The organism is Lachnoclostridium sp. An196, from assembly GCF_002160135.1.
GTDB classification, from domain to species: domain Bacteria; phylum Bacillota; class Clostridia; order Lachnospirales; family Lachnospiraceae; genus Hominiventricola; species Hominiventricola avistercoris.
Genome location: NZ_NFJZ01000001.1, coordinates 288,357 through 494,276, shown reverse-complemented (window position 1 = coordinate 494,276; position 205,920 = coordinate 288,357). Strand labels below are relative to the sequence as shown.

Below are 205,920 nucleotides of genomic sequence, written 5' to 3'. Positions count from 1 at the left end.
ATTATAGCAGAAAACAGGAGATTTCGCTCAAAAATTTCCTGCAAAATCAGCAAAAAATAAAGTATGGTGGAATTTACCTCTGCACTGGAATTTAAAATTTCAATTTAGCTCTGGCAATAAACTTTGTTAAATTTGTCAATTCACCCGGGATATGTCAGCAGATGTTTTTGCCCATCTGGTAGGCTTCCTGCATCGCAGGATTCTTCTGAATATCGCCAAGCTGCCAGCACAATGCTGAAAGCCACTGTTAACACAAGCAATAAGAGAGTTTTTCTTGTTTTCATCGTATCACTTCTTTACTGTATATACCAGCCGGTTTCCGCCATCCAGTAAATTCCTTTGTCGTTACAGTTCCATAAAGCCATGCGTCCGCATGATATTCTGTGCGGATGCGGCCATACTCCCCACTGACGGAACGGGTGCTCTCCATTCTCATAAACTCTCCCGTGATTTTACCGTCTAATGCGCTGAGAATATGACAAATCGTATAAGGACGATTCATAGACTTTCTCCTTTCAGATAATCTCGATTTGCTGTAAATAGTCGAAAACATATCTTACGGCTTCATCAAAGGCGCTGCCGCTGAATCCGTGGCCCGCACCGTCAATAACATGATAATCTACATCTTCATAAACCTCGGCCGCACGATCAGAATAGGAAATCGGCACAATACTGTCTGCGCTGCCATGCAGAAGAAGGACTTTATCTGTGTAATTTCCGATTTCTTCATACACATCATAATCCCACATATCCTCTGCATAGGGACGTCCTGCTGTAATCCAGTTAAACCGATAACTGTCTGGTACCTCCTCAAGAGAATCAAACTGCTCGTGAATGGCATCGCTGACCAAAAAAGCGGGGTACATTAAAACAAGGCCGGAAACTTGATCCGTATGCCGCGCCGCCGCAATAGCGGAGACAATCCCGCCCTGACTTGTGCCAAGCAGGACGATTCTGCTTTCATCCGCAAAATCCCATTCTGACGCTGCTTCCATAACGGCTTCCAAATCGGAAACCTCCGTCATAACAGACATTTCTATAGAATAACCGTTCAGTGGAACAATCTCAAACAAATCACCGCCCGTTTTTTCGCTCAGGGCAGCAGCCACATTCCTTGTATTGCCGGAATAAGAAAAATAGGAAACCAACACGTCCACATCAGGCTGCGAGAGAATTTCCTCCCGCAGTTCTTCTACCTGGGAATCGTTAAGGGAGTTGTCTGATAAACTCCGAAACATGGCAGGATAACGATAAAGGTTATAGCCAACAAAGAGAAGGGCAATAACCGCAATGACTGCAATTCCCGCAATCCATCCTTTCTTTTGCCTCATAGCCATTCCTCCTTACATACATTCCATGCCGTTCTTTTTCACAGAACCGCCTGTTATAGCCGATTATAGGTTACGGTAGTTACTACCGGTCAATACACATTTTCAAGGGTCTTTTTCTCCCAATATATAAATCCACAAAAAAGTGCCAGAACCTGGGCGTGTTAACGCCGATGGAGAACTATGAGTTGTACCTTACTGCATGAAATACGGCCAGCAACGCTTAGCTGCTGGCCGAAAAAATTTTATATTTTTTCTCTGTCCTCTTGACGGGGAGCAGTTCACAATGATTTCCTGCTCGGTGGTGCCGCTGGTGGCGGTTGGTATTCAGTTTTGAAAGTTCGGGTCGGGTTGGCTCAAAGAGGGATAGTTTAACAGGGAGTCTGTACATCATTCTGAAATGATATCAGAAAAAATAAGGGGTATCGTATATTCATATGACGTCCCATTGTCATTATCTGATAACTGTATTGTGATTGTATCTTCTCTTTCGTTTTCATCTTTAGGAACTGTATAAACAAATGAGTTTGCTTCTATACTAGAGATTTTTCCATTTTCAGATGAAACCGTATAGTCCCAATCCTCTATATCGGTGACAATAGTAACGGTCGTTTCCTTTTCTTTTCCGTTTTCTAAAGAGGGTTTGTCCATCAATACTTCAAATGGTATTCGGTCTAATGCTCCCTCAGAAATATCTACTGTTTCTGATGTATTCGTTTCATTTATCGTTTCGTTAGAAGAAGTTTCTGCATTGCTACAACCAGTAAGCATAATAGCTAAAATCATAAATACTAATACTATCTTTTTCATTTTTCCTCCCCCATTTCTTCAAAATTCCACTTATTGTTAATCCTATTATACTATGGCTGTCCGTCTTTGGGAAGCAGCGGAAACGGCAGTCGCCGCAATCCTCCAGCGCTGCGGCGTGGTATTCAATTTTAATCTGATGTGCTGCCTGAGGGAGAGGCAGTTCACGGGAAGTAGTAAGCGTGTCGAGGCTCACTTCACAAGTAGTAATTTGGTAGTAAATTCAGTGTCTCTATCCTGTGATTTTCTCGTATTTACAGGCTTTTTCTGGATAATCAGAGTTATTCAGCTAAATTTTCAGTGGGGAAATTGTCAAAAAATATCGTTACCGTCTCACGCTTTTCGATCGGACAAATAATGAACAATCCAAAGAAGAATATCAAAAATTTTGTACGTCAAATAAGATTGCCAACCCATAATTCGTGTTGCATATCGTGTTGCATTTTACGAAAATACAACCACTAAAGTGTAAAATCCGAAAATCAAATGTAAAACTGAAATATCCGGGAAATGCCTTAAAATCAACATTCCCCGGATATTCCTTACAAAACCTTTATGGCATAAAAAATGGAAGCAAGGAGGCTCGAACTCCTGACCTTTCGCGTGTGAGGCGAACGCTCATCCCGGCTGAGCTATGCTTCCATGCCCATTATTATATCACGTTCTCGCAGAATTGCAACCTTGATTTTTATTTTTCATCACGCCAAAGTTCTAGTCAATTCTTAGCATATATTTTATATTCTCCCCCGACAAGGGTAAGGCTCCGGATCCCAAAGATACCGGAGTCCAACCTAAGATTTTTACACAAATCCTCATCTGCTTTTTTAATTGTATTCTAAGCATGCTTTGAAGCCAATCGGATATTTGACAGTAGTCCGCAGGAAATGATTGGCATCCTGTTCTTCGCCCACAACAGGCCCCTGGTCTATGCGAATACCGCTGTTTTCAAGCTGTTTTCTTCCAGTTCAGCAGCAGCGCCGAATTGATAATCACCAGTACGGATCCCGCATTGTGCACCAGCGCTCCGACCACCGGATTCAGGATCCCGGTAATCGCCAGAATGATCGCCAGAAAGTTCAAAGCCATAGAGAATGTCAGATTGCACTTGATCGTTACCATCATTCTCCGGGACAGGGCGATCAGATGGGGAAGCTCCTTCACCTCGTCGTCCACCAGCGCGATGTCCGCGGCGTCCACGGCGATGTCGCTTCCCACGCCGCCCATGGCGATCCCCACATTTGCTTTTTTCAGAGCCGGAGCATCGTTGATGCCGTCTCCGATCATGCAGACAGATTCATTCTGCCGCTGGTAGTGATCGATCCGGTTCAATTTATCCTCCGGGAGACATTCCGCGTGGACTTCCTCTATATGCAGCCGGCCCGCGATGGCCGCCGCGGCGTTCCCATGGTCTCCGGTCAGCAGGACGGGCCGGACTTTCAGTTCTTTCAGTCTGTCAATCATTCCTGCGCTTTCTTCCCGCACGGTATCAGACAGGACCAGATATCCCGCCAGTGTTTTCCCTGACGCGATATATATGACGGTACTCCCCTGTCCAAGCCATTGTTCCGCTTCCCGCAATGTCTCTTCCGGCATCATGACCTGCTCTGCGGCCAGCAGTTCCCGGTTTCCTGCCAGGACGCTTTTTCCTGCGATCTCACATCTGACGCCCCTTCCGGGTATCATCCGGAAATCTTCGGCCGAAACGATTTCCTTACCGTATTTCTGCCGGTAGCACCTCACTACGGACTTTCCCAGCGGGTGCTCCGAAAACTGTTCCGCACCGGCACAGATTCCGTAGAGTTCTTCCTCTGTATACTCCGGTAAGATGCTGCGGACCGCCGTCACTTCCGGCGTCCCATAGGTCAGCGTTCCCGTCTTGTCAAACGTGATCCTGGTAACGGCAGCCAGACGTTCCAGCGCATCTCCTTCTCTTACCAGGAAACCATGCCTGGTTGCGTTTCCGATCGCCGCCATGATCGCCGTGGGCGTAGCCAGCACCAGCGCGCAGGGACAGAATACGACCAGAATCGTCACGGCGCGGATAATTTCACCCGTGAAAAACCAGGTCAACACAGCCGCTGTCAGTGCCGTCACCACGATCCAGGTGGCCCAGCGGTCGGCGACGCCTACGATCTTTGCCTTGCCTGCGTCCGCCGACTGCACCAGACGGATCATCCTCTGAATGGAACTGTCTTCCCCTACTTTCAGCGCTTCCATCTCAAAGGCGCCGAACTGGTTCACTGTTCCGCTGGATACTTCCTCTCCCGGGCCTTTATCTACCGGAAGCGACTCTCCTGTCATGACTGCCTGATTCACAGACGTCTGTCCGGAACGGATCACGCCGTCCACCGGCACGGTCTCCCCGGGAAGCACCCGCAGGATATCTCCCACCTGTACCTGCTCCGCCGGTACGATTCTCTCCGAAGCGCCGCTTACAATCCTCGCCGTTCTGGGGGTCAGATGAACCAGTTTCTCAATCCCTGCTCTCGCGCGGGCTACCGTAAGATCTTCCAGAAGGCCGCCCAGCTGCATGATAAAGGCCACCTCTCCGGCGGCAAAATCTTCTCCAATGCAGACAGAAGCAATCAGCGCCAGGGATACCAGCACGTCCGCCTTGATGTCGAAGGAAGTGACCAGGCCGATTACCGCTTCCAGGATGATCGGAATCCCGCACAGCAGAATGGCGACCCACGCCGGATCGAACGGCAAAGGAACCATGTCAAAGATACTGAACAGCAATGCAATACCCGACAGTACCAGCAGTATGATCTCTTTTCTGGTTCCTCCAAGTTCCAGAAATTTCTCCAGTTTTTCCGTCCATTTCATATATTTGCGCCTCCTATACCCATATATGTATAGGTTCATTATACATATGGGGGTATAGGTTGTCAATTCTTTTCCACTGCAGCGTAAGCGAATTGAGACAAAAATTGCTGTTTTCATAATCATATCGATGAGTTTATCTGCTGCTCTGACAGGATAAATCTGCAATAAATAGGCGCACCACCGTTTTCGATGGTGCGCCTGTCTTCATCTCATAAAAAGCTTAAGCATTCTTGCTGTTGATAGCTGCCTGCGCTGCTGCCAGTCTTGCGATCGGCACACGGAACGGCGAGCAGGATACATAATCCAGTCCGATGCTGTCACAGTATTCCACAGAAGCCGGATCTCCGCCATGCTCACCGCAGATACCCAGATGAAGCTTCGGATTCACCGGTTTGCCAAGGTCAATGGCCAGCTTCATCAGCTTGCCCACGCCATTCTGATCCAGTTTTGCAAACGGATCATTTTCATAAATCTTCGCGTCGTAATATGCACTCAGGAACTTGCCCGAATCATCACGGGAGAAACCAAACGTCATCTGCGTCAGGTCGTTCGTACCGAAGCAGAAGAAATCTGCTTCTTTCGCGATCTCATCGGCTGTGAGCGCCGCTCTCGGGATCTCGATCATCGTACCTACCTCGTACTCCAGATCTGCTCCCTGCGCCGCGATCTCAGCGTCCGCAGTCTCAACCACAAATTTCTTTACGTATTTCAGTTCTTTCGCATCGCCTACCAGCGGGATCATGATCTCCGGTTTTACATTCCAATCCGGATGGTTCTTTTTCACATTGATCGCCGCACGGATCACAGCTTTTGTCTGCATTACCGCGATCTCCGGATAGGTAACCGCCAGACGGCAGCCACGGTGTCCCATCATCGGGTTGAACTCGTGCAGCCCGTCGATGATCGCCTTGATCTGCTCCACAGTCTTGCCCTGGGAGTCAGCTAATTTCTTAATATCTTCTTCTTCTGTCGGAACAAATTCATGCAGAGGCGGATCCAGGAAACGGATGGTTACCGGATTGCCTTCCAGTGCCTCATACAGCTTCTCGAAATCTCCCTGCTGTTCCGGAAGGATCTTCTCCAGTGCCGCTTCTCTCTCTTCTTTGGTCTCAGAGCAGATCATCTCGCGGAATGCGTCAATCCGGTCGCCATTGAAGAACATATGCTCCGTACGGCACAGCCCGATGCCTTCTGCTCCCAGTTCGCGGGCTTTCTTCGCATCTGCCGGCGTGTCTGCATTCGCGCGCACTCTCAGTCTTCTGTATTTATCTGCCCATCCCATAATCCTGCCGAACTCTCCCGCGATCGTAGCGTCTACCGTAGGAATGATGCCATCATAAATATTGCCGGTAGATCCGTCCAGTGAGATCGGATCGCCCTCATGGAACTCTTTTCCTCCGAGTGTGAACTTCTTGTTCGCTTCGTCCATCACCATGTCGCCGCATCCGGATACACAGCATGTCCCCATACCGCGGGCAACTACCGCCGCATGAGAAGTCATGCCTCCGCGGGCGGTCAGGATACCCTGCGCGTACTTCATGCCGGTGATATCTTCCGGTGAAGTCTCCAGACGTACCAGAACGACTTTCTCGCCTCTCTTGGCCCACTCTTCCGCATCGTCCGCGGTAAATACGATCCGTCCGCATGCAGCCCCCGGAGATGCTCCCAGAGCCTTGCCGATCGGAACAGCTTTCTTGAGGGCATCTGCATCAAACTGCGGATGAAGCAGAGAATCCAGATTTCTCGGATCGATCATAGCTACTGCTTCTTCTTCGGTTCTCATACCTTCGTCCACCAGATCGCAGGCAATCTTCAGAGCTGCCTTAGCCGTTCTCTTTCCATTACGGGTCTGCAGCATGTACAGTTTGCCGTGCTCAACAGTAAACTCCATGTCCTGCATATCTCTATAGTGGGTTTCCAGGGTCTTGCATACATTCTTGAACTGTTCAAATGCCTCCGGGAATTTTTCCTCCATCTCGGAGATCTTCATAGGCGTACGCACGCCGGCAACCACATCCTCGCCCTGCGCGTTGGTCAGGAACTCACCGAACAGGCCGTTCTCGCCGGTAGCCGGGTCTCTCGTAAACGCGACGCCGGTACCGCAGTCGTCGCCCATATTTCCGAACGCCATCATCTGTACGTTAACTGCGGTTCCCCAGGAATACGGGATGTCATTGTCGCGGCGGTATACGTTCGCTCTGGGGTTGTCCCAGGAACGGAACACAGCTTTTACCGCTCCCACCAGCTGATCCTTTGCGTCTGACGGGAAATCTTCTCCGATCTTCTCTTTATACTCTGTCTTGAACTGGCCGGCCAGCGTTTTCAAATCCTCTGCGGACAGCTCCACATCCTGTACGACGCCTTTTTCTTTTTTCATCTTGTCGATGAGTTCTTCAAAATATTTCTTACCGACTTCCATAACCACGTCGGAATACATCTGGATAAATCTTCTGTAGCAGTCCCATGCCCAGCGCGGGTTGCCGGATGCTTTTGCGAGGGTTTCCACTACTTCTTCGTTCAATCCCAGGTTCAGGATCGTATCCATCATACCAGGCATGGAAGCTCTTGCTCCGGAACGTACGGAAACCAGGAGCGGATTTTCTTTGTCTCCGAATTTTTTCCCGGTAATTTCCTCCAGTTTGCCCATTGCCTCCATGATCTGACCCATAATTTCGTCATTGATCTGTCTTCCATCTTCGTAGTACTGTGTACACGCTTCCGTCGTTACTGTGAATCCCTGGGGAACCGGAAGTCCAAGACTGGTCATCTCAGCAAGGTTCGCACCTTTTCCGCCCAGAAGATTTCTCATGGACGCATTCCCTTCCGTAAACATATAAACCCACTTTGCCATCACATGCCCTCCTAAAAAGTGATATAAATAAGAAATAAAAAGTGCGCAACGTGTGTCTCACTTTGCGCACATAATTATTGTACCATATTCTGTATGAAAGTCAATATATGTTTTGTGCTGTTTTTACATATTTCCATCTGTATTTGCATGTATTTTTGTCATTATTTTAACAATTATTCTTCCCCTTTTCACCTTCAAAGGCCAAATTGCCCAAGAATCTTTATGCATATTCCTTACATCAAAAAAACGGAGGCCGCCTGCTCACGGCAGACAGCCCCTCTTCAATCTGATGATTATTTTGCAATCACTTTTTTCAGTTTTACAAAACGCGGCAGGGAGTTCTCTTTTTTCATCTGGATCTCGCCCTGGATCAGCGGAAGCGCGTAGTCAATGAATGCATCACTTACGTTATTTCCTCTCTCATTGATCCATTCCACCGGAACTTTCTTCTCATAGTTAGCTACAGAAGAAAGATCAAGCAGATCTGCCTCACACTTGTAACCGTTCTCGTCACGGGTGCACTTGAAGCCAACCATCTTGTCCGTTACGCCTTTGATCGCCTCGTTTACGGCAGTCTGTCCGGCCATGAAGGACTCGTCGGAGTCAGTCTGGGACGCGCAGTGCTCTGCGCAGCGCTGCAGCAGGGAAAGCTCGATCGGACGAACCTTTACGCCCGGGATCGCATTCTTCACCACGTCTGCCAGTCTTGCTGCCAGTCCGCCCAGCTGGGCATGTCCGAATCCGTCGGTAGCGGAAGTCTCTGCTTCAGATACGAACTTGCCGTCTGCATAGTGAATACCTTCAGATACAGCCACGATCACGTTGTGGTTCTCTTCCCAGATCTTCTGTACGTCTTCAATAAACTCATCCATATTGAAGTCTACTTCCGGAAGATAGATCAGGTCTGCCGGATATCCTGCTACTCTTGCCAGAGCGGCAGCGCCTGCCAGCCATCCTGCATGACGTCCCATGATCTCTACGATCGTCACCTGGCCTTTGTCATATACGTGGGAATCCTGATACAGTTCTACCAGAGAGGTAGCGATGTATTTTGCTGCGGAAGCGAATCCCGGGCAATGGTCGGTTCCGAACAGGTCGTTATCGATCGTCTTCGGAATACCCATCACGCGGCAGTCGTATCCGACTTTCTTCATATATTTGGAAATCTTGTTGCAGGTGTCCATGGAATCATTTCCACCGTTGTAGAAGAAATAACGAACATCGTATTTCTTGAAGATCTCAAGAATTCTCTTGTAATCGGTCTCATCCTCGTCCGGGTCCGCGATCTTGTAACGGCAGGAACCCAGTGCGGAAGACGGGGTATATTTCATGATTGCAAGCTCTTCCGGATCCTCTTCATCCATCACATAGAGCTTGTCATTCAGCACGCCGACGATACCGTTAGCTGCTCCATAGACTTTTGTAATACAGTCAGCATCAAGTCCAGCCTTGATCGCACCGTAGCAGCTGGCATTGATTACGGAAGAAGGACCACCGGACTGACCAATGATCATAGCTCCTCTTAACTCACTCATTTTTCTAACCTCCAGAAAATGTAATATGGTGCGGCACACCACTATTTTTATTATAACATAGAATATTCAGTGTTTTCAATGCCTTCAGCGATTTTGTTTGCATCTACAATAATTTTAGGAGCGGATGTATGAATCACATCCGCCCCTGCTCAATCCTTCACTGTTTAAAATGTAAACTTCTCCTCAAAATATGCGTCCAGATCCGCGATCTTCACGCGCTCCTGCTCCATCGTATCACGGTCACGGACGGTTACGCAGCCGTCGGTCTCGGATTCGAAATCATAGGTTACGCAGAACGGCGTGCCGATCTCATCCAGACGGCGGTATCTCTTGCCGATATTGCCTCTGTCGTCATACTCGCAGTTGTACTTCCTGCAGAGATGCGCGTAGATTTTCTCCGCGCCTTCCGCCAGCTTTTTGGACAGCGGCAGCACGCCGATCTTCACCGGAGCCAGCGCCGGATGGAAATGCAGTACGGTACGCACATCTCCGCCCTCCAGTTCCTCTTCGTCGTATGCGGAGCAGAGGAACGCCAGCACCACGCGGTCCGCGCCCAGGGACGGCTCGATGACATACGGGATGTATTTCTCCTTCATCTCATCGTCAAAGTAGCTCATGTCCTCACCGGACACATTCTGATGCTGCGTCAGGTCGTAATCCGTACGATCCGCGATGCCCCACAGCTCGCCCCAGCCAAACGGGAACAGGAATTCGATATCCGTGGTTCCTTTGCTGTAGAAGCTGAGTTCTTCCGGCGAATGATCGCGCAGACGCATTTCTTCTTCTTTCATGCCCAGACTCAGAAGCCAGTCGCGGCAGAAACCTCTCCAGTACTGGAACCACTCCAGATCCGTTCCCGGCTTGCAGAAGAATTCCAGCTCCATCTGCTCGAATTCTCTGGTACGGAACGTGAAGTTCCCCGGCGTAATCTCGTTCCGGAAAGATTTTCCGATCTGGCCGATGCCGAACGGTACTTTCTTGCGGGAAGTCCGCTGTACGTTCTTGAAGTTGACAAAGATACCCTGTGCCGTCTCCGGGCGAAGGTACACCGTGCTCTTTGCGTCCTCCGTCACGCCCTGGAACGTCTTGAACATCAGGTTGAACTGGCGGATATCCGTGAAATCCTTCTTTCCGCAGCTCGGACACACGATGTCGTGCTCGTCAATATATTTCTTCATCTCTTCCTGGGACCAGCCGTCCACAGAACCCTCATGCTCGATGCCGTTTTCTTCCATATAGTCCTCGATCAGCTTATCCGCGCGGAAACGCTCATGACAGCATTTGCAGTCCATCAGCGGATCGGAAAAACCGCCCAGATGTCCGGACGCCACCCACGTCTGCGGATTCATCAGGATCGCACAGTCCACGCCTACGTTGTAGGGATTCTCCTGTATAAACTTCTGCCACCAGGCTCTCTTAACGTTGTTTTTCAGCTCCACACCCAGATTGCCGTAGTCCCAGGTGTTAGCCAGACCGCCGTAGATCTCGCTGCCCGGATATACAAATCCCCGGTTTTTTGCCAGAGCTACGATTTTCTCCATTGTCTTTTCCATGAATCGATCTCCTCACTTTTTCAATAAACAATATATGCATACTCTTCAGGGTCTTCAATGGTCATTACCTGAAGCATATGGTCGGAAAGAATCTCCACATTGTTGCTGACGTACCTTACAGGCTGTTCCAGCTGAACAGTCCCCTCGTCCTTCAAGATCACAATCGATCGTTCCCGGTCCGTGGTCACATCTGCGGTCTCCTGCTCCACATAATCCGCGTCCCGGAAATCCATATTGAAGGAAAAACCTTCTTCCAGAGCGCTTCCTATTGTCCCAACATAGCAGAAAGTATCGTTATATTCTGCATAAGCATCCGCATTTGTATAATCCAGCAGAAGGTACATAGTATCATCTCTTACCTCCAGACTTTCCATTGAAATCAGTTCTTCTTCATGATTCTCATTAAAAGCAGCGATCTCACTCTCCACCATGGAAGAAAATTCATCCTCGCTATAATAAGCTTTTTCAAAACTCTCTACGATCGCCTGTGTCAGCGTACCGTCTTTTTTTATGTAAATAGAAGTCACCGACGGCTCAAAGGATGAGGATCCGCATCCTGCTGTCAGCAAAGCAACCGCCAGTACACAGACGCACATTATCCATCGTTTCATTCCGTTCCCTCCTTCCAGACATGGGACACAGCCCGCGGCATACGCCGCTGTCCTGGTAATTATACACATTTTACAGGCATGTTTCAAGTATTTCCAGGGATTTGAAGCGCCGCTTCACATATCTCTCTCTCAGCCACTCCACAACTTTTCCAAATTCTTTGCATACTTCCGGACTAAGCGTAAATGTATACAGTTTTTCCACCGGAGACGCTGTTACATACTGCAGCGCATATATGGTGGACGGATTCAGTTTCCAGCTTTCAAACTGCTCATAAGTCTGGGGGCACTCTCCGCTGTAAACCATAGCTTTCAGTTCAAATATGTAACGGACCAGCATCCTGGGCAGGGCCGGAACAGACAAAGCCCTCAGAGATTGATACAAAAGTTTCAGGTAGTCTGTCCCTTCCACATTTTCTCCCGTATAAAAATCTGCGAATTCCAGAAAATACTGCCCGTAACAGGAAGCTTCAAAATCAGTCATCAGATCACTGAAATAGTTCCGGATAGAAGCCTGGGCGATACTGTAAGCGGTCCTTCCCTCATAAATCTGAAATTCTCCGAAGGCAAACACATTCACCGCCGCCAGAAGCGGACTGTTCATTCGTCTCGCTCCTCTGGCGAATGCGCGGATTTTGCCGCGCTCCCTGGTCAGCAGAACTACCAGTTTATCATAATCTCCGGCCGGCGCTGCAGATAAAACGATACCTGTCACTGTGCAAGCCTGACTGCTCATGTCTCTCACCTATCCCTCTGACTTTTGTCTCTTCAGCTTTATAAGCCAGATAATCTCGTATTTCTCCGGTGTGTGCAAACTGTTCCCACTTATCCATATTCTATGAACCTCCGTTTTCTCCATCCGTATATTCATAGAATCCCCGAAGCAGCCGGGTACTATACTTCTTTCTTGTCATACCCGAAATTTTTTATCAGGAAGTCAGAATCTCTCCAGTCCTTCTTTACTTTGACCCACAATTTCAGATTTACTCTGGCTTCCAGCATTTTCTCTATCTCGTACCGGGCGGCAGAACCGATCTTTTTCAGCATGGCTCCGCCTTTTCCAATGATGATTCCCTTATGAGAATCTCTTTCGCAGACAATCGTTGCCTCGATATCCCACAATCCCTGCCCGGGACGCTGTTTCATCACATCCACGGACACTGCGATTCCGTGTGGAATTTCTTCGTCCAGCAGCTTTAATGCCTTCTCCCGGATCAATTCGGCGACAATCGCTCTCATAGGCTGATCCGTCACCGTATCTTCATCGTAGAACATAGGGCCGTAGGGCAGATACTTGAAAATCTGATCCAGCAGCACATCCTCGTTCATACCTTTTAAAGCCGACACCGGTACAATCTCAGCAAAATCCAGCAGTCTCCGGTATGCGTCAATATAAGCGAGCAGTTCATCCTTCTTTACCTTATCGATCTTGTTGATTACCAGTATCACCGGTGTATGGATATGTGCAAGCTGCTCTGCGATGTGTTTTTCTCCGGCGCCGATATAAGACGTTGGTTCCACCAGCCAGAGGATCACATCCACTTCCTTCAGCGTCCGTTCCGCCACATTGACCATATATTCTCCCAGCTTGTTCTTTGCCTTGTGGATACCCGGCGTATCCAGAAAAACAATCTGCCCTTTCTCACAGGTATAGACAGTCTGGATCCTGTTGCGGGTGGTCTGTGGTTTGTTGGACGTAATCGCTATTTTCTGCCCGATCAGCCGGTTCATCAGTGTGGACTTTCCCACATTGGGACGCCCTACCAGAGCCGCAAATCCGGATTTCTTCTGTTCTTCCATAGATTTATCCTTTCTCATTTTACGTTTCCGCAGAGCGGAACAGATTCCGCGTCCGGTCAAACATATCTTTTTCCTTCTCGATACGGCTCTCATTCCCAATGGCGCAGAGACTGCCTTCATCCAGAAGTTCCCGGATTCCGGATGCCAGGCTGCGGATATCAGCCGGTGTCGCCTCCAATACCTGATCCCTCATGCGCTGCAGATCTTCTAACGTCGTATGTGTCAGCCATGCGGACATAGACCGGTTCCCCGCTGCCGAAGGCGTCAGAGGCGTATCCATATCGCTGATCGTGCCGATGACATACTTGGTCATATCTCTGTCCGTAGCGTCGAAATGTTCCACATAATCCGCCGTATTTTCAAACACCTGGTTCGTCTCTTTCAGATTCGGATCCCGGTAAGATACCAGATAACTGTCTCCATAAACGCCGAAACCGCTCATGCATCCATATGCGCCGCCTTTAACCCTGATCTGGATCCAGAGATATTCATAACTGAGAATCACTTTCAGGATCCGGAAAGCGCCCGTATAATAGCTGATATGTCCCGCGCGCGCCACATACTGAACGGCAGACGGTGTTTTCAGCCCTTCTTTCATACATTCCATGGAGGGCGATTCTTCCTCCGGCGCCGCCGGAAACGATCCAGTATACAACGCTTCCTTTAAAGATGGGATCTCCCGTTTTACCGCTTCGATCCCTTCCGTTTCCGCCGTACAGGAAACGATGAGATTTTCCGGCCGAATCACATACTGCATGACTTCCGTCAGCTTTCGGATCAGTTCTTCCTTTTTCTCCTCAAAATTCTGCTCCAGGTCTTCTATCAGCCAGTAAAATTCCACTCCGTTCATCCGGTCGTTGATCTTCGCGGATCTGGAGAATTTCGCCATGGCGCGTACGGCCGCCGCCGAATGTCCTGCCGACATCAGATACATCTGCAGACGCGATTTCATCTGGGCAATGATCTCGTAAAGTCTCTTGGTGTCTGTGAACCTGGTTTTCTGCAGAATCTCTCTCATCATGGCGAATGCAAAGTCTGTTTTATTATAAAGTGTCTTTGCCTTCATCTCGAGTTTCATACAGAAACGTTCTTTTTCCCGCATGTTCCCGTACAGATTGACCGCCATACTGATGCCTCCCGTATGACAGTTGATCTCGTTAAACAGCTCTCCATAACTGTAGTTTTCCGTATCCATAAAGCCCAGGACCTGTTTCAGGATTCCCATATAAGGAACCAGTTCATCAGGGAGATCGTCCGCATCAAACAGGAGCCGGATATAACTGATCCCGCTGGTGGGAATGTTCTGCCAGAGAACCGTCGTTCCATCCACATCCAGAACCTCATTGGCCAGCGGTTCCACCTCCCGGCGGATGTCTTCTCTTTTCAGCATGGGAATCTTTTCCAGTTCTTCCTGGGGTGAAGGCTCATCCTGATATTCCTTCAGCTCTTTCGCATCTTTTATCACCTGTTTTATCTCTGTCCGGGACAGGGTATCTTTGTATTTTTTCAGTTTCTCCTTTACATACTCCTGTTCTTTCGCTTCCAGTCCCGGCACAGGGCGCAGGACCAGCAACGCCGCATGATTGTTTTCCAGCAGATATTTCCGAACCAGATCTTCAAAGTATCCGCTGCCTACCTGATCCCGGAATCTGGCAAAACGCTCCAGACATGCCAGATGCAGGAACGGTTCTTTCTCATCATAAAGCCAGCTGTCAAACATCTGCAGCCCGTACATCAATCCCTTCGGATAGTTCCCGAAATCGGCTTCTCTGTAACGGAATTCATAATAGTTAAGTCCTGCCAGCAGCGCTTTCCGGTCAAAACCTTCTTCCGTGATCTTTTCCAGCGTCTCACGGATCACCTTGCAAAAAACATCCTTCTGCTCCACATCCGCATTCTTCGCGATCACGGAGAAATAAGGCTGCGCAATACCGTTTTCATATGTGCTTAAAATATCTTTACCGATACCCGCATCCAGCAGAGCCTGCTTCAGCGGAGCTCCCGGAGCGGACAGCAATGCGTACTCGATAATTTGAAAAGCAAGATACAGATCCGCATCCAGGGAAGTCCCCACAACCGCATTCCAGGACAGATATGCCTGCCCTTTCGGAGATTCCTCTGAAGAAACCGGGTAATCCACGATCCGTTCCACCGGCTGTTCAAAAGGCTTCTGCAGGCTGATCTCTGAGTCAATGTCCAGACGGTCATATTTGCTCAGATAGTGTTCGTCGATCCACTCCAGCTTTTCCGCCATGTCCATATTCCCATATAAATAAATATAACAATTGGAGGGATGATAGAACCTCCGATGAAAATCCAGAAACTGTCCGTAAGTCAGTTCCGGTATATGCCTGGGATCTCCGCCTGATTCATAGTAATATGTCGTATCCGGATATAAAGTGGTCATCACTTCCCGGTCCAGCATATCCTCCGGAGAGGAAAACGCGCCTTTCATCTCATTATAGACCACACCATTGTAAGACATTTCCCCGTCTTCCGACTCCAGTTCGTAATGCCACCCTTCCTGGCGGAATATCTTTTCCTCTTTATAAATATTGGGATGGAATACTGCATCCAGATATACGTGCATCAGGTTCTGAAAGTCCTGGTCATTGCAGCTGGCTATCGGATAGACAGTTTTATCCGGATAAGTCATCGCGTTCAGAAATGTATTCAACGATCCTTTCACCAGCTCCACAAACGGATCTTTGACCGGAAAATCTGTCGAACCGCAAAGCACGGAATGTTCCATGATATGGGGCACTCCCGTGCTGTCTGAAGGCGGCGTGCGAAATCCGATATTGAATACTTTATTCTCATCATCATTGGACAACAATGCCACTCTGGCGCCCGTCTTTTTATGCCTCAGCAGATACCCCGTAGATCTCAGATCCGGGATCTGTTCTTTTTGGATCAGTTCATATGCTTTTAATGATTCTACCGTCATTGTTTCCTCCAGATTTTCTACTTATTATATACATATCCGCGCCTAGTATAACACAGCCTTGCAGTAAATGCAAAAATCCGTATGAATCCATGCGCCTGCCGCACATGGTTCCATACGGATTTATTCATCTTTTTATCATCTGATCCTTACAGATTGGATTTGAAGAACTCTTCCATTGCTGCGCATGCTGCGTCTTCGTCTTCACCCTCTACGGTAACAGTAACCGTAGTTCCTTTCTTAACGCCCATTCCCATGATCGCCATCAGTCTCTTTGCGTCTGCTTTCTTGGTGCCGTTGTCAATAGTAACAACGCTCTTGTAACCAGCTGCAGCTTTCGCGAGCATTCCTGCCGGTCTTGCATGGATTCCCAGTTCATCCTGAACAGTGTAAGTAAAAGATTTCATAGTTCATTCTCCTTTTATACTTTTTATATCATGGTTTTCCCTGTAAGGGACAGTCCCATAATGTCTCTGATTAACACTCGCGGATCCGTTTTCTCAGTTCCAGCGTATAGCCCGGAGAAACGGAAAGTTCATCAATACCCATCTGGATAAATCTGGCCGTCACCTCCATATCAGCTCCAAGTTCTCCGCAGATACCGCACCATGCGCCGGACTTGTGGGCATTCTCAATCGTCAGCTGGATCAAACGCAGGATCGCTTCGTGATGCGGATCAAAGAAGTTATCCAGAGACTGATTCTGACGGTCGATAGCCAGAGTATACTGACTCAGGTCATTGGTTCCGATGCTGAAGAAGTCCACATGCGGAGCCAGCAGATCGCTGATCACAGCTGCCGCCGGTGTCTCGATCATGATACCAAGCTCAAAGTTCCCGTACGCGATATCTTCCCTGTCAAGTTCCAGTTTCACTTCATCCACGATCTCCTTGATGCGGACAATTTCTTTTACGGAGATAATCATCGGGAACATGATCCCCAGATTGCCAAATGCGGATGCGCGCAGCAGCGCCCTCAACTGAGTACGGAATACATCCTCTCTGGTCAGGCAGATACGGATCGCACGGAATCCAAGCGCGGGATTCTCCTCCTTTGGAATACCGAAATAGTCCGCCTGCTTGTCCGCTCCAATATCCAGAGTACGGATAATAACTTTCTTCCCCTGCATCCGGGCCAGAACTGTTTTATACGCCTCGAACTGCTCGTCTTCCGTGGGATAATCATCCCTTCCCAGATAAAGGAACTCGCTCCGGAAAAGGCCGATGCCTTCGGAATCGTTCTCCAGCACCGCGTCCACGTCCTGCACGCCTCCGATGTTTGAGTACAGATGGATATGCTTGCCGCTCTTCGTAACGGTCTCTTTTCCTCTCATCTCCTGGAGCAGCGCTCTCTGCTCATCAGCCCGTTTTTTCTTTTCCACCATCTTCGCCATGGTCTCGTCATCCGGATTGATATAGAACAGTCCGGCGAAACCGTCTACCACAGCCGTTCTTCCATTATATTTTGTATCCACTTCGATATCCGTTGTCACAAGAGACGGGATATTCATAGTACGCGCAAGAATCGCCGTATGGGAATTTGCCGACCCTTTCTGGATGACAATAGCCAGAATCTTGCTCTTGTCAAACTGTACGGTCTCGCTGGGCGCCAGGTCCTCCGCCACAATAATTACCGGCTCCGGCATAGCTTCCGGACTCACCTGCGTGCCATTCAGAATCGAGATCACACGTTTGGAAATATCCTCGATATCTGCCGCGCGGCCTCTCATATATTCATCATCCATGCCCAGGAACATTCCCATGAACTGTTCACAGGTCATAAACACCGCATATTCGGCATTCATCTTTTCTTCTTTAATAATGTTGGTAATAGACTCATTATAGTCCAGATCGTCCAGCAGCATCTGATGGACGTCGAAGATCATTGCCTCTTCTTCTCCTACGTCACGGAGCGCTTTCTCATAAAGGCGCTTCAGCTGCTCCATAGCTTTGGCCTTGGCCTCCTCAAAACGGGCCAGTTCCGCATCCACATCGGTAATCGTTTCTTTGGTCACTGCGTTTTCTGCCTTTTTATAGACAAAAATCTTGCCGATCGCGACTCCTTTAAATACACTCTTGCCTTCTCTTACTATCATGTCAGTCCTCCCCATATATTATTTCCGTCCCATCCGAATCCGGGCCCCCATCATACGGTCTGCTCCTCCAGCGCTGCGCTCTCCTCTTCTTTCTCCGGTTCAATGGTCACATAACCTTTGCTGAACTCCTCGACAGCGATGGAAAGCGGTTTCTTCCCTCTTGCGTCCACAAAGGGCTCTTCACCGGCGATCAGCTGACGCGCTCTCTTGGCAGTTCCCAGTACGATCGAATAACGGCTGTTCACCACAGGGGTATCGCCCTCCTCCACTTCACCGTTGATAGTCTTCATTAAGTCTGTATAAGACGGATGTAACATAATTATTCTCCTTTCGAAAACTCTTCCAGTTCTTCTCTGATTTGACATATAAAGTCTCTGTTCCGGCTGATCCTGCGATGCTCGCTTTCGATGATCCTATGAATTTCTTCCACGCATGTTTCCAGATCGTCGTTGATCACCAGATAGTCATACTCCTCGATTCCTTCGGCCTCCTGCGCCGCTCTGCGAAGTCTCTGGGCAACCACCTCCGGCGTTTCTGTCCCTCTTCCCGTCAGACGGCTGCGAAGAGTGGGCAGATCTTTTGCCGTCACAAACAGCAGCACTGCTTCGGGGAACTGTTCACGCACCTTGCGCGCGCCCTGGATCTCTATCTCCAGGATCACATCGCGCCCCTCCGACAGCTGCTGCTCTACATAAGCTCTGGGCGTCCCATAATAATTATCCACATACTGCGCGTATTCGATCAGAGAACCATCGGCAATCATCTGCTCAAACTCATCCCTTGTCTTAAAAAAATACGCTTTTCCTTCTGCTTCACCCGGTCTGGGCTGCCTGGTTGTCGCCGAAACGGACAGCGCGTAACTGTCATAACGATCTATCAGGCTTTTCATAACCGTGCCCTTGCCGGCTCCCGAAAAACCGGACACCACTATCAATATTCCCTGTCTGATCATACAATATCCTATTCTATATTTTGAATCTGCTCGCGGACCTTTTCAATCTCTGTCTTAAGATCGATCGCGCAGTTGGAAATCTCCAGATCATTGGCTTTGGACAGCGTCGTGTTCGCCTCCCGGTTCATCTCCTGTGCGATAAAATCCAGCTTCCGGCCGATGCTTCCGCCGCTCTCCAGTGCCGCTTTCGTCGCCTCTACATGGCTTCTGAGACGCACAATCTCTTCATCCACACAGATCTTATCAGCAAAGAGGGTCACCTCCATGGCGATCCTGCTCTCGTCCGTCTGGGCATCTGTCAGAAGATCCTGAACCTTTGCCTCCAGCTTCTGGCGGTACTCCGCCATGATCTGCGGCGACCGTTCTTCAATAAACGCCGTCATCCTCAGCATCTCGTCCAGCTTGGCAAGCAGATCGCATCTCAGCGCTTCTCCTTCGCGCACCCTGGTTTCCACTACTTTCTCACAGGCGCCGCGCACCGCTTTCTCCAGGAGCTGCCAGATCTCTTCCTCATCTTCCTGCTGTTCTTCCATCACCAGGACTTCCGGACAGCGGGCCAGTACGGATACTTTCATGTCATTTTCCAGCCCGAACTGCTCTTCCATCTGCCGGAAATACTTTACATACTGCTCTGCCACCTTCTGATTATACACCAGAGATACATTGCTCTCGCTCAAGTCCTCATAAGTGACAAATACGTCCACTTTCCCCCGCTGAAGATACTCCTTCAATACCGTACGGATCGCAGAATCAAAAAAATTCAGTTTCTTCGGCATCTTCATCGCAACATCCAGATACCGATGATTGACTGTCTTGATCTCAACCGAGACCTTTCGTTCTCCCTCGGAGAGCTCGCAGCGGCCGAAACCGGTCATACTTTTTATCATCGCTTATTCTCTTCCTTAAATACCGGCAGATAGTTCCCCCTGCCTCATAACCTTTGTCTATTATAGTTGATTTTCAAAATGCCGTCAAGTATAATGGGGGAATGAAAAGGAGAATCAACCATGGCATTTGACGGCATTACCGTGTCCTGTGTGGCACATGAGTTAAACGAAAAACTGGCCGGAGGACGCATTTCCAAGATCGCCCAGCCGGAGACAGACGAACTGCTCCTGACCATCAAAACCCGGGACGGAAATTTCCGTCTCCTGCTCAGCGCGTCCGCGAGCCTTCCTCTTATATATCTGACAGAATCCAATAAAAACAGTCCTCTGACTGCTCCCAATTTCTGCATGCTTCTGCGCAAGCATATCAGCGGAGGCCGGATCCTTTCCGTCACTCAGCCCTCCCTGGAACGCATCCTGCGCTTCGAGATCGAGCATCTGGACGAGATGGGCGACCTGTGTAAAAAATATCTGGTCGTGGAGATCATGGGAAAGCACAGCAACATCATCTTCTGCAGCGGCCAGGACATGATCATCGACAGTATCAAGCATGTCTCTTCCCAGATGAGTTCTGTCCGGGAAGTGCTTCCGGGCAGACCATACTTCATCCCGGAAACCCAGGAAAAGGCGGATCCCCTCTCTGTCACGGAAGAGCAGTTCCTGTCCATCCTGTCCGCAAAATCCGTGAAATTGTCGAAAGCGCTTTACACCTCCCTGACAGGGCTTAGTCCGATCGCTGCCGAAGAGGTCTGCTGCCGTGCTTCTCTGGATTCTGACCGGGCGGCCTCTTCCTACGAAACTGAGGAATTGATTCATCTGTACCGGACGTTCTGCCGTTTTCTGGAACCGCTGCGTTTCGGCGGCTGGGAACCGGCTATTTATTACGATGGTAAAACGCCGGTGGAATACTCATGCCTTCCGCTGACCATCTACGGACATTTCCGCAGGGAGTCTTATAATTCCGTCTCTGCCATGCTGGAGCATTATTACGCAGAACGGAACACTCTGACCCGAATCCGCCAGAAATCCACCGACCTGCGCAGGATCGTGCAGACCGCGCTGGAACGCAATGTAAAAAAATACGACCTGCAGGCAAAGCAGCTGAAAGATACAGAAAAACGGGAAAAATACCGTGTGTACGGAGAGCTGATCAACGCCTACGGCTACAACGTGGAACCGGGAAGCAAAAGCTTCGAAGCGGTAAACTACTACACCGGCGAGACTGTCACGGTTCCGCTGGATCCTCAGATCTCCATACAGTCCAACGCTTCCAGATATTTTGATAAATACGGAAAACTGAAAAGGACCTGCGAAGCAGTCACAAAGTTGCTGGAGGAGACTTCCGCCGAGATCGAACACCTGAAATCCATTCAGACGGCGCTGGATATCGCGCTGCAGGAAGAAGATCTGGTCCAGATCAAGGAAGAACTGATGGAATCGGGCTATATCCGCAAGCGTGCTCCGGGAAACAGGCGACCGAAGATTACCTCAAAGCCCTTTCACTACCTGTCCGGCGACGGTTTTCATATATATGTGGGAAAAAATAACTTCCAGAATGACGAACTGACCTTCCAGTTTGCCAGAGGAAACGACTGGTGGTTCCACGCAAAAGGCATACCGGGTTCCCATGTGATCGTACAGACGGAAGGAAAAGAACTTCCGGACCGTACTTTTGAAGAGGCGGCACGTCTGGCCGCCTATTATTCCGCGGCCCGGGGCGCCGATAAAGTGGAGATCGATTATGTGGAGAAAAAACATGTAAAAAAACCGAATGGTTCCAAACCCGGATTCGTAGTTTACTATACAAATTATTCTATGATGATCGATTCTGACATTTCGGGAATTGCACAAATCTGAAAACTGTGTTATACTATAAAAGTTCTGTTCGCAGAGCTTTTATCATGGAGACGTATCGAAGTGGCCATAACGAGCTTGACTCGAAATCAAGTTGTCGGGCAACCGGCACGTGGGTTCGAATCCCACCGTCTCCGTTTCTGAAATATGGGTTAACACTCATATTTTATTTAGCTGCCAGCTGCAACCTGGCAGCTTTTTTATTATGTGAGTCTCCAGCAAAAAGGCCAAAAGATAAACGGACTGATACACCATTATTATGCTGCTTTATTTCGGCTAATTCCAGAGCCTTTATCATTGTAAAAACAAGCTCCTGCTTACTTGGAGAAGCGTCTTCCCAGAGAGCTTCAATATCCCTGATCGTCGTGATTTCATTTTCTGTCAGTTCATCTTGCAGAAGATAATCTGGCGAAATATGCAGCGCATTACATTAGTTCACCACATTTTATTTAACACGCACGCAAATAGAACAGACTATTATGACAGCACCCGGGAACAGGACATGGAGATCGTCCGCAGGGTCCATACGCTGTCCGAGAGGTACGGCGTCAAAATGCAGCAGATCGCCCTGGCGTGGGAATGGGCAAAAGGCGTAGCAGCTCCTATCATCGGAGCCACCAAGGCTTCCCATTTTGACGACGCCGCAGGAGCCTTAAACGTCAGGCTCACAGAAGAAGACATCTCCTATCTGGAAGAACCGTATGTACCCCATAGAATCGTAGGCGCGATCGACCGCAATCCGGAAGAAGGCGTCAAACTGCTGGATGTAAAAAAATAAAGAAAGCGAGGCAGACACAATGAGTATTACAATGAATCTCTATTATACCGGCAAAGACGGCGGCGCCCGCAGATTCGCCGAGGAGATGGAACAAAGCGGAACGGCCGCCCTGATTCGTGTGGAAGCCGGTAACGAGAAATATGATTATTTCTTCCCGATGAACGACCCGGAGACGGTTCTGCTGATCGACAGCTGGAAGGACCAGGCGTCCCTGGATGCCCACCACGCATCCCCTATGATGGGGACTATCTCCGCCCTTCGGGAAAAATATGACCTTCATATGAAGGCGGAAAGATATGTTTCGGACAATGCGGGAATCCCGGATTCGGATTCAAAATTCCTCAAAAAATAAATTCGCGCACAGATTTTAAACAGTATTGAAAATCGCGGGGCCGGATGTTATGCTGTATACAGAAGTAAAAACGTGATTCCATATGGAGGTGAAGCAAGATGAAGTTCAGCAAAACCAGAACCCTGTTATGCACCCTCGGCGCCGTATTTCTGTGCTCGGCTTTCGCCGCAGTTCCCGCCAGAGCGGAGACCGCGTTCGATCCGCATTATTATTTTCAGAAATACCCGGATGTGGCCAATGTGACCGGATTTGATCCTCAGGCCCTGTTCAACCACTACGAATCTTTCGGGATGGCAGAAGGGCGTTTCCCGAACATGCAGGCAGAATGGCGGGATGCCGCCGGGATCGTGGATACGGAAGAAGACCGTACCGCTTTCCTCATGACCAATTATCCATCTGATCCTGACAATGCCGACAGCGATCTGCCAAAGCTCGATCCGGTATTCTATTACAATACCTATCCGGATGTGGCGGAGGTGATCGGAAAAGACCCGGTAGCTCTTCTGAACCATTATTTTGCCTACGGATACAGTGAAGGCAGACTGCCTTTCTACGGTGCGGAACCCTGTACCGAAGTGCAGACCTCTTTTTAACATGAAACGAGCCGCCTGTCCATTTCCGGACAGGCGGCTGTTCGTTATTCACCGGTTTTCATATATCCAGTCGGCCCATTCTGCATAATATTTGCCCATCAGATGCGCGTCATCCGCCGTGTACTCTTCTGCAAGATTCCCTTCGCCGTCATCAAACCGTTCATTGATATCGATACAGGCAAGGCCTTCCTCTGAAGCGATCCCCCGGATTCGGTTATTAAACGCGTCTATGTTTGCATTATTATAAATAGAGTCTGTTTCTGATCTTTTTTTCGAGACATGCATATTCATTTCCAGAATGAGTCGGGCCTGAGACTGCGACTGTACCAGATACCGTACCAGTTCCTGGTATTTTTTTGCTGTCGCTTCCTGATCGTACCCCAGCTCATTAATGCCGAGCATCAAATATATGCGGCCGTACTGTCTGTTCTCCAGAACTTCCTGCAGTGTTTTTTCTCCCTGGTCTCCCATTGAAAGACGCACTTCCATCACTTTATAAAGACTCATTCCCGAATCGGCAAAAGCATCTGCCGCCCCCATGTCCGCATACTCGAAAAGTCCCACTGTTCTGGAGTCCCCGATGAACAGAGCATCATCAAAAAAATGTTCTCTGGAAATCATTTCCGCTTCTGCAACTTCCTCCGGTTCTCCATCCTGTGGATTCTGTCTCTCCGGGTTCTGCGGAATCTCCGTCGTTTCAGCACTTTCTTCGGACTGGAATTCCTCCGGTTCCTCCTCACTTTCCATGATTTCCGGAGAATTTAAAATATCCGGCTGTGAAAATGCCTCCTGCGCAGGTTTGCCCTGTACAATCGCCTCTCTGACCGGTGTGAACAGCATAGCCGCGCAAAGACTGATTCCCAGCATACAGGTATATGTATATTTCATTTTTTTCCTTTCGTATCTCTAAAAACTGAAGTACAGGAAGGGATCATCCATACCCTTCCATATGCAGTAAATACTGAACCAGAAAATGACCAGCAGTACTGCCGCGGTAAGGAATCTGTGTTTACGTCCCAGAAGTTTTTCAGGAAGCGCGCCAATACACAATATGCCCAAAAGCAACGATATACCATATATTTTTCCGTATTTGAGATAATCTCCGGAAAATACCGCCGCCGAGGATTTGCCCAGAAACGGAAACAGCCGCGTCAGATAGACCCACAGCATCGGAAGATCCTCTACCGCGAATATCAGCCAGCTTATGGGAATCCAGAAAGCCATATACAAATGTCCCAGAATATGGTATCTCTCCAGGATCCGCAAGAGTCCCAGTTTTTCTATGACAATGATCAGGAAAAGGACAACTCCCCACAAAATATAATTCCAGCTGTCTCCATGCCAGAGTCCGGTCAGGAGCCATACAGCCAGAAGATTGCGAAGCGTCCTCCACGTCCCGGTCCTGCTTCCTCCCAGAGGTATGTATACATAATCCCGAAACCATTCTCCCAACGTTATATGCCATCTTCTCCAGAACTCTGTCATGGACACAGACAGATACGGCTGCCGGAAATTATCCGGAAAATGGAATCCCATGATCCTCCCCAGTCCGGAGGCCATCATAGAATAACCATAAAAATCAAAATAAATCTGAAGAGTATACCCCATAAGTCCCAGCCATGCCATAGGAGTAGATATGCTCTCAAAACCGATCGCCGTTGTCTGCCGCCACAGATTTCCCACCTGGTTGGCAATCAACACTTTCATTCCCAGACCTACCGTAAAGATTCTGATTCCCTCTTCAAAGCCTTCCATGGAGTGTTCTCTTCCTTTCCACTCCCTCACCAGCTTTCCATAACGGATCAATGGCCCTGACAAAAGCTGCGGAAACATACAGACATAACCCATCAGACGGAATAAGGACCGCTCCGCACGAATCGCGCCGCGATACACATCCATCAGATAAGAACATATCTGAAACGTATAAAAGCTGATTCCCAAAGGAAGCGAGGGTCTGACAGAAGGAATCCGCACGGGCACGCCGGCCATATTCATAAGCAGATTTATATTTTCTATGATAAAACCCGAATATTTAAAAACCGCGAGGACTCCCAGGCTGTATCCCAGCCCTGCCAGTAAATATATTCTTTTTCCGCGCTTATTCCGGCTTTTTTCTATACCTCGGCCGGCCAGATAAGCAGCCGCGGAGGAAAAAAGAAGCATGCCAATATACAGAGGGTGACCCTGAGTCCCGTACAGATAGAAGCACAGACTCCCGCCAAATAAAATCCAGTTCTTGCAGGAAAATGGAACCAGAAAATAAATCGCCAAAAATACCGGGAGGAAATGAAAAATAAAATCGATACTGCTGAAAACCATGTGTTATTTCCTCTCTTACTCATTATCAAAGCTTATTATATCTGTCCGGTTTTCTCTCCGCAATATGCCCTTCCCATTCTTCATAATTCTTCACAATTATGCTTGCATTTTTTTCCGGCGGAGGTATACTAGTGCGTATGAACAAGCGAAATTATCAAAAAGAACTGGACCGGGAAATCCAAAAACTGGAGGAAGGACATGTTCCTTCTCTTCTGCTGCACAGTTGCTGCGCGCCCTGCAGCAGTTACGTGCTGGAATATCTGTCTGAATATTTTTCCATCACGGTCTTCTACTACAATCCAAATATCTATCCCGAGTCGGAATACCGGACCCGGGTACAGGAACAGAAACGTTTTATCGGCTCGCTCCCGGCGAAATATCCTGTCTCTTTTCTGGAAGGAGACTACATCCCTCATGATTTTTACGCATGCGCCAAGGGAATGGAGCATCTGCCGGAAGGCGGAGAACGCTGCTTTGCGTGTTACCGGCTACGCCTGGAGGCGGCTGTCCGGATGGCAAAGGAAAAGGGCTATGACTATTTTGCCACAACCCTTTCTATCAGTCCTTTAAAAAATGCGGAAAAATTAAACGAAATCGGAGAGGAGCTGGCCGCCTCCCATGGAGTGCGCTGGCTCCCCAACGATTTCAAAAAGCGGAACGGTTATAAACGTTCCATCGAACTCTCACGGGAATACGGTCTGTACCGCCAGGATTACTGCGGCTGTATCTATTCCTGGAAAGAGCGTCATCCAGAGATCTCCTGACTATCTCTCAAGAGCGATCTCCTATATATTTTTGCATATCTGGAGGAAGCGGACTGACAAACTCCATCGGTCTTCCCATAATGGGATGAACAAATGACAGTTTCCAGGAATGAAGCGCCTGCCGCGGCATCTGTTCCTCCCGGCTCCCGTATAGGAAATCTCCTATGAGAGGATGCCCGAAGCTGCTCATATGAACGCGGATCTGGTGCGTCCGTCCTGTCTCCAGCCTGCATTCTATCAGCGTCCAGTCTTTTCCGTGCCGGACCGGACGGTAATGGGTCACCGCGCGCTCTCCATGTTCCAGATCTATCATCCGTTCAATCGCGGAATCTTCTTTTCTTCCCACAGGAAGGTCTATGGTTCCTTCTTCCCGGATCATTCCTTTTACAATCGCCAGATATGTTCGGCGAATCTCTCTTGCCCTCATCTGTCCATAAAGGCCTGTCGCGCTCAATATATGCTTTGCCAGAATCAAAAGTCCAGTAGTATCGCGATCCAGGCGGTTCACACACCGATACACGAAACTGTCTCCCTTTGTCCTTCCATACCATGCCGCCGCGTTAGCCAATGTATTATCATGATTTTTCATAGATGGATGAACCGGCATATCCGCCGGTTTATCTACGACCATCAGGTCGTCATCTTCATAAACTATGCCGAACGGAAGTTCTACTGGTTCTATCTCCTCCGGTACTTCTTCCTTCAGGAACAGATCCATACGATCCCCCTTCCGAAGGGGCTGACTAAGATACACTTCTCTTCCGTTACAGAGTATTCCGCCTTCTGTCTGTTTCAGTAAAATCAGGGCGTGACGCGAATAACCCCGCTCTTTTAGAAACTGCCCTACGGCCATCCCCTGCTCGGCTTCCCCTGCTATATATGAAAAACGGCGCTCATTGTAGAACGGTTCCATCATGTACTCTTTTCAGCGGATACGGTCCGGGAATCCCACTTTACGCTGTACTTTCCGCAGGGTTTTCGTCGCCACATAATCCGCTTTTTCAGCATTTTCCTTGATAATCCGGTCAATGTATGCCTTATCCTTCTCCAGCTGCGCATAACGCTCCTGCAGCGGTTTCAGCACACTGTTCACAGCCTCTCCGACCGCCATCTTGAATTCCCCATAACCTTTTCCGTCGAATTCTTTCACAGTCTCTTCCGGCGTCTTGCCGCTGCATGCGCTGTAAATATCGATCAGGTTACGGATTCCCGGCTGTTCCTCCCGATAAAGGATCTGCCCCTCCGAATCCGTGACAGCTCTCTTGCATTTCCGCATAATTGTGTCCGGATCGTCCATCAGATAAATAGAAGCGTTCGGATTCTCATCCGACTTGGACATTTTTCTGGACGGATCCTGCAGGCTCATGATTTTCGCACCCACCTTACCCACATACGCCTCCGGGACCGTGAATACATCACCGTAAATACCGTTAAAACGCTGCGCGATATCACGGGTCAGCTCCAGATGCTGCATCTGATCCACGCCTACCGGAACCACATCCGCCTGATAGAGCAGAATGTCCGCCGCCATCAGCACCGGATATGTGAAAAGTCCCGCGTTAATGTTATCTGCATGTTTTGCCGCCTTATCTTTAAACTGAGTCATGCGGTTCAGTTCTCCCATATAGGTAAAACAGTTCAGTATCCATGCCAGCTCCGCATGTCCTGACACGTGCGACTGATAATACAGGCAGTTCTTTTCCGGATCCAGGCCTGCCGCTATATAGATCATCAGCAGTTTACGGGCACGCTGACGCAGTGTGGACGGATCCTGACGCACCGTGATAGAATGCATATCCACCACACTGTAGAAACATTCATATTCATCGCTCAGCGTCACCCAGTTCTTCATAGCTCCCAGATAATTTCCAAGAGTCAGGTTTCCTGTGGCCTGCATCCCGCTGAACAGCACTTTCTTTCCATTTATCATTTTCGTTTCTCTCCTATATATTTAATAAATTACATGCAATTCTAAAATACACGATCAGACTGCAGGCATCCACGATCGTAGAGATCAGGGGCGCCGCCATGATCGCCGGATCCAGCTTCAAAAGCTTGGCAATAATAGGCAGTGTGCATCCGATACTTTTAGCCATGATCACGGTAATGTAGAGGCTGATCACCACTGTCAGGCAGATCATAATCTGCCCCGGATACATAATCATAAGCCGGAGAAAATTCAGCGCCGCAAGCAGGAATCCCACCACAAGCGCCACTCTCACTTCTTTCCATATTACCTTAAGAATATCCGACGGTTCTACTTCCCCGATGGCCATGCATCGGATAATCATCGTGCTGGACTGACTGCCGGCGTTTCCACCGGTTCCGGTAAGCATAGGGACAAAGCTTACCAGAAGAGGGAGCACTGCAAAAGCTTCCTCATAATAAGTCAGAATCCCTCCTGTAATCATAGAGCTGACCATGAGCACCGTCAGCCAGACAATACGGTTCTTTGCCAGTTCGAAGATTCCGGTCTTCAGATAAGGCTTATCGCTGGGAAGCATGGCCGCCATCTTTTCAAAGTCTTCCGTAGCCTCTTCTTCCATGACGTCTACCACATCGTCTACCGTAACGATACCCACCAGACGGTTTTCATGATCCACAACCGGAAGACAGATCAGGTCATATTTATTAAACAGATCCATGACCTCTTCCTGGTCGTCCGTAGTTACCGCCTTGATAAAATTGATATCCATAATGTCCTGGATCTTCGTCTCGTAAGGATTCATCAACAGATCCCTGATGGTCACAACACCCTCCAGATGACGCTCCCCATCCATGACAAAGCAGGTATAGATCGTCTCCTTATCCACTCCATGAGCGCGGATATAGGAAAACGACTGCTCCACATTCATATACTTTTTCAGACCGATGTACTCCGCGGTCATAATGCTTCCGGCGCTGTTTTCCGGATACTGGAGAAACTGGTTGATCAGAGTCCTCGTCTCCGGCGTCGCCATACGCATGACTCTTTTCACCACTGTGGCAGGAAGTTCTTCCAGCATATCCACCGCGTCATCCACAAACAGGTCTTCGATGATATTCTGTATCTCCGCATCCGTGATGCCATTAATGATATCTTCCTGGTCATCCGCTTCCAGAAATGCGAATACATCTGTAGCCAGTTCCTTGGGAAGCATCCGGAAAATCAGGACTTTCTGATTGTGGTCCAGTTCTTCCAGGAACTCCGCAATGTCCGCCTCATTCATCTTCATCAGCCTGGACCGGAGTTCACGGAACCTGTGCCCGTCCAGATAATTCTGCAGTTCAGATACATCATTCTGTTCCATTTCCCGTGCCCTCCTCCCATTATAATCCGAATTTCATTTTATCTTTCTTCCTTGCCTTTGTCAACAAACTTTGCTATCATGGAAACAATGATAAAATTAATTACAGGAGGCATATACTTATGGAGAAAATCACCAGTTTTACCATAGACCATATCCGTCTGATCCCGGGAGTCTATGTGTCCCGCAAAGATCAGGTGGACGGTTCATGCATCACAACTTTTGACCTTCGCATGACCAGCCCCAATGATGAACCCGTTATGAACACCGCAGAGGTACATGCCATCGAACACCTCGGCGCTACATTTCTCCGCAATCATCCGGTCTTCGGTTCCAGAATCATCTATTTTGGCCCCATGGGCTGCCGCACCGGTTTCTATCTGCTGCTGGCAGGAGACTATGAATCTTCTGATATAGTAAACCTGATGATTGAAATGTATGAGTTCATCCGGGATTACGAGGGAGAGATCCCCGGATCCAGCCCCAGAGACTGCGGCAATTATCTGGACATGAACCTGCCCATGGCAAAATGGCTGGCAAGGAAATATCTGGATGAAGTGCTGTACGATATCACAGAGGAACGGCTGGTGTATCCGCAGTAACTGACGGCTCAGGGATTTGCCGCATTGATTCAGATTCTGCAAAAATCGGGGACTTATCTCTGGAAACCAGAGTTGTCCCCGATTTTGATGTTCCTTTCCCCCGCCGCAGATGATGGTATTTTACAGCAGGATCCTCTCCAGGTCTTCCGGTACCAGAAGATTTCCGTGATAGTACTGTCTGCCTTCCTCCGTATACAGATTCTTCCTCTCTGCCAGATTCTTATCTTCCGTATGGTACAGGATCAGGTTTTTAGCGCCCAGCGCTTCCGCCTGCTCGCATGCTTCTTTTACCGTCGCATGGTGCTTCTCGTAAGGACTGTACAGATCCCGGTCGCGGTAAAGACAGAATGCCTCATGGAGCAGCCAGTCCGCATTTTCAGCGTATTTTTCCTCATGTTCCTGATAAGGCTCGTCTCCCAGAAATGTAAATTTCCTGCCATTCTGAAGCTTTGTGGTGAATCCGAACTGTTTTGCTTTTGTGGAACGGATATCAAAAAATGTCACATCATAATCCAGGATCTTTTTCGTCTCTCCATCTTTTACGGTACGGAAAAAAATCCTCTCTCCGATCATCCTGCAGAACTTTTTCTGTACTGTAAGCTCCACGATCGTCCGGATCGTCTTTTCCAGTTCTTTATGACAGTAAATCTGCAGATCACCTTCATATTGTCCCTTTTTCATCCTGGTAGCGATCATGCGGATCAGCCACACCAGCCCCAGCAGATGATCTGTATGTTCATGACTGATAAAAATCTCATGTATGGCTTCCAGCGGAATCTCCGCTTTTTCCAGCTGTGTCAGAATCCCGTTCCCTCCCCCGGTATCTGTCAGAAAATATTCTTCCCCGATCTGAATCGCAAAACAGGTATTATAGCATCTGGTCACCGTGGCATTTCCCGTGCCAAGCAGTATCAACGTCTCTGACTGCATATTGTTCACTCCTATTCAAATGTACTGTTTCAAGTATACAAAGTTTCCGATTTTTTATCAATCACCGCATTTAAAGATTTCTGCAAAAAAACAGGGCCGTCAGAAGACGTCCCTGTTTTGTTATTTTCTGTATACAATTCAGGATAGAATCTGCATTACATCCATGCTTTGATCTTTTCATAGATGCTCTTTGCGTCCAGTCCGTATTTCGCGATCAGGTCTTTCGCCGGACCGGATTCGCCGAATACGTCGTTCATACCGATACGCATCATCTTTGTCGGCTGGTTCTCGGAGAGCGCTTCCGCTACGGCTCCTCCCAGTCCTCCGATGATGGAGTGTTCTTCCACAGTCACTACTTTTCCGGTCTTCTTCGCGGAAGCGCATACCAGTTCCGCATCCAGCGGCTTAATGGTATGGATATTGATCACTTCTGCAGAGATACCGTCTGCCTCCAGCATCTTTGCCGCTTCCAGGCTCTCGTTCACTTCCAGGCCGGTAGCGATGATCGTCACGTCTTTGCCTTCTTTCAGCGTGATGCCTTTGCCGATCTCGAACTTGTATGTAGCCGGGTCATTGAATACCGGAACCGCCAGACGACCGAATCTCAGATATACCGGACCTTCGTACTCGACAGCCGCTCTCACTGCCGCTCTCGCTTCCACGTCGTCCGCGGGGCAGATCACCACCATGCCGGGAATCACTCTCATAAGCGCAATATCCTCGTTACACTGATGGGACGCTCCGTCCTCGCCTACAGATATACCTGCGTGCGTCGCACCGATCTTCACATTCAGATGCGGATAGCCGATAGAGTTGCGGACCTGCTCAAACGCACGTCCTGCCGCGAACATAGCGAAACTGGAAGCGAACGGAATCTTGCCCGTTGTCGCAAGTCCTGCCGCCACGCCCATCATGTTTCCTTCTGCGATACCGCAGTCAATATGTCTGTCCGGGAATGCTTTCTTGAATACGCCCGTCTTCGTAGCGCCTGCAAGGTCTGCGTCCAGTACCACGATATTCGGATACTCTGCTCCCAGCTCTGCCAATGCATTACCGTAGCTCTCTCTTGTAGCGATCTTCTTTACTTCTGACATAACGCTTCACCTACCTTCTCTAAATCTGCCATAGCGACTGCATACTGCTCATCGTTCGGAGCGGTTCCGTGCCAGGATGCCTGATTTTCCATGAAAGAAACGCCTTTTCCTTTTACTGTCTTCGCGATGATCGCCACCGGTTTTCCTTTTACTGTCTTCGCTTCGTCAAATGCCGCGCGGAGCTGGTCCATATCGTTGCCGTCCGCCACATTGATTACATGGAAGTTAAATGCTTCAAACTTCTTGTCGATCGGATACGGGGAGTTTACATCCTCGATCCTTCCATCGATCTGGAGTCCGTTATTGTCCACGATTACTACCAGATTGTCCAGGTGTCTGTGTCCCGCGAGCATGGAAGCCTCCCAGACCTGTCCTTCCTGGATCTCGCCGTCACCGAGAAGCGTGTACACACGGTAGGATTTCTGATCCAGCTTTCCGGCAATAGCCATACCTACTGCCGCGGAGATGCCCTGTCCCAGAGAGCCTGAAGACATGTCCACGCCCGGAAGATGCTGCATACAGGGATGTCCCTGTAAATGAGAACCGATATGGCGAAGAGTTACCAGATCCTCTACGGGGAAATACCCTCTGTGAGCCATAGCGCTGTAATATCCCGGAGCCGTATGTCCTTTGGATAATACAAAACGGTCTCTGTCCGGATCTTTCGGATTTTTCGGATCGATGTTCATCTCCTCGAAATACAGGTAGGTAAAAATGTCTGCCGCTGACAAAGATCCGCCCGGATGTCCTGCTTTTGCGCTGTGCACGGCAGTCACAATGCCTTTACGGACTTCATTTGCCATTTTCTTCAATTCTAAAGTCTGCATGATTCTCTCCCTTTCCATACAAAATTATACATTTTTATCATACCACAAATTCCGCACATTTCAAGATCATATCTCACTTTGAAGGCGTCCTGTGAGCTTTTTTTCAGCTGCGTTGCGGACGACTTCCCCAAACTGGGAACCGCAGTGCTCCACCTCTGTCAGCACCAGCCGGATCCCTTCCTCCGAACGGTACCAATTCTCCCTGCTGATCCCCTTGGTGACTACCGGAGAGACGAGAATCTTTGCCTCGGGAAAGCATGCCTGATAATAAAGGCTTGCCCTTCTGGCGTGATATGCCTGGCAGCAGAGGATCGCCGTCCTGACGGACATCCCTGCCGCATCGGTCACTTCCCGCGAACGAAGAGCATTCTCATAAGTAAAAGTGGCTCTGTCTTCTCTCCAGATCGCGTCTTCCGCCACCCCCTGCTCTCTGAGCACGTGATGAAGATACTCCCACTCCGTGCCATAAGCAGGATCGCCGGTGAACCTGCCTGTCAGCTTCCCGTATCTTCCGGAAGGGAGGATCACCGGAGCATAACCTTCCTTCCAGAGTTCTGCCGCGCGCACGGCGAGCACGCCTTCATCCGAACCGGGGATAAAGATGATATCGGACCGCTCCGGCTTGTCCTCCAGAAATATAAATTCAGTAAATACATCCAGAACATTCATTTCAGGATCCCGCTCTCCGCAACAGCCTTCACTGCTTCCCTGATAGTATTCACCGGATATACCAGCGCCAGCCGCACATAGCCTTCTCCCAGCTCTCCGAAACTGCTGCCCGGCACCACGATCACGCCGGCCTTTTCCGCCAGATCCATGGCAAACTTTTCACTGTTGTCGTAATTTTCCGGTATAGGAGCCCATACAAACATGGTTCCGTCACAATCCGGCACTTTCCAGCCTATCCCGGTCAGTCCCCGGCTGAGCGCGCGGCTTCTGCGTTCATATTCCCTGCACTGCTCTTCCACGCTGTCCTGCGGACCCGTCACTGCCGCGATCGCCGCATACTGGACCGGCAGGAACGTACCGTAATCTATCTGAGAACGCACCTTGCGGAACGCCTCGATCACTTCGGCGTTGCCCAAAGCAAAGGAGATCCGCATACCGGTCACATTGTAAGACTTGGACAGAGAAAAGAACTCAATGCCGGTTTCCATAGCTCCCGGATAAGAAAGAAAAGATTTCCCGGTTTTCCCGCCGTATACCAGATCCGCGTAAGCGTTGTCATGCAGCAGAATCACATGATATTTCTCCGCAAACGCGATGGCGTTTTGATAAAAATCATCCCCCGCCACCGCACACACCGGATTAGCCGGCGCGGAAATAATCATAAACTTGGCCTCTCTTGCTGTTTCTTCCGGAATATCATCAAAATTCGGAAGGAAATTATTTTCTTTATACAAAGGATATGTTACGCTTCTGGCTCCGGCCAGCTCCGGTCCGATGCCGAATACCGGATAACCGGGATCAGGTACAAGCACCACGTCTCCGGGATCGCACAGCGCCAGCGCAATATGGGCCATACCTTCCTGGGACCCGTACATGCTCATGATCTGATTCGTCTCTAGTTTCACGCCAAAACGCCTCTGATAGAATCCCTGCATAGCCGCCAAAAGCTCCGGGCGGTCTGACAGAGCATATTTATAATTCTCCGGATCCTTTGCCGCTTCCAGAAATGCCTCCATAATATGAGCCGGTGGCCGGAAATCAGGCGTCCCTACCGAAAAATTGTAGACTGTCCTTCCCTCTTTCAGAAGTTCCTCTTTTTTCTTATTCAGCACAGAAAATATCCCCTCAGGAAAAGCCTGGGATCTTTTGGAAAATTCCATCTTCATCTTATCCGCTCCTTGTTTCTTTATTTATTGACAGCATTTCAGGACGGCATACCTTTTTCCCGCCGTCCTGAACTTTTACGTATATTGTAACGAAACCGTACAGAAAGTCAAGTTTTGCCTTCCCGGCTATTGCAAATAAAAGCATATTCTGCTACATTGATAGGGATACTTCAGAAAACATAAAGAAATGAGAGGTTTTTTCTATGTCAAATAACTGTGATGAGACCAAATGCAACGGCGACTGCGCTTCCTGCGGCGGCGAAGGAGTCACTGTCACTTTGACCCTGGATGATGACAGTACGGTGGAGTGCGCTATCGTAGGAATTTTTGACGCGGGAAGCAAAGAATATATCGCACTGCTTCCTCTGGACGAAAACGGACAGAATGAAGACGGCGAAGTTTATCTGTACCGTTATACTGTCGACGCGAGCGGTCAGCCCAAACTGGATAACATCGAAAGCGATGAAGAGTATGAGATCGCTTCCGACGCCTTCGATGAACTGCTGGATTCCATGGAATATGACGAACTGGTCTCAGAAGATGAACTGAACTGAACCTGAAAATGACAGGGGCGTGCCGCATGGCACGCCGTCACAAAAAGAAGACGCGGACATGTGCCGCGTCTTCTCTGTTATTTGAAAAAGATCTTATAACTCGATCTGAGCAATGACTTCTTTCAGCGCATTCGCACTTGCCTGAAGTTTTGCCACTTCTTCGTCATTCAGTTTTACCGGAACCTTGCCGCGGATACCGTTCGGGCCGGCAAGGGTCAGCGTACTGATACATACGTCCTCGATTCCGTACTCGCCGTGCATCATGGAAGATACGGTGATGACAGAATCTGTAGAAGCGCTCAGGATAGAGCAGAGCTTACATACGGAAGAAGCAATCGCATAGAAAGTAGCACCCTTGTTTGCGATAACGATTCCGCCGGATTTGTGCACAAAATCAACCATTCCGTCTTTGTCCAGATCCTCTACCTCTTTGCCGAAGGATTTCATCAGCGCCAGGTACTCATCCAGCTCCACGCCGGATACGGATGCGCAGCTCCACGGAACGAAAGAGCTGTCGCCATGCTCGCCAAATACGTAAGCGTGGATGTTGCCCTGCGCTACCTGGAAATGCTCAGACAGGGTGTTGCGAAGTCTCGCAGTATCCAGAAGAGTGCCGGAACCGATGATCTGGTTCTCCGGAATACCGGAAATCTTCGTAAATACATAGGTCATAATATCAACCGGGTTGCTCACAATCACGTAAAGCGCGTTCGGAGCAACTTTCGCGATCTCCGGAGCGATGCTCTTCATGATGTTTACATTTGTCTGAGTCAGTTCGATTCTGGTCTGGCCCGGTTTACGCGCAATGCCGGAAGTGATGATGACGATATCGGAATCCTTCGCGTCCTCATACTCTCCTGCCACCAGAGAGATCGGGTCGCGGAAGCAGGTTCCCTGCGCGATATCCATCACTTCTCCTTCTACCTTTTTCTTATTGATATCGATCAGGACAATCGTAGATGCGATATCCATCGTTGAGAGGGTATACGCAATCGTAGATCCTACGCTGCCCGCTCCGATAATAGTTACTTTGCTTTTCATATAAGTAAGCTCCTTTCTCTCATGCAATCAACCTATTATATATAACTGCATGGTTCATGAATTGTAAAATATCCACAACATATATCCTAATCTATTGACATTTTTTTGACAAGTCCTATTTTCATTTTTTTACAAAAATTTTGCTTCTATTTCATCCAGAGTCCGATCAGCTGCATGTTTTCGTCAAAACTAACGGTATATGTGATGCTCGTGTGCTCATACGAAGCGTTCATCTGTACCACCGCCGAACGGACACCCTTTTGCCGTACTTCCGCCATGTACAGATTTCCAAAAGACTGGAACTCTCCCCAGTCGGGAGCAAACTGTTCCTTCACCGCATCCATCTGCTCTTTCGTAAGCACAGATATCATATCTTCTGACGCGTACTCCTGAATCTCTTCATAGTTTCCTTCGCCCAACAGGAGCACTGTATGTTCCGCCAGTTCCTGTACTTCATCTGCCCGGAAAATATCGCTTTCTTCCAAAGGGATGTTTTTAGGCATCATCCGGAACACAATCACAAACAAGATGAGCAGAAGCGCCGCTGCCGTGAGGAATCTGAAGACTCTCTGTTTTTTCTTATACTCCTTCTTTTCTTCCTGTGCAAGGTCCTGGTTGTGAATATCTTTTTTATTCATTTTTCTTTTCCATCCTGTATTTTCTATTTTATCTGTTCTCCGCCAGATACTCCTCCGCATAGTGTGCGGCCACCGCGCCGTCTGCCGCCGCGGTCACTACCTGTCTCACCGCTTTCGTGCGGATATCGCCTACGGCAAAGACTCCCGGAACATTGGTTCTGGTAGACTCATCTGCCGCAATGTACCCCGCTTCATCCGTCTCCAGTACTCCTTTGAACAATTCTGACGCCGGAACTCTGCCAACGCTGACAAAAACGCCGTCCACAGAGAGGACAGATCCTTTTCCCGTCCTCTTATTATGAATCCTCAGACCGGTAAGTTTATCACCATGAAGAAGCTCCGTCACTTCGCTGTCCCAGATAAACTCCACATTTTTCGCTTTCATAAGCGGTTCATGATAGACTTTGGTGGCCCGCAGCGTATCCCTCCTATGAATCATATAGACTTTCTCGCAAATTCTGGACAGTACCAGCGTATCCATCACTGCCGTATCTCCGCCGCCGACGACGGCCACCGTCTTCCCTTTGAAAAACATACCGTCGCATGCTGCGCAATAACTGACCCCGCGCCCGATCAATGAGTCCTCTTCCGGAACGCCCAGTTTCCGCGGAAATGCTCCCGCAGCCAGAATCACGCTGCGCCCCTGGAAATCACCTTCGCTGGTATGCACGGTTTTCACCGGACCTGTTAAATCCGCTCCGAAAACATCCGCAAGCTCCGTCTCTGTTCCGAAACGTTCTGCCTGGGCCTGCATTTTTTCCGCCAGCGTAAAACCGTCGATCCCTTCCTCAAACCCGGGGTAATTATCAATCTGCGTGCTCAGCGCCATCTGCCCTCCTGCGGACAGCTTTTCCAGCAGAATTGTCTTCAGACCTGCACGCACACAATACAATGCTGCCGTGTATCCGCCCGGACCTCCTCCGATCACCACTACATCATAAATCTCTCTCATACCTCTCACCTGTCATTTCCATATTTTTCTATAAACGCTTTTATCGCCGCCTTGGAATCCGGCGCAGCCACAGACCCCGCAGCTTTTCCGTCTTTAAACAGAATCTTTATTCATAGAGTACCCGGCTTCCCGAAAATCTTCCGTGACATTATCACGAAAATGTCCTATACTGATTCCATAAAGGAGAAACAGTCATGGATATTTCAAATTATTTTCCGGTCTGGGACCAGCTGACAGAAAAGGAACAGACGAATCTTTCCGCCTCCTGCTCATCCCGCTCTATCTCGAAAGGAACCATACTTCACAGCGGCTCCGGCGACTGCATTGGCCTTCTTGTGGTGCGGACAGGACGTCTGCGCGCCTTCCTCTCTTCTGAAGACGGCCGGGAAGTTACCCTGTACCGGCTTTATCCCCGGGATATCTGCCTTTTTTCCGCCTCATGCATCATGCAGAACATTCAGTTCGATATCTTTATCGAAGCGGAACAGGACACAGATCTCTGGGTCATTCCTTCCGGCACCTATAAAAAGATCATGGACGGATCCGCGGTTCTGGCCAATTATACCAATCAGATCATGGCTTCCAGATTTTCAGAGGTCATGTGGCTGATCGAACAGATTATGTGGAAAAGCATGGACCGGCGTCTGGCCTCTTTCCTTCTGGAGGAATCCTCTGCGGAGGACAGTCCCGTACTGAAAATCACGCATGAGAAAATCGCTGCTCACCTGGGAACCGCCAGAGAGGTCGTCACCCGGATGCTTCGGTATTTCCAGAGGGAAGGATACGTCCGCCTCTCGCGGGGGACGGTCGAGATCACGGATCCGGCCGCTCTTGGAGTCCTTGATGCCTAGCGCATTCTCATATTGGGCCATATTACTTCCACATATTCATCCGGACACTGATAATCTACATATTCTTCCACAATATTTCTTGCGGGGATTCCTTCTTTCCGCTCTACGTAGCGAAGCAGCGCCATGCCGGAAATCGCCAGATCGCAGGCCATCAGCACCATGCATACCCAGGTCACGATCTTGCCCGTCATGGGCGGAATCCTTTCAATCAGTCCGCTGAGCTTCGGATAAATAATCTTCACCCATACCAGAGCAAGGATTCCCCAGAAGATACAAAACAAAAGATTTGTCCGCCCTCCGATATTGAAGGGCATATCGCTGTAGTCCCAGAATACTGTTCCGAAAAAGACCTCGCTGATCACGCTGCACATATATTCATAAGTGCCTCCCAGGAAAAATCCCCCCAGAAAGATATACCTGTCGTCTTTGCTTGACAATTTATGAAGAAGCACCGTCAGGAGCGCTCCTCCCGCTCCCCATACAATGCTGAAGGGGCCGTAAAGCAGACTGGCCCGGCTCATCCACCTTCCGGTTGTAACGCCCACAAAGACCGTCTCAATCACGACTCCGGCAACTGCGGTGATCACGAAAATCCAGAATACTTTATCCAGACAGATTCCTTTCGCGAACACATAATTTTTCCGATTTTCTTCTTCACCGTCTTCTGCCGCCTGCAGCTTGGGATATGCTTTCTTAAGCCGGTTCCAGATATGTGCCGTCAAACGGCTTCCCACAGTCTTTTTCTGCACCTGCAGTCCCGCTGCCAGCGTCCGCACTCTGCCCGCCTGCAGCTTTTTCCTGGATGCCAGATAAACGGCCGACGCGTCTATGACCACCAGCACCAGAAGCACGCCGGAAACGATCTGTATCAGAAGATCAGGAAGCGCATGAACCGCCAGATACAGAAACGGATGCACCAGCAGGATCACCAGCATGGCGCATACGGCCGCAGCTGCCATATAGAGAAACCCCTTCACCCTGCCGGCGTATACTGATTTTTCATCCTGATTCCACAACTTCTTTCCGGTCAGACGATATGACACTTCCGACGCCAGCTGAGCCACTGCGGAAGTAATCACCATATATGCCACAGGCTGAAAAAGCCAGTGTTCTCTCAGCGTAGGCTGGATCAGAATCAGCAAAACTGCCGCTATCCCATAAGAAAGGGACAGCGGCAGATTCAGTACACCTCTGTTGCAGAACCTGCCGGTCTGCACAGCCATATACAGGACTTCCAGACACCAGCCCAAAAAAGAATAAATGAACAGAAAAAACAGCAGCTCAAAAATACTATAGTCCATAATTGTGTTTTTCCTTTCCATGCCAATTTCTTACTATTGTACTGGAAATTCTTTTTTTATTCAAGATTTAAATGCCTGGACAGAATATGCACAGTCATCAGATGCCAGATCACAATCTGGAATAATGTGATCAGAAGCAGAACCAGCATATACAACAGTCCGAATACGCCAAAGTCCTCCGTAAGATAATATGCTGTATCCGGCAGCGCCAGGCTGACAATAATTGTAAAGATCCCTGAGATCAACGACCACGCAATGCCGATGCCGATATAAGATACACAGGCGCCAACTACTCTGTGCCCTTCAAAAAGCTGGCCCAGAGCCATGGCTGCATACACGCGGTAGACGCTCTCCGCCGTACCTACGATCATCAGCAACACAAAAAGAACCACATTGCAGGACCATATCATTACGCCGTCCGCTTTCACCGCGTATCCGATCAGCTGTCCGATTCCATTCCAGAGTTCGTCAAAACCGCTGATCGCGCCCATAAACATCACCACGCAGCTGACCACTCCCACCAGGATACTGACACAGCTGACCACTGTCGCACAGATTCCCTTGGAAACTACCAATTCCCATGTTTCCACCGGAAGCGTAAACATCAGGTATCCTTCTTCTTTCAGCAGTCCGTTCCAGAATCTCTGAATAATGAACAGAACCGTCATCACCAGAATAGCGATCATAACTCCGAAAAAAACCAGTGTAGTGATACCGGTAATAATCGCGCTGCCCTGAATAAGCGCCTGATTCTCCAGAGTATTCTGGACGGCGTACTCCGCTGTCCCGACCAGCCCCCTGATAGATATGCTGAACAAGAGGGAGATGACCGGCGCCAGAATCCATAGCGGAATCAACGTCCTTGAGATAGATTTCATATCATATTTAATTAATTTACCTAACATTCGCCGTACCTCCGCCATAAGGCACCGTCCGGAATATTTCCCGGAACAGTTCATCCACTGATTTTCCTTCCTGTTCGCGGATATCATCCACCATCTCCTGGCGGATCACTTTTCCGTCCTGAATAAAAAGGACTTCGTCCAGTACCCTCTCCACATCCGCAATCAGATGAGTAGAGATCAGGACAGTTCCCTCCGGATTATAATTATTCAAAATCGTCGCAAGAATATAATCCCGGGCTGCCGGATCCACCCCTGCGATCGGCTCATCCAGAAGATACAGCTTTGCGCTGCGGCTCATGACCAGAATCAACTGCACTTTTTCTCTGGTACCTTTGGACAGGATCTTCATTTTCTGATTTGTCTGAATCTGAAGCGTTTCGCACATCTGCTCCGCTTTTTCCCGGTCAAAATCTTCATAAAAATCCTGAAACAGATCAAACAGATCGCTGACTTTCATCCAATCCGCAAAATACGTCTTGTCCGGCAAATAACTGACGACAGATTTCGTATAAATTCCAGGCTCCTCTCCGTCGATCAGAACCACTCCTTTCTCCGGCCGCAGAAGACCGTTCAGCACCTTCATCAGAGTCGTCTTTCCGGATCCGTTAGGGCCGAGAAGTCCTACAATCCGTCCGCCGGACAGTTGAAAATCCAGGCCTCTCAGCGCTTCTTTTCTCCCGTAGTATTTCCACACATCCTGACACTGTATCAAAACTTCACCCATCTAACTTCCACTCCTCTTTAACAATTCCAGCGCCTGATCTCTGGCATATCCCAGCTGCTCCACCTCTTCATAAAACTGCCGGATCAGTTCTCTCGCCAGCTTCGCACGCATTCCTTCCAGTACCGAGTCATCCTCCGTCACTGTCCGTCCCGCGGTACGGTTCGTTACCGTGAGCCCTTCCGCGTCCAGCCCTGCCAGTGCGCGCTGCATGGTATTGGGATTCACTCCTGCTTCCGATGCCAGTTCTCTCACGCTGGGCAGTCTTTCACCCGCACGAAATCGTCCGGAAAGAATCATTCTGGTCAGCTGTTCCTGCAGCTGGATCCAGATCGGGCGGCTGTCATCCAGTTTCCATTCCATCTGCTCACTCCTTTGCCGTGCATTATTGTATTATTAATATAGTACAATAATACTCTGCCCCGGTTCATTTGTCAATCCCTGTATTCTAAAAAACAGCAGATCCTGCCTGGAAGACCAGAAATGCCATCAGCCAGGCAATCAGAAGCTGTACGCAAACCATAAGTCCGGTCCATTTCCAGCTCCCTGTCTCTCTTTTCACCGTAGCAAGCGTCGCCAGACAAGGTACATAAAGAAGGCAGAATACCATCAGCGCATAGGCGTTGAGCGCTCCGAATCCCATACCTTCCAGCACGGCGGCCAGTCCGTTCATACCGGAAATTCCGGTCACATTGCCAATGCCGAACAGGACGCTGCAGCTGGACACCACAACTTCTTTTGCCGCGATTCCGGAGATCAGCGCCAGTACGATCTGCCAGTAGCCAAGCCCCAGCGGCGCAAAAACCGGCACGAGCGTTTTACCGATCAGAGCCCCGAAACTCTGTTCCATATCTGTCGTAAATCCCTGAGGTCCTAAATTCATCACGCACCACATAATCATGGAGGCAAGGAAGATTGTCGTTCCGGCCTTCGTCAGATAATCTTTCACTTTCTCCCATACATAGACCCGGATCGTATGGGCATTGGGCGTCTTATATTCCGGCAGCTCGATCAAAAGCATATTTCCGTTCTCTTTCCGGTCCGCCAGCTTCATGATAAAGGCGCCCAGAATCGCCATCGCCAGTCCGAGCACATACATGGAAAATGCGGCGATCATCGCTCTGTCGCCGAAAAACATCTCAGAAAAAAGCACATAGATGGGCAGACGCGCGCTGCAGGACATAAACGGTGTGACCATGATCGTCTTCAGACGATCCCGGGGATTTTCCAGCACCCTGGAAGCCATAACCGCCGGCACCGTACAGCCGAATCCCAGCAGCATAGGCAGAAAAGCACGTCCGGAAAGGCCGATCTTTCCCATGATACCGTCCATCACATACGCCACTCTGGCCATATATCCGCTGTCCTCCAGAAAAGCCAGCGCCAGGAACAGAATAAATATATTGGGCAGAAAAGTCAGAATTCCTCCCACACCGGCCAGGATACCGTCCGTAACCAGAGAGATCAGCAGCGGGTTCGTATGGATCGTTTCCATCGCTGATGTGACAAGCCCTGTCAGACTGTCCAGCCCGATCTCAAAATAGCCTTTCAGCCAGTCTCCCACAGTAAATGTCAGGAAAAACACCAGCGCCATGATCAGCAGAAAGACCGGCAGCCCCCATACCGGATGTGTCAGGACCCGGTCGATACGGTCTGTTGACTCTGCCTTCCGGCTCCGGTTCGCCACACACTCCGTCATAATTTCTTCAATAAAAGAAAACTTCTGGTTGATGATTTCTTTTTCATAATCCCTCTCCAGAATCTCCGACCAGTTCAGCGGATATGCTTTGCGGATCTCCACATCGTTCTCCAGCACTTTTATGGCATGCCAGCGCAGATTATCGATCTTCGGATAATTTTTCTGCAAAAGATCCGATATCTCGTCAATCTTGTCCTCCACATCGTCGGAGTACACCATGGCGTACATTTTATGATGTTCTTCCGCGTCCTTGTGATGGCTTTCTTCAGGCTCATGATGGTGAATCAGTTTCTCTCCCAGAATTTTATCCTTATGATGGGCCACCGTATGAATCAGGATCTCAAGACCGGTCTTTCTGCGTGCCGAGACAGGCACACAGGGAATCCCCAGCATCTCCGGCAGGCGGTGCAGATCGATCTCCATCCCCCGCTCCTGAACAATATCCATCATATTCAGCGCCAGAACCACCGGTTTCCCCAGTTCAATCAGCTGAAGCGTCAGATAGAGATTTCTCTCCAGCGCCGACGCGTCTGCCACGTCCACGATCACATCCACCTCATCGCTCAATATGTACTGCCTTGTCACAGTCTCTTCCATTGTATAGGAAGTCAGGCTGTATGTACCGGGCAGATCCACCAGACGGAACGTATCGTCATGAAAACGCATGGCTCCTTCTTTTTTTTCCACCGTTACTCCCGGCCAGTTGGCCACTTTCAGATTAGCTCCTGTATAGGCATTAAATAATGTCGTTTTTCCACAGTTCGGATTTCCTACAAATCCTACCGTCAATTCCTTCTTACTCATACCGGTTCCACCTCGATGTTCTTTGTGATCTGTTCTCCTATTGCAAACCGGGTGCCTCTGATCTTGATAATCATAGCCCCTCTTTTCTTCCTGTTCACCACAGAAATCACAGTTCCTTCCAGCATTCCCAGCACTTCCAGGCGGCGTTCCGTCTGGACGGGAAGGTCCATATGCAGCACTTTGAGCCTGCTGCCTTTCGCTCCTTCATTCAATCTCATCTGTACACCTCTCGCTCGTCTGCCCCGGCAAATATATGCTGATATCTTTATTCTCCGGTTGTCCGGGGCTCAAACATCATAATGCAGCTGATAATATTTATCAGCTGCATTATAGCGAATTTTTATTATTTATGCAACAGACCCGGATTTACTCCGCCGCAGTTACGGGAGTGATGGTGATATTTGCCGCTTCGATTCCGGTTTTCCGTTTTACGATATCCTCGATCTGGGCACGCTCCGCGTCACTGACCTGCGTGTTGCTCACTACCACATCCGCCGAAGATTCATTGATACTGACTACCACGTCGTTAAAGCCCTGCGCGGACAGCAGCGTCTCCGCCGCCAGTTCCTTCTCCGCAATGTCCGTCATCTCCACCATTTCATCGATTGCTCCCTGCTTCTGTTCATCTGTAATATTGGTGCTGTTGATTAACTCCATAAGTATTTCCTTATTTCTGGAACGTGTCTGTTCCCTGGTCACTTTTGCTTCCGACACCAGGCCCACGCCTACGCTGCTTCCCACCATCACCGTATCTCCCACTTCTGCTTCCGCCTGTTCTTCCGCCGCAGGTTCTGCCTCTTCTTCTGCAGCTTCCGTATCTTCATCCAGGCTGGCGATGTCCCCGGTCTCCTCCGTACCGGTCTGCGCATAGATATCTTCCGCCGAAATATCTTCTGCCACGCTTGCATCCTCTGTATCTTCGATCGCCGAGCTGTTGGCGCTTAATAAATCCTCATCCAGTCCGGTCCCCGAATAATTCAGGTATCCGGCCACCGCGATCATGGCGGCCAGCGCGGTGATAATCATCTGATTTTTTTTGAATACCGGTTTCTTAAATATCTGCTTCACTTGCTTCCCTCCATTTTCATTATTTTAATTTTATGAGCCTCTATGCCAAATAATGCCTGCGCGGCCTCTATAATCTCCTGCTTCACTCTGCTGGAATCCCCTCCCTCGGCGATCACCAGAACTCCTTCCACTCTCGGATTAGTTTCGGAAGCCACATATGGGGTTCGTCCGCTGTTCCCGCTCTCTTCATAGACTGTCTCTTCCTGTGTGCTGTCTTCCGTAACTGTCTGGTCCTTCTCCACCTGTTTTTCCCCGCTTCCCTCGAAAGTCAGCATAATTTCAACATTTCCCACTCCTTCTACCCGAGACAGAAGCTCACCCAGTTTCTGCTCCATTCGGGTTTCATAGTCGTTTTCCGCATCCTCCCGCGCTGTTTCTTCTTTCTCCTCTCCCACCGGTTTCTCCCTGTCTACCGGAATCGCTATCACCGCCAGCAAAAGACCGAACAGCACCAGAATCAACAGCTGATCTTTCCTTGGCGGCCAGTATCTCTTTTTGATTTCATTCCATTTCACCGGCACAGTTCCCGCCTCCTCTCAGCATCTACCGCAGATCGTCCGCTTCCTGCACGGTTTCGTATACCAGCGCTTCCGCATCCAGAGTCTCTGTCAGACGGAATATCCTTAAAACCGGCTGGAGCAGCAGCAGTACCAGCAAAAGCCCCAGATAAAACCGCACATATTTCTCATAAATTTTGCCGGGAAGCAGATTCAGCACCGTCTGCTCCAGCAGATAAAAAACCGCCACATATCTTACCATATCCAGAATCTCCTGCATCCCGGCATACCCCCTCTCTATCCGGACGCCGCTGTCGCCAGGGCAATAGTCAGCAAAAACAGCACCAGGACAGTAAAAACAGTCTGGAACAGCAGACGGACCGCATGGCCCATCCCGGTCAGGCAGCCGGTGATGCGTTCTTCAGACACCGGCTGCAATATGGCTGCCAACAGATAATACGCCGCCATGATCACCCCCAGCTTTGCCAGGGGGACCAGACACAGCAGAATCAGCACCGCCAGCGCAGCCGCTCCTACGCCATTCTTGATCAGCATCGCCGAACCCAGCACCAGATCTGTGACAGAACCTCCCACGTCTCCCACCCCCGGCACCATCTCGATCCCTTTACTGACCGAAGAGGCCCGGAACGCGTCCGCCGCCGGAGTAATCAGACCCTGTATCATATGAAATCCCATAACTGCTGCCAATACCGCTTTCAGGCTCCATCCCACCAACATTTCCACCAGTTCGGTAAGACGTCCCAGTCTGCCTTCTCCCGACATTCCATTGACCAGCGTCAGTAATACATAGATCTCAACGCAGGGAAGCACAAACGCCTCTGCCAGCCAGCGGACCGCCGAAATCAGCAGGAGAATAAATTCATAATACACTCCGGCTGACGTCACCCGCGCCGATAAAGTCATGGCCAGAAAATACGCCGGAGCAAGAACGGTCATAAAATCCCGCATATGATCCATAACCTGCTCCGCGATCCCCATACTGTTCTGAAACGAAGTCAGCAGAAGCAGAAAAAGGAGCATATAGATCATGCAGAAACTGATCTGTGAGACACTGCGGTTCTGGAAGACATCCGCAAAGTGAACCAGAAACGCCGCCGCGACTGCCAGAATCAGAATATGTACCCACATCTGCCGTTGCTGCAGCAGTTCTTTAAAAAATGTATCCTGCAGGAAACCCGCCAGCGACTCCCAGGAAAACAACTGTCCCCCTTCTGTCCCCCGCATTACCATATCCCCAAAATCCAGGCCGTTTCCCAGAAGTTCATCCAGCAGCTGCTGGATCTCTGAAAAATCAATATCTCCCATGTCAGCCTCCCAGGAATGTCCGCACGGTATCCAGAAGCGCCGTCAGAATGGGGATACTGACAGCAAGCACCGACAGCTTTCCAAACATCTGGATCTGTCCGGCCACCGCCTGATATCCGGCGTCTTTGCACAGATCAGAAGCAAATTCGGCAATATATGTGATTCCCACAATCTTGATCAGTGTCCGGATATATCCCGCATTCAGCGGCAGAGTGTCCTGGATCATTTCCAGTCCCTCCAGAATGCTTCCCAGCTGCTCCGTCATATACCAGAAAATAAGCGCACTGACTCCCAGACACAGATATATGGAATATTCTGACTTTAACGATTTCAGCTGCAGCGCCAGAAGCACACCTGCAATTCCCAGCAAAGCCACCCGAACCATCTTTGTTCCTCCTATAAAGTAAACAGCCGCTGCATGGTAGTAAACAATTCGTATACATAGGGAACAATCCACAGGAGCACCAGAATCAGTCCCGCAAGGCTGGTCAGAAATGCCTGCTCCTCCCTCCCGCTGTGCTTCAGTACCTGAGAAAGGACCGACACCAGGATACCCACCGCGGCAATCTTGAAAATCATGGTTTCATCCATCTTTCTTCCGTTTCCCGTCCTTCCTTTATATGATCAGAACCGCCAACACAGCGCCGCTTAAAATTCCCAGATACCGGTACAGTTTTCTGCGGCTTTCCGCCGACTGTTCCGCCTGCTCCGCCGACTGTTTCAGCTGGTCCAGATAATAATCCAGCGTGCTCACCTGCATCTCCACATCCAGGCAGCCCAGCATGCTCCCCAGTTTTTCCAGTTCTGTCAGTTCCTGTCTGGTAATATGCAGGCCCGAAAAATGTTTCTGAAGATTCCGCGTCCAGATCTCTTCCGCAGTCTGTCCGCTTCGATCCTGAAGTTCCAGAGATGTCTGACGGAAAAAATCGGAAAAAGGAGGCGATGCGCTGCCGGCCAGATTAAAAAAAGCCTCCGGGAGGGTCCGGTGCATATACCGGATCTCCCCCCTCAGCCGCAGCATCAGCTTCTGGAGCTGCAGCAGTTCCTCGATCCGCAGTTCCAGTTCCCTGGCCATAGACATGCCCAGCCCCGTACTTCCCGCCAGGATACACAGGATTCCTACTGCCTTCAGCATACACTCTCCCCCTGTCTGTCCAGGATCTGTCCGATCCTGCCGGGAATCTTCCCGGCTTCCAGGAACACATATCTTTCAAATATTCCCTGCTCGACAAGTTCTCTCAGCACGGGTTTTTGCAGCAGCTCCTCCATACAGCTTCCGTGGACCGTAGCGAGCAGGACGCATCCGCAGTTCATGGCATAGCGGAGCGATCCCGCGTCTTCCCGGCCGCCGATCTCATCCACAGCCACTACATCCGGAGCCATGGACCGGATCAGCATCATCATACCCTCCGCTTTCGGACAGCCGTCCAGCACGTCCGTACGCATCCCCACATCGTTTCCCGGTACTCCCCGAAAACATCCGGCGATCTCCGAACGCTCGTCCACAACCCCGACCGTTTTTCCCGGACGCGTGTCAGAGCCGTCGGAGATCTGGCGGATACAGTCCCGGAGGAGAGTCGTTTTGCCTCTGCCCGGCGGGGAAACGATCAATGTATGCAGCAGTCTCTCCCCTTCCCATATATACGGCACCAGCGGATCCGCACAGCCCCTGATCTGATGGGCGAACCGGATATTCAGCGAGGAGATCTCTCCCAATGTTTTCACCCGCCCGGCTTCCATCACCGCCTTTCCGGAGAGCCCCACCCTGTGGCCTCCCGGAAGGGACAAAAAGCCCTGTCTTATTTCAGCTTCATAGGCATAGAGAGAATAACTTCCCAGATATGCCAGAATCTCTGCCGTCCGGTCCCGGCTCACTGTCCTGCCTGTCACCAGTTCCCGGTTCCGGTACCGGATCAATATCGGACGTCCCGCCCGGATCCGGATTTCCTGCAGCCCATCCGGAGACAGATGGAGAGACTGTACCAGCTCCCGGATCTCTTTTGGAAATATGGATAATACTTCGTCACACTGCATGTTTCCCACTCCTTACCCCCAATATATGAGACCGGGACAGGTTTTATACCGCAAAGACGGAGGAAGCGGGAGACAAAAAGTCTGCTTCCCGACTCTTTGTCTCCCGCTTCTTCCTCTCCTCCCTGTCCGGTCAAAGAGGCAGTATACGGTCAGTATTCAAACATTTTATTTACCAGAGTTTTCTTGTCTGTTCCTGTCCGCGGCATATATCTGCGGATCACCTGCTGAGAAGACGCGAACCCCATCAGTTCCGCTATCATGTCCGAGCTGGCCCCTGCCTGCACTGCGTGAACTGCATATGTATCTCTCAGCATCCGGGGAGTCACCTTTCCCAACCCGCAGGACTGGGCCCTGCGCATCAACGCCGCACGCATCCGGTCTATGCGGACCGGCTCGTTCTCCGACTGACTCAGAACAAATTCTTCCGGACCGCCCCGATATTGTCTGCGCGTATTCTCCAACTGTTTCAGCAGAGAGTCCGGCACAGGAATGTTCCTTTTTTTTCGGCCTGTCAAAGGCTCCAGTTCATATCTGCGATTTTCCTCCGGCCCGGAATCCCGTTTTACTGCAAGGAAATATTCCAGATGAAATTCTCCGTTTTCAAAGTCCACTTCTCCCCAGCGGAGGGCGGCTGTCTCGCTCAGCGTCATTCCGGTATACAGGATCATCTCAAAACCTAACCCCAACGGATATCCGTCTTTTCCCTGATATGCACATAATACCGGCATTAATACCTTAAGCTGATTTTCATCCAGCCAGTCTTTTTCTTCCCATACATTTCTCCCCTGCAGAATCCATGAGGACTCTGTGCAGGGATTCCTGTCAATCAGACTGCTTTTCTGAGCGTCCCTCATACAGCCGCTTAAAACAGACAACGTATTCCTCACTGTGCCTTCTGTCATACATCCGTTCTGTGTCCCCGAGACGGGCGTTACCCGCAAAGTTTCCAGCCATTGGCCGATCACTTTCTCAGTCATATCACACAGGCGTATTTTCCCCAAAGAAGGCAGAACATGTCGTTCCATCGTCTCAGCATACATGCAGATCGTCGTTTCCTTCACCACATTCGGCAATACGCTGCGAATCCATACATATACCCACTCTTCCAGAGTTTCTATGGCAGAGAGATTGCCATGACGGAACGCCGCCATTTTTTCTTCGATCTTCTCATCATATTGACGCTCCAGATAATCTTTTCGTCCCCGCACCGACAATCGGTCACATCCGCAGCTGACGACTTTTCCGCTTTTCAGATCCCGTGTTGCGATACTTTTCTCCCGTCCGCAGTCACACCGGCAAATTACCTTCTGTAGCGTCGTATGATTATCCAAATCTTCAGCGATTACAGTCAGTTTTCCAAACCGTTTCCCGATCATCTGATCCGGGGTAGAACGAATGCAGCCGCAGCTTTTCCTGCGGCCGCTCTTTAACAGATATCCCTGTGCGATGCAGGTATTTCCGCAGTCACACCGGCATTTCCAGAGTGAGATTCTTTGTCTGCCTGTCTGGCCGTAGCCGGCAAAGCCGGCTACAACCAGTTTCCCAAACCGTTTCCCTGTAATATCTTTCACGGTTCTTGGCATCTTTCTTACTTCCTTTGTACTTTATTTCGTAAGTTTTCTCTTTTTATATACAATAACTCCGCATGCTCCCAGAGCGGCCACTGCGACAGCTGCCAGAACTATATACAGTGTAAGGTTGCCGGTATCCCCTGTTTTAGCGGATCCGACCTGCTGCGGTGTGGAGGCCGCGCTTCCTGTACTGCCGTCGCCGCTTCCGCTGCTTCCGCTTCCGCCGTGACTACCGCTTCCGGATTTCACCTGCCGGTTCGTAATCACGATATCCGCTGTAACGGCAGTCTTAGACACCGTCACCTGGCTTCCCTTCACATCAATCTGGTAGCCGAAGTCTTTTCCGCTGCTTACCACATTTCCGTCTTTATCCGTCTCCATTACATAGTAGGTACGGCTGCTTCCGTCTGCTGGCGTCTCCACGTTCACCGTCACGGTCACTTCGCTGGCATCTGTCAGTTTCAGTTCGATCACATTGCCGTAACGATTCTGATATTTGTCGTCCGTAAAGATAGATGCGTAGAAGGATGTGCTCACTTTCTTGGCTTCACCCTTATTCGTCTGCACTTTCTTGGTGATGTTCAGTGTGGCGGTTCCTGCGGTCGGCTCCTCGGGTACGGGAGTCTCGGGAACGGTGTAGCTGACGGTGGGTTTATTAAACTCCTCCGGAGTTCCCTCGTTTCCGTTGCTGTCTACCGGATACAGCGTCGCGCTGTTGTTGGTATAAAGTCCTGCGTACTGCTCGCTTCCGTCTGCATCGTACTGGCCGTAGGTGCCTGCTGCCGTTTTCGGATTTGTCAGTTTTACGGAGTAGGTCAGCTGGACCGGCGCGAAATTGGAAACCGGTACATTGATGTCCCAGACGAAACATTCGCCATACGTTGTTCCTTTAATCGCTGCTCCATCTGCGTAATAATGCAATACATACGGGGCCTCGGCGCCATTTGTCGCTTCTACGCCAGGACTTGTAAATGTATAGCGGGCAGTCTCTCCTTCTCCCAGGTTTCCAGTACTTACAGCCGTTGTATATACTGTACCTCCTACTGTCAGGACTAAATTCTCTGCTTCGTTAACAAAATCAAAGTTATAGTCGTCTCCGGAACCAATCTCATCGATTACTGTACTACCTGTATCCAGAAGATAATAAATATCATTCTTAATGGTATCAAAGCTGACTTCCTCTCCTCCTGCAAGATACTCCATAAAAGAAGTAGCCCATGGATAAGATGCCGCCGCGCTCGACTGCGCTCCCATTGCATAACAATGATATTTAGAAGCTGCTTCCTGATAAGTCTGATACGTTAAGTAAAGTGCTTTATCAATAGACATCGCATGATTTCCGCGATCATCATAGTGGATGTAACTGTCACTTCCATCTGGAGGATATGGCTCTCTATACGTGTCATCATATTTTCCATTATCCGTCTGAATAAGCCCCTCTATTTCTCCCAGCCATGCAGACCAGTCATCAGGCGCATCACTATTTCCATATTTTGTTACCCAGTTATCCGGTCCGGGGAAGACATTTGTATAATCGCCATTCTCAAGTCCGATCGCTGTTGGATTCTCGTTATATATGTAGGTAATGCCGTCACTTACAAATACCAGATACTTGCGGCTGTCATCTACATCGCTGTCCTTTTCCAGCATATCAATGCCAGCCAACAGACCTGCATGCGTATTGGTTCCACTGCTGATCGTCGTTCGAATTGCAGTTTCTATGCCGCTCATTGTACTGTCAGTTAGTTCTGTCAGTTCAAGAACATTATTCGCTTCTTTATTAAAGATAACTACCCCGACTTTTACTGCTGCACCTGTGTTTTTCAGCTGTGTATTCAAATCATTCAGCATTTCAATGGCCTGATCTTCAACATCGGCACTGGTGGATTTATCCAACACAAATACAACATCTGATACAAGTTTTTCTTCTGCGGACGGCAATGACAATGTTACCTTGGATTCATAACTCTCATCTAAATTTGCAGCCTCTTTAGATTTCGATCTTTCCCATTCCGGCACCCCAGGTGTTGGATCTGGATCAGGAGTAGGCTCCGGGTCGGGTGTTTCATCAGTAACCCAGTAAATCATGTCTTTAAACCAGGTAAAGGTCAGTAAAAAATTATCGCGATCATCAACTCCAAACCTTAAAATGTTGGAACCTTCTTCATTAGCTTTGTCAATGGCCTCTTGGATTTGCTCTGCAGCATCCTCCGGATTTCCCCCGCCTACAGGATCTTCTTTTCCGGTCCACTGCCAATAACCCTTCTCATTTTCAGGTGCTGTATAATTCGCGTGCATTTCTATTTGGCCAGATACTTTACTTCCAGTGACCACAAATGTATTCTTGTTTATGGTATTGTCCGTAAATACGTTATCTGACGTCCCGGCATTATCCTCAAGATTTACAAGTCCAACAATGGCGTTCTCAAAAGTATTTTCCTCAATGTTGATGGTATATCCATCACTTTCATGTCCTTCATTCTCAACATACAGGTCTTCGAAATACGCTTTATTATATAAAGTGCTGTTGCCTATTACGTTGTTGCCAATGAAGTTGTATGTACCACTCTGATCATTTTCATCAGCATTTCCTGCATATTCATGAACAGCGAAACTGCAGTCAATAAAATCATTATCCAAAATATTTACTGTGTCAACATCTGCATTATCGGACTGTCCCCGAATAGCTTCCATTAGATTAGTAAATGTACACCCTTCTATCGTGAATGAATCGAAGGAGCTGATTGAAATACCCACATTGCCATTTGCCTGTCCGCTCATATTGTCATTGCCGACAAAAGTACAATTCTGTACTGTAAAATTATCAGCCTGTTCCGTACTTTCGCTATGATTGGAAACTGCAGCTCTCATATGATGCGTCCCATCATCACCATCACCAATTTTAAAAGTAAGGCCCTCCAGGACAACATTATTCGCGTTCCACAACTGGACTCCGCCGGTATCCGGCGTACCTCCTCCAAATGTTACGCCTTCTGGTACAAAACCATTCAAAGTTTTAATTGTTACATTTGCGTCCTTCGCAGTTTTTACTGTAAGTCCATTTAGTCCGCTCAGTACAACAAACCTTTCATATTCACCACTTTCAACAATAATCGTCCAGTCCTCTTTATCTGTCTGTTCGTTTATAAAATTGATAGCAGATTGAATATCCGTATATACTCCTGACTCTGCAGCTTCTAAACTAGCATCAACAGACAATGTTCTGCTACTGATGTACTCAGGCACTTCTTCATTTGCAGAATTCTCTGCGCCAGCTGACATTAAATCTATATTTGATGGTTCCGTCATCGTGCTTTCCGGCACTGCAACTATTGGTTCTTCCACTGCTTCTTCTGTCAATTCCGCTTCCGTTTTTTCTGAAGTTTCCGTAGAAGGCTTTGTCTCCTGCACTGGCGTTTCTTCTGGTTCAGCCACAGGTTCTTGCGTAGTCTCAGATTTTGATTCTGTATCCGTTACCACATTTGTTCCTTCTGCCGGCTCTGTTTCCACTGCTGACTCTTCCTCAGCTGACGGAGCCACAGCCCCCGAATCGTTCTCGTCTGTTGGTTCTTCCGTAACCGTCATCTCCTCACTGGAAGGTTGTTCAGCTTCTGTTACTTCGCCAGCAGCCTCTTCAGATTGCTCAACCTCGTCCACAGCCGGCCCCGCTTCTTCAACCGGTTCGGCTTCTTCTGTTGCATCGATCGTCTGAATCTGATCAGCAGACCCATTGTCTTCCGTCGCATACGTCATAAATCCGCTCTGTGCAACAAGAACAACAGCCAACAGCATTGCCATGAACTTTTTCATCCTGTTCATTTTTTTCCTCCTTCATAAACTCTTTCTCTCTGGAGGAATTCATAGGATTTTGGTATACTTTTAAAAAAATTTCATAGAATACCTAATTCTGTGAAAGCGGGATGATCTTGTTCATCTGTGTCTGTTTGTATTCAAATGAGGAATGAAAATAGTATTCCATCGTAATCTTGATATCGAAATGGCCCAGTATTTCGCTCAGAGTCTTCATATCCCATCCAAGCGTCACGCATCTGGTTGCGAAAGTATGGCGCAGACAATGGAAATTCAGATATGGAACTCCGATTTTCTGCAGCATTTTCTGATAATGATACTGAAGTGTCCGGGGCTCCATGGGCGTGTATATTTCATTGTTCAGGACGTATGCATGCTCAGCTTCATGCGGAAACTGTCCCAGATATTTTATGAGAAAAGCAGGCAGCGGGATCAGCCGGTTGGAGGCGGCGCTCTTTGGATGGGAAACCAGGAGCTTTGTTCTCGCATCCCCGCTTTTATTCGTGGTATTCAGACGCTGAACTGTCTTGTTGACATACAGTGAATTCGTCTCAAAGCTGATATCTTCCCACTGCAGCGCGCAGATTTCGCCGAGTCTCAGACCTGTGAACAGCGCCAGCATGACAGCCAGGGAGCATTCATCGTCATGATGCAGCACATAGTCTTCGATCTTTCTTTGGTGCTCCTGGGAAAATACCTGCACCACCCTCCTCGTACGCGCCAGTCTGGGGCGGATATAATATCTTTGATCCAGTATGCGGGAATCATATGCATAATCCAGCGTATTATTCATGATCATAAATATGGTTCTCTGGTTTCCTACAGATAAGGGTCTCTTTGAAGTGCTTTCTTTCTGATGAATAACACTGCAAAAACGGTGCAACTGGTTATTATCTAATTCTTTGCATGTAATTGTGTCAAAATATGGCACAATATAATTTCTGGCCAGCTGCTCATACTTTACATATGTTGACCTGGCGATTCTCGGTTCCACAGAAGCCAGCCACTCGTTTACAAGTCCGGATACTTTTCTGCTCTCGTTCATTTGTCTTCTCCTTTCTTCTACCCGTGAAATACTTTATTTTGACCAAAAACACCCTATTTTTCCATTGATTTTTTCCACTTTTTGGTGTACTATTTAGGAGGGTTTTCATAGTATTAGGTATTCCACGAAACAGTTTCCGCGTCCGGAGACTGTTTTTTATTTTAACTGCATAAAAAACGAGAAATGACAAATCAACATAAAAAAGGCTTCCGCAGATTTCAGTTTCTGCGGAAGCCCTGCTTCTTTTTTATTCCATTTTAACTGTCTTACTGTTTGCAGTCCTTGATGGAGAAGCTTACGCGTCCCATCTTGTCTTTGCCAAGGCATACCACCTTTACCACGTCTCCCAGAGTCAGCACGTCTTCCACGCGGTTGATTCTCTCTTTCGCGATCTTGGAGATATGAACCATGCCTTCCTTGCCCGGAGCGAACTCCAGGAATGCGCCGAATTCTTTGATGCTGACCACTTTACCGGTGAGCACCTGGCCCTCCTCGAAATCGGTCACGATGATCTCGATCAGTTCTTTTGCCTTATCCATCATCGCCTGGTCGGTACCGCAGATAGATACTGCTCCGTCGTCGTCGATATCGATCTTCACGCCGGTCTGCTCGATGATGGCATTGATGGTCTTTCCTCTCTGGCCCACCACATCGCCGATCTTCTGCGGATCGATCGTCATCTGGATGATCTTCGGCGCGTACGGTCCAACCTGCGGACGCGGTTCAGCGATCGCCTTCTTCATACAGTTGTCCATGATGAAGAGTCTCGCTTCACGGCACCTGGCAATGGCGCCCTCCACGATCGGGCGGGTCAGTCCATGGATCTTGATATCCATCTGGATCGCCGTGATGCCGTCGGTGGTGCCTGTTACCTTGAAATCCATGTCGCCGAAGAAATCTTCCAGTCCCTGGATATCCGTCAGAAGGACAAAATCATCGTCTGTATCGCCGGTCACCAGACCGCAGGAAATACCTGCCACCATCTTCTTGATCGGTACGCCTGCAGCCATCAGGGACATACAGGAAGCACAGGTGGACGCCATAGACGTAGAACCGTTGGATTCAAAGGTCTCCGACACGGTACGGATCGCGTACGGGAACTCTGCCTCGCTGGGAAGTACCGGGATCAACGCTCTCTCTGCCAGAGCGCCATGTCCGATCTCACGGCGTCCCGGTCCTCTGGACGGCTTGGTCTCGCCTACCGAGTAGCTCGGGAAATTGTAATGATGCATATATCTCTTGCTGACTTCATTCTCATCCAGTCCGTCCAGTCTCTGCTGTTCGGAAAGGGGAGCCAGCGTACACACGTTACAGATCTGGGTCTGTCCGCGGGTAAACATGGCGGAACCGTGTACGCGCGGGATAATATCCACTTCTGCCGCCAGCGGACGGATCTGCGTAATCTCACGGCCGTCCGGACGCTTATGATCTTTCAGGATCATCTTGCGGACTGTCTTCTTCTCATACTGATAGATAGCCTCGTCCAGAACTGCCAGCCACTCTTCATTTTCGGCGAATGCCTCCTGCAGCTTCTCGGTCAGGGCGCGGATATTGCCCTCTCTGGTCTGTTTGTCATCCGTGAACACGGCCTCCTCCATCTCTGCCGGGGGAACGATCTCTTTGATCGCCGCAAACAGTTCTTCCGGAATCGCGCAGCTCTCATAGGTATGTTTTTCCTTGCCTGCTTCCGCTACGATCTGATCGATGAATTTAATGATCGTCTGGTTGACGTCATGCGCCATATAAATGGCCTCGATCATTTTCTCCTCCGGAATCTCATTGGCTCCGGCCTCGATCATGATGACCTTTTCTCTTGTGGAAGCCACCGTCAGATTGAGATCTCCCTCTTTCCACTGAAGCTGGGACGGATTGATGATGAACTCACCGTCGACCATTCCCACCTGAGTCATAGCGCAGGGACCGTCAAAAGGTATATCAGAAATACTGGTCGCGATGGCGGCGCCCAGCATGGCTACAAGCTCCGGACGGCACTCCGGGTCCACGCTCATGACCATATTGTTAAGCGTCACATCATTGCGGTAATCCTTCGGAAACAGCGGTCTCATAGGACGGTCGATCACACGGGAAGTCAGGATCGCGTTCTCGGACGCTTTTCCTTCACGCTTGTTGAATCCTCCCGGGATCTTTCCTACCGCGTACATTTTTTCCTCATAATCCACACTCAGAGGGAAGAAATCAATACCCTCTCTCGGTTTTTCAGAGGCAGTCGCCGTGGACAGCACTACCGTATCTCCGTAGTGCATGAAAGCCGCGCCGTTCGCCTGAGCTGCCACACGGCCGATATCCACTCTCAGAGTTCTGCCTGCCAGTTCCATTGTGTAACTTTTGTACATACTAACTGTATCTCCTTTCTGTCTTATCTGTAGAAGATACCGAAACTACTGAAAAATGCAAATCCGTACTTTTTGCACTTTTCAGTGGTCTCGGAGATTATCTTCTGCCAGATAAATTTAAATTTTCACGAAAACAGGGCGGAGGAACCCTCCGCCCTTATGACTGTTATTTTCTCAGTCCAAGTTTTGCGATCAGCGCACGGTATCTCTCGATATCGATTTTCTTCAGGTATGCAAGCATACCACGTCTCTGACCTACCATCTTCAGAAGTCCTCTTCTGGAATGATGATCCTTCGGGTTTGCTTTCAGGTGGTCAGTCAGCTCCTGAATCCTTGCGGTCAGGATAGCAACCTGAACTTCCGGTGAACCGGTGTCGCCCTCAGTGCGTCCGTATTCTGCGATAATCGCCTGTTTCTTCTCTTTGGAAATCATGTGTTTCTCCTCCTTTTTCTCCTTAACGCCAGTCATTAAGAACCGGTCGGAGTATCCTGATCCTGAATGACGGCTGAATTCATACTTTATAACAATAGCATAAACCCTATCTTTTGTAAAGTCGTTTTTTCTTACTTCCAGCAGGGCGGCAGCTTCGGATCATTTACACGTACGGGTTCCGGATACGTTTTTCCAAAAAGCTCTACCTCCACGTGATCGATCACCTGCGGCTCCACGGGACGGTTCACTTCCACTCCTTCAATAGGGAAATCCGTCACCGGCACCGTCTCTACCTTTTCCAGCCGGTAAAGCTCGTCCATGCCTTCCAGAACTTTTCCGAATACCGGATAGATTCCTTTATGCTCCGGGCAGTCCCTCAGCGGGAAGAAAAACTCACATCCGGCAAGCCCGGCTTCTCCATAACCGCCCATACAGACCGCTCCCGGATGAGAATCCATCGGTTCAATCTCCGGATGCAGTTCAAACTCATTGGGAATCAGATACCGGCAGGCTTCCTGTCCGAAGGCTGTATAACTCACATCGATCCAGTTGCCCGGCACAATTCTTTCGATGGCGTGATGATCCATATAACCTCCCAGCGCCGCGAAAAGGAAACTGTTCACCGTGTTGGGCGCCGCATCCGGCAGAAGTTCCATCACGATTTTAGAACCATTGGCCATGTGCAGTGTCACTCTCGGATTCACCCGATCACCTCCAGATCTTTGGAGTAATGGTTCAGCACCTCGCAGCCGTCTTCTGTCACCAGAACCAGATCCTCCACCCGGACTCCGGTATCGCCGGACAGATAGATTCCCGGCTCAATCGAAAAGATCATGCCCGGCTCCGCCTTCCAGTTATTGGCGGAGGACACATCTCCATACTCATGCTCGGCAAGGCCGATAAAATGCCCCAGCCGATGCGTGAAATATTCGCCGTATCCCGCATCCGTGATCAGATCACGGGCTGCTCCGTCCAGTTCGCAGAGCGGCACGCCCGGCCGGATCATAGAGATCGCCTTCTCATTGGCGCTGCGCACGATATCATAGATCTTCCGGCGCTCCTCACTGACTTCTTTATAATAAAAGGTTCTTGTCATATCCGAGCAATATCCGTCCTTGATACAGCCCACATCAAACAGCACACAGTCTCCCGGTTTCACAGCCGTATTATCCGGCGCATGATGCGGATCCGCCGCATTGGCGCCAAAAGCCACCAGCGGTTCAAAAGAAAATCCGTCCGCTCCCAGATCCTGATAGATCTTCAGCATCTGATCCGCCGCCTCTTTCTCCGTCACGCCTTCATGAATCAGCGTCTTGAACTGCGCCATCGCACGGTCATTGATCAGGGAAGCCGTCCGCATCAGTTCCTGTTCTTCCGCGTCTTTCACGCCCCTGGTCCGGTCTGCGGCAACAGAAGCGTTTATAAATCCCGCCGCTGCCCTCCGGTCGATCAGCGGCAGAAGGAAGGAGGCGCGGAGATCTTTATCTACACCCAGAGGCGTGTTTTTATCCAGTCTCTCCGCGATCAGATCTGCCACCGGATCGGTATCAGAATACCATACCTTTTCAATCCCCACATCTTCCGGCACATGGAAGAGACGGTTCAGAAAATAGACATGCTTTCCGTCCGCTCTCAGATAGAGCCCGTAAAAACGTTCAAACGGCGCTATATAAACTCCCGTCAGATAGTAAATGGTCATGGGGTCCACAATCAGCATCTGGGACAATCCCATATCTTCAAGAGCTTTCAGTACACGATTCACTCTGTTCTGTTTCATAGCAAAGGCACCTCCTTTTAGAACTGTTTTCTCAGTTTCGGATCCAGGAGATCCCGAAGTCCGTCGCCGATAAAGTTGGCGCCCACGGCCATAGTGAAGATCGCCAGCCCCGGAAATCCGGCCACCCAGAATTTATTAAAATAATCCACGCCTTCAGAAACCATCATGCCCCATTCCGGCGTAGGCGGCGCGCTTCCCAGTCCCAGAAAACTCAGGGTGGAGAACATCAGGATCTGATTTCCGATATCTGTGGTCGCCATGATCAGCACCGAGCTGATGCTGTTCGGTATGATCTCTTTGACCAGAATACGGAGTCTCGACGCTCCCAGAGCTTCCGACGCCGTCACATATTCGTTTTCTTTCACGCTCAGCACCACGCTGCGCATCAGACGCGCGTAAGTCGGCCAGGCCACCACTACCAGCGCGAACATGGTGTTGAACAGGTTGGAACCCAGCACCGCGTTGATGATCATGGCAAGGACCAGCGACGGAAAGGAAAGAATCATCTCGGAGATTCTCATCATGATATTGTCCGTCCTGCCCCCCACATATCCGGCGATGGCGCCGTAGAAGGTGCCGATGATCCCCGCGATCACCACAGTCAGACATCCCGCCAGCAGCGAGTATCTTCCACCGTAAATGACACGGCTGAATATGTCCTGTCCGAAAGTATCCGTTCCGAACCAGTGTTCCGCTGACGGCGGCTGCAGGCGGAGCGTCAGATCCTGGGCAATCGGGTCATACGGCGCGATCACCGGCGCAAAAATCGCCGCCAGGATCCACGCCAGGCAGATAACCACGCCCAGAGTAAACAGGTAATTGGATTTAAACAGTTTTTTAATCGCATGCAGCATTACTTACACCTCACTCTCGGGTCGATCAGTCCATACAGGATGTCCACCACCGTATTGATCACCATATAATTCAGCGCGATCAGCAATGCCACACCGATGATCGAGGGATAATCCGCCGACATGACCGATTCATAGGCGAACTGTCCCACTCCGGGCCAGTTGAAGATCGTCTCCACCAGCACCATGCCGCCCAGCAGATTGCCCAGGCCCAGACCGATCACGGTCAGAACCGGGATCAGCGCGTTGCCCAGGGCATGGCGCAGGATCAGCTTCGCCCTGCCAAGACCCTTTGCCTTTGCAGTACGGATATAATCGGTGGACATCACATCCAGCAGATTGGAACGGGTCGTCCTGGTGATCAGGCCCATGGTAAACATGGCAAGCACCAGCGCCGGCAAGAACAGATGGCTGAGCGCATCCAGCGCCTTCGCCGGATTTCCTTCCAGCAGACTGTCAATTACATACATTCCCGTCACCGTGGCAGGAGCCGAGAATGTGTTGCTCAGGCGTCCCGGGCCCGGGAAGATATGCAGCTTATAATAGAAAAAATACAGCATCAGCAGCGCGAACCAGAAACTGGGAATGCTGACGCCCGTCACTGAGATCGCGCGCACGATCTGATCCAGGATACTGTTTCTGCGGATCGCGGAAATCACTCCGAACAGAATCCCCAGCAGCGCGGCGATAATGATCGCAAACAGGGCCAGTTCGATTGTAGCCGGATAGCAGCGCAGCAATTCCTGCAGCACCGGATTGTTGGTACGGATCGACGTACCCAGATCAAACTGCAGCAGATTTCTGATATACAGAAAATACTGGACAATATACGGTTGATCCAGCCCGTACCTGGCGCGGTAAGCCGCCACGATTTCCGGATCGCTCAATGCTCTCTGGCTTAGATTCGCCACTGTCGGATCTCCCGGAATCATCTTGGTCAGGATGAATACCAGCGTCGCCACTCCCAACAGCATGACGACCAGATACAGCAGCCGTTTCCCTATGAATTTCAACTGTTCCATACAGCACCTCTCTTTTTCTTTTGAAAATCTGCCTGTCGGATCTTTCCGTCAGCGCAGGGCATCCCTGCATTCACGGCAGGACCCGCCGCGCGCCGTCCGCAGGGAGAGCCCGCTTTTGCGCGGACTCTCCATTTATAAGACGGTTTATTCTGCAATATTGATCAAAGTCAGGTCCAGAGAGTAGGGATCAGAGATCGCTACGCCCTCAAGCCTGGTATTATATGCGATATGAGCCGGAGCCTGCACCACAAAGATAAACGGTCCGTCCTCATACATCGCGTCCTGGATCTGCTCCAGAACAGCGATACGCGCGTCGTTGTCGGTTGCGTTCAGAGCCTCGTCATACAGAGCTGCCAGTTCCGGATCCATATCCTCTCTCCAGCCTGCACGCACGCCTACCGTTTTGCCCGGAAGGAACTCAATCTGTACGTTCGGATCGTTGTAGTCGGTTGCCCAGTACATCACGGTGAATCCCAGCGTTCCGTCGCGGTAAGCGTCGCCATATCCTGCCGCCCACGGCTGGGATACGATATTTACGTTGATGCCGATCTGCGCCAGGTCAGATTTCACAAGCTGCGCCAGGTCGGTCAGAAGGATGCCCTCCATATCCAGATCGCACACGGTCAGATCGATGTCGAATCCGTCTGCATATCCTGCCTCTGCCAGCAGTTCTTTGGCTTCTTCCACATTGGTGTAATCCGTAGGTCTTTCTCCCTTGCTTCCCATGAAACCTACCTGAATCAGAGAATACGGAGTCGTAGAACCTTCGCCGCAGATGGTCTGGAAGTTCTCATAGTTCAGCGCCTTGCGGATCGCCTGCTGTACCAGCGGATTGGATACCGGTCCGCCGTACTCTTCATTCATGTTCATCATCACAAATCCTACGGTCTTGGTTGCGCCATTGATGATCTGGATGTTCTCCTGGCCTTCCAGCTCCGCCATGGTATCGTCGGTCATGTTCATGGCCACATCGATATCTCCGGTGGACAGCGTCATCATCTGGGTATTGGAATCCGGCTGGATCTGAATGATATATTTATCCACATTGGTAGCCTCTCCCCAATAGTTCGGGTTCTTCTCCAGCACCACTTCCTGATCCGGAATGTAGCTGGTCATCACATACATACCGGAACCTGCGCTGGTAGTATTCAGATAAGCCTGCGCGGTATCTGTAGAGGACGCGTCCTCCGCATCCGTACCGCCGTTCGCCTTTACAACTTCGCTGTCCAGCACAGCCAGGGAGCTGTAAGTCAGTTTGGACAGGAAAGCGCTGTCCGGCTGGGTCAGGTGAAATACTACCGTATAATCATCCGGTGTTTCGATGCTCTCGATCGTGTCGCAGATGAAAGACGGATTGCCCTGCAGGTTCTTGCAGCGGTTGATGCTGAACGCCACGTCAGCGGACGTCATGGGATTGCCGCTGGCAAACGTTACGTTCTGTTTCAGATTCACCGTCAGAGTCAGGTTGTCGTCGGAAAACTCATACGTATCGGCAAGACACGGTTCCGGCGCGCCATCGTTGCTATAGAACTTGAACAGGTTCTCATAACATGCGTTCATAATCAGCGGCGGATATTTTTCATATACATAACCCGGATCCAGAGTGGAAAAACCGGATCCCATAGCCACTACCACCGTATTGGAGCCATCTGAAGAGCTTCCGGAAGCAGTGTCTTCCGTCGTTCCTTCTGCTGCCGGTTCACTGCTGTCGGCCGAATCGCTGCTGCTTCCGCAGGCAGCGGTCGTAAGGGCCATAGCCAGACACAGCACCGCAGCCAAAAGTTTCTTTTTCATAACAAAACCTCCTTAAATCTATTGAGACGCCGGTTATCCGGCAGTATCTCCTCTCTACGCGTCGTATAGATGACAGGCGACCAGATGTCCAGGAGCGATCTCCCGAAGCGCAGGTTCTTCCGCTTTGCAGCGGTCGCAGGCCTTCGGGCAGCGCGTATGGAATCTGCACCCGGACGGCGGATCCGTCGGGCTGGGGACTTCTCCTTCCAGATGAATTCTTTCTTTCCGGTCCTCCTGATTTACCTGGGGAATCGCGGAAAGCAGCGCTTCCGTATAAGGATGATAACGCTTTTCATACAGCTGATCATAATCGGCGATCTCCACCATCTTTCCCAGATACATAACTCCCACCCGGTCGCTGACCTGATACACCACATTCAGATTGTGGGAAATAAAGAAATAGGTCAGCCCCAGTTTCTGCTTCAGTTCCTGCAACAGATTCAGCACCTGCGCCTGCACCGACACATCCAGCGCCGAGACTGCCTCATCGCATACGATCAGATCCGGTTTCAGCGCCAGCGCCCTTGCGATCCCGATCCTCTGTTTCTGACCGCCGGACAGTTCGTGCGGATAACGGCTCAGATGATAAGAATCCAGACCGACCAGCTGCAGAAGTTCCATAATCCGCGCCTCCACATCCTGGTCTTTATCCATCTTGTGTATTTCAAACGGCTCCATCAGAATCTGGCGCACCGTTCTTCTCGGATTCAGACAGGCTGACGGGTCCTGGAAGATAATCTGCATCTTCCGACGCATGGCTTTCAGATCTGCGCCCTTCAGTTTGGATATGTCTTCTCCGTTCAGATAAATATGTCCGTCCGTCGGATCGATCAGGCGGATCAGCGTGCGTCCCAGCGTACTTTTGCCGCAGCCGCTTTCTCCAACCACACCGAAAGTCTCGCCTTTCCGGATGTCAAGACTTACATCGTCCACCGCCTTGACGGTTCCGTCCTTTCGGCTTTTTCCTTTAAAATATACTTTTACATGATCCGCTCTTACAAGCGTTTCTTTTTCATTTTCCGCCATCGTCCGGACCTCCCGTCTTCTCTTCTTCTCCGGCATACAGCCAGCACCTGACCAGGCGCTCCTCTCCCATGTGCACTACCGGGGGTTCCTGTTTCTTGCATATCTCCGATGCATGCGGGCATCTGGGCCAGAAACTGCATCCTTCGATCTTTTCCGTAGGATTCGGCACCATGCCTTCGATGGTCTGCAGCGGCTTTCTCTCTTTTGTGATCGCAGGAATCGCGCTCATAAGTCCCACTGTGTACGGGTGCTTCGGATCCCGGAACAGATCTCTGACCGGAGCCTGCTCCACGATATGGCCCGTATACATCACGATCACTGTATCGCACAGCTCGCTCACCACACCCAGATCATGGGTGATGAAAAGCACGGCAGTGTTCATCTCCCGGTTCAGGTCCCGGATCAGATCCAGAATCTGCGCCTGAATCGTCACATCCAATGCCGTCGTGGGTTCATCGGCGATCAGGATCTGCGGCTGACAGGCCAGCGCCATGGCAATCATCACACGCTGACGCATACCTCCGGACATCTGATGCGGATACTCATGAGCTCTCACTTCCGGATTGGCGATTCCCACTGCCCTCATCATATTCACAGCTTCCTGCATGGCCTCTTTTTTGTTCATACCCCTATGAAGTCTCAGAGACTCCGCGATCTGCTTTCCGCACTGGATAATAGGATTCAGAGAAGTCATAGGTTCCTGAAAAATCATGGACACCTCGTTTCCCCGCAGTTTCTGCATCTCTTTTTCGGAAAGTTTAACCAGATCCTTCCCTTTATACAGGATCTCGCCTCCCGTAACCCGTCCGGGCGGATTGGGAATCAGCTGCAGAACCGCCAGAGACGACACGCTCTTGCCGCTTCCGCTCTCTCCCACGATTCCCAGCTTCTCTCCTTTATGTAAGGTATAGTTCAGATGATCGACCGCCTGTACTTTTCCTTCGACCGTCTGAAATTCCACACACAGATCTTTGATTTCCAATACTGTCTCTGACTGCTTCATGATTTCCTCTCGTTCTTTTCCACTGTACTTCTGTATGGCCTGACCATTGGACTCTGCTATCACTTTATCAGTTTAAATCAATAGCGCATACAATGTATAAAGCCGCGAATTCTTTCAACATAGTTACAAAGATATCACATTTTCCCTCACAATTCAATACACAGATTTCCATGTTCCCCTAAAAGAGATTAATTGCCAAAAATTTTCTGCGCATAAAAAACCTGCGGCAGTTCCGGATATCTTTAAATATAACACCGGAAGTATCCTGCCGCAGGGTATTTCTTTCTGTAATTATAGCAGCAATCAATCCTGAATCAGTCTGACCGCTTTCACCGGAGTTCTGTAGTTCACGCTGGAAATCGTGATGCCCACGCGCGCGTTGCTGGCGTGCACTACCTGTCCGCCGCCCACATAGAGAGCTACATGGTTGATACCGGAACCGTTTCCGTAGAATACCAGATCGCCCGGAAGCAATTCGCTGGTACCGATCGTCGTTCCGCAGTTCGCCTGCGCTCTGGAAGAATGCGGCAGGCTGATGCCGTAATGACTGAAGATAGACAGTACGAAGCCGGAACAATCCGCGCCATTCGTCAGGCTGGTGCCGCCCCATACATAAGGATTGCCGATAAACTGCTTCGCATAGTCGGAAATCGCCACGCGCACATCCGAGACGCCTTCGCCGTAGAGCAGCTCGGAAATCGTCAGCGCTTCGTCCAGCTGAGATCCCACTTCCACGTAATCTGTGGAAAGATATCCGGTCTCACCGTCCAGATCGATGCGAACCCATCCGTCCAACTCTTCCAGCACGTCAAAATTCTGTCCGGATCCAACCATATCCAGAATCTCGCACTCGGTATTCGGTTCTGTTCTCACTTTCAAACCGTCGGTGGTTACTTTTGCCACCTTTTTCAGCAGCGTGGACGCCTGCTGCAGCGCGTCTGTACCGGTCAGCACGTACTCTGCCTTGATATAGCCTTCCACTTCTCCGGATCTGATGTGAAGCCATTCGCCTTCCTCGCCAAGCACATCACAGCCAGCGTCTTTTCCGATCTTTCCAACGATCTTGCCGTCTGTGGAAGGGGTCTCGCGAATATTGACTTTTCCTTCGGAAACCGTTACGATACCCAGATTGGAATATCCGTCCAGATTGAATTCGGAGATCACGATATCGTTCATGGCTACTTCCAGGACTGAAGTATCTTCCACTGCCTCCAGATCCGCGGATATGCCGACCTGACTGCTGCTTCCCAGCGCTCCGGACGCCTGTACATCCATCGGCACGCATACAACCGCGGCTCCCATCAGGACCGCTCCCATGCTTCCGATCCATCTTTTATTTCTACTATTGAATACGAACATAGACAAACTCCTATAATTATTACAGAACTATTACATTTATTACATTTCGAATACAATTCTATAACACATAGGAGTTTTTGTCAATGTCTGATTCTATTTTTCTACTTCTTTCTACTACTTTGTGAGCTTATCTACCACCGCCATCAGCTCATCGATCTTCTCATCTCCGGTTCCTTCCAGAATAGCTTCTTTCACACATCCCTTCATGTGGGCACGTATGATTTCATTATTTACCTTCCGCAGGATGGCGTCTGTCGCCATGACCTGAGCCGATATATCCATGCAATACCGGTCTTCTTCCACCATGCGCAGAATCCCGTCGATCTGACCTTTCGCAGTCTTTAAGAGACGTTCAATCTTTTTCCGGTCCGCCTGCATGCCTCTCTCCTTACGCGATGCCGACGACCTGATAGCCTTCGTCTTCCACTGCTTTTTTCAGCGTGTCGTCGCTGACATCCCCGTCAATGGTCAGATAAGCCGCTTTGTCTTCCAGACTCACTTCAGCCTGTACGCCATCCAGCGCGTTCAGTGCCTTCTCCACTCTGCCGGTGCAGTGTCCGCACATCATGCCTTCAATCTTCATCGTCTTCTTCATTTTCTTTTCCTCCTTACGCTCTGTATTGTTTTCCAGTTCTGTATCCGGAACCCCGGTCTCTGCCTTTGCCGCAGGAACCGGGCATGCCGTCAATTCTTTTTTCTTTCGGAAAGAAGGACGGAATCCTTTCAGGCGCAGCGCGTTCGATACTACGAACACAGAGCTGAAGCTCATGGCCGCGCTTCCGAACATAGGACTTAACTGCCATCCCAGAAACGGGTAAAAGACTCCCGCCGCCAGCGGAATGCCCAGCGCATTATAAAAGAACGCCCAGAACAGATTCTCTTTAATATTCTTGATCACCGCCCGGCTGAGCTGGATGGCTGCCGCCGCGTCCAGCAGGTCGCTCTTCATCAGCACAATATCCGCAGATTCAATCGCCACATCCGTGCCTGCCCCGATCGCGATACCCACATCGGCTCTGGCAAGAGCGGGCGCGTCGTTGATGCCGTCGCCGACCATGGCCACCTTATGGCCTTCTTCCTGCAGCCTGCGCACTTCTCTTTCCTTATCCTGGGGAAGGACCTCCGCCACAACCCTGCTGATGCCCAGCTGTCTCTGAATCGCCTTTGCGGTCCGTTCGTTGTCGCCGGTAAGCATAACCACGGAAAGCCCCATCTTTTCCATCTCACGGATCGCCTGCGCGCTGGTTTCTTTCACCTGGTCAGCCGCGGCCACAAGTCCCAGGAGACGACCGTCCGCCGCGATATAGAGCGCTGTCTTTCCCGCTTCTGCCAGTAATCCGGCAGCCTCTTTTAAGTTCTCCGTACTGATGCCGTTTTCTTCCATCATCTTCCGGTTTCCCGCCAGTACTTTCCTGCCCCGGACTGTTCCCAGCACTCCCTGTCCTGACACAGCGGAAAAATCTTCTACCTTTTCCAGGGGTACGCCGCGTTTTTTCGCTCCGTCTACAATGGCTTCCGCCAGCGGATGCTCCGACGCCTGCTCCAGAGAACCGGCCAGCATCAGGAGTTCCTGCTCCTGTACGCCTTCCGCGGTCCGGATATCCGTCAGCTCCGGACGCCCCTGGGTGACGGTTCCCGTCTTATCCAGGACCACTGTGTCTACCAGATGGGCCGTCTCCAGGCTCTCGCCGGATTTAATCAGGATGCCCTGCTCTGCCCCGCGGCCGGTTCCAACCATGATTGCCGTAGGGGTAGCCAGGCCAAGCGCGCACGGACACGAGATCACGAGCACGGCGATTCCGGACGCCAACGCGAAGCTGAAACTCTGTCCTGCCAGCAGCCAGACCGCAATGGTAATCAGCGCGATCGTGATCACGACCGGTACGAAGATACCGCTTACTTTGTCCGCCAGTTTTGCGATAGGAGCTTTGGATCCTCCCGCTTCTTCCACCAGACGGATAATCTGGGAAAGCGTCGTATCTTCGCCCACCCGGTCTGCCTTCATATGAAAATATCCGGCCCTGTTCACAGTCGCTCCGGTCACCCGGTCTCCGGCTTTTTTCTCCACCGGAATACTCTCGCCGGTAATGGCAGATTCGTCCACCGTTCCTGTTCCTTCTATGAGAATACCGTCCACCGGTATCGACTGCCCCGGTTTTACAATGACTGTCTCGCCCAGCTGTACTTCTTCGGAAGGGATCTCCATCTCCCTGCCGTCCCGTAAGACCAGAGCAGTTTTAGGCGCCAGGTCCATCAACCTGGTCAACGCATCGGAGGTATGGCTCTTGGAGCGGCTCTCCATGTATTTCCCTATGGTCACCAGCGCAAGGATCATGGCCGCCGACTCGAAATACAGGTTCATCGCGCTCATGTGCGCCGCTTCCAGATTTCCTCTTCCCAGCTCATAGCCCATGACAAACAGCTGCGCGGCACTGTAGCCTGCGGCTGCCGTGGAACCCATCGCCACCAGCGTGTCCATATTGGGCGCGCCGTGAAGCAGAGACCGGAAACCGTTCTCATAATATTTTCGATTCAGATACATGACCGGAAGCGTCAGGAAAAGCTGGGTAAGCGCGAACACCATTACATTTTTCTCTCCCAGCAGAATCCCCGGCAGCGGCCATCCAAACATGTGTCCCATGGACACATACATCAGAACAAGCAGGAACGCGATCGACCATGCCAGACGGTGCTTCATCTTCCGCGCTTCGTCCGCGGTCTTCTTTTGAAGCTCATTCTTCTCCTTTGCCTGGTCTTTCTGTCCTCCGCGCACGGAAGCTCCGTATCCTGCCTCCTGCACGGCGTTTATGATTTTATCCGCGTCCGCAGCCCCCTGCTCGTATTCCACTTCCATGGTATTCTGGAGCAGATTGACCTGGACACGGTCTACGCCCGGCACTTTGCTGACTGCTTTTTCTACATGAGCGCTGCAGGCACTGCAGCTCATGCCGGTCACATCAAACTTTTGTTTCACCTGTGCCATCTCCTTTCAAACACCCCACCGGGGTGTCCTGTTATTAATATGGCACAGTTCCCTGCTTTTGTCAAGAGCGGACTAGGTCTTTGACTTTTGATTTATCAGAACATTCTTTCCCCAGTGAACATCGGAAAGTATCTGTGATTTTAGTTCATCCAGGGACCCGAACTTCTGTTCCGGACGCCGGAATTCCAGAAATTCCACTTTCAAAAAGCGGCCGTACAGGTTTCCGCTGTAATCGAAAAGATAGGTCTCCACGCCTTTTCTTGTCTCGCCGCCCACTGTGGGCTTATATCCCACGTTGGTGATGCCGCAGTATTCTCCCTCATCCAGAACGGTTCTGGTCAGGTACACCCCGTTGGGGGGGAGCAGTTTCTCCGGCGCAGGCAGAAGATTTGTAGTCGGAAGTCCCAGCGTCCTGCCGATCTGGCGGCCATGCAGCACCTCTCCGCTGACAAAATACGGGTATCCCAGCAGTTCATTTGCCAGAGGAATATTTCCTTCATGCAGAGCCTCCCGGATATAGCTGCTGCTGATATCCTGACCGTGACTCTGTTCTTTCGGAATAATTTCGGTCAGAAATCCGTATTCTTCTCCCAGGCTGACCAGCATCTTGCTGTCCCCCCGCCTCTGATATCCGAATCCGCAGTCTCTGCCTACAGCCACGTAGGCCGCCTTCATCTGGCGCACCAGTATTTCCTCCACGAAATCTTCCGGTTCCATATGGGAGATCTCCGGGACAAACGGACATTCCAGAAGGCGGTCAATGCCCGCCTCCTCCAGCATCCTGCGGCGTTCTTCGTTGGTCAGGATATTTTTCCCTGACAACCCGGAGAGAAGTCTGGTGGGATTTTTTTCGAAAGTAAATATCACAGTCTGAAGCCCTTTCTTTTTCTGCTCCAGCAGCCGTCCGATCAGCTTCTGATGCCCGCGGTGCAGCCCGTCAAATTTTCCGATACTGACCGCAGAAGGTCCCTCTGTATAAAATTCAGTCTTTCCTGTTTGATAAATCATGGCGTCTCCCGCTTTTCATAAAACATTTTCACCGGACAATACAGATGTTTTTCCTGCCGGTATTCATACAGACCAATGAATGTCCCCGCCTGATCGTAGACACGGACCTGTCCTTCCGCACCGGCTCCCTTTTCCAGATCTGAAGCGGCGAAGGCGTTCCCATTGTATCCCAGACGTTCTGATTCTCTGCGCAGCACCGTCTCCGGGCAGGATGCAAACACCTGGTCAACAGGCAGGATGATCTCATCCAGTCTTCCTTCGTCTCTCAGCTCTTCCACCTGTTCCAGACGGCAGCTGTCCTTCAGGAGGAACCGGCCTGCTTTTGTCCTCAACAGGCTTTCCATGCAGCCGTGGCATCCCAGCTTTTCTCCGATATCATGGCACAAGGTACGGATATAGGTCCCCTTCGAGCAGGACACTTCCATCCGCACTCTGGGCAGACAGACCTCCAGAATACGGATCTCATAAATCTCCACGCGCCGTGGTTTCCGCTCCACTTCTTTGCCTTCCCTCGCCAGATCGCAGAGTTTTTTCCCCCCTACTTTCAGCGCCGAGTACATGGGAGGCACCTGATCGTATGTTCCCGTAAATCCGGAGATGGCGTTACGCACCTGTTCTTCGGTCACCTGCACCTCGGACTGTTCAAGCACCGTCCCCGTTACGTCCTGCGTATCGGTAGACTGCCCGAGAAGAAGCACCGCTTCATATGTCTTGTCATGATCAGTGAGCAGTTCGCAGAGCTTCGTCCCTTTTCCCAGACATACAGGAAGAACTCCCTCCGCATCCGGATCGAGAGTTCCTGTATGTCCTATCTTTTTCTGTTTTAAAATTCCCCGCAGCTTCGCTACCACATCATGGGAAGTGAAACCGCGCTCTTTATAAATATTGATAATTCCGTTTTTCACTCTGTCTCCTGCTCCGTCAGCTGACGTTCGATATGCAGTGTCAGGTTATTGACAATATCATGAAAAGTTCCCTGCATGGTTACTCCGGCCGCTCGCACATGGCCGCCTCCGCCGAAATATGACGCGATCTCGCTTACGTCCACCAATTCCTTGGATCTGAGAGAGACCTTGTACTCATGATTGCCGGTCTCGTAGAGATAGATCGCCACCTCCACACCTTCTGTCAGTTTGAGCTGGCTGACGATCCCTTCCAGATCCGCCGGTCCCACTCCGAAGAATTCCATATCTCTCTTCCTGGTTGCGCTGACAATGCACCTTCCGTCCAGAAGCAGCATGCTCTCCAGCAGCGCTCTTCCCAGAACCTGATTCTGAAGATAGGTCTTTTTGTAGAAAGTCTCCTCCAGAATTCTGGAATAAGGGATCCCTTTTTCCATCAGAACTGCCGCTGCGCGCATGGTATCCGGCGACGTGCAGCTGTACTGGAATACGCCGGTGTCGTGGGCGATTCCCATATAGATGGCAGTCGCCGCAGCCCGGGATATCTGTTCCGGCTCCATCATGTGAAAAAGCACTTCACAGGTAGAGCTGGCATCCGGAACGATTACGTTCTCATCCGCGAATCCCTTATTGCTGATATGATGATCGACGCAGACTGTTTTTTTTGCGTTTTCAAAATACGGAAGCGCATCGCCCAGACGCTTCAGATCCGCAGCATCCAGCGATATAAACAGATCGTACTTCCGATCCTGTCCGTCCGGACGCCTGATCATCTCAAACCCCTCCAGAATGGAAAATTTCCGGTCGGGCTGTTCCAGCCAGATATCCGCGCGGATCTGAGGGAAATTGTCTTTGATATAATTCCAGAGTCCCACACAGGCCCCTACGCTGTCTCCGTCCGGACGGATGTGCCCGGCAAGCCCCACAGTCTGTACGTTCTGCAATATCATTTCCAGCCGCATCATTTTTCATTATCCTCCATATCCATATCCCTGGTCACTTCATCGATCAGTTTGGACATACTGACTCCATAGGCAATAGACTGATCCATAATAAACGTGATCTCAGGTGTGTTGCGCAGGTTCAGTTCATGGGCCAGCTGGCGGCGGATATATCCCTCCGCGCTTCTTAAGCCCCTCAGTGTATCTTCACGTGCCTTCTCATCTCCCAGCACGCTGACATAGACCTTGCAGGTCTTCAGATCCGGAGCCACTTCCACCGCCACCACCGAGGTCATGGGGTGGATCCGCGGATCCTTGATCTCTCCCCGGATGATTCCGGCGAGCACCTTTTGTACCTCGCCGTTAATCCGGGTATTTTTTATGCTGTTTTTTCTCATTCTATCTTGGCACCTCTACCATTATATAAGCTTCGACAATATCCAGTTCCTGGATGTCATTGAATTTTTCAAATACCAGTCCGCATTCGAAGCCCGCTTTTACTTCTTTTACATCATCCTTGAAACGTTTCAGGGAAGCAAGCTCACCTTCGTAAATCTGTTTTCCTTCTCTGCTGATCCGGATCTTGCATCCTCTCTGGAACACACCGTCCAGGACATAGGAACCGGCGATATTGCCCACGCCGGAAGCCTTGAAGATCTGACGGATCTCGGCATGGCCGATCACCTTCTCCTCATATATCGGATCCAGCATACCCTTCATCGCGCGCTCCACATCGGCGATCGCGTCATAAATGACGCGGTACAGATGAATATCCACTTTCTCGCGCTCTGCCGTATCTTTCGCCGCAGCGTCCGGTTTTACATTGAAGCCGATGATCACCGCGCCTGACGCGCTGGCCAGAGTCACGTCGGACTCATTGATCGCTCCGACCGCTCCATGGATACATTTTACCACGACCTCTTCATTGGAGAGTTTCAGCAGAGACTGTTTCATCGCTTCCACGGAACCTGCCACATCCGCTTTGATGATCAGGTTCAGCTCTTTCAGGCTGCCGGTCTGGATCTGGGAATACAGATCGTCCAGGGACATCTTCATCTTGGTATCCTCCAGCATCTTCTCGCGGCTCGTCTTAATGAAGGTCTCTGCAAAATGTCTGGCCTCTTTATCTGTCTCCGGAGACACGAAGATCTCTCCTGCCATAGGCACATCGGAAAGTCCGAGGATCTCCACCGGAGTAGAAGGCCCTGCTTCTTTCACACGGCGTCCTTTATCGTCCATCATAGCGCGGACTTTTCCGTAAGACGCTCCTGCCGCGATGAAATCGCCCACATGCAGCGTGCCCTTCTGTACCAGAACCGTTGCCACCGGACCTTTTCCTTTATCCAGCTCTGCCTCCACGACAAGTCCTCTGGCCTGACGCTTCGGATTTGCTTTCAATTCCAGAACATCAGCGGTCAGGAGCACCATCTCCAGCAGGTCTCCGATGCCTTCGCCGGTCTTCGCGGATACCGGAACGCAGATCGTGCTTCCGCCCCAGTCTTCCGCCACCAACCCGTACTCTGTCAGCTCCTGCTTCACGCGGTCCACGCTGGCTCCCGGCTTGTCGATCTTATTGATCGCCACAATAATCTCCACTTCTGCCGCTTTCGCGTGGTTGATAGCCTCTACCGTCTGCGGTTTGACGCCATCGTCCGCAGCGACTACCAGGATAGCGATATCCGTGGAATTAGCGCCGCGCATACGCATAGCCGTAAACGCCTCGTGTCCCGGCGTATCCAGGAAGGTAATCTGTCTTCCGCTCACAGACACTGTATAAGCGCCGATATGCTGAGTGATGCCGCCCGCCTCCCGGTCTGTCACATTGGTATGGCGGATTTTATCCAGCAGAGAGGTCTTTCCATGGTCTACATGACCCATGACGCAAACCACCGGCGGCCGCGGCTTCAAAGACTCTTCCGGATCCTCATGATCCTCCAGCATCTTGCCGATCACATCTTCTTTTTCTTCCGGCTCCGGATCGAAGTTATATTCCAGCGCGATCTCACCTGCCGCTTCGAAATCCAGCTCGGAATTCACAGTCAGCATCTTCCCTTCCAGGAACAGTTTTTTGATAATAACCGACGGCTGGATCTTCATACGCTCTGCCAGGTCCGAGATACTGATGGTCTCCGGAAGCGGCAGCTTCTTCGGCTCGGTGTTTTCTTTTTTGGGCTGAGGCTTCGCTTCCGGTTTGATAAAGCGCCCCGGGCGGTTCTTCAGCTTGCTGATATCCTCGTCTTTGTACTGTTTTTCCTGCTTCTGATGATTCCGGTTATCATACCTTCTGTTTTCCGGTTTGGTCTCCACCGGGGTATCAAAAGCTTTATTCATCTGGCGGCCCAGATTGTTTCTTCCTCCCTGTCCGCCGCGTCCGCCCTGCGGACGTTCAGAACGGTTGCTCCGGTCTCCCTGCGGACGCTCGGAACGGTTGTTCCGATCCCCCTGCGGACGGCCATACCCGCCCCGGTCTCCCTGCGGACGTTCAGAGCGGTTATAATTTCCGCGGTCCCCCTGCGAACGGCCGGGACGGCTGTTCCGGTCTCCCTGCGGACGTTCAGAACGGTTGTTCCGATCTCCCTGCGGACGCTCCGGACGATTGTTTCTCTCTCCCTGCGGACGCTCGCCGGCGGCTGGTCTTGCCGGACGGCTTCCCTGTCTGTTTTCATTTTTCGGCTCTGATTTTTCTTCCGGAGCCTTTTTGATCTCCGCCTCTGCCTTCACCGCGGCTTCTTTTTTGGGCGGCTGCGGGCGGTTCTGTTTCACCGGAACTCTTCTCTCAGGGCTCTTCTTATCCCTGCTGTTTTCCGGATTATGCACCACGATAAATTTCTTTTTCTTGGGCGCGGGCTTCGATTCCTGAGAGCCTTCAGCTGCCGGCGAGGGCTTTGCCTCTTTCTCAGCCTTTTTCCCACCCAGTTCTGCGCGGAGCATTTCCGCCTGCTTATCATCCAATGTTGCCATATGTGTCTTCACCTCAATATTTTTCTCTGCCAGTACGGCCATAACTTCTTTACTCGTTTTATTCAGTTCCTTCGCGAGTTCATACACGCGGATATTATTCGCCATACTTACTACCTCCGATACTAGGTTCCTGCTCCAGCTGGCCGGCTGCCGCCCTGGCCAGTCCTTCGTCCTCAATCGCTGCCAGAATGCGGAATTCTTTTCCCAAAGTCTTCCCCAGCTCGTCGCTGCTTCCAAAAATATACAGCGGTACTTTATAGTAAGTACATAAATCCCGAAACGCCTTTTTTGTGTTCTCAGAAGCGTCCTGCGACACGATCACCAGTTTCGCTCGCCTGCGGCGCACTGACCGTTCCACGCAGAAACTTCCGCTCACTGCCTTACCTGCCCTGGCGGCAAGCCCGAGATAGCCCCATACCTTACGGTTCTGCAAACTGCTCCATCTCCTTCGCCAGTTTCTCATACACTTCTTCCGGAACCGCCGTCTTCAGCGACCGCTCCAGTCCTTTGGACTTCATCGCCTTTTCCAGGCAGTCCGGATTCTTACAGAGGTAAGCGCCCCGGCCATTTTTCCTGCCTGTAGCATCCAGTACGATGTCTCCTTCTGTTGTCCTTAAGACGCGTATCATCTCTTTTTTGCTTTTCATCTCACTGCATCCGATGCACTGACGCATCGGGATCTTTCTTGCTGCGCTCAATCTATCACTCCTGCTCTTTATGACTCTTCCGGAACTGTCTCGCCGTCCTCGTACTCTCCCTCGTATTCTATCTCATACTCTTCATCGTCATCATAGAACCCTTCATAGAATCCTTCAATGGCGTTTGCCTGACTCTCGCTCTTGATGTCGATCTTAAATCCGGTCAGCCTTGCAGCCAGTCTCGCGTTCTGTCCCTCTTTGCCGATTGCCAGGGAAAGCTGGTAATCCGGCACAACCACTTTCGCGGTCTTTTCTTCCGGATCTGCCAGTACCACGACTACCTTCGCCGGGCTCAGCGCATTCTCGATCAACAGGGCCGGATTCTCATTCCAGTTAATAATATCGATCTTCTCGCCCCTCAGCTCGTTGACAATGGAGTTCACCCTGGCGCCGTTCAGACCTACACACGCGCCCACCGGATCCACATCCGGATCGTTGGACCAGACGGCGATCTTGGTACGGGATCCTGCCTCTCTGGCAATGCTCTTAATCTCTACGATACCGTCGCGGACCTCCGTCACCTCAGACTCGAACAGCCTTTTCACCAGTTCCGGATGCGTTCTGGATACCAGAATCCTCGGACCTTTCGGCGTATCCTTCACTTCCAGAATGTATACCTTAATACGCTCTGTCGGCTTATACACCTCGCCTTTTACCATCTCGTTCTCATTCAGGATCGCGTCCACCTTACCCAGATTTACACTTACATTCTTCCCGATATAACGCTGCACCACTCCGGTGACCACGTCTTTCTCTTTTGCATAATACTGATTAAACAATACCTTGCGTTCTTCTTCACGGATCTTCTGAAGGATCACATTTCTTGCGTTCTGAGTCGTGATCCTGCCGAATTCCTTAGACTTGATCTCTTCCCTGACAATATCACCGATCTCGTATTTACTGTCCAGAAGCTTCGCATCCGCCAGACTGATCTCTGTTACATCATTCTCGACCTGCTCCACCACGGTTTTCTCCACATATACATGAAAATCATAGGTTTCGCGGTCTATTTCCACGCGGAAATTATCCGTGTCTTTTCCAAAATGGCCTTTGCATGCGGTAATCAGCGAATTCTCAATGGCTTCCAGCATGACGTCCTTGCTGATATCTTTCTCTTTCTCCAGCGTCTCCAGAGCCATCTTTAATTCCGTGTTCATTTTCTGTCTTTTCCTCCTTAAAAATCAAATGCCAGACGGATCAGGGCGATATTATCCCTGTCTATGTCCAGAACAGCTTCATCCTCAAATTCCAGAGTCACAGTTTCTTTGTTCCAGGCTTTTAAAATACCTGTAAATTCTTTCTGTCGGTCAATTGCCCGGTACAGCCGCACTTCCACGGACTCTCCCAGACTTCTTTCAAAATCCCGGTCTTTTTTCAGCGGTCTTCCCAGCCCCGGAGAACTGACTTCCAGGATATAAGTTTCCTCGATAAAATCCTTTTCATCCAGCAGATCCGACAGAGCTCTGCTGACCAGTTCACAGTCATCGATCGTGATTCCGCCGGGCTTATCAATATAAGCGCGCAGGAACCAGGTCCCGGCTTCTTTTACAAACTCCACGTCCACCAGTTCAAACCGGTGCTCCTCAAGAAGCGGCGCAAGAAGCGCTTCCGTTTTCTGTTCGTAAGTCTCTCTCTTCGTCAATTGCGATCCTCCTTTATACTCCTTCTTATGTAAAAGGACTGTAAAAACCCGCTTACATAAGAAGGAGTGGACTTTTGTCCACCCCTTTCTTCAGTCTACATATCATGCTTTTTTCAGTATAGCACAACTTGCGGCAAATGCAAGCATAAAATCAAAGGTTTTTTAAAAAAACAGCGCCGCCACTGCCACATCATACTCCGGAAGACCATCGGCCGCCCACAAAAGCGGGAGTCCGAAAACTTCTTCCAGAATCTTTCCGAAATCCAGGCCAAAACCTGTAATGGAATACCGTCTCAGTTCCGGATGTCTGCAGGGTTTTCCTTCTTCCCTGGTGCAATGCTCACAGAGAATACAGCGCCCCGCTCCCAGAGTCCTGCTTCCCGGAATCCTTTTCTCCAGCTCCAGAAGCTTCATCAACAGTTTCCGTTTGGCTGATTCATACACTTCTTCACGGATCTGATCCGCGTATTCCGGATTATCCTTCGCTTTTCCACGTACCTCCTGTGAATAATTCACTTTCAGCGCCACCAGACAAAGGCTTTGATACTTTTCCAGATAGCTGTAAGCATGAGGAAGTCCGGGCGGGCAGGACCAGCGTTTCCCATAATAAGGGCAAAGCCTGCAGTCCTCTTCTGAACCGTCCCTGCGGATATAGCGATCCAGGAAATCATCTTTATCCAGATACCTGGACAGGATCTCTGTCTGTCCTGTTCCTGCATCCACTTTTGTCATCCGCGTCACCTCTTCTATCAGAAATAAGTATAATTCTTCGGCTTCCGGCTCCATCCGAGAGCATTCTGAATGTCCTGTTCATAGCTTCTGTCGCTGCATGTCATCCTTCCGGTCCAGAGAAACGCACTCAGCGGAATCGCTCCCATAACAAAAGAGGAAAGATCCGCAATATTTGTCCGCAGAACCACATCTGCCCGGGGACCGTCTGTCAGTTTCACGCTGTTGTTTTTTACATGAAGATACAGACTTCCGCTGTTTTCCTCCACAAAATTGTCGTCCACCTGCAGTTCCAGCGTAAACTCCCGTTCGGCCGGCCGCTCGCAGTGGCTCTGCTGACGGAAATATTCTTTTACATCGAAGATCCGGAACATATAACCCATGTTCTTCCTTCCCACTTCCTGAATCGCGCCGTCAAAAGCACGATTTTCTCCGCTGTCCGGATTGGTGAACAGCATGTGGAAATTATCTTCATGGGTGTAGATTCTGACGCGGTCGATCTGATCTATCTGTGACGCAAAGAATGTCAGAAACTGTTTCATCGTTTCCATATCCTCGCACACAATCTCGCGGACCGCCAGATCATGGTACATATCCGTATAATGATCCACTTCCACAAATTCAAAGGTCAGATAGCCGGTGATCCTGCCGTTTCTGCGGCACACCACCACATAAGGCATATCGAAGATCCTGTGTCTGTCCATATACGGATGTATAGTGGCTCCATGCGTTTTCCGTGCATAGTTTCGATAAAACTCCAGGATTTCTTCCTCATCTCCCGGTCTGGCATAAGCCAGACCGGATTTGTCTCCGTAAGAGCGGATATACTGAGGTTTTGGAGAATACATTACTGACTCATTGCAGTATCCGAATCCCATTTTTCCGTAAAACGCCGGATTAAAAGGGTGCAGCGCCCCTACCGGAGTACCGGTTTTCGCAAAGACGCCGATGCCCACACGGATCATATTTCTGGCGATGTGTTCCTTCTTATGAAGGAAACTGGTAGACACATAGGCAGTGCCTCCCATTTTCATCAGCTTTCCCCGCACATTCATCTGAAAATCCATCAGGAGCGTGGAACCGATCAGCGTCCCGTCATCGTCGAAGCAGCCCAGGTAACGTCCTTCATCAGGCTTTACCAGTTCGCTTCCCATGTTATTTAAGAGAGACTCGGGTGTCTTGGAGGGAAAAGCCGTCTGTATATTTCTTGCCAGCTGCGCTTCCTCCTCCGGTCTTACAAAACGAATCTCCATATCTCCTGCACCTTCTCTCTCTGATTATTTGCCTCTATCCTACTGCCAGTCTGCCGGATATACAAAATACGCGTATCTCGTCTTGGACGGAGTCTGGAAATGGATATGGGAGTTTTTGGGAATATAGATAATATCTCCCGGATTTCCGGTCAGCACCCGGCCGTCAATCTCAATTTCCAATACGCCGTCAATAACCATGTCGTACTCGTCGTAGGTCAGCGTCCACTCGAAGCTGGTATGATCCAGTTCCATAATGCCGCACCCCATACGCGGAGCTTCTTCCAGCGTCACCACATCCTTCAGCGTCACGCCCTCCTGTTTGAACGGCTCGCACTTTACAGTGCTTGTCTGAATCTTGATAATACCGCTGGGATCTTTTTCTTTTACAAAATCTTCCTTGGGGGAATCCGCTTTCGCGGACTCCTCCAGGATCCGCTTAACTACCTCGCGGATCAATTCTTCGCTAACGTTCATATCTTATCCTTTCTTTCAAGGGCAGCTCTATGTCCGTCTGATTATCAGTCTTCTTTTGCCTGCGCCTTAAGGCTCTCGTCCACCTTCTCAAGCAGTTTGCCGGACAGGGCGTTGGCTACGATAAATGCGGTAACGCCTGCAACCAGTTTGCCGATGATCATCGGAAGGATCATATCCTGGTTCACGCCTGCGGTGAATCCCAGGTGATCGCCGAATACAAATGCCGCGCTGACTGCGAACGCCACGTTGAGCAGTTTTCCTTTCGGATTCATATCGCCCATGATGTTGAACATGGCAATGTTGTTCGCCAGAGTTGCCACAAGACCTGCAGAACTCTGTTCGTTCATGCCGAACTTCTTGCCCAGAGCTTCCAGGGCGCCGCCGAAGGTACGGGTAATCCACTCAACCATCGGGAATGCTCCGATCAACACGATGGAGATGATACCGCATGTCAGAAGACCATTTTCCAGAGGAACTACGCCGTCCGCGTCTGCTTCTACCATGATGTTGAGCAGCGGGAACTTAATGCCTGTCTGATACTCAAATACTGCAATAGCGGTAAAGATGGTGATAACAATTGTAACGCCCGAACCAAATTTGCTGAATCCGTTGATCATCTTAAGCGGCGCTACCCACAGACCTACAACGATCAGGGCCGCGATGATGATAACCGGGATCAGGTTCTGGATGATGGTAACGACATCCAGCTTGTAAGGAGTCAGATTCATGACCAGACCGCCGACGATACAGCCGATCGGAATGGTGATCATACCTGCGAAGATACCTGCGCCAAGATACGGTCTGTCTTCTTTCTTAATAATAGAAAGCGCAACCGGGATCGTGAACACCAGGGTCGGCCCCATCATGGTTCCCAGGATCAGACCTGAGAAGTTACCGATAGCTTCGTTCCCTGCCATCTGCATTGCCAGCGGATAACCACCCATATCGCATGCCAGCAGCGTGGTGGCAAACATGGATGCGTCTGCGCCGAACAGGCTGTAGATCGGCACGATAATCGGCTGCAGAATAATTGCCAATACCGGAGCCGCCGCCACAACGCCGGCCATAGATGCCGCCAGCGGGCCCATCGCATTGAAACCTTCGTCAAATTTTTCGCCATATCCCAGTTTATTTCCGCGGATCTTGTCGATGGCTCCTACCAGCATAAAGATCATCATAATCAAAATGATCACAGAGTTGATGGAGATGTTGCTGATCCATTCTGAGATACTGTCCGTAAATACACTCACGTTCGTAATGTTGTCAATTAATTCCTGAAACATACTTTCCTCCTCTCGCCGCCCGTCCGGACGGCCCATTGTTGTCTTTGAAGTGTGTCTCTATTCCCTACAGCAGAGACTTGAAGACCTGCGGCGACGGCCTTGGAATCACCGTGCTCGCCACGTACAGATCTTTGTCCTGTTTTGCCGCCGCTACCGCAGCCCGGACCGCACCCACATCTCCCGTCAGGGTCACGAATCCTTTTCCGCCGACCGCATATCCCATACGCACCTCGATCAGCGTAATATTTGCTGCTTTGGCCGCTTCGTCCGCCGCCAGTATGGCAGAAGCCATGGAGTAAAATTCTATCACTCCCACTGCTCCCGGGTTTTCCACCGAAACGGTTCCGGTAAGCGCCGGAATCAGCTGCTCATGCACATTGGAGATTCTGAGAGAATCCACTACATATTCCCCGCCTCTGGCAAGGCCTTCCTGCATAGCCGCCTTTACGTCTCCGGTATCACCTCCCACAATCACCACATATTTTCCGGGGCAGACTGTGGATGAGCGTAACAAGTCTACCTGAGCAGCTTTTACCATGTAATCACTGGTCTCTATTCCTTTTGCAATGCTGGACAATTCAACCATGCCAATCGCTTTGCTCATCGTTTATTCCTCCTCTCCACAGATTCTGATCCCTTTGTCCGTGACCTCGGTCACAACGCCGCTCATTCCTGTATGGATGTTCACAGACAGCCCTTCGGCCGCTGCGGCTACCAGCGCGCCCTTCTCTACATGGTCTCCCGCCTTCACCGACGGCAAAGCAGGTTTCCCGATGTGCTGGGACAGCGGTATCATACATTCTTTTACCTTCACCTCTGTAAACTGAGGCAGGTCGTGCGTCACGTACCGGGAAAGGTCCAGTCTGGCGATCAGTCTCTCGGTGGGAATCTTCCGATACTCGACCGCTTCTCTGGCTACCGGATGCATATTGCGCGCCGGATTGATTCCTCTCTCCTTCAGGAGCTTCTTGGCGTATTCGTTCATTTTTCTCGGCGACAGCCCCATAGGACAGGCAAACATCTCGCAGACGCCGCAGCTGCAGCAGTTGACCGCGCTGCCAAACGCCTTTTCAAACTCCTCGTTGGAGCTGATGCTCTTCTCTCTCCACAGGTTTCTCATCACCATATTGGGCCGCACTTCATGCCCGATCATAAAACGCGGACACATATCGGTGCACATTCTGCACTGGATGCAGGCCGTCGCTGCCCGGTGGATCATCTGCTCTTCCGTCAGTTCCGATCTCTTTACCAGATAGTGATCTGCAGGCAGTACCAGCAGATTACCTGTGGTCTTCGTAACTACTGCCTGCCGGATCGCCTCTTTATCCTTCAGCATGCGTCCCATCATGGGCCCGCCTACAATCACCGCATAATCGGGCTCTGTGATCTCCGTTTCCTTCAGAATCTCCGTAATCGGAGTCCCCAGCGGCACATGGAACATCCGGGTCTGTTTTACAGCTCCCGTCACAGACAGGAACTTTTCCGACACCGGTTTTCCTTCCAGGGCATCTGCGATGGCAAGAACCGTTCCCACGTTGTCCACAACGCACCCCACATCCAGCGGCAGTCCCCGTTCCGGCACTACCCGGCCCGTCACCTGCTGAACCAGGGTCTGCTCATCGCCTGCCGGATAAAACGTCCGAAGACCGAACAGTTCCACCGGCGCTCCGCTTTTATCGATCGCCCCCTGCAGAGCTTCCATCTCGCGCCGGTATTTCGCCTTCAGCGCGATCACCGCGTGGGAAGCTCCCAGATGTCCTGCAATCGTCTTCACCGTCTCCACGATCCGGTCCGGATAGGTACGGCAAAGATACTTGTCTGTTTCAATCAGCGGCTCACACTCTGCCGCGTTAACCAGGAACCACTCCGCTTTCGCGTTCAGTTTTACGTGAGTGGGAAATCCCGCTCCTCCGGCTCCTACCACGCCCGCCGCTTTTACTGCTTCTACAAAATCCATAGCATCACCGCTTTCCGTTTATCAGGCTTTCGTCTATTTCCTGGTCGTCCACGATGCCTACGATCGTCGCGTCCACCGGAATCTCTCTGCTGCCGGCGGCGCTCCTTGCGGAGCTGCCGCCTACATAGATCACTTTCTCTCCGGTACCGGCTCCGATGATATCTGCCGCCACAATGGGCGTATCTACCGGGCTGTCGTCCAGCAGGCTGATCGGCTGTACCACCAGCAGTTTCAGACCAGACAGATTATCTGCTTTTCTCGTTGCCCAGATATTTCCGATGACTCTTCCTGTTTTCATAGGTTATGCCCCTTTCCTGAAGAGGTACCCCTGCGCAGAACGGCAATCCGGTGCTTCGAGGCATATTCCCTCGCCAGGTCTGTCAGAATCGCCTTTTCACCTACGGTTACTTTCCGAACCCTGTTATTTCCCAGGTCTATCATATCCTTCTCCGTGATAACCCTCTTGTCCAGCACCGCCTCTTTCACACAGCTTTCGTCCTTTTTCGGGACTTCACAGTCTTTGGACGGCCCTTCCGGCTCCACGCCTTCCTCCGGTTCTCCGTGAAGGATCAGGTCGGGGATCTGCGACTGGGACGCTATGGTTACTCCGCTGTTTTTCAGCATCTCCAGACTGGCTTCCAGGCATCCGTAGTACGCCTTCGGCGCAGTATCTTTATAACGGTACAGTTCGATCTCTTCTTCCACCAGATAAATTTTCTTTCCGGCTAAAATCGACTGTCCGAACAAACGGGTATAACCGCTGTCAAAGATTCCGTACGCGATCTTTCCCAGCGACTCGTTGCTCATGCCGTATGCGACCACCGCTTCATAATCCGCGGGCGAACACTGGTACTCTTTCAAAAGCGCGCATTCCGTCCGATAACATTCCGCCAGTTTCTCATCTTCCAGCATCTCATGGCAGGCTGTGCCATGGTCCGGAGTCAGGATTAAGATAGCCGGTTTCGTGTCTTCCGTCCTGTTTTCCAGTGCCTGAATTTTCTGCTGCACTCTGCGGCAGATCTCGTCAATCAAAGCATCCATATCCACGTCAGTTCCCTCCTTCCTCTTTATTTAATTCTGTCTCAGCTGATCCTGCAGTTCATCGCAATACCCGTGGGGGTCACAAGGAACGGATTCGCCGGTTTGATCGTCCGGATCCCCGTCTCCTTCTGTATGATCTGCTCGATCCCTGTCAGACAGCAGGTACCGCCGCACAGATAAATGGTATCCACATCGCCGGGCCTGATATAGCGATTGATGATGGATGCAATTTTTTCCACCGTCGCCTTTACCACCGGCAGAATCTCTTTATGGCGGCTGTAATCCTGCTTGATTGCTTCTGCTTCTGCGAATGATATATGGTAGTTTCCTGCCAGTACCAGCGTCAGATGGGTTCCTCCTGTGGGTTCGTCTTCGATCTCTACTACCTTTCCGCCTCTCAGAAGCGCCAGACCGGTCGTTCCTCCTCCGATATCCACAATCACGCCGTCTTCTATCTGATAGACCGCGTTGGCAGAGGAAGGTTCATCCAATATGGCGGTCACTTCAAATCCTGCGCCTTCCGCCACATACTGATGGGTCTTAACGCTGCCTTCCGTTCCTGCCGGCATGGCGATCGCACAGTTTACCAGCTCCTGTCCGATTCTTGTCTCCAGTTTTTCCTTCAGTTCTCTGACGATCCTGAGCGCCCCTGTATAATCGACCACCACACCGTCTCTCAACACACTGGCCGCCTGCTTCTCGCAGGCTACCGGATGATTTTCCTCATCCAGCACCACAAGTACGATATAGGCAGTTCCCAGATCCACCCCGACCTTCAGCTTTCCGGTAAATGGAAAGGTCTTCGTCTCTGACTCCTCCACAAGTTTCATAAATTCTTCCACACGTCTGATATCCATCCGCTGTCTGCTCCTTAAGCTACTATTATTCTTTTCCGTGGGGTATAATCTTCCCCAGAGTAAATCCACTGACGGATGCCGCGTTGGCCTCATCAAAATCTATGTGCATTCGGAAAGTAAACGCATCGCTGACCCGAATGATCACATCTTCAAAAGTGACCGGCCGCTCGCTCAAGATCTTCACACTCACATGTTCTTTGTCTTTCAGATCCAGCATACGCGCCACGTCTGTGGGTACATGGATATGATTGTGGGCCACTATCGTGCCCTGAGTGATGGAAATGCTCCCGGCCGGTCCCTCAATGGTGATCGGTCCTGAGCCTTCCACGTCACCAGATTCCCGAAGCGGCGCTTTCACTCCCAGAGACACGCAGTCGCTGACGGACAGCTCCACCTGCGTCGCGCTGCGGACCGGTCCCAGAACAGCCACGCGCTCCTTCTTTCCCTTCGGTCCGATCAGAGTCACCCGTTCCTCGCTGAGATATTGTCCTTTTTGGGAAAGCGGCCTCTTTTCATGCAGAACCGCTCCCTTCCCAAACAGGACTTCCACATCCTGATCTGTCAGATGAACATGTCTTGCCGATACTTCCACCTGCACCAGTCCGGCTTTCGTCATCGTATCCATCACTTGTTCTATCAGCTGTTCCATAGTTCCTCCCATGCCCGTTCCTTCGGTCAGTCTTTTTTATATTCCCCTGCCAGATACTTGCACATAACGATGTGCATGGCACTGGACATCCGGTTCAGCTCTTCGATGATGTCTTCCCTGGTATAGGTTTTCCCCTCATGGAAAGCCGCAGCTGCCGCCACTTCTGTCTCGCGGACCGCCGCACGCAGCTGATTCAGGAGGGCATATGCTCTTCCCAGCGTATAATCCGGGAGCACCATCTGTTTTACATTGTAATATTTCATTGGATTATGGGAATGTTCTCTGAGTTCTTTATGGCTCAGTCCGATGAGAAACTCTCTGCGGAACGGCTCTTCCAGCACGTCGCAGCGCATCATCTCTCTTAAGCTTCCCACAATATCCTGCAGATCTTCGATCAGTTTCTCCGATTCTCCCATCTCCAGAAGGATCGACTGATTCAGAACAAACAGGGCCTCCAGGCTGTCCAGCTTGCCGCGGAACAGGATCCTTTTATGATCCTTCGCCACCAGCGTGTTGCCGTACAGATGCGTCATATGCTCCGGTTTTTCGTAATAATACGCTCCGGTCTCATAATCCACATATTTAGGCTTCTTCTCTTTTTCCACCTGTACTTCAGGCATAGGCGGAACTTCCGTCGCAACCACTTTGGTCTGCTGTTCCCCGCCTGACTCTTCCCTGGAAGTGTCTTCCTGTTTTCTGGGACCCGGACGGCCTTTTCCGTCATCGATCCGTATCTTGCACTGCTGGAGATATTCTCTTGCCGCCGGAGAAAGGATCTTCCCTTCCGGCACTTTGTAGCATTCCGGAGTGGACGCCCGCAGCTCGCTGCGCAGTATCGCTTCTGTGATTACCTTCATATCCGGTAAGCCACCTCCTTATGTCGCCGTGAGAGTCCGTGCTGCCGCCGGGAATCCCGGCGGAAACACTTTTTTCTTACGGATCTTATTTGTCAAGAGAAGGCAGAATGGATTCCACTTCCTCGTGCGGTCTCGGGATTACATGGATAGATACCAGCTCTCCCACTCTCTCTGCTGCCGCTGCTCCCGCATCCGTAGCTGCTTTCACTGCTCCCACGTCGCCTCTTACCATAACGGTCACCAGGCCGCCGCCTACATGTACTTTTCCGATCAGCGTCACATTCGCTGCCTTTACCATTGCATCCGCCGCTTCGATGGATGCAACCAATCCTTTGGTTTCAATCATTCCAAGGGCCTGCTGTGCTGCCATAATCTATTCCTCCTTGATCTGTGCTTATAATTATTTGCCGAGGGACGGAAGGATCGCTTCTACTTCCTCGTGCGGTCTCGGGATTACATGGATAGATACCAGCTCTCCCACTCTCTCTGCTGCCGCTGCTCCCGCGTCCGTAGCCGCCTTTACTGCTCCCACGTCGCCTCTTACCATAACGGTCACCAGGCCGCCGCCTACATGCTCTTTTCCGATCAGCGTCACATTCGCTGCTTTTACCATTGCATCCGCCGCTTCGATGGATGCAACCAATCCTTTGGTTTCAATCATTCCAAGGGCCTGCTGTGCTGCCATAATCTATTCCTCCTTAAATCAGCTGTTCTGAAGTCTTTTAATGATCTCACGGACTACTTCGTCAATATTGATGTCGTCATATTTTCTCTGTGCCCGGCATACTCCGTCAGAGCAATCCGGAAGCGCAGCCTTGATGTCTTCCAGTTCTGATACTCCTTCCGCCACATAGCGCATATTCAGAAGCTGCATCGGTCCCACATTCTCAGAAGTCGCGCTTCCGCCCACTGCGCCGCAGCCCAGGGTCAGAGCCGGCTGAAGTTTTGTGGTGCCTCCGATGCCGCCCAGCGCGCTGGGGGTATTCACGATAATCCTGGATGCCGGAACTCTCTTCGCAAAGTAGTCTACCATCTTCTCGTCCTTGGTGTGCATGGAGAAAGTGTGTCCGGCTCCTTCATAATGAAGGATCTCCTTACACAGCTCGCAAACTTCCACATAGGACGGAGCCGTATAAAATGCCAGGATCGGCGCGAGTTTCTCGTTGGAATATGGATGGCCTCTGCCGATGCCCGTCTCCTGCGCCACCAGGATCTTGGTTCCCGCCGGAATCTCGATGCCGGCCAGATCCGCGATCACCTGCGCGCTCTTGCCTACGATCATAGGATTCATGGTACCATTCGCTCTGAGGATGAATTTCCCCAGCTTGGCGATCTGCTCCGGACTCAGGAAATATGCTCCCTGACGCTCCATCTCTTTCTGAACGGCTTCCTTCATGTCGTCGTCGCATACCACGGACTGCTCGGAAGCGCAGATCGTACCATTATCAAAGGTCTTGGAATCTACAATCCTCTTTACCGCCAGCGGAATATCCGCCGTCTTTTCAATATAAGCGGGTCCGTTTCCGGGACCTACGCCGATAGCCGGAGTTCCTGATGAATATGCCGCGCGTACCATCGCGGAACCACCGGTTGCCAGGATCATCGCCACATCCGGGTGTTTCATCAGATTGTCGGTAGCCTGAATCGTCGGAATCGTGATGCAGGACACCAGATCCTCGTTTCCTCCCACCTCGGCAATCGCCTGACGTACTACCTTCACCGTCTCCAGAATACAGTTCCTTGCATTCGGATGCGGGGAAAATACAATGGCATTTCCTGCCTTGATGGCGATTTCCGCCTTGTAAAGCACGGTGGACGTAGGATTTGTGGACGGAATCAGACCTGCGATCACGCCTACAGGGACCGCGATTTTGCGGATCTTATTCACATCGTCCCTTTCTACCTCTCCGACCGTCTTCATATCTTTAATATGTTCGTATACGCCCTCGCTGGCGAATACATTTTTAATTACTTTGTCAGACTCTACGCCAAACCCGGTTTCTTCGTGGGCCAGCTTCGCCAGACGTCCTGCGTTTCTCACTCCTGCTTCCGCAATAGACTGAACGATACGGTCCACTTCTTTCTGGCTTTTCGTACTCAGCTCTTCCTGAGCAGCTTTCGCCTTCTCTACCAGCTCGCGTACTTCCTGGACTGACAAAAGATCCTTATCATATAACTGCATGCCCTACCTCTCCTGTCCAGTAAATATTGTGATTGCATGAATCAGCTCCTGCTTTTTGGCAAAGCGGATTTCCTGCGGCGTCATATTGGTGATTTTCAGTTTTCTGGCAAGCGTCCTTAAGCTCACCACCGTCATCTTTTCCAACTGGTCCACTGTGGGAATCTCCGGCTCTTCATGCTCTTCTGGATGCGGCTCTTCCGGTTCCTTGTCACCGGTCTCTTCGATTACCGGAACTTCCGGTTCTGCTTCGCTGACAGAAGACTCTTCCGCCGGTCCTTCCGGCTCTTTGTCCGGTTCGGGACCCGGTCCTTCAGGCGGCTGCTTCGGCCCGTCCGCACGCTTTGCCAGCATATTCCAGACATCCTGCGCCGGTCTGGGGATCACGTGAACGCTTACCACGGTGCCCACACGTTCCGCCGCTGCGGCGGAGGCGTCTATAGCTGCTTTGACTGCACCCACATCGCCTTCCACCATCACGGTAACCAGTCCGCCTTTTACCTTTGTCACATCTACCAGAGATACATTTGCCGCTTTCAGTGCACTGTCCAGAGCTTCAACTGCTGCAAGGTAGCCATAAGTTTCTATCATTCCCAATGCATTCATGCACAATCCTCCGCTCTGCGAGTCTGGATATTATTCTTCTTTCGGGTTATCTGCAACAAATTCTACTGCAGCCGCAAACGCATCGCATGCAGCCTTGCATGCAGACTGGCTTCCGGTGAGCAGCGCGCCGCCGAAGTTGGTCTCCGAAGGCGGAGCGTACAGTACGCACATTTTTACATCTGCTGCTTTCAGGGCCGCATCTACGCCGTACATTGCTTCCAGAGGCGGCGCGATCAGATATGCGAGCGCTTCGCCTTCCTGAATGCCTGCGCCTTCAGACAGGTAAGAACCCGTACGGGAAATGCAGTGCGCATAGTAGATGATGCTGTCGTCTTCGTTTGCGGATATGAAATATGCCTGGTTTTCGATCATATCAACCGCTGCCTCCAGACCGCTTCTGACTTCTGCCGGATTCGGGCCCGCCAGGATGCCGATGATTTCACCGGCCAGCTTGGTGTTTGCATTCGCAGCGCCTGCGTAAAAACTCTTAGCGTATACGACTTTTACGTCTGCTTTCTTCGTCGCCTCATCCAGAGCGGTATAGGTCACATCATCGCTGTCGGCGGTGATCAGTGCCAGAGATTTCATGCTCGGATCAAGATTGAACTCTTTCGCCATATCCGGGCTGACGTTGGGGATGATTTTGGTTGCAAGAACTGATGCTCTCACTGGATCTCGTTTCATGGATATCCTCCTCTTTATCTTTTCTTTTTACGGTTTTACAGTTTCAGGTCTGTTCCGCTGGCCTTGTTGTCAAGAATCTTCTTGATAATATCGGCAATATGAGCGCCTGCTTCAGCCGGAATTGTTCCTGCTTTATGAATATTGGAAACCACGGTTCTGCGCGCCTCCGGCATGCCTACCGTTGCTTTGTAAGCAATATATGCAGACATGGATTCTGCGGTGATCAGACCCGGACGTTCTCCGATCAGCACACAGGTTACGTCTGCTCCGGTAATCTCGGAAATCTGGTCCATAGCGCCTACACGTCCGTATTTCACGAAGAACGGCGTTCCGTAATCAATGCCGTAACTCTTTAAGCCCTGCTCGATAGCCGGAAGCACATCGCCTACGTTTGCAGCGATTGCAGCGGAGCTTAAACCGTCGGAAACATAAATCTGTACCGTCGGGTTCATGCGGCATTTTTCTTTGATCGTTTTCACTGCCTCGTCGCTCAGCTTACGTCCCAGATCCGGTCTGGTCAGATAAGTATCTTTGCTGTCGCACTGAGTCTGCACGGAAAAGAGTCCCATTTTATCGATAAAGTCCTGATCCACATCGGAGAACACCGCATCCTGAGCCGCGGAATGAGCTGCGCGGAACTGCAGGACCGGATCGGTCTTATATCTTGCGCCTGCTTTGCCGATACCCAGACGGCACGGAGCGTACTGTTTCAGGTCGTAATATGCTTCGCCGTTCTCCGGGTTTTCTACCAGATACTGCTTACGGATATCCACTTCGGTTACATCCGGGATGCATCCGTTTTCAATCACCGGTTCATTGCTGCATGCAGCACATCCGGAAGTCTCCGCTTCTTTTGTATCTTCTTTCTGATCCAGGTTCATCTCGGAAAGAACCTGCGCGATAATTGTCCTTAAATCGTTTTCGTTTACCAAGATCCGCTACCTCCTATTTACAAAATACAGATGCATCGCCTGCCAGCGGTGTCAGTTTGCCGTCTTTGGAGAATCCCATTTTTTCCAGCCACTGATCAAATTCTTTGATCGGACGGAGTCCGAATACTTCACGAAGGCTGGCTGCCTCATGATATCCGGTGCACTGATACATCAGCATACAGTCGTCGCCCTGCGGCACGCCCATGATGTAATTGCATCCTGCCGCCACCAGAAGAGTTGCAAGGTTCTCAATATCGTTCTGGTCTGCTTTCATATGATTGGTATAGCATGCGTCGCAGCCCATCGGGATACCTGTCAGTTTGCCCATGAAATGATCCTCAAGACCTGCACGGGTTACCTGCTTGGAATCATACAGGTACTCCGGTCCGATGAATCCTACCACGGTATTTACCAGGAACGGCTGATATCTCTTTGCGAAGCCATAGCATCTTGCTTCCATGGTTACCTGGTCCCATCCGTTGTGAGCGTCGGAAGAAAGCTCCGAACCCTGTCCGGTCTCGAAATACATAACGTTCGGGCCGGTGCTGGTCGCGCGGTGGAGCATCAGGTCGCGTCCTTCATCCAGCATGGATGCGGTAAGACCGAATGCCTCGTTTCCTTTCTGAGATCCCGCGATAGACTGGAACATCAGATCGCACGGAGCGTTCATCTTCTCGATAGCTTCCATCTGGGTCGTAACATGCGCCAGAACGCTGATCTGGGTCGGTACCTCCCATTTATTCTTGAACTCGTCAAAGCTCTTCAGAATTCTTGTAACACTCTCTACAGAGTCGTCTACCGGGTTCAGACCGATTACGGCGTCGCCGCATCCAAGGCTTAATCCTTCCATAACGGAAGCCATGATGCCCTTCGGATCATCCGTGGTATGGTTCGGCTGCAGACGGGACGAGAATGTTCCCTCAAGGCCGATTGTTGTGTTACAATGCGCGGAAATACGAATCTTCTTCGCCGCGTAGATCAGGTCCAGATTGGTCATCAGTTTGCAGACGGCTGCTACCATCTCGCTGGTAAGACCTCTGGAAGCTCTCTTGATCATATCTCCGGTAGTATTGATGTCCAGCATCCACTCTCTGAACTCTGCCACCGTCATATTTTTAATTTCGTTGTAAATAGTCTCATTTACGCCGTCCTGAATAATCCTGGTTACTTCGTCCTCTTCATAAGGAACAGCCGGATTATTTCTCAGGTCTGCCAGCGTGATATGGGAGAGTACTACCTTTGCCGCAACTCTCTCTTCCGCAGTCTCTGCGGCAATGCCTGCCAGCTTGTCGCCGGACTTCTCTTCATTGGCTTTTGCCATTACTTCGCGAAGAGATTTAAATTCATACACTTTGCCGAATAATTTTGTTTTGAGAATCAAATTGTCTCACCTCTCCTTTTCTGTATTCTTTCATTGCCGGATGTCTTTTCTCCGTCATGAATTGAAGATCAGCGTTTTTGTTACCACCGGCACCACATGGCCTTCCGCCACAGGTTCGCCGATATCGATGTAATCGCCGTTGCGGGTATGGATTCCGTCTATACAGATCACATCTTTCTTCCCTTCCAGCAGAACACGAATGGCGTTGCCGAGCACTTTGGCTATATCATTTTCAATAACCAGAATCAACGGATATGGCCCCCGTATGATACTGTCTGCCCCCTCTGTCACCAGGCGCGCCAGCTCCTGGACCTGAGAGAACGAAGTATGGTATCTGCCTGAAAATGCAATGGCAATCTGTTCTGTATCGCCCTGCGACTCGTAAAGGGAAATCCCCCTGCGGATCGCCGCCTTCATTTCCTCTCCATCGGACTCTTCCTCCTCGGTTAGTTTCATGACCGGAATGTTTTTGATGGGAAGCTTATCTCTCGAATAACTGATTGTGCTTCCGCTAACATCTGTGGTGTGCGTTCCGGCTCCCACCACGGTAGCCCGGATTGTTTCCGCCGCCGGATAGATTTTCACTTTCCGGAATGCGCTGCAGCGGTTGACCGCTCTAGCCAGCAGTACACCGATATCTCCATACCGGAACACATCCCCTTCTTCGTGAAGCATGCACTCCGCCACGCCTCCGGAGAATGTTACCGCCTGGATTTTTGGCTCTCTCGCCAGAGGTCTGCCTTGATTGGTGTACAGTCTGCTGTGAAATTCATCAGGTTCCTCGATATACAGAGCCATCGCCAGCTGCTGCGCCATATATTCGCAGACACGGTACAGAACATTCTCGTCCGCCCGGTCTCCGACCCTGATCCGGATCTGATGCCTGTCGGCCAGTTCCTGGATCGACGGGAAAATATAGCTGATCTTTCCGTCTTCCACCTTGATCAGTCTGCCGCCGATATCCAAACAGCAGGTGCCTTTCAGGTTTCCTTTCTGGAAAAACGCAATGTTGCTGGTGCCTCCTCCGATATCCAGGTTGGCTACCACCTCCCTTTTCTCTTCTGAGATTTTGTCTGTCCCGGCTCCTTTCGCCGAGAGCACGGACTCCAGATCCGGTCCGGCAGTCGCCACCACAAAATCTCCGGCCATATCGCTTAAGCTTTCCAAAACCGTGTTGGCGTTCTGTTTCCTGGCCGTCTCACCTGTGATAATGACTGCTCCCGTCTGGAGATCCTCCGGCCTCATATCTGCTTTTCGGTATTCGTCCCTGATAATGTCTTTCACCTGCGCCGCATCGATCTCCGTCTGGGATTTCAGAGGAGTAAAATGGATGCCGCTCCGGTAGATGACTTCTTTGTTTACAATGCTTATGCGGGGTACCGTGTAATTGCTTGCCAGATTCTCTATGGTCAGCCTGCTGAAAATCAGCTGGGTCGTGGATGTCCCGATATCAATCCCCACGCTTAAAATCGTTTCCTGCAAAGGCTATCACTTCCTTCCCGCCGCTTATTCCGAAACACTCACAAAATCTGCTGTTTCGTTGATAAAATCGAAGCTCACGCTGGTTCCCGACTCTCCGGACCGGATTCGGAGTTTGCCGTGCAGTTTATCCTGCACTACAGATCTGACGATATCAAGCCCTAGGCTTCCCGCCCGGGTATTCTCTGTGTCAAATCCCATCCCGTCATCCCGCACCGTAAGTTTGGAATATGCGTTTCCTCTCTCCACAATAATAAAAATCGTGCCTTCCCGTCTTCCGTCAAACGCATGTCTCATGGAGTTCTGAAGCAGTTCGTTGACTGTCAGCGCCACCGAACTGGCAATATCCGTATCCACGATAATGTCGTCTCCCTGGAGTTCCAGATTCAATTTCAGTTCCGGCTTCAGAAAAGGCTGAATCGCGTTGTTTTTCACCGTGCGCAGAACCTCCATCAGGCTCACCCTGTCCTCTCCCGTCTGAGAAAGAAGCTGATGCGTCACCGAAATGGATAAAATTCTGCTGATCGTCTCGTTCAGGACCTTTTTTGTCTCCTCATTGTCGACCCGTCTGGCCTGAAGTCTCAGGAGCGATGCGACAATTTGAAGATTATTTTTGACCCGGTGATTCAGTTCCCGTACTGCTACGGACTTCAGAATCAGATCTTTTTCCTGCTCCCGGTTCCAGGTGATGTCCCGGATGATTACCGCCAGCCTCAGATTCCCCTTTCTGAGAGGGATCTGACGAATCTGCAGATAAAACTTTCCGTAGCGGACTTCCCTGAGCTGCTCCATCCGGTTCAGATGCTCTTCCCATTCCGTGAGACATACGTTTTTATATTTCTGCCCCAGGATGTCCCTCACATAGCCCAGATTCTGAAACAGCTTTTTCGCATACATATTGCGGAATATGACTTCATCCCGCTCATCCACCAGGATCAGTCCCTCGTCGATGCTCTCGGTCAGCCATTCATTTTCGTTAATCATATGCGCCAGCGGCGTCTCCACCGCCATATAGCGGTCACCGTCGTTCTGCTCGTCCTGCTCATCGGTAATTCTTTTTTCCCGGATCAGCACTCCGATTACCCTGCCGTTATACTTGATCGGCTCCACAGACTGGATCGTATAATTATCCTCCTGCGTCCGGGCTTTCATATGTTTGGTGGCGACTCCCAGACGAAAAGTTCTGGCCACTGCCGGCTCGTTTTCCGACTTGGCGAGCATGCCCACCACACTGTTCCGGTATGCGGACGGATCTTCTTCCGGTTTCGCCTCCGCCACGACAATGGCGTCGCCTTCTCTGCACGGACAGTCCACAAAAATATCTGCCGCTTCCAGATTTGCCAGCGGCTGCAGCGTACCTGCCATCATCTCGATCACCTGGATCTCGTCGTCAGTCAGGTCGGTATATTCCTGACACAGCTGCCTTATCGCTCCCTGCATCTTATTTACCTCTGCCCATCAGAATGATCTCCGCCACTTTTTTCATGGAAATATTTTTCATGCGGCTGATATTCCGGATGTAATCATAGGCCTCCTGCTCTGTCATTCCCCGTTTGTTCATGATCAGCCCCTTGGCCTGTTCCACCACCGCCCGGCTTTCCAGTCTCTTGGTCATATCCCGGCATTCTTTTTGAAGCTTTTTCATCTCGCGGCTTCTGTCCACTGCGATCTCCAGCCCCGGCAGGAACGTCCGTTCCTCCACCGGTTTGACGAAATATCCGCTGACTTTCGCTTCTTTCGCTTCTTCGATAAACTCCCGGTCGCAGTACGCCGTGAGCAGAACCACCGTCTCGGCCAGATCTTCTTCCGCAATGACTTTGGAAGCGGTAATGCCGTCCAGCAGGGGCATCTTTACATCCATAACCACCAGGTCCGGATGACAGTCCCTGCAGCATTCGATGGCGTCAAATCCATCTGCCGCCTCCGCCACCACCTGATGTCCTTCTTTTTCCAGAATCTCTTTCAGATCCATTCTGGTAATCGGTTCGTCGTCTGCTATGACCACCTGCATGGCATATAATCCTTCCTGTTTTGCTATCCGCGTTTTTACTCTGCCGTACCTTCCAGCGACCAGTCCTGTTCCGTCAGATATTCCAGCAGCGCTTCAAATCCGGTTCCTTCGTAGCTGCTGGTAACGAAAACCTTCTTCGCTCCCGCCGCTACAAGATATTTTTTTGCGTCTTCGATCTGCTTGTCATCAGCAAGATCACTTTTTGTCACCACGCCGATACATGGTTTCGCAAAGGTGCTGGAATACCCCGGCGGGAACATAGTGCCGCCTTCATTGGCCTGCTGAACCAGCACAATCACATCTGCGTCCACCGCAGTCACAGTCAGAGCCCCCCGAAGATAAGTGCGCTCCAAATACTCGCCCGGCGTGTCGATCATATTCCCGTTAATCACCTGTACAGTCTGCGTCTTGTGATATTTCAGATCTTCATGTCGTATGTACTGACACAGCGTCGTCTTTCCAGCCATCGATCTTCCGATCAGGATTATTCTCTTGGGTTTCGTCTCCATCCTGCCTGTCCTGCCTTCCTGAAAATCATGATCTGGTGATCGGAGCCGAAGCAAATCCCATCTGATCGCACAGCACGCTCATCACATCGTGCAGCGCCGCTTCTACTCCCGCCACATCTCCGGTAATAATCAGAGATCCGTTAAAACGGTCCACAAATCCGATCTGGATATCCGCGGCCTTGCTGGCCACATCCGCCGCGATGATCGCGGCCTCGCTGGGTGTGATCGTAAAAATACCGATCGCTCCTTTTGCATCGATCAGGCCCATCTTCCCGTACAGATCCTGCACCGGATGGGGAATTACATGCGCCAGCGTCACCTGCTTGCCGGGAACGAACTCCTGTATGATCCGTTCTTTTTTTTCTTCATACATTTTCTGTCACCATCTGACGCCTTTCTTTTTTCTCGGAAATCAGGACCGGGTAACCGGTGTAGAATCAAATCCCATTTTCCCGCACAGCACTCCCATCACATCGCGCAGCGCAGCCTCAACGCCTGCCACATCTCCGGTGATCACCAGCGAACCGTTGAATCGGTCCACAAATCCGATCCGGATGTCTGCAGCCTTGCTGGCCACATCCGCCGCGATGATCGCGGCCTCGCTGGGCGTGATTGTAAAAATACCGATCGCCCCTTCCGCGTCAATCAGGCCGATCTTCCGGTACAGATCTTCCACCGGATGGGGAATCACATGCGCCAGCGTCACCTGCTTGCCGGGAACGGATTCCTGTATAATCCGTTCTTTTCTCTCTTCCTGCATGTTCTGTCACCTCTTCCGGCTTATACGCGCATCTGTGTCAGATCAGTTTCCCCGTGTACGCACGCTGGAACACTTCTTTGATGTCCTCCACAGAGCATGCTCTCGGGTTCGTCCTGGTGCAGGAATCGTTGTAGGCTGCTTCCGCCATCTCGTCCAGCGCCGCCTCGAAATCTTCCCGGGCAATGCCGGCCGCTTCAATCGTATTCGGGATATGAAGCTGATGGATGTACTGCTTGGTCGTGCGTACCACACTGAATGCGCTCTGGCGGACGCTCGGGCCTTCCAGCCGGAGCACCTCCGCGATCTGTGCATAGCGTTCCGCTACCGGAGTCAGGCCGTCATGACAGCCTGCATTGAAAGCCATTACATAGGGAAGCAGGATTCCATTCGCTCTGCCATGAGGAATATGGAAATGCCCGCCCAGAGTGTGCGCCATGCCGTGGTTCAGTCCCAGTCCTGCATTGCTGAATGCGATACCCGCCAGGCACGAAGCGTCATGCATTTTCTGACGCGCCTCCATGTCATTCGGGTTTTTGCAAACCTTGAGCAGGTTGGCTTTGACCAGTTTCATGGCTTTTTCTGCCGCCGCGTCCGTGAAATCATTGGCATTCGTAGATACAAACGCTTCAATCGCATGCGTCAGCACATCGATGCCCGTATCCGCCGTTGTAGCAGGCGGTACCGAACGGACCAGCTCTGCGTCCAGAATTGCCGCATCCGGCAGCATATCTTCTGATACCAGAGGATACTTCGCGGATTTCTGCGGATCGCTGATGACCGCGAAAGTGGTCACCTCGGAGCCTGTGCCGCTGGTGGTAGGAACTGCCACAAATGACATCTTCTCGGCAAGTCCGCCTTTCACCGACAGCCAGTTCATGGCTTTCGCCGCATCGATCGACGAACCTCCGCCAAGGGCGAACAGAACCTGCGGCTTAAAGTCCAGAAGCTGTCCGATCCCTTTCGTGACCGTAGCAATGTCCGGATCCGGTTTCACATCTGAAAAGATCTGGTACTGGACTCCCTTTTTCTCCATGGGTTCCGTCAGGTATCCGACCATTCCGCTTTCATGCATGAACTTGTCGGTCACGATGAACGCGCGGCTGACGCCTGTCAGGATCTCATCCAGTCCTTCTTTCCCCAGATAGACACGGGTTTTCAAGATAAATTGTCCCAATTCCAGTCCTCCTTTCTCCAAACGCAAAAAGTGCCCGGACTCCCCCTCTCTTCTTTGACAGGGGAAACAGCCAAGACACTTCAACGCTCTCAGATTCAATCCAAACGCATCTGCTACGTCGCAGACACACCTAAATTTCCTTCATTATAGCATGCACTGTGCTCATTGTCAACTTTGTTTATTTTTTATTGCAATACTTGCTTTCTTCTGTATATTTTTACTATTCCAGCTCTTTTACCAAAATTTTTTCTTTGTCAAAGCCCTCTAAAGCTTTTTTATAAATGTTGTCAGTTCACTCCTTTTTCGTCATTTCTGTGCCGCCAGTGCTTCCAGTTCCCTCTTCCTATGTTAAGGATGAGCACACTAAAAAGAGGGCTGCGCGCCAATCTGGCGCGCAGCCCCTCTTATTTTCAATGTTTATATTGATTACAGTCTTGCCACTCCGGTCTTTCTTGCAGCCTCCGCTACTGCCGCAGCCACTGCTTTACCGACTCTCGGATCGAATGCCTTCGGGATGATATAATCCTCGGTCAGCTCCTCATCGGTGATCAGATTTGCCAGCGCTTCTGCCGCTGCCAGCTTCATCTCATCGTTAATGTCCTTCGCACGCACATCGAATGCTCCGCGGAATACGCCCGGGAATGCCAGCACATTGTTGATCTGGTTCGGGAAATCGCTTCTTCCGGTAGCGATGACTCTTGCGCCGCCTTCTTTCGCTTCATCCGGGAAGATCTCCGGAGTCGGGTTCGCGCATGCAAAGATGATCGCATCTTTATTCATGGTCTTCACCATATCTACAGTCACAGTCTTCGGAGCGCTTACGCCGATGAATACGTCGGCGCCTACCAGCATATCCGCCAGGCTTCCTGCCTTCTTCTCCAGATTGGTAATCTTAGCCATCTCTTCTTTCACCGGATTCATGCCTTCCTGACGGCCCTCGTAAATCGCGCCTTTGCGGTCGCAGAGAGTTACATTCTTGCAGCCTGCGGTCAGGAGCAGTTTCGTGATGGAGATTGCGGCTGCGCCCGCGCCGTTCACCACGATCTTCACATCTTCTTTTTTCTTGCCTACCAGACGCAGCGCGTTAGTCAGTCCTGCCAGCGTAATGATGGCGGTTCCGTGCTGGTCGTCATGGAAAATCGGAATATCGCATTTCTCTTTCAGCTTTTTCTCAATCTCAAAGCAGCGGGGAGCGGAGATATCCTCCAGGTTCACGCCGCCGAAGCTTCCGGAAATCAGATAGATCGTGTTGACGATCTCGTCCACGTCATGACTCTTGATGCAGAGCGGGAACGCGTCCACATCTCCAAAAGTTTTAAAGAGGACACATTTTCCTTCCATAACCGGCATTCCTGCTTCCGGTCCGATATCTCCCAGTCCGAGCACCGCGCTTCCGTCGGTCACTACCAGACACATATTATGACGGCGGGTCAGGTCGTAGCTCTTTTCCACATCCTTCTGGATCTCCAGACAAGGCTGCGCCACCCCCGGAGTATAAGCCAGAGACAGATCTTCCTTGGTCTTGACCGGAACAGTCGCCACCACTTCAATCTTGCCCTTCCACTCTTCATGAAGTCTTAAAGATTCTTTTGCGTAATCCACTTTTGTATCCTCCTGTTTCAGATAAATTTAATATGAAATTTTAAAGCCGCAAAACGGCTGTACAAACAGAAATCTCCTACTTTGTTAAGAATATATCATTCCCTGTTTACTGTCAATACCCTTTTCTGCAGCATACTTACCTGGATTTTGCCATAGCAAAAACCGCAAGCACACCGGCCCCGGTATGAGCGCCCACCACAGGCCCCACAAAGTTGATCATAGTCTCTTCCACACCATATTTTTCCATTAATGTATCGCGAATGGCCTCCGCTTCTTCCAGACAGTCCCCGTGGCTGATAAATACTGTCTTTTCACCGTCCTGAATCAGATCCATCAGTTTCTCGATGATCGTCTGGACTGCTTTTTTCCTTCCGCGGGCTTTTCCGATCACTTCCAGTTTCCCTTCATCATTGATGCGGATCACCGGTTTGATGCCGACCATGCTGCCCAGGACCGCGCTGCTCCGGGAGATACGTCCTCCCCGGTATAAGTGGTTCAGATCATCCACGGTTACATAAGAAGCGATCTTCATCTTATTTTCTTCGCACCACTGCGCCAGTTCGTCCAGAGGCATCCCCGCCTCTTTCTTCTGTACGGCCCTGTACACCAGAAGTCCCTGTCCCATGGCCGCCAGCAGCGTATCCACCACCACAATCCTGCTGTCCGGATACTCTTCCATCAATTCATTCGCCGCGATCACCGCGCTCTGGCAGCTGCCGCTGAGGCCTGAAGAGAACGCCAGATGCAGCACATCGGTTCCTTCTTTTACATATGGTTCAAAAAGCGCACGCGCCTGTTCCGGATTCACCTGCGCCGTAGTAGGCATAGCGCCTGCCCGGATCCTCGCATAGAACTCCTTTACCGGAAGAGGATTTTCTTCATTATATATTTCCCCGTCCATGAGACAATTCAGAGATACCACACCGATCTGGTGCTCTTTCAGATAACTGTTCTCCAGGTCCGCGCTGCTGTCTGTTGTAATTACATATGGTCTCATTTGATCCTCCTTAATAATTTCCCAGAATTTTAAAGTTTACCGCTTCTTCCGCGATACCCCGTATGGCGTTTTTTACCGCGCTGTCATCAAGATTTCCCTCAAAATCCACAAAAAAATGATATTCCCAGTTGCGTTCCGGAATCGGACGGGATTCGATCTTGCACATATTCAGATCATTATATATGATATGGGAAAGAATATTGTAAAGACTTCCGCTGACATGGGGCAGTTCAAAGCAGATACTTACCTTTCTGGCGTCTTTCTCATACATTTTCCGGTTCGTAACAATGATAAACCGTGTAGAATTAAACCGGCAGTCGTTCACCGGCATTTCCAGAATCTCCAGACCGTAAAGCTTTGCCGTAATTTCTCCGGCGATGGCCGCCTGACTCTTATCGCCGTCCTGAGCCGCTTTTTCCGCCGCAACCGCCGTATTGGAAAGGCTGATCTGTTTCCACTGAGGATGCCGGTTTAAATAACCCGCGCACTGCATCAATGCCTGCGGATGGGAAAATACAGTCCGGATATCTTCCAGTTTTGTTCCCGGTACGCCAAGCAGCGCATGCTGAATCTTAATAATCTGCTCCCCTACAATATAATTCTCATATTCTTCCAACAGGTCATAGATATCGTTCACTTCTCCTGCCGAAGAATTTTCTATGGGAAGCACCGCGTAATCCGCCATCCCTTCCTTGATGGCTTCCATGCACCCTTTCCAGGTATCCATATGGAACACATTCACATCTTTTCCAAAGTACTCCAAAGCGGCCTGGTGCTGATAAGCGCCTTCTACTCCCTGATACACTACCCGGCAGTGTTTCCGGTCGATATGATCGATCCGCGTAAACGGCAGGCTTCCGGACACTCCTTCTTTTTCCAGCAGCTGATACTGCAGCTTGCGGCTCATGGCCATAATCTGCTGAAAAAGCTCCCGGATCCCATGCCGGTTAAAATCATTGTGCGCCATCCCTCCCAGCGTATCCAGTTTTTCCAGTTCCCTGGAACGGTCCAGCACTTTCTTTCCATTGGCGATCTTGTATTCCGCCACCTGGCGGCAGACGTCCATACGCGCTTCAAACAGACGGACCATCTCCTGATCGATCTGGTCGATCTGTTTTCTCAGTTCCTGTAAGTCTTCCATCTACTGCCTCCTCTTCTGTATATATCCGGCCAGTTCTCCCAGATAAGACAGGGAGCCGAACGCCAGGATGACGTCATCTTCTTTTGACGCATCCAGAGCCTTTTCCACCGCTTCCGGAATATCTGCGCATGTCTGTGCCGGAAGTCCGTGTTTTTCAGCCGTTTCAGCCAGAATCCCGGCCGAAAGCGCCCTCGGATTCTCCGGCGGCGTCACTGTAAACACCCGGTCCAGACAGGGCGCCATGGTTTCTGTCACCCGTTCATATTCTTTGTCCGACAGCATCCCCATAATTCCAATAATACGACGGCCTTTCAGCGTAGTTTCCACCGTACGGCGAAGTTTTTCCGCAGCGTCCCGGTTATGGGCCCCGTCAATAATAAAAAGGGGACAATCGTTCAACACCGTAAATCTGGCAGGCCAGTATGCTTTCTTCATACCGCGGTACACCGCTTCATCCGAAATCTCATATCCCATGCCGCGCAAAGCTTCCACGGACTCCAGCGCAAGAGCCGCATTGCCAAACTGATACTCTCCTGCCAGGGAAATCTCCATGTCTTTCCATGTTTTATAATCAAAACGCTGACTCCGGATCCCTCTTCTGCGGTTGACCGCCCGTTCCGGATCTGCCTGCACTACCGGACATGAAAGCGCTTCTGCTTTTTTGCGAATCTCGCGCTCCGCTTCCGGCTCCTGTCTATATGTAACTACCGTACAGCCCGACTTAATGATGCCCGCCTTGTTGGCGGCAATCTCGCCCAGTGAATCACCCAGCACCCCCAGATGATCCAGACTGATAGAAGCAAACACTGTCAATCTGGGATGTTTTACCACATTTGTGGCGTCTGTCAGACCGCCTCTTCCGCACTCCAGAGTCACCAGGTCACAGCCCTGCTCTGCGAAGTAAAGAAAGGCGAGAGCCGTCTCCGCTTCGAAAGCGGTAGGATGTCCATACCCTTCCTTCAGCATCTCTTTTCCCGTCTCACGAATCCGTTCCGTCAGGCGTGCCAGATCTTCTTCGGGAATATATGTGCCGTTCACCTGAATGCGTTCCCGATATTCAAAAATCGTGGGAGAAATATAACGTCCCACACGGTACCCCGCCTCCTGAAGAACCGAAGATATAAATGCCAGTGTGGAACCTTTCCCGTTTGTTCCTGCGATATGGACCAGGGAAAGCCTGTCCTGCGGGTCTCCCAGACGGCGCAGCATCTCCGACAGCGGACCAAGCGAAAGCTCTTCCCCCGCATACCGGTTGCACCCTTCCAGAAATTCCCTTGCTTCTCTGTAATTCATCCTTTTTTCACCATCCTGCATCTGTTGATAGCCGTATACAGTATAGTATATTTCTGTTTATATTTCAAATACTATGCCTATGATGAAACAAAATTTTTTTCGATGCGGAATCCTGGGCTGGGCCATGGAAATCTTCTGGACCGGACTGCACTCCTTCCGTGTGCGCGACCCGAAACTTACCGGGACCTCCTCTCTCTGGATGTTCCCGATCTACGGATGCGCCGCCTTTCTGGCGCCTCTGATGCGGCGGCTCCGCCGCTATGCTTTCTGGCAGAGGGGCCTGATCTATATGTCTCTGATCTATCTGGCAGAATACATCAGCGGCAGTCTGCTGAATCTGCGCGGCATGTGTCCCTGGAATTATGGACGGAATCCATTTCAGATCCGCGAAGTCATCCGTCTGGATTTTGCCCCGCTCTGGTTTCTGGCAGGTCTTCTGTTCGAGCGAATGATAAGTCCTTCAAAAACAAGTTGAATTTTCCTCCTGTATCGTGTATTCTTATGGGAAGGGCCCGGCCCCTGTCCGTAAGACTATATTAATTTCATACAGGAGGTATTTATGAGACATTTAATGAGTCCGCTGGATTTCAGTGTCGAAGAGCTCGACCAGCTTCTGGATCTGGCTGTCGACATTGAAAACCATCCGGAGAAATACGCGCACGCGTGCGACGGCAAAAAACTTGCCACTCTGTTCTATGAACCAAGCACACGAACCCGCCTCAGTTTTGAAGCTGCCATGATCAATCTTGGAGGCAGCGTTCTCGGTTTTTCTTCCGCGGCCAGCAGTTCCGCATCCAAGGGGGAAAGTGTTTCCGATACGATTCGTATGATTTCCTGTTACGCTGATATCTGTGCTATGCGTCATCACAAAGAAGGCGCTCCTATGGTAGCCAGCGCCGTTTCTTCTATTCCTGTCATCAACGCCGGCGACGGCGGACATCAGCATCCCACCCAGACTCTAACCGATCTGCTCACTATCCGTTCCCTCAAAGGAAGACTGGGGAACCTTACGATCGGTTTGTGCGGAGATCTGAAATTTGGCCGTACCGTACATTCTCTGGTAAAAGCGCTGGCGCGATACGAAGGCGTAAAATTTATCTTCATCTCTCCGGAAGAACTGCGCATCCCCAGCTATATCAAAGAAGACGTACTGGAATCCCATCACCTTCCATACCAGGAAGTGGAACGCCTGGAAGACGTCATGGGCGACCTGGATATCCTGTATATGACTCGTGTTCAGAGAGAGCGTTTCTTCAATGAAGAAGATTATATCCGCCTGAAAGATTTCTATATACTGGACTGCAAAAAAATGGGACTGGCAAAAGACGACATGATCGTCATGCATCCCCTTCCCCGTGTGAACGAAATATCCGTGGAGGTGGACAAAGACCCGCGGGCGGCTTATTTCCGCCAGGTACAATACGGCGTTTATGTACGCATGGCGCTTATCCTTACACTTCTGGAGGTGAAAGTATGTTAAATATCGGTGTGCTCCACGAAGGCTTTGTGCTGGACCATATTGAGGCAGGCAGAAGCATGGAAATCTATAAATACCTGAATCTGGATAAATTTGACTGCTGCGTGGCAATCATCAAAAACGCCCGCAGCAACAAGATGGGCAAAAAAGATATTATCAAAATCGAGTGTCCGATCGACCAGATCGACCTGGACGTATTGGGATTTATCGATCACAATATCACCGTCAACATCATCAAGGACGACGCTGTAGTTGAAAAGAAGCGTCTGTCCCTGCCGAAAGAGATCAAAAATATTGTCAAATGCAAAAACCCCCGCTGTATCACTTCCATTGAGCAGGAACTGGATCAGATCTTCGTCCTGACCGACGAAGCGCGCGAGATATACCGCTGCAAATACTGCGAAGAAAAATACCGGCGCAAAAAAAAATAAAGATCCTTCTAAGAGCGCAGACCCGCATCCGGCTGCGCTCTTTTCCTAAATGCCATATCGCTTAGACATTTACCAAAATATTACTGCCGCTATGCAGACCAGCGCAATTATGGTTCCTGCCAAAATCCTCAGCGCTGAAAAATGATACAGGTTTTCCGGCTGTTTTATGTCATAACGTACTGTAACAGGAGTCCCCACCTGCGCCCACATCGGCACCTGGACACGGTTCCGGGATGTATAGGTGCGTCCGTCAACTTTATATGAAACCTGTGCCCACTTAGAATTACAGCGTTTTACTCTCTCCGGACCGGGAGACATAAGCGTGACAACTGTACCTTTCGTACAGGCGCTCCTATGATACATGCACGCCATAGATATTCCGTTGTAAATGGCGAAAGCCAACGACAGCGCCGCGATCACACAAAGAAACATCTTTTCATGATTCATTTGATTCCCGCCTTTCATATTATTGTATTAATTATCTAATGCAATAATATTATTAAAAAGACGTTTTGTCAAGCCATGAATCTATTATCCCTCCAACGCGTCCAGCAGTTCCCGGGCCGTGCGATTATACACCGGATGCCTCGCATACGGGGCAATCTGACAGAGAGGTTTGAGCACAAAATCCCGCTTATGCATCTCTACATGCGGAATATGGAGATCCTCATCATCCAGGATCAGGTCGTCGTACAGCAGGATATCCAGATCCAGGGTCCTGGGACCCCAGCGGAGGATTCTTTCCCTCTTTGCCTCCTGTTCTATCTCATGCAGACGGGCCAACAGTTCCCTCGGCAAAAGCAGCGTGCGGATTTTCATGACCCCGTTTAAGAATTCGTCCTGGTCTGTCACTCCGTAGGGTTCTGTCACCAGATAATCCGAGACTGTCTCCACCCGGCATCCCTGCGTTTTCCGGAGTCCTTCCACTCCCATATCCAGATACGCTTTCTTGTCTCCCATATTGGAACCGAGAGCAATATACGCCGTATGCCATCCCCTCTCGATCTCCACAGAAACTGTCTCCAGAGGCAGGCCGACAGGCGCCCACGGTTTTTTGATCTCGATCTTTATCTTCTCCAGATGTTTTGTCTCCAGAAGCAGCTGCTCCGCCAGCTTTTCCGCCGCCGTCTCCAGCAGCTGAAAGGTATGTTCCTTCAAGAAGGAATCTATCTGACGGCTGATCTCCCCGTAGTGGATCGAGCAGGACAGATCGTCCGACTTTCCGGCTTCCCGGGTGGATGTATAAAGAGTCGCGGACACCAGGAATTTCTGTCCCAGCACATTCTCCTCGGGAAATACTCCATGATGCGCAAACACTTCCAGATTTTTGATGTGTATCTTATCCATCTTCTTTATTCCTCTCCGGCCGCCAGGATCGCTTCTGTCATCCTGACCGCTCTGGCATTGGCTTTTACGTCATGCACTCTCACAAACGCATATTTTTTCATAACCGCCATCACGGTTGTCACCATCGTGCCTTCTTCCCTCTGATCCGCCGGAAGATCCAGCGTAAGTCCGATAAAAGATTTCCTGGAAGTTCCCAGAAGCAGCGGATATCCCAGCGTATGGAAACGTTCCATATAATGAACGGTTTCCAGATTCATGGCGCAGTCTTTGCCAAATCCCACGCCGGGATCCAGGATGATCTTATCCCTGGCAATCCCCGCTTCCCTGGCAATCCTGACACACTCTGCCGTTTCCTGCAGGATGTCCGGGTAAAAATTCTCATACTCCGCCTTATCTTTATTGTGCATCAGACAGCAGGCAACCCCGGCCCCGGCGATCAGGCCCGCCATCTGCGGATCATATTTCAGTCCCCAGATATCATTGACCAGGTCGGCGCCTGCCTGAATCGCGGCTTTGGCCACCTTCGCCTTATAAGTATCCACGGACACCGGCACATCAAAGTGGGCTTTTACCGCCCGGATCACCGGCGCCACCCGATCAATCTCTTCTTCATCTGAAATCTGCCGGTGCCCCGGCCGTGTGGATTCCCCTCCGATATCTATGACAGCGGCTCCATCCGCGATCATCTCTTCCGCGTGCCTCAGAGCCGCGTCCTGGTCCTTCCACTTTCCTCCGTCCGAAAAAGAGTCGGGCGTCACATTCAGGATTCCCATAATGTATGTCTTATTTTTTACGTCAAAATCTTTATTTCCGATTCTCATGTCAACGATCCTCTCAGTCTTTCACGGATGCATTTCGTGTCAGCAAATGATATTCCGGTTCTTCTTTTCTTCCGGCCAGTCGCACCGTTCTCTCGCCGGACAGGCAAAACAGTTCCGGGACAATTTGTCCGCGCGGTAAAACAGTCCCTTCAGATCTTTCCTGTCTGATCTCGTCCGATGGCTCAGGATCAAACTCAGGATCTCCTCACTCTTTTCGGCTGTAAACCCGCAGTCCTGCAGAATACCTTCCGCTATCCGGGCGCTGGCCTGCTCATGCGGGATCCCCTGCTGATACTGCAGGTGGCGTCCGATATCGTGCAGCAGCGCAGCAGCGTACACGGTTTCCCGGTCTGCCGGAAGATCTTCTTCATATGCCAGCAGACAGGTAATTCTCGCCACATCCAGAAAATGTTCCGGCGTATGACGGCAGAAGATTCTCTCCTTTTCACAGACACGGATTTTCTCCAGACAGGACTGATATTCCGGATGTCTCCAGATCCGGTTCACACGCTCCATCATCTCCTGCATGGCGCTATCCCTGCCTTACCATGGCAAGGAACCGGTCCTGGAGCTCCGGCTTTTCCAGAAATACACCGGTCGCTTTTAATGTCACCGTCTTGCTGCCCGGCTTTTTGATGCCGCGCATGGTCATGCAGGTATGTTCCGCCTCCAGCATCACGATTACGCCATCAGGATCCAGGCTCTCTTCCAGCGCCTCCGCGATCTGCGCCGTCATCTTCTCCTGAATCTGCGGCCTGCGGGCAAACACATCCACGGTACGCGCCAGCTTGCTCAGCCCCACTACTTTTCCGTTCGGGAAATATCCGATATGCGCTTTTCCATAAAAAGGGAGCAGATGGTGTTCGCACATGGAATAAAACGTGATATCTTTCTCGATGACCATTCCGCTTCCTTCCGCCGCGAACTGTTTTTTCAGATGCACTGCCGGATCTTCGTACAGTCCTCCGTAGATCTCCGCGCACATACGGGCGATCCGGTCCGGCGTCTCCAGAAGCCCTTCCCGGTTCACATCTTCTCCGATACCTTCCAGCATCAGACGGACTCCCTCTTTTATTTTTTCATAATCCATAAAAAAAGCACCTCCTTATCTTTGTGACAGAACATATGACGAAATATCCCTTCACAATATGAGATGCTATCTGATATTGCTGCAACGGGTGCGGTCTCCATATCGTAAGACAGGCTTTTCGTTTCGGCGGCAACTCCCCATCCACCGAACACTTGACGCATGGAAACCTATTTTGCATATTATTCTTTTGTCCAATGATAGTAATATAATAACACACAATGGCAGAGATGCAAGATGCATTCATAAAATATTTGCTATTGCTGTAAATAAGTATTTATCGTTCTCTGCAGAATCTTCAGACTGCTGTCCACCGTCTTGTCATTTTCCAGGATACTGCTGACCTCGCTGTCAGCCAGAGACATGGCCTGTTCATACTTTTTGAACTGAGGCTTGATTCTCCCGGTTTCAATTACCTGGCCCAGCAATTCTCCGCTGATAACCGTATCTCCTTCCTCCATATCTTCCTGGACAATACTCTCCATTTCTTCTGACTGCGTCACTTCTTTGAGAACAGACGCGCCCTGAGAAGACCGGAAAATCTCCATCTGAATTTCTTCATTATAAGTAAGCAGCTTCAGAAATTCCCACGCCAGTTCCTCGTGGCGTGTATTTGTGCTGATCCCCATCAGCAGCGTGTCTACCTGAGACAAATTTTCTCCCTGCCCGCCTGCGGGCATCGTAATGCAGTCCCACTGAAATCCCGTATATCTTTTAATCCTGTAAGGATATGTTTTATAAGTACGGTACTCCGCGAAGGTCAGAGGCATAAACGCCACATCGCCCGCGTTAAAATCCTCCTGCGTCACATTCTGCCCCTGGTAGAGATCGTCGATCTGCCCGATAAATTTCACAGCTTCTACCACCCGGTCGCCGGCAAGATAGCATTCTGACCCGTCCGACTCAAAGATCTCCGCCCCGTTTGTATATACCGCGTCCAACCAGTCATAATTATAAGTTCCGAACTGGTCCAGAAGTCCGTCGCCATCCACATCCTTCGTCACCTTCTGGCAGATTTCGTACAAGTCATCCCAGGTCCAGTTTTCGTCCGGCATGGCAATCCCCTCTTTCGTCAGAAGAGACTTATTGACGAACATCAGCGTGGGGACCACCTCGTAAGGCAGCGCGTACTGCTTTCCTCCATACTGGCCTGTCCGAAAAGCGCTGTCGAAATATTTTTCAGGGTCGAAAGAAGCGTCTCTCTCTATCAGCGGTTCCAAATCTTTCATAACGCCCATAGAAGAAAACTGATTAAAATCCGTTCCCAGCACCATAAATACGTCCGGTTCCTGACCTGCCAGCAGCTTTCTGGAAAACCACTCGGAATAATCGTCTTTTCGCACGCCGCTGTAATAATGGATGCGCACGCCCGGATGTTCCTTTTCAAAAAGTTCGATTGCCTTATCAATAATAACAAAACTGTTGGCATTCGCCACATCCCAGTTGCTGCCCGCAAACATCCCGAATTCCAGCACGGTTTCATGCTGCATATTCCCCGCGTACGCGGCGATCCCTATTCCGCCGAAGACTGCGGCCGCAGCCACTCCAATCAGAATATTTCTCTTTTTCATCCGTCTCCTCCCCGGATCACTCGTCCGGACCATAGCCCGCTGCCCGCGTCTGCACCGCCCAGATCGCAAGCTGCGTACGGTCTCTGAGATCCAGTTTCCCCAGAATCGTGCTCAGATAATTTCTCACCGTTCCGTCAGACAGGCTCAGAGCTTCGGCAATCTCCTTATTGGTAGCTCCGGTTGCCACCTGGCTGATGATTTTCCATTCTGTCTTCGTCAGCTCTTCCACGCCTTTGTCTCCTACAGGAATCGTATAATCCGCTTTTGCCATCCTCGAAAATAACTTTAATACTTTCGTGGCGATATCCGGGTTAATCATCGCCTGTCCCCTGTACACAGTCTTTATGGCATTTTCCAGCTCATCCATGGATACCCCTTTTAAAAGGTATCCGCTGGCTCCAAACTTCAATGCGTTGTACACATATTCGTCATCATCAAACGTGGTCAGAATGATGATTTTTATCTCCGGATAATTTTCCTTGATGATTTTGGTACACTGTACGCCGTCCATTTTCGGCATCCGGATATCCATCAGGATCACATCCGGCTTCTGTTTCCGAATGCAGCGGATTACTTCCTGTCCGTCCGCCGCCACATCGCTTACTTCAATATCCGGTTTGCTGTCCAATACTATCTGCAGACTCTGACGGATCAGTTCCTGATCGTCTGCAATCAATACTTTAATCATACGTCTCTCCCCACCGGATCGGTATCCGCGCGGTTACGGTAAATCCATTGCTTCCGTCGAAAGTCACCGTACCTCTCAGCATCTCGATCCTTTCTTTCATATGTTTTGTCCCAAAACCGCTCTTGATTTCTTTGGCGCCGATTCCATCGTCGCGGATCACCAGAATAATCTCACCGTCCACTTTTTTCAGAGTAATCCAGATCCGGTTCGCTTTTCCGTGCCGCACCGCGTTTGTAATTCCCTCCTGAATCACCCGATAAATCGCATTTTCTTCATCTTCATCAAATTTCAGGTGTTTCTCATCTGTTTCAAAATATATTTTCACATCAGACACCTGACTCATCTCCGTGACCATTTTCCGAATCGCCACCTCCAGGCTAAGCCGTTCCAGAGAATCCGGACGAAGTTCGTTGACTGAACGCCGGATATCCTTGATCCCCTCTCTGCTTACCTTGGACAAAAGTTCCAGCTGCTTTTTGGTCTGTTCCGGGGAAATATCCATCAGCGCCAGACAGGCATCCAGTCCGGTGGCAATCCCTGTCAGCGTATGACCCAGCGTATCGTGAATCTCCCTCGCCAGACGGTTTCTCTCTCTGGTCTGGGCCATCCGTTCCGACATGTCCGCATATTCATGAAGCTGTTCGTTCGCCGTCTGCAGTTCATGATAGAGCTGATTGACCTCCTCGATGGTGCCTCTCTGGCGGTTGATCACATAGATACAGTATGCAATAAACAGGATCATATTCAAGGACGCCATAATACTGTTGATACTGGACAGATACTGCTGTGTATTGGCCGGATAATAGCGGATATAGTCAACCACGCGGTACAAAGGCATGTAAATGGACAGAAGATTATAATCCGCCACCAGATAACCGCATACTGCCAGTATTACGAACAAAAGCTTTATCTTGCCGTCCCGCACATAGGCAATAACATTGGCGAAGGCCAGCAGCAGAAGACCATTATAATTAAAATCCAGCTGATAGATCACCGCCGCGCATACGATAAAGTCCACAAGAAGCGTGACTACCGTCCAGGAGTTGGAAAGGCTGGTCCAGAAATGGCGGATGGCGAACGTCACCACCAGCATCCCCATCAAAGACAGGCAGATAATCAGATTCATCCGGGGATCCGCCGGAATCGTCACCACGCTGTCCAGAAACTCTCTTGCGTCGTAGCGCGCCCGGATTCTCTCCGTCGTCATATAGATAAAAATGCAGATAAAAGAAACCATGGCAAAATTAACCGCGAGCATCGCCCCCTGCAGGGCCGCTACCCGGCGGTCCGCCGCTTCGCTTTCCATATTCTGTTTTTTACTGCCATTCATTGATTTCGTATTCATCCAGATTTTCCCTTGTAACCAAATATGGTTCGATGCTGATATACGGTTCTACTTCCCCGCCCGCCAGATACTGATAGGCCGTCTCTGCCGCCACGGTTCCGATTGTTTTGGGGCTCTGAGAACTGGTCGCCGTCACATATCCAAGTTCCAGCATGGATTTAAAATCCGGAGAACCGTCAATTCCATAGATAAGAACCCCATCCTCCATCCGGTACTGTTGAAGCGCTGCCAGCGCTCCCAGCGCAGACGGATCGTTCCCGCCCAGGACCACGTCGAATTCGATTCCTTCATCCAAAACCTTTTCCAGAAAATTCGCCATCACTTCCGCAGACACCTCAATTTCCCCGGCTCCGATCTCGGTATCGATCACCTGGTAATTGGGGTTGTCCCCGATTGTATCCATAAATCCCTGTACACGGTTGGCAATCGAAGTCTGTATGGGATTGTCGATGACGACGATCCTGGCGCTGTCCACTCTGCTCATCATATCTTCTGCGCACAGTACGCCTGCCTGATAATTGTCTGTTTCCACGATGGACACTACATAGTCTGTATCCTTTACCACCGTATCGATATTGATAATCACTACGCCAGCCTCCCGGCATGCTTCCAGAGCCGGCTTCACTTTTTCCCAGTCCACCGGATTTAAAAACAAGACCTCGATTCCTTCCTCGATCATCTCCATGATCTGCCCGTTCTGCTTTTCCTGATCCTGGCTGGGATCCCTGGAAATCAGGATATCCCCGTTGCCCTCCACCACTTCTTCGATGGCTTCGTGGAGCACGTCGAAATAGGGATTGTTTCTCGTCATATAAGTAGCCCCGAAGATTCTGGGCTCATGCGCGTCTTCCGGGGCTTCCGGCATCCTGCACCCGGAAAGCGCCCATACGCAGACCGCCAGCAATATCGTCCACGCGTATTTTTTCATTTCTCCTCCACAGCGCAAAAGCCTCCTTGGCCCCGAAAGGCCCAGGAGACTTGTATACTGCCTTATATTATCTTCCGGCTTTCTTGTTACGGATGAAGTCCACATATACCGCAAGAAGGATAACCAGACCCTTTACGATATACTGCCAGTTGGAATCCACGCCCATCAGGTTCAGACCATTGTTCAGCACGCCAATGATCAGCACGCCGATCAGTGTTCCTCCGATCCGTCCGGAACCGCCGCTCATGGATGTACCTCCGACTACCACCGCCGCGATGGCGTCCATCTCGGCGCCGTCTCCTGCAGTCGGCTGGCCGGAATACAGACGGGAAGCCACTACCACTCCAGCAATACCGGCCATAATTCCAGTATAAGTATATACGATAAACTTCACTTTAGAAACATTAATTCCAGAGAACTTTGCTGCCTGCGCGTTGCCGCCCACCGCGTAGATATGGCGGCCGAGCTGCGTCCGGTTGATCATCAGCGCCGCGATAACAAACACGATCAGCATCAGGATAACCGGCGTGGGTACCGGACCCACATAACCGGCGCCCGGGAATTTAAATGCGTCCGTCATACAGCGGATCGGAGCGCCCTGGGTATACACAAGGGCGATACCTTTCGCGATATTCATGGAAGCCAGGGTTACAATGAAAGGCGGGATATCTGTCTTGCAGATTACCAAGCCGTTAAACATACCAACGATTGCTCCCACCAGGATAGCCGCCAAGAATCCTACCGCTTCCGGAAGTCCTAAATTAACCACGCAGCCGGCAGCCACGCAGCCGGACAGGGCAATGACGGAGCCTACGGAAAGCTCGATGCCTCCCAGGATGATGACCATCGTCATACCAGTGGCCAGGAACAGGTTCGACGCGTTCTGACGCAGGATATTGAACATATTGTTCGGGGTCAGAAACGTGGTTCTCGTCGTCGGGAAAATTACCAAAAAGATACACATTGCAAGCAGTGCAATGATGATACCGATATTGTCTTTGAAATATTTGACAACTCCATTACCAAATCTGGATGCCATATCTTCTCCTCCTTCGCTCTAACGCTTACTTTGCAGCCAGCTGCATAATGCCTTCCTGGGTCACAGACTCATGGTCCAGGCATCCTGTCACGCGGCCGTCATTCATCACATAAATCCTGTCGCTCATATTGATGATCTCCGGAAGCTCCGAAGAAATCATGATGATAGACATCCCGTTCTTTACCAGTTCATTCATGATGGAATAGATCTCCGCTTTCGCGCCCACATCCACGCCTCTGGTCGGCTCGTCCAGGATGAGGATCTTGGGATCTGTCGCCAGCCAGCGGCCGATCATCACTTTCTGCTGGTTTCCGCCGGACAGGTTTCGGATCACCTGATCCTGGCTGGGGGTCTTCGTTGCCATCAGATCAATGTATTTCTGCGTAATCTCCTCTTCTTTTTTGGAATTTACGCGAAGTTTGCTGATAAACTGCTCAAGAACCTCTATTGTCGTGTTGAATTTCACGCTCTGTACCAGATACAGGCCTTCTTCCTTCCGGCTCTCAGGCACCAGCGCGATTCCGTATTTCAGCGCGTCTATCGGGGATTTGATCGAAACTTTCTTGCCTTCCACATAGACGTCTCCCGTCATATGAGGCGCGAGGCCAAAGATCGCTTTCATCGTCTCGCTCCGTCCGGCGCCTACCAGCCCGGCGAATCCGACGATCTCTCCTTTACGGAGTTCGAAGCTGGCGTCTTTCGCCATCTTCCCGTCCGAGATATGTTCGCATTTGAGGATTACATCTCCCGGCTCCTGATAGTCTCTTGTATAATAATTTGTCAGCTCACGTCCTACCATCAAGGCGATCAGCTCGTCGGTACTGGTCTCTTTGACCACTCTCGTACCGACTGTCTGGCCGTCGCGCATGACGGTTACGCGGTCACAGATCTCTTCCAACTCGCTCATCTTATGTGAGATGTAGATGATGCCCACGCCTTTTTTCACCAGCGAGCGCATAGTCTCAAATAAGAAGCCGACCTCTTTATCAGATATGGACGATGTCGGCTCATCCATAACCAGAATCTTCGCGTTCAGGGAAATCGCCTTCACGATCTCCACCATCTGCTGCTGCGCGATCGTCAGCTTTTCCACCAGCGTGTCCGCGTTGATATTCATCTCATAAGTATCCAGAAGTTTCTGCGCTTCCACAGACATCTGGCGACGGTTAATATTCATCTTATTTCCCGGCTCCCTGCCCAGGAAAATATTCTCCGCAACCGTCATATACGGAACCAGTACCAGTTCCTGATGTACGATGGAGATGCCTGCATGACGGGCTGCTACGACGCCGTCGATCTCCACCTTCTTGCCGTCAATATAGATTTCTCCCTCTTCTGCATGGTAGATACCGCCCAGAACTTTTATCAGGGTGGACTTTCCTGCGCCGTTCTCTCCAAGAAGCGCATGGACTTCGCCTGCCTTCAGCTGAAGGCTCACATCCTGAAGGGCTTTGACGCCAGGGAAGGATTTACTGATTCCTTTCATCTCCAGTAAGTACTGTTCACTCATAAATCGCCACCACCTGTCTTCTTTCCAACGGATTTCCCGTGTAAGGAGAAGGGCTTCGCTCCGCTTCAGGAGCAAAGCCCTTCTATTCATATGCTTATCTGATTAATTACTGCCATCCATCGGTTCCGTATTCGTCCACATTGTCTGCGGTGACAAGGAATGTCTCGATCGGGATGTAAGATTCTACTTCTTCGCCGTTCAGCCACTGGTAAGCGGTCTCAGCAATGGTCTTGCCGATGGTGATCGGGGACTGAGCTCCGGTACCTTCCATCATGGTATCTTTCAGAAGCGCTTTTACGTCCGGGGATCCGTCTACGCCGTAGATCAGAGGCTCAAGTCCTGCCGCGTCTGCCGCAGTGTAAGCGCCCAGAGCGGTCGGGTCGTTGCCGCCGAAGATAGCTACTACATCCGGATGAGCGGTCAGAAGGTCAGTTGCCTTCTCATTGGCCACCTGCTGGTTGCCCTGCGCATCCTGCTGGCCTACGATATTGAAGGTCACGCCGGACTCTTCGATCGCATCCAGGAAGCCGTTGGTACGGTCAGTTACAGACTGCATGGTCGGGGAATCCAGTACCAGGATATCGCCGCCTTCCGGGATCTTCTTGGCAAGATCTTCGCCGCATACATAACCTGCGTTGTAGTTATCAGAGCCTGCATAGGATACCAGGTAGCTCATATCGCCTACTTCGGTATCGAAGCCGAACATTGGGATCTCAGCCTGTTTCAGCATATCCAGTGCCGGGATAATGCCGTCCGCGTCTACCGGGTTCACGAACATCAGTTCAACGCCTCTGGAGATCATATCCTCGATCTGGTTAACCTGAGTGTTGGAATCGTTTGCCGGGTCCATGGAAACCAGGGTGTCGCCGTTGCTCTCAACAACTTCTCTGATCGCCCCTTCCAGAGCTACGAAGAATGGGTTGGTACCATCCATGCAGGTATAGCCAAAGGTTCTTCCACCCTCGGATGCTGCCGCATCGTCTGCCTCTGCGGTGTCTTCTGCCGGAGCTGCTTCTTCCGTCTCAGCGGACTCTTCTGCAGGCGCCTCCTCGGTCGTAGCCGCGTCAGCTGCTGTGTCTTCGGTGCTGCTGCCGCATCCGGCTGCCATTGCTGCAACCATAGATACGCACAGAAGCACGCTCAAGATTTTTCTTTTCATGTCTTTTTCCTCCCCTTCTTGGTGTAGGTTTATTTGGTGATTACATCATAAATAAATTCCGGAAAAAGTACATCTGTCCTTTGTCACGAATTCGAGATGACATTTGTCACGTTTGCCGCAAACCATGCGCGGCCTGGCAGTCAGTCCATAAACGCGAATGTCTTCATAGCTTCTTTCAGATTTTCTTTCATGGCTTTCTTAGCCTCGATCTCTGCGTTCAGGAAGAACGGCGGCTGTCCCTCTTTCAGAGAATTTGCCCAATCTACCACAGCGGTTCCTGCCGCTTTGTCCATATATGTGAAATAATTGATCTTACGCACTCCGGCGCGGATCGCCGCATGAAAATCTTCCTTGCTGACTCCGGAACCGCCGTGCATAACTACCGGGATTCCTCCGGTCTCGCGGCGCACGCCTTCCACTACGGAGAAGTCCAGACGCGGTTTGGTCAGATAGATTCCATGGGTTGTTCCGAATGAGCATGCCAGCGCGTCTACGCCGGTCCGCTCCACAAAATCCTTTGCCTGAACCGGATCCGTATAGATCTTCGTATCATCTTCGCTTCCGTCGCCCGCGCCGGATTCATATTTACCCATGCTTCCAAGTTCCGCTTCCACACTGGCTCCTCTGGCTTTTGCCATCGCCACCGCCTTCCTGGTATTCTCTACATTCTCTTCATATGAAAGTCTGGAACCGTCGTACATGATGGAAGTAAAGCCCATATCCAGGCATTTCTCCACGTATTCCAGCGTCTCGCCGTGATCCAGATGCACGCACATGGGAATCTTCGCATTCCTTGCGAACTGCATCATCAACGGTCCCATAACCTCCACCGGATTATAGATCTCATGGCTCTGCGCGAACTGGATCACCACCGGCAGATCCATCTCTTCCGCCGCCGCGGTCACAGCCTGCAGGCTCTCCAGGTTGGGCGCGTTGAACGCGCCGATGGCAATCTGTTTCTCTTCCGCTGTTTTCAGGATTTCTTTTAATGTTACCAGCATCTTATTCTCTCCTTTTCTTTCTTTAATCTCTCTGTTTCCAACCGGAACGGATCTTCTGCTCCAGTTCTTCCAGCGTACGCACTCCGGTCAGGGCGTCAAACTCTTCCACACAGGAAGCGCCCTCTGCCGCTGCCAGCCTCACGCACTGTTCCGCAGGATATCCCCTGAGCATCGCCAGCAGGAAAGCGGCGATACTGGTATCCCCCGCACCGGTGCCGGAGCGTACCCGATCCGGTATAAAACTCTTTACAAATCCTTCTTTCCGGCACCATGCCCCAAGTTCAAGACCGGCACCCGCATAGCTGCCCATCCGGTCTTCCGGCGCGGTCCGGTAATACATTCCGGACACACCGCATTTCAGCAGCATTACTCTGGCTCCCAGATCCATGGTCTTCTGCGCCAGCGGACGGATATCTTCCAGGGTCAGGACTTCCGTCACGTCACGTCCTGCCGCGCGGGCAGTCCATTCCTCATAGCGCGGACGGTCCAGCATATAACAAAGCTCTTCCACACTGGGTTCAAAGAAATCCACATAAGGCAGCACATCCCGCAAAATCTGCTCCCAGTCCGCTTTCCCGGCCTCAGAGTCCGGATCTATCGAAGTCATATCCATAGAAACCATTACGCCGTGCTCTTTTGATCTTCTGAGAAGCTTCAAAAGTTCTCCGCTTCCGTTTTCATAAAATTTCTTCATGATCGGCGGATATCCAAAATGTAAAACCGACGCTCCTTCCAACAGTTCATCCGGCACGTCATCGGCATCAAAACTGTCGTTTGCTCCCGGATTATGCAGAAAGATCCGGTCAATGCCCGGCGGTGCCAGCGCGATGGTATAGGAAGTAGAATCGTCCGGATCTATCAGGATATCTCCGTCCGCGCCATGCGCTTTCATCATATTCCGCACCATCGTGCCGAACGCGTCATCTCCTACTTTTCCCACCAGGCGAACGTCGGCGCCCATCTTTTTCAGCGCCAGTCCGGTGTTGGAAACCACTCCTCCCGTATGTACCGTGGCAGGTTTCATCTGCAGAAGCTTCCCGGGCGTCAGAAGTTCGGCGATAGGCTTCTTCTTTCCCTCCGGAAATACCGGCGTGATATCCACGCAGAGATGGCCGGCAACTACTATTTTCTTTTCCATGCAGCTTCCCCCTATGCTTTCGGATACTCGTTGCAGAGATACCGGTAAGGTTTCTCATCCTCCTCAATCTTCGGGAATCTTCCCATCTCGTCATAGAACCGGTTATCATGCTCGTCGTCATTGCACATGGAGACTTCGCCCAGAAGCACCGGCCCGCCCTCTTTCGGGACCACAAAATCATGGTACAGATACGGAGTGATCGTGATGCTCTCTCCCGGAGACAGCTTGATCTGCGTACCGGCCGGAACGACTCTCTTCACGCCGTCCGTCGACACCTCCACATCCGTATCCAGCTTGCTTCCGTCTTCCGCTCCGTTATACACGGTAATGTAAATATCATTGCCTCCCCGGTTGATGATATCTTCCATCTTGCTCCAGTGATAATGCAGCGGAGAAGTCTGTCCTTCATACAGCATCAGAAGCTTCTCCGCATACGGTTTCTTGTAGATCGGATTCTTCACATTGCCGTTGCGGATCGTGATCAGCGCGAAGCCCACCTCGTCGAACCTGCCAAGTCCGTAGTCCGTGATATCCCAGCCCAGCATATTGTCGCGGATCTCGTTGCATTCCGGCCCTTTCTCCGCCCACTCTTCCGGCGTCCATTTGCAGAACGGCGGGATCTCAAAACCGTGCTCCCTGGCCAGCGCCTCCATGTCTTTGATTACCTGATTAATTCTGGAACGTTTCATATACAACCCTCCTGTATATTTTGATTGTAAATTTATTTTACCAACATTCTAACATATCGCACAAAATTGTCAATTCAAAAGCGGATCTAAACCAAAATTTTTCCCGAAAACACCCGCGCAAGAATATTGGCGGCAGCTCCTACCAGCTGGGCGTCCGCCCCAAAATATGCTTTCTTCACGACCGTCCTCTGGCCGTCCCGGATAAATTTGCGCTGATTTACCAGTTCTTCCAGATATCCCACATATCTTTCCGGCAGGTACACCGCTTCGTATCCCAGTACAATCAGTTCCGGCTGCAGAAGATTCACCGCCGACACCAGCGCCACCGACAGGTCCTCCATCATCTTCCGGAGCGCCGTGTCTACTTCTTTCCTTTCCCACATCCTGCACAGTTTCTCGAAATCCGCCCGGATCCCCAGTTCCCGGCAAAGCCGCCCGCTCACAACATTGGCGTCCGCATACAGTTCCAGACAGCCCCGATTGCCGCAGGAGCACAGTTCCCCGTCACCATGGATACTGATATGGCCGATCTCCGGCGCGTACCCCCGGCTGTTGTGAATGACCTCTCCGTTGCTGACGATTCCGGAACCGATCCCGTCGGTCACTTCCAGGAACAGGAAATCCTGCACTTTTTTCCCTACTCCGAACAATTTTTCCGCCTGCGCCGCGCTGTTGCTGTCATGATCCAGGCAGACGGGCCATGGATATCTTTTCCGGAGTTCCTCCACCACAGGCACATGGCTGATGCCGAAGAATCTGGGAGGATTCAGTATCATGCCTTCCTTCATGTTGACCGGTCCGATGCTGGCCACTCCGATTCCCAGGATCCGCTCCTCCCCCGCGCTGACCTGGTCGATCAGATCGCAGGAACGGTTGATCAGACTTTCCCTGTCCAGTTCAGAGAAATCCCACCGCGCCCTTCTGAGGATCTGCAGGCGAAGGTCGCAGAGCACTGTCTCCAGCCGGCTGCGGAAGATCAGCAGGCCGACGATCTTCGGCGCAAATCCGGACACTTTGAGGCAGATGGGATTCCTCCCGCAATTCTGCGTAAGCTTCTCCTCGCATTCCTCCAGGAGCCCTTTTTCCAGGAACTCCGATACAATATTGCTGATGGTCATCTTCGTAAGCCCTGTCTGCCTGGCCAGTTCAATCCTGGTCACCGCCTCTCCCGTGGCGGTCAGCTGCAGCACCAGCCCCCGGTTGTGGGCGCTGGACTTTCTAAGATTTTCCCCTGATTTCTTTCCCATTTTTCTGTTGCTCCGCTCTTATGGAAACACAAAACGACATTTTTCTGTACAATGTTCTGATTTCCGTATTATACTGATAAGTATAAACGAAAACAAACCATCAGTAAAGGAGTTCTGAACATGACGACTGTACGTTTGGGAAAAACTGAGATCACCGTAAACAAGAATGGATTCGGAGCGCTGCCGATCCAGAGAATTACAAAGTCCGAAGCGGTATATCTGCTCCACAAGGCTTTTGACGGCGGCATCAACTTCTACGATACTGCCAGAGCTTATACAGACAGCGAAGAGAAACTGGGCGAGGCTTTTGACGGCCGGCGCGACCGCATCCGGATCTCGTCCAAAACCGGTGCCCGGACCGCGGAAGATTTCTGGAAAGATCTGGAGGTCACCCTTCGCAACCTGAAAACCGACCATCTGGATATCTACCAGTTTCACAACCCGTCCTTCTGTCCGAAACCGGGCGACGAGAGCGGATTGTATGACGCCGCCCTGGAAGCGAAGAAAAAAGGAATGATCCTGCATATCGGAATTACAAATCACCGTTTGAATATAGCCCGGGAAGCTATTGAAAGCGGGCTCTATGAGACACTTCAGTTTCCGTTCTGCTATCTGTCAGGGGAACAGGAACAGGAGCTCCTGGAGGGATGCCGCAGACAGGACATGGGATTTCTGTCCATGAAGGCCCTGTCCGGCGGGCTGATCACCAACGCGGCCGCCGCCTATGCTTTTCAGGCCCAGTATCCGGAAACTCTGCCGCTCTGGGGCATCCAGAGAGAAAGCGAACTGGATCAGTTTCTATCCTTCATCCAGAATCCCCCGGTCATGGATGAAGAACTTTCTGCCGTCATTGAAAAAGACCGCAGAGAACTTCAGGGAGATTTCTGCCGCGGCTGCGGCTACTGCATGCCATGTCCCGCCGGCATCGAGATCAACAACTGCGCCCGCATGTCGCTGCTTCTTCGCCGGGCTCCTTCCAAAGCGCACCTGACTCCGGAATGGCAGGAAAAAATGAAGAAAATCGAAGACTGCAGGCATTGTGGATCCTGTAAGCAAAAATGTCCGTACGGCCTTGATACCCCTGAGCTGCTTAAGCGGAACTATGAGGATTACAAAAAGGTCCTGTCCGGAGAGACAAAACTGTAAAAACCTGAAAACCGGCTGCAGGGGCAGGCGCGGCTTCCGATCAAGCCATGCCTGCCCCTGCGTGGGTATTTTACATTCAGATACTTCGGAACTTACAGATTCGTATATCCCATCAGCGCTTCGTCCACTTCCCGCGCCGCGTCGCGTCCGTCCCGGATCGCACGCACCACCAGAGACTGTCCGCTGTGCATATCTCCTGCCACAAATACATTCGGCACATTGGTCAGATGTTTCCCCGGTTCGGTCGCCACATTGGTTCTGCCGTCCACGTCTACGCCGAACGCTTTCGTCACATAGTCCTGGCTTCCCAGAAATCCTGCCGCGATCAGCACCAGATCCGCATCCACGACAAACTCGCTGCCTTCTACCGGCATCATCGCCATACGTCCGGTTTTTTCATCTTTCCTGCTCTCCAGGCGGACAATCCTCGCCTGTTTTACGCAGCCGTTCTTATCTTTGATAAATTCCTGCACCGTGGTCTGATAGATGCGGGGATCACGGCCGAATTTGGCGATCGCTTCTTCCTGGCCATAGTCGGTCTTGCAGACTCTGGGCCACTCCGGCCAGGGATTGGAAGGAAGACGGTCGTCCGGCGCCTTGGGCATCATCTCCAGCTGGGTCACAGATGCCGCGCCCAGGCGGATCGAAGTTCCCACACAGTCATTGCCGGTGTCTCCGCCGCCGATGACCAACACGTTCTTACCTTCTGCCGGGATAAATTTTCCGTCTTCAAAATTGGAATCCAGAAGACTCTTGGTGGTGGCTTTCAGGAAATCCACCGCAAAATAGATTCCCTTGGCATCCCTTCCCGGCGCCTTGATATCCCGGGCATTTTTCGCTCCTCCGCAGAGGATCACTTTGTCGTATTCCTTCAGGAGCTGATCCGCTTTCACATCCACGCCCACATTGCAGCTGGTGATAAACCGGACCCCTTCTTCTTTCATAATATTGATTTTCCGGTCAATATACTGTTTCTCCAGTTTCATATTCGGAATCCCGTACATCAGGAGACCGCCTACCCGGTCGTCTCTCTCATATACAGTCACCGAATGACCCCTGCGGTTCAGCTGGTCGGCCGCCGCCAGCCCCGAAGGGCCGGAGCCGACGACCGCCACTTTTTTGCCTGTGCGTACCTTGGGAGGTCTGGCGTGGGCATATCCCATACGGTAGGCATTTTCAATAATCGCAAGTTCATTGCTCTTGCCGCCCACCGGGTCGCCGTTCAGATTGCAGGTACATGCCACCTCGCAGAGTCCCGGACATACCCTTCCGGTAAATTCCGGAAAGTTGCTGGTCTTGACCAGACGGTGGTAGGCCTCTTCCCAGTTGCCCAGATACAGAAGGTCGTTCCACTCCGGGATCATATTCTGCAGCGGGCATCCGGACATCATGCCTGAAATCATGACGCCCGCCTGGCAGAACGGAACGCCGCAGTCCATACATCTTGCGCCCTGCTTCTCCTGCTCTTCTTTAGACAGCGGAGTATGAAATTCATTAAAATGTTTGATTCTATCCAGAGGAGCTTCCGCTTTCGCACTCCTGCGCTCATAATCTAAAAAGCCGGTCGGTTTTCCCATCGCTTCGTGCCTCCTATCCTCTCTTGATGGTATAAAATGCCTCGATCTGTGCCTGTTCGGTATTCATTCCCTTTTCCTCCATCTGGACGATCAGACTCAGCATACGCTTGTAGTCGTTCGGAATGATTTTCTTGAACTTCGGCAGATAGTGCTCGAAATCGTCGAGGATCTGTTTGCCCTTTACGGAATTGGTGTAGGCCACGTGTTCTTTGATCATGTCCTTCAATTCCTGGACGTCGTATTTGTTCGTCACCTGTTCCAGAGTCACCATGGTTTTGTTGATCTTGGTATACAGGTCGCGGGTCTCATCCAGCACGTAAGCGACGCCGCCGCTCATACCGGCCGCAAAGTTCTTGCCCACATCGCCCAGAATCACCACGCAGCCTCCGGTCATGTACTCGCAGCCATGGTCGCCCACGCCTTCCACTACTGCCCGGACGCCTGAGTTGCGGACGCAGAACCTCTCTCCGGCCACTCCGTTGATATAGGCTTTTCCGCTGGTAGCCCCGTAGAACGCCACGTTTCCGATGATGATGTTCTCATCCTGTTTGAAAGTCACGCTCTTGGGCGGATAAACGATCAGTTTGCCGCCGGAAAGTCCTTTTCCGAAGTAGTCATTGGAATCGCCCTCCAGTTCCAGGGTCAGACCTTTCGGAATAAACGCGCCAAAACTCTGTCCTCCGGCGCCGTTGCACTTCACTGTGAAGGTATCTTCCTCCAGTCCCTCCGGATAACGTCTGGTGATCTCGGATCCGAACATGGTTCCGAACGCGCGATTCGTATTGCCCACATCCAGTTCAATGCTTCTCTTCTGCTTCTTATCCAGCGCGCCGCGCAGTTCCTTTAACAGAACTTTTTCATCCAGCGTCTTCTCCAGTTCAAAGTTGTATACCTGCCTGGGATCAAAGATCACCTTCTGCCCTTTGCCCGCATACGGATTCTCCAGGATACGGGTCAGGTCTATGGTGGCCGCGCGCCCTACACGGTTTTCTTTCACCTTCAGCAGATCCGAGCGTCCCACCAGTTCATCCACGGTACGGATTCCCAGTTTTGCCATGTATTCGCGCATCTCCTGCGCGATAAATCTCATAAAGTTGATCACGTACTCCGGTTTGCCGCGGAAGCGTTTCCGAAGCTCCGGATTCTGGGTAGCCACGCCCACCGGGCAGGTATCCAGGTTGCAGACGCGCATCATGACGCATCCCATGGTCACCAGCGGAGCCGTCGCAAATCCGAACTCCTCCGCCCCCAGCATGGCGGCGATCGCCACGTCGCGGCCGCTCATGAGCTTGCCGTCGGTCTCGATGCGGACTTTGTTTCTCAGACCGTTTCTCAGAAGTGTCTGATGGGTCTCGGAAAGCCCCAGTTCCCACGGAAGTCCCGCGTTGTGAATGGAGCTGGCCGGAGCCGCTCCGGTTCCTCCGTCGTAGCCGGAAATCAGGATAACCTGAGCCCCTGCCTTTGCCACGCCGGCAGCGACGGTACCTACGCCCGCTTCGGATACCAGTTTCACAGAAATCCTTGCTCTTGGATTCGCGTTCTTCAGGTCATAGATCAGCTGTGCCAGATCCTCGATGGAATAAATATCATGATGAGGCGGCGGAGAGATCAGACTTACGCCCGGCGTGGACATCCTTGTCTTGGCGATCCACGGATACACTTTTCCGCCCGGCAGGTGTCCGCCTTCGCCCGGTTTCGCTCCCTGGGCCATCTTGATCTGAATCTCCTGGGCGCTGACCAGATATCTGGAGGTCACGCCGAAACGTCCGCTTGCCACCTGCTTGATCGCGGAGCATTTATTCAGGCCGTCCGGTCCGACGGTGAGACGTTCGATGCTCTCTCCTCCCTCACCGGTGTTGGATTTGCCATGGATGGTATTCATGGCAATCGCCAGACACTCGTGTGCCTCCTGGGAGATGGAACCGTAGGACATGGCTCCGGTCTTGAAACGGGTCACGATGGAATCCACGCTCTCCACTTCTTCCAGCGGGATGCCTTTCTTCGGATATTTGAAATCCAAAAGCGTGCGGATCTGCCCGTGGTTGTTCTCTCCGTTGATCAGCGCCGTATACTGCTTAAACAGTTCATAGCTTCCTTCTCTGGCAGACTTCTGCAGGAGATGAATCGTCTGCGGATTGTACAGATGCTCTTCCCCGGCGCTTCTCTCTTTATGAAGACCCAGGCTGTCCAGAGTCAGGCTGGTGTCCAGTCCCAGCGGATCGAACGCAGCCGTATGCAGCGCTTCCACCTGTTCCTCGATCTCTTTCAGACCGATGCCTCCGATGCGGCTGACGGTGTTGGTAAAATATTTGTCCACCACTTCTTTGTTGATGCCGATCGCCTCGAAGATCTTGGAACCCAGATAAGACTGGATCGTGGAAATGCCCATCTTGGACGCCGTCTTCACAATACCGCCGATGACCGCCTGGTTGTAATCGTTTACTGCCGCGTAGTAATCTTTATTCAGGATTCCCTTATCGATCAGGTCCCTGATGCTCTCCTGCGCCAGGTACGGATTGATCGCGCAGGCGCCGTATCCCAGCAGCGTTGCGAAATGATGTACTTCCCTGGGTTCGCCGGATTCCAGGATGATGGATACGGCGGTACGTTTCTTGGTCCGGACCAGATGCTGCTGCAGCGCGGACACCGCCAGCAGAGACGGGATCGCCACATGGTTCTCATCTACGCCCCGGTCGGACAGGATCAGGATATTTACTCCGTCCCGGTAAGCCCGGTCAGCTTCCACAAACAGCCGGTCGATGGCACGCTCCAGACTGGTATTTTTATAATAGGTGATCGGAAGCACTTCCACCTTGAAGCCTTCCTTCTTCATAGTCTTGATCTTCAGCAGATCTGTGTTGGTCAGGATCGGGTTGTTGATTCTGAGCACGCAGCAGTTCTCCGGTTTCTCTTCCAGCAGGTTTCCGTCCTTGCCCACATAGACTACCGTGGAAGTAACGATCTTTTCACGGATAGCGTCGATAGGCGGATTGGTCACCTGCGCGAACAGCTGTTTGAAATAATTGAACAGCGGCTGATGATGGTCGGACAGCGCCGCCAGCGGCACGTCGATTCCCATGGCCGAAGTAGCCTCGGAACCATTGGCCGCCATGCTCATGATAGATCCTCTCACATCTTCATACCGGTAGCCGAATGCTTTCTGAAGGCGCTCCAGTTCTTCCGGCGCGTACTCCTCGATTCTCTGGTTGGGAATCTTCAGTTCGGAAAGACTTACCAGGCTGTGATCCAGCCACTCACCGTAAGGCTGGCGGTTCGCGTAAGACTCCTTCAGCTCATTGTCGTCGATGATCCGGCCCTGTCTGGTATCCACCAGAAGCATCTTGCCCGGATGCAGCCGCTCCTTCATCACGATCCTGGACGGGTCGATATCCAGCACTCCCACCTCGGAAGAAAGGATCAGCTGGTCGTCGGTAGTCACATAATATCGGGACGGACGCAGACCGTTGCGGTCCAGTACGGCGCCCATCACATCGCCGTCGGTAAACAGAATCGAAGCGGGACCGTCCCAGGGTTCCATCATGGTCGCATAATACTGATAAAAATCTTTCTTTTTCTGGGACATGGTCCGATTGTTCAGCCACGGCTCCGGAATCAGGATCATGACTGCCAGCGCCAGATCCATACCGCTCATCACCAGGAATTCCAGCGTATTGTCCAGCATGGCCGAATCGGAACCGGAAGCGCTGATCGCCGGAAGTACTTTGTGAAATTCTCCTTTCAGACAGTCGGATTCCACCGTCTCCTCGCGGGCCAGCATCTTGTCCGCATTTCCCTTGATCGTATTGATCTCGCCGTTATGTACCAGGAAGCGGTACGGATGCGCGCGTTCCCAACTGGGAAGCGTATTGGTGGAGAAACGGGAATGCACCAGCGCGATGGCGCTCTCATAATCCGGGCTCTGCAGATCCGGGAAAAACTGCCGCAGCTGGCCTACCAGGAACATGCCTTTATAAATCAGCGTCCTGCTGGAACAGGATACTACATAAGTGTTATCGTTGGACTGTTCAAAAACCCTGCGGGCAATGTAGAGCTTCCGGTCAAAATCCAGACCGCATGCCACATCATCCGGCTTCGCGATAAATGCCTGAAGGATCGCCGGCATCTTCTCCAGCGCCTTCGATCCAAGCACTTTGGGATTGGTAGCGACTTCTCTCCATCCCAGAAACTCCATGCCTTCCTTCTCCACAATGATCTCAAACATCTTTTTCGCCTGATTGCGCATCAGCTCATCCTGGGGAAAGAAAAACATACCGATGCCGTATTCTCTCTCTCCGCCCAGCTGAATGCCCAGCTTCGCGCACTCTTTTTTGAAAAATTTATGGGAGATCTGTACCATGATTCCCACGCCGTCGCCGGTCTTGCCTTCCGCGTCTTTTCCGGCGCGGTGCTCCAGATTCTCTACGATGCTGAGCGCATCCGCTACAGTCTGGTGGGATTTGATACCTCTAATATTGACCACCGCGCCGATGCCGCAGTTGTCATGTTCAAAACTGGAATCATACATGCCCTGCGCGGGACATTCCATCTTCTTTTGATCTTTCATAAGCGGTAACCTCTCCTTCGCCTGTTCGTTTGCTGTTGTTGGTTTTAAGTTTACTCCTGTTTTTTTTATTTGTAAATCCCGTTTTTCATCATAATCGTCAGATTATCTGATAATTATGGAATTTCAATCAATATTATTTTGTTTTATGCAATAAATTTTTCAGTTTGATTATTTTTTTATCCAATTTAAAGTTAAAAAAATCCCATTTTCCAGAAAAAAACTTCTTCGTTCTCATTCTGGAAATGGGATTTCTGTTAAATTTTCAAAATTTTCACATCATTTATATCGCTCTGTTCTCTCTGAAACAGACTGTCCGGACGCCCAGACCAGAAGCAGGGTCAGAGCCGCGGTCAGACCGCCGGCCAGAACCGCCAGAATTGCCAGAAAAGGTCTTTGCAAAAGAAAATCCATTCCTCCGGATTCACTCATAAAGATGACGGCAATGTTGGCGCACATATGGGCCAGAATCGGTATCCAAATGGTCCGGAAACGCTCCTTCAGGCACGCCAGAAGACAGCCCATCAGAAAAGCGTAGATTCCCTGCACCAGATTGCCGTGGCACATGGCGAAAGCCAATGCGCTCCAGAAGACAGCCCTTCCGGACTCCATCATCTCCCGGAGTCTTCCGTAAAAAAGCCCCCTCATCAGGAGTTCTTCCATGACAGCCGCAGCCACGCCGGACACTGCCAGTTCCATCCAGATATTTCCCTGATAAAGCGCCTCCTGTGTCTGTTCAAAGCCCGCCGACCAGTCCGGCAGAGGCGAAGCCAGAAGCAGCAGGTTCAGCGCCAGCGCCAGGCACACGCTGCCCGCCATGGCCCAGGCCGCCGGCCGGACCTCCAGTACGATCATCATGTTCCGGAAAGAAAACCTTTCCCGTTCTCTTAAGTCCCTGTAATACAGCCAGCCAAAAGCCGGAACCGCCACCGCCGCCGTCAGCAGAACCATCTGGAGGATTTTCCCCGGATATTCCTGTAAAATATAATCGTAAACGTCTCCGCTCCCCGATTCCAGTACGGCAAAACCGGCCTCCAGCGCCAGAATCTGCATACAGATAAAGGACGCCGCGGAAGAGATCAGATAATACAGCGCCAGCGGCGCGCAGGCATGTACCAGATTCCCGGCGGTCAGGGACCTTCGAGACTCTTCCATGCTACATTCTCTCCGGCGCTTCAAATCCAAGCATATCGATGCAGGTTTCCAGCACTCTCTTCGTCAAAGTCAGAAGCCGGATACGGCTCTTCTGCAGCTCATCCTCTTCGGTACCCAGAATCTTTGTCTCGTGATAGAATTTGTTGAACGCGTTAGCCAGGTCATAAATATACGCGCAGATCTTATGGGGAGCGATTTCTTCAAACGCGGTTTCCATAACGCTGTTGAATTTTGTCAGTTCCAGCATCAGGGATTTTTCGCTTTCGTTGCCGCAGGGCAGGATCCTGGCGTCTTTTGCATTTCCGCCCTCTTCCTGATATTTTTTCAGGATGGATTTGATACGCACGATCGTATACAAGATATAAGGCCCCGTATTTCCCTCCGAGGAAGTAAAGCGGTCCACGTCAAAAATATAGTCTTTGGAAGCCTGGTTGGACAGATCTCCGTATTTCAGCGCCGACAATCCCACGATCTTCGCGGTCGCTTCCGCTTCTTTTTCCTCCATAGGACGGCTCGCCTGTATCTTTTTCAGCATCTCGTCATTAATATCCTTGATCAGATATTCCAGACGCATGACCCCGCCTTCCCTCGTCTTGAAAGGCTTTCCGTCCTTGCCGTTCATGGTGCCGAATCCCAGAAATCTCAGCTTTGTCTCTTCTTTGACAATACCGCATTTCTTCGCGCAGCGGAACACCTGAATAAAATGCATTTCCTGCCGCTTGTCCACCACGTAAATAACCTGATCCGGATCATACAGTTTTCTCCGTTCCACCAGCGTCGCCAGATCAGTAGTCGTATACAGGGAAGCCCCGTCGGATTTCAGAATCATGCAAGGCGGCACTTCTTTGGTGTCAGTGTCCTCTTTCACATCCACCACCAGCGCGCCGTCGCTCTCGTAGGCATAACCCCTGTCCTTCATCTCCTGAACCATGGCGGGAATATAGGGCTGCGCGTCGGATTCGCCTTTCCACAGGTCAAATTCCACGTTCAGGTTCGCGTAATTGCGTTTCAGGTCCGTAACCGACACATTCAGGATATGCTGCAGAAGCGCCTGATATCCCCTCCGTCCATGCTGCAGCTCGTAAGTTGCCTGCATAGCTTCCTCTTTGTATGCCTCGTCTTCTTTTGATCTGGCGCTGGCGGTCGGATAGATTTCCTCCAGCTCCGCGATCGTAAACGGAGCCTCCTCAGGATATTCTCCCTCATATGCCTCGTCAAAATAAGGAAGCTCCGGCTTACGGTTCCTAAGTTCCACAATGATCAGTCCCATCTGCAGTCCCCAGTCTCCCAGATGCACGTCCCCGATCACATGGTGTCCCATGAAACGTCCCATCCGTTTGATGCTTTCCCCGATGATGGCCGAACGCAGATGGCCCACATGCAGCGGTTTTGCCACATTGGGTCCGCCGTAATCGATCAGGATCGTCTCCGGACGCTCTGTACGGTCGCAGCCCAGTCTATCGTCTCTCTCCATTTCATTCAGATACCCGCACAGAAACTCCGGCGCCAGCTTCATGTTGATAAATCCCGGCTTCACCGCCTGTACATCTTCGAATACGGGAGATTTACGCAGCTCCTCTGTCACCGCGTCCGCGATCATGGCCGGCGCTTTGTGGTATTCCTTTGCGGCCGCCATGGCGCCGTTGCACTGATACTCGCACAGATCCGGCCGGTTGGACAGGCTGACCCGCGCATATTTTTCATCATATCCTGCCGCCGCGAACGCCTTTGCGGTCTCCTGCGTCAGCAGATCCAGTATTTTTTTCATAATTTATTTCTCCTACCATTATAAAATTCAAATACCCACTAACCCATGTATTTTATCCATAGACCAATACTCATTTTCCCAATAAAAATATTCAGTCTTTCTTTTCTTAAAAATTCGAAAAGGGAGAGACGAATTATCATAAATGTGCATAACATCACAAACTTCAACAAGCTCGGGAATCAATGTCAATGCTTTTTTATATCTGGAACGTATTTTCTCCTCTGGTACACCATGTCCACCCATAGCTTTTCGAGATTCTACTCTAAGTATATTAATATTTACATCAGCAGTTAGTACATAAATACACCTTATAAAATATCCTTGCGATTTTGCTTTTTGTAATAATTTAAGGTTCCGCTCCGTCGACAAAACCGTTTCAAATGTAAAACTTTTCTTTTGGGCAACCGCATTTTCTCTCATTCGTTCCGCTAACTGAGCCGCTTCTAAATCTGTGCAATAATTAGTCCGTTTGATATCATCAGCATTAATATATGGCTCAATTATTTTTGCCATCCGTGTGACGGTAGTTTTCCCACTTCCATTAGGTCCGGCAAAAACTATGATTTCCGGCAATTTCATGTTTTCAACGGGATTCGGCATACTTTCTCCTTCCATCTGGATATTCTAAGTAAGCTGCCTTCTTTTTTTCATCATACCCGGCAATAGGAGCACCTTTAACCCTTTTTATTTCATTATCTATACGTACCGCTTCTCTAAATCTCTTTGTAAGCTCTTCATCCGAAATACCACACATAGAATCTAATTCATTAAATACTTGCATACCCCAGCCTCCTTTTATACTTTAAACTCTGTGTCAATTTTATTATACACATCTTCTCTGCCGGAATCTACTCTGTTTTTCTGTTCTCTCCGGCTCCTCCCCGGGGTTCACCAAAGTCTTTCTCTCCGGAAGCTGGGCCAGGATGATCGCTCCGAACATGAGCACACACCCAAACAGTTCCCTGGCGCTTAAGGCCTGTCCCAGGATCACCCAGCCCGCCAGCACGGAAAATACAGACTCCAGGCTCAGAAGCAGCGACGCCACCGTAGGATCCGCGCCTTTCTGACCCAGAATCTGCAGCGTATACGCCACGCCGCAGGAGAGCACGCCCGCGTACAGGATCGGAGCCCATGCGGTCAGAATGACTGCCGGCTGCGGTCTCTCCCAGAGAAGCATAGGCACGGAGCACATAAGACCTGCCACCAGAAACTGGATCGCCGACATGCGCACGCCGTCTACCAGCGGCGAGAAATGATCAATGATCAGGATGTGAACCGCAAACGCCGCCGCGCAGAGCAGCACCAGAAAATCTCCCGTGCTCAGAGTGAATCCATCGGTCATGCAGAGAAAATACAATCCCGCCACTGCCCCGACCACGCAAAGGCCGATCACCGGGCGTACCTTTTTCCCCGCAAAGATTCCCAGCAGCGGTACAATGACAATATACATGGCCGTGATAAATCCCGCTTTTCCCACAGTCGTATATTGAATGCCGATCTGCTGAAGGCTGCTGGCAACGCCAAGAGCCATGCCGCAGCCAACGCCGCCTAAAAGCAGCGTCTTTCCGCCGCCTTTCTTTTCCCTTTTTCCGTTCTTTCCTTCCAGACGGTCCATCAGAAAAATCACCGGCACAAGTACGGCGGCACCGATCAGACATCTTACCGCGTTAAACGTAAATGGCCCCACATAATCCATGCCAACGCTCTGTGCCACAAACGCGCAGCCCCAGATCAAGGCGGTCAAAAGCAGCAGCACATTATTTTTCAGACGTTCCATTTCATAACTCCTCCTCGCACAAAATATTAGCTTTTTTTCTTTCTTTTACGGATCCGTTCCCTGATATCTCCTGTATCGTCAAACAACGTCATAAACCGGGCTCTGGGGCTCTGCAGCAGCGGACGCTCTCCTATACGGGACATACGTTCTCTGAGCTGCTCCAGGCGTTCCTCCAGCTGCGCCGTCTCCAGAACGGAAGCTGTCCGGCTCGCGATACGGTCTTTTGACTGGAGCAGAGCTTCCTTGCGGTTTTCGATGGATTCTTCCACCGCTGCTTTCGTAAAAACAGCCGCCGCGTCAAACAGACGTTTTTTCTCTGCCGCTCTGCGTTCCAGTTCCATACGGATTTGTTCTGCCTGCAGCAATACCTCCCGCAGATCCATGGTTCTGCGGAACGCGGCTCCTGTGTCGCACGCCATGCATATGGCGACCGTGAAAGCCAGCACTGACCGGATTTCACCGGGGATTCTGAATACCAGCAACGCCACCCGTTCATGAACCACATAAACCATCAGAAGGCTTAAAAAGCCCCAGACAACAGAAGAACTCAGACAAATATGCCCCTTGTACTGAAACTTCTGATTGCTGTAATCCCAGTACCGGACTTTGAATAAACGAACCATTGCCTCTCCGGTCACATATTCCAGCGCCGTCGCTCCCAACGCCCCCACCAGATAGACCATGAACGGATGCGTACGGAACGGAAGCGTCAGCCAGAGCACCACAACCGCGCCGCTTCCATACAAAGGGAGCCAAGGTCCCTTCAGAAAGCCCCTGTTTACCGGACGGCGGCTGACAAGAGATACATATGCCGATTCAAAACACCATCCAAACACACAATAAAAGCAAAAAAATATCAACCATTCCTGAAAATGATAGGTATACATGACTTTTCCTCCATTTTTCCGGACAAACCATATCCTTCATAATGCCACAAAAACCCCTTTTCGTCAATTATCCTTGATTTTTCCCCTAAAATCTACTATGCTAAAAAAAATACATTGAAAAGAGGTACATTCCATGAATGAAACGACTTTGAAACCCATCAAAGAAGGTAAAGTCCGTGAAATCTATGATAACGGCGACAGCCTGATTATGGTGGCGACCGACCGGATCAGCTGTTTCGACGTGATCCTGAAAAATACTATCCGCAAGAAAGGTACTGTACTGACCCAGATGTCCCGCTTCTGGTTTGATCTGACTTCCGACATTCTTCCGAATCACATGATATCCACAGATGTGAACGATATGCCGGAATTTTTCCGCCAGGAACGGTTCGACGGCAACAGCATGATGTGCAGAAAGCTGAACATGCTGCCGGTAGAGTGCATCGTCCGCGGATATATCACCGGAAGCGGCTGGGCAAGCTATCAGAAAGACGGCACGGTCTGCGGCATCCGTCTTCCGGAAGGGCTGAAAGAATCCGACAAGCTTCCGGAGCCCATCTATACGCCGTCTACCAAGGCCGAGATCGGAGATCACGATGAAAATATCTCTTATGAACAGAGCATCGATCACCTGGAGAAATGCTTCCCCGGCAAAGGAGAGGAATACGCTTCCAAGCTGAGAGACTACACCATCGCTCTCTACAAAAAATGCGCGGATTACGCCCTGGAAAAAGGGATCATCATCGCGGACACCAAATTTGAATTCGGCCTGGACGAAAACGGAAATATTGTCCTGGGCGACGAGATGCTGACGCCGGACAGCTCCCGTTTCTGGCCGGCGGACGGTTATGAGCCGGGGCATTCCCAGCCGTCCTTCGACAAACAGTTTGCCCGCGACTGGCTCAAAGCAAATCCGGATAATGACTGGACCCTGCCTGACGAGATTGTAGAAAAGACGATCGAGAAATATCTGCAGGCATATGAGATGCTGACCGGGAAGAAACTGTAAAGCCCGCCATACAGAAAGCTCCGCCGGGAGCGCGCCTCTTCGCGCGTTCCGGCGGAGCTTTTCATATCACGTCTGACTACACGTTAATCTCCGACTTCATGCCCAGTACGTCTTTATTGGCTTCCAGGACAGGATTCACCACATCCCGCAGGAACATCTCCACCTGCCGCCCGGAGCGTCCGGTATAGCGGGAGGGCTCCATGCAGGCTTCCAGTTCTTCCAGAGTCATGTTGAAGGACGGATCCGCCGCGATCAGCTCCAGCAGGTTGTTCTCTTTACCTTCTTCCTTCACCGTCTTTCCGGCTTCCATGGAAAGCGTACGGATCTTTTCATGCAGCTCCTGGCGGTCTCCGCCGGCCTTTACCGCGTCCATCATAATATTCTCTGTCGCCATGAACGGAAGCTCGCTTCTTAAATGTTTCTCGATCACTTTCGGGTAAACCACCAGACCGTCCACCACATTCAGGCAAAGATCCAGGATGCCGTCCACTGCCAGGAAGCCTTCCGGAATAGAAAGCCGTTTATTGGCAGAATCGTCCAGGGTACGCTCAAACCACTGGGTGGCGGAAGTGATGGCAGGATTCAGCGCGTCGATCATCACATATCTGGAAAGAGAGGCGATACGCTCGCTCCTCATGGGATTTCTCTTGTAAGCCATGGCAGAAGAACCGATCTGGGATTTCTCGAAGGGTTCTTCCACTTCCTTCAGGTGCTGCAGAAGACGGATGTCATTGGACATCTTGTGGGCGCTGGCAGCGATCCCTGCCAGCACATTCAGAACCCTCGTATCAGTTTTCCGGGAATAGGTCTGGCCGGATACCGGGACGCATTTCTCAAATCCCATCTTTTCCGCGATCATGGGATCGATCTTGTCGATCTTCTCCTGATCTCCGTCAAACAGTTCCAGGAAACTGGCCTGCGTTCCGGTGGTTCCTTTAGAACCCAGAAGCTTCATGGTCCCAAGAACATGATCCAGATCTTCCAGATCCATGCAGAATTCCTGCAGCCACAGTGACGCGCGTTTGCCAACCGTAGTAGGCTGAGCTGGCTGAAAATGTGTGAACGCCAGCGTGGGAAGAGCCTTGTACTGGTCGGCAAATTTTGCCAGCTCCGCGATCACATTGATGAGTTTTTTACGGACCAGTCTCAGTGCTTCCGTCATCACAATAATGTCGGTATTATCCCCTACGTAACAGGAAGTCGCTCCCAGATGGATAATTCCTTTGGCTTTCGGGCACTGAACGCCGTAAGCGTATACATGAGACATCACATCATGCCGCACTTCTTTTTCCCGTGCTTTCGCAACATCATAGTTTATGTCATCCGCATGAGCTTTCAGCTCATCGATCTGCTCCTGGGTAATCGGGAGTCCCAGTTCTTTCTCTGTCTCCGCCAGAGCGATCCACAGTCTTCTCCATGTGCGGAATTTTTTGTCCGGAGAAAAGATATACTGCATCTCCTTGCTGGCATAGCGTTCTGACAACGGACTGTTGTATCTGTCTGTACTCATCTTTGTTTTCCTTTCCCTTTCTCACTAGTTTATGGTTCGTAACTGCCCCGGATATCCTCCGTGGGAGGCTCCAGGGGATATTCGCCTGTAAAGCAGCCCTGGCAATGAGGCAGGCCGCCCACGATGTCGTTCAGCCGTTCCAGCCGGAGATAGGCGAGCGTATCGGCCCCTATGATCTTCCGGATATCTTCCACGGAACGGTTGTAGGCGATCAGCTGTTCCCTGGCCGGGATGTCCGTCCCGAAATAGCAGGGATATAAGAATGGCGGCGAACTGACCCGCATATGCACTTCCGCGGCTCCGGCCTCCCGCAGCATCTTCACGATCCGGTCGCTGGTGGTTCCCCGGACGATGGAATCATCTATCATAATCACCCGTTTTCCCGCCACCGCTTCTTTCAGCGGGCTAAGCTTCACGCTGACGCTGGATTCCCGGCTGCTCTGTTTCGGTTTTATGAAGGTGCGTCCGATATAACTGTTTTTCACAAAACCGGTCCCATAAGGGATACCCGACTGCAGGGAATATCCCAGCGCCGCGGCATTTCCGGACTCCGGCACACCGACCACCAGATCCGCGTCCACCGGACTGTCCATGGCCAGATATTTTCCCGCCTGGATCCGGGAATTATAGACGCTGATTCCGTCCATATAACTGTCCGCCCTGGAAAAATAGATATACTCGAAGATACATCTCGCTTCCTTTTCTCTGGGAAGACAATGGCTCCGGTCCGATACAATCCCGTACTTCGGAGATATGCTGACAATCTCCCCCGGCTCCACATCGCGGATAAATTCTGCCCCTATGGTCTGGAGCGCGCAGGTCTCCGACGCAAGAATATAAGTGTTATCTCTCTTCCCGATACAGAGCGGGCGGAATCCGTAGGGATCCCTTGCCCCGATCAGTTTTCTCGGGGACATGACCACCAGAGAATAAGCGCCCTGGATCTTGTCCATGGCACGGGACACAGCTTCCTCCACCGTCCCTGTTTTCAACCGTTCTCTGGCAATATAATACGCAATCACTTCCGAGTCGATCGTTGTCTGGAAAATCGCCCCGCTGTATTCCAGCTCATGCCGGAGCTTTGGCGCGTTGATCAGGTTCCCGTTGTGGGCCACCGCCAGCGTACCTTTTACGTAATTAAGCACCAGCGGCTGCGCATTCTCCCGCGTACTGCTTCCCGCCGTCGAATATCTGGTATGCCCGATGCCGATATCACCGTGCATGCTCTCCAGGATCTTTGGCGTAAAAACTTCATTTACCAGACCCATATCTTTATGGTTCACCACCCTGCGGGGGCCGTCCGTATCCCCCACCGCGATACCGCAGCTCTCCTGACCCCGGTGCTGCAGCGCCAGCAGTCCATAATAGACTGTAGGCGCCACATCTCCGCCGTCAAAATCATAGATGCCAAAAACTCCGCACTCTTCGCGCAGGCCATGATTCTCTTCCCCGTACTGCTTCTGTACATTTAAAATCATCTGATGCCACCTTTTTTATTTAGAAATTATCCCTGATTGAAACGGGACAGAAATTGTCTGGTACGCTCCTCTCTGGTATTTCCGAATACTTCCTCCGGCGTTCCCTGCTCCAGAATATATCCGTCATCCATAAAGATCACATGATGCGCCACGTCTCTGGCAAACGCCATCTCATGGGTGACGATAACCATGGTCGTCTGCTGGTCGGCCAGCTCTTTGATGACCCGGAGCACTTCTCCGGTCAGCTCCGGATCCAGCGCCGAGGTAGGCTCGTCAAAGCAGAGGATATCCGGCTTCAGCGCCAGAGCCCTGGCAATGGCCACACGCTGGCACTGGCCTCCCGACAGCTGATGCGGATAATTGCTCATCCGGTTTTTAAGCCCCATCTGCTCAAGCAGTTCTTCCGCCAGCACGCGGATCTCCTCATGAATCTCCTTTTTCCTCGCCTTATAATCCGGCTGCTCTTTTGCAAGCAGTTCCTTCGCCAGCATCACATTCTCCAGCGCCGTGTACTGCGGGAACAGGTTAAAAGACTGAAAAACCAGCCCGAAATGGAGGCGCTTCCTGCGGATCACGGAATCCGGATCCGGACTGGGATTTCCCGCGTCCAGAAGCACTTCTCCGTTGACCCGGATGATTCCGCTGTCCGGGCGCTCCAGAAAATTCAGGCAGCGCAGAAGCGTAGTCTTGCCGCTGCCCGAAGAACCGATGATGGAGACCACTTGTCCCTGATTCAGGGAAAAGCTGATGTCTTTCAGCACTTCCGTGCGCTCAAATGTTTTGCATAAATGTTCCACTTCCAAGATAGGCATGTTCTTCCCTCCTTTACCTGAAGAAATTCAGTTTTTCTTCCAGCCTTCCCAGCAGTATGGTCAGGATGCCGCTGAAAACCAGATAATAAAGCGCTGTAAAGAACAACGGCCAGATCTGTCCGGAGATTCCCTGGGAACCTTTCAGAAACGCCTGTCCCGCCCAGATAATCTCCTGAAGAGCGATAATCCTGGCAAGAGAAGTATCTTTCACCAGCGTAATGATCTCATTGGACATGGGAGGCACGATCCGTTTGATCATCTGCAGAAGCGTAACCTTGAAAAAGATCTGGCTTCTGGTCATGCCCAGCACCAGACCGGCTTCTTCCTGCCCCGCCGGAACACTCTGGATGCCTCCGCGGTAAATCTCAGAGAAATAACAGGCGTAATTAAATATAAACGCCACCGACGCCGCCAGAAAACGGCCGCTCTCCCCGCCTCCCCAGATGGGATTATTCAATACCAGCCCCGGAAAATAGTAGATAATCAAAAGCTGGATCATCAGCGGGGTTCCTCTTACGATCCATACCACGATCCGTGTCACGCAGCTTATAGGCCGGAACTCCGTCAGCCATCCGGGCAGCCCCAGCTGTGCCAGACATTTGAGAGGCCGGAAGCGGGACATCGAGCCAAATGCAATGACCAGGCCCAGCGGGAGCGCGCCGGCCAGGGTCACAAAAAACAGTTTCAAAGTCTGTATAAAACCAATATTCAGCGACCGAATGACAATCGGCATCTGCTCCATGATCAATTCCATAGTTCTCCCCTGTTCTTTCCTGTCGTATTCCGTAAAATCAGCGGACCGGGGGCTGCGCCCCTGATCCGCCGACGCTTAAAATCTGATGTTCTGTTACTGCTCGATCAGAGCTGCCTGTACTCCGTAAGTCTCTGCAACAGACTCCATGGTGCCGTCCGCATAACTGGATGCGAAGAAATCATTCAGCGCTGCCGCCAGATCGGAACCTTTGCGGAAGCCCACGCCGTACTCCTCGCTGTTCAGTCCGATAGTATAGGTCAGCTCCTCATATCCGGTACCCTCTCCTACCATGGCCGCCGCCATCAGAGAATCAATCACTGCCGCGTCAGAAGTGCCTGCCGCCACTTCCATCAGAGCGTCCGACTGTGCCGTCACCGGCGTATAATTCAATCCCAGAGCCTGTACCTGCTCTTCTCCGGCGCTGCCTGCCTCTACTGCAAAGGTCAGATCTGCAAGGCTCTCTTCATCCTGATACTGATCCGCCACATCCGCCGGCACGATCACTACCTGCGCATTGTTGCAGTATGCGTTGGAACACTCCATGGCGCTCAGCACGTCCTCAGTCAAAGTCATGCCGTTCCATACGCAGTCGATGGTTTTTCCATCCAGCTCCAGGATCTTGTTATCCCAGTCAATCTCTACAAACTCTGCTTCCACGCCCAGGCTCTCGGCAAATGCCTTCGCCATATCCGCGTCAAAGCCGATCCATTCGCCGTTCTCGTCTTTATAATCCATGGGAGCGAAGTCGGTGATGCCAACTACCAGCGTACCTTTTTCCTGTACGTACGCCATATCGCTCTCTCCTGCGGCGCTGTCTTCCGCTGCCGCATCTTCCGAAGCCGCGTCAGAAGCGTCTGTCTCCGCAGTACCCGTCTCTTCCGCCGGTGCTTCCGTCTCCGCAGTACTTCCTGTACTTCCGCAGCCGCCAAGAGACGCTGCGGTCATCATACCAGCGAGCATGACTGCCATCCACTTTTTCATATCCAAGTTCCTCCTCTTATTTCCTTTGGTATCACATTAGCACGATAAAGTGCTCTGATAACGCCAAAATCATAACAGACGGAGAGACATATGTCAAGCTTTTCATTTCTGTCTCATACGGTATTCCTTCTCCCAGCGGAGCAGTTTCTTCTGCAGAAGCACATCCTCGGTCTTTTTTCCCTCCGGGAGAGGTATTTCTCCTCCTGCCAGCTGTCTGGCAAGATCTGCCTGACGTTCCACTTCTTCGTCCGGAGCATATTCGCAGGATGTCTCAAAACAGTCGGCAGCCTCCTGAAAAAGGAACTGCCTGGCATAACAGACCCCCAGGTTATTCCATACCGCGCCATAGAAAGCCATGCCCAAACGGCTGTTTTGATGCATCCGCAGGATATGACGGTATTCTTCCATGGCCGCCCACTCATTGCGGTTATCCAGCAGTTCATCCGCCCGCATCTTAAGACGTTCCTGCTCCTGCAGCGATCCCAGTCTTTTCAGCCTCTCCCCGAGCTCCGAGAGTTCGCGGCTGTCATACAAGTCCGCCGCTCCCACCACCGAAAGAACCAGATTCTGGAAACTGCTGCCTGCAGCGATCCCTGCCTGAATGCGGCGTGCAAGATCCGCGCAGCCGGCCTCTTCTGACAGCCAGCGGCATAACCGGTCTCCGAACATCTGCCGGTCGGCCAGACATATATTATGGTATAAAAACCATGCCAGCTCCTCCAGGCTGTACAGGTTGATCCCCGCCTGTTCGATGAAAAAAGGCGTGGATGTTCTTTTATATTTGCAGATCGTCACCAGCCCCATAAGAATCCTCCTCTTCCAGCCAGAACGTTTCTTTCCAGTACAGATCCGATGCCGGATAAAGTTCTCCAAACCCCAGGTCCGACACCTTCACTTCACATTGCCGCGGGCCGGAAAACCACATTTCCACCAGCAGCCTTCCCGCTCCCGGAGGCCTTTCCGGAATATCCGTAAGCAGCAGTCCCTCCCGGATGGGCTCTCCGCCCAGCATAGAAGAAAAAACAAACTCCAACAGCGGTTCCTCCAGCAGAAGAACTTCACAGGAGGCCTTTGCCTCATACCAGCTGCAGCCGGCGCTGATCAGCGTATACAACTGCTCTTTCCCTGCCCGGCGGCTCCGGATATTCACATTATAGCGCAAGGTCTGCTCATTCAGGAACAGATAAGCACGGCTCTTGCCCGCATCCCCCGCCGCCACGCACGCGCCTCTGGCATAGATCTGCTCCGCAAGAAACACCCTCCTGTGAAAACATATTTCCTCCCGGCTCCTGCGGTACTCTCTGGCATTCAGGTCTGTACCCGTCAGGAACACCGCAGATACCGGCATTTTCCCGAATCGCTCTTTGACTGTCTCCGCCAGCCGTTCGTCCCGGCTCCCCTCCAGCAAGTTTCCCACATGCCAATATTCCGGTTCCTGCATCTCGACCAGCAGGGGCGTCATACGGCGGTTTATTTTCAGGCAGGTGGCCCGCACCTCCTCCTGTCCGAATTCCAGAAACCATACTCCCTGCTGCCAGATATCCGCCGTCTGATGCATGGTAAAATGCACTAAACTCTCCGCCTCTCCCAGCACCTGAAGCTGTCCCCGGTCAAATCCTGCCTCGCAGGCTTCTTTCAGATACAGCCGTACCGTCTCTTCTTCCGTATCGGGAAGCACCACTGCCGCCTGGAGCTGTTCTTTCGGCGCAAACTTTTTCAGCGCCGAAAGAATCTTGCGAAACATCCCCTGTCTTCCGCTGCATGTTCTAAAATCCAGCGGGAGAGCCTCCGGCTCTTTCATCTGTTCTGTCTGGTAACATACGCAGGGATATACCTCCCTGAAATCAATTCCTGCTAAAAGCCGAGCCTGTCCATTCGTCATTTTCATCCCGTTCCTCCTTTTATTTTCGGTGGAACTGAGTCTCTGCCAGATCAGTCAGTTCTTCATATTCTGCCATCATTTTTTTCAGTTTCCGGTCCTGACGGCAGTCCAGCGCCTTCTGCATCTGGCAGAGCCTCTGATATCTGCCTCCGCCCAGGATCTGTTCTTCCCGGTTTTCCTGAGTCCGGCATTCTGTGGATACAGACGATCCATCTTCCCGTTCTTCCGTAAAAAACCAGGTAAGACGTTCTCCGTAAAACAACACGAAGCCCCGGCTGAACACGCCCCCGCAGACCGGGTAGATACGTTCCGTCATATAATCAAACGTCTTTTTCCCGTGGTATTCCAGTACATAATGGAGAATTACCCGGTGCGCCGGATTGCAGCGGTATTCCACCACCGTCAGTCCGTCCGGCATCACCCGTTCCGTCAGGAACGGAGACAGTTTCTGCATAAAAGCAAAATACCGGCGCTTTTCTCCCAGCTCTTTCATCATCTTACGCACCAGCTTTTTCTGCACCTCTGTCAGGAGCAAAAGCACCGAAAGTTGTTTCAGATAAGAAAGCCCCGCCGCTTCCGACAGACGGTCTTCCCAGATGAAATGATGTTCCAGACTGGCAAACAGCCCTTCGGGCACCTCCTGTCCTCTGACAAAATCCAGCCAGCCAAGATAATTCAGGCAGGCCATACACAAAGTCCGGTCTCCTCCCCGATCGTCCATTGCTTCAAATACCGGAAAAACCTGGCATACATGATGCTCCGTGAACAGTGCCTGGGCCAGGATCTGTTCTTCCAGCGCCGGAAAACACAATCCGAAATCCTCCGCCGCTTTCCAGACCGCCAGCAGTTCTTCCACGCTTCCCTGTCCGTATTCTGCCAGCAGAGCCAGGATCTGTTCCGTATAGACTCCCTGCCGGAAGACCTGAACCGCGAACGGTATCAGAGACTTATGGTCTCCTCCTTCTCCCAGTTTCCAGAGGATCAGGCGCAGCAGGCTCCGGGCATTCATGCCGTCCGCTCCATACTGTTCCAAAAGTTCAAAAGCTTTGCCGCGATCCCCGGACTCAGCCAGGACTTCCATATAAGAAGCCCTCTCTTCTCCTGTCAGCATCCCAAGCTCTGCATCTCCCAGGCTCAGCCTCTCATCCAGTTTTTCCATGCGTCCGTGTTTCCGCTCATATTTCAGCAGCTCTATTTTCAGACGGCGCCGCCAGCTCTCTTTTATGCGGCTGTCTTCCAGCAGCCGGTACGCGATCTCCACGTTTTCGCTGTTCAGCCGGTGCTTCCCCTTCCCTTCCAACAGGTACAGATTCAGACCCGTATGATGTTTCAGGCCGGACACGCAGGCCTGCATAAATCTGGGTTCAATCAGGACCTTTTTCAGGCTGTACGGCACGGTGCGTCGGTATTCCCGGCCTTCCTCGTCTATGAGCACAATCTGCGCTCCCGGTGTGTAGACCGGCACATAGGCCTCTCCCCCTGCAAGGGGAACCCGGATCCGCTCTTCCAGCTCTTCGTAACGGACCTCCACCTGGCGGATTCTTTTCTCCTCACAGGTCAATTTCCTCAAAAACAGCACATCTGCCAGCGCCTCCAGCAGATGTTCCTCCAGAGTATCCGCCCGCAGGCACCGTTCATACAGCCATGCCAGATCTTCATTGACTTTTCTTTTTGACAGCTGCTCCATCAAAAACTCCTGCAGCGGCCTCCGGTGCGCCTCGCACGCCGGATCCTCTCTGGACCCGTATCTTGCCAGATTACAGTAAAATACCGTCTTCTGATGGCTGGTAAGCGTATTATGATAACTGAAATACAGAATCACCTGTTTGGGAAGGATCCTTGAATAGTTCTCCGGCAGCGCGTACATAAAATACTCGTAAAGATTCGTAATCCTGGCATCCAGTTCCACGCCTTTCTGATACCAGACAAACGCGTCTGAATCCGTTCTGTGCCCCCGTATATAGACGGAACAGACAGCTCCCGCCGTCTCTTTGCAGGGATGAACCTGATAACAGGCTTTTAAAAGCTTCGCGGACAGCCATGTCCAGTTCTTCAGCCTGGACGCCTGCCGGGCTGCCGCCTGAGCCGCTTCCGGCGTAAGCAGCCCTCTGGAAGCAGCCCAGTAAAGTGTCTGCAAAGTAAATGCGTCCAGCTTCTCAAAGAGCGCCGGATCCCGGCTTAAAATATTCCACGCCTCCTGATAGAGCAGCCGGTTCCGGGTTCCCATTCGGAACTGACGCTCCAGTACCATATAACGGGTACGCGTATTCCTGGAAAGCTTCGGATCCAGTTCGAGCAGGCAGGCAGTCACCAGCCAGTTTTCCGGATATCTCTGGTAAAGTTTCTGCAGCTGTGCCACCCCGGAGGAATTTTTCTCTCCCTGTCCCTGGTACAATGTATTTACATACAGAAACAGAGCTCGCACGGAGACTTCCCTCTGCTGAAACAGGCGCGTCCGTTCATACTTGCGGAGGATCCAGCCCGCCTCTTCTCTCCGGTCCTCCCGGATCATCACCCACGCATCCAGCAGCAGATAAAAAGCCGACTCCGCGTCCGCGCTGCGCAGACGGTCCGCCAGTTCCCGGAGTCTTTTCACCGATTCTTTCGGAGTGCATGCGCCGCGCCGTTCCTTTTCCAGCTCCCGTTCAATCTCAAAAAGGGCCTCCTCCTGCTTTCGCCTTTCTGTCCACGCGGCGCTTCTTCCTCTGCCCTTCCGGAAGGGAGTTTCCTCGGGCTCCTTCTCCGGAAGAGACGGCAAAGGAATCTCTTCTTTTTCCGGCGCTTCCTCCCGGCTGCGGATCCGGATCTGCACCGGGATCTCATATTCTCCGGCGCTGGTCAGAAACAGGAGTCTGCCCGTCTTCTGTTCTCCCGGCCGGATCCACCGCGGCGTATAGCTGAACTCCACCCTGGCAGCTCTGGCGAAGAAACTGTTCCCATAAAGCGTCATGCCGGGAATCTCTGACAGCACCGTTCCCTTGACCCTTCTCTCATCTGAGGAAGAGACACGGATGCTTCCGCGCGCCTCGTCGCCTTCTCCCAGTTCCATCTCCAGTTCCGACGGTTCCAGAATCAGCTTCGGCTGTTCATATGTGAATTTCCCATTTGAAAAATCAATGATTTTTTCTTTCATGCAGATCCCGCCCCAAACCTGCCGGCAAAAAGCCGGCTTTGACTATTGTTATTTTCCTGATTAAAGATTATACTAAGGTACCGGAGCCAAAAGTTATTTTGACCTTAATGGTATTATTATACCACTGACGCAGCGCGCCGTGCAACTGCGGCGCATAAGAAGACAAGCGAGGAATCATTTTATGAATACAGCAAAAGAAAAGCTGCTGGAAGCCAAAGAGCATTTTCACGGCAGCGACCTGGAAAAAATCGAAAAATATTTCGGAATTCCCAAAGACCGGATCACCGCCTTCGGGGCCAATGTCAACCCTCTGGGGATCTCTCCCCGTATGCGCAGAGGACTGGCGTCGCATATCGACGCGGTCTCCGCTTATCCGGATCCGGAATACACGGAACTTCGCGGCCATATCGCCGCATACGCGGGCTGCCGGCCCGAAGAGATCCTTGTGGGGAACGGGTGTACAGAATTAATCTCTTTGTTTATCCAGATCCATCCCCCGGGGAAAGCATTCATCGTCTCTCCCACTTATTCTGAATATGAGCGGGAAATCCGTCTGTGCGGCGGATCAGTCCGGTACTACGCGCTTCAGGAAACTTTGGATTTCCAACTGGACACAGAAGATTTCTGCCGGGAACTGTCCGCGCAGAGGCCGGATATCTGTGTGATCTGCAACCCCAACAATCCTACCTCTACCGCGGTTCTCCCCGACGATATGCGGCGGATCCTGGACTGCTGCCGGAAACTGGGAACCTTCGTCATGATCGACGAGACTTACGCGGAATTCGCTCCGGAAAATGCCGGGGTCTCCGCCGTCGGACTGTTAAAAGAATATAATAATTTCGTCATTCTGCGGGGAGTGTCCAAGTTCTTCGCCGCGCCCGGGCTGCGCCTGGGCTACGCCATGACAAGCAACCTGGATCTCCTTGCCGAGATCCGCGAACGGAAAAATCCGTGGACGCTCAACAGCCTGGCCGACGTGGCAGGCAGCCTGATGTTCACAGACCGGGAATATATCGAACAGACCAGGGAACTGATCTCTTCCGAGCGGGAACGCGTCTTCCGGGAGCTTGCATCCTGGAAAAATGTAAAAGTCTACCGTCCCTGGGCCAACTTTATCCTGGTGCGCATCCTCAAGGAAGGCGTCACCGCATACGACATTTTCCTCCATGCCATTCGCCGGGGCCTGATGCTCCGGGACTGCTCCACTTTCCCGGGTCTGGAAGACGAAACCTTTTTCCGTTTCTGCTTTATGATGCCGGAGAAAAATACAGAATTGATGGAATGCCTGAAAGAACTGCTGGGATAATCCCGAAAAGAGCCTGCGCAAAATCTGCTGTCAGATTCAGCGCAGGCCCTTTTGTCAATCTTCCGGAAAATAATTCCGGTACACTTCAAAAAAGGAATCTGTCTTCACTTCTTCATAATCCGCCAGATTCACCCTCTCCCACAATTTTTCCTGATATTCGGACAGAGTATCCGCCATCAGGGTATTATACGTCTCCCGGAAACCTTCTTCTTTTCTGGCCTGTTCCAGCCTGGACTTATTCGCTTCCGATTCGTCTTCCATGTAGGTATTGACACATTTCAGGATGTAGTAGCCTCCGTCATCGGCAAATACATCGCTGACCTCTCCATTGTCCAGATTAAACGCCACTTCCTCATAAGTCTCGTCCATATCTCCGCGGGCAATGGATACGGTAGTCTGAGATGCGCGGGAATAATTGGCCGCCAGACTCTCGAAGTCTTCTCCCTCATCCAGTCTGGATTTCAGTTCGCCGGCAAGCCGTTCTTCCGGCACCAGTATCTGCTGGATCTGGATAATCCTGGCTTCATCGTCGCTGATCTCCACACTGACGGCCTCCATAACCTGGTCATAAGCTTTCTCGGAGAGGCAGTAATCCTCATACATCCCTGTCAGATCTTCCTGGTCCACTTTCAGGAGCGAAAGTTCCTCTTCACTCAGCGTGGCATAATAATCCGCAGCCGCCTGCTCCGCCGAAGCGGTCTCCTCATCAGAAAGAGTGATCTCCTGTTCCTCCGCCAGCAGCACCATGCTTTTCACCTGCGCCAGCTGGGAAATCACCTGGTTCTTCAGATATTCTTCCAGCGTAATCCCGCCGAAGTCATGATCCCAGACTTCCACTCCGTATATGTTTTCATACTGATTTTTCTGATTATTCAGATACACCAGCGCCTCCGGAAGCCTGCAGGATACTTTCCCGATACGGAACAACTCATCAGCCCCCAGCCCGGTTGTCAGCACAATCCGGGTATTGCCGCAGCCTGCCAGCGAGATCCCCATCACTGCCGCCAGAACCGCGGCCGCATATCTATTTTTCTTTTTCATGTCTGACCTCCTCCAGCAACTGCTTCAACACCTGAAGCACGCCGTCTTCTTTATAGGAATCCACCTCATACCGGGCCGCCGCCCTGACTTCCGGAGCAGAGCCTGCCGGCGCGTAGCTTCTGTCCGCACACTTCAACATGGAAATATCATTAAAATTATCGCCGAATACCACGGTCTCCGCCGGCGTCGCGCGCAGTTCGTTCTGAATATAGCGGACCGCGCCTCCCTTGGTGGCCTCGGGGCTGTTAATATCCAGCCACTTCTCACCGGAAATATTGATGGAAAAGACATCCTTCCACCTGTCATAGAGCTGCTCTCTCAGTCCCTGAGAACCGTTATCCCCGTACAGGCTTACTTTAATACACTGATCCGTATACCGGGACAGATCGTCCGTCACTCCGCCTGTGCCTTTATACTGCCCAAATACCAGTTTCTGAAACGCTTCATCCTGATCGTCTGTATAATATCCGTCCAGAGTGGACAGAAGCACCCGGCATCCGGGCAGGTTCCGGGCTTCCTCCAGAAACTGCTCCAGCTTTTCCCTGTCCATATATATTTTTCTCAGCGGAATTCCATTTTTCTGTATAAACCCGCCGTTATCCGACACATAATAAATCATGCCGCATATTTCATGAAACACTGCGTCCACGCTGCTCTTCTGGCGTCCGCTGGCCGCCGCAAATGAAACGCCAAGATCCGCCAGATCCCGGATCACTTTAAAGTACTCCGGATTCAGGGCCGTACATCCCTCCGGCACCAGAGTCCCGTCTATATCGCTGATAATTAATCGAACCATTGTTTTTCCTTTATCGTTATATTTTGAAATTACAGACGCGCGAAAATGGCGAAAAGCCGCCTTCCCGCCGCATATCTTATAGTGTAATAGAAAATACCGGAAAGCTCAACGGATAATTTCTTAAAATTTAATGATTTTTATCTTTCCAACCAGGTCTATTTGATATAAAATAAGAGGAAATAAATGTCATGATGTAAAGGAGTGTTCAAAATGAAAAAACTTTTGAAAACGCTTATGACTCTTTTGGCGGCTGTATGCGCTGTCATCGGCGGTCTGTATGTTTACCGCAGATTTTTTGCAAAAGACGAAGAACTGGATGAAGTCTTCGATGAAGATAACGCTGCTGACGACGATGAGGAAGAAGAAGTCAGTGCCTTCGATACGGAGGAAGAGATCTTCGAAGACGAAGATATCCCTGTCCGGTCTGCGTCCGGTGAAGAGACATCCGACGATGCCTCCGCTCCGGAAGAAGAAATCACAAAAGAGTAATCCGATTAAAAAAGGACCGGCGCCGCCGGTTCTTTTTTCATGTTTATCTGGAACAGTTCAGAACGTCACGCTTTCTTCCTGTCCCTGTTTTTCCGCCGCCCTGGACTGTTTATATTCCATTCCAGGCTTCCGCCAGCAGGCGCACCGCTTCCCGGATCCCGTTTTCTTCCATACCGGCATATCCCAGCAGGACTGTCGGCGGATGTTCCTGCCGATCTATACAATACTCTGATAGCGGGTAGACGCGGACTCCCGCGCCGGCAGCGCCTTCCACCAGTTTCTTCTCCGATCTGTCCGCGGAAAACTGCAGCAGAATGTGTACCCCCGCCCTTTCTCCCAGGACTTTACGGACTCCGCCGATCTGCCGGATCTCCGACAAAAGTATATCGTGCCTGCCTTTATACACGGCGCGCATCCGGTTCAGATGACGTTCAAAATATCCCCGTTCCATAAAAAGCTGAAGCATCTTCTGATCCGTACGGGATACCGTACAGGAAAAACTTCTTCCGATGCTTTCATATCTTTCCGACAGTTCCGGCGGCAGCACCAGATAACTGATCCGGATGGCCGGGGCGATGGATTTGGAAAATGTTCCCATATAAATGACTCTGTGATTCCTGTCTATGCCCTGCAAAGCAGGGATCGGTTTCCCTACATAGCGGAATTCGCTGTCATAATCATCTTCCAGAATATATCTCCCCGGTTCCGCTGCCGCCCAGCGCAGCAGTTCCTGGCGGCGGCGGATGGGCATCACTGTCCCCAGCGGAAACTGATGGGACGGCATCACGTACGCGATGTCCGCCCCGCTCTCCCACAGTTCCTGCACATTCATCCCATGGCGGTCCATGGATACGGTGCAGCAGTCAAACCCGAGACTTTGAAATACCCGGTAAGCGTGGCGGTATGTGGGACTCTCCATGGCGATCCGGTACTCTCCTCCCAGAAGACTCCGAAGAAGCATGAGCAGATAATCATTTCCCGCTCCGACCACGATGCGGGACGGATGAACCTGCACGCCTCTGGCCTGGTGCAGATAACTGCCTATGGCATTCCTTAGCCCCTCTTCTCCCTGGGCGTCACCCAGCCTGAGAAGTTCTTTCTGATCGTCCTGCAGCACTTCTCTGTTTAACTTTCTCCAGGCAGGATAAGGAAAATGCTTCAGATCCACTCCATTCGGAGAAAAATCATACTTGTACATTTTCCGTTCCTGCCTTCCGGAATCTGCCTTCTCCGGCACCGGCGTATCCAGTTGGTACAGCTCTCCAACCTGACATACATAATATCCCCGGCAAGGAACATTTTCCACATATCCCTCGGATACCAGCTGCTCATAGGCCAGCTGCACCGTCGTGCGGCTGACCTCCAGCCTGGAAGCCATCATACGGGTAGACGGGAGCCGCTCTCCATGACGGACGGCTCCCCGTTGGATCTCATCCTTCAAGTATTCGTATATCTGCTCATACAGAGTCTTTTCCCCATGTACGTCCAGATGCAGCGCAATCTCATACATATCCTAATTCTGCTTCGGCAGTTTGAAGGAACTCTTCAGCGACACGATCCGGTTGAATACCAGCGCGTCCGGCCTGGAGTCCTTCGCGTCCACACAGAAAAATCCGTTTCTCACAAACTGGAAGCTCTCATAAGCCTCTGATCCGGCCAGCGCAGGCTCCACTTTCGCCTGCGTCACCGTCAGGGAATTGGGATTGATGTTCATGCTGCCGTCCTCGTTGTAGACGCCCTTTTCTTCGTCGATCAGATTCTCGTACAGACGTACTTCCGCATCCACGGCGTACGGCGCCGGCACCCAGTGGATCGTCCCTTTTACTTTCCGTCCGGTAAAGCCGCTTCCTGCCTTCGTCTCCGGATCATAGGTACAGTGTACTTCGACGACCTTTCCGTTTTCATCCTTTACGAAGCTCTCGCATTTCACAAAATATGCGTGCATCAGGCGCACCTCGTTGCCCGGGAACAGACGGAAATATTTCTTCGGCGGTTCTTCCATAAAGTCATCCCGCTCGATGTACAGTTCCCGGCAGAACGGAATCTTCCGGGATCCCAGTTCCTCATTCTCCAGGTTATTGGCGGCGTCCAGGTACTCTACCTGACCTTCCGGATAATTGTCGATGACCAGTTTGATCGGATCCAGCACCGCCATCATACGGGATCTCTTCATCTTCAGATCCTCCCGGATGCAGTACTCCAACATGGCATAATCCACAGAACTCTGGCTCTTGGATACGCCGCAGAGATCCACAAACATCTGGATCGATTCCGGCGTGAATCCCCGGCGGCGAAGCGCCGCGATGGACACCAGGCGCGGGTCGTCCCAGCCGTCTACCACTCCTTCTTCCACCAGCTTTTTGATGTATCTCTTACCCGTCACCACATTGGTCAGATACAGCTTGGCAAACTCGATCTGCCGCGGCGGATGGGGATATTCCAGTTCCCGCACTACCCAGTCGTACAGCGGACGGTGGTCTTCGAATTCCAGCGTACAGATGGAATGCGTGATGCCCTCGATGGCGTCCTCGATGGGATGGGCAAAATCGTACATGGGATAAATGCACCATTTATCGCCGGTGTTGTGATGCGTCATGTGCGCCACACGGTAGATGACCGGATCGCGCATATTCATATTGGGAGAGGACATGTCGATCTTGGCGCGCAGCACCTTCTCTCCATCCCCATACACGCCGTTCTTCATGTTTTCGAACAGTTCCAGGTTCTCTTCCACGCTGCGGTTCCGGTACGGGCTGTCCTTGCCCGGCTCGGTCAGCGTGCCGCGGTATTCCCTGATCTCCTCCGCGCTCAGGTCGCAGACGTATGCCTTTCCCTTCTTGATCAGCTTCACCGCAGCCTCATACATCTGCGGGAAATAATCCGACGCGAAGAACAGCCTGTCCTCCCAGTCCGCGCCCAGCCACTGGATATCTTTCTTGATCGCCTCCACGAACTCTACCTTCTCCTTGGTAGGGTTCGTGTCGTCAAAACGCATATTAAACTTGCCGTTGTACTTTTTCGCCAGTCCGTAGTTCAGCAGGATGGACTTGGCATGCCCGATGTGCAGGTAGCCGTTGGGCTCCGGCGGGAAACGGGTGTGCACGGTGTCGTAGACGCCTTCGGCAAGGTCTTTTTCGATCTCTATCTCAATAAAGTTTTTGGAAACAGTCGTATTTTCCATAACAGGGTCCTCCTCGTGTAAGTTATGGTATATCATAGCATATCCGGTTTTCGGATTGCAAGAAATACATTCCTCTTTTTCCACAGAACTATCATAAGTATTATCAAAATTAAATATCTTAATAATACATATTGATAAATTATCGGGAAAACCGATGCACTGATCAACACAACGGCTGCCAAAGCAAATACTGCTTCACGTTTATATACACGGTCTCCGATTACCTTTTTAGAAAGGAAATAAATACCCGCATCCTGAAGGAAATAGGACGCAAGCGTCGTATATCCGGCTGCCATATACCCGAAATGAGGAATCAGCAAAAGATTCAATACAAAATTCAAAACTGCTGCAAATATTCCTGCGAACATAATATAATTTTGCTTTTTCTTAACCCAAAAAATATTTGAATACATTGTAAATACAGAATTAAAAAATGCCCCTCCTACAATAGCCGGAACCGCGTTAATTCCTTCCAGATAACTGGCAGGAGCCAAAAAACGAATTATCTCAGGCGCCAATCCCATAATAACAACACATACAATCCCAAAACAAGTTACTATTGGAATTACGAGAGAAGACAATGTTTGTATTTGATTATTATGGCATCTTTTATAAATTGTAGGAGTCAATGTCGCATTTATTGATGTCCAAAGGACAGAGACCACTGAAGCTACCGTATATGCAATACTATATAACCCGGCTGCCGCGTCATTAATCAAATAAGAAAGCATAATCCGGTCACTACAATTCAAAATATACGTAGAAATAGCATATGGCAGCATAGGAAGATTATATAGGAATCCATATTTCCAATATTGGAATTTAATTTTCAGTCTTCCTCTGTATGTTTCCAGCACATAACACCCTATCCCTAACAAAATATTAATAATCTGAGCGCCTATGATTCGGGCCTCAACTTTATATGCCGGAAAAATATAAATTCCGATAACAGCAAGTATTGGCGAGCCAATCATGATAAGTATTGTATATACGCAAATTGCCTTATATCGATACGCAAATCTTTGCTGTGTCTTCCAGAATTCAAACGCTGGCTCCCATATAAAGCAGAAAAACATAAATATAATAAGCAGATCAGAAATCTGAAGAAAACGAAAGACAAAATGATTAATAAACCATACAATAAAAAACACAGCTGCTGTCAGCACGTTGGCTAATGTCAGCACAGAAAATGTAAAGCATTTTTCATCATCTTTATACTCTAAAATGCCATTATTATATACGCTGCTGTATAAATTAAACATGGCAAATATCGCCATAATCTCTACCCAAGATGAATAAATTGATATCTGCCCGAACTCAGATGTTGTTAATAGTCTGGTAAAGATAGGAGCCGTCAAAAACGAAATCCCTTTTTGTAAAAAATTAACAACCATATACGCTACAGATGCTTTTACCGCAACCGGCAGCGCACTTATCTTTTTTAAATTATCTCCGATCTTCATTATTAAAGACTTCATCTAAATACCTGCCAAATTTCACTTTTTCTTCTTTCAGTATTTTTTCTGCCTCATAATAAACAGCTGCTGTTAATTCTGGTTTTCCAGCTTTTATCCATTCATCGAACATTCTGTTTTTTAAACAAAATTTTCCAAGCAATGTACTAAGACGATTCTCCATATTTTCGGCATTCGTTCCTTCTCTGTTAAAACACAGAAAATTTTTATGGAATAAAATAGAAAAAGCACAACCATGAAATGAATCTGTGCAGATTATTTCAGCATTTTCTACCAGATATAAAAATTCTTCCGGATTCGTCAGATAAAAGTTTTCCTGCTCAAATTCGAAAATATCAATAATCCTTAGTTTATTTTTTTGAGCTATTATCTTGCTTTCGTTCCTCGCCTTTTGAGCTCCATTTCCCAACAAATACACTAGCATATATTTTTCATTTGTTTGCAAATATGATGGTTTCTTCTCCATGTCATGCCATGTTTTTACTGGAATATACATTGTAGGGTCAATTAATAATTCTGCCGATTTCCCGGTCAAATCTCTAATAAGAGCCACACCGCTTTCTTCCCTGCAAGATAAATATTCAAATCCTTCCAGACCTTTTATATATATATCCCGTTCTTCTGAAGGGACAGCATCAAACCCAAAGCTTGGTGCAATACATATTCTCTTTTTCTTATCTGTAAACTGAAGAAAAAAATAATATAATTCTTGTTCTGACGCTGTCCAATTATGCCATACTTGATCACTGCCAACAACAAAACAATCATACGTCTGACTCAACGTATTGGGCAAGTTGAATACGTTTATTTTTTCACCAAGCAACAAATACTTTTCTGAAAACCGTTTAAACCTGTTGCATCTTTTCTCATCTAACGCATAGCGCTTATATTTTCCTTTCCCACATCCTAAAATAGCAATTATTCGGGCAATATATCTTTTTATCTGTAAAATATAATTTTTATTATCCTGTCCTTCCAGTTCTCCTACAATAGTTCTAACTTCGTATCCTCGGTTAAGCAAAATTTCCTGAACGGCAAAATTTTGTAATTTATTTCCTATATTATTGTCATCATAAAGGGTAATAATAGCGATTTTGCATCTTTTCTGTTCCTGTATTTTTATAGGACACACTTTTTCACATTTTAAGCACGAAACACAACATACTCTATCTATAGTCGGATAGTTAAATCCTTCTTCATCTTTCACCATATGAATAGCATTTTGGGGACATGCAGCCTGACAAGCAGTGCAGCCACAACATAATTCCTTTTTTTCGAACAATACCGGGCTTTTTTTCATTTTATTTCCTCAAAAGTATTTTTATAGATATTATAGCTTTTTTCAAAAACTTTTTTACCACCGTCGACAAAGATTCCGAAGTGCAATAACCAATGCTTCTTACTAAACTAAAATTTTCACGAATAGATCTAAAAAAATCCTCTCTTTTAGCAGGCTTTTCCGCCGATTGCATAAAAGCCGAATTTTCATCTATCGCTGTCCAAAAATTCGTTTCCCAAAGCTCAACTTCACCTTTTATCATCTGCAACACTTTTTGTCCTAATTCTGAGTGAACAAATATTACAGAAACTCCCTCTTTGTTATATACTTCTGGCATATTGTCAATTCCCCAAAAATCACCAAGGGTAATATCCGCTTTTCTTTCAATTGTCTTAAATTTACAGCAGTAACATGAAGGTCTGAGAAAAAGGTTTGCTAAATACCCTCTCATATAATAGTCATGATTTAAATCCTGCTTATACGATGATCCATCAGAAAAATTGATTTTTAAAGAAAAATTTCTCCATCCATTTGTCTTATCCCTAAAGTTAACAGAGCTAATTTCCTTTTCTTTAGAAATTTCCCGCAAATATTTTTCCCAAGTCAATGGACTAGCTACTCCATGACATATAAAATCCATCGTTAACAATGTTTTATATTCATCTTTTAAAAAGGCCTTCAAACCATAAATCTGGCACGGCGTACCTGAAAACAGCACCCATCGTCCCTGATCTAAAAAGTCTTTCGTTTGAATATAGACATTTTTCAGATCACTCTGAACATACTTACTTCCCATAAAATTATTAACGTCTTCAATTTTTTCACAATAGCCATGTTCCACATTCCATTTTTCATCAAATTGCGCTCCAAACACGACTCCATGCATTGACAAAATAATATATTTTGACAGCAGGTAAAATATTCCACCAGAAGAACTTTGAACCCGTATTTCATTATCCTTTACATATCCTACATATGTTGATACTCCCATTTGCCTCTTCATACTATTCCTTCAACTGTACATATCAAATTATGTGAAAAGAGCGGAAATTCTATCGAATCTCCGCTCTCAAAAGCTGCTGACGGGAATCGGACCCGTGACCTCCGCACTACCAATGCGACGCTCTACCGACTGAGCCACAGCAGCCTGTCGTGTCGCTTCCGCTCGCGACTTGATTATATTATCACAGGCTTATCCCAGTGTCAACACCTTTTTAAACTTTTTTTGCAAACGCTGTTTGAAACGCTTTTTGAAAACTATCCTCTTCTCTGTCTTACGATCTCATAGGCCAGCACGCCCGCGGCTACAGAGGCATTTAAAGAATCAATATCTCCCTTCATAGGAACCGAGACCTGATAATCGCATTTTTCCCGGATCAGCCGGCTGACCCCTTCGCCCTCGTTGCCGATCACCAACCCGATGGGACCTTTCAGGTTTACGTCATACATGACCGTCCCATCCATATCCGCGCACACAAACCAGATGCCCTGCTTTTTCAGTTCGTCAATGGTGGTGCCCAGATTAGTCACTTTCGCCACCGGCGTATAATTCAGAGCGCCTGCAGATGCTTTCGCCACCGTGGCGGTCAGCCCCGCTGCGCGCCTTTTAGGAATGATGACCCCATGGGCCCCCGCCAGATTGGCTGTCCGGATAATAGCCCCCAGATTATGCGGATCTTCAATATTATCCAGCAGGATCAGGAAAGGATCCTCCCCCTTCTCCCTGGCCGCCTGCAGAATATCTTCCACCTGAGCATACTCATAGGCCGCCGCGTAGGCGATCACTCCCTGATGTTTCCCGGTCTCGCTCATATGATCCAGACGCTCTCTGGGTACATAGCTGATCACCGTATCCCGCTTCCGCGCTTCCCGCAGAATGCTGTTTATAGGGCCGTCCTGACATCCTTTCAGGACAAACAGTCTGTCAATAGTCCTGCCGGACCGGAAAGCCTCCAGTACGGCGTTGCGCCCTTCTATCGTCAATTCTTCATATCTCACGGTGTACCTCCCGTCTTCTCCAGACCCAGTTTTACCAGATCTATCATTCTTTTCATCTGATCCGTCAGATACAGGTAGCCCATCAACGCTTCAAAACCTGTGGCATGACGGTAATCATGCATGGTGGCATGCTTCGCCATACTGACCGTCTTGGCATTGCGCCCGCGTTTATAGACCTGCATCTCGTCCTCTGTCAGATCCTCCTGCAATGCCTCGATCATCGCTGCCTGGGAGGAAGCTTTTACATAACTGCTGGCTCTTTTGTGCAGCGTATTGGCCTGGCGGCCTCCTCTGCATACCAGTACGGTCCGAATCACCAGTTCATAGACTGCGTCTCCGATATAAGCCAGCACCACAGGAGAGCAGGTGCGGATATCCAGCTCTCCCAGTTCAAACTGCTCTTTCAGGTATTTTATGCTCTCTTCCATTTTACTCCTTCACGGGTATCTTCCAGAACGATTCCCTTTTCCAGAAGTTCTGCCCGGATCTCATCTGCCCGCGCGAAATTCTTTGCCTTTCTGGCTGCCTGACGCTCTTCGATCAGTTTCTCGATATCCTCATCCAGCAGTTCTTCTTTTTTCTCGGTGATCAGTCCCATGATATCGCACAGCCCCTGGATCTTTTCACACAGCGTCTCCGCGTAAGCTTTGCTGCTTTTCTCGTCCGCAGTGGTATTGGCAAATTTCACCAGATCAAAGATGGCTGCGATGGCGTCGGCTGTGTTAAAGTCGTCATCCATAGAATCGTCAAAGGCTTTTTCATATTTTACTGCTTCTTCCGCCTTTGCCGCTTCCTCCGGAGTCATCTCCTGCGTGGAAGCATGCTCCGCGAGAAACTTCAGGTTATCCACTGCCGTCTGGATTCTCTCCAGCGCATTTTTGGAAGATTCCATCAGTTCCGCGCTGAAATTCAGCGGGCTGCGGTAGTGGGCGTTCAGCATAAAGAAACGGAGTACCTGAAGGTCATATTTCTCGCTGATCTCTCTTACCGTAAAGAAATTTCCCAGAGATTTGGACATTTTCCGGTTGTCAATATTCAAAAATGCATTGTGCATCCAGTATCTGGCAAATTCCTTTCCCGAGCAGGATTCGCTCTGGGCGATCTCGTTTTCATGATGGGGAAAGATCAGATCCTCTCCGCCGCCGTGGATATCGATCTGCTCGCCCAGATATTTTTTAGACATGACAGAGCACTCAATATGCCAGCCCGGACGTCCGTCGCCCCATGGAGATTTCCAGTATGGTTCTCCCTCTTTTTTCGGTTTCCAGAGTACAAAATCCAGCGGATCTTCCTTCTCATCTTCGCCGGATACCAGCAGCGAACGGTTCCCCGCCTGAAGATCATCCAGATTCTTATGAGACAGTTTTCCATAATCCTTAAACTGGCGGGTCCGGAAATATACCGTGCCATTCACGGCATAGGCATCCCCTTTATCGATCAGCTCGGAGATCATATCGATCATCCCGTCGATCTCCTGAGTCGCCAGAGGATGGGTCGTGGCCGGCATGATATTCATGCCTTCCATATCCTTTTTGCACTCCGCGATATATCTCTGAGAGATCTCCTCCGCGCTGACGCCTTCTTCATTGGCTTTTTTGATAATCTTGTCGTCCACGTCTGTAAAGTTGGATACAAAGTTCACTTCATAGCCTTTGTGCTCCAGATAACGGCGCACCGTATCGAACACGATCATCGGACGGGCATTGCCGATATGGATAAAATTATAAACGGTCGGTCCGCACACGTACATGCGCACCTTTCCTTCCTCCAGGGGGATGAAATCCTCTTTCTTTTTAGATAGGGTGTTATAGATACGAATCATATATTTGCTCTCCTTTAACTTAATTTTTACTCTTCGATTCCGGTTATAGAATCTACTTCATAGTACAGCGCCATCCATTCATTAAACCATGAATTTTTATCAGTGGATACATTTGGAGTTTTCATGGCCGGATTACATATATTCTGTTCATTGCTCAACAATGTAATGGCCACATCCCTTATTCCTTGTTCTTTCTGTTCTTGGATTTCCGATAATTGTAATTGATATTCTGAATATGTTTTTTTCAAATCCTTATACGCAGTCCAGTAATTAAATACCGCTACAATTCCTAAAATAGCTACCAGCTCTCTAAATGTCCTAATATCTAATTTCCATCCATCTTCCGTCATTTTCCAAATCAGCTGTCCAATTGCGCAAACTGCAGTGCATACTGCCCATATCCAGGATTTCCCCATAATAACGGGAGAAGCAAGCAATACAATTACACTAGCCGCCCCTGATAACATGTATACCACCGGGAAAGCAATATCTTCCTTCCAACTTCTTCCAACTTTTATACGCCATCTGATAAAAAGTACAGCAAGAACAAAAAAGAAAATATATAAAATCATAATATAATGATAGGAAAAACCTATTACTTCCCGTATTCTCTTCAGCAAAACTTCTGCTGTATATACTGTATCCATCTTAGCAGCGCTGCTTGGTGCTTTTAACAAAAACAAAAATCCCACGCATGATACCAACCAGCCGCTAACAGCCCATACTGGTATATGCCTTTTTTCATATACCCAAATCAATATAATCAGGAAAACAAGTCCAATAACTGCTCCTCCGCCATTTTCACTTGACCACCCACATATAAATGCCAACGGAATAATCAGAATTGCTTTTAGCCATTCAATAGGGCGTCTGCTCATTTTTTGAGGTGTTTCATGATGATATCGATAAAATGCCATCAGCCCAAGCAAAAGCATACTCATCCACAAATAGTTTACTGCTCCCGAAACCCATAAAACTGACAGTCCAAAATCCGGCAGACATAACCACATAAACAAGTAAACAAGCACCAGATGCCATGCCTTCCATTTCTTATATATAGGCTGTATATTAAATAAAAGTAAAATTCCAACTACTACATATGCAATAGAATTGCATATATTAAATATACTTTTGTCAAAAAGCATAAAGAACTGAATAATTGAATGAGCCACAATACGTCCATTAAAAGACTGATAATGATTTCTCATCGACGCAGGTATATCAGTAATTCCAGAAAGCCTTCTGCTAGAACTGCTTACTCTTCCTTGTTCAAAGAAAAAATGATACATATAATCGTCACCTGTGTAAATAGTGATTCGATTTAATAAAAATATACAGATAAAAACAAAAATACAGATGAGACTGAACTTTAATATTTTTTCCTTTTTTCCCAAAACACTACTCCTTATTTTTCTCTAAAAACAAAAAACCGCTGTCCCATATAATTCAATCCAACAAAAAGGCACATTCCTATTACCATAGCCATATTTTCTTGAACCATTACTGTCAAGCCCGACAAAATATATGCCGCCACAGGTCTGGCAACCCCATAAGCAACCAAGTAACATATGCTGATGTTAATAACAAACCGAAGTAAAGTCTTTTTCGTATTTGTTTTATTTCCAAAAGTAAAAAAACGGTTTAAAACATAGCTTAAAATACTGCCAAAAAAATAATTTGACGCCGAAGAGACCCAGTAACTGAAATGAAATATATTATAGAATATAAACATAATTCCAACGCCAAATACTGTATTTAATATTCCAACTAAAATAAATTTCCAAAAAGTTATATCAAATATTTTCTTAATCAACTGTATCATGTGCCTGATCCCCGCAAGTACTGGAAATAATATACCGTGGCCTTCCCTTAATTTCCTCATAAATCTGTGCAATATAAAACCCAATGATTCCAAGGCTGATCATCACAATACTGCTTGAAAACAACAACAGCAGAATAACCGTGGTAAAACCTTCCAATGCTATTCCATTAATTTTCTGTACCAGCGCTATTCCTCCAAAAATAATCGAGAGCAAAAACATAACAACTCCCAAAGCCGTAACAATTTGCATAGGTGCCGTTGAAAATGATGATATATTACTGATCGCATATTTTACCAGTGCGCTTGTTGACCACTTTGAAACACCCGCACTCCGTTCCTGAACATCAAACTCAATAAAAGTACTCTTAAATCCAATCCATGAAGATAATGCCCTGAAAAATGCATTTCTCTCCCGCATATTAAGCAAAACATTTACTGCCTTTCTATCCAGCAGACGAAAATCAGATGCATCTGACATATCAAAACCAACTGCCGCACTAATAAGAGAGTAAAAAATACGAGCTGCCAAAGAGTGCAATTTCCCTTCATCTCCTCTGCTGGACTTACGTCCTTCGACCACTTCATACCCCTTCTCCCAAAGCTTGTACATATCGATAATCTTTTCCGGAGGGTGCTGAAGGTCACAGTCAAGCACCACACAGCACTCTCCTGCTGCATTAGACAAGCCGGCCATAATAGCCGCCTCTTTTCCAAAATTTCTTGAAAAATGGATGCCCCTTATATCCGTTCGTTGAATTGATAGTCGTACAATTTGCTCCCAAGTATTATCCTTTGAACCATCATCTACGAAAATTAATTCATATAAAATCGAGGCTTTTAAAAGAATATCCCTGATTGCAGATGCACATTTTTCAACCATCTCTTCTTCATTATACGCAGGAACAATTACTGAAAGCATTATATTCACCTTTTCCGTTACATTAAGCATCTAATTTCGAGAAAATTATAGCATACGCTTTATTTAATTTCTACTTTTAAGCGCTCTAATTCTTCCCGCAATTTCCGGTTCTCTTCCCTGAGTTCCTGGATCGCGTCCAGCACCGGGTCCGGCAGGTTCACCTGATCCAGATCATTCCTGGGGATACGGACATTGTCCTTTTTCACAATGCGCCCCGGCACGCCTACTACGGTACAGTTGGCCGGCACCGGTCCCAGCACCACGCTTCCTGCTCCAATCTTAGAGTTCTCACCAATCGTAAAAGAACCCAGGATCTTGGCTCCCGCACTAACCATTACATTGTCCTCCAGCGTAGGATGGCGTTTTCCATGCTCCTTTCCAGTGCCGCCCAGAGTCACCCCTTGATACAGGGTTACATTGTCGCCCAGGATCGCAGTCTCGCCGATCACTACCCCTGTGCCGTGATCGATAAAGAGTCCTTTTCCGATCGTAGCTCCCGGGTGAATCTCGATCCCGGTTTTGCGCGCTGTCCTCTGGGAAATCCATCTGGCCCAGAAATAATGTCCTTTCTTATAAAGCTTATGGGCAAGCCGGTACTTCAAAATCGCATGAAAAGTAGGGTATAAAAACACTTCCATGTTGGACTTGATCGCCGGATCCCGTTCCCGTATGACGGCGATCTCTTCTTTTACATATTTAATAAGCCCCATATACTTCCCTCCAGAAAAATAAAACCTCCGTCTCCAAAACTAGAGACGAAGGTATCCGCGGTTCCACTCTACTGAAAGGCATCCCGCCTTCCACTCGATACACGTAACGTGTGTCTCCGTACAGGAATACTCGTATGCCTTTCCTCCTGTCTGCTCCCGGATGCACTTTCCTCTTCCTCTGCCCGGGACCGCTTTCAGCCGGTGACGGTCCCTCTCTGATGGTTTACAGAAGATTACTCTATCCGTTCCACGCATTTCACTATATGCTATAGAATATGGGATTCTTAAACTTTTGTCAAGTCCGTCAGACAATTTCCGACAAACAGATCCGAAACTCTCCGAACACCATAGAGGCCAGTTCCCCGACCGTCAGTTCCAGATCAGTCCTCTCCGGCGGCTGTGCCAGCTTCTCTGCTTTGCTAAGATCCGGCGCTGCTTCCCAGCAGAACCAGCCGTCATTTTTCTGAATGATGGGGTCATGGATCTTCAGATATAGTTTCTGCGCCTGCCTGGTATTGACCATGCGCAGCATCTGGCTTACATCTGTAATGCGCGCCATATAAGGAGGCATCTTCCCCGACGGCATCTCGCCTTCTTCCGCACGCTTCTCTGCTGCAAGATTTTCCAGATATACCGCGTCCCTTTTGCAGAACATCTGATAACGGGCAGCCAGGTACCGGTTCTGGTCTGCCGCATCCATGCGCTCTACCCGGGGAGACAATTCTGTATACGGGCATATCCAGACAAAATCAAATGGCGCGTAAATACGTTCGCTGGCCGGCATCAGAAAAGTAAAAGGCATATTCCGGGCAGCCATATCCTGTAAAGCGCGCACCAGGAGCAGACGCATATATCCGCGATGACGGTATTCTTTCCCGGTAGCCACTGCCACAATATAATTCACCGGTGTTTCAAACCCATTTACAATCATTGTATACGGATTCAGATGCACCATGGATACCAGTTCTCCATCCTGCTCCAAAGCCAGGATCTGGTTATCCCTGGCTTTACAGGTATAATAAAAATCTACAAACTTTTCCGTATCCTCCGGAAACGCCTCTTTATAGAGTCCTCTGGACCTTTCTTTTTCATCTTCCGGCAAGTAGAACGGCTCCGGCATTATTTCATCCATCAGGCTTCCTTCGGGCATCCGGCACAGCCTCCACATGTATTTTGCGGCATCTCAAGATCTGCGTCCAGATAAGCGGTAATCGGAAGCAGCGAGCAGATCGCCTGAGAGGAAATTCCCTCTCCACTTCCGGTAAATCCAAGACCTTCCTCTGTCGTCGCCTTGATGTTTACCTGACTTTCGTCAATTTCCAATGTTTGCGCCACATTCTGAATCATCTGCGGGATATGAGGCGCCATCTTCGGCTTCTGCGCGATGATCGTCGCGTCGATGTTGACAATCTGGTAGCTTTCCTGTTCCAGAAGTTCCCCGACATGTTCCAGAAGCTTTATACTGGATGCTCCCTCATACTTCGGATCCGTATCCGGGAAATGTTTTCCGATATCTCCCATGGCCGCCGCTCCGAGAAGAGCGTCCATGATCGCATGCAGCAGCACGTCCGCATCCGAATGCCCCAGCAAGCCTTTCTCATACGGAATCTTCACCCCGCCAATGATCAGATCCCGGCCCTCTGCCAGGCGGTGAACATCATAGCCGATACCAACTCTCATCTGTATTCCCTCCAAAATATATTCGCTAATATAAAAATAGCTTCCTAAATCCTTAGGAAGCCACAGTAGCGAAGGGGGGACTCGAACCCTCGACACCACGGGTATGAACCGTGTGCTCTAGCCAGCTGAGCTACTTCGCCATATTTATTTTAATGGGACCTACAGGGCTCGAACCTGTGACCCTCTGCTTGTAAGGCAGATGCTCTCCCAGCTGAGCTAAGATCCCATTTTCTGACCGGTTTTTCAACCGACTCCGTTATAATACCAAAACCGAAGCCGGTTGTCAACAAGTTTTTTAAGTTATTTTGCGAGTTATTTTCAAAATATGTCCTATTTTTCTGAGCGGCCCTCTGATCAGTTCCTTTTCTGTCTGATTCAATCCTAAAAACCACATGGCTATGCCAAAGACCAACATATATATTATGCCGTGAACGAGGAACAGAATAACGCTGTCCATCCTCAAACCATGCGTAACAATTATTTCGCATATTATAATGACCAGAAAAGCCGGAATGAAGCGCAGAATCTGCTCCCAATAATATATCATATTTAGTCCTACCCTCTTATGATAATAAATATTCATAAAAACGCAGTCTCCCAGAATCAGGACAATCGCAGTCCCAAGCGCGGCGCCTTCACCGCCCCACAGCTGAATCAGCGGAATACTGATAATCACATTGGCTATTGCCATCGCAAAATACATAACCGATCTGACTTTATGCATATTTTTTGCACGCATAATCTCCAGTACCACATTCTGGGCCAGCGGTATGGTAGCCGGGAATATCAGAAGCAGCGTAATTGCATAAGATTGTTCATAGGCGTCTCCAGCCCATAAATAGATAAATTCTCTTCCCAGAAATACAAAACCACAGCTAATTAATGTTAAAACCAGAAATTGTACTCTCCCTACTTTTGTCAATAGCTCTGTCAACAATCGGTTATCATTACTGTCTGCAACGATGCGGTTCACTTGCGGAATAAATACATTGGAAATAATTGTTGACATTTGCATGTACATGGTATTCAGCTGGCTTCCAATTCCATAGATTGCAACTGCAATAGTACCGCTAAACCGTCCCAAAAGCACCTTGTCTACATTCCAGTTTATCTGATCTGCCACCATATTTATGCAAATAAAGAAAGTGAAAATCCACATTTCTTTCAGCAAAGATAACTTAAACCCATGAAAACAAAGCCGAATTTTCAGTTTCTTTCTGCAAAACCAAATGCTGGATGCAATTTTGGAAACCGTAAGGACTGTAGTCACCAAAACCATTGCAATTGATCCATATCCCATCAACAAAAGTGGGAGGGTCAAAAACGGATTAAACAAATTCTGGAGGATTTTTAGTGTTCTCTGGAATATAAACTGCTCATGGGCCGTTATAAACGAATCAATTGCACCTCCAGGGAAAGTCAATGCCAGATTGAAAACCATTAATGCCAAAAGGATTCTGGCTTTGGGATACTCCTGTGCGGTTAAGCCGCCCCCGAACACCAGTTCTATATTTCCAATTAGTACACCCCCGCACAACAGACAAATAACAGCTATGATCAAAAATATAGTCAGATACATGCCATTAAATTCGGCTACCTTATCCTCGTCTCCCTGTTTTTTAATCTGGGAATAAAAGCGCATATATGAGCTTCCAAATCCCAAACTCAACACATTCAGATAAGATACTACGGAAGCAACCAGCTGATATAATCCATATTCGCTTTGCCCCAACAGCCTAAGCATAATCGGCGTATATAGGATTCCTGACAAAATATGGATTATCTGTGCCAAGTAAGATAATAACACACCTACTTTTTTCTGACTTACCTGCATATTACTTTTCTCCAATACAAAAAGGGGGCTTGTCCTCCCCCTTTATTTTATGCCTTTTTTTTACCGCAGCAATATTTATATTTTTTCCCGCTGCCGCACGGACAAGGATCGTTTCTTCCTACTTTCGGTCCTTTTACAATCGTACCTGATTTTTTCTGCTCCAGATAGAGCTCTTTTCTCTTTTCTTCATCAAAGATCTTCTCCCACTGGGGCAGGTTATATAACCAGTCTGCTTTTGCGTCTACCATGTTCTTGTAGAGCTTTTCTTTGTCAAATCTCAGGCTGACTACCGTATCCTCCTCCATCTCCTCGATCGGATTCGGCTCTGCCAGGCTGTCATTGATCCCATCCAGAAAACCAGTCATTTCCATAATGCTGAGACCGTACTTTTCTGCCAGTTCTTTCACGGTTCCTTTTACTTCCGTATCCGGCTCTTCCAGAAGTTTTTCATATACTCCTTTTTCCAGATTAAAATAATTCGCCCAGAATCTCTGAAGCGTTCCTTTGTCCTTTGTCTCATCATAGGCAATCTTCTGCCACTCTTTTAATAATGCCATTTTATCATCCATCCTCTTTCTTCTAATTCAGCATGTACAGTTAATATAGCTTATTTCTTCTTATTTTTCAACCTTTTTCAGCCATTTAGTCAACAGGCCGCTCAGGCGGCATGCGTCAAACACTGAAAAAAACTCCGCTCTCTCATAATCTCCCACACAGTCCCTGGCATACAGGCAATCCGCCGCCGCGATCCAGGCTCCCACCGAGCGCGCCTCCAGAAGCGGCAGACCGATGGTCTCGATATAAGACGGAAACACCAGCACCGACCTGGCATACAGGTCGAAAAGCTCCTGCCGGGGCATCGGACCGCGGAAGCGGATCGGAAGTCCCAGTTTCTCCGCTTCTCTTCGGATCCCCCGGATTCCGTCATTCTCATCCCCGGTTACTGTCCAGATCACCTCATAATTCTGGTATCCTTCTTTTTGCAGGAGCTTACACGCCTCCAGAAATGTCCTGTGGTTTTTGTAGGCTGACGCATTTGCCGGATAGAAAAATACGGGACAGTTCTCATCCAGGCGGTACGGCCCTGTCTTCAGCATCTCCACCGGCGGGAACTTCACTTCCACTTTGTCTGCCGGGATCCCGCACTGGCGTACGATCTCCTGCTTCATCCAGTTGGTCTGCACCAGGACCTTTTCCGCCCGGCGGATCGATCCTTTCATCATACGTCCCAGAATCTGCTGCGTCATCCAGGGACGCAGCGCCTCCCAGGGTTTAAACCGGTATTCGGAAAAGGGCAGCGCATTGTGCTCATACACGATCTGCGGCACTCCCGCATGGGGCAGTTCTATATTCTGCAGGGACAATACCTTGTCCGCATGGTACCGCTTCACCAGACGGTGTGCTACAAAATGGTCGAAATACATCCGGTGCAGAGGGCTTCTCTTTACCCAGGGGAAATTCAATACCCGGATGTGATCCGTTTCCGGAAGTTCATATACGCTCAGGACAAAGAGATACTCATTCTCCGCGTCCTGCAGGAATTCTTCATAAAAGCTTTGCAGAACAGTAGCCGCCCCGCCGCTGTCGGCTGCTACATCGTAAACCAGAATCCTCATTTTTCCTTCACCGTCTGCATGGCGCGGATCAACAGTTCCTGTCCCCGGAAAGCATCGGCGATCGTGTCGTTTTTCGCTTCTCCTTTCAGGACAGAACAGATATATTCATATTCTGCCCTGATTCCTTTATCCTGCTTTAATTTTTCCTTCACGGTCTTTGTATTGCCAAATTTACGCAGACGGATAAAATTATCCATCTCATAGACGGAACCGTTGGAAAATACCCGCAGCTGTTCTTTGGGGTACTTTTTGGATCCCATGGAAGAATAGATGATATTCCCCACAGCGCCGGAAGCGAAACGGAGGGTAATCAAGACATTATCATTCATCGGGTAAGCATTATTTTCCGCAGCAGTCACTCTCAGTTCCTGGAGTTCGCTTCCGTCCAGGTACTGGATCAGATCCACGAAATGGCACGCCTCTCCCAGGATCCGGCCTCCGCCTGCTTCTTCATCGTGCACCCAGTGGTCCTTGGGAATAAATCCTGCATTGGCTATGAAATCATAGACTGCGGGAACCTGGTCCGTCTTAAGCTCTCTCTTCAATTGTTTGATCAGCGGAGCATGCCGGCGGTTCAGTCCGCAGAACAATTCTCCCTCTGACTCATCGTAGGCTTTGCGGATTTCATCCAGTTCCTCCAGCGTCAGGCACAGCGGTTTCTCACAGTAGACGTTTTTATTGGCCTTCAGCGCCTCCACTACAAATCTTGCGTGGCTGTTATGCTGGGTGGAAACAGCGATCAGATCAATCTCCGGATCCTCCAGCAGTTTCTTGTAATCGTTCGTTGTATAGGCGAAAGGAGTCCCGTCGTTTGCCTGGGCTCCGCCTACGCCTCCGGTAGTAGCCAGTCCCCGGAATTCAAACTTACCGGTCTCTTTCATGATGGGCAGCATGGTGCTCCGCACAAAATTTCCCGCGCCGATCAGCCCCAGACGGATCTTATCTCTTCCTGCTGCCTTTTTGGCTGCCTGGTTTTCTACTGTCTCTCTCCATTTTTCCTGGTTATCGCTGTATTTCAGGAGAACGCCGATATACCGCTCATGATTCGGATTCTTTGTGATCATTTCATAGGCGTCCGCCGCTCTCTCAAAGGGAATCTCATGAGTGATCAGATCCGCGAAGTCTGCTCTCTTCTGAGCGATCAGACGCACAAACTCTTCAATGTTGCGGCCCTCTGTAAAGCGGACGTAACCGATGGGATAATCGATACCTTTCTGTTCATAAGTGCTGTCATAACGTCCGGCGCCGTAAGAACGGGCGATCCGGAAAGACAACTCACGCTCATAGTAAGGTCTGCGGTCAATATTCATCTGGGTCACGCCGATCATACAGATGATCCCCCGGTCTCTGGCGATCGCCGCCGCCAGATCCATGGGCTGATTGGTATTGGCCGCCGCAGTAATGATTACCTTATCCGCTCCTCTTCCATGGGTCAAGGCTTTTGTCTTATCCGCCGCGTTGTCGTCATTGGAATTGATGAAAGCTTTCAGACGTGTCCCCGGCATGGTCTTGTCCACCACATCATAGGCAATCACATCGCATCCGTAAGCGTCCAGGATCCTGCAGAGTATATGACCCACAAGTCCCAGGCCGATCACAGCCACCGTCTCTCCAGGTACTACTTCGGCCTGATGAATTCCCTCCAGAGCGATACCGCCCAGTGCGCAGAACGCCGCCTGCCGGTAATCCTCCAGTTCCTCCGGCACTTTTGTCAGCATCGTGCGGCTGACACGGTTGATCTCACAGTGATGAGCGGTACCTACCATCGCCACCAGATCCCCGGCCTGTACTTCTGTCACGCCTTTGCCGCAGGCGATGACCCTTCCTACTCCGGAATAACCCATGGGCATAGGCTCTGCCAGCTTATTGAACGCGCTCTCCATCGTAGTGACAATGCCGTCCGTAGAAAGCTTTTCCAGCACCTTCTTTACCTGGTCCGGACGCTCCAGCGCTTTCTGGATCAGGTTCTTGCCTCCAAAGGACGTAAGCCCTCTCTCCGTTCCCGCGCTGACCACGGTATACAGGCTTTCCACCAGCGCCATATTCTCTTTTACCGCCGGCATGGGCTGATCCAGCAGCTTCATGCTTCCGTCCTTTACGTTCAGAAATAACTGTTTCATATTCTTCTATCTCCTGACCTTCAAAATCTCAGAACATTTTGCTTTTTATCCTGCCTTACAGTATAATACCATACCAGAAGGAGTTTTAATATCATGAATATTTTATTTTTAAACACCACTTATATATGCGGAGGCGCCGAGTCCGTCGCCAGCCAGATCTTGCAGGGGATGTCTGCCCGGGGGCATCATGTATATGAGATCGTCAGCTACCACAAACGCCCGGAGCCTCTGCCCGACAATGTTTCAGCGATTTACGATACAAAAGCGCGCCTGGTGCTGAACCGTCTCATCACACATAACCACGGGAACGACAGCCTGAGCATTCCTTACAGCCTGCGCAAAATATCCGCTTTTATCAAGGATAAACACATCGACGTTATCCATCTTCACAATGCGCACGGCAATTTTCTCGGCATCCGCGACATCCGGAAGCTGAGCATGCTCTGCCCGGTTGTCTGGACCGTACATGATTTCTGGCCGCTGACCGGTCACTGCGCTTCTCCCACAGGCTGTCCCGACCTCTGGAAAGAAGGTTGTTCTTCCTGCCCTCACCTGGATAATTATCCTCCGCTCCGCCAGGATAAGGCCGCCGCGCTTCTGAAAGAAAAAGAGGAATGCTTTAACCGTTCCTCTATCCTGTACACGGTTCCGTCGCGCTGGATGGAACAGCAGTTCCGGCAGTCTGTGATCGGCCGGCAAAAATGTATCTGCATCCACAACAGTCTGGACACAGATCTGTGGAAACCCATAGATAAGAGCTCTCTGAGGGAAAAATACAGGCTGCCGGCAGATAAGCATATCCTTGCCTTTGTCGCCGCCGATCCGCAGAAAAAGTCAAAGGGAATGGATCTCCTTCTCGGCGCTTTGGAAAAGCTTCCCTCTCCGGAAGACTATCTGCTCCTGATCGCGGGACGCGAAGGCGGGCTGGAAAAGATCCGGCAATGCGGTTTCGCAGCGCGGCATTTTGGATATATCTCAGATCAGGAAAAAATGAATGAATTCTACGCTATGGCCGATCTGCTGGTCAATCCTTCCCTGTATGAGACTTTCGGCCTTGTCAATATCGAAGCCATGTCCTGCGGAACGCCGGTCATTGCGTTTTCCATCTGCGCCATGGAAGAGATCATCGCCGATACCGGATGGTGTGTCCGCAGCATTGACAGCCAAAGTCTGGCGAAGGCGATTGAAAAGGCCTTTTCTTCCGCGGATGTCCTGAGAGAAAAATCTCTGGCTTCCCGCCAACGCGCTGTTCTTCATTTTTCAGAAAAACAGATGCTGGACGCATTTGAAACCGCATATAAGAACGCCATGGCTGCCTGGCAGCCATGACGTCACCATCCTACAGCCGGTACACCCCGTCCAGGAAACAGATATGCCTGGTATCCAGCACCACTTTTCCTTTCAGCTTATCCATATTCTCTTTGATCTCATCATGTCCCACCAGGAGCACCACAAAATCCACGTCTGCCAGAAACGCGTCCAGATCGTGATACTGGTTGGGAACCATGTCCTTCGTCACAAAAGGATCATACACTTTGATCTGCCCGCCGCACAGGTGCCTCTCCATGCTTTCCAGCATCTGAAGCGTGGGACTTTCCCTCACATCGTCTACATTTTCCTTGTAAGTCAAACCATACAGTCCCACGCGTCCCACATCAGTCATGCCCTTTTCTTTCATGATATTGTGTATCCGCTCCAATACAAAATCCGGCATGGAATCGTTGATCTTTCTCGCCGCCAGTATGATATTGGCGAGTCCCGGATAATCTCCTACCAGAAACCAGGGATCCACGGAGATGCAGTGGCCGCCCACGCCGGGTCCAGGCGTCAGGATATTGACTCTGGGATGTTTGTTGGCGATCCGGATGATCTCGTACACATCCATATTGTCAGACCGGCAGATTTTCGCCAGCTCGTTGGCAAACGCAATATTAATATCGCGGAACGTGTTTTCCACCACTTTCGTCATCTCCGCGGTACGGATATCAGTCACCACAATTTCTCCTTCACAGAAAGAAGCATACAGGCTTTTGATCTTCTCTCCGATCTCCCTGCTGTCCGCGCCGATCGTCCGGGAATTGTGCTTTAATTCATACACCATATTTCCAGGTATGATCCGCTCCGGAGCGTGCGCCAGATGGATATCCCGTCCGATCACAAAACCTTTTGCCTCCACTACCGGACGCACATATTTGTCAATCGTACCGGGAGATACGGTAGACTCGATCACCACCGTGGCTCCTTTCGGGCACACTTCCATGACATTTTCCACTGCCGCCGCCACATAGCCTGCGTCTACTTTTTTGCTTGCCTTGTCATAAGGCGTCGGTACCGCCACAATATACACGTCCGTCTTCTGATATTCATGGGAGAAACGGATCCCTTTCCGGACCGCTTCCTGAAACAGTTCATCCAGTCCGTCTTCCTCAAATGTGGTTTTCCCGGCGACCAGCGTATCCACCAGATTTTTATTGTAATCCGTGCCGACCACTTCCACTCCGTGGGAAGCGAACATCAGCGCGGTGGGCAAGCCGATATATCCCAGACCTACTACGTTAATCATATGTTTTTCCTCGTTTCTGTAAAATTCAACTGTATCATGTGCTCTGACCCGTCCGCGGGCCAGGAAACCTCCAGCACTTCTGTCTGCTCGATCCTGCCGAACTCCGAAGCGTAAGAGCAGATCCGCCCCTGACGGTGTACCGTGATATGGTCCCCCGGCGCGACCTGTACCGTACAGACCAGGTCTCCGGCTTCACTTCGGATCTGCGCCTTCCTGTCCTGTTCTTCATAAAAGAAACCCGGAGCCAGATGAAAATAAGCCTGTGCGAATCCGTGGACCTGATCCCAGATCTCCACGCTCTGTCCGTTCCACTCTATGGAACGTCCCTGCGGTTTTCCCGTACAGGTAAGAAGCTTCCCCCGGATCCGGTCTCCCTCGGCCTGTCCGGACACCTGGCTTATCCTTCGTGCCACCCGGTGCTCTCCCCAGCACTCGGACTGTTCTTCTCCATCGATCACCACGGTATTGTGCGCTGCCGTACTGCGGAAATAAGGCCGAAGCTCTCCCTGGTACTGTCCAGTTCCGGAATTGACCAGGAGAGGCTTCCCGCACCAGGACAATTCAAAACTTAAGGCGTCGCAATGTCCGTGTCCCGGCATATAAGACGGCGCGATCTCTCCCGCATCCATAAGGATCTTGATATTCTTTCCATGCAGGCAGTAATATCCCGCGTCAGGAAATGCCTGTCCCGGCACCGGCGTGATCAAAAACTCTTCCCGCAGCGCCGCCAGCAGGCTTGTCATGCTCCGGGCCACGTTATCTCCCGCGTCATTGAACAGCGGCGTGCGCCCCAGTCCCTCTTCCAGGGAATACATGGCGTCCGCCATCTTCTGGATCGTGCCCAGCAGTTCCTGATACAGGAGACGGTCTGCCGGTTTTACCGCTTTTGCGGTACGCATCAGATCCTCCAGAATCAGTTTATGGTACATGAGACTCCGCTCATAGTGTACCCCGTCCGGCAGAATCTGCTCCGCGATTTCATCGCCCAACCGGATCTTATACGCATCATATACGCCCGGCTCCTTAAAATACAGCGCGCCCAGCATGACTGCCTTCAGATTCTCAAAGTAATGATTTCCCAGCAGATGCAGTTCCAGCCGTTTCTGGAGATGCAGGTACTGGGCATACATACTGTCATTCAGCTGCCGGAAAAATTCCTTATCCTCCCTCACCACTTCTCCAAATCCGTCCAGGCAGATCCACAGGTTCGTAAGTCTCAGAGAGATCGTATAAGGATGCCAGCCGTCTCCGGTGCCTTCCCGGTTATCCTCTATCCATCTGCGGCAGTAGTCCCTGAAACATTCATAGTATTTCCGGTCCGGTTCCTCTCTCCAGGCAGCCGCAAGCGGAATCAGGAATTCCAGATAATGCAGATTAAAATTCCACAGATGCGATTTCTCCGGCTCCCGCCATCCTGTTCCCCCGGGATGGCCGCTCTCATGGAGCAGAGTAACCTTTCCCTCCAGCAGTTCCTCCACCGAAAACCGCTTCCGGTAATCAGGATGCTGGTCCAGCCTCGGTATCCAGAGCGGCAGATCCCCGTACGCAGGAGCCTGCGCGGACGTCGCCGCCTTCTTTCTGCCGGTCAGCCGGTTGTGGACCAGGTATTTGATCTGGCTTTTTTTCAGATATTTTAATGTCTGATAATATCGGTCAAATTTATTTCTCATATTCTCTATCATTCCCATAAATCTACCGGGAACGCATCCAACAAATCATTTCTCATCTCAGCAAGATCCGGTAAGGGCGCTGGGGTCATTTTTAATGCCTCCTCTACAGATCTTGCACCAGGATATTGATACCTTCCTGTCGAATAATAATAATCATCATATTTTAAATAGTTAAAATCCGTGCGATTATCTGCCAGCATTATAGCAGGAACCCCATAAGACTCTGCTACGATAATACCATGGAGAGAAGAAGAAATAATGAGTTCCGAAGAAACAATTTGATCAATGACAGTTCGAAAATCATTACATAAAATCGGAATCTGATGATCGCTGTCTCCTTTTTGGAAATTGGCTTTATGCTTTATAACATTATATTTATTCTTCTTTGCTAAATCGGGAGAATAAATCAGAGGCATCAGCACTGCCGGATCTCCATAGACTTCCGGACATTCAAACCCTTCTTTAAGCAGTATATCTCTCGTCACTGGTCCTCTCACCGCTCTAATATCCAAATGAAATTTCTTGGAACGATATGTACCTTCCGGAGGATAATTTAAAAGGCCGCTTCCCCAGATCGTCGCATCCTGTCTTCCCCAAAAAAGAATGGATCCAATCGCATATAAATGTTTTGTTTTATCTAATTTTCTATGTTCTTCCAGGCCTAGCTGTTTTAACATATATCGATATACAGGAAGCGACAAATAATCTCCAAAGTTCTCCAATCCATCTTCTCTGTTACAACTATACCAATGAAGATTCACCTGATGGGGTACTGTGGTTCGACTCAAATCATTCAGTATAATCTTATCACGTTTCCAGTAAACAATCTTTCTGTTCCATAACTTTTTTATTTCTTGTAAAATGTTAAACCTCCTCCTTATCCACCAGATTTTCTATTACTTTATACAATCGTTCCGTCAACACAGAAAAATCGAAATCCTTTGCGCCCTCTCTGGCATTTTTCGCCATCTGTGCATACGTATCTTCCGGCATGTCATGAATCTTCAGGATCATATCCGCCAGAGCCCGCGGCGTACACTCTTCCAGAGAAAGCCCGCACTGGTATCTGTCAAGGATGCAGTACCCCATCTTCACCGTAGATATGATCGGTTTCCCGCTTGCCATATACTCAAACAATTTGTTGGAACTGTTTCCCCTGGACCAGTTGTAATGGGACTGTGAATAATTCAGAATATTCACGGAAGAACGGCTCAGGATGTAAGGAATATATTTCTTTTCCACATATCCCTTCAGCTTCACATTGTCCAGATGCTCGTCTTCCGCGCGTTTCTTAAGTCTCTCCAGCTGATTTCCGCTGCCGAAGATCAGAAAACGGATGTCTTTATGATCCTGCAGCAGTTTTGCCGTATCCAGCAGATTATCCACATTATTGACCGGACGCAGAGTCCCTGTATAGACCACCTTGAAGCTGTCATCCTCCAGGTCCGGATCCGGCAGGACGTCCTCCTGAATACTGCGGTAATAATCATCCAGTTTCACTCCATTATTCACATAATGACATTTCTCCAGGTCGATTTTCCCGCCATGGGCCGTATCCCATCCCATCTCTTTGATATGGTCCACATCCCCTTCTTTTGTAAACACGATGGCGTCCGCGTGTACATACATCCATTTTTCACCGGCGCTTAAAGCCCTTCCGATCAGACTGTCCATCTTCACTTTCCCGAATGAGAAGATCGCTTCCGGCCACAGGTCCCGCACCTCTACAATCACCGGCACATGGAACCGCCTTGCGACCAGGATCCCCGCGATGCTGGTCAGCGGATGAGCGCTGGATCCCATGATCAGATCCGGCTTTCCGTACTGCCTCGCGTATTTTTTTGAAATGCGCAGCAGCCCGAAAAAGAACGACAGCATGTTAAAAACCCGGGAAATTCCATTTCCCCGGTATTTGCTCGTTTTAACAAACACAAAGGGAACCCCCTCCTCTTCGGTGCGAAGATAGGGCTTTCCCATCGTATCTACCGACGTCCCGGTCTGATGCAGCTCATTCGCCGCAAAGACCGTCGTCTCTATATCCTTTTCTTTTAAATATTCCGCGAAATAATAATGCCTCAGAAGCGGCCCTGTCTTAGGGGTCGTGGCATAATGATTAAATATCCAAAATCTACGCATGATTCTGCCCTTCCTCTACGCCTTCCGTACTCTCTTTCGTAAACATGATCTTCAGCGTCAGGAAGATCAGCCGGATATCCTGCAGGATCGAATAACTCTCGATATACATCAGATCCATCTTCAGCTTGTCCAGCGGCGTTGTATTGTACTTGCCGTATATCTGCGCATAGCCGGTCAGTCCTGCCTTCACCTTCAGCCGGTAAGTAAATTCCGGCGTTTCCTTACAGAACTCGTCGATATAGGTCTGACGTTCCGGTCTCGGGCCCACGATACTCATATCCCCTTTCAGGATATTCAAGAGCTGGGGCAGCTCGTCCAGCCTCAATGCGCGGATCACTCTGCCCACCTTCGTGATCCGGTCATCATTCTTGGAAGAGAATCTTGCGCCCTGCTTCTCCGCGTCCACGATCATGCTGCGGAATTTATAGATCCAGAACTTTTTCCCGTTCAGGGTGACCCGTTCCTGCTTGTACAATACCGGTCCGTGATCCTCAAGCTTGATCGCCAGAGCTGTCACCAGCATAAACGGGGACGCCGCCACCAGCATAAGCGCCGAAAGCACAATATCCATCAGGCGTTTGATCAGTTTCTGCTCAATAGAAAGACCGTAATTGCGAAGCAGCAGAAACGGCGTGTCGAAGGAATGCAGGCGGTCTGCTCCCCGGAGCAGGATGTCCGAGATCTCCGGCGCCACGTAGATGCGGATGGATTTTTCGAAACAATATTTCACCAGATCGTTGCGCTTCTGTTCTTCAATTCCATAGAGCATCATCGCATCGCAATTCTTCACCTCGTCCTTCAGACGTTCCAGCGGCTCTTCCGCGGATATACATTTGGACACTTCATATAAGTCTTTTCTTCCCGCGATCTTCCGGAGCAGATTTTCCTTGTTTTTCAAATCACAGATCACCAGTAGCCTCTTGGGCGGAAACAGTCTGTGGAACATCCGGTCCGAGATCTGATTCAGGATCACGATCACCACAAAATCCACCGCGCTCGCCAGCAGCATAGGCCACACAATCGGAAACGGGAAAACGCCGAATGCTATGATAATCTGCACATACATGACCGCATTGGCAATCAAAGTGCCCAGCGTCTGAGACAGGATCAGCTGTCCTTTCCGGTAATAGGCATATTTGGTTCCTCCGTACAGATACACAAAAGCGATCAGATACAGCACATAAAATCCGATCATCATCCAGTGGCCCTTGTTTTCAAAAGGCGTAACCATCCTGATATTATATATCTCAAGCCAGATATATCCAAAAATAATCGCTTCAATTAAGATTTCCAGACTGATCACTCCGGTACGGATCAGGCGTTTATACTGGTTAAAGCTGTCCATGGGCATACTACCTCATTTATTATAATTCATATTATTTTATCATTTGTTTTAAAATCCTACAACATTTTTTATAAATTAACTTCTCAAATAAGCAATTCAACATAACCGCGAACCCAAAATCGAATAATGTTTTTATCAAAAAAGAAATTATATATGTTATCCACCATTGATTAAACACATTTTGCAATCCAATTGTTAAATCAATTGCAAAATAATTCATAAAAAATCCATGTACAACATACAAAGAATAACTATATCCAAAGATTTCTGCTGGTATTTTCTGATTACTAATATTGTTCAACCTGTTTACAACGCGAGAATTAAGTAATAAAGTTATAATAATACAAACAGCTACAGTATCCCGTATATATATTTTTAGTGATTCATCCCCCCTTGGAAGCCACCAAACAACCAAAAGCGAAAAAATGCGTATGCCATATGGTAAAAATAATTTATAATTTTGGACAAATTCATATATCCAATACCCTGTTAAAACAGATATAGCCCATACCAAGTCCCAGATATACAACTTATACCAGACACAATAGTTCAAAACTATAAAAACACCTAAGATAGACAATCTTGCTTTTACACTCGCTTTTTTTAGGAGATGATGCAAAACAAAAATCAAATAATTTCCAATTAAAAATGAAGATAAGCACCAAAAATATCCATAAAAATTTTTTGATCCTGGTAGAAACATTCCCTTTACGATATACGCAATATCATAATACACCATTCCATCCCTAATAAATAAAAACGCCAAAGTAAATAAGCATATGCCTACGACTGGAAGCATAATCCGTAAATACCTTGTAACAAAATAGTATACAACAGAAGTTTTATTTTTATGGTTTAACGAATAGGCTGTGACAAATCCGCTAATGACACAAAGGACAGCGACAGCATATTTTCCTGTATATCCATATAATAACCACGAACTTGGTGAAGGAGGCATAAAAAACAATTTTTCGATATTTTGTCCCAAGGGATGAACCTCAGCAAATATCTCATATTCATAATGCGTCCAAAGGACATATAGAACTGCGAAAAAACGTACAGCATTTAACCAATTGGTTTTTAATTCTTCTTGATTTTTTTTCAACATATTTGTCTCCATCGCACCACAAAAAATAAATTTGTATTGTCAACTTTCCGATAATTCATAAATATTAAATCCAGGAATTCCATCTATCTCTTGACAATTTACATTTGTATACAAAGTAATCAGATATTCCAGGCCTTTATCAAAATTGCAGATCAGATATACATTATCCTGTCCGTACAACGCATCTTTTACGGACGTGATGCCTTCCTGTTCCAGCTTCTTCTTCCAAATAGGGCTAAAGCTCATCCAGTCTCCCAGAGACATATAGTTCATCACATACGGCTGATCCCGCCACAGGCGGACATTATAGGTCGTAAACGCCAGCGATGTGACATCGTTGAAATAGAAGTTGTCGGGATGTTCCATACAGTATTCTTTCAGCGACTCAATATTCTGGTTCCACCGGCTCAGCTCCTGATTTTTCCCGCGAAACTTTGCGGTCTGCGCTCCTGCCAGATAGCAGAGAACAAACATACATGCCACAACTCCGGCCTTTCTGGCCGCGCCGGGCAGAGAAATCCTGGGGAAAATTTCCCTCCACAAAAGAAACGCTGTGACCAGCAGCATCAGGTTCATACTGTAGATCACCCGGTCCGGGATCCTCCCTTTATAAAGTAAATAGATCCACATGATCCCCTGGATTCCCCCTGTGCAAAGCGTCTTTGTCAGCAGGCCCCACTCTTTTTTCCACAATGCCAGGATCACCAATCCGGCATACATGGCCAGCCCCAAAAGATGCTGCATATAAAACCGATTGTCCCGGACTCCTTTGAGATAATCTTTCACGCTCTGTGCCAGTCTCTGTACAACTGTCTGTTCAGAAGGGTATGTTTTCTGATACGCTTCAATATAATTGCGAAAGAACTCGGGCGTAATCTGGTCATCCGCGGTATAATTGTAGTTAATCAGGGTTCTCGCCCGGCTTTTTGTCTCTATTCCGACGCTGCTGTAAAACTCCTCCGCCCCTTCATATTCGGGAAATGTATAATCCGGAAAATCATAGATCGCCGTACGGCTGTTATCATACGATTTATACGCGCGCCACTCGGCGCTCCCGTATCCGGCAAAATTCCCCAGCATGGCAAGCGCAAGCACTGCAAGCGCAGCCGCCGGCATCAAAAACTGTATCCTGTCTCTCTGCCCCTGTACAGCCACCCGAAAAAGCCAGAGCACCGCGCATACCGGCACTGTCATACAAAAAATATCAAAACGTACCTGACTGGTCAGAAAAAGCAGGAAAAAAAGAAGCGCCGCGTCTTTCCACTCTAATTTTTCCGCCGTCGCATACAGAAAAACAACCGTCACACCCAACACCGCGGCTGTTGTAGTGAAAGAAAGCTGGACAGTTGCCTGTACGCCGAACGCCGCAAATGACGACAGTGCCAGCACCGCGCACAATACTTTCTCCCATTTCCTCTCCCGTTCTCTCACCAGCCGGAACAGGATCAGGATCATACACATCGCCTGCATCACGATGTAGCAAAACGCATACCAGTCCACATTGGGAAGCACCGTATACAGTCCCGCCAAAAAAAGAGAATACCAGTATCCCATAAAAATTGTGTGCGGATCCGGCCTCCCCAGATACTGCCCTGACACAATCTCCATCATGGACCGGTCATCAATGATACCATAGACAAACGGGATCAAGTTCCATAAAACAAGTATATAAACTCCCACGCACACAAGAGCAAAACAAAAATCCTTTTTAAATGCCTTCATATCCATACCTTTCTGTCTGTTCAGCTTTATTTTACCCTACCCGGCGTCATTTGTCTATTATTCTGTCCTCGGCAGGACTTGCTCTTTGGACCTTTATCGCCTATAATAAACCATCATATACGAAAGGAGACTCTTTTATGTCTGCCCCCGTCTTATCCGTGATTACTGTCTGCTACAATTCGTCCGATGTTCTTCCGGCCACTATAGACAGCCTGCTCATACAGACCTGGACGCAGTTTGAATACCTGGTCATAGACGGAGCGTCCAAGGACGAAACCGGCCCGCTTCTGGATCATACACGCTCTCTCTTTCTGGAAAAGGAAATCACTTTTCGTTCCATATCAGAGCCTGACAAGGGCATCTATGACGCCATGAACAAAGGAGTACGTATGGCCCGGGGAAAGTGGCTCCTTTTCCTGAATGCCGGCGATCTTCTGGCCTCCCCTGACACACTGGAAAAGATCTTTTCTGTACCCCCTCGGGGACAGATTATCTACGGAGATACCATATGTATTTATCAGGGGCGCAGGAGACTCTATCCCGCCCTTCCCCTGGAAAATCTGAAATGGGAAATGGCTTTCTGTCACCAGTCTGTCTTTGTAGAACGCCGGCTGCTGGCAGATCACCCCTATGATATCTCCTACCGGGTCTGCGCCGATCATCACTTTTTTCTGTCCATGTATTTAAGAGGAGTCTCTTTTGATTACCGCCCCTGTCCGGTCAGCATCTACGAAATTTCCGGATACTCAGACCAGAATAAACTGCTCTCCCATCGGGAAAAGCACCGTATGCAAAAAGAACTGGGCGTTTTCCGCCCTTCCCCCCGGTGGCTGCTGAGAGAATTAAAATTCTATGTAAAGGAAGGCGTTAAGCGGCTTTTGGGTCAAAAGCTGACGGACAAAGTAAGAAAAACCCGCCTGCACTAAACAGGTGGGCTTTCATATTATTTCCAAAAGCAAAATGCACGTTCAACACTGAAATAAAATTCCGGATGTCTGGTAAAAATCCAATTCCGTTCTCCCACAATCCCCATCAGGAAACCGACCAGAACAGTAAAAACTGTCAACGCAAACAACAGCGTAATCATGTTTTTCCGTATTGCCCCATCTTGTTCATTCATATAATTAGCAAAAAGCAACAAAACTCCGAATACCAAAATCGGTACAGGCTCCGCAGTATAACGGATATGCACTCCTGCTGATATAAATATAAACACGGAGAGAAGCAGGCCCGTCCCTATCCCGGTTCCCATGATAGCGGTAGATAACATTCCTGTCTTCCGTTTCCACGCTTTCCAGAATACCGGGCAAAACATAATATACAAAAGCGGAGTACTGCTAAACATTGTAACCGCACTGTTATTCCAAAGATATCCGGCATAGTCATTAACCATGCTGCCGCTGGAGACAAACGGAAACACTGCAGAAAACGACAGAGGCTGAAACATTCCGAACCAAAGACACCATGGAAGTGTAGACAATTTATAGGAATCTCTCGCCATATCTGTTACTGTCAGCTGATAGTTCTGGCCAAAATCAAATATGTTTCCAAAACGCGCGTAATTATACCACATCAAAATCCCGGCCACACAAATATACGGAATTAATAAAACGGCGAAAATTTTTATATTTTCTTTCACGGTATCGTTTTTTAATCTGTAAACCAGATACGGAACTAACAAAAAAGAATAAAATACCATTGTCGGCCGACATCCCACTGCCAGCGCAAGAAATAATGCTCCAAAAAAGATCTGTATACAATTTTTCTGTTCTTTCCAGAAAGCAGAAGCAAGAAAGTATAAACCAATCGCAGAAAACGCCAGTCCTACAGCATACACCATCTCATAGAACCGGGCTCTTGAGACAAAACAAAGCGCAACACTCGCCGCGTCCAGCATCCATATCCCAAGAATATAGGTTCCAAAAGAAGTTTCCGGCAATATCTTACGGATAAATTTTATCAGCAAAGCATTTAAAAAAATCAGATATATACAAAAAAATACGAACGTAACAAATCCGGTAGACAAATACATCCCCGTACACAGAGTGAAGGGAACAAACAGCAAAAATGCGGGAACAATTCCGAAATAAACATAATAGTTACCGTCATAATAAGCCGCATCCAAAATATAGTCCTCATCTCTGACCAGCCCTTTTGCATCCCGCTCTGTCGCATCATATGGATTATCCATAGAAAGCAGTTTTTCGGACGGCTGCAGTTTCAGTTTCACCTGGCCATCCAGCAGTGCATCTGTCAGATGCTGGCTATACAGATCTCCTTCTTCCGACGCAACCCGAACCTCATCTACGGAATTCATATAAATACTTCCCAAAACACCCAGAAACAGAACCGTACAAACACATAGAATACAGACCTGTCCTCTGTATCTTAATGCCCCATACCAATATGGATGAGACCTCATCAAATAGATCCCCAGAACGATTGTAAGCAGTATCAAAAAACGGACCGCTGAAAAGTGGAATTCAACCGGCTTATTAAAGGAACATTCATCCACTGCCATCTGATAAAGATCATCTTCAATGTTAAAAACAATCTTTATCTCATCCGATTTGCCCGAAAAATGACAGGTTCTCCATTTTGTCCTTTCTACACCTGGTACGTATTCCCCGGAAAAACTGCGTGACAGATATTGGTTTGCTTCATCTGTATAATATACAGTATAGCTTAAATAACTCTCATTGGGCAAATACAGATCCAGGTAAATCGTGCCCACATTCGTGTCAATATTTTTTATTGTAACAGATGCTTCCTCCCCATAATCTGCCACATAAGTCAAAATATTTCCTGTAACTTCGAAGCCCGTAGTCTCCATCTGATCGACAGTATATGACTTTCTTTCATATGTCTCCTGATTTAATACCCGAAACGAATTTGCATTACAGATAAATACCTCTATCAGCAGACAAACCGATGCTAATATAAATATCCTTTTATCTATTCCCCTTATCCGCTCTACAAACCGTTTCATCTAAGCCTCCGCTTTTTCTTCATGGTATTCCTTTTCTGTATTTACATTCCAGATATTATCTCTGTTTTTTTCACCTGACAGAATATTTTTCACCGTCTCAAACGCCGTCACCATAGAATGATCCATGTTGTTATAGCGATGCTGTCCGTTGCGTCCCACACAATACAGATTTTCAAACCCGTTTAAATATTCAATCAGCTGATCGATCTGTCCATAGGTATCAAAATAAGCCGGATATGCTTTTTTTACCCGTTCTCTGTGCGAATCCAACACATCCTCTTTCCTGCTGATGACTCCCATACGGATCAGTTCCTCCACCGCCAGGCGGACGCACTTATCTTTCGACAGATTCCAGAAATCATCTCCCTCTTTGCAGAAATACTCCAGTCCGATCCACACTTTGGAGTCCACATCTTTCACCAGATACGGCGACCAGTTGTTAAAAATCTGGATCCGCCCCAGTTTGACGCCTGTATCCTGTACATAGATCCAGCAGTCCGGGACAATATTGTTCAACGTCCGGATTTTCGTCAGATTTTTTAGGTTCAGATGATCTAACAGAAGTCCTACTGTTACGAAATCACGGTACGGAAGCCCTTCGGCAATCGCCTGAATATCCTCCGGAACCGTATCACCCATTCCTTTCACCAGATCCTTCAGGGGCATAGACGAAATGAAGATATCACCTTCCACGGTATGTGTCTCTCCATTTTCTCCGATCGTCTCCAATGCAGTCACTTTCCCGCTCTCGGTCCGGATTCCGGTAACTTTACAATGTTTTTTTATATGACCTCCCATCTTTTCAATCTCTGCCGCTGCTGTCTCCCAGAGCTGCCCGGGACCATATTTGGGATAGATAAATTCTTCAATCAGAGAGGTTTCTACCTTCCGTCCCTTTTTACCGGGCAGAATCTTCCCAACCATATCTTTGACCATAGCAGAGATAGACAGACCTTTTACTCTCTGCGCCCCCCAGTCTGCCGAGATCTCTCTGGGATGGCGTCCCCACAGTTTTTCCGTATAGCCTTCAAAGAACATCCCGTAAAGCACCCGGCCAAATCGGTTTACATAGAAGTTTTCCAGGGAATCTTCCGGCAGTTTGTGTATGCAGGATCCCAGATAACTGAATCCAGCCTTCATCGTCTGAGTAAATCCCATATTGATAAAAGTCTGCGGCTTCATGGACACCGGATAATCAAAAAATTTCTTTTTGTAATAAATCCGGGACACTCTCTGACGCACCAGCATGACCCGGTCCTCTTTCTCCGGATCCGGACCGCCTTTCACCAATGGTTTCTCTCTTCCCAGCTTTTTGTCATCGTATGATGGTGCTCCCTGTATGGGCATCAACTCCTTCCACCATTTCATGACTTCCGGATCCTTGGAAAAGAATCGGTGCCCTCCAATATCCATGCGATTATTTTTATAATTTATTGTTCGTGATATCCCGCCGATCTCCCCGCTCTCTTCCAGGATTGTCACATCATACTCCTGCGGCGCTCTCTTTTTCAGCTCAAATCCTGCAGTCAAGCCAGCCGGTCCGGCCCCGATGATTACTACCTTCTTCATTTTCAATGCTCTCCTTCCGCCTTCTCCTCAGGTTTTCTTTCACGCAAAATAGCTGCCAAGAATACCAGTCCGGCAAATAACGCCACAAGCTGCGCACGGTAAGTATACCAATAATGGATCTGAGAATGGTTGGACATCACCAGGTACCAGATATACGGATACAACACAACAAAAAGGATAGGCAAATATGCACCGACAGTTTTCCAGTCTTTCAATTTTCTCCAGAAAATCAGAACAACTGCCACAAGAAGAAGTAATATGATAATTTTACTGCTGGAAATGACGCCTCCATCCTGTACATTTAACCATGCCTTTATGTTCCGTTCAATCGTTCCGATTCGATCCAGAGGTTCTTCCTCACTCCCCTCCAACCGGTACTGCACCACGCTCATGGTCCTCCAAAAATACCGGACACCCAGGATCGCGGCAGAAAGCAGCCACTTACTGATCCAGGTCAGCGCATACCCGAAGAACCAGGTCAGCGAAGCTTTAAACATGAACCAGAAATTACTTCTGAAGTCCGCCTGTTCATCTCTCACCCGGAGCCACAGCAGCAGAACCAGCGGAATCCCCAGCGTAAGAATCGGGTAGGTCAAAAAATCAAAGAAGTTTTCCACCATACCTACAACAAAGAAATATAACATCCACTTCACGGCCGGCAGCGGTTTGTTTTTATCATATCTGCGCAGAAGAACGATCAACGATACAAACAGCACTAAAAACGTTGTCAGAAACTGGAAGCACACGGGCAGAAATACGACATAGCCGCTGGCTACCGTCAGCACATAAAACATCGCGTACAATGGCTTTGTCTTCTTTGCCATTAGCCAGGCGCTCCAGAAAAACAGCAGATGGAAAGTGAGCATACCCAGATACCGCAGCTCCTGCACCTGAAACACCACTGTCAAGGGCCGAAGGAGCACCTGATATCCATGCCAGTAGCGAGGATACTGATTAATACTCATGGCAGCCTGAATCGGATTGTAATAATCCCGGTTCTGGATCAAACTTTCATACATCAGTTTATCTGTATGAACATCGATGATTGCACTGTGACGGTAGAAAAAGTACATGGGATATTCCCCTTCTCCTTCCATCACTTCCAAGGATTTTTCTACATTCCCTTGTATCCAGGATGTGGGGATACAGTACACCAGTGTCATAGAGAGAAAAAAAACTGCAATCAGAATAAAAAATACTTTGACAAACGGTTTCAATTCTTTTATTCTTCCCATTTTCTTGTATCCTGCCCTTCTTCATAATTTTCATCTACAAAAATACGGAACTCGCTGGTCGTCCCATACTCCCGGTATCCGTAATCCGCCCAATCCCCTTTATAAGTCCGGCTGAGAGAAAAAACCAGAAACGTACATCCCTGCTGTCTGGCAAGCGGTCCCGCCACGTCCACGTCAATTTCGTCCTTCTGTACCGCTTTATACAGATTGGCTGTCGGCCCATGCACCTCTTCCATTCCGTTAAAGCTCAGCGCGTTCCGTGCATATTCCAGAGTAATCGTCGGATCATACAGCCTTACATACGGCGTCAGCCGGTTGGACATGGCTGCATGAATGTTTCCCGGAAGCAGATCACATACATCCACCACATACTGCGGGATCTTATATACATTGGTGGAGGCTTCAAACCATTCCGTGGAAAGCACCTGCTTTCCCCCCAGCGCCAACACCGCCAGCAATCCCAGGAAAGCCGCCTGACGCCGGATACCCGTCAGGCTTTTCAACAGCAGGCATCCGGCGTAGGGAATCGTCACCGCCAGAAGAATCAGCCAAAGAACTCTCCAGTAAACTTCGTCTCCCAACAATCTGATAAACAAAAGCCCCGACAGCGGGCACCAGTACAGGAACAAAAAAGCCAACGGCAGTATCCCAAAAAGAATTTTTCTGAGCCAGTCTTTTTCCCTGATCAGGATCCATATTATGGCAGCCAGCAAGATCGGGAATATCCATGCTCCCTCAAATGTGGCCAGAAAATCTGTTTTTGCAGTTTCAAAAAATTCCAGCATAAGGATCCCTTTCTCTTAATGTATCAGATAAATATAATAGATACCCAGAATCAGACATGGCGCGCACGCCGCCAGTCCACAGACAATATCCATAACCCTTCTTTTTCGCAGAGTTGTCAGCAAGACAGAGGTTCCGATAAAAACCGGGATCAGCATGATTCCCATGGAAGACAGGAGACATCCTCCAAGTCCGGTAATCCCCATCAGGATCCAGTCACCCGGACTTCCTTTCTCTATCGCCCTGAAAACCATATAAAACAACATTGGAAGCAGGACAGCAGCAAGCACTCCTTTTCCCACCCACGGAGTAATGCTTAGAAAAGTAAGTCCGGAGGTATGCTGCCCGCTCATGAACAAATGAAGAAAGACTGCCATAGCCAGAAACATTCCCTGTATCTGACTGTCCTTTGGGAACAATCGCTTTCCTATTAAGGCATAAATCATATATGCCAGCGGAATGATCAGCCATGGCAAAATCGTATGCGCCATAACCGTCGGAATCACGCCGATCAGTTTCGACAACCAGGCATAGAAAATCGGCCACAGGGACAACACATATCTTTTGTCAAAGTCTGCAAACGATCCTGTCTCCGGATAAACCCAGTAAATCTGGTTAGAATATACCGCTTCATTGGCCAGATTTACATAATACGTATCGTCCCACTCCAGATACATATGATGATGGATAAAATACAACTGATAACAGATCAGCGCCAGCGCTGCAAGATGCCCCAGCGTCAGATACTGTCTTCCGTCTCTCACCGCCGCTTTTCCATCTTCCAGAATATCTCTCCGGCAAAAAAGTCCCAGCACAGACAATCCGAATACAATCAGGCTGTACAGCCAGACAAATGACTGAAAAGAGGCATGCATCATCGTCATCGGCACCAGAATCAGTTCCATCAGCGCCCACCACAGCATGGTTCCGGAAACGATCGAAAACAGAAATCCCTCGTTCTTCAGTTTCAACAGACGCCGCAGTGCATATCCGCTTAAAAACGTTCCTCCAAAGAACAGCACTGCCGTTAATAAAATTTCCAGACGCATAAATTTCTCCCGCTTAATCCTGCATTTCAATCCGCCACAATTCCTGATCCATCACATTATCATGATAGATCTTCCACATACCCTCTTCATAATTATAATAATCGTTTATCTTTTCCTGATTAAATACAGATATATAAGGATAAGTCCAGAGAGTTACCCCGTTCTGCTGATAATAGTAACTTTCGGAAACCATTGCATTTAAATTTTTGATCCCCATCACCAGCGTCAGCCCCAGAAAGAATGCCGCCCCTATTTTTGCGATTTTATCGCGTTCAGATATCAGCAGCACAACCAACGCGCATTCCAGTACTTTAAAAATCACGCAGTACCGGCTCGCATAATAAGAGCTGCCGCACATCAGCATGTAAAAACATGTCCCGCATAAATAGGCTTTCAGAAGAAGCGTCGTCCTCTGCTCCGGCTGACCGTCCTTTTTCTTTTTCCAAAAATACAAAATCAGTATTGCCGCGGCGCTGACCAGTCTCTCTCCCACAGCAAAAAGACTTACCTCGCCGTCCAGCAGAAACTGCTTTACATGATACACAGGCAGAACATTCGTAATCAGCTGCTCCACCGCTCCTATCTGCAGAACCAGACCTCCCGCAATAGAAAGGCCAAGCAAAGCCAGGATTACATATACCGGCAGATAGTACACGACGGGAAGTACCAGCCACGCGTATCCCACCCGGTGGAATGACGCCACGATCAGCACGCTGACTATATACCGCACCCACTTCTTCTCAAGGTAAAACGGAACCGCAATCCCCAGAAAAATGCAGATCGCCAGTCCCTGGCGAAGTCCGGACACCAGATAGACCAGATACAATACCGGATAAGAGAGAAACAGCCCCGCTGTTCTCAAAGGAACATATTTATTCAAAAACCGATGCAGAAGCAGCATATCCGCCAACCCCAGGGCAAAAGTAAATACCCAGAACGGGGCATGGAACAGTTTGAACACCGCCGATATGAGACGCCACCCGATCTCCGGATAAAATCCGCAGATATATCCCTGCGACAGGTCAATATAGGCCGGAATGGTTTCATAAAGTCCATGATACGTCACATAATCCGTACCCTGCCCAAACCGCAGGCACAGACAGGCGGCAGCCAGTCCCCAGCAGCACCAGTAGATATATTTTCCATACTGCGGCCGGAACCATTCCCATACTGCTCCCGCAGCAAGGATCAAAAATATGATCAAATATAAATTCATGCTTTTCCTTCCAAGATATCTGCAATTCTCTTCGAGGCAAATCCATCACCGTATGGATTGCTCGCCGTACTCATTTTTCTGTAAGCTTCCTGATCTTCCAGAAGCATTTTGAAGTTCTCATAGATCGTCCCTTCATCTGTGCCTACCAGCTTCAGGGTTCCCGCCGCGATCCCTTCGGGACGCTCGGTGGTATCCCGCATCACCAATACCGGCTTGCCCAGAGACGGCGCCTCTTCCTGTATCCCGCCGCTGTCTGTCAGGATCAGATAGCTCCTGGCCAGAAAATTATGGAAATCCAGCACATCCAGCGGTTCTATGATCCGGATCCGTTCGTCGTCTCCCAGGATGGCCTGGGCAGTCTCACGCACTGCCGGATTCATATGAATCGGATAGACCGCCTTGATATCCGGATGTTCGTCACAGACCCGGCGGATCGCCCGGAACATATGCTTCATGGGTTCTCCCAGATTCTCCCTGCGGTGCGCCGTGATCATAATCAGCCGACTGTCTTTCGCCCACTCCAGAACCGGATGCGTATAACCTTTCCGCACGGTAGTCTTCAGCGCGTCGATGGCGGTATTGCCCGTTACATAGATGGTCTCCGGCTTCTTTCCCTCTTTCAACAAATTCTCCTTTGACAATTCTGTGGGCGCGAAATGATAGGCAGCGATGATCCCCACTGCCTGTCTGTTAAATTCCTCCGGATACGGAGAATAGATATTATAAGTGCGCAGTCCCGCCTCCACATGCCCTACCGGGATCTGAAGGTAATAGCAGGCCAGAGCCGTCACAAACGTGGTAGAAGTGTCCCCATGTACCAGCACCACATCGGGACGCACCGTCTCCAGCACCTCCCTGATCCGGTTCAGAATATTCGTCGTCACATCGAACAAAGTCTGACGGTCTTTCATGACAGACAGATCGTAGTCCGGAACCACGGAAAAAGCCTCCAGCACCTGATCCAGCATCTGCCGGTGCTGACCTGTCACACAGACTACCGTCTCTATCTCTTTTCTTGTCTTCAGTTCATTGACCAGCGGACACATCTTGATCGCCTCCGGCCTGGTCCCGAATACCAGCATTACTTTTTTCATGCTACCCTTCCTTCAGTTCTTTTCTGATCTGCTCTGCCAGTTTATGATTATTCTTCTCCACATGTACCCTGGAGATAAATCTGTCCACCTGTTCCGTCCACCTGCTGTAATCACCCGCAAGCTTCCTGACCGCTGAGACATAATCATCCGAGGCGATTCCTATGCCATACTTTTCACAGAGTTCCTTAAGAGGAGGATTTGTGGAAGCAAGCACCGGCTTTCCCTCGTACAGAAATTCAAAGATCTTCCCGCTGGCACAGTATTTATTGTTAAGATTCCGCTGATGATAGGCCACAAAACCGATCTGACAATTTTCAATAAAATACTTCAGATGATCCTGACCCATGCGGGGCAGAATTTTCACATTCGTAAGCCCCAGTTCCCGGATCGTGGCGCCTGCCAGGATCTCGTCTTCCTCGTCATTTTCGCCGACCAAAAGCAGTTCATATTCTCCGCCCAGCTCCTTCATGGCTTCCAGCAGTTTGCCGGTAGTCCGGCTCATATCACAGCCTGCAGTGGAGATAATACGGAATCTTTTCTCCCGGAAAAAATCTCCGTTTTCTTCCTCCATCTGCCTCTGCTTTCCTGCCTCCGTATATTCCAGTCTGCGGATGTTTTCATAATTCAAAGGCGTCTTCTTAAGCCCGAACATTTTTACCATGATTTTAGCACGGAATGGATTGGCGGCGATGACCACATCCGAATGTCTGGTAAAAATTTTTTCCATAATACAGCCGATCTTCCCCGGAATACCGGCTGCGCTTTTCATATCATACAATTCTCTGCAGTCCTGTACCACATATCCGGAACCGCAGATGCGTTTTGCCAGATATCCGGGCAGGATGCCTTTCCGGTTATCGATAAAGATCAAGTCCGCCTTCCCCAGCCGTCTGGCCTGAAGGCAGCAGAAACGGACGAACGCCGGATATCCATGATCCGTATAAAGGATATGGCTTTTCTCCTGCGGTTCTTCCCCGTCGGAACGGCGGGTGATATAGGTCACCTCGCCCAATTCTTTGGCGACTTTAACCAGTTCCCGAAGACGCCCATCATATTTCCAATGGTCATAGGAAATCAACAATATCTTCATATATCTGCTCCTGTTTTCTCACGGATCAGCCGGATCACTTTCGCCTGATCCTCCTCTGTCAGATATGGCGATAAAGGAAGCGCCAGCACTCTCTGACATACGCCTGACGTCACCGGGAACGTTTCTCCATACAGTCTGCATCCCGCGAACGCCGTCTGCTGGTGCATCCCTCTGGGATAATAAATATTCGTGGGTACGCCGTGCTCCTTCAGGTATTCCTGCACTGCGCCGCGCTCTTCCCCGTCTTTTAAGAGGATGCTGTACTGTGCCCATCCGGAACCATATCCCTCCGGTATCTTCGGCACTTTCACACAATCTGACAGTTCTTCCTCATACCGGGCTGCTATACGATCCGTATCCTTCAGTTCATACTCCCGGAACGCTTTCAGCTTTACCCGCAGTACCGCTGCCTGGAGTGTGTCCAGGCGGGAATTCATCCCGATCCGGACATTGTCATATTTGTCTGTTCCCTTTCCATGGATCCGCAGAGAACGGATCAGTTCCGCCCATTCGTCATTGTCCGTGAAGACGGCGCCGCCGTCCCCGTAGCATCCCAGGGGCTTGGCCGGGAAAAAGGATGTAGCCGCGATATCGCCGAAACTTCCTGCCCGTCTGCCACGGAGACTTCCTCCAAATCCCTGGGCCGCGTCTTCCAGAATATACATGCCATAACGGTCCGCAATCTCCCGGATCCGCTCATAATCTGCGGGCAGTCCGAAAAGATCCACCGCCACGATTACCCGGGGCTTCAGTTTCCCTTCTGCCAGTACCGCCTGCACCGCCCTCTCCAGACTGTCAGGATCCATATTAAAAGTATCTTCCAGGATGTCGGTAAATACCGGTGTCGCGCCTTCATACGCCACGGTCTCGGCAGAAGAAAAGAAAGTAAAGTCCGGCACAAAGACCGCGTCTCCCTCTCCGATCCCCCATGCCATCAGGGCAAGAGTCAGGGCGTCCGTGCCATTGGCGCAGGCAATACAGTGTTTCACACCCACGTACTCCGCCAGCTCTGCTTCCAGCTGTGCCACCGGATTTCCGCCGATATAGACGGATTCCTCCAATACCTGTCCGATCGCGGCATCCATCTCAGGTTTCAACACCTGATACTGCTTTTTCAGATCACGAAATTCCATCTTACTCTTCCTCTCTGATCCGCTGGATCAAGTTCCAGATCCCCTCTGCGGAATTCAGATTCTCCGGCACGATCTCCTCTGCCGGGATCTCTACCCCGAACTGATCTTCGATCTCTGCGATCAGGGTAATCACATCAAAAGACTCCAGCAGTCCGTCATCAATCAGTTCTTTTTCTGTTTCAAAATCGATCTCAGGCTTCAGGGCCTGCAGAAGCTCCATTAATTCTTCCATATTACAATCTTTCTCCTGACACTTATTATTGTTTGCTATCAGGACATTTTATCATGCCTGCATTATGAACGCAAGTCTTCCGTGTTCCATGACCATGTCTCCAGCGCGCCGCGCACCAGTCTGACGCCCTCTTTTCCCCCGTAAAGGTAGATCTTCGGCATCCTGCGGCTCAGGAACAGATAGATCCCTTCCGTCACGGAATAGGCCCCAATATTATGGAAAACCAGATAATCCCCGACCCTTGCATCACAAAGCGGCAGCTTTTTCAGAAGAATATCCGCCACTGTACACAGGGAACCATAGACCGTCCATTCCTCTTCCTTCTCCTGTTCCAGCGGATGCTGCGGGAAGTAAGAAAGGATCGGCGTCTTCATGGCCATATTCTGGCCGTAGTAATTCACATGATTGATTCCTCCGTCCACAATGCACACATTGACCGCGTCATTCCTCTTCTGGTCCATGATCTTCGTCATATAATATCCGCAGGACGCGGTCAGATAACGTCCCATCTCAAACGTCACTTCATAAGGTCTCTTCTCCCGGAACAGTTCCATGAAGGACTCCAGAAGGCTGCAGTCTTCCGCAAAATCATCCTTCATAAAATATGGGACTCCCAACCCGGGACCGAATTCCAGTTCCCTGGTCACAAAGCCTTCCTCTTCCTCCAGGCGCCGGATCAGTTCTTCTATATATTCCACTTCCGCCGCGATCTTTTTGATTACTTTCTTCTGAGTGCCTGTAAAATACTGAAGTCCGCGGATATTTACATATGGATACTTGTCTCTTTCACGGATCAGCTGCCGCACATCCTCTTCACTCATTCCAAACTGGTTTCCGCTGGTCACCCGGAGCAGGATCTCCACATGCCGGTCCAGTTCTTCCGCACAGCGGCTCACCAGATAAAACTGCCCTCTGGACTCTGCGGTATAATGTACCACGCCCTGCTCCATGGCACAGCGCACATCTTCATACTCTTTATTTACACCGGACAGAACAATTTTCTTCATATCCAGCCCGTTCTGTACGCAAATATGGAATTCTCCCGGAGAGCACACTTCGTACCTCTCCACATATCCGTCCAATACTTTCACCAGGAACGGGTTTGCCTTCATGGCGAAACACAGCTTTGCCGGGCGGATCGTATCCGCGATCCACCTGGCACGTTCTGTCAGAATATCTGTATCAAATACATAGGACGGCGTATCCAGCGATACCGCCAGTTCCCGCAGCTTTTCCTCGTTCATTTAAGCCTCACTTTCTGTACTCCGCCATCAGGGCTTTCCTGTCAATCTTGCCGTTCTTGGTCACCGGCATCTCGTCTACCCGGTAAAATACGTTAGGAATCATAAAGCGTGGCAATTTTTCTGCCAGCCCTTCAATGATCTCTTTCGCTTCCGGCGTGCCCACATAGAATCCTACTATCTTCGTATTTGGTTCGTCATAGATGCAGCATGCGCGCGAAACCCCGTCCAATGCCTGAAACGCCGTCTCGATCTCTCCCAGTTCGATCCGGTGTCCCATATGCTTGATCTGGAAATCTTTCCGCGTCACATAATAAAGTTCTCCCTGCTCATCGTAGCGTCCCAGGTCGCCGGTGCGGTAGACCGGCTCCAGATAACGCCGATTCAGCGGATTCTGTACAAATACCTCTTCTGTCTTCTCCCAGTTTCGGAAATATCCCAGAGCAAGTGCCGTACCCGACACACAGATCTCCCCCAGTTTTCCCGGTTCCGTCAAAAGTCTGTCTTCTTCATCCAGAAGGAAAACTCTCTCATTCGGGAAAGCCTTCCCGATTGGCAGTGTCTCATCTTCCGCGAACTCTCTGTCTACGATATAATAAGTACAGTTGCAGGTAATCTCGGTAGGTCCGTACAGATTTACATAAAGCGCATCCGGCAGATAACTTCTCCAATAGTTCAGATGTTTCACCGGCATCACTTCGCCGCTGAACATGACTCTGCGGATCGTCTTCGGCACTTTGTACCGGAATCCTTTCAGCATGGAGATGATGCACAGCGCGGAAACCGCCCATGTAAGATTTGTCACCTTTCTGTCATCCAGGAAATCCAGGAGTTTCTTCGGCACTGAGAAAAATTTCTTTGGAATCACTTCCAATGTGGCCCCTGTCTTCAGCGCAGGAAAGATGTCTTTCACCGAAACGTCAAAGTCAAAAGGAGCCTGATTGGCGATCACATCATCCCTGCCGATTCCGAATATTCTGACAAGATGCTCCGTAAAATCAATCACAGAGCGATGGGATACAACCACTCCTTTCGGCGTCCCGGTGGAACCCGAAGTGAAATTTGTATACAGAGGATCCACATCGCAGAAAGCTTCTCTCCTCGACTTCAGCGCAGTCTCACAGATCTCATGCTCTGCCAGGTCCTCGGCCAGCAGAATCTTTCCGGGAAATCCCAGTTCCCGCACCTTCTGTTCCAGCTTCCTGCCGGTGACCAGGACGTCTGCCTCCAGAGTAGACAGAATCGTCAGGATCCGCTCCACCGGCTGTTCCGGCTCTACCAACGAATAAAAGCAGCCTGCATAGACTGCTCCCATAAATACATTCAGTGTCCGCGCCTCTTTTTCCATCAGAACCGGCACCGGCGCATTCTGAGGAAGCACTGCCGCCAGGGCACTGCCGATCCGTTTTCCGTATTCTCTGACCTGCGCATACGTGTAACTCTGCTCCAGGTCCTCAAACGCCGCCTTATCCGGGCACTGCGACGCGCTGCTCTCCAGATAATCCAGGATATTCTGAATCATATACTCTCTCCTGCCTTCACATTTATTTCTTTTTGATCTCCAGCACCTTCCTGGCCGGATTCCCAAACTGCTTCTCATCCTCCGGCACATCCTTGATCGCCACTGCTCCGAGCCCCAGATACGCATGATCCCCGACCTGTATCCGGTTCGTTGTCACCGCCATAGGCGCCACATACACCTGATCACCGATCCGGCAGTGTCCTGAAATGCTGGCTTTTCCGCTGACCAGGGTCTCTTCACCGATCCGGCAATTGTGTCCCACATCTCCCAGAAGGCCGATCATGGATCCTCTTCCAAGCACGGTCGTCCTGGTGTCCCCTGCCGCCAGCACGGAACCCGCCAGCAAAAGACAGCCATCCTCGATCACCGTTCCGGCCAGATGGGGCAGCGTCCTGCAGCCCCCGTCTTCTGTCCGGTATATATCCGCGTCTTCCACGCCTATCAGACATTTTTCACGAATCTGCACGTCTCTTCCGATCCGCACATGATCTCCGATCACGGTCCCTGCTCCGATCCGGCACCCGTCCCCAATCACCACATCTCTTCCGACAACACAGAAAGGACCAATCTGCACATCCTCTCCTATTTGAAGGTCCTCACTAAAACAGTATCCTTTCTCCATACGATGTTCTAAATGGGGCATCAGATTTTTCAGCCGTTCCAGAATCTCTCCATAGAGATTTTTAGGGAAAGAACATTTCAGTTGTATGCTGGATGGATCCAGACTCAATTCCATATCTTTTTTCGTGATGAAAATGCATTCTTTGACCTTTTCCACATCCTCGGACACATCATTTTTCACGAATACAACAGAATGATCCTCCGGCGCTTCCGGATCAGACACGCCATAGATCCTGCCTTCCAGGTCTCTTCCCTCAGGAAATCCCTCCAGAAGATCCCGGATCACGATCTCACATATCTTAAACATCGAACTCTCCCGCCATATCTGTACTCTCAAAATCTTTCAACGGCAGCTTCACAGGCACGCCTTCTTTCTGGCTCTTGTAAATCGCCAGCACCAGTTCCAGGGCATTCCTTCCTGCCACCGGGTCCACATACGGCTTCCGGTCATGTTCTATCGCGTCTATCATATCCGCATACAGACTGGTATGACCATTCCCGTAGACATTGCTGGTGGCCTCTTTAAGTCCCTTATTGGCGTCATCCCGGGCTTCTTCGTCCGCAAAGTCCCACACATCAATGTTATTTGTGGACTTTCCTCCGATTTTCACAGTTCCCTTCTCTCCGAAGATATACAGAGTCTCTTCCAGGTTCTGCGGATATACGTTGGTCGTCCCCTCTATGGTGGCAATCGCGCCGTTTTTAAACTTCACCACTGCCATGCCCACATCCTCTGCCTCCAGGTAATGGTGGAACTGCTGACGGGTCTGTCCGTAGACTTCTTCCACTTCATCCCCGAACATCCAGCGGAGGAGATCGATGCCGTGAATACACTGATTCATCAGCGCTCCCCCGTCCGAAGCCCATCTGCCTCTCCAGGGAGCCTGATCATAATAACTTTTATTCCTGTTCCATCTTACATGAACAGAACCGTGGGAAAGCTTTCCGAATCTTCCTGCCTCCAGCGCTTTCCTGGTCTCCTGAACCGCGATGTTGAACCGGTTCTGATGGCAGGCGGAGACTTTCACACCTTTCTCTTCGGAACGGCGGACAATCTCATCCGCGTCCTTCATACTCATGGCTATGGGCTTCTCAATGATGCAGTTCACTCCATGATCGATACAATACAAAGCGATCTGCGCGTGCACGCCGCTCTCTGTGGCGATTCCCACCAGCTCCGGCTGTACTTCTTCCACCATTTTCCGATAGTCTGTATATCTGGCAATAGAATGATCCTTCTCCAGTCCATGTTTTGCCAGCAGACTCTCCATCTGCTGCTGATCCACATCACAGACCGCGGCAAATTCCAGCCCGTTGTTCAATACCGCTTTTACATGATTCGTGGCGATGCGTCCGCATCCGATCAACGCGTATTTCATCACAATACCTCGATATTCTCTCTGTTTTCTATGTTTTTCATGACGTTCTTGGTGTCAAAGACAGCTTTTGCATGCCGCTGCACCAGTTTATAATCCACGTTGGTATGGGCTGCCGTGATCATGACCAGATCCGCGCTCTCGATCAGCTCCGCGGTCAGTTCCGGCTCGCTTACGCGCTCCTGTCCCTTGAATCTGTACTGTCTGACCCAGGGATCATAATAGATCACATCCGCTCCTGTCTTCTCCAGTTCCTCGATCACGCGCAGCGCCGGACTCTCCCGGTAATCGTCGATGTCCTGCTTGTAGGCTACGCCAAGGACCAGCACTCTGGAACCGTTCAGGGATTTCCGGAAACGGTTCAGGATCTTTCCTGCCCGTTCCACGCAGTATGCCGGCATCTTATCATTAATCATCATGGAGCTTTCGATCATGGACGTGTGAAACCCGTATTCCCGCGCCTTCCATGACAGGTAATAAGGATCCAGCGGAATACAGTGGCCGCCCAGTCCCGGTCCCGGATAGAACGGCTGGAAACCGTAAGGTTTCGTGCTGGCCGCGTCGATGACCTCCCAGATACTGATTCCCATCTCATTGCAGAGAATCGCCAGCTCATTGATCAGGCCGATGTTGATATTCCGGTAAGTATTTTCCAGGATCTTCTCCATCTCCGCGATGGCCGGTGAGGATACCTCTTTCACATCGCCTTCCAGAACCGCCCGGTACATGGCCGCGATGACTTCCGTGGCGTCTTTGCCCACGCCGCCGATCACTTTTGGAGTATTTTTCGTCTTATAGATCAGATTTCCCGGATCCACACGCTCCGGAGAAAAGCCCAGATAAAAATCTTCGCCGCATTTCAGCCCTGACCCTTCCTCCAGGATCGGCTTCACCAGTTCTTCCGTCGTACCCGGGTAGGTGGTGGACTCCAGCACTACCATGGTGTTCTTCGTCAGGTATTTCGCGATGTCCCTCGTGGAATTCCGCACACAGCTCAGATCCGGCTCCTGATGGATGTCCAGCGGCGTAGGCACACAGATGGCGATAAAATCCACATCTCTGATAAAGCTGAAATCCGAAGTAGCGGACAGCATTCCTTCCTCCACCAGGCGTTTCAGGTCCTTGTCTACCACATCTCCGATATAGTTGTGGCCTTCGTTGACCATCTTTACCTTATGCGGCTGCTCGTCAAAACCAATCGTCTTGAATCCGGCTTTCGCCTTCTCTACCGCCAGCGGCAGACCCACATAACCCAGACCGATGACGCCGACCACGATCTCCTTTTTCGCGATTTTATCCAATAGTAATTGTTTCATGTCAGCACCTCACTGCTTTATTAAAATCTGCTCCAATTCATCCGTCAGATTCTTGAAGTCGTATCTCTTTACCGCTTCCCTCGCGTTTTGACAATATTCTTCATAGTCTTTTTTATCCATCTCATAGAAACGGACAATCGCTCCGGCCATCGCGTCCGGATCACCCGCTCTTACCGTCACGCCGCTGCGCGTCTCTTCCAGAATGTCGAATTTCGTCCGGATATTCGATACCGTCGGCTTTCCTGAAGCCATATAGTCAAACATTTTGTTCATACTCAGGCCATAATCTGTGACCTTGTCGCTCGGCGCGGTCATAAGATTCAGATCGCCCTTTGAGAGAATATTCGGAATATACTTCTTATCTACTTTGCCTTTAAAAGTGACATTTTCCAGACGCTTTTTCCGGGCGTATTTTTTCAGATCATCTTCCAGATATCCTGCCCCAAACAGCAGGAAACGGATATCTGCCCGGTCTTTCAATTTTTCCGCTGCATCCAGAATATCAAACATAGAATTTGCCTGGCCCATGGAACCTGTATACATAACCTTGAACGTATCTCCCTGCTCCAGCTCAGGATCATGAAAAATATTTTCCTGCTCCTGTCTGTGATAAACCTCCAGATCTACCCCATTATTGATATAATAGATCTTGTCAAGAGGTACATCTTTTTCCCAGCCCTGGTCTATGATGTATTGTTTTCCGCCTTCCATCGTAAAGATTACCGCGTCGGCTTTCTTATAAATCCAATGCTCCAGCATATACAAGGCCTTTGTCATCAGCTGTTTTTCTTTCAGCGCGCCATATTCGACCAGAGTCAGCGGCCAGAGATCCGCGATCTCCACCACGCAGCGGCAGCGGTATTTCCTGGCCAGCAGTATCCCGGCCACACAGGCCAAAGGATGCACCGACGTAGCTAAAATCACATCCGGTTTATGGAACTTCCGGGTCTGAGTAAACAGACGCACTGTATAATCGAAAAAATTAAAAATACGCTGAATCCCATTGCCTTCATAGTTTCTGGCACGCAGAAACACATAACGAAGCCCGTCGATCTTCTTCGCTTTCATAGGCGACCGGTCAGCGATCAGGTTCTGCTTCGATAAATGCACAGAACTGGCAGCAAAGATAATCACTTTATGTCCCTTTTCCTGCAAATGTCTGGCAAAATGATATGGTCTGGCCAATGGATATAGATTGGGCGGAACCGCGTAATGGTTAAAAAACCAAATATTCATTTTCTGCATCCTCTTCTTTTATTTATTTAAAAACGTATGATGTATTTCTTCCTGCCGCAGCGCGCACCAGATCTGATACATCCATTTATTTTTTTCAAAGCGCTTTATCGTATTTCGAAATGGGTAAAGCACAGATATCGCGAAACGCATCCATGGGCGGTACTTGATATGAAGTCTGCAGTATGCTTTCCGGAAACCGAAATTTTTCTCCAGATATTCCTGATAATTTGAATCATGGATCATAGTCCGGTAACCGCCCAGGATATAACGTATCCCCGGCTTCATATACCGCTCAAGCCCATAGTAGACCAAAGCCGCATTTACCTGTGTGTTCAGATACTCCGGATCTGTCTTCACCACTGAATATTCGATCCAGTCCTCATACAGATAATAGATACTGTAACCGATCAATGTATCCGTATCTTTCAAAAAAGCCCCGAGATACTCTGTATTTCCCCGTGTCTCCTCTGTCAGCCCCGAAAATTCTTCCGTCAGTTTTTTTCGGTCGTCTTTTTCCTGATAGGACTCATCATAGCTTTTCCATGCTTTAATCAGCACATTTGCCATCTGCTCCGCGTAATCCGCAGGCACGATCACTTTTACGTCGACCCGTTTTAAACCGCGGGTAATAAGGCTTCTCCGATTTGATTTCAGAGACATAATATCAAACGGGGTATCCTTGATCAGGCACCACCATTCCGTTTCATGTCCACAGTCAAAATCCGTAATCCATCTGGCAAGCAGGGGCCGCTTTCCGCCTGCCAGCTTCCTCCACTGACCGGCATCATCCATCCAGGAAGTGTCCGGCACTATATGAGGGGCCGTAGTCGGGACCAGCGCATGATTATAATATTCCCATTCCTGACTCATTCTGCTGTTCCTCTCATTCATTTTCCGCGCAGATTTTCCTTGCGATCCGCTGCTTTCTCTCATAAGTCCGCCGGTCTATCTGGCCGGTTCTCAGAAGATAATCTCCAAAATCCTCAGCCGTCGCCATTCCTTCTGTATTGATATCCTCTTTTTTCAGCACCTGGAAAACCGTCCGGAAAATAATCTTCAGATCTCCCAGAAAAGTGATGTTTTTTACATACTGCTGATCATACGCCAGCTTGTCTTCCCATGAAATGTTATTCCTGCCGTTCACCTGCGCAAGCCCGGTCAGCCCCTGGGCGACTCTGTGGCGCCTCCGCTGAGCTTTTGTCATGAAAACCATGTCACGAACCAGCTGGGGCCTTGGCCCTACGATACTCATATCACCTTTTAAAATATTAAACAATTCCGGCAATTCATCCAGACTGGTATTTCTTAAGAATTTCCCGAATTCTGTCAGACGCATCTCATCCGGCAAAAGATTTCCCTGCGCGTCTCTTTCGTCCGTCATGGTACGAAACTTGTACATTTTAAAGATCTTTTCCCCTTTTCCCGGACGAAGCTGCGTAAAAAGCACCGGACTGCCCAGCTTTTTATGAACCTGCCATGCCGTCCATATCATGAGCGGGCCGGACAAAACCAACGCTGTAACGGATATCAATACATCCAATTCTCTTTTTATGCATCTGGCATAAATTCCCTGTCTCATCTATCTCCACAATCCTCTGATCATCCCGCAGACTCTCTCCAGATCCGCTTCCGTCATCTTGGTATCGCTGGGCAGGCAAACGCCCCTATTAAATAATGTCTCTGCCACGCCGCCATGGTCAATATAATCGCATCCCGCAAACACAGGCTGGAGATGCATGGGTTTCCACACCGGACGGCTCTCCACGTCTCCCTGCTCCAGCGCCGCCATCACATCCAGAGGCTTCACCGGGCAGTCCTCCGCGATCTGGATCACGGAAAGCCAGCAGTTGGCCCGCTCGTCCTCATGTACGGGCATAAAGGAGATGCCTTCCAGATCTCCCAGATGTTCCTGATAATACGCGAATATTTTCCGCTTCTGCTCTACTCTCTGCTCCAGCACCTTCATCTGCCCCCGGCCGATTCCGGCCAGAATATTGCTCATACGATAATTATAACCGATTTCTTTGTGTTCATAATGGCGCGCCGGTTCCCTTGCCTGGGTCGCCCAGAAACGTACCTTCGCGATCCGTTCTTTCGCTTTTTCCTCTTCCAGATTGCAGACCAGCATGCCTCCTCCGGAAGTGGTGATGATCTTGTTTCCATTAAAAGAAAAAGCCCCGTAATCTCCAAAAGTTCCCGTATACTTTCCATGATAAATGGTGCCAAGGCTCTCCGCCGCGTCCTCGATCACTGGCACGCCGTATCTTTGGCAGATCTCCATGATCCGATCCATATTGGCCGGATTGCCGTACAGATGTACCGGCATGACCGCCTTCGCATTCGGATACTTTTTCAGCGCATCTTCCAATGCCTCCGGAGACATGTCCCAGGTCTCATAATCGCTGTCCACAAACACAGGCACTGCCTTCTCATACGCCACCGGATTCACCGTGGCCGAAAACGTCAGGTCCTGACAGATCACCACATCCCCCTGCTGCACTCCTGCCGCTTTCAGCGCCAGATGAATCGCCGACGTGCCGGAAGAAAGGGCCGCCGCATCAGAAGCTCCCACGTAAGAAGCCAGCTCCTTTTCGAACTCATTTACATTTTTCCCAAGAGGAGCGATCCAGTTGGTATCAAACGCCTCCTTGATGTACTCCTGTTCATAGCCTTCCGCGCTCATGTGCGGGGAAGCCAGATAAATATGTGCCATGTCCATGCCTCTTTCATTTCATTAATTTATTTTTTATCCGCATTTTCCAACGATAAGGATTCCAGGCCTTGTATTGTATAGAAGGAAATCCAACTATCTTTGCCGATTTTTTTACATTCGGAAAATATCCGTGTTTTACAAAATAATCATATAAAACAAGCATGCCGAAATTCTTCTCTGCCGGCAAATGCCAGATACAGACAGGATCATAATAGTAGTTTGTAGAAACTAGGTAAAACTGATTTGTCCAATAACGGAATATATATGCATTTGCAGGATAGACATAACCTTTTAAAAACTTTTCCACCGCAATTGACAATATATGTTCATCATCCCATGGTTTCAGGTCCTCTATTTCCCTTGCACACTGAATCACACACAAACATGCGTTTAAAAGCTCCTGCATTTGATTTTTATTGCCTGCGAAAAACTCTCCTCCATAATGTACCAGATTATCATTATCCGCGTGATACATTATCTGATAGTTATATCGAATCTCTGCTCTTTTTTCCTGTGAATAACTGTGGGCAGTCGGATACAAAATCAAAGAGTTTGCCGCTTCAGAAAAGAGTTCATCCAGCTTTTTCGTACACATCGTATCGCTGTCCAATACAAGCATGCAATCCTCTTTATCCATCAATTCCAAAACATGCTCTATAGCATTAAATTTATACTGTGTAATAGCCCATCGAAATTCTTCTTTGCTTTCGTACTTTCTAAAAGGGACTGTATGAATCTGAATACCAGTTCTCTCTGCTATTGTTCTTAAATATCCTGGGACATCAAAATTACAGCTTAAAATACATACCGCATTCGGATTATATTGCTTGGCTGACGCCAACGAAACAATAGCATTTTTTAAGTAGACGTCCATTGCTTTATCAACTGTAGTGATCCCATTTCCTTGCATTTGTGGTACTGTATTTTCTTCAGGTCTTGCCACCTGTGTCACAATATAGTTCATTAGCATTAATCCTTCCTATGGTAAGTCGTAACTATCTCGGCTACTTTGTCTTTAATATGCGGATTATCCTCCCTAGATAACCGATCCAACTCCTCTAATTGATGTAAAAATAATTTTTCATCAAATTCTATAGGCTTTCCGATATGGATCAATTTGTTTTTCGTACTTTGAAGTCCTTCTTCATCCATCAAAAGCTCTTCGTATAATTTCTCTCCCGGGCGTAAACCCGTAAACTGGATATCAATATCCTCATATGGTTTATAACCTGATAAACGTATCAAATTCAATGCCAAATCCAATATTTTCACCGGTTTTCCCATATCCAGAACAAAAATTTCTCCTCCTTTTGCAAACGCGCCTGCCTGCAATACTAAGGAGACTGCCTCCGGTATTGTCATAAAATAACGGATAATATTGGGATCTGTCACCGTCACGGGACCGCCCTCTTCGATCTGCTTCTTAAACAGGGGAATCACACTGCCATTACTGCCCAACACATTTCCAAACCGTACTGCCACAAATTCTGTCTTCGAACAATCATTCATCATCTGAATTATCATTTCACAAAGCCGTTTGGAAGCTCCCATAATATTAGTAGGATTCACTGCCTTGTCTGTAGAAATCAACACAAAACGCAAAGTCCCATATCTATCCGCTGCCTTTGCTGTTTTATAAGTACCAAACACATTATTTTTAATCGCCTCATTCGGACTATCCTCCATCAAAGGCACATGTTTATGAGCAGCTGCATGGTATACAATATCAGGACGATACTTTTCAAATATACTGTTAACTCTATGAGTATTTCTCACAGAACCGATCAGTACTGTCAGGTCTAATTTCGGATAATCATGTTTCAGTTCCTGTTGAATGTCATAAGCATTATTTTCATAAATATCCAAAATAATTAGCCTTTTGGGCTCATGTCGGGCAATTTGCCGGCAAAGCTCACTACCAATCGATCCTCCTCCTCCGGTAACCAGCACTGTTTTTCCTGACACATAGTCCATAATACTGTCTATTTTCGTATCGATTGGTTCTCTGCCCAATAAATCTTCAATTTCTACATTCCTAAGTTTGGAAATGCTGACTTCCCCATTAGCCAACTGATACAATCCCGGAAGCACTTTTAGCTTACAACTAGTTTGGCTACAGATATCAA

Annotated in this window: 193 protein-coding genes, 5 tRNA genes, 1 riboswitch and 1 other annotated feature (1 of these 200 cut by a window edge); of the genes, 18 read left to right on the top strand and 180 right to left on the bottom strand. The window is 49.8% G+C overall.

Translation table 11 applies throughout. The annotated features are described in order from the left end of the window. Positions 1 to 280: 280 nt before the first annotated feature. The 17 genes from B5F29_RS02260 to B5F29_RS02180 form a co-directional block, all read right to left on the bottom strand. Entirely contained in the window at positions 281 to 502 is a 222-nt protein-coding gene (locus B5F29_RS02260) for a hypothetical protein (RefSeq protein ID WP_206414159.1), read from the bottom strand. 13 nt (positions 503 to 515) lie between these two features. Then, positions 516 to 1,331: a flavodoxin gene (locus B5F29_RS02255; RefSeq protein ID WP_162608340.1), complete on the bottom strand. Its 816-nt coding sequence runs from the start codon at positions 1,329 to 1,331 to the stop codon at positions 516 to 518. Positions 1,332 to 1,718: 387 nt separating this feature from the next. After that, positions 1,719 to 2,138, bottom strand: a complete 420-nt coding sequence (locus B5F29_RS02250) for a hypothetical protein (RefSeq protein ID WP_087153039.1) — start codon at positions 2,136 to 2,138, stop codon at positions 1,719 to 1,721. A gap of 565 nt (positions 2,139 to 2,703) precedes the next feature. After that, a tRNA-Val gene (locus B5F29_RS02245) sits at positions 2,704 to 2,777 on the bottom strand. Between the two features lie 303 nt (positions 2,778 to 3,080). Beyond that, positions 3,081 to 4,961 (bottom strand): heavy metal translocating P-type ATPase, encoded by a 1,881-nt coding sequence (locus B5F29_RS02240; RefSeq protein ID WP_087153038.1) that lies wholly within the window; start codon positions 4,959 to 4,961, stop codon positions 3,081 to 3,083. Between the two features lie 220 nt (positions 4,962 to 5,181). Next, positions 5,182 to 7,812, bottom strand: a complete 2,631-nt coding sequence (gene ppdK / locus B5F29_RS02235) for a pyruvate, phosphate dikinase (protein WP_087153037.1) — start codon at positions 7,810 to 7,812, stop codon at positions 5,182 to 5,184. Positions 7,813 to 8,105: 293 nt separating this feature from the next. Continuing rightward, on the bottom strand, positions 8,106 to 9,347 hold the full coding sequence (locus tag B5F29_RS02230) for a 6-phosphofructokinase (protein ID WP_087153036.1): 1,242 nt from the start codon (positions 9,345 to 9,347) through the stop codon (positions 8,106 to 8,108). Between the two features lie 164 nt (positions 9,348 to 9,511). Continuing rightward, entirely contained in the window at positions 9,512 to 10,900 is a 1,389-nt protein-coding gene (locus B5F29_RS02225) for a glycine--tRNA ligase (RefSeq protein ID WP_087153035.1), read from the bottom strand. 20 nt (positions 10,901 to 10,920) lie between these two features. Continuing rightward, the gene (locus tag B5F29_RS02220) at positions 10,921 to 11,511 is read right to left on the bottom strand and encodes a hypothetical protein (protein WP_087153034.1); all 591 of its coding nucleotides are present in this window, start codon (positions 11,509 to 11,511) and stop codon (positions 10,921 to 10,923) included. 70 nt (positions 11,512 to 11,581) lie between these two features. Then, complete coding sequence (recO, locus tag B5F29_RS02215) at positions 11,582 to 12,244, bottom strand: DNA repair protein RecO (protein ID WP_087153033.1); 663 nt, start codon at positions 12,242 to 12,244, stop codon at positions 11,582 to 11,584. A 158-nt stretch (positions 12,245 to 12,402) separates the two neighbouring features. After that, positions 12,403 to 13,308 (bottom strand): GTPase Era, encoded by a 906-nt coding sequence (era, locus tag B5F29_RS02210; protein ID WP_087153070.1) that lies wholly within the window; start codon positions 13,306 to 13,308, stop codon positions 12,403 to 12,405. Between the two features lie 19 nt (positions 13,309 to 13,327). Beyond that, entirely contained in the window at positions 13,328 to 16,255 is a 2,928-nt protein-coding gene (locus B5F29_RS02205; RefSeq protein ID WP_087153032.1) for an insulinase family protein, read from the bottom strand. Between the two features lie 146 nt (positions 16,256 to 16,401). After that, the gene (locus B5F29_RS02200) at positions 16,402 to 16,659 is read right to left on the bottom strand and encodes an HPr family phosphocarrier protein (RefSeq protein WP_087153031.1); all 258 of its coding nucleotides are present in this window, start codon (positions 16,657 to 16,659) and stop codon (positions 16,402 to 16,404) included. Between the two features lie 70 nt (positions 16,660 to 16,729). Further along, the gene (ptsP, locus tag B5F29_RS02195) at positions 16,730 to 18,346 is read right to left on the bottom strand and encodes a phosphoenolpyruvate--protein phosphotransferase (protein ID WP_087153030.1); all 1,617 of its coding nucleotides are present in this window, start codon (positions 18,344 to 18,346) and stop codon (positions 16,730 to 16,732) included. Positions 18,347 to 18,396: 50 nt separating this feature from the next. Continuing rightward, a complete protein-coding gene (rpoZ, locus tag B5F29_RS02190; RefSeq protein WP_087153029.1) occupies positions 18,397 to 18,663 on the bottom strand; it encodes a DNA-directed RNA polymerase subunit omega in 267 nt (88 codons plus the stop codon). Positions 18,664 to 18,665: 2 nt separating this feature from the next. After that, on the bottom strand, positions 18,666 to 19,298 hold the full coding sequence (gene gmk / locus B5F29_RS02185; protein WP_087153028.1) for a guanylate kinase: 633 nt from the start codon (positions 19,296 to 19,298) through the stop codon (positions 18,666 to 18,668). 8 nt (positions 19,299 to 19,306) lie between these two features. Continuing rightward, positions 19,307 to 20,185 (bottom strand): YicC/YloC family endoribonuclease, encoded by an 879-nt coding sequence (locus B5F29_RS02180; protein WP_087153027.1) that lies wholly within the window; start codon positions 20,183 to 20,185, stop codon positions 19,307 to 19,309. Between the two features lie 120 nt (positions 20,186 to 20,305). Here B5F29_RS02180 and B5F29_RS02175 point away from each other — a divergent pair, with 120 nt between their 5' ends. From B5F29_RS02175 to B5F29_RS02155, 5 genes are all read left to right on the top strand, one after another. Then, positions 20,306 to 22,042, top strand: a complete 1,737-nt coding sequence (locus B5F29_RS02175; protein WP_087153026.1) for an Rqc2 family fibronectin-binding protein — start codon at positions 20,306 to 20,308, stop codon at positions 22,040 to 22,042. A gap of 46 nt (positions 22,043 to 22,088) precedes the next feature. After that, a tRNA-Ser gene (locus B5F29_RS02170) sits at positions 22,089 to 22,176 on the top strand. A gap of 278 nt (positions 22,177 to 22,454) precedes the next feature. After that, positions 22,455 to 22,817 (top strand): aldo/keto reductase, encoded by a 363-nt coding sequence (locus B5F29_RS02165; protein ID WP_242955554.1) that lies wholly within the window; start codon positions 22,455 to 22,457, stop codon positions 22,815 to 22,817. 19 nt (positions 22,818 to 22,836) lie between these two features. Next, positions 22,837 to 23,169, top strand: a complete 333-nt coding sequence (locus tag B5F29_RS02160; RefSeq protein ID WP_087153025.1) for a putative quinol monooxygenase — start codon at positions 22,837 to 22,839, stop codon at positions 23,167 to 23,169. Between the two features lie 98 nt (positions 23,170 to 23,267). Beyond that, positions 23,268 to 23,762 (top strand): hypothetical protein, encoded by a 495-nt coding sequence (locus tag B5F29_RS02155; protein WP_087153024.1) that lies wholly within the window; start codon positions 23,268 to 23,270, stop codon positions 23,760 to 23,762. A 48-nt stretch (positions 23,763 to 23,810) separates the two neighbouring features. Here B5F29_RS02155 and B5F29_RS02150 read toward each other — a convergent pair whose 3' ends face one another. Both B5F29_RS02150 and B5F29_RS02145 read right to left on the bottom strand, forming a co-directional pair. Beyond that, positions 23,811 to 24,650 carry a GDSL-type esterase/lipase family protein gene (locus B5F29_RS02150; RefSeq protein WP_087153023.1) on the bottom strand — a complete coding sequence of 280 codons (840 nt, stop codon included), beginning with the start codon at positions 24,648 to 24,650 and terminating at the stop codon, positions 23,811 to 23,813. Positions 24,651 to 24,668: 18 nt separating this feature from the next. Further along, positions 24,669 to 26,081: an MBOAT family O-acyltransferase gene (locus tag B5F29_RS02145; RefSeq protein WP_087153022.1), complete on the bottom strand. Its 1,413-nt coding sequence runs from the start codon at positions 26,079 to 26,081 to the stop codon at positions 24,669 to 24,671. 137 nt (positions 26,082 to 26,218) lie between these two features. On the opposite strand from B5F29_RS02145, the gene B5F29_RS02140 reads away from it, so the two are divergent. Then, entirely contained in the window at positions 26,219 to 26,845 is a 627-nt protein-coding gene (locus B5F29_RS02140; protein ID WP_087153021.1) for an epoxyqueuosine reductase QueH, read from the top strand. 7 nt (positions 26,846 to 26,852) lie between these two features. On the opposite strand, the gene B5F29_RS02135 is transcribed toward B5F29_RS02140, so the two are convergent. The 3 genes from B5F29_RS02135 to mgtE are packed head-to-tail and all read right to left on the bottom strand — an operon-like array spanning position 26,853 to position 30,135. Then, positions 26,853 to 27,758, bottom strand: a complete 906-nt coding sequence (locus tag B5F29_RS02135; protein ID WP_206414157.1) for an RluA family pseudouridine synthase — start codon at positions 27,756 to 27,758, stop codon at positions 26,853 to 26,855. Between the two features lie 12 nt (positions 27,759 to 27,770). Beyond that, complete coding sequence (gene trpS / locus B5F29_RS02130) at positions 27,771 to 28,775, bottom strand: tryptophan--tRNA ligase (protein WP_087153020.1); 1,005 nt, start codon at positions 28,773 to 28,775, stop codon at positions 27,771 to 27,773. Between the two features lie 13 nt (positions 28,776 to 28,788). Continuing rightward, a complete protein-coding gene (gene mgtE, locus B5F29_RS02125) occupies positions 28,789 to 30,135 on the bottom strand; it encodes a magnesium transporter (protein WP_087153019.1) in 1,347 nt (448 codons plus the stop codon). A 119-nt stretch (positions 30,136 to 30,254) separates the two neighbouring features. Here mgtE and B5F29_RS02120 point away from each other — a divergent pair, with 119 nt between their 5' ends. Beyond that, positions 30,255 to 30,734, top strand: a complete 480-nt coding sequence (locus tag B5F29_RS02120; RefSeq protein WP_087153018.1) for an S-ribosylhomocysteine lyase — start codon at positions 30,255 to 30,257, stop codon at positions 30,732 to 30,734. Between the two features lie 120 nt (positions 30,735 to 30,854). Here B5F29_RS02120 and B5F29_RS02115 read toward each other — a convergent pair whose 3' ends face one another. From B5F29_RS02115 to B5F29_RS02095, 5 genes are all read right to left on the bottom strand, one after another. Continuing rightward, positions 30,855 to 31,664, bottom strand: coding sequence for an MBL fold metallo-hydrolase (locus B5F29_RS02115; protein WP_087153017.1), 810 nt, complete (start codon positions 31,662 to 31,664; stop codon positions 30,855 to 30,857). Between the two features lie 155 nt (positions 31,665 to 31,819). Further along, positions 31,820 to 32,758: a transketolase family protein gene (locus B5F29_RS02110; protein ID WP_087153016.1), complete on the bottom strand. Its 939-nt coding sequence runs from the start codon at positions 32,756 to 32,758 to the stop codon at positions 31,820 to 31,822. Continuing rightward, the gene (locus B5F29_RS02105) at positions 32,746 to 33,585 is read right to left on the bottom strand and encodes a transketolase (protein ID WP_087153015.1); all 840 of its coding nucleotides are present in this window, start codon (positions 33,583 to 33,585) and stop codon (positions 32,746 to 32,748) included. Before B5F29_RS02105 ends, B5F29_RS02110 begins: the two co-directional genes overlap by 13 nt. Before the next feature lie 66 nt (positions 33,586 to 33,651). Next, positions 33,652 to 34,254, bottom strand: coding sequence for a YdcF family protein (locus B5F29_RS02100; protein WP_087153014.1), 603 nt, complete (start codon positions 34,252 to 34,254; stop codon positions 33,652 to 33,654). Further along, positions 34,251 to 35,420 (bottom strand): aminotransferase class I/II-fold pyridoxal phosphate-dependent enzyme, encoded by a 1,170-nt coding sequence (locus tag B5F29_RS02095; protein ID WP_087153013.1) that lies wholly within the window; start codon positions 35,418 to 35,420, stop codon positions 34,251 to 34,253. The genes B5F29_RS02100 and B5F29_RS02095 overlap by 4 nt, the downstream gene beginning before the upstream one ends. 203 nt (positions 35,421 to 35,623) lie before the next feature. Here B5F29_RS02095 and B5F29_RS02090 point away from each other — a divergent pair, with 203 nt between their 5' ends. Beyond that, a complete protein-coding gene (locus B5F29_RS02090; protein ID WP_087153012.1) occupies positions 35,624 to 35,974 on the top strand; it encodes a DUF1292 domain-containing protein in 351 nt (116 codons plus the stop codon). Positions 35,975 to 36,067: 93 nt separating this feature from the next. On the opposite strand, the gene B5F29_RS02085 is transcribed toward B5F29_RS02090, so the two are convergent. From B5F29_RS02085 to trxB, 3 genes are all read right to left on the bottom strand, one after another. Continuing rightward, complete coding sequence (locus B5F29_RS02085) at positions 36,068 to 37,015, bottom strand: L-lactate dehydrogenase (RefSeq protein ID WP_087153011.1); 948 nt, start codon at positions 37,013 to 37,015, stop codon at positions 36,068 to 36,070. A gap of 146 nt (positions 37,016 to 37,161) precedes the next feature. Next, a complete protein-coding gene (locus B5F29_RS02080) occupies positions 37,162 to 37,653 on the bottom strand; it encodes a DUF3887 domain-containing protein (RefSeq protein WP_162608339.1) in 492 nt (163 codons plus the stop codon). Between the two features lie 28 nt (positions 37,654 to 37,681). Next, a complete protein-coding gene (gene trxB / locus B5F29_RS02075) occupies positions 37,682 to 38,605 on the bottom strand; it encodes a thioredoxin-disulfide reductase (protein ID WP_087153009.1) in 924 nt (307 codons plus the stop codon). 194 nt (positions 38,606 to 38,799) lie between these two features. Between trxB and B5F29_RS02070 the strand changes: the two genes are divergently transcribed. Further along, on the top strand, positions 38,800 to 39,456 hold the full coding sequence (locus tag B5F29_RS02070; protein WP_087153008.1) for a Crp/Fnr family transcriptional regulator: 657 nt from the start codon (positions 38,800 to 38,802) through the stop codon (positions 39,454 to 39,456). On the opposite strand, the gene B5F29_RS02065 is transcribed toward B5F29_RS02070, so the two are convergent. The 67 genes from B5F29_RS02065 to B5F29_RS01735 form a co-directional block, all read right to left on the bottom strand. Next, positions 39,453 to 40,757 (bottom strand): putative ABC transporter permease, encoded by a 1,305-nt coding sequence (locus tag B5F29_RS02065; RefSeq protein ID WP_162608338.1) that lies wholly within the window; start codon positions 40,755 to 40,757, stop codon positions 39,453 to 39,455. The two genes, B5F29_RS02070 and B5F29_RS02065, sit on opposite strands and share 4 nt — an antisense overlap. A gap of 56 nt (positions 40,758 to 40,813) precedes the next feature. Next, entirely contained in the window at positions 40,814 to 41,662 is an 849-nt protein-coding gene (locus tag B5F29_RS02060; RefSeq protein WP_087153006.1) for a hypothetical protein, read from the bottom strand. After that, complete coding sequence (locus B5F29_RS02055) at positions 41,652 to 42,386, bottom strand: ABC transporter ATP-binding protein (RefSeq protein ID WP_087153005.1); 735 nt, start codon at positions 42,384 to 42,386, stop codon at positions 41,652 to 41,654. The genes B5F29_RS02060 and B5F29_RS02055 overlap by 11 nt, the downstream gene beginning before the upstream one ends. Next, entirely contained in the window at positions 42,387 to 42,746 is a 360-nt protein-coding gene (locus B5F29_RS02050) for a GntR family transcriptional regulator (protein WP_087153004.1), read from the bottom strand. Between the two features lie 85 nt (positions 42,747 to 42,831). Next, complete coding sequence (gene feoB, locus B5F29_RS02045) at positions 42,832 to 44,886, bottom strand: ferrous iron transport protein B (RefSeq protein WP_087153003.1); 2,055 nt, start codon at positions 44,884 to 44,886, stop codon at positions 42,832 to 42,834. After that, complete coding sequence (locus tag B5F29_RS02040) at positions 44,883 to 45,104, bottom strand: FeoA family protein (protein ID WP_087153002.1); 222 nt, start codon at positions 45,102 to 45,104, stop codon at positions 44,883 to 44,885. Before B5F29_RS02040 ends, feoB begins: the two co-directional genes overlap by 4 nt. Positions 45,105 to 45,252: 148 nt before the next feature. Beyond that, positions 45,253 to 45,954, bottom strand: coding sequence for a SpoIIIAH-like family protein (locus tag B5F29_RS02035; RefSeq protein WP_242955553.1), 702 nt, complete (start codon positions 45,952 to 45,954; stop codon positions 45,253 to 45,255). Beyond that, entirely contained in the window at positions 45,951 to 46,475 is a 525-nt protein-coding gene (locus B5F29_RS02030) for a stage III sporulation protein AG (protein WP_242955552.1), read from the bottom strand. The genes B5F29_RS02035 and B5F29_RS02030 overlap by 4 nt, the downstream gene beginning before the upstream one ends. Before the next feature lie 22 nt (positions 46,476 to 46,497). Next, positions 46,498 to 46,731, bottom strand: coding sequence for a stage III sporulation protein AF (locus B5F29_RS02025; protein WP_087153001.1), 234 nt, complete (start codon positions 46,729 to 46,731; stop codon positions 46,498 to 46,500). 17 nt (positions 46,732 to 46,748) lie between these two features. Next, positions 46,749 to 47,777, bottom strand: a complete 1,029-nt coding sequence (locus B5F29_RS02020) for a stage III sporulation protein AE (protein WP_087153000.1) — start codon at positions 47,775 to 47,777, stop codon at positions 46,749 to 46,751. 1 nt (position 47,778) lies between these two features. Beyond that, positions 47,779 to 48,162, bottom strand: a complete 384-nt coding sequence (locus tag B5F29_RS02015) for a SpoIIIAC/SpoIIIAD family protein (protein WP_087152999.1) — start codon at positions 48,160 to 48,162, stop codon at positions 47,779 to 47,781. Positions 48,163 to 48,173: 11 nt separating this feature from the next. Continuing rightward, positions 48,174 to 48,368 carry a stage III sporulation protein AC gene (gene spoIIIAC, locus B5F29_RS02010; RefSeq protein ID WP_087152998.1) on the bottom strand — a complete coding sequence of 65 codons (195 nt, stop codon included), beginning with the start codon at positions 48,366 to 48,368 and terminating at the stop codon, positions 48,174 to 48,176. A gap of 25 nt (positions 48,369 to 48,393) precedes the next feature. Next, positions 48,394 to 48,912: a stage III sporulation protein AB gene (locus B5F29_RS02005; protein ID WP_087152997.1), complete on the bottom strand. Its 519-nt coding sequence runs from the start codon at positions 48,910 to 48,912 to the stop codon at positions 48,394 to 48,396. Next, on the bottom strand, positions 48,906 to 49,811 hold the full coding sequence (gene spoIIIAA / locus B5F29_RS02000) for a stage III sporulation protein AA (protein WP_087152996.1): 906 nt from the start codon (positions 49,809 to 49,811) through the stop codon (positions 48,906 to 48,908). The genes B5F29_RS02005 and spoIIIAA overlap by 7 nt, the downstream gene beginning before the upstream one ends. A gap of 149 nt (positions 49,812 to 49,960) precedes the next feature. Then, positions 49,961 to 51,394, bottom strand: coding sequence for a tyrosine-type recombinase/integrase (locus tag B5F29_RS01995; RefSeq protein WP_087152995.1), 1,434 nt, complete (start codon positions 51,392 to 51,394; stop codon positions 49,961 to 49,963). A 21-nt stretch (positions 51,395 to 51,415) separates the two neighbouring features. Beyond that, positions 51,416 to 55,201, bottom strand: a complete 3,786-nt coding sequence (locus tag B5F29_RS01990; RefSeq protein ID WP_087152994.1) for a VWA domain-containing protein — start codon at positions 55,199 to 55,201, stop codon at positions 51,416 to 51,418. An 82-nt stretch (positions 55,202 to 55,283) separates the two neighbouring features. Further along, positions 55,284 to 56,237: a site-specific integrase gene (locus B5F29_RS01985; protein WP_087152993.1), complete on the bottom strand. Its 954-nt coding sequence runs from the start codon at positions 56,235 to 56,237 to the stop codon at positions 55,284 to 55,286. 266 nt (positions 56,238 to 56,503) lie between these two features. After that, complete coding sequence (locus tag B5F29_RS01980; protein WP_087152992.1) at positions 56,504 to 58,591, bottom strand: polyribonucleotide nucleotidyltransferase; 2,088 nt, start codon at positions 58,589 to 58,591, stop codon at positions 56,504 to 56,506. 166 nt (positions 58,592 to 58,757) lie between these two features. After that, a complete protein-coding gene (gene rpsO / locus B5F29_RS01975) occupies positions 58,758 to 59,024 on the bottom strand; it encodes a 30S ribosomal protein S15 (RefSeq protein ID WP_087152991.1) in 267 nt (88 codons plus the stop codon). Between the two features lie 131 nt (positions 59,025 to 59,155). Then, positions 59,156 to 59,728 (bottom strand): peptidylprolyl isomerase, encoded by a 573-nt coding sequence (locus B5F29_RS01970; protein ID WP_087152990.1) that lies wholly within the window; start codon positions 59,726 to 59,728, stop codon positions 59,156 to 59,158. Next, positions 59,725 to 60,801, bottom strand: a complete 1,077-nt coding sequence (locus B5F29_RS01965; protein ID WP_087152989.1) for a M24 family metallopeptidase — start codon at positions 60,799 to 60,801, stop codon at positions 59,725 to 59,727. The genes B5F29_RS01970 and B5F29_RS01965 overlap by 4 nt, the downstream gene beginning before the upstream one ends. A gap of 17 nt (positions 60,802 to 60,818) precedes the next feature. Next, positions 60,819 to 61,655, bottom strand: coding sequence for an ABC transporter permease (locus B5F29_RS01960; RefSeq protein WP_087152988.1), 837 nt, complete (start codon positions 61,653 to 61,655; stop codon positions 60,819 to 60,821). After that, the gene (locus B5F29_RS01955; RefSeq protein ID WP_087152987.1) at positions 61,655 to 62,674 is read right to left on the bottom strand and encodes an ABC transporter permease; all 1,020 of its coding nucleotides are present in this window, start codon (positions 62,672 to 62,674) and stop codon (positions 61,655 to 61,657) included. Before B5F29_RS01955 ends, B5F29_RS01960 begins: the two co-directional genes overlap by 1 nt. A 144-nt stretch (positions 62,675 to 62,818) precedes the next feature. After that, positions 62,819 to 64,468: an ABC transporter substrate-binding protein gene (locus B5F29_RS01950; protein WP_087152986.1), complete on the bottom strand. Its 1,650-nt coding sequence runs from the start codon at positions 64,466 to 64,468 to the stop codon at positions 62,819 to 62,821. A 54-nt stretch (positions 64,469 to 64,522) separates the two neighbouring features. Beyond that, on the bottom strand, positions 64,523 to 65,494 hold the full coding sequence (locus B5F29_RS01945; RefSeq protein ID WP_164488369.1) for an ABC transporter ATP-binding protein: 972 nt from the start codon (positions 65,492 to 65,494) through the stop codon (positions 64,523 to 64,525). Further along, on the bottom strand, positions 65,481 to 66,497 hold the full coding sequence (locus tag B5F29_RS01940; RefSeq protein WP_087152984.1) for an ABC transporter ATP-binding protein: 1,017 nt from the start codon (positions 66,495 to 66,497) through the stop codon (positions 65,481 to 65,483). Before B5F29_RS01940 ends, B5F29_RS01945 begins: the two co-directional genes overlap by 14 nt. Positions 66,498 to 66,800: 303 nt before the next feature. Continuing rightward, positions 66,801 to 67,856 (bottom strand): C40 family peptidase, encoded by a 1,056-nt coding sequence (locus B5F29_RS01935; protein ID WP_087152983.1) that lies wholly within the window; start codon positions 67,854 to 67,856, stop codon positions 66,801 to 66,803. Between the two features lie 114 nt (positions 67,857 to 67,970). Next, positions 67,971 to 68,234 carry a metal-sensing transcriptional repressor gene (locus B5F29_RS01930; protein ID WP_087152982.1) on the bottom strand — a complete coding sequence of 88 codons (264 nt, stop codon included), beginning with the start codon at positions 68,232 to 68,234 and terminating at the stop codon, positions 67,971 to 67,973. A gap of 10 nt (positions 68,235 to 68,244) precedes the next feature. Next, positions 68,245 to 70,839: a heavy metal translocating P-type ATPase gene (locus tag B5F29_RS01925; protein WP_143449105.1), complete on the bottom strand. Its 2,595-nt coding sequence runs from the start codon at positions 70,837 to 70,839 to the stop codon at positions 68,245 to 68,247. Positions 70,840 to 70,911: 72 nt separating this feature from the next. Beyond that, complete coding sequence (locus B5F29_RS01920) at positions 70,912 to 71,847, bottom strand: bifunctional riboflavin kinase/FAD synthetase (RefSeq protein ID WP_087152980.1); 936 nt, start codon at positions 71,845 to 71,847, stop codon at positions 70,912 to 70,914. Next, on the bottom strand, positions 71,844 to 72,752 hold the full coding sequence (gene truB, locus B5F29_RS01915) for a tRNA pseudouridine(55) synthase TruB (RefSeq protein WP_087152979.1): 909 nt from the start codon (positions 72,750 to 72,752) through the stop codon (positions 71,844 to 71,846). Before truB ends, B5F29_RS01920 begins: the two co-directional genes overlap by 4 nt. Beyond that, a complete protein-coding gene (locus tag B5F29_RS01910) occupies positions 72,749 to 73,714 on the bottom strand; it encodes a DHH family phosphoesterase (protein WP_087152978.1) in 966 nt (321 codons plus the stop codon). The genes truB and B5F29_RS01910 overlap by 4 nt, the downstream gene beginning before the upstream one ends. Continuing rightward, entirely contained in the window at positions 73,711 to 74,088 is a 378-nt protein-coding gene (gene rbfA / locus B5F29_RS01905) for a 30S ribosome-binding factor RbfA (protein ID WP_087152977.1), read from the bottom strand. The genes B5F29_RS01910 and rbfA overlap by 4 nt, the downstream gene beginning before the upstream one ends. A gap of 1 nt (position 74,089) precedes the next feature. After that, a complete protein-coding gene (gene infB / locus B5F29_RS01900) occupies positions 74,090 to 76,756 on the bottom strand; it encodes a translation initiation factor IF-2 (protein WP_087152976.1) in 2,667 nt (888 codons plus the stop codon). After that, positions 76,746 to 77,084: a L7Ae/L30e/S12e/Gadd45 family ribosomal protein gene (locus B5F29_RS01895; protein ID WP_242955551.1), complete on the bottom strand. Its 339-nt coding sequence runs from the start codon at positions 77,082 to 77,084 to the stop codon at positions 76,746 to 76,748. The genes infB and B5F29_RS01895 overlap by 11 nt, the downstream gene beginning before the upstream one ends. After that, positions 77,071 to 77,325, bottom strand: coding sequence for an RNase P modulator RnpM (gene rnpM, locus B5F29_RS01890; RefSeq protein WP_087153066.1), 255 nt, complete (start codon positions 77,323 to 77,325; stop codon positions 77,071 to 77,073). Before rnpM ends, B5F29_RS01895 begins: the two co-directional genes overlap by 14 nt. Positions 77,326 to 77,366: 41 nt before the next feature. After that, positions 77,367 to 78,506: a transcription termination factor NusA gene (gene nusA, locus B5F29_RS01885; protein WP_087152974.1), complete on the bottom strand. Its 1,140-nt coding sequence runs from the start codon at positions 78,504 to 78,506 to the stop codon at positions 77,367 to 77,369. Positions 78,507 to 78,523: 17 nt separating this feature from the next. Beyond that, complete coding sequence (gene rimP, locus B5F29_RS01880; protein WP_087152973.1) at positions 78,524 to 78,991, bottom strand: ribosome maturation factor RimP; 468 nt, start codon at positions 78,989 to 78,991, stop codon at positions 78,524 to 78,526. Between the two features lie 162 nt (positions 78,992 to 79,153). Beyond that, positions 79,154 to 79,723 carry a DUF2284 domain-containing protein gene (locus B5F29_RS01875; protein WP_162608337.1) on the bottom strand — a complete coding sequence of 190 codons (570 nt, stop codon included), beginning with the start codon at positions 79,721 to 79,723 and terminating at the stop codon, positions 79,154 to 79,156. A 17-nt stretch (positions 79,724 to 79,740) separates the two neighbouring features. After that, the gene (locus tag B5F29_RS01870) at positions 79,741 to 80,973 is read right to left on the bottom strand and encodes a GNAT family N-acetyltransferase (RefSeq protein ID WP_087152971.1); all 1,233 of its coding nucleotides are present in this window, start codon (positions 80,971 to 80,973) and stop codon (positions 79,741 to 79,743) included. Between the two features lie 39 nt (positions 80,974 to 81,012). Further along, on the bottom strand, positions 81,013 to 81,447 hold the full coding sequence (locus B5F29_RS01865) for a cupin domain-containing protein (protein WP_087152970.1): 435 nt from the start codon (positions 81,445 to 81,447) through the stop codon (positions 81,013 to 81,015). Between the two features lie 44 nt (positions 81,448 to 81,491). Beyond that, on the bottom strand, positions 81,492 to 82,730 hold the full coding sequence (locus B5F29_RS01860; protein ID WP_087152969.1) for an ethanolamine utilization protein EutH: 1,239 nt from the start codon (positions 82,728 to 82,730) through the stop codon (positions 81,492 to 81,494). 64 nt (positions 82,731 to 82,794) lie between these two features. Then, positions 82,795 to 83,334, bottom strand: a complete 540-nt coding sequence (locus tag B5F29_RS01855; protein WP_087152968.1) for a BMC domain-containing protein — start codon at positions 83,332 to 83,334, stop codon at positions 82,795 to 82,797. 3 nt (positions 83,335 to 83,337) lie between these two features. Next, the gene (locus tag B5F29_RS01850; protein ID WP_087152967.1) at positions 83,338 to 84,687 is read right to left on the bottom strand and encodes a 4Fe-4S dicluster domain-containing protein; all 1,350 of its coding nucleotides are present in this window, start codon (positions 84,685 to 84,687) and stop codon (positions 83,338 to 83,340) included. Positions 84,688 to 84,691: 4 nt separating this feature from the next. Beyond that, positions 84,692 to 84,985, bottom strand: a complete 294-nt coding sequence (locus B5F29_RS01845; RefSeq protein ID WP_087152966.1) for a EutN/CcmL family microcompartment protein — start codon at positions 84,983 to 84,985, stop codon at positions 84,692 to 84,694. Then, complete coding sequence (locus B5F29_RS01840; RefSeq protein ID WP_143449104.1) at positions 84,982 to 85,728, bottom strand: hypothetical protein; 747 nt, start codon at positions 85,726 to 85,728, stop codon at positions 84,982 to 84,984. Before B5F29_RS01840 ends, B5F29_RS01845 begins: the two co-directional genes overlap by 4 nt. Before the next feature lie 41 nt (positions 85,729 to 85,769). After that, positions 85,770 to 86,585, bottom strand: a complete 816-nt coding sequence (gene eutJ / locus B5F29_RS01835) for an ethanolamine utilization protein EutJ (RefSeq protein WP_087152964.1) — start codon at positions 86,583 to 86,585, stop codon at positions 85,770 to 85,772. Between the two features lie 25 nt (positions 86,586 to 86,610). Then, positions 86,611 to 87,234: a PduL/EutD family phosphate acyltransferase gene (locus tag B5F29_RS01830; protein ID WP_087152963.1), complete on the bottom strand. Its 624-nt coding sequence runs from the start codon at positions 87,232 to 87,234 to the stop codon at positions 86,611 to 86,613. Positions 87,235 to 87,260: 26 nt separating this feature from the next. Then, positions 87,261 to 88,091, bottom strand: a complete 831-nt coding sequence (locus B5F29_RS01825; protein WP_087152962.1) for an ATP-binding protein — start codon at positions 88,089 to 88,091, stop codon at positions 87,261 to 87,263. An 85-nt stretch (positions 88,092 to 88,176) separates the two neighbouring features. Continuing rightward, the gene (gene eutM, locus B5F29_RS01820) at positions 88,177 to 88,461 is read right to left on the bottom strand and encodes an ethanolamine utilization microcompartment protein EutM (RefSeq protein ID WP_087152961.1); all 285 of its coding nucleotides are present in this window, start codon (positions 88,459 to 88,461) and stop codon (positions 88,177 to 88,179) included. Between the two features lie 30 nt (positions 88,462 to 88,491). Continuing rightward, complete coding sequence (gene eutM, locus B5F29_RS01815) at positions 88,492 to 88,776, bottom strand: ethanolamine utilization microcompartment protein EutM (RefSeq protein ID WP_087152960.1); 285 nt, start codon at positions 88,774 to 88,776, stop codon at positions 88,492 to 88,494. A gap of 18 nt (positions 88,777 to 88,794) precedes the next feature. Further along, positions 88,795 to 90,273, bottom strand: a complete 1,479-nt coding sequence (locus B5F29_RS01810; protein WP_087152959.1) for an acetaldehyde dehydrogenase (acetylating) — start codon at positions 90,271 to 90,273, stop codon at positions 88,795 to 88,797. A 3-nt stretch (positions 90,274 to 90,276) separates the two neighbouring features. After that, positions 90,277 to 90,876 (bottom strand): BMC domain-containing protein, encoded by a 600-nt coding sequence (locus B5F29_RS16950; RefSeq protein WP_087152958.1) that lies wholly within the window; start codon positions 90,874 to 90,876, stop codon positions 90,277 to 90,279. Positions 90,877 to 90,906: 30 nt separating this feature from the next. Continuing rightward, a complete protein-coding gene (eutL, locus tag B5F29_RS01800) occupies positions 90,907 to 91,560 on the bottom strand; it encodes an ethanolamine utilization microcompartment protein EutL (RefSeq protein WP_087152957.1) in 654 nt (217 codons plus the stop codon). 35 nt (positions 91,561 to 91,595) lie between these two features. Then, entirely contained in the window at positions 91,596 to 92,492 is an 897-nt protein-coding gene (gene eutC, locus B5F29_RS01795) for an ethanolamine ammonia-lyase subunit EutC (RefSeq protein WP_330397507.1), read from the bottom strand. Positions 92,493 to 92,505: 13 nt separating this feature from the next. Continuing rightward, positions 92,506 to 93,873, bottom strand: coding sequence for an ethanolamine ammonia-lyase subunit EutB (locus B5F29_RS01790; protein ID WP_087152956.1), 1,368 nt, complete (start codon positions 93,871 to 93,873; stop codon positions 92,506 to 92,508). A 54-nt stretch (positions 93,874 to 93,927) separates the two neighbouring features. Further along, positions 93,928 to 95,355, bottom strand: a complete 1,428-nt coding sequence (eutA, locus tag B5F29_RS01785) for an ethanolamine ammonia-lyase reactivating factor EutA (RefSeq protein WP_087152955.1) — start codon at positions 95,353 to 95,355, stop codon at positions 93,928 to 93,930. A gap of 24 nt (positions 95,356 to 95,379) precedes the next feature. Next, the gene (locus B5F29_RS01780; protein WP_087152954.1) at positions 95,380 to 96,792 is read right to left on the bottom strand and encodes a sensor histidine kinase; all 1,413 of its coding nucleotides are present in this window, start codon (positions 96,790 to 96,792) and stop codon (positions 95,380 to 95,382) included. Between the two features lies 1 nt (position 96,793). Further along, positions 96,794 to 97,363, bottom strand: a complete 570-nt coding sequence (locus B5F29_RS01775; RefSeq protein WP_087152953.1) for an ANTAR domain-containing response regulator — start codon at positions 97,361 to 97,363, stop codon at positions 96,794 to 96,796. A gap of 35 nt (positions 97,364 to 97,398) precedes the next feature. Then, a complete protein-coding gene (locus B5F29_RS01770) occupies positions 97,399 to 97,872 on the bottom strand; it encodes a EutP/PduV family microcompartment system protein (protein ID WP_087152952.1) in 474 nt (157 codons plus the stop codon). A 25-nt stretch (positions 97,873 to 97,897) separates the two neighbouring features. Next, complete coding sequence (gene eutS, locus B5F29_RS01765) at positions 97,898 to 98,245, bottom strand: ethanolamine utilization microcompartment protein EutS (protein WP_087152951.1); 348 nt, start codon at positions 98,243 to 98,245, stop codon at positions 97,898 to 97,900. 39 nt (positions 98,246 to 98,284) lie between these two features. Continuing rightward, positions 98,285 to 98,632 carry an ethanolamine utilization microcompartment protein EutS gene (gene eutS, locus B5F29_RS01760; RefSeq protein ID WP_087152950.1) on the bottom strand — a complete coding sequence of 116 codons (348 nt, stop codon included), beginning with the start codon at positions 98,630 to 98,632 and terminating at the stop codon, positions 98,285 to 98,287. A gap of 37 nt (positions 98,633 to 98,669) precedes the next feature. Continuing rightward, complete coding sequence (locus B5F29_RS01755) at positions 98,670 to 99,806, bottom strand: 1-propanol dehydrogenase PduQ (RefSeq protein ID WP_087152949.1); 1,137 nt, start codon at positions 99,804 to 99,806, stop codon at positions 98,670 to 98,672. 426 nt (positions 99,807 to 100,232) lie between these two features. Further along, positions 100,233 to 101,408 (bottom strand): NAD(P)-dependent malic enzyme, encoded by a 1,176-nt coding sequence (locus tag B5F29_RS01750; RefSeq protein WP_087152948.1) that lies wholly within the window; start codon positions 101,406 to 101,408, stop codon positions 100,233 to 100,235. Positions 101,409 to 101,544: 136 nt separating this feature from the next. Beyond that, positions 101,545 to 102,405 carry a DegV family protein gene (locus B5F29_RS01745; RefSeq protein ID WP_087152947.1) on the bottom strand — a complete coding sequence of 287 codons (861 nt, stop codon included), beginning with the start codon at positions 102,403 to 102,405 and terminating at the stop codon, positions 101,545 to 101,547. A gap of 10 nt (positions 102,406 to 102,415) precedes the next feature. Further along, positions 102,416 to 103,546, bottom strand: coding sequence for a prephenate dehydratase (pheA, locus tag B5F29_RS01740; protein ID WP_087152946.1), 1,131 nt, complete (start codon positions 103,544 to 103,546; stop codon positions 102,416 to 102,418). Beyond that, positions 103,547 to 104,839: a bifunctional folylpolyglutamate synthase/dihydrofolate synthase gene (locus tag B5F29_RS01735; protein WP_087152945.1), complete on the bottom strand. Its 1,293-nt coding sequence runs from the start codon at positions 104,837 to 104,839 to the stop codon at positions 103,547 to 103,549. Between the two features lie 79 nt (positions 104,840 to 104,918). Here B5F29_RS01735 and B5F29_RS01730 point away from each other — a divergent pair, with 79 nt between their 5' ends. The 3 genes from B5F29_RS01730 to B5F29_RS01720 all read left to right on the top strand — a co-directional run bounded on the left by B5F29_RS01730 (position 104,919) and on the right by B5F29_RS01720 (position 106,747). Continuing rightward, positions 104,919 to 105,314 (top strand): putative ABC transporter permease, encoded by a 396-nt coding sequence (locus tag B5F29_RS01730; protein ID WP_087152944.1) that lies wholly within the window; start codon positions 104,919 to 104,921, stop codon positions 105,312 to 105,314. An 84-nt stretch (positions 105,315 to 105,398) separates the two neighbouring features. Continuing rightward, positions 105,399 to 106,319 (top strand): aspartate carbamoyltransferase, encoded by a 921-nt coding sequence (pyrB, locus tag B5F29_RS01725; RefSeq protein ID WP_087152943.1) that lies wholly within the window; start codon positions 105,399 to 105,401, stop codon positions 106,317 to 106,319. Continuing rightward, the gene (locus tag B5F29_RS01720) at positions 106,313 to 106,747 is read left to right on the top strand and encodes an aspartate carbamoyltransferase regulatory subunit (RefSeq protein WP_087152942.1); all 435 of its coding nucleotides are present in this window, start codon (positions 106,313 to 106,315) and stop codon (positions 106,745 to 106,747) included. Before pyrB ends, B5F29_RS01720 begins: the two co-directional genes overlap by 7 nt. Before the next feature lie 69 nt (positions 106,748 to 106,816). On the opposite strand, the gene B5F29_RS01715 is transcribed toward B5F29_RS01720, so the two are convergent. The 16 genes from B5F29_RS01715 to B5F29_RS01640 all read right to left on the bottom strand — a co-directional run bounded on the left by B5F29_RS01715 (position 106,817) and on the right by B5F29_RS01640 (position 122,317). Next, positions 106,817 to 107,194, bottom strand: a complete 378-nt coding sequence (locus B5F29_RS01715) for a DUF3592 domain-containing protein (protein ID WP_087152941.1) — start codon at positions 107,192 to 107,194, stop codon at positions 106,817 to 106,819. A gap of 84 nt (positions 107,195 to 107,278) precedes the next feature. Continuing rightward, positions 107,279 to 108,094 (bottom strand): 2-amino-4-hydroxy-6-hydroxymethyldihydropteridine diphosphokinase, encoded by an 816-nt coding sequence (folK, locus tag B5F29_RS01710; protein WP_087152940.1) that lies wholly within the window; start codon positions 108,092 to 108,094, stop codon positions 107,279 to 107,281. Between the two features lie 5 nt (positions 108,095 to 108,099). Then, complete coding sequence (gene folP, locus B5F29_RS01705) at positions 108,100 to 108,915, bottom strand: dihydropteroate synthase (RefSeq protein ID WP_087152939.1); 816 nt, start codon at positions 108,913 to 108,915, stop codon at positions 108,100 to 108,102. A gap of 39 nt (positions 108,916 to 108,954) precedes the next feature. Continuing rightward, on the bottom strand, positions 108,955 to 109,443 hold the full coding sequence (locus B5F29_RS01700; RefSeq protein WP_242955550.1) for an HD domain-containing protein: 489 nt from the start codon (positions 109,441 to 109,443) through the stop codon (positions 108,955 to 108,957). Between the two features lie 4 nt (positions 109,444 to 109,447). Further along, positions 109,448 to 110,005, bottom strand: a complete 558-nt coding sequence (folE, locus tag B5F29_RS01695) for a GTP cyclohydrolase I FolE (RefSeq protein WP_087152938.1) — start codon at positions 110,003 to 110,005, stop codon at positions 109,448 to 109,450. Positions 110,006 to 110,085: 80 nt separating this feature from the next. Further along, positions 110,086 to 110,182: riboswitch (THF riboswitch) on the bottom strand. A 77-nt stretch (positions 110,183 to 110,259) separates the two neighbouring features. Beyond that, positions 110,260 to 111,573: an ABC transporter substrate-binding protein gene (locus B5F29_RS01690; protein ID WP_087152937.1), complete on the bottom strand. Its 1,314-nt coding sequence runs from the start codon at positions 111,571 to 111,573 to the stop codon at positions 110,260 to 110,262. 16 nt (positions 111,574 to 111,589) lie between these two features. After that, positions 111,590 to 112,261: a response regulator transcription factor gene (locus tag B5F29_RS01685; protein ID WP_087152936.1), complete on the bottom strand. Its 672-nt coding sequence runs from the start codon at positions 112,259 to 112,261 to the stop codon at positions 111,590 to 111,592. After that, positions 112,254 to 113,606, bottom strand: a complete 1,353-nt coding sequence (locus B5F29_RS01680) for a sensor histidine kinase (protein WP_242955549.1) — start codon at positions 113,604 to 113,606, stop codon at positions 112,254 to 112,256. The genes B5F29_RS01685 and B5F29_RS01680 overlap by 8 nt, the downstream gene beginning before the upstream one ends. Next, a complete protein-coding gene (locus B5F29_RS01675; RefSeq protein WP_087152935.1) occupies positions 113,578 to 114,534 on the bottom strand; it encodes a sugar ABC transporter substrate-binding protein in 957 nt (318 codons plus the stop codon). The genes B5F29_RS01680 and B5F29_RS01675 overlap by 29 nt, the downstream gene beginning before the upstream one ends. 67 nt (positions 114,535 to 114,601) lie before the next feature. Next, complete coding sequence (locus tag B5F29_RS01670) at positions 114,602 to 115,573, bottom strand: ABC transporter permease (RefSeq protein ID WP_087152934.1); 972 nt, start codon at positions 115,571 to 115,573, stop codon at positions 114,602 to 114,604. A gap of 25 nt (positions 115,574 to 115,598) precedes the next feature. Beyond that, positions 115,599 to 117,083: a sugar ABC transporter ATP-binding protein gene (locus B5F29_RS01665; RefSeq protein ID WP_087152933.1), complete on the bottom strand. Its 1,485-nt coding sequence runs from the start codon at positions 117,081 to 117,083 to the stop codon at positions 115,599 to 115,601. Positions 117,084 to 117,189: 106 nt separating this feature from the next. After that, positions 117,190 to 118,242 carry a sugar ABC transporter substrate-binding protein gene (locus B5F29_RS01660; protein WP_087152932.1) on the bottom strand — a complete coding sequence of 351 codons (1,053 nt, stop codon included), beginning with the start codon at positions 118,240 to 118,242 and terminating at the stop codon, positions 117,190 to 117,192. A gap of 140 nt (positions 118,243 to 118,382) precedes the next feature. Beyond that, positions 118,383 to 119,243: a class II fructose-bisphosphate aldolase gene (locus B5F29_RS01655; RefSeq protein ID WP_087152931.1), complete on the bottom strand. Its 861-nt coding sequence runs from the start codon at positions 119,241 to 119,243 to the stop codon at positions 118,383 to 118,385. Positions 119,244 to 119,265: 22 nt separating this feature from the next. Beyond that, positions 119,266 to 120,381 (bottom strand): carbohydrate kinase family protein, encoded by a 1,116-nt coding sequence (locus tag B5F29_RS01650; protein WP_087152930.1) that lies wholly within the window; start codon positions 120,379 to 120,381, stop codon positions 119,266 to 119,268. A gap of 11 nt (positions 120,382 to 120,392) precedes the next feature. Then, positions 120,393 to 121,070, bottom strand: coding sequence for a D-lyxose/D-mannose family sugar isomerase (locus B5F29_RS01645; protein ID WP_087152929.1), 678 nt, complete (start codon positions 121,068 to 121,070; stop codon positions 120,393 to 120,395). An 86-nt stretch (positions 121,071 to 121,156) separates the two neighbouring features. Beyond that, positions 121,157 to 122,317, bottom strand: coding sequence for an ROK family transcriptional regulator (locus tag B5F29_RS01640; protein ID WP_087152928.1), 1,161 nt, complete (start codon positions 122,315 to 122,317; stop codon positions 121,157 to 121,159). A 120-nt stretch (positions 122,318 to 122,437) separates the two neighbouring features. On the opposite strand from B5F29_RS01640, the gene B5F29_RS01635 reads away from it, so the two are divergent. After that, on the top strand, positions 122,438 to 123,463 hold the full coding sequence (locus tag B5F29_RS01635) for an aldo/keto reductase (RefSeq protein ID WP_087152927.1): 1,026 nt from the start codon (positions 122,438 to 122,440) through the stop codon (positions 123,461 to 123,463). Positions 123,464 to 123,555: 92 nt separating this feature from the next. On the opposite strand, the gene B5F29_RS01630 is transcribed toward B5F29_RS01635, so the two are convergent. The 8 genes from B5F29_RS01630 to B5F29_RS01595 form a co-directional block, all read right to left on the bottom strand. Beyond that, positions 123,556 to 125,040 carry a glutamate synthase subunit beta gene (locus B5F29_RS01630; protein WP_087152926.1) on the bottom strand — a complete coding sequence of 495 codons (1,485 nt, stop codon included), beginning with the start codon at positions 125,038 to 125,040 and terminating at the stop codon, positions 123,556 to 123,558. 13 nt (positions 125,041 to 125,053) lie between these two features. Beyond that, positions 125,054 to 129,604 carry a glutamate synthase large subunit gene (gene gltB / locus B5F29_RS01625; RefSeq protein ID WP_087152925.1) on the bottom strand — a complete coding sequence of 1,517 codons (4,551 nt, stop codon included), beginning with the start codon at positions 129,602 to 129,604 and terminating at the stop codon, positions 125,054 to 125,056. Between the two features lie 276 nt (positions 129,605 to 129,880). Further along, complete coding sequence (locus B5F29_RS01620; protein WP_087152924.1) at positions 129,881 to 130,756, bottom strand: CPBP family intramembrane glutamic endopeptidase; 876 nt, start codon at positions 130,754 to 130,756, stop codon at positions 129,881 to 129,883. 1 nt (position 130,757) lies between these two features. After that, the gene (gene argS / locus B5F29_RS01615; RefSeq protein WP_087152923.1) at positions 130,758 to 132,524 is read right to left on the bottom strand and encodes an arginine--tRNA ligase; all 1,767 of its coding nucleotides are present in this window, start codon (positions 132,522 to 132,524) and stop codon (positions 130,758 to 130,760) included. Between the two features lie 27 nt (positions 132,525 to 132,551). Next, positions 132,552 to 133,124, bottom strand: coding sequence for a zeta toxin family protein (locus tag B5F29_RS01610; protein WP_242955548.1), 573 nt, complete (start codon positions 133,122 to 133,124; stop codon positions 132,552 to 132,554). Beyond that, entirely contained in the window at positions 133,108 to 133,305 is a 198-nt protein-coding gene (locus tag B5F29_RS01605; RefSeq protein WP_087152922.1) for a hypothetical protein, read from the bottom strand. The genes B5F29_RS01610 and B5F29_RS01605 overlap by 17 nt, the downstream gene beginning before the upstream one ends. Before the next feature lie 42 nt (positions 133,306 to 133,347). After that, positions 133,348 to 134,301, bottom strand: a complete 954-nt coding sequence (locus B5F29_RS01600) for a DMT family transporter (protein WP_087152921.1) — start codon at positions 134,299 to 134,301, stop codon at positions 133,348 to 133,350. 26 nt (positions 134,302 to 134,327) lie between these two features. Beyond that, complete coding sequence (locus B5F29_RS01595; protein WP_087152920.1) at positions 134,328 to 135,188, bottom strand: putative ABC transporter permease; 861 nt, start codon at positions 135,186 to 135,188, stop codon at positions 134,328 to 134,330. A gap of 133 nt (positions 135,189 to 135,321) precedes the next feature. Between B5F29_RS01595 and B5F29_RS01590 the strand changes: the two genes are divergently transcribed. Next, on the top strand, positions 135,322 to 136,197 hold the full coding sequence (locus tag B5F29_RS01590; RefSeq protein ID WP_087152919.1) for a phosphoribosylaminoimidazolesuccinocarboxamide synthase: 876 nt from the start codon (positions 135,322 to 135,324) through the stop codon (positions 136,195 to 136,197). 76 nt (positions 136,198 to 136,273) lie between these two features. Here B5F29_RS01590 and purB read toward each other — a convergent pair whose 3' ends face one another. From purB to B5F29_RS01550, 8 genes are all read right to left on the bottom strand, one after another. Beyond that, positions 136,274 to 137,707, bottom strand: a complete 1,434-nt coding sequence (gene purB, locus B5F29_RS01585; protein ID WP_087152918.1) for an adenylosuccinate lyase — start codon at positions 137,705 to 137,707, stop codon at positions 136,274 to 136,276. A 29-nt stretch (positions 137,708 to 137,736) separates the two neighbouring features. Next, on the bottom strand, positions 137,737 to 139,185 hold the full coding sequence (gene purF, locus B5F29_RS01580) for an amidophosphoribosyltransferase (RefSeq protein WP_087152917.1): 1,449 nt from the start codon (positions 139,183 to 139,185) through the stop codon (positions 137,737 to 137,739). 26 nt (positions 139,186 to 139,211) lie between these two features. Continuing rightward, complete coding sequence (locus B5F29_RS01575) at positions 139,212 to 139,997, bottom strand: amino acid ABC transporter ATP-binding protein (RefSeq protein ID WP_087152916.1); 786 nt, start codon at positions 139,995 to 139,997, stop codon at positions 139,212 to 139,214. 13 nt (positions 139,998 to 140,010) lie between these two features. Then, positions 140,011 to 140,751 (bottom strand): amino acid ABC transporter permease, encoded by a 741-nt coding sequence (locus B5F29_RS01570; RefSeq protein WP_087152915.1) that lies wholly within the window; start codon positions 140,749 to 140,751, stop codon positions 140,011 to 140,013. Between the two features lie 93 nt (positions 140,752 to 140,844). Next, entirely contained in the window at positions 140,845 to 141,732 is an 888-nt protein-coding gene (locus B5F29_RS01565) for a transporter substrate-binding domain-containing protein (RefSeq protein WP_087152914.1), read from the bottom strand. Between the two features lie 102 nt (positions 141,733 to 141,834). Then, positions 141,835 to 142,536 (bottom strand): tetratricopeptide repeat protein, encoded by a 702-nt coding sequence (locus B5F29_RS01560; protein WP_087152913.1) that lies wholly within the window; start codon positions 142,534 to 142,536, stop codon positions 141,835 to 141,837. After that, entirely contained in the window at positions 142,508 to 143,620 is a 1,113-nt protein-coding gene (locus B5F29_RS01555) for a DUF5716 family protein (RefSeq protein WP_087152912.1), read from the bottom strand. Before B5F29_RS01555 ends, B5F29_RS01560 begins: the two co-directional genes overlap by 29 nt. 13 nt (positions 143,621 to 143,633) lie before the next feature. After that, complete coding sequence (locus tag B5F29_RS01550; protein ID WP_087152911.1) at positions 143,634 to 146,747, bottom strand: DUF5717 family protein; 3,114 nt, start codon at positions 146,745 to 146,747, stop codon at positions 143,634 to 143,636. Between the two features lie 202 nt (positions 146,748 to 146,949). Between B5F29_RS01550 and B5F29_RS01545 the strand changes: the two genes are divergently transcribed. Then, the gene (locus B5F29_RS01545; RefSeq protein WP_087153061.1) at positions 146,950 to 148,053 is read left to right on the top strand and encodes a pyridoxal phosphate-dependent aminotransferase; all 1,104 of its coding nucleotides are present in this window, start codon (positions 146,950 to 146,952) and stop codon (positions 148,051 to 148,053) included. Between the two features lie 54 nt (positions 148,054 to 148,107). On the opposite strand, the gene B5F29_RS01540 is transcribed toward B5F29_RS01545, so the two are convergent. Continuing rightward, positions 148,108 to 149,094, bottom strand: coding sequence for a peptidylprolyl isomerase (locus tag B5F29_RS01540; RefSeq protein ID WP_087152910.1), 987 nt, complete (start codon positions 149,092 to 149,094; stop codon positions 148,108 to 148,110). Further along, positions 149,078 to 149,890, bottom strand: coding sequence for an HAD-IIB family hydrolase (locus B5F29_RS01535; protein WP_087152909.1), 813 nt, complete (start codon positions 149,888 to 149,890; stop codon positions 149,078 to 149,080). Before B5F29_RS01535 ends, B5F29_RS01540 begins: the two co-directional genes overlap by 17 nt. 210 nt (positions 149,891 to 150,100) lie before the next feature. On the opposite strand from B5F29_RS01535, the gene B5F29_RS01530 reads away from it, so the two are divergent. Then, positions 150,101 to 150,379, top strand: coding sequence for a hypothetical protein (locus B5F29_RS01530; protein WP_087152908.1), 279 nt, complete (start codon positions 150,101 to 150,103; stop codon positions 150,377 to 150,379). A gap of 109 nt (positions 150,380 to 150,488) precedes the next feature. On the opposite strand, the gene pdxR is transcribed toward B5F29_RS01530, so the two are convergent. From pdxR to B5F29_RS01425, 21 genes are all read right to left on the bottom strand, one after another. Continuing rightward, positions 150,489 to 151,889 (bottom strand): MocR-like pyridoxine biosynthesis transcription factor PdxR, encoded by a 1,401-nt coding sequence (pdxR, locus tag B5F29_RS01525; protein WP_087152907.1) that lies wholly within the window; start codon positions 151,887 to 151,889, stop codon positions 150,489 to 150,491. Positions 151,890 to 151,892: 3 nt separating this feature from the next. Next, complete coding sequence (locus tag B5F29_RS01520) at positions 151,893 to 153,560, bottom strand: glutamine--tRNA ligase/YqeY domain fusion protein (protein ID WP_087152906.1); 1,668 nt, start codon at positions 153,558 to 153,560, stop codon at positions 151,893 to 151,895. A 32-nt stretch (positions 153,561 to 153,592) separates the two neighbouring features. Then, on the bottom strand, positions 153,593 to 155,038 hold the full coding sequence (locus tag B5F29_RS01515) for a lipopolysaccharide biosynthesis protein (RefSeq protein ID WP_087152905.1): 1,446 nt from the start codon (positions 155,036 to 155,038) through the stop codon (positions 153,593 to 153,595). Then, the gene (locus B5F29_RS01510; RefSeq protein ID WP_087152904.1) at positions 155,007 to 156,335 is read right to left on the bottom strand and encodes a polysaccharide pyruvyl transferase family protein; all 1,329 of its coding nucleotides are present in this window, start codon (positions 156,333 to 156,335) and stop codon (positions 155,007 to 155,009) included. Before B5F29_RS01510 ends, B5F29_RS01515 begins: the two co-directional genes overlap by 32 nt. Position 156,336: 1 nt before the next feature. Then, the gene (locus B5F29_RS01505; protein ID WP_162608336.1) at positions 156,337 to 157,305 is read right to left on the bottom strand and encodes a Coenzyme F420 hydrogenase/dehydrogenase, beta subunit C-terminal domain; all 969 of its coding nucleotides are present in this window, start codon (positions 157,303 to 157,305) and stop codon (positions 156,337 to 156,339) included. 83 nt (positions 157,306 to 157,388) lie between these two features. Beyond that, positions 157,389 to 157,461: transfer RNA gene (locus tag B5F29_RS01500), tRNA-Thr, on the bottom strand. 110 nt (positions 157,462 to 157,571) lie between these two features. Next, positions 157,572 to 158,312, bottom strand: a complete 741-nt coding sequence (gene rlmB / locus B5F29_RS01495) for a 23S rRNA (guanosine(2251)-2'-O)-methyltransferase RlmB (protein WP_087152902.1) — start codon at positions 158,310 to 158,312, stop codon at positions 157,572 to 157,574. Further along, the gene (locus tag B5F29_RS01490; protein WP_087152901.1) at positions 158,309 to 158,740 is read right to left on the bottom strand and encodes a Mini-ribonuclease 3; all 432 of its coding nucleotides are present in this window, start codon (positions 158,738 to 158,740) and stop codon (positions 158,309 to 158,311) included. The genes rlmB and B5F29_RS01490 overlap by 4 nt, the downstream gene beginning before the upstream one ends. Next, positions 158,725 to 160,131 carry a cysteine--tRNA ligase gene (cysS, locus tag B5F29_RS01485; protein WP_087153060.1) on the bottom strand — a complete coding sequence of 469 codons (1,407 nt, stop codon included), beginning with the start codon at positions 160,129 to 160,131 and terminating at the stop codon, positions 158,725 to 158,727. The genes B5F29_RS01490 and cysS overlap by 16 nt, the downstream gene beginning before the upstream one ends. 29 nt (positions 160,132 to 160,160) lie before the next feature. Further along, positions 160,161 to 161,528, bottom strand: coding sequence for a DUF3329 domain-containing protein (locus B5F29_RS01480; protein ID WP_087152900.1), 1,368 nt, complete (start codon positions 161,526 to 161,528; stop codon positions 160,161 to 160,163). Between the two features lie 11 nt (positions 161,529 to 161,539). Continuing rightward, positions 161,540 to 161,956 (bottom strand): GtrA family protein, encoded by a 417-nt coding sequence (locus B5F29_RS01475; RefSeq protein WP_087152899.1) that lies wholly within the window; start codon positions 161,954 to 161,956, stop codon positions 161,540 to 161,542. Beyond that, a complete protein-coding gene (locus tag B5F29_RS01470) occupies positions 161,940 to 162,875 on the bottom strand; it encodes a glycosyltransferase family 2 protein (RefSeq protein WP_242955547.1) in 936 nt (311 codons plus the stop codon). The genes B5F29_RS01475 and B5F29_RS01470 overlap by 17 nt, the downstream gene beginning before the upstream one ends. 59 nt (positions 162,876 to 162,934) lie before the next feature. After that, positions 162,935 to 163,585, bottom strand: a complete 651-nt coding sequence (gene epsC, locus B5F29_RS01465; RefSeq protein ID WP_087152897.1) for a serine O-acetyltransferase EpsC — start codon at positions 163,583 to 163,585, stop codon at positions 162,935 to 162,937. A gap of 38 nt (positions 163,586 to 163,623) precedes the next feature. Further along, positions 163,624 to 163,844, bottom strand: a binding site (T-box leader). A gap of 45 nt (positions 163,845 to 163,889) precedes the next feature. Further along, positions 163,890 to 164,735: a GNAT family N-acetyltransferase gene (locus tag B5F29_RS01460; RefSeq protein ID WP_162608335.1), complete on the bottom strand. Its 846-nt coding sequence runs from the start codon at positions 164,733 to 164,735 to the stop codon at positions 163,890 to 163,892. Next, positions 164,717 to 165,265, bottom strand: a complete 549-nt coding sequence (ispF, locus tag B5F29_RS01455) for a 2-C-methyl-D-erythritol 2,4-cyclodiphosphate synthase (RefSeq protein ID WP_087152895.1) — start codon at positions 165,263 to 165,265, stop codon at positions 164,717 to 164,719. Before ispF ends, B5F29_RS01460 begins: the two co-directional genes overlap by 19 nt. A 66-nt stretch (positions 165,266 to 165,331) precedes the next feature. Beyond that, positions 165,332 to 165,405 (bottom strand) — tRNA-Met (locus B5F29_RS01450). Between the two features lie 13 nt (positions 165,406 to 165,418). Next, positions 165,419 to 165,491, bottom strand: a tRNA-Val gene (locus B5F29_RS01445). A gap of 69 nt (positions 165,492 to 165,560) precedes the next feature. Next, complete coding sequence (locus tag B5F29_RS01440; protein WP_087152894.1) at positions 165,561 to 167,099, bottom strand: oligosaccharide flippase family protein; 1,539 nt, start codon at positions 167,097 to 167,099, stop codon at positions 165,561 to 165,563. Positions 167,100 to 167,146: 47 nt separating this feature from the next. After that, on the bottom strand, positions 167,147 to 167,656 hold the full coding sequence (locus B5F29_RS01435; RefSeq protein ID WP_087153059.1) for an SEC-C metal-binding domain-containing protein: 510 nt from the start codon (positions 167,654 to 167,656) through the stop codon (positions 167,147 to 167,149). Positions 167,657 to 167,716: 60 nt separating this feature from the next. After that, positions 167,717 to 168,715, bottom strand: a complete 999-nt coding sequence (locus B5F29_RS01430; protein ID WP_087152893.1) for a glycosyltransferase — start codon at positions 168,713 to 168,715, stop codon at positions 167,717 to 167,719. Beyond that, the gene (locus B5F29_RS01425; protein ID WP_087152892.1) at positions 168,712 to 170,835 is read right to left on the bottom strand and encodes a bi-domain-containing oxidoreductase; all 2,124 of its coding nucleotides are present in this window, start codon (positions 170,833 to 170,835) and stop codon (positions 168,712 to 168,714) included. The genes B5F29_RS01430 and B5F29_RS01425 overlap by 4 nt, the downstream gene beginning before the upstream one ends. 93 nt (positions 170,836 to 170,928) lie before the next feature. Here B5F29_RS01425 and B5F29_RS01420 point away from each other — a divergent pair, with 93 nt between their 5' ends. Next, complete coding sequence (locus tag B5F29_RS01420) at positions 170,929 to 172,164, top strand: glycosyltransferase (RefSeq protein ID WP_087152891.1); 1,236 nt, start codon at positions 170,929 to 170,931, stop codon at positions 172,162 to 172,164. Positions 172,165 to 172,174: 10 nt separating this feature from the next. On the opposite strand, the gene B5F29_RS01415 is transcribed toward B5F29_RS01420, so the two are convergent. The 7 genes from B5F29_RS01415 to B5F29_RS01385 form a co-directional block, all read right to left on the bottom strand. Further along, positions 172,175 to 173,398, bottom strand: a complete 1,224-nt coding sequence (locus B5F29_RS01415; RefSeq protein ID WP_087152890.1) for a nucleotide sugar dehydrogenase — start codon at positions 173,396 to 173,398, stop codon at positions 172,175 to 172,177. Beyond that, the gene (locus tag B5F29_RS01410; protein ID WP_162608334.1) at positions 173,395 to 175,068 is read right to left on the bottom strand and encodes a heparinase II/III family protein; all 1,674 of its coding nucleotides are present in this window, start codon (positions 175,066 to 175,068) and stop codon (positions 173,395 to 173,397) included. Before B5F29_RS01410 ends, B5F29_RS01415 begins: the two co-directional genes overlap by 4 nt. An 8-nt stretch (positions 175,069 to 175,076) precedes the next feature. Beyond that, positions 175,077 to 175,790 carry a polysaccharide pyruvyl transferase family protein gene (locus B5F29_RS01405; protein ID WP_143449103.1) on the bottom strand — a complete coding sequence of 238 codons (714 nt, stop codon included), beginning with the start codon at positions 175,788 to 175,790 and terminating at the stop codon, positions 175,077 to 175,079. A gap of 142 nt (positions 175,791 to 175,932) precedes the next feature. After that, on the bottom strand, positions 175,933 to 177,204 hold the full coding sequence (locus B5F29_RS01400) for a glycosyltransferase family 4 protein (protein WP_206414156.1): 1,272 nt from the start codon (positions 177,202 to 177,204) through the stop codon (positions 175,933 to 175,935). Beyond that, positions 177,197 to 178,549: a sugar transferase gene (locus tag B5F29_RS01395; RefSeq protein ID WP_162608333.1), complete on the bottom strand. Its 1,353-nt coding sequence runs from the start codon at positions 178,547 to 178,549 to the stop codon at positions 177,197 to 177,199. Before B5F29_RS01395 ends, B5F29_RS01400 begins: the two co-directional genes overlap by 8 nt. A gap of 31 nt (positions 178,550 to 178,580) precedes the next feature. Beyond that, positions 178,581 to 179,657 (bottom strand): acyltransferase family protein, encoded by a 1,077-nt coding sequence (locus tag B5F29_RS01390; protein WP_162608332.1) that lies wholly within the window; start codon positions 179,655 to 179,657, stop codon positions 178,581 to 178,583. Positions 179,658 to 179,696: 39 nt separating this feature from the next. After that, entirely contained in the window at positions 179,697 to 181,379 is a 1,683-nt protein-coding gene (locus B5F29_RS01385) for a hypothetical protein (RefSeq protein ID WP_087152884.1), read from the bottom strand. A 137-nt stretch (positions 181,380 to 181,516) separates the two neighbouring features. Here B5F29_RS01385 and B5F29_RS01380 point away from each other — a divergent pair, with 137 nt between their 5' ends. Then, positions 181,517 to 182,305 (top strand): glycosyltransferase family 2 protein, encoded by a 789-nt coding sequence (locus B5F29_RS01380; RefSeq protein ID WP_162608331.1) that lies wholly within the window; start codon positions 181,517 to 181,519, stop codon positions 182,303 to 182,305. A 17-nt stretch (positions 182,306 to 182,322) separates the two neighbouring features. Here B5F29_RS01380 and B5F29_RS01375 read toward each other — a convergent pair whose 3' ends face one another. The 21 genes from B5F29_RS01375 to B5F29_RS01275 form a co-directional block, all read right to left on the bottom strand. Beyond that, positions 182,323 to 184,368, bottom strand: coding sequence for a hypothetical protein (locus tag B5F29_RS01375; RefSeq protein ID WP_087152882.1), 2,046 nt, complete (start codon positions 184,366 to 184,368; stop codon positions 182,323 to 182,325). After that, the gene (locus B5F29_RS01370) at positions 184,369 to 185,937 is read right to left on the bottom strand and encodes an NAD(P)/FAD-dependent oxidoreductase (protein WP_087152881.1); all 1,569 of its coding nucleotides are present in this window, start codon (positions 185,935 to 185,937) and stop codon (positions 184,369 to 184,371) included. Positions 185,938 to 185,939: 2 nt separating this feature from the next. Continuing rightward, positions 185,940 to 187,172, bottom strand: a complete 1,233-nt coding sequence (locus tag B5F29_RS01365; protein WP_087152880.1) for a hypothetical protein — start codon at positions 187,170 to 187,172, stop codon at positions 185,940 to 185,942. Next, positions 187,160 to 187,957, bottom strand: coding sequence for a hypothetical protein (locus B5F29_RS01360; protein ID WP_087152879.1), 798 nt, complete (start codon positions 187,955 to 187,957; stop codon positions 187,160 to 187,162). The genes B5F29_RS01365 and B5F29_RS01360 overlap by 13 nt, the downstream gene beginning before the upstream one ends. Positions 187,958 to 187,972: 15 nt before the next feature. Further along, positions 187,973 to 189,004, bottom strand: coding sequence for a DUF6077 domain-containing protein (locus B5F29_RS01355; protein ID WP_087152878.1), 1,032 nt, complete (start codon positions 189,002 to 189,004; stop codon positions 187,973 to 187,975). A 13-nt stretch (positions 189,005 to 189,017) separates the two neighbouring features. After that, positions 189,018 to 190,220: an EpsG family protein gene (locus B5F29_RS01350; protein WP_087152877.1), complete on the bottom strand. Its 1,203-nt coding sequence runs from the start codon at positions 190,218 to 190,220 to the stop codon at positions 189,018 to 189,020. Next, entirely contained in the window at positions 190,217 to 191,314 is a 1,098-nt protein-coding gene (wecB, locus tag B5F29_RS01345; protein ID WP_087152876.1) for a non-hydrolyzing UDP-N-acetylglucosamine 2-epimerase, read from the bottom strand. The genes B5F29_RS01350 and wecB overlap by 4 nt, the downstream gene beginning before the upstream one ends. Before the next feature lies 1 nt (position 191,315). Beyond that, positions 191,316 to 192,404, bottom strand: a complete 1,089-nt coding sequence (locus B5F29_RS01340) for a hypothetical protein (protein WP_087152875.1) — start codon at positions 192,402 to 192,404, stop codon at positions 191,316 to 191,318. Further along, positions 192,401 to 193,537: a DegT/DnrJ/EryC1/StrS family aminotransferase gene (locus tag B5F29_RS01335; RefSeq protein ID WP_087152874.1), complete on the bottom strand. Its 1,137-nt coding sequence runs from the start codon at positions 193,535 to 193,537 to the stop codon at positions 192,401 to 192,403. Before B5F29_RS01335 ends, B5F29_RS01340 begins: the two co-directional genes overlap by 4 nt. A 1-nt stretch (position 193,538) precedes the next feature. After that, positions 193,539 to 193,769, bottom strand: a complete 231-nt coding sequence (locus B5F29_RS01330; RefSeq protein ID WP_087152873.1) for a phosphopantetheine-binding protein — start codon at positions 193,767 to 193,769, stop codon at positions 193,539 to 193,541. Between the two features lie 62 nt (positions 193,770 to 193,831). Next, positions 193,832 to 195,013, bottom strand: coding sequence for a diaminopimelate decarboxylase family protein (locus tag B5F29_RS01325; protein ID WP_087152872.1), 1,182 nt, complete (start codon positions 195,011 to 195,013; stop codon positions 193,832 to 193,834). A gap of 7 nt (positions 195,014 to 195,020) precedes the next feature. Further along, positions 195,021 to 196,532, bottom strand: a complete 1,512-nt coding sequence (locus tag B5F29_RS01320; protein WP_087152871.1) for an amino acid adenylation domain-containing protein — start codon at positions 196,530 to 196,532, stop codon at positions 195,021 to 195,023. A gap of 22 nt (positions 196,533 to 196,554) precedes the next feature. Continuing rightward, positions 196,555 to 197,460, bottom strand: a complete 906-nt coding sequence (locus B5F29_RS01315; protein WP_087152870.1) for a hypothetical protein — start codon at positions 197,458 to 197,460, stop codon at positions 196,555 to 196,557. Then, positions 197,453 to 198,532, bottom strand: coding sequence for a Gfo/Idh/MocA family protein (locus tag B5F29_RS01310; protein WP_087152869.1), 1,080 nt, complete (start codon positions 198,530 to 198,532; stop codon positions 197,453 to 197,455). The genes B5F29_RS01315 and B5F29_RS01310 overlap by 8 nt, the downstream gene beginning before the upstream one ends. Next, positions 198,532 to 199,845 (bottom strand): nucleotide sugar dehydrogenase, encoded by a 1,314-nt coding sequence (locus B5F29_RS01305; protein WP_087152868.1) that lies wholly within the window; start codon positions 199,843 to 199,845, stop codon positions 198,532 to 198,534. The genes B5F29_RS01310 and B5F29_RS01305 overlap by 1 nt, the downstream gene beginning before the upstream one ends. Positions 199,846 to 199,854: 9 nt before the next feature. After that, positions 199,855 to 201,081: a glycosyltransferase family 4 protein gene (locus B5F29_RS01300; RefSeq protein ID WP_162608330.1), complete on the bottom strand. Its 1,227-nt coding sequence runs from the start codon at positions 201,079 to 201,081 to the stop codon at positions 199,855 to 199,857. 18 nt (positions 201,082 to 201,099) lie between these two features. Continuing rightward, positions 201,100 to 201,951: a hypothetical protein gene (locus tag B5F29_RS01295; protein WP_143449102.1), complete on the bottom strand. Its 852-nt coding sequence runs from the start codon at positions 201,949 to 201,951 to the stop codon at positions 201,100 to 201,102. Between the two features lie 13 nt (positions 201,952 to 201,964). Next, positions 201,965 to 202,660, bottom strand: a complete 696-nt coding sequence (locus B5F29_RS01290) for a sugar transferase (RefSeq protein WP_087152865.1) — start codon at positions 202,658 to 202,660, stop codon at positions 201,965 to 201,967. After that, complete coding sequence (locus B5F29_RS01285; protein WP_442911266.1) at positions 202,661 to 203,800, bottom strand: DegT/DnrJ/EryC1/StrS family aminotransferase; 1,140 nt, start codon at positions 203,798 to 203,800, stop codon at positions 202,661 to 202,663. A gap of 7 nt (positions 203,801 to 203,807) precedes the next feature. Continuing rightward, positions 203,808 to 204,758: a hypothetical protein gene (locus B5F29_RS01280; RefSeq protein WP_143449101.1), complete on the bottom strand. Its 951-nt coding sequence runs from the start codon at positions 204,756 to 204,758 to the stop codon at positions 203,808 to 203,810. Positions 204,759 to 204,763: 5 nt separating this feature from the next. Then, positions 204,764 to 205,920 carry the 3' portion of a polysaccharide biosynthesis protein gene (locus B5F29_RS01275; RefSeq protein ID WP_087152862.1) on the bottom strand. It continues 700 nt past the right edge of the window, so only the last 1,157 of its 1,857 coding nucleotides appear in the window; the start codon falls outside the window, past its right edge; it ends in the stop codon at positions 204,764 to 204,766.

What these genes read in the sequence shown, in the direction of transcription:
- B5F29_RS02260 (WP_206414159.1), bottom strand. Translation starts at nt 502, where the DNA reads ATGAATCGTCCTTATACGATTTGTCATATTCTCAGCGCATTAGACGGT.
- B5F29_RS02255 (WP_162608340.1), bottom strand. Translation starts at nt 1,331, where the DNA reads ATGAGGCAAAAGAAAGGATGGATTGCGGGAATTGCAGTCATTGCGGTT.
- B5F29_RS02250 (WP_087153039.1), bottom strand. Translation starts at nt 2,138, where the DNA reads ATGAAAAAGATAGTATTAGTATTTATGATTTTAGCTATTATGCTTACT.
- B5F29_RS02240 (WP_087153038.1), bottom strand. Translation starts at nt 4,961, where the DNA reads ATGAAATGGACGGAAAAACTGGAGAAATTTCTGGAACTTGGAGGAACC.
- ppdK (WP_087153037.1), bottom strand. Translation starts at nt 7,812, where the DNA reads ATGGCAAAGTGGGTTTATATGTTTACGGAAGGGAATGCGTCCATGAGA.
- B5F29_RS02230 (WP_087153036.1), bottom strand. Translation starts at nt 9,347, where the DNA reads ATGAGTGAGTTAAGAGGAGCTATGATCATTGGTCAGTCCGGTGGTCCT.
- B5F29_RS02225 (WP_087153035.1), bottom strand. Translation starts at nt 10,900, where the DNA reads ATGGAAAAGACAATGGAGAAAATCGTAGCTCTGGCAAAAAACCGGGGA.
- B5F29_RS02220 (WP_087153034.1), bottom strand. Translation starts at nt 11,511, where the DNA reads ATGAAACGATGGATAATGTGCGTCTGTGTACTGGCGGTTGCTTTGCTG.
- recO (WP_087153033.1), bottom strand. Translation starts at nt 12,244, where the DNA reads ATGAGCAGTCAGGCTTGCACAGTGACAGGTATCGTTTTATCTGCAGCG.
- era (WP_087153070.1), bottom strand. Translation starts at nt 13,308, where the DNA reads ATGGAAGAACAGAAGAAATCCGGATTTGCGGCTCTGGTAGGGCGTCCC.
- B5F29_RS02205 (WP_087153032.1), bottom strand. Translation starts at nt 16,255, where the DNA reads ATGACGGTAGAATCATTAAAAGCATATGAACTGATCCAAAAAGAACAG.
- B5F29_RS02200 (WP_087153031.1), bottom strand. Translation starts at nt 16,659, where the DNA reads ATGAAATCTTTTACTTACACTGTTCAGGATGAACTGGGAATCCATGCA.
- ptsP (WP_087153030.1), bottom strand. Translation starts at nt 18,346, where the DNA reads ATGATAGTAAGAGAAGGCAAGAGTGTATTTAAAGGAGTCGCGATCGGC.
- rpoZ (WP_087153029.1), bottom strand. Translation starts at nt 18,663, where the DNA reads ATGTTACATCCGTCTTATACAGACTTAATGAAGACTATCAACGGTGAA.
- gmk (WP_087153028.1), bottom strand. Translation starts at nt 19,298, where the DNA reads ATGATCAGACAGGGAATATTGATAGTGGTGTCCGGTTTTTCGGGAGCC.
- B5F29_RS02180 (WP_087153027.1), bottom strand. Translation starts at nt 20,185, where the DNA reads ATGATAAAAAGTATGACCGGTTTCGGCCGCTGCGAGCTCTCCGAGGGA.
- B5F29_RS02175 (WP_087153026.1), top strand. Translation starts at nt 20,306, where the DNA reads ATGGCATTTGACGGCATTACCGTGTCCTGTGTGGCACATGAGTTAAAC.
- B5F29_RS02165 (WP_242955554.1), top strand. Translation starts at nt 22,455, where the DNA reads ATGCAGCGCATTACATTAGTTCACCACATTTTATTTAACACGCACGCA.
- B5F29_RS02160 (WP_087153025.1), top strand. Translation starts at nt 22,837, where the DNA reads ATGAGTATTACAATGAATCTCTATTATACCGGCAAAGACGGCGGCGCC.
- B5F29_RS02155 (WP_087153024.1), top strand. Translation starts at nt 23,268, where the DNA reads ATGAAGTTCAGCAAAACCAGAACCCTGTTATGCACCCTCGGCGCCGTA.
- B5F29_RS02150 (WP_087153023.1), bottom strand. Translation starts at nt 24,650, where the DNA reads ATGAAATATACATATACCTGTATGCTGGGAATCAGTCTTTGCGCGGCT.
- B5F29_RS02145 (WP_087153022.1), bottom strand. Translation starts at nt 26,081, where the DNA reads ATGGTTTTCAGCAGTATCGATTTTATTTTTCATTTCCTCCCGGTATTT.
- B5F29_RS02140 (WP_087153021.1), top strand. Translation starts at nt 26,219, where the DNA reads ATGAACAAGCGAAATTATCAAAAAGAACTGGACCGGGAAATCCAAAAA.
- B5F29_RS02135 (WP_206414157.1), bottom strand. Translation starts at nt 27,758, where the DNA reads ATGGAACCGTTCTACAATGAGCGCCGTTTTTCATATATAGCAGGGGAA.
- trpS (WP_087153020.1), bottom strand. Translation starts at nt 28,775, where the DNA reads ATGATAAATGGAAAGAAAGTGCTGTTCAGCGGGATGCAGGCCACAGGA.
- mgtE (WP_087153019.1), bottom strand. Translation starts at nt 30,135, where the DNA reads ATGGAACAGAATGATGTATCTGAACTGCAGAATTATCTGGACGGGCAC.
- B5F29_RS02120 (WP_087153018.1), top strand. Translation starts at nt 30,255, where the DNA reads ATGGAGAAAATCACCAGTTTTACCATAGACCATATCCGTCTGATCCCG.
- B5F29_RS02115 (WP_087153017.1), bottom strand. Translation starts at nt 31,664, where the DNA reads ATGCAGTCAGAGACGTTGATACTGCTTGGCACGGGAAATGCCACGGTG.
- B5F29_RS02110 (WP_087153016.1), bottom strand. Translation starts at nt 32,758, where the DNA reads ATGTCAGAAGTAAAGAAGATCGCTACAAGAGAGAGCTACGGTAATGCA.
- B5F29_RS02105 (WP_087153015.1), bottom strand. Translation starts at nt 33,585, where the DNA reads ATGCAGACTTTAGAATTGAAGAAAATGGCAAATGAAGTCCGTAAAGGC.
- B5F29_RS02100 (WP_087153014.1), bottom strand. Translation starts at nt 34,254, where the DNA reads ATGAATGTTCTGGATGTATTTACTGAATTTATATTTCTGGAGGACAAG.
- B5F29_RS02095 (WP_087153013.1), bottom strand. Translation starts at nt 35,420, where the DNA reads ATGAAGATGGAATTTTCCAAAAGATCCCAGGCTTTTCCTGAGGGGATA.
- B5F29_RS02090 (WP_087153012.1), top strand. Translation starts at nt 35,624, where the DNA reads ATGTCAAATAACTGTGATGAGACCAAATGCAACGGCGACTGCGCTTCC.
- B5F29_RS02085 (WP_087153011.1), bottom strand. Translation starts at nt 37,015, where the DNA reads ATGAAAAGCAAAGTAACTATTATCGGAGCGGGCAGCGTAGGATCTACG.
- B5F29_RS02080 (WP_162608339.1), bottom strand. Translation starts at nt 37,653, where the DNA reads ATGAATAAAAAAGATATTCACAACCAGGACCTTGCACAGGAAGAAAAG.
- trxB (WP_087153009.1), bottom strand. Translation starts at nt 38,605, where the DNA reads ATGAGAGAGATTTATGATGTAGTGGTGATCGGAGGAGGTCCGGGCGGA.
- B5F29_RS02070 (WP_087153008.1), top strand. Translation starts at nt 38,800, where the DNA reads ATGGATATTTCAAATTATTTTCCGGTCTGGGACCAGCTGACAGAAAAG.
- B5F29_RS02065 (WP_162608338.1), bottom strand. Translation starts at nt 40,757, where the DNA reads ATGGACTATAGTATTTTTGAGCTGCTGTTTTTTCTGTTCATTTATTCT.
- B5F29_RS02060 (WP_087153006.1), bottom strand. Translation starts at nt 41,662, where the DNA reads ATGTTAGGTAAATTAATTAAATATGATATGAAATCTATCTCAAGGACG.
- B5F29_RS02055 (WP_087153005.1), bottom strand. Translation starts at nt 42,386, where the DNA reads ATGGGTGAAGTTTTGATACAGTGTCAGGATGTGTGGAAATACTACGGG.
- B5F29_RS02050 (WP_087153004.1), bottom strand. Translation starts at nt 42,746, where the DNA reads ATGGAATGGAAACTGGATGACAGCCGCCCGATCTGGATCCAGCTGCAG.
- feoB (WP_087153003.1), bottom strand. Translation starts at nt 44,886, where the DNA reads ATGAGTAAGAAGGAATTGACGGTAGGATTTGTAGGAAATCCGAACTGT.
- B5F29_RS02040 (WP_087153002.1), bottom strand. Translation starts at nt 45,104, where the DNA reads ATGAGATTGAATGAAGGAGCGAAAGGCAGCAGGCTCAAAGTGCTGCAT.
- B5F29_RS02025 (WP_087153001.1), bottom strand. Translation starts at nt 46,731, where the DNA reads ATGCAGGAGATTCTGGATATGGTAAGATATGTGGCGGTTTTTTATCTG.
- B5F29_RS02020 (WP_087153000.1), bottom strand. Translation starts at nt 47,777, where the DNA reads ATGGGAGATATTGATTTTTCAGAGATCCAGCAGCTGCTGGATGAACTT.
- B5F29_RS02015 (WP_087152999.1), bottom strand. Translation starts at nt 48,162, where the DNA reads ATGGTTCGGGTGGCTTTGCTGGGAATTGCAGGTGTGCTTCTGGCGCTG.
- spoIIIAC (WP_087152998.1), bottom strand. Translation starts at nt 48,368, where the DNA reads ATGGATGAAACCATGATTTTCAAGATTGCCGCGGTGGGTATCCTGGTG.
- B5F29_RS02005 (WP_087152997.1), bottom strand. Translation starts at nt 48,912, where the DNA reads ATGCTGAAGGCAGTAGGAATCCTGTGTATCCTGGCGGGAAGTACGGGG.
- spoIIIAA (WP_087152996.1), bottom strand. Translation starts at nt 49,811, where the DNA reads ATGCAGTGTGACGAAGTATTATCCATATTTCCAAAAGAGATCCGGGAG.
- B5F29_RS01995 (WP_087152995.1), bottom strand. Translation starts at nt 51,394, where the DNA reads ATGCCAAGAACCGTGAAAGATATTACAGGGAAACGGTTTGGGAAACTG.
- B5F29_RS01990 (WP_087152994.1), bottom strand. Translation starts at nt 55,201, where the DNA reads ATGAACAGGATGAAAAAGTTCATGGCAATGCTGTTGGCTGTTGTTCTT.
- B5F29_RS01985 (WP_087152993.1), bottom strand. Translation starts at nt 56,237, where the DNA reads ATGAACGAGAGCAGAAAAGTATCCGGACTTGTAAACGAGTGGCTGGCT.
- B5F29_RS01980 (WP_087152992.1), bottom strand. Translation starts at nt 58,591, where the DNA reads ATGTACAAAAGTTACACAATGGAACTGGCAGGCAGAACTCTGAGAGTG.
- rpsO (WP_087152991.1), bottom strand. Translation starts at nt 59,024, where the DNA reads ATGATTTCCAAAGAGAAGAAACAGGCGATTATCGCAGAATACGGACGC.
- B5F29_RS01965 (WP_087152989.1), bottom strand. Translation starts at nt 60,801, where the DNA reads ATGAAACAGAACAGAGTGAATCGTGTACTGAAAGCTCTTGAAGATATG.
- B5F29_RS01960 (WP_087152988.1), bottom strand. Translation starts at nt 61,655, where the DNA reads ATGCTGCATGCGATTAAAAAACTGTTTAAATCCAATTACCTGTTTACT.
- B5F29_RS01955 (WP_087152987.1), bottom strand. Translation starts at nt 62,674, where the DNA reads ATGGAACAGTTGAAATTCATAGGGAAACGGCTGCTGTATCTGGTCGTC.
- B5F29_RS01950 (WP_087152986.1), bottom strand. Translation starts at nt 64,468, where the DNA reads ATGAAAAAGAAACTTTTGGCTGCGGTGCTGTGTCTGGCTATGGCCCTT.
- B5F29_RS01945 (WP_164488369.1), bottom strand. Translation starts at nt 65,494, where the DNA reads ATGGCGGAAAATGAAAAAGAAACGCTTGTAAGAGCGGATCATGTAAAA.
- B5F29_RS01940 (WP_087152984.1), bottom strand. Translation starts at nt 66,497, where the DNA reads ATGAAGCAGTCAGAGACAGTATTGGAAATCAAAGATCTGTGTGTGGAA.
- B5F29_RS01935 (WP_087152983.1), bottom strand. Translation starts at nt 67,856, where the DNA reads ATGTTCGTATTCAATAGTAGAAATAAAAGATGGATCGGAAGCATGGGA.
- B5F29_RS01930 (WP_087152982.1), bottom strand. Translation starts at nt 68,234, where the DNA reads ATGCAGGCGGACCGGAAAAAGATTGAACGTCTCTTAAAGACTGCGAAA.
- B5F29_RS01925 (WP_143449105.1), bottom strand. Translation starts at nt 70,839, where the DNA reads ATGGCACAGGTGAAACAAAAGTTTGATGTGACCGGCATGAGCTGCAGT.
- B5F29_RS01920 (WP_087152980.1), bottom strand. Translation starts at nt 71,847, where the DNA reads ATGATTTATCAAACAGGAAAGACTGAATTTTATACAGAGGGACCTTCT.
- B5F29_RS01910 (WP_087152978.1), bottom strand. Translation starts at nt 73,714, where the DNA reads ATGATGCGGCTGGAAATGATATTGCAGAACGTACAGACTGTGGGGCTT.
- rbfA (WP_087152977.1), bottom strand. Translation starts at nt 74,088, where the DNA reads ATGAGAAAAAACAGCATAAAAAATACCCGGATTAACGGCGAGGTACAA.
- infB (WP_087152976.1), bottom strand. Translation starts at nt 76,756, where the DNA reads ATGGCGAATAATATCCGCGTGTATGAACTCGCGAAGGAACTGAATAAA.
- rnpM (WP_087153066.1), bottom strand. Translation starts at nt 77,325, where the DNA reads ATGCGTCAGTGCATCGGATGCAGTGAGATGAAAAGCAAAAAAGAGATG.
- nusA (WP_087152974.1), bottom strand. Translation starts at nt 78,506, where the DNA reads ATGAACACGGAATTAAAGATGGCTCTGGAGACGCTGGAGAAAGAGAAA.
- B5F29_RS01875 (WP_162608337.1), bottom strand. Translation starts at nt 79,723, where the DNA reads ATGACAAAAGTGGATGCAGGAACAGGACAGACAGAGATCCTGTCCAGG.
- B5F29_RS01870 (WP_087152971.1), bottom strand. Translation starts at nt 80,973, where the DNA reads ATGGAGATTCGTTTTGTAAGACCGGAGGAGGAAGCGCAGCTGGCAAGA.
- B5F29_RS01865 (WP_087152970.1), bottom strand. Translation starts at nt 81,447, where the DNA reads ATGAACGTTAGCGAAGAATTGATCCGCGAGGTAGTTAAGCGGATCCTG.
- B5F29_RS01860 (WP_087152969.1), bottom strand. Translation starts at nt 82,730, where the DNA reads ATGTTTCAGGAATTAATTGACAACATTACGAACGTGAGTGTATTTACG.
- B5F29_RS01855 (WP_087152968.1), bottom strand. Translation starts at nt 83,334, where the DNA reads ATGAGCAAAGCGATTGGCATGGTTGAATTGTCCAGCATTGCAAAAGGA.
- B5F29_RS01850 (WP_087152967.1), bottom strand. Translation starts at nt 84,687, where the DNA reads ATGGATTTTGTAGAAGCAGTAAAAGCGGCGGGCGTGGTAGGAGCCGGA.
- B5F29_RS01845 (WP_087152966.1), bottom strand. Translation starts at nt 84,985, where the DNA reads ATGAAAACAGGAAGAGTCATCGGAAATATCTGGGCAACGAGAAAAGCA.
- B5F29_RS01840 (WP_143449104.1), bottom strand. Translation starts at nt 85,728, where the DNA reads ATGGATGCTTTGATTGACGAGATCTGCCGCAGAGTGCAGCAGAAAATT.
- eutJ (WP_087152964.1), bottom strand. Translation starts at nt 86,585, where the DNA reads ATGGATATCAGACGTGTGGAAGAATTTATGAAACTTGTGGAGGAGTCA.
- B5F29_RS01830 (WP_087152963.1), bottom strand. Translation starts at nt 87,234, where the DNA reads ATGGAACAGCTGATAGAACAAGTGATGGATACGATGACGAAAGCCGGA.
- B5F29_RS01825 (WP_087152962.1), bottom strand. Translation starts at nt 88,091, where the DNA reads ATGAAGGTAATCACAGAAGCGATACTGCGCAGCGAGCTGCGGGCGTCC.
- eutM (WP_087152961.1), bottom strand. Translation starts at nt 88,461, where the DNA reads ATGGCAGCACAGCAGGCCCTTGGAATGATTGAAACCAAAGGATTGGTT.
- eutM (WP_087152960.1), bottom strand. Translation starts at nt 88,776, where the DNA reads ATGGCAGCACAGCAGGCCCTTGGAATGATTGAAACCAAAGGATTGGTT.
- B5F29_RS01810 (WP_087152959.1), bottom strand. Translation starts at nt 90,273, where the DNA reads ATGCAGTTATATGATAAGGATCTTTTGTCAGTCCAGGAAGTACGCGAG.
- B5F29_RS16950 (WP_087152958.1), bottom strand. Translation starts at nt 90,876, where the DNA reads ATGAATGCATTGGGAATGATAGAAACTTATGGCTACCTTGCAGCAGTT.
- eutL (WP_087152957.1), bottom strand. Translation starts at nt 91,560, where the DNA reads ATGAAACGAGATCCAGTGAGAGCATCAGTTCTTGCAACCAAAATCATC.
- B5F29_RS01780 (WP_087152954.1), bottom strand. Translation starts at nt 96,792, where the DNA reads ATGCAGGGAGCGATAAGGCAGCTGTGTCAGGAATATACCGACCTGACT.
- B5F29_RS01775 (WP_087152953.1), bottom strand. Translation starts at nt 97,363, where the DNA reads ATGCAGGTGGTCATAGCAGACGACGAACCGATTACCAGAATGGATCTG.
- B5F29_RS01770 (WP_087152952.1), bottom strand. Translation starts at nt 97,872, where the DNA reads ATGGAGACGAAACCCAAGAGAATAATCCTGATCGGAAGATCGATGGCT.
- eutS (WP_087152951.1), bottom strand. Translation starts at nt 98,245, where the DNA reads ATGTATGAAGAAAAAAAAGAACGGATCATACAGGAGTTCGTTCCCGGC.
- eutS (WP_087152950.1), bottom strand. Translation starts at nt 98,632, where the DNA reads ATGCAGGAAGAGAGAAAAGAACGGATTATACAGGAATCCGTTCCCGGC.
- B5F29_RS01745 (WP_087152947.1), bottom strand. Translation starts at nt 102,405, where the DNA reads ATGAGACCATATGTAATTACAACAGACAGCAGCGCGGACCTGGAGAAC.
- pheA (WP_087152946.1), bottom strand. Translation starts at nt 103,546, where the DNA reads ATGGAAGACTTACAGGAACTGAGAAAACAGATCGACCAGATCGATCAG.
- B5F29_RS01735 (WP_087152945.1), bottom strand. Translation starts at nt 104,839, where the DNA reads ATGAATTACAGAGAAGCAAGGGAATTTCTGGAAGGGTGCAACCGGTAT.
- B5F29_RS01730 (WP_087152944.1), top strand. Translation starts at nt 104,919, where the DNA reads ATGATGAAACAAAATTTTTTTCGATGCGGAATCCTGGGCTGGGCCATG.
- pyrB (WP_087152943.1), top strand. Translation starts at nt 105,399, where the DNA reads ATGAGACATTTAATGAGTCCGCTGGATTTCAGTGTCGAAGAGCTCGAC.
- B5F29_RS01720 (WP_087152942.1), top strand. Translation starts at nt 106,313, where the DNA reads ATGTTAAATATCGGTGTGCTCCACGAAGGCTTTGTGCTGGACCATATT.
- B5F29_RS01715 (WP_087152941.1), bottom strand. Translation starts at nt 107,194, where the DNA reads ATGAATCATGAAAAGATGTTTCTTTGTGTGATCGCGGCGCTGTCGTTG.
- folK (WP_087152940.1), bottom strand. Translation starts at nt 108,094, where the DNA reads ATGGATAAGATACACATCAAAAATCTGGAAGTGTTTGCGCATCATGGA.
- folP (WP_087152939.1), bottom strand. Translation starts at nt 108,915, where the DNA reads ATGAGAATCGGAAATAAAGATTTTGACGTAAAAAATAAGACATACATT.
- B5F29_RS01700 (WP_242955550.1), bottom strand. Translation starts at nt 109,443, where the DNA reads ATGCAGGAGATGATGGAGCGTGTGAACCGGATCTGGAGACATCCGGAA.
- folE (WP_087152938.1), bottom strand. Translation starts at nt 110,005, where the DNA reads ATGGATTATGAAAAAATAAAAGAGGGAGTCCGTCTGATGCTGGAAGGT.
- B5F29_RS01690 (WP_087152937.1), bottom strand. Translation starts at nt 111,573, where the DNA reads ATGAAAAAGAGAAATATTCTGATTGGAGTGGCTGCGGCCGCAGTCTTC.
- B5F29_RS01685 (WP_087152936.1), bottom strand. Translation starts at nt 112,261, where the DNA reads ATGATTAAAGTATTGATTGCAGACGATCAGGAACTGATCCGTCAGAGT.
- B5F29_RS01680 (WP_242955549.1), bottom strand. Translation starts at nt 113,606, where the DNA reads ATGAATACGAAATCAATGAATGGCAGTAAAAAACAGAATATGGAAAGC.
- B5F29_RS01675 (WP_087152935.1), bottom strand. Translation starts at nt 114,534, where the DNA reads ATGAAAAAATACGCGTGGACGATATTGCTGGCGGTCTGCGTATGGGCG.
- B5F29_RS01670 (WP_087152934.1), bottom strand. Translation starts at nt 115,573, where the DNA reads ATGGCATCCAGATTTGGTAATGGAGTTGTCAAATATTTCAAAGACAAT.
- B5F29_RS01665 (WP_087152933.1), bottom strand. Translation starts at nt 117,083, where the DNA reads ATGAGTGAACAGTACTTACTGGAGATGAAAGGAATCAGTAAATCCTTC.
- B5F29_RS01660 (WP_087152932.1), bottom strand. Translation starts at nt 118,242, where the DNA reads ATGAAAAGAAAAATCTTGAGCGTGCTTCTGTGCGTATCTATGGTTGCA.
- B5F29_RS01655 (WP_087152931.1), bottom strand. Translation starts at nt 119,243, where the DNA reads ATGCTGGTAACATTAAAAGAAATCCTGAAAACAGCGGAAGAGAAACAG.
- B5F29_RS01650 (WP_087152930.1), bottom strand. Translation starts at nt 120,381, where the DNA reads ATGGAAAAGAAAATAGTAGTTGCCGGCCATCTCTGCGTGGATATCACG.
- B5F29_RS01645 (WP_087152929.1), bottom strand. Translation starts at nt 121,070, where the DNA reads ATGAAACGTTCCAGAATTAATCAGGTAATCAAAGACATGGAGGCGCTG.
- B5F29_RS01640 (WP_087152928.1), bottom strand. Translation starts at nt 122,317, where the DNA reads ATGGGAAAGAAATCAGGGGAAAATCTTAGAAAGTCCAGCGCCCACAAC.
- B5F29_RS01635 (WP_087152927.1), top strand. Translation starts at nt 122,438, where the DNA reads ATGACGACTGTACGTTTGGGAAAAACTGAGATCACCGTAAACAAGAAT.
- B5F29_RS01630 (WP_087152926.1), bottom strand. Translation starts at nt 125,040, where the DNA reads ATGGGAAAACCGACCGGCTTTTTAGATTATGAGCGCAGGAGTGCGAAA.
- gltB (WP_087152925.1), bottom strand. Translation starts at nt 129,604, where the DNA reads ATGAAAGATCAAAAGAAGATGGAATGTCCCGCGCAGGGCATGTATGAT.
- B5F29_RS01620 (WP_087152924.1), bottom strand. Translation starts at nt 130,756, where the DNA reads ATGGAAGAGTCTCGAAGGTCCCTGACCGCCGGGAATCTGGTACATGCC.
- argS (WP_087152923.1), bottom strand. Translation starts at nt 132,524, where the DNA reads ATGAAAAAAATACTGGATCTGCTGACGCAGGAGACCGCAAAGGCGTTC.
- B5F29_RS01610 (WP_242955548.1), bottom strand. Translation starts at nt 133,124, where the DNA reads ATGCCGAATCCCGTTGAAAACATGAAATTGCCGGAAATCATAGTTTTT.
- B5F29_RS01605 (WP_087152922.1), bottom strand. Translation starts at nt 133,305, where the DNA reads ATGCAAGTATTTAATGAATTAGATTCTATGTGTGGTATTTCGGATGAA.
- B5F29_RS01600 (WP_087152921.1), bottom strand. Translation starts at nt 134,301, where the DNA reads ATGGAACGTCTGAAAAATAATGTGCTGCTGCTTTTGACCGCCTTGATC.
- B5F29_RS01595 (WP_087152920.1), bottom strand. Translation starts at nt 135,188, where the DNA reads ATGTATACCTATCATTTTCAGGAATGGTTGATATTTTTTTGCTTTTAT.
- B5F29_RS01590 (WP_087152919.1), top strand. Translation starts at nt 135,322, where the DNA reads ATGAATGAAACGACTTTGAAACCCATCAAAGAAGGTAAAGTCCGTGAA.
- purB (WP_087152918.1), bottom strand. Translation starts at nt 137,707, where the DNA reads ATGAGTACAGACAGATACAACAGTCCGTTGTCAGAACGCTATGCCAGC.
- purF (WP_087152917.1), bottom strand. Translation starts at nt 139,185, where the DNA reads ATGATTTTAAATGTACAGAAGCAGTACGGGGAAGAGAATCATGGCCTG.
- B5F29_RS01575 (WP_087152916.1), bottom strand. Translation starts at nt 139,997, where the DNA reads ATGCCTATCTTGGAAGTGGAACATTTATGCAAAACATTTGAGCGCACG.
- B5F29_RS01570 (WP_087152915.1), bottom strand. Translation starts at nt 140,751, where the DNA reads ATGGAATTGATCATGGAGCAGATGCCGATTGTCATTCGGTCGCTGAAT.
- B5F29_RS01565 (WP_087152914.1), bottom strand. Translation starts at nt 141,732, where the DNA reads ATGAAAAAGTGGATGGCAGTCATGCTCGCTGGTATGATGACCGCAGCG.
- B5F29_RS01560 (WP_087152913.1), bottom strand. Translation starts at nt 142,536, where the DNA reads ATGGGGCTGGTGACGATCTGCAAATATAAAAGAACATCCACGCCTTTT.
- B5F29_RS01555 (WP_087152912.1), bottom strand. Translation starts at nt 143,620, where the DNA reads ATGAAAATGACGAATGGACAGGCTCGGCTTTTAGCAGGAATTGATTTC.
- B5F29_RS01550 (WP_087152911.1), bottom strand. Translation starts at nt 146,747, where the DNA reads ATGAAAGAAAAAATCATTGATTTTTCAAATGGGAAATTCACATATGAA.
- B5F29_RS01540 (WP_087152910.1), bottom strand. Translation starts at nt 149,094, where the DNA reads ATGAAAAAGAAAAATAGATATGCGGCCGCGGTTCTGGCGGCAGTGATG.
- B5F29_RS01535 (WP_087152909.1), bottom strand. Translation starts at nt 149,890, where the DNA reads ATGGTTCGATTAATTATCAGCGATATAGACGGGACTCTGGTGCCGGAG.
- B5F29_RS01530 (WP_087152908.1), top strand. Translation starts at nt 150,101, where the DNA reads ATGAAAAAACTTTTGAAAACGCTTATGACTCTTTTGGCGGCTGTATGC.
- pdxR (WP_087152907.1), bottom strand. Translation starts at nt 151,889, where the DNA reads ATGTATGAGATTGCGCTGCATCTGGACGTACATGGGGAAAAGACTCTG.
- B5F29_RS01520 (WP_087152906.1), bottom strand. Translation starts at nt 153,560, where the DNA reads ATGGAAAATACGACTGTTTCCAAAAACTTTATTGAGATAGAGATCGAA.
- B5F29_RS01515 (WP_087152905.1), bottom strand. Translation starts at nt 155,038, where the DNA reads ATGAAGTCTTTAATAATGAAGATCGGAGATAATTTAAAAAAGATAAGT.
- B5F29_RS01510 (WP_087152904.1), bottom strand. Translation starts at nt 156,335, where the DNA reads ATGAAAAAAAGCCCGGTATTGTTCGAAAAAAAGGAATTATGTTGTGGC.
- B5F29_RS01505 (WP_162608336.1), bottom strand. Translation starts at nt 157,305, where the DNA reads ATGGGAGTATCAACATATGTAGGATATGTAAAGGATAATGAAATACGG.
- B5F29_RS01490 (WP_087152901.1), bottom strand. Translation starts at nt 158,740, where the DNA reads ATGGAAGAGAGCATAAAATACCTGAAAGAGCAGTTTGAACTGGGAGAG.
- B5F29_RS01475 (WP_087152899.1), bottom strand. Translation starts at nt 161,956, where the DNA reads ATGATACAGTTGATTAAGAAAATATTTGATATAACTTTTTGGAAATTT.
- B5F29_RS01470 (WP_242955547.1), bottom strand. Translation starts at nt 162,875, where the DNA reads ATGCTTTCAGTAATTGTTCCTGCGTATAATGAAGAAGAGATGGTTGAA.
- epsC (WP_087152897.1), bottom strand. Translation starts at nt 163,585, where the DNA reads ATGGGGCTTATTAAATATGTAAAAGAAGAGATCGCCGTCATACGGGAA.
- B5F29_RS01460 (WP_162608335.1), bottom strand. Translation starts at nt 164,735, where the DNA reads ATGCCCGAAGGAAGCCTGATGGATGAAATAATGCCGGAGCCGTTCTAC.
- ispF (WP_087152895.1), bottom strand. Translation starts at nt 165,265, where the DNA reads ATGAGAGTTGGTATCGGCTATGATGTTCACCGCCTGGCAGAGGGCCGG.
- B5F29_RS01440 (WP_087152894.1), bottom strand. Translation starts at nt 167,099, where the DNA reads ATGCAGGTAAGTCAGAAAAAAGTAGGTGTGTTATTATCTTACTTGGCA.
- B5F29_RS01435 (WP_087153059.1), bottom strand. Translation starts at nt 167,656, where the DNA reads ATGGCATTATTAAAAGAGTGGCAGAAGATTGCCTATGATGAGACAAAG.
- B5F29_RS01430 (WP_087152893.1), bottom strand. Translation starts at nt 168,715, where the DNA reads ATGAGGATTCTGGTTTACGATGTAGCAGCCGACAGCGGCGGGGCGGCT.
- B5F29_RS01425 (WP_087152892.1), bottom strand. Translation starts at nt 170,835, where the DNA reads ATGAAACAGTTATTTCTGAACGTAAAGGACGGAAGCATGAAGCTGCTG.
- B5F29_RS01420 (WP_087152891.1), top strand. Translation starts at nt 170,929, where the DNA reads ATGAATATTTTATTTTTAAACACCACTTATATATGCGGAGGCGCCGAG.
- B5F29_RS01415 (WP_087152890.1), bottom strand. Translation starts at nt 173,398, where the DNA reads ATGATTAACGTAGTAGGTCTGGGATATATCGGCTTGCCCACCGCGCTG.
- B5F29_RS01410 (WP_162608334.1), bottom strand. Translation starts at nt 175,068, where the DNA reads ATGAGAAATAAATTTGACCGATATTATCAGACATTAAAATATCTGAAA.
- B5F29_RS01400 (WP_206414156.1), bottom strand. Translation starts at nt 177,204, where the DNA reads ATGCGTAGATTTTGGATATTTAATCATTATGCCACGACCCCTAAGACA.
- B5F29_RS01395 (WP_162608333.1), bottom strand. Translation starts at nt 178,549, where the DNA reads ATGGACAGCTTTAACCAGTATAAACGCCTGATCCGTACCGGAGTGATC.
- B5F29_RS01390 (WP_162608332.1), bottom strand. Translation starts at nt 179,657, where the DNA reads ATGTTGAAAAAAAATCAAGAAGAATTAAAAACCAATTGGTTAAATGCT.
- B5F29_RS01385 (WP_087152884.1), bottom strand. Translation starts at nt 181,379, where the DNA reads ATGAAGGCATTTAAAAAGGATTTTTGTTTTGCTCTTGTGTGCGTGGGA.
- B5F29_RS01380 (WP_162608331.1), top strand. Translation starts at nt 181,517, where the DNA reads ATGTCTGCCCCCGTCTTATCCGTGATTACTGTCTGCTACAATTCGTCC.
- B5F29_RS01375 (WP_087152882.1), bottom strand. Translation starts at nt 184,368, where the DNA reads ATGAAACGGTTTGTAGAGCGGATAAGGGGAATAGATAAAAGGATATTT.
- B5F29_RS01370 (WP_087152881.1), bottom strand. Translation starts at nt 185,937, where the DNA reads ATGAAGAAGGTAGTAATCATCGGGGCCGGACCGGCTGGCTTGACTGCA.
- B5F29_RS01365 (WP_087152880.1), bottom strand. Translation starts at nt 187,172, where the DNA reads ATGGGAAGAATAAAAGAATTGAAACCGTTTGTCAAAGTATTTTTTATT.
- B5F29_RS01360 (WP_087152879.1), bottom strand. Translation starts at nt 187,957, where the DNA reads ATGCTGGAATTTTTTGAAACTGCAAAAACAGATTTTCTGGCCACATTT.
- B5F29_RS01355 (WP_087152878.1), bottom strand. Translation starts at nt 189,004, where the DNA reads ATGCGTCTGGAAATTTTATTAACGGCAGTGCTGTTCTTTGGAGGAACG.
- B5F29_RS01350 (WP_087152877.1), bottom strand. Translation starts at nt 190,220, where the DNA reads ATGAATTTATATTTGATCATATTTTTGATCCTTGCTGCGGGAGCAGTA.
- wecB (WP_087152876.1), bottom strand. Translation starts at nt 191,314, where the DNA reads ATGAAAAAAGTAATGCTGGTATTCGGGACCAGGCCGGAGGCGATCAAG.
- B5F29_RS01340 (WP_087152875.1), bottom strand. Translation starts at nt 192,404, where the DNA reads ATGAAGATATTGTTGATTTCCTATGACCATTGGAAATATGATGGGCGT.
- B5F29_RS01335 (WP_087152874.1), bottom strand. Translation starts at nt 193,537, where the DNA reads ATGGAATTTCGTGATCTGAAAAAGCAGTATCAGGTGTTGAAACCTGAG.
- B5F29_RS01330 (WP_087152873.1), bottom strand. Translation starts at nt 193,769, where the DNA reads ATGGAAGAATTAATGGAGCTTCTGCAGGCCCTGAAGCCTGAGATCGAT.
- B5F29_RS01325 (WP_087152872.1), bottom strand. Translation starts at nt 195,013, where the DNA reads ATGAACGAGGAAAAGCTGCGGGAACTGGCGGTATCGCTGGATACGCCG.
- B5F29_RS01320 (WP_087152871.1), bottom strand. Translation starts at nt 196,532, where the DNA reads ATGATTCAGAATATCCTGGATTATCTGGAGAGCAGCGCGTCGCAGTGC.
- B5F29_RS01315 (WP_087152870.1), bottom strand. Translation starts at nt 197,460, where the DNA reads ATGTTTAAGATATGTGAGATCGTGATCCGGGATCTTCTGGAGGGATTT.
- B5F29_RS01310 (WP_087152869.1), bottom strand. Translation starts at nt 198,532, where the DNA reads ATGAAATACGCGTTGATCGGATGCGGACGCATCGCCACGAATCATGTA.
- B5F29_RS01305 (WP_087152868.1), bottom strand. Translation starts at nt 199,845, where the DNA reads ATGAAACAATTACTATTGGATAAAATCGCGAAAAAGGAGATCGTGGTC.
- B5F29_RS01300 (WP_162608330.1), bottom strand. Translation starts at nt 201,081, where the DNA reads ATGAATATTTGGTTTTTTAACCATTACGCGGTTCCGCCCAATCTATAT.
- B5F29_RS01295 (WP_143449102.1), bottom strand. Translation starts at nt 201,951, where the DNA reads ATGAGTCAGGAATGGGAATATTATAATCATGCGCTGGTCCCGACTACG.
- B5F29_RS01290 (WP_087152865.1), bottom strand. Translation starts at nt 202,660, where the DNA reads ATGAGACAGGGAATTTATGCCAGATGCATAAAAAGAGAATTGGATGTA.
- B5F29_RS01285 (WP_442911266.1), bottom strand. Translation starts at nt 203,800, where the DNA reads ATGGACATGGCACATATTTATCTGGCTTCCCCGCACATGAGCGCGGAA.
- B5F29_RS01280 (WP_143449101.1), bottom strand. Translation starts at nt 204,758, where the DNA reads ATGAACTATATTGTGACACAGGTGGCAAGACCTGAAGAAAATACAGTA.